The organism is Streptomyces sp. TG1A-60 (assembly GCF_037201975.1).
Taxonomy (GTDB): Bacteria; Actinomycetota; Actinomycetes; order Streptomycetales; family Streptomycetaceae; genus Streptomyces.
The window spans coordinates 230,686-459,640 of the sequence record NZ_CP147520.1; the positions used below are offsets into that span (position 1 = coordinate 230,686).

The 228,955-nt window shown below is 70.1% G+C and carries 193 protein-coding genes and 27 pseudogenes (1 of these 220 cut by a window edge); 117 read left to right on the forward strand and 103 right to left on the reverse strand.

Going from position 1 to position 228,955, the window contains the following annotated elements:
* Positions 1–265: 265 nt before the first annotated feature.
* The 4 genes from WBG99_RS00290 to htpG are packed head-to-tail and all read right to left on the reverse strand — an operon-like array spanning position 266 to position 3,927.
* Positions 266–958, reverse strand: coding sequence for a 4'-phosphopantetheinyl transferase superfamily protein (locus tag WBG99_RS00290; RefSeq protein WP_338900156.1), 693 nt, complete (start codon positions 956–958; stop codon positions 266–268).
* Positions 955–1,797 carry a metallophosphoesterase gene (locus WBG99_RS00295; RefSeq protein WP_338894338.1) on the reverse strand — a complete coding sequence of 281 codons (843 nt, stop codon included), beginning with the start codon at positions 1,795–1,797 and terminating at the stop codon, positions 955–957. Before WBG99_RS00295 ends, WBG99_RS00290 begins: the two co-directional genes overlap by 4 nt.
* The gene (locus WBG99_RS00300) at positions 1,791–2,072 is read right to left on the reverse strand and encodes an acyl-CoA carboxylase subunit epsilon (protein WP_338894339.1); all 282 of its coding nucleotides are present in this window, start codon (positions 2,070–2,072) and stop codon (positions 1,791–1,793) included. Before WBG99_RS00300 ends, WBG99_RS00295 begins: the two co-directional genes overlap by 7 nt.
* Complete coding sequence (gene htpG / locus WBG99_RS00305; protein WP_338894340.1) at positions 2,062–3,927, reverse strand: molecular chaperone HtpG; 1,866 nt, start codon at positions 3,925–3,927, stop codon at positions 2,062–2,064. The genes WBG99_RS00300 and htpG overlap by 11 nt, the downstream gene beginning before the upstream one ends.
* Before the next feature lie 374 nt (positions 3,928–4,301).
* On the opposite strand from htpG, the gene WBG99_RS00310 reads away from it, so the two are divergent.
* The gene (locus WBG99_RS00310) at positions 4,302–7,124 is read left to right on the forward strand and encodes an AAA family ATPase (RefSeq protein ID WP_338894341.1); all 2,823 of its coding nucleotides are present in this window, start codon (positions 4,302–4,304) and stop codon (positions 7,122–7,124) included.
* A gap of 88 nt (positions 7,125–7,212) precedes the next feature.
* On the opposite strand, the pseudogene WBG99_RS00315 reads toward WBG99_RS00310, so the two are convergent.
* The 4 genes and pseudogenes from WBG99_RS00315 to WBG99_RS00330 all read right to left on the reverse strand — a co-directional run bounded on the left by WBG99_RS00315 (position 7,213) and on the right by WBG99_RS00330 (position 12,233).
* Positions 7,213–8,418, reverse strand: a pseudogene (locus WBG99_RS00315) (transposase).
* Between the two features lie 313 nt (positions 8,419–8,731).
* The gene (locus tag WBG99_RS00320; RefSeq protein ID WP_338894342.1) at positions 8,732–9,289 is read right to left on the reverse strand and encodes an XRE family transcriptional regulator; all 558 of its coding nucleotides are present in this window, start codon (positions 9,287–9,289) and stop codon (positions 8,732–8,734) included.
* Between the two features lie 12 nt (positions 9,290–9,301).
* Positions 9,302–11,544, reverse strand: a pseudogene (locus WBG99_RS00325) (helix-turn-helix transcriptional regulator).
* A gap of 74 nt (positions 11,545–11,618) precedes the next feature.
* The gene (locus WBG99_RS00330; protein WP_338894343.1) at positions 11,619–12,233 is read right to left on the reverse strand and encodes a helix-turn-helix domain-containing protein; all 615 of its coding nucleotides are present in this window, start codon (positions 12,231–12,233) and stop codon (positions 11,619–11,621) included.
* A gap of 208 nt (positions 12,234–12,441) precedes the next feature.
* On the opposite strand from WBG99_RS00330, the gene WBG99_RS00335 reads away from it, so the two are divergent.
* From WBG99_RS00335 to WBG99_RS00350, 4 genes and pseudogenes are all read left to right on the forward strand, one after another.
* Positions 12,442–13,188 carry a transposase family protein gene (locus WBG99_RS00335; protein ID WP_338894344.1) on the forward strand — a complete coding sequence of 249 codons (747 nt, stop codon included), beginning with the start codon at positions 12,442–12,444 and terminating at the stop codon, positions 13,186–13,188.
* Positions 13,189–13,301: 113 nt separating this feature from the next.
* A pseudogene (locus WBG99_RS00340) lies at positions 13,302–13,520 on the forward strand (transposase); the annotation flags it as partial.
* A gap of 117 nt (positions 13,521–13,637) precedes the next feature.
* Complete coding sequence (locus WBG99_RS00345) at positions 13,638–15,086, forward strand: IS1380 family transposase (RefSeq protein ID WP_338894345.1); 1,449 nt, start codon at positions 13,638–13,640, stop codon at positions 15,084–15,086.
* Between the two features lie 222 nt (positions 15,087–15,308).
* Entirely contained in the window at positions 15,309–16,139 is an 831-nt protein-coding gene (locus WBG99_RS00350; protein WP_338894346.1) for an IS5 family transposase, read from the forward strand.
* On the opposite strand, the gene WBG99_RS00355 is transcribed toward WBG99_RS00350, so the two are convergent.
* Positions 16,057–16,623, reverse strand: a complete 567-nt coding sequence (locus WBG99_RS00355; protein WP_338894347.1) for a hypothetical protein — start codon at positions 16,621–16,623, stop codon at positions 16,057–16,059. The genes WBG99_RS00350 and WBG99_RS00355 overlap by 83 nt on opposite strands.
* A gap of 561 nt (positions 16,624–17,184) precedes the next feature.
* On the opposite strand from WBG99_RS00355, the gene rfbC reads away from it, so the two are divergent.
* Positions 17,185–17,778, forward strand: a complete 594-nt coding sequence (gene rfbC / locus WBG99_RS00360) for a dTDP-4-dehydrorhamnose 3,5-epimerase (protein WP_338894348.1) — start codon at positions 17,185–17,187, stop codon at positions 17,776–17,778.
* Positions 17,779–17,806: 28 nt separating this feature from the next.
* Here rfbC and rfbD read toward each other — a convergent pair whose 3' ends face one another.
* The 8 genes from rfbD to WBG99_RS00400 all read right to left on the reverse strand — a co-directional run bounded on the left by rfbD (position 17,807) and on the right by WBG99_RS00400 (position 27,287).
* Positions 17,807–18,676 (reverse strand): dTDP-4-dehydrorhamnose reductase, encoded by an 870-nt coding sequence (gene rfbD / locus WBG99_RS00365; protein WP_149181387.1) that lies wholly within the window; start codon positions 18,674–18,676, stop codon positions 17,807–17,809.
* The gene (gene rfbB, locus WBG99_RS00370; RefSeq protein ID WP_338894349.1) at positions 18,673–19,671 is read right to left on the reverse strand and encodes a dTDP-glucose 4,6-dehydratase; all 999 of its coding nucleotides are present in this window, start codon (positions 19,669–19,671) and stop codon (positions 18,673–18,675) included. Before rfbB ends, rfbD begins: the two co-directional genes overlap by 4 nt.
* On the reverse strand, positions 19,668–20,735 hold the full coding sequence (locus WBG99_RS00375) for a glucose-1-phosphate thymidylyltransferase (protein WP_338894350.1): 1,068 nt from the start codon (positions 20,733–20,735) through the stop codon (positions 19,668–19,670). The genes rfbB and WBG99_RS00375 overlap by 4 nt, the downstream gene beginning before the upstream one ends.
* Positions 20,736–21,277: 542 nt before the next feature.
* Positions 21,278–22,684, reverse strand: a complete 1,407-nt coding sequence (locus tag WBG99_RS00380; protein WP_338894351.1) for a polysaccharide biosynthesis tyrosine autokinase — start codon at positions 22,682–22,684, stop codon at positions 21,278–21,280.
* A complete protein-coding gene (locus tag WBG99_RS00385) occupies positions 22,668–22,976 on the reverse strand; it encodes a hypothetical protein (protein WP_338894352.1) in 309 nt (102 codons plus the stop codon). The genes WBG99_RS00380 and WBG99_RS00385 overlap by 17 nt, the downstream gene beginning before the upstream one ends.
* Positions 22,964–23,956 carry a glycosyltransferase family 2 protein gene (locus tag WBG99_RS00390; RefSeq protein WP_338894353.1) on the reverse strand — a complete coding sequence of 331 codons (993 nt, stop codon included), beginning with the start codon at positions 23,954–23,956 and terminating at the stop codon, positions 22,964–22,966. Before WBG99_RS00390 ends, WBG99_RS00385 begins: the two co-directional genes overlap by 13 nt.
* Positions 23,953–25,260: an O-antigen ligase family protein gene (locus tag WBG99_RS00395; RefSeq protein ID WP_338894354.1), complete on the reverse strand. Its 1,308-nt coding sequence runs from the start codon at positions 25,258–25,260 to the stop codon at positions 23,953–23,955. Before WBG99_RS00395 ends, WBG99_RS00390 begins: the two co-directional genes overlap by 4 nt.
* On the reverse strand, positions 25,257–27,287 hold the full coding sequence (locus WBG99_RS00400; RefSeq protein ID WP_338894355.1) for a glycosyltransferase: 2,031 nt from the start codon (positions 27,285–27,287) through the stop codon (positions 25,257–25,259). The genes WBG99_RS00395 and WBG99_RS00400 overlap by 4 nt, the downstream gene beginning before the upstream one ends.
* 660 nt (positions 27,288–27,947) lie before the next feature.
* Between WBG99_RS00400 and WBG99_RS00405 the strand changes: the two genes are divergently transcribed.
* Both WBG99_RS00405 and WBG99_RS00410 read left to right on the forward strand, forming a co-directional pair.
* Positions 27,948–28,394 carry an LPXTG cell wall anchor domain-containing protein gene (locus WBG99_RS00405; protein WP_338894356.1) on the forward strand — a complete coding sequence of 149 codons (447 nt, stop codon included), beginning with the start codon at positions 27,948–27,950 and terminating at the stop codon, positions 28,392–28,394.
* Between the two features lie 13 nt (positions 28,395–28,407).
* On the forward strand, positions 28,408–30,243 hold the full coding sequence (locus WBG99_RS00410) for a DUF4012 domain-containing protein (RefSeq protein ID WP_338894357.1): 1,836 nt from the start codon (positions 28,408–28,410) through the stop codon (positions 30,241–30,243).
* Between the two features lie 194 nt (positions 30,244–30,437).
* On the opposite strand, the gene WBG99_RS00415 is transcribed toward WBG99_RS00410, so the two are convergent.
* The gene (locus WBG99_RS00415; protein WP_338894358.1) at positions 30,438–31,283 is read right to left on the reverse strand and encodes a class I SAM-dependent methyltransferase; all 846 of its coding nucleotides are present in this window, start codon (positions 31,281–31,283) and stop codon (positions 30,438–30,440) included.
* Positions 31,280–32,881 carry an oligosaccharide flippase family protein gene (locus tag WBG99_RS00420; protein ID WP_338894359.1) on the reverse strand — a complete coding sequence of 534 codons (1,602 nt, stop codon included), beginning with the start codon at positions 32,879–32,881 and terminating at the stop codon, positions 31,280–31,282. Before WBG99_RS00420 ends, WBG99_RS00415 begins: the two co-directional genes overlap by 4 nt.
* Before the next feature lie 224 nt (positions 32,882–33,105).
* On the opposite strand from WBG99_RS00420, the gene WBG99_RS00425 reads away from it, so the two are divergent.
* From WBG99_RS00425 to WBG99_RS00435, 3 genes and pseudogenes are all read left to right on the forward strand, one after another.
* On the forward strand, positions 33,106–33,882 hold the full coding sequence (locus tag WBG99_RS00425) for a methyltransferase domain-containing protein (RefSeq protein ID WP_338894360.1): 777 nt from the start codon (positions 33,106–33,108) through the stop codon (positions 33,880–33,882).
* Between the two features lie 289 nt (positions 33,883–34,171).
* Positions 34,172–34,852: an SMI1/KNR4 family protein gene (locus WBG99_RS00430; protein ID WP_338894361.1), complete on the forward strand. Its 681-nt coding sequence runs from the start codon at positions 34,172–34,174 to the stop codon at positions 34,850–34,852.
* A 193-nt stretch (positions 34,853–35,045) separates the two neighbouring features.
* Positions 35,046–36,283: pseudogene (locus WBG99_RS00435) on the forward strand (IS701 family transposase).
* Positions 36,284–36,347: 64 nt separating this feature from the next.
* Here the strand turns inward: WBG99_RS00435 and WBG99_RS00440 are convergent.
* From WBG99_RS00440 to WBG99_RS00460, 5 genes are all read right to left on the reverse strand, one after another.
* Positions 36,348–37,757, reverse strand: a complete 1,410-nt coding sequence (locus WBG99_RS00440; protein WP_338894362.1) for an IS4 family transposase — start codon at positions 37,755–37,757, stop codon at positions 36,348–36,350.
* A gap of 64 nt (positions 37,758–37,821) precedes the next feature.
* Positions 37,822–38,844, reverse strand: a complete 1,023-nt coding sequence (locus WBG99_RS00445; RefSeq protein ID WP_338894363.1) for a transposase — start codon at positions 38,842–38,844, stop codon at positions 37,822–37,824.
* Positions 38,845–39,610: 766 nt separating this feature from the next.
* A complete protein-coding gene (locus WBG99_RS00450) occupies positions 39,611–40,840 on the reverse strand; it encodes a glycosyltransferase (RefSeq protein WP_338894364.1) in 1,230 nt (409 codons plus the stop codon).
* A gap of 230 nt (positions 40,841–41,070) precedes the next feature.
* Positions 41,071–41,793, reverse strand: a complete 723-nt coding sequence (locus WBG99_RS00455; protein WP_338894365.1) for a glycosyltransferase family 2 protein — start codon at positions 41,791–41,793, stop codon at positions 41,071–41,073.
* Between the two features lie 40 nt (positions 41,794–41,833).
* On the reverse strand, positions 41,834–42,835 hold the full coding sequence (locus tag WBG99_RS00460) for a sugar transferase (RefSeq protein ID WP_338894366.1): 1,002 nt from the start codon (positions 42,833–42,835) through the stop codon (positions 41,834–41,836).
* A 568-nt stretch (positions 42,836–43,403) separates the two neighbouring features.
* Between WBG99_RS00460 and WBG99_RS00465 the strand changes: the two genes are divergently transcribed.
* The 7 genes and pseudogenes from WBG99_RS00465 to WBG99_RS00495 all read left to right on the forward strand — a co-directional run bounded on the left by WBG99_RS00465 (position 43,404) and on the right by WBG99_RS00495 (position 50,227).
* Positions 43,404–43,562, forward strand: coding sequence for a hypothetical protein (locus WBG99_RS00465; protein WP_338894367.1), 159 nt, complete (start codon positions 43,404–43,406; stop codon positions 43,560–43,562).
* A 132-nt stretch (positions 43,563–43,694) separates the two neighbouring features.
* Positions 43,695–44,153, forward strand: coding sequence for a site-specific integrase (locus WBG99_RS00470; protein ID WP_338894368.1), 459 nt, complete (start codon positions 43,695–43,697; stop codon positions 44,151–44,153).
* 234 nt (positions 44,154–44,387) lie between these two features.
* Positions 44,388–44,702, forward strand: a complete 315-nt coding sequence (locus WBG99_RS00475) for a trypco2 family protein (RefSeq protein ID WP_327349000.1) — start codon at positions 44,388–44,390, stop codon at positions 44,700–44,702.
* Positions 44,702–46,867: a hypothetical protein gene (locus WBG99_RS00480; RefSeq protein ID WP_338894369.1), complete on the forward strand. Its 2,166-nt coding sequence runs from the start codon at positions 44,702–44,704 to the stop codon at positions 46,865–46,867. The genes WBG99_RS00475 and WBG99_RS00480 overlap by 1 nt, the downstream gene beginning before the upstream one ends.
* A complete protein-coding gene (locus WBG99_RS00485; protein ID WP_338894370.1) occupies positions 46,864–47,859 on the forward strand; it encodes a MoxR family ATPase in 996 nt (331 codons plus the stop codon). Before WBG99_RS00480 ends, WBG99_RS00485 begins: the two co-directional genes overlap by 4 nt.
* A 4-nt stretch (positions 47,860–47,863) precedes the next feature.
* A pseudogene (locus tag WBG99_RS00490) lies at positions 47,864–49,300 on the forward strand (SAV_2336 N-terminal domain-related protein); the annotation flags it as partial.
* 210 nt (positions 49,301–49,510) lie between these two features.
* A complete protein-coding gene (locus tag WBG99_RS00495) occupies positions 49,511–50,227 on the forward strand; it encodes a response regulator (RefSeq protein ID WP_338900157.1) in 717 nt (238 codons plus the stop codon).
* A 523-nt stretch (positions 50,228–50,750) separates the two neighbouring features.
* On the opposite strand, the pseudogene WBG99_RS00500 reads toward WBG99_RS00495, so the two are convergent.
* The 5 genes and pseudogenes from WBG99_RS00500 to WBG99_RS00520 form a co-directional block, all read right to left on the reverse strand.
* A pseudogene (locus WBG99_RS00500) lies at positions 50,751–51,950 on the reverse strand (IS4 family transposase); the annotation flags it as partial.
* Between the two features lie 144 nt (positions 51,951–52,094).
* Positions 52,095–52,934 (reverse strand): hypothetical protein, encoded by an 840-nt coding sequence (locus tag WBG99_RS00505; protein WP_338894371.1) that lies wholly within the window; start codon positions 52,932–52,934, stop codon positions 52,095–52,097.
* Entirely contained in the window at positions 52,931–53,665 is a 735-nt protein-coding gene (locus tag WBG99_RS00510) for a MerR family transcriptional regulator (RefSeq protein ID WP_338894372.1), read from the reverse strand. The genes WBG99_RS00505 and WBG99_RS00510 overlap by 4 nt, the downstream gene beginning before the upstream one ends.
* Before the next feature lie 137 nt (positions 53,666–53,802).
* A pseudogene (locus tag WBG99_RS00515) lies at positions 53,803–54,464 on the reverse strand (Tn3 family transposase); the annotation flags it as partial.
* Positions 54,431–55,273, reverse strand: a complete 843-nt coding sequence (locus WBG99_RS00520) for a hypothetical protein (protein WP_338894373.1) — start codon at positions 55,271–55,273, stop codon at positions 54,431–54,433. The pseudogene WBG99_RS00515 and the gene WBG99_RS00520, both read right to left, overlap by 34 nt.
* Here WBG99_RS00520 and WBG99_RS00525 point away from each other — a divergent pair.
* Positions 55,263–55,697: a hypothetical protein gene (locus tag WBG99_RS00525; RefSeq protein ID WP_338894374.1), complete on the forward strand. Its 435-nt coding sequence runs from the start codon at positions 55,263–55,265 to the stop codon at positions 55,695–55,697. The two genes, WBG99_RS00520 and WBG99_RS00525, sit on opposite strands and share 11 nt — an antisense overlap.
* An 860-nt stretch (positions 55,698–56,557) precedes the next feature.
* Here the strand turns inward: WBG99_RS00525 and WBG99_RS00530 are convergent.
* Positions 56,558–57,412 (reverse strand): annotated as a pseudogene (locus tag WBG99_RS00530) (Tn3 family transposase); the annotation flags it as partial.
* 170 nt (positions 57,413–57,582) lie between these two features.
* Here WBG99_RS00530 and WBG99_RS00535 point away from each other — a divergent pair.
* Both WBG99_RS00535 and WBG99_RS00540 read left to right on the forward strand, forming a co-directional pair.
* Positions 57,583–58,200: an NUDIX domain-containing protein gene (locus WBG99_RS00535; RefSeq protein WP_338894375.1), complete on the forward strand. Its 618-nt coding sequence runs from the start codon at positions 57,583–57,585 to the stop codon at positions 58,198–58,200.
* Between the two features lie 213 nt (positions 58,201–58,413).
* A complete protein-coding gene (locus WBG99_RS00540; RefSeq protein WP_338894376.1) occupies positions 58,414–58,881 on the forward strand; it encodes a hypothetical protein in 468 nt (155 codons plus the stop codon).
* A gap of 54 nt (positions 58,882–58,935) precedes the next feature.
* Here the strand turns inward: WBG99_RS00540 and WBG99_RS00545 are convergent, their stop codons facing one another.
* Positions 58,936–60,186, reverse strand: a complete 1,251-nt coding sequence (locus tag WBG99_RS00545; protein ID WP_338894377.1) for an IS256 family transposase — start codon at positions 60,184–60,186, stop codon at positions 58,936–58,938.
* A gap of 146 nt (positions 60,187–60,332) precedes the next feature.
* On the opposite strand from WBG99_RS00545, the gene WBG99_RS00550 reads away from it, so the two are divergent.
* The 3 genes and pseudogenes from WBG99_RS00550 to WBG99_RS00560 form a co-directional block, all read left to right on the forward strand.
* Positions 60,333–60,431, forward strand: a complete 99-nt coding sequence (locus WBG99_RS00550) for a transposase (protein WP_338894378.1) — start codon at positions 60,333–60,335, stop codon at positions 60,429–60,431.
* Between the two features lie 148 nt (positions 60,432–60,579).
* Positions 60,580–62,070, forward strand: coding sequence for an ISL3 family transposase (locus WBG99_RS00555; RefSeq protein WP_338900158.1), 1,491 nt, complete (start codon positions 60,580–60,582; stop codon positions 62,068–62,070).
* 38 nt (positions 62,071–62,108) lie between these two features.
* Positions 62,109–62,819: pseudogene (locus WBG99_RS00560) on the forward strand (IS256 family transposase); the annotation flags it as partial.
* Positions 62,820–62,984: 165 nt separating this feature from the next.
* Here the strand turns inward: WBG99_RS00560 and WBG99_RS00565 are convergent.
* Entirely contained in the window at positions 62,985–63,419 is a 435-nt protein-coding gene (locus WBG99_RS00565) for an Rrf2 family transcriptional regulator (RefSeq protein WP_338894379.1), read from the reverse strand.
* A gap of 128 nt (positions 63,420–63,547) precedes the next feature.
* Between WBG99_RS00565 and WBG99_RS00570 the strand changes: the two genes are divergently transcribed.
* Positions 63,548–64,303, forward strand: a complete 756-nt coding sequence (locus WBG99_RS00570) for an SDR family oxidoreductase (RefSeq protein ID WP_338894380.1) — start codon at positions 63,548–63,550, stop codon at positions 64,301–64,303.
* A gap of 591 nt (positions 64,304–64,894) precedes the next feature.
* Here the strand turns inward: WBG99_RS00570 and WBG99_RS00575 are convergent.
* The 7 genes from WBG99_RS00575 to WBG99_RS00605 all read right to left on the reverse strand — a co-directional run bounded on the left by WBG99_RS00575 (position 64,895) and on the right by WBG99_RS00605 (position 70,392).
* Positions 64,895–66,490 (reverse strand): hypothetical protein, encoded by a 1,596-nt coding sequence (locus tag WBG99_RS00575; protein WP_338894381.1) that lies wholly within the window; start codon positions 66,488–66,490, stop codon positions 64,895–64,897.
* Positions 66,487–66,906 (reverse strand): hypothetical protein, encoded by a 420-nt coding sequence (locus WBG99_RS00580; protein ID WP_338894382.1) that lies wholly within the window; start codon positions 66,904–66,906, stop codon positions 66,487–66,489. The genes WBG99_RS00575 and WBG99_RS00580 overlap by 4 nt, the downstream gene beginning before the upstream one ends.
* 161 nt (positions 66,907–67,067) lie before the next feature.
* A complete protein-coding gene (locus tag WBG99_RS00585; protein ID WP_338894383.1) occupies positions 67,068–67,688 on the reverse strand; it encodes an IS5 family transposase in 621 nt (206 codons plus the stop codon).
* A gap of 129 nt (positions 67,689–67,817) precedes the next feature.
* The gene (locus tag WBG99_RS00590; RefSeq protein ID WP_338894384.1) at positions 67,818–68,060 is read right to left on the reverse strand and encodes a hypothetical protein; all 243 of its coding nucleotides are present in this window, start codon (positions 68,058–68,060) and stop codon (positions 67,818–67,820) included.
* Positions 68,061–68,277: 217 nt separating this feature from the next.
* Positions 68,278–68,628 (reverse strand): metalloregulator ArsR/SmtB family transcription factor, encoded by a 351-nt coding sequence (locus tag WBG99_RS00595; RefSeq protein WP_338894385.1) that lies wholly within the window; start codon positions 68,626–68,628, stop codon positions 68,278–68,280.
* Positions 68,625–69,083, reverse strand: coding sequence for an SRPBCC domain-containing protein (locus tag WBG99_RS00600; protein ID WP_338894386.1), 459 nt, complete (start codon positions 69,081–69,083; stop codon positions 68,625–68,627). Before WBG99_RS00600 ends, WBG99_RS00595 begins: the two co-directional genes overlap by 4 nt.
* A gap of 91 nt (positions 69,084–69,174) precedes the next feature.
* Complete coding sequence (locus WBG99_RS00605; RefSeq protein ID WP_338894387.1) at positions 69,175–70,392, reverse strand: acyl-CoA dehydrogenase family protein; 1,218 nt, start codon at positions 70,390–70,392, stop codon at positions 69,175–69,177.
* A gap of 136 nt (positions 70,393–70,528) precedes the next feature.
* Between WBG99_RS00605 and WBG99_RS00610 the strand changes: the two genes are divergently transcribed.
* The 10 genes from WBG99_RS00610 to WBG99_RS00655 all read left to right on the forward strand — a co-directional run bounded on the left by WBG99_RS00610 (position 70,529) and on the right by WBG99_RS00655 (position 78,136).
* Entirely contained in the window at positions 70,529–71,365 is an 837-nt protein-coding gene (locus WBG99_RS00610; protein ID WP_338894388.1) for an enoyl-CoA hydratase/isomerase family protein, read from the forward strand.
* A 94-nt stretch (positions 71,366–71,459) separates the two neighbouring features.
* Positions 71,460–72,092 (forward strand): hypothetical protein, encoded by a 633-nt coding sequence (locus WBG99_RS00615; protein ID WP_338894389.1) that lies wholly within the window; start codon positions 71,460–71,462, stop codon positions 72,090–72,092.
* Positions 72,089–73,222, forward strand: coding sequence for a hypothetical protein (locus WBG99_RS00620; protein ID WP_338894390.1), 1,134 nt, complete (start codon positions 72,089–72,091; stop codon positions 73,220–73,222). Before WBG99_RS00615 ends, WBG99_RS00620 begins: the two co-directional genes overlap by 4 nt.
* Entirely contained in the window at positions 73,189–73,785 is a 597-nt protein-coding gene (locus tag WBG99_RS00625; RefSeq protein ID WP_338894391.1) for a PEP-utilizing enzyme, read from the forward strand. Before WBG99_RS00620 ends, WBG99_RS00625 begins: the two co-directional genes overlap by 34 nt.
* Positions 73,671–74,687 carry a putative PEP-binding protein gene (locus WBG99_RS00630; RefSeq protein ID WP_338900159.1) on the forward strand — a complete coding sequence of 339 codons (1,017 nt, stop codon included), beginning with the start codon at positions 73,671–73,673 and terminating at the stop codon, positions 74,685–74,687. Before WBG99_RS00625 ends, WBG99_RS00630 begins: the two co-directional genes overlap by 115 nt.
* Entirely contained in the window at positions 74,684–75,802 is a 1,119-nt protein-coding gene (locus tag WBG99_RS00635; protein WP_338894392.1) for an acyl-CoA dehydrogenase family protein, read from the forward strand. The genes WBG99_RS00630 and WBG99_RS00635 overlap by 4 nt, the downstream gene beginning before the upstream one ends.
* Positions 75,803–75,820: 18 nt before the next feature.
* Positions 75,821–75,979, forward strand: coding sequence for a zinc ribbon domain-containing protein (locus WBG99_RS00640; RefSeq protein ID WP_338894393.1), 159 nt, complete (start codon positions 75,821–75,823; stop codon positions 75,977–75,979).
* Positions 75,979–76,263 carry an OB-fold domain-containing protein gene (locus tag WBG99_RS00645; protein ID WP_338894394.1) on the forward strand — a complete coding sequence of 95 codons (285 nt, stop codon included), beginning with the start codon at positions 75,979–75,981 and terminating at the stop codon, positions 76,261–76,263. The genes WBG99_RS00640 and WBG99_RS00645 overlap by 1 nt, the downstream gene beginning before the upstream one ends.
* Positions 76,260–77,414 carry a thiolase family protein gene (locus WBG99_RS00650; RefSeq protein WP_338894395.1) on the forward strand — a complete coding sequence of 385 codons (1,155 nt, stop codon included), beginning with the start codon at positions 76,260–76,262 and terminating at the stop codon, positions 77,412–77,414. Before WBG99_RS00645 ends, WBG99_RS00650 begins: the two co-directional genes overlap by 4 nt.
* A 17-nt stretch (positions 77,415–77,431) precedes the next feature.
* Positions 77,432–78,136, forward strand: coding sequence for an SDR family NAD(P)-dependent oxidoreductase (locus tag WBG99_RS00655; protein WP_338894396.1), 705 nt, complete (start codon positions 77,432–77,434; stop codon positions 78,134–78,136).
* 6 nt (positions 78,137–78,142) lie between these two features.
* Here the strand turns inward: WBG99_RS00655 and WBG99_RS00660 are convergent, their stop codons facing one another.
* Positions 78,143–78,832: a TetR/AcrR family transcriptional regulator gene (locus WBG99_RS00660; protein WP_338894397.1), complete on the reverse strand. Its 690-nt coding sequence runs from the start codon at positions 78,830–78,832 to the stop codon at positions 78,143–78,145.
* 152 nt (positions 78,833–78,984) lie between these two features.
* Here WBG99_RS00660 and WBG99_RS00665 point away from each other — a divergent pair, with 152 nt between their 5' ends.
* Positions 78,985–79,590 carry a helix-turn-helix domain-containing protein gene (locus WBG99_RS00665; protein ID WP_338894398.1) on the forward strand — a complete coding sequence of 202 codons (606 nt, stop codon included), beginning with the start codon at positions 78,985–78,987 and terminating at the stop codon, positions 79,588–79,590.
* A gap of 16 nt (positions 79,591–79,606) precedes the next feature.
* Here WBG99_RS00665 and WBG99_RS00670 read toward each other — a convergent pair whose 3' ends face one another.
* From WBG99_RS00670 to WBG99_RS00685, 4 genes are all read right to left on the reverse strand, one after another.
* Positions 79,607–81,025 (reverse strand): 2-oxo acid dehydrogenase subunit E2, encoded by a 1,419-nt coding sequence (locus WBG99_RS00670; protein ID WP_338894399.1) that lies wholly within the window; start codon positions 81,023–81,025, stop codon positions 79,607–79,609.
* Between the two features lie 5 nt (positions 81,026–81,030).
* Entirely contained in the window at positions 81,031–82,056 is a 1,026-nt protein-coding gene (locus tag WBG99_RS00675) for an alpha-ketoacid dehydrogenase subunit beta (protein ID WP_338894400.1), read from the reverse strand.
* Positions 82,057–82,061: 5 nt separating this feature from the next.
* Positions 82,062–83,066 carry a thiamine pyrophosphate-dependent dehydrogenase E1 component subunit alpha gene (locus WBG99_RS00680; protein WP_338894401.1) on the reverse strand — a complete coding sequence of 335 codons (1,005 nt, stop codon included), beginning with the start codon at positions 83,064–83,066 and terminating at the stop codon, positions 82,062–82,064.
* A gap of 96 nt (positions 83,067–83,162) precedes the next feature.
* Complete coding sequence (locus tag WBG99_RS00685) at positions 83,163–83,624, reverse strand: VOC family protein (protein WP_338894402.1); 462 nt, start codon at positions 83,622–83,624, stop codon at positions 83,163–83,165.
* Positions 83,625–83,772: 148 nt separating this feature from the next.
* Between WBG99_RS00685 and WBG99_RS00690 the strand changes: the two genes are divergently transcribed.
* The 4 genes from WBG99_RS00690 to WBG99_RS00705 all read left to right on the forward strand — a co-directional run bounded on the left by WBG99_RS00690 (position 83,773) and on the right by WBG99_RS00705 (position 88,046).
* Positions 83,773–85,071, forward strand: coding sequence for an aromatic ring-hydroxylating dioxygenase subunit alpha (locus tag WBG99_RS00690; protein ID WP_338894403.1), 1,299 nt, complete (start codon positions 83,773–83,775; stop codon positions 85,069–85,071).
* A complete protein-coding gene (locus WBG99_RS00695) occupies positions 85,068–85,892 on the forward strand; it encodes an SDR family NAD(P)-dependent oxidoreductase (RefSeq protein ID WP_338894404.1) in 825 nt (274 codons plus the stop codon). The genes WBG99_RS00690 and WBG99_RS00695 overlap by 4 nt, the downstream gene beginning before the upstream one ends.
* Positions 85,893–85,923: 31 nt before the next feature.
* Entirely contained in the window at positions 85,924–87,660 is a 1,737-nt protein-coding gene (locus WBG99_RS00700; RefSeq protein WP_338894405.1) for a PEP-utilizing enzyme, read from the forward strand.
* Positions 87,661–87,731: 71 nt separating this feature from the next.
* Positions 87,732–88,046 (forward strand): putative quinol monooxygenase, encoded by a 315-nt coding sequence (locus WBG99_RS00705; RefSeq protein ID WP_338894406.1) that lies wholly within the window; start codon positions 87,732–87,734, stop codon positions 88,044–88,046.
* Between the two features lie 36 nt (positions 88,047–88,082).
* Here the strand turns inward: WBG99_RS00705 and WBG99_RS00710 are convergent, their stop codons facing one another.
* The 4 genes from WBG99_RS00710 to WBG99_RS00725 are packed head-to-tail and all read right to left on the reverse strand — an operon-like array spanning position 88,083 to position 91,025.
* Entirely contained in the window at positions 88,083–89,114 is a 1,032-nt protein-coding gene (locus WBG99_RS00710; protein WP_338894407.1) for an NADP-dependent oxidoreductase, read from the reverse strand.
* Between the two features lie 4 nt (positions 89,115–89,118).
* Entirely contained in the window at positions 89,119–89,334 is a 216-nt protein-coding gene (locus tag WBG99_RS00715; protein WP_338894408.1) for a transposase, read from the reverse strand.
* A 6-nt stretch (positions 89,335–89,340) separates the two neighbouring features.
* Entirely contained in the window at positions 89,341–89,667 is a 327-nt protein-coding gene (locus tag WBG99_RS00720) for a 2Fe-2S iron-sulfur cluster-binding protein (RefSeq protein ID WP_338894409.1), read from the reverse strand.
* Positions 89,652–91,025, reverse strand: a complete 1,374-nt coding sequence (locus WBG99_RS00725) for an aromatic ring-hydroxylating dioxygenase subunit alpha (RefSeq protein ID WP_338894410.1) — start codon at positions 91,023–91,025, stop codon at positions 89,652–89,654. The genes WBG99_RS00720 and WBG99_RS00725 overlap by 16 nt, the downstream gene beginning before the upstream one ends.
* Positions 91,026–91,292: 267 nt before the next feature.
* On the opposite strand from WBG99_RS00725, the gene WBG99_RS00730 reads away from it, so the two are divergent.
* The 4 genes and pseudogenes from WBG99_RS00730 (at position 91,293) to WBG99_RS00745 (ending at position 96,127) form a co-directional block, all read left to right on the forward strand.
* Positions 91,293–92,435: a substrate-binding domain-containing protein gene (locus tag WBG99_RS00730; protein WP_338894411.1), complete on the forward strand. Its 1,143-nt coding sequence runs from the start codon at positions 91,293–91,295 to the stop codon at positions 92,433–92,435.
* On the forward strand, positions 92,420–93,943 hold the full coding sequence (locus tag WBG99_RS00735; protein WP_338894412.1) for a sugar ABC transporter ATP-binding protein: 1,524 nt from the start codon (positions 92,420–92,422) through the stop codon (positions 93,941–93,943). The genes WBG99_RS00730 and WBG99_RS00735 overlap by 16 nt, the downstream gene beginning before the upstream one ends.
* Before the next feature lie 27 nt (positions 93,944–93,970).
* Positions 93,971–95,071 (forward strand): ABC transporter permease, encoded by a 1,101-nt coding sequence (locus WBG99_RS00740; protein ID WP_338894413.1) that lies wholly within the window; start codon positions 93,971–93,973, stop codon positions 95,069–95,071.
* A pseudogene (locus WBG99_RS00745) lies at positions 95,068–96,127 on the forward strand (NAD(P)-dependent alcohol dehydrogenase). Before WBG99_RS00740 ends, WBG99_RS00745 begins: the two are co-directional and overlap by 4 nt.
* Here the strand turns inward: WBG99_RS00745 and WBG99_RS00750 are convergent.
* The 4 genes from WBG99_RS00750 to WBG99_RS00765 all read right to left on the reverse strand — a co-directional run bounded on the left by WBG99_RS00750 (position 96,115) and on the right by WBG99_RS00765 (position 99,398).
* The gene (locus WBG99_RS00750; RefSeq protein ID WP_338894414.1) at positions 96,115–96,384 is read right to left on the reverse strand and encodes a DUF4328 domain-containing protein; all 270 of its coding nucleotides are present in this window, start codon (positions 96,382–96,384) and stop codon (positions 96,115–96,117) included. The pseudogene WBG99_RS00745 and the gene WBG99_RS00750 sit on opposite strands and share 13 nt — an antisense overlap.
* Before the next feature lie 181 nt (positions 96,385–96,565).
* Positions 96,566–97,348 (reverse strand): ThuA domain-containing protein, encoded by a 783-nt coding sequence (locus WBG99_RS00755; protein ID WP_338894415.1) that lies wholly within the window; start codon positions 97,346–97,348, stop codon positions 96,566–96,568.
* A 3-nt stretch (positions 97,349–97,351) separates the two neighbouring features.
* Entirely contained in the window at positions 97,352–98,116 is a 765-nt protein-coding gene (locus WBG99_RS00760) for an SDR family oxidoreductase (RefSeq protein ID WP_338894416.1), read from the reverse strand.
* 40 nt (positions 98,117–98,156) lie between these two features.
* Positions 98,157–99,398, reverse strand: a complete 1,242-nt coding sequence (locus WBG99_RS00765; protein ID WP_338894417.1) for an acyl-CoA dehydrogenase family protein — start codon at positions 99,396–99,398, stop codon at positions 98,157–98,159.
* A 196-nt stretch (positions 99,399–99,594) separates the two neighbouring features.
* On the opposite strand from WBG99_RS00765, the gene WBG99_RS00770 reads away from it, so the two are divergent.
* From WBG99_RS00770 to WBG99_RS00795, 6 genes and pseudogenes are all read left to right on the forward strand, one after another.
* A complete protein-coding gene (locus WBG99_RS00770; RefSeq protein ID WP_338894418.1) occupies positions 99,595–101,133 on the forward strand; it encodes an AMP-binding protein in 1,539 nt (512 codons plus the stop codon).
* Between the two features lie 28 nt (positions 101,134–101,161).
* Entirely contained in the window at positions 101,162–101,767 is a 606-nt protein-coding gene (locus WBG99_RS00775) for a histidine phosphatase family protein (RefSeq protein ID WP_338894419.1), read from the forward strand.
* Between the two features lie 28 nt (positions 101,768–101,795).
* Positions 101,796–102,984, forward strand: a pseudogene (locus tag WBG99_RS00780) (acetyl-CoA C-acyltransferase).
* Positions 102,985–103,002: 18 nt separating this feature from the next.
* Positions 103,003–103,980 (forward strand): PDR/VanB family oxidoreductase, encoded by a 978-nt coding sequence (locus WBG99_RS00785; RefSeq protein WP_338894420.1) that lies wholly within the window; start codon positions 103,003–103,005, stop codon positions 103,978–103,980.
* Positions 103,981–104,063: 83 nt separating this feature from the next.
* Positions 104,064–107,290 (forward strand): annotated as a pseudogene (icmF, locus tag WBG99_RS00790) (fused isobutyryl-CoA mutase/GTPase IcmF).
* A gap of 55 nt (positions 107,291–107,345) precedes the next feature.
* Positions 107,346–108,206 carry a 3-hydroxybutyryl-CoA dehydrogenase gene (locus WBG99_RS00795; RefSeq protein WP_338894421.1) on the forward strand — a complete coding sequence of 287 codons (861 nt, stop codon included), beginning with the start codon at positions 107,346–107,348 and terminating at the stop codon, positions 108,204–108,206.
* A gap of 511 nt (positions 108,207–108,717) precedes the next feature.
* On the opposite strand, the gene WBG99_RS00800 is transcribed toward WBG99_RS00795, so the two are convergent.
* Positions 108,718–109,218: a PaaI family thioesterase gene (locus WBG99_RS00800; RefSeq protein WP_338894422.1), complete on the reverse strand. Its 501-nt coding sequence runs from the start codon at positions 109,216–109,218 to the stop codon at positions 108,718–108,720.
* 105 nt (positions 109,219–109,323) lie between these two features.
* On the opposite strand from WBG99_RS00800, the gene WBG99_RS00805 reads away from it, so the two are divergent.
* From WBG99_RS00805 to WBG99_RS00820, 4 genes are all read left to right on the forward strand, one after another.
* On the forward strand, positions 109,324–109,791 hold the full coding sequence (locus WBG99_RS00805) for a helix-turn-helix domain-containing protein (RefSeq protein WP_338894423.1): 468 nt from the start codon (positions 109,324–109,326) through the stop codon (positions 109,789–109,791).
* Positions 109,792–110,010: 219 nt separating this feature from the next.
* A complete protein-coding gene (locus WBG99_RS00810) occupies positions 110,011–110,559 on the forward strand; it encodes a hypothetical protein (RefSeq protein ID WP_338894424.1) in 549 nt (182 codons plus the stop codon).
* A gap of 250 nt (positions 110,560–110,809) precedes the next feature.
* Positions 110,810–111,415 carry an ABC transporter ATP-binding protein gene (locus WBG99_RS00815; RefSeq protein ID WP_338900161.1) on the forward strand — a complete coding sequence of 202 codons (606 nt, stop codon included), beginning with the start codon at positions 110,810–110,812 and terminating at the stop codon, positions 111,413–111,415.
* A gap of 8 nt (positions 111,416–111,423) precedes the next feature.
* Entirely contained in the window at positions 111,424–112,239 is an 816-nt protein-coding gene (locus WBG99_RS00820; protein ID WP_338894425.1) for an ABC transporter permease, read from the forward strand.
* Between the two features lie 64 nt (positions 112,240–112,303).
* Here WBG99_RS00820 and WBG99_RS00825 read toward each other — a convergent pair whose 3' ends face one another.
* Complete coding sequence (locus WBG99_RS00825) at positions 112,304–114,400, reverse strand: polyprenyl synthetase family protein (RefSeq protein ID WP_338894426.1); 2,097 nt, start codon at positions 114,398–114,400, stop codon at positions 112,304–112,306.
* Positions 114,401–114,654: 254 nt separating this feature from the next.
* Between WBG99_RS00825 and WBG99_RS00830 the strand changes: the two genes are divergently transcribed.
* Positions 114,655–115,419 (forward strand): IS5 family transposase, encoded by a 765-nt coding sequence (locus WBG99_RS00830; RefSeq protein WP_338894427.1) that lies wholly within the window; start codon positions 114,655–114,657, stop codon positions 115,417–115,419.
* A 98-nt stretch (positions 115,420–115,517) separates the two neighbouring features.
* Here WBG99_RS00830 and WBG99_RS00835 read toward each other — a convergent pair whose 3' ends face one another.
* Entirely contained in the window at positions 115,518–115,868 is a 351-nt protein-coding gene (locus WBG99_RS00835; RefSeq protein WP_338894428.1) for a group II intron maturase-specific domain-containing protein, read from the reverse strand.
* A gap of 103 nt (positions 115,869–115,971) precedes the next feature.
* On the opposite strand from WBG99_RS00835, the gene WBG99_RS00840 reads away from it, so the two are divergent.
* Both WBG99_RS00840 and WBG99_RS00845 read left to right on the forward strand, forming a co-directional pair.
* Positions 115,972–116,355, forward strand: coding sequence for a hypothetical protein (locus WBG99_RS00840; RefSeq protein WP_338894429.1), 384 nt, complete (start codon positions 115,972–115,974; stop codon positions 116,353–116,355).
* A 20-nt stretch (positions 116,356–116,375) separates the two neighbouring features.
* Complete coding sequence (locus tag WBG99_RS00845) at positions 116,376–117,383, forward strand: IS3 family transposase (RefSeq protein ID WP_338894430.1); 1,008 nt, start codon at positions 116,376–116,378, stop codon at positions 117,381–117,383.
* 486 nt (positions 117,384–117,869) lie between these two features.
* Here the strand turns inward: WBG99_RS00845 and WBG99_RS00850 are convergent, their stop codons facing one another.
* The 5 genes and pseudogenes from WBG99_RS00850 to WBG99_RS00870 form a co-directional block, all read right to left on the reverse strand.
* The gene (locus WBG99_RS00850; protein ID WP_338894431.1) at positions 117,870–118,529 is read right to left on the reverse strand and encodes a hypothetical protein; all 660 of its coding nucleotides are present in this window, start codon (positions 118,527–118,529) and stop codon (positions 117,870–117,872) included.
* A 632-nt stretch (positions 118,530–119,161) separates the two neighbouring features.
* A complete protein-coding gene (locus WBG99_RS00855; RefSeq protein WP_338894432.1) occupies positions 119,162–120,361 on the reverse strand; it encodes a hypothetical protein in 1,200 nt (399 codons plus the stop codon).
* A gap of 70 nt (positions 120,362–120,431) precedes the next feature.
* Positions 120,432–120,710 (reverse strand): annotated as a pseudogene (locus tag WBG99_RS00860) (DIP1984 family protein); the annotation flags it as partial.
* A gap of 219 nt (positions 120,711–120,929) precedes the next feature.
* Positions 120,930–121,697: pseudogene (locus tag WBG99_RS00865) on the reverse strand (transposase family protein); the annotation flags it as partial.
* Positions 121,698–121,774: 77 nt separating this feature from the next.
* Positions 121,775–122,221 carry a hypothetical protein gene (locus WBG99_RS00870; RefSeq protein ID WP_338894433.1) on the reverse strand — a complete coding sequence of 149 codons (447 nt, stop codon included), beginning with the start codon at positions 122,219–122,221 and terminating at the stop codon, positions 121,775–121,777.
* Positions 122,222–122,516: 295 nt separating this feature from the next.
* Between WBG99_RS00870 and WBG99_RS00875 the strand changes: the two genes are divergently transcribed.
* Positions 122,517–122,987 (forward strand): hypothetical protein, encoded by a 471-nt coding sequence (locus WBG99_RS00875; protein ID WP_338894435.1) that lies wholly within the window; start codon positions 122,517–122,519, stop codon positions 122,985–122,987.
* Positions 122,988–123,360: 373 nt separating this feature from the next.
* On the opposite strand, the gene WBG99_RS00880 is transcribed toward WBG99_RS00875, so the two are convergent.
* Positions 123,361–124,041, reverse strand: a complete 681-nt coding sequence (locus WBG99_RS00880; protein WP_338900162.1) for a thioredoxin domain-containing protein — start codon at positions 124,039–124,041, stop codon at positions 123,361–123,363.
* Between the two features lie 209 nt (positions 124,042–124,250).
* Positions 124,251–125,188: pseudogene (locus WBG99_RS00885) on the reverse strand (IS256 family transposase).
* 373 nt (positions 125,189–125,561) lie between these two features.
* Here WBG99_RS00885 and WBG99_RS00890 point away from each other — a divergent pair.
* Genes WBG99_RS00890 through WBG99_RS00910 form a run of 5 tightly spaced genes read left to right on the forward strand, consistent with a single transcriptional unit; the run spans position 125,562 to position 135,482 of the window.
* The gene (locus tag WBG99_RS00890; RefSeq protein ID WP_338894436.1) at positions 125,562–126,989 is read left to right on the forward strand and encodes a hypothetical protein; all 1,428 of its coding nucleotides are present in this window, start codon (positions 125,562–125,564) and stop codon (positions 126,987–126,989) included.
* A gap of 6 nt (positions 126,990–126,995) precedes the next feature.
* Positions 126,996–128,036 (forward strand): MoxR family ATPase, encoded by a 1,041-nt coding sequence (locus WBG99_RS00895; RefSeq protein ID WP_338894437.1) that lies wholly within the window; start codon positions 126,996–126,998, stop codon positions 128,034–128,036.
* Complete coding sequence (locus WBG99_RS00900; protein WP_338894438.1) at positions 128,036–129,184, forward strand: SAV_2336 N-terminal domain-related protein; 1,149 nt, start codon at positions 128,036–128,038, stop codon at positions 129,182–129,184. Before WBG99_RS00895 ends, WBG99_RS00900 begins: the two co-directional genes overlap by 1 nt.
* Positions 129,184–130,986, forward strand: coding sequence for a hypothetical protein (locus WBG99_RS00905; protein ID WP_338894439.1), 1,803 nt, complete (start codon positions 129,184–129,186; stop codon positions 130,984–130,986). The genes WBG99_RS00900 and WBG99_RS00905 overlap by 1 nt, the downstream gene beginning before the upstream one ends.
* On the forward strand, positions 130,983–135,482 hold the full coding sequence (locus tag WBG99_RS00910; RefSeq protein WP_338894440.1) for an AAA family ATPase: 4,500 nt from the start codon (positions 130,983–130,985) through the stop codon (positions 135,480–135,482). Before WBG99_RS00905 ends, WBG99_RS00910 begins: the two co-directional genes overlap by 4 nt.
* A 5-nt stretch (positions 135,483–135,487) precedes the next feature.
* On the opposite strand, the gene WBG99_RS00915 is transcribed toward WBG99_RS00910, so the two are convergent.
* Entirely contained in the window at positions 135,488–136,159 is a 672-nt protein-coding gene (locus tag WBG99_RS00915; protein ID WP_338894441.1) for a serine peptidase, read from the reverse strand.
* Positions 136,160–136,307: 148 nt separating this feature from the next.
* On the reverse strand, positions 136,308–136,592 hold the full coding sequence (locus WBG99_RS00920) for a hypothetical protein (protein ID WP_338894442.1): 285 nt from the start codon (positions 136,590–136,592) through the stop codon (positions 136,308–136,310).
* A gap of 806 nt (positions 136,593–137,398) precedes the next feature.
* On the opposite strand from WBG99_RS00920, the gene WBG99_RS00925 reads away from it, so the two are divergent.
* A complete protein-coding gene (locus WBG99_RS00925; protein ID WP_338894443.1) occupies positions 137,399–137,929 on the forward strand; it encodes a hypothetical protein in 531 nt (176 codons plus the stop codon).
* 182 nt (positions 137,930–138,111) lie between these two features.
* On the opposite strand, the pseudogene WBG99_RS00930 reads toward WBG99_RS00925, so the two are convergent.
* Positions 138,112–138,384: pseudogene (locus WBG99_RS00930) on the reverse strand (IS701 family transposase); the annotation flags it as partial.
* 119 nt (positions 138,385–138,503) lie between these two features.
* Between WBG99_RS00930 and WBG99_RS00935 the strand changes: the two are divergent.
* Positions 138,504–139,610 (forward strand): annotated as a pseudogene (locus tag WBG99_RS00935) (IS256 family transposase); the annotation flags it as partial.
* Between the two features lie 807 nt (positions 139,611–140,417).
* Here WBG99_RS00935 and WBG99_RS00940 read toward each other — a convergent pair.
* Positions 140,418–141,419: a glycosyltransferase family 2 protein gene (locus WBG99_RS00940; protein ID WP_338894444.1), complete on the reverse strand. Its 1,002-nt coding sequence runs from the start codon at positions 141,417–141,419 to the stop codon at positions 140,418–140,420.
* Positions 141,420–141,512: 93 nt separating this feature from the next.
* On the opposite strand from WBG99_RS00940, the gene WBG99_RS00945 reads away from it, so the two are divergent.
* The 10 genes from WBG99_RS00945 (at position 141,513) to WBG99_RS00990 (ending at position 147,971) form a co-directional block, all read left to right on the forward strand.
* Positions 141,513–141,983 (forward strand): GtrA family protein, encoded by a 471-nt coding sequence (locus WBG99_RS00945; protein ID WP_338894445.1) that lies wholly within the window; start codon positions 141,513–141,515, stop codon positions 141,981–141,983.
* A 37-nt stretch (positions 141,984–142,020) separates the two neighbouring features.
* Positions 142,021–143,400, forward strand: coding sequence for a hypothetical protein (locus WBG99_RS00950; RefSeq protein WP_338894446.1), 1,380 nt, complete (start codon positions 142,021–142,023; stop codon positions 143,398–143,400).
* Between the two features lie 131 nt (positions 143,401–143,531).
* On the forward strand, positions 143,532–143,888 hold the full coding sequence (locus WBG99_RS00955; protein ID WP_338894447.1) for a transposase: 357 nt from the start codon (positions 143,532–143,534) through the stop codon (positions 143,886–143,888).
* A gap of 274 nt (positions 143,889–144,162) precedes the next feature.
* Positions 144,163–145,221 (forward strand): site-specific integrase, encoded by a 1,059-nt coding sequence (locus WBG99_RS00960; protein WP_338894448.1) that lies wholly within the window; start codon positions 144,163–144,165, stop codon positions 145,219–145,221.
* Positions 145,218–145,532, forward strand: coding sequence for a helix-turn-helix transcriptional regulator (locus WBG99_RS00965; protein WP_338894449.1), 315 nt, complete (start codon positions 145,218–145,220; stop codon positions 145,530–145,532). Before WBG99_RS00960 ends, WBG99_RS00965 begins: the two co-directional genes overlap by 4 nt.
* A gap of 429 nt (positions 145,533–145,961) precedes the next feature.
* On the forward strand, positions 145,962–146,402 hold the full coding sequence (locus tag WBG99_RS00970) for a hypothetical protein (protein ID WP_338894450.1): 441 nt from the start codon (positions 145,962–145,964) through the stop codon (positions 146,400–146,402).
* Positions 146,403–146,457: 55 nt separating this feature from the next.
* Positions 146,458–146,793 carry a hypothetical protein gene (locus tag WBG99_RS00975; protein WP_338894451.1) on the forward strand — a complete coding sequence of 112 codons (336 nt, stop codon included), beginning with the start codon at positions 146,458–146,460 and terminating at the stop codon, positions 146,791–146,793.
* A 191-nt stretch (positions 146,794–146,984) separates the two neighbouring features.
* Positions 146,985–147,125, forward strand: coding sequence for a hypothetical protein (locus WBG99_RS00980; RefSeq protein WP_338894452.1), 141 nt, complete (start codon positions 146,985–146,987; stop codon positions 147,123–147,125).
* Between the two features lie 121 nt (positions 147,126–147,246).
* A complete protein-coding gene (locus WBG99_RS00985; protein ID WP_338894453.1) occupies positions 147,247–147,738 on the forward strand; it encodes a hypothetical protein in 492 nt (163 codons plus the stop codon).
* Positions 147,735–147,971 (forward strand): hypothetical protein, encoded by a 237-nt coding sequence (locus tag WBG99_RS00990; RefSeq protein WP_338894454.1) that lies wholly within the window; start codon positions 147,735–147,737, stop codon positions 147,969–147,971. The genes WBG99_RS00985 and WBG99_RS00990 overlap by 4 nt, the downstream gene beginning before the upstream one ends.
* A 139-nt stretch (positions 147,972–148,110) precedes the next feature.
* On the opposite strand, the gene WBG99_RS00995 is transcribed toward WBG99_RS00990, so the two are convergent.
* Both WBG99_RS00995 and WBG99_RS01000 read right to left on the reverse strand, forming a co-directional pair.
* Positions 148,111–149,088, reverse strand: coding sequence for a peptidase (locus tag WBG99_RS00995; protein WP_338894455.1), 978 nt, complete (start codon positions 149,086–149,088; stop codon positions 148,111–148,113).
* Positions 149,089–149,956: 868 nt separating this feature from the next.
* Complete coding sequence (locus WBG99_RS01000) at positions 149,957–150,406, reverse strand: spore-associated protein (RefSeq protein WP_338894456.1); 450 nt, start codon at positions 150,404–150,406, stop codon at positions 149,957–149,959.
* Between the two features lie 453 nt (positions 150,407–150,859).
* Here WBG99_RS01000 and WBG99_RS01005 point away from each other — a divergent pair, with 453 nt between their 5' ends.
* The 5 genes from WBG99_RS01005 to hemC all read left to right on the forward strand — a co-directional run bounded on the left by WBG99_RS01005 (position 150,860) and on the right by hemC (position 156,904).
* Complete coding sequence (locus WBG99_RS01005; protein WP_338894457.1) at positions 150,860–152,173, forward strand: GDSL-type esterase/lipase family protein; 1,314 nt, start codon at positions 150,860–150,862, stop codon at positions 152,171–152,173.
* 102 nt (positions 152,174–152,275) lie between these two features.
* The gene (locus tag WBG99_RS01010) at positions 152,276–152,410 is read left to right on the forward strand and encodes a hypothetical protein (protein ID WP_338894458.1); all 135 of its coding nucleotides are present in this window, start codon (positions 152,276–152,278) and stop codon (positions 152,408–152,410) included.
* Positions 152,411–152,441: 31 nt separating this feature from the next.
* A complete protein-coding gene (locus tag WBG99_RS01015; protein ID WP_338894459.1) occupies positions 152,442–152,783 on the forward strand; it encodes a VOC family protein in 342 nt (113 codons plus the stop codon).
* Between the two features lie 392 nt (positions 152,784–153,175).
* Complete coding sequence (locus WBG99_RS01020; protein ID WP_338894460.1) at positions 153,176–155,329, forward strand: SpoIIE family protein phosphatase; 2,154 nt, start codon at positions 153,176–153,178, stop codon at positions 155,327–155,329.
* Positions 155,330–155,971: 642 nt separating this feature from the next.
* On the forward strand, positions 155,972–156,904 hold the full coding sequence (gene hemC / locus WBG99_RS01025; RefSeq protein ID WP_338894461.1) for a hydroxymethylbilane synthase: 933 nt from the start codon (positions 155,972–155,974) through the stop codon (positions 156,902–156,904).
* A gap of 82 nt (positions 156,905–156,986) precedes the next feature.
* Here the strand turns inward: hemC and WBG99_RS01030 are convergent, their stop codons facing one another.
* From WBG99_RS01030 to WBG99_RS01040, 3 genes and pseudogenes are all read right to left on the reverse strand, one after another.
* Positions 156,987–157,121, reverse strand: coding sequence for a hypothetical protein (locus WBG99_RS01030; RefSeq protein WP_338894462.1), 135 nt, complete (start codon positions 157,119–157,121; stop codon positions 156,987–156,989).
* A gap of 88 nt (positions 157,122–157,209) precedes the next feature.
* Positions 157,210–157,776, reverse strand: a complete 567-nt coding sequence (locus WBG99_RS01035) for a GNAT family N-acetyltransferase (RefSeq protein WP_338900164.1) — start codon at positions 157,774–157,776, stop codon at positions 157,210–157,212.
* 72 nt (positions 157,777–157,848) lie between these two features.
* A pseudogene (locus WBG99_RS01040) lies at positions 157,849–158,898 on the reverse strand (enoyl-CoA hydratase/isomerase family protein); the annotation flags it as partial.
* A gap of 449 nt (positions 158,899–159,347) precedes the next feature.
* Between WBG99_RS01040 and WBG99_RS01045 the strand changes: the two are divergent.
* Positions 159,348–159,443, forward strand: a pseudogene (locus WBG99_RS01045) (IS5/IS1182 family transposase); the annotation flags it as partial.
* 45 nt (positions 159,444–159,488) lie between these two features.
* Here the strand turns inward: WBG99_RS01045 and WBG99_RS01050 are convergent.
* Positions 159,489–159,710 (reverse strand): hypothetical protein, encoded by a 222-nt coding sequence (locus WBG99_RS01050; protein ID WP_338894463.1) that lies wholly within the window; start codon positions 159,708–159,710, stop codon positions 159,489–159,491.
* Between the two features lie 297 nt (positions 159,711–160,007).
* Here WBG99_RS01050 and WBG99_RS01055 point away from each other — a divergent pair, with 297 nt between their 5' ends.
* From WBG99_RS01055 to WBG99_RS01065, 3 genes are all read left to right on the forward strand, one after another.
* Positions 160,008–160,823 carry an SAM-dependent methyltransferase gene (locus WBG99_RS01055; RefSeq protein ID WP_338894464.1) on the forward strand — a complete coding sequence of 272 codons (816 nt, stop codon included), beginning with the start codon at positions 160,008–160,010 and terminating at the stop codon, positions 160,821–160,823.
* 211 nt (positions 160,824–161,034) lie between these two features.
* Positions 161,035–161,139, forward strand: coding sequence for a hypothetical protein (locus WBG99_RS01060; protein ID WP_338894465.1), 105 nt, complete (start codon positions 161,035–161,037; stop codon positions 161,137–161,139).
* Between the two features lie 310 nt (positions 161,140–161,449).
* Positions 161,450–161,815: a cupin domain-containing protein gene (locus WBG99_RS01065; RefSeq protein WP_338894466.1), complete on the forward strand. Its 366-nt coding sequence runs from the start codon at positions 161,450–161,452 to the stop codon at positions 161,813–161,815.
* A gap of 119 nt (positions 161,816–161,934) precedes the next feature.
* Here the strand turns inward: WBG99_RS01065 and WBG99_RS01070 are convergent, their stop codons facing one another.
* Positions 161,935–162,894 carry a hypothetical protein gene (locus tag WBG99_RS01070; RefSeq protein ID WP_338894467.1) on the reverse strand — a complete coding sequence of 320 codons (960 nt, stop codon included), beginning with the start codon at positions 162,892–162,894 and terminating at the stop codon, positions 161,935–161,937.
* 132 nt (positions 162,895–163,026) lie between these two features.
* On the opposite strand from WBG99_RS01070, the gene WBG99_RS01075 reads away from it, so the two are divergent.
* Positions 163,027–163,491 (forward strand): SRPBCC family protein, encoded by a 465-nt coding sequence (locus WBG99_RS01075; RefSeq protein ID WP_338894468.1) that lies wholly within the window; start codon positions 163,027–163,029, stop codon positions 163,489–163,491.
* Between the two features lie 40 nt (positions 163,492–163,531).
* Here the strand turns inward: WBG99_RS01075 and WBG99_RS01080 are convergent, their stop codons facing one another.
* Positions 163,532–165,112, reverse strand: coding sequence for a hypothetical protein (locus tag WBG99_RS01080; protein ID WP_338894469.1), 1,581 nt, complete (start codon positions 165,110–165,112; stop codon positions 163,532–163,534).
* A gap of 711 nt (positions 165,113–165,823) precedes the next feature.
* Between WBG99_RS01080 and WBG99_RS01085 the strand changes: the two are divergent.
* From WBG99_RS01085 to WBG99_RS01100, 4 genes and pseudogenes are all read left to right on the forward strand, one after another.
* A pseudogene (locus WBG99_RS01085) lies at positions 165,824–168,600 on the forward strand (SpoIIE family protein phosphatase).
* 60 nt (positions 168,601–168,660) lie between these two features.
* Positions 168,661–169,548 (forward strand): Gfo/Idh/MocA family oxidoreductase, encoded by an 888-nt coding sequence (locus tag WBG99_RS01090; RefSeq protein ID WP_338894470.1) that lies wholly within the window; start codon positions 168,661–168,663, stop codon positions 169,546–169,548.
* 105 nt (positions 169,549–169,653) lie between these two features.
* On the forward strand, positions 169,654–170,445 hold the full coding sequence (locus tag WBG99_RS01095; protein WP_338894471.1) for a hypothetical protein: 792 nt from the start codon (positions 169,654–169,656) through the stop codon (positions 170,443–170,445).
* A 144-nt stretch (positions 170,446–170,589) separates the two neighbouring features.
* Complete coding sequence (locus tag WBG99_RS01100) at positions 170,590–171,573, forward strand: aldo/keto reductase (RefSeq protein ID WP_338894472.1); 984 nt, start codon at positions 170,590–170,592, stop codon at positions 171,571–171,573.
* A 102-nt stretch (positions 171,574–171,675) separates the two neighbouring features.
* On the opposite strand, the gene WBG99_RS01105 is transcribed toward WBG99_RS01100, so the two are convergent.
* Positions 171,676–172,125 (reverse strand): hypothetical protein, encoded by a 450-nt coding sequence (locus WBG99_RS01105; protein WP_338894473.1) that lies wholly within the window; start codon positions 172,123–172,125, stop codon positions 171,676–171,678.
* Between the two features lie 237 nt (positions 172,126–172,362).
* Here WBG99_RS01105 and WBG99_RS01110 point away from each other — a divergent pair, with 237 nt between their 5' ends.
* Positions 172,363–173,727 (forward strand): FAD-dependent oxidoreductase, encoded by a 1,365-nt coding sequence (locus WBG99_RS01110; protein ID WP_338894474.1) that lies wholly within the window; start codon positions 172,363–172,365, stop codon positions 173,725–173,727.
* A 122-nt stretch (positions 173,728–173,849) separates the two neighbouring features.
* Positions 173,850–174,470, forward strand: coding sequence for an L-threonylcarbamoyladenylate synthase (locus WBG99_RS01115; RefSeq protein ID WP_338894475.1), 621 nt, complete (start codon positions 173,850–173,852; stop codon positions 174,468–174,470).
* Positions 174,471–174,492: 22 nt separating this feature from the next.
* Here WBG99_RS01115 and WBG99_RS01120 read toward each other — a convergent pair whose 3' ends face one another.
* On the reverse strand, positions 174,493–175,530 hold the full coding sequence (locus WBG99_RS01120) for a DUF6745 domain-containing protein (protein ID WP_338894476.1): 1,038 nt from the start codon (positions 175,528–175,530) through the stop codon (positions 174,493–174,495).
* 49 nt (positions 175,531–175,579) lie between these two features.
* Positions 175,580–175,906, reverse strand: a complete 327-nt coding sequence (locus tag WBG99_RS01125) for a hypothetical protein (protein WP_338894477.1) — start codon at positions 175,904–175,906, stop codon at positions 175,580–175,582.
* Between the two features lie 239 nt (positions 175,907–176,145).
* Here WBG99_RS01125 and WBG99_RS01130 point away from each other — a divergent pair, with 239 nt between their 5' ends.
* The 5 genes from WBG99_RS01130 (at position 176,146) to WBG99_RS01150 (ending at position 181,394) form a co-directional block, all read left to right on the forward strand.
* Positions 176,146–177,114 carry an STM4015 family protein gene (locus WBG99_RS01130; RefSeq protein WP_338894478.1) on the forward strand — a complete coding sequence of 323 codons (969 nt, stop codon included), beginning with the start codon at positions 176,146–176,148 and terminating at the stop codon, positions 177,112–177,114.
* Between the two features lie 27 nt (positions 177,115–177,141).
* On the forward strand, positions 177,142–178,314 hold the full coding sequence (locus tag WBG99_RS01135) for an STM4014 family protein (RefSeq protein ID WP_338894479.1): 1,173 nt from the start codon (positions 177,142–177,144) through the stop codon (positions 178,312–178,314).
* 61 nt (positions 178,315–178,375) lie between these two features.
* Positions 178,376–179,182 carry an STM4013/SEN3800 family hydrolase gene (locus WBG99_RS01140; RefSeq protein ID WP_338900165.1) on the forward strand — a complete coding sequence of 269 codons (807 nt, stop codon included), beginning with the start codon at positions 178,376–178,378 and terminating at the stop codon, positions 179,180–179,182.
* The gene (locus WBG99_RS01145) at positions 179,179–180,519 is read left to right on the forward strand and encodes an STM4012 family radical SAM protein (RefSeq protein WP_338894480.1); all 1,341 of its coding nucleotides are present in this window, start codon (positions 179,179–179,181) and stop codon (positions 180,517–180,519) included. Before WBG99_RS01140 ends, WBG99_RS01145 begins: the two co-directional genes overlap by 4 nt.
* An 8-nt stretch (positions 180,520–180,527) precedes the next feature.
* The gene (locus tag WBG99_RS01150) at positions 180,528–181,394 is read left to right on the forward strand and encodes an STM4011 family radical SAM protein (RefSeq protein WP_338894481.1); all 867 of its coding nucleotides are present in this window, start codon (positions 180,528–180,530) and stop codon (positions 181,392–181,394) included.
* A 486-nt stretch (positions 181,395–181,880) separates the two neighbouring features.
* Here WBG99_RS01150 and WBG99_RS01155 read toward each other — a convergent pair whose 3' ends face one another.
* Positions 181,881–182,585: a response regulator gene (locus WBG99_RS01155; RefSeq protein ID WP_338894482.1), complete on the reverse strand. Its 705-nt coding sequence runs from the start codon at positions 182,583–182,585 to the stop codon at positions 181,881–181,883.
* Positions 182,582–184,222, reverse strand: a complete 1,641-nt coding sequence (locus WBG99_RS01160; RefSeq protein ID WP_338894483.1) for a sensor histidine kinase — start codon at positions 184,220–184,222, stop codon at positions 182,582–182,584. Before WBG99_RS01160 ends, WBG99_RS01155 begins: the two co-directional genes overlap by 4 nt.
* A gap of 294 nt (positions 184,223–184,516) precedes the next feature.
* Here WBG99_RS01160 and WBG99_RS01165 point away from each other — a divergent pair, with 294 nt between their 5' ends.
* From WBG99_RS01165 to WBG99_RS01175, 3 genes and pseudogenes are all read left to right on the forward strand, one after another.
* On the forward strand, positions 184,517–185,500 hold the full coding sequence (locus WBG99_RS01165) for a tripartite tricarboxylate transporter substrate binding protein (RefSeq protein WP_338900166.1): 984 nt from the start codon (positions 184,517–184,519) through the stop codon (positions 185,498–185,500).
* Positions 185,497–185,814 (forward strand): annotated as a pseudogene (locus WBG99_RS01170) (tripartite tricarboxylate transporter TctB family protein); the annotation flags it as partial. The gene WBG99_RS01165 and the pseudogene WBG99_RS01170, both read left to right, overlap by 4 nt.
* 15 nt (positions 185,815–185,829) lie before the next feature.
* Positions 185,830–186,088 (forward strand): annotated as a pseudogene (locus tag WBG99_RS01175) (tripartite tricarboxylate transporter permease); the annotation flags it as partial.
* Between the two features lie 32 nt (positions 186,089–186,120).
* Here WBG99_RS01175 and WBG99_RS01180 read toward each other — a convergent pair.
* Entirely contained in the window at positions 186,121–186,645 is a 525-nt protein-coding gene (locus WBG99_RS01180; protein ID WP_338894484.1) for a hypothetical protein, read from the reverse strand.
* Between the two features lie 315 nt (positions 186,646–186,960).
* On the opposite strand from WBG99_RS01180, the gene WBG99_RS01185 reads away from it, so the two are divergent.
* A complete protein-coding gene (locus WBG99_RS01185) occupies positions 186,961–188,877 on the forward strand; it encodes an AMP-dependent synthetase/ligase (RefSeq protein WP_338894485.1) in 1,917 nt (638 codons plus the stop codon).
* Between the two features lie 340 nt (positions 188,878–189,217).
* Complete coding sequence (locus WBG99_RS01190) at positions 189,218–190,465, forward strand: DUF4032 domain-containing protein (protein WP_338894487.1); 1,248 nt, start codon at positions 189,218–189,220, stop codon at positions 190,463–190,465.
* A 15-nt stretch (positions 190,466–190,480) separates the two neighbouring features.
* Here the strand turns inward: WBG99_RS01190 and WBG99_RS01195 are convergent, their stop codons facing one another.
* Positions 190,481–191,353, reverse strand: a complete 873-nt coding sequence (locus tag WBG99_RS01195; protein ID WP_338894488.1) for a universal stress protein — start codon at positions 191,351–191,353, stop codon at positions 190,481–190,483.
* 59 nt (positions 191,354–191,412) lie between these two features.
* On the opposite strand from WBG99_RS01195, the gene WBG99_RS01200 reads away from it, so the two are divergent.
* The 3 genes from WBG99_RS01200 (at position 191,413) to WBG99_RS01210 (ending at position 193,126) form a co-directional block, all read left to right on the forward strand.
* Positions 191,413–191,766 carry a VOC family protein gene (locus WBG99_RS01200; protein WP_338894489.1) on the forward strand — a complete coding sequence of 118 codons (354 nt, stop codon included), beginning with the start codon at positions 191,413–191,415 and terminating at the stop codon, positions 191,764–191,766.
* Positions 191,767–191,940: 174 nt separating this feature from the next.
* Positions 191,941–192,918, forward strand: a complete 978-nt coding sequence (locus WBG99_RS01205) for a threonine/serine dehydratase (RefSeq protein WP_338900167.1) — start codon at positions 191,941–191,943, stop codon at positions 192,916–192,918.
* 43 nt (positions 192,919–192,961) lie between these two features.
* Entirely contained in the window at positions 192,962–193,126 is a 165-nt protein-coding gene (locus WBG99_RS01210; protein ID WP_338894490.1) for a hypothetical protein, read from the forward strand.
* Positions 193,127–193,153: 27 nt separating this feature from the next.
* Here WBG99_RS01210 and WBG99_RS01215 read toward each other — a convergent pair whose 3' ends face one another.
* Positions 193,154–193,972, reverse strand: a complete 819-nt coding sequence (locus tag WBG99_RS01215; RefSeq protein ID WP_338894491.1) for a DUF1206 domain-containing protein — start codon at positions 193,970–193,972, stop codon at positions 193,154–193,156.
* Positions 193,972–194,358 carry a hypothetical protein gene (locus WBG99_RS01220; RefSeq protein ID WP_338894492.1) on the reverse strand — a complete coding sequence of 129 codons (387 nt, stop codon included), beginning with the start codon at positions 194,356–194,358 and terminating at the stop codon, positions 193,972–193,974. The genes WBG99_RS01215 and WBG99_RS01220 overlap by 1 nt, the downstream gene beginning before the upstream one ends.
* A gap of 188 nt (positions 194,359–194,546) precedes the next feature.
* Here WBG99_RS01220 and WBG99_RS01225 point away from each other — a divergent pair, with 188 nt between their 5' ends.
* The 4 genes from WBG99_RS01225 to WBG99_RS01240 all read left to right on the forward strand — a co-directional run bounded on the left by WBG99_RS01225 (position 194,547) and on the right by WBG99_RS01240 (position 197,725).
* Positions 194,547–195,494 (forward strand): MurR/RpiR family transcriptional regulator, encoded by a 948-nt coding sequence (locus tag WBG99_RS01225; protein WP_338894493.1) that lies wholly within the window; start codon positions 194,547–194,549, stop codon positions 195,492–195,494.
* 271 nt (positions 195,495–195,765) lie between these two features.
* Positions 195,766–196,149: a hypothetical protein gene (locus WBG99_RS01230; protein ID WP_338894494.1), complete on the forward strand. Its 384-nt coding sequence runs from the start codon at positions 195,766–195,768 to the stop codon at positions 196,147–196,149.
* A 107-nt stretch (positions 196,150–196,256) separates the two neighbouring features.
* Positions 196,257–196,574, forward strand: coding sequence for a YkvA family protein (locus WBG99_RS01235; protein WP_338900168.1), 318 nt, complete (start codon positions 196,257–196,259; stop codon positions 196,572–196,574).
* A 491-nt stretch (positions 196,575–197,065) separates the two neighbouring features.
* Positions 197,066–197,725, forward strand: a complete 660-nt coding sequence (locus WBG99_RS01240; RefSeq protein WP_338894495.1) for a nucleoside/nucleotide kinase family protein — start codon at positions 197,066–197,068, stop codon at positions 197,723–197,725.
* 53 nt (positions 197,726–197,778) lie between these two features.
* Here the strand turns inward: WBG99_RS01240 and WBG99_RS01245 are convergent.
* The 5 genes and pseudogenes from WBG99_RS01245 to WBG99_RS01265 all read right to left on the reverse strand — a co-directional run bounded on the left by WBG99_RS01245 (position 197,779) and on the right by WBG99_RS01265 (position 204,274).
* Positions 197,779–199,610 (reverse strand): annotated as a pseudogene (locus WBG99_RS01245) (hypothetical protein).
* A gap of 6 nt (positions 199,611–199,616) precedes the next feature.
* Positions 199,617–200,504: a carbohydrate ABC transporter permease gene (locus WBG99_RS01250; RefSeq protein WP_338894496.1), complete on the reverse strand. Its 888-nt coding sequence runs from the start codon at positions 200,502–200,504 to the stop codon at positions 199,617–199,619.
* Between the two features lie 20 nt (positions 200,505–200,524).
* Positions 200,525–201,502 (reverse strand): sugar ABC transporter permease, encoded by a 978-nt coding sequence (locus WBG99_RS01255; RefSeq protein ID WP_338894497.1) that lies wholly within the window; start codon positions 201,500–201,502, stop codon positions 200,525–200,527.
* A gap of 47 nt (positions 201,503–201,549) precedes the next feature.
* Positions 201,550–202,881 (reverse strand): extracellular solute-binding protein, encoded by a 1,332-nt coding sequence (locus WBG99_RS01260; protein WP_338894498.1) that lies wholly within the window; start codon positions 202,879–202,881, stop codon positions 201,550–201,552.
* Between the two features lie 272 nt (positions 202,882–203,153).
* Positions 203,154–204,274 (reverse strand): annotated as a pseudogene (locus WBG99_RS01265) (ROK family protein).
* A gap of 245 nt (positions 204,275–204,519) precedes the next feature.
* Between WBG99_RS01265 and WBG99_RS01270 the strand changes: the two are divergent.
* Positions 204,520–204,845 (forward strand): annotated as a pseudogene (locus WBG99_RS01270) (hypothetical protein); the annotation flags it as partial.
* Positions 204,846–204,939: 94 nt separating this feature from the next.
* Positions 204,940–206,850 carry a phosphatase PAP2 family protein gene (locus tag WBG99_RS01275; protein WP_338894499.1) on the forward strand — a complete coding sequence of 637 codons (1,911 nt, stop codon included), beginning with the start codon at positions 204,940–204,942 and terminating at the stop codon, positions 206,848–206,850.
* A gap of 66 nt (positions 206,851–206,916) precedes the next feature.
* On the opposite strand, the gene WBG99_RS01280 is transcribed toward WBG99_RS01275, so the two are convergent.
* Together WBG99_RS01280 and WBG99_RS01285 are read right to left on the reverse strand one after the other, a co-directional pair.
* Positions 206,917–209,307, reverse strand: a complete 2,391-nt coding sequence (locus tag WBG99_RS01280) for a SpoIIE family protein phosphatase (protein WP_338894500.1) — start codon at positions 209,305–209,307, stop codon at positions 206,917–206,919.
* Between the two features lie 71 nt (positions 209,308–209,378).
* Positions 209,379–210,148 (reverse strand): annotated as a pseudogene (locus WBG99_RS01285) (peptidoglycan-binding domain-containing protein).
* 722 nt (positions 210,149–210,870) lie between these two features.
* On the opposite strand from WBG99_RS01285, the gene WBG99_RS01290 reads away from it, so the two are divergent.
* A complete protein-coding gene (locus WBG99_RS01290; RefSeq protein ID WP_338894501.1) occupies positions 210,871–211,554 on the forward strand; it encodes a response regulator transcription factor in 684 nt (227 codons plus the stop codon).
* Positions 211,555–211,581: 27 nt separating this feature from the next.
* On the opposite strand, the gene WBG99_RS01295 is transcribed toward WBG99_RS01290, so the two are convergent.
* Both WBG99_RS01295 and WBG99_RS01300 read right to left on the reverse strand, forming a co-directional pair.
* A complete protein-coding gene (locus tag WBG99_RS01295; protein ID WP_338894502.1) occupies positions 211,582–211,971 on the reverse strand; it encodes a PPOX class F420-dependent oxidoreductase in 390 nt (129 codons plus the stop codon).
* A gap of 94 nt (positions 211,972–212,065) precedes the next feature.
* Positions 212,066–212,692, reverse strand: coding sequence for an HAD family acid phosphatase (locus WBG99_RS01300; RefSeq protein WP_338894503.1), 627 nt, complete (start codon positions 212,690–212,692; stop codon positions 212,066–212,068).
* 198 nt (positions 212,693–212,890) lie between these two features.
* Here WBG99_RS01300 and WBG99_RS01305 point away from each other — a divergent pair, with 198 nt between their 5' ends.
* The 5 genes from WBG99_RS01305 (at position 212,891) to WBG99_RS01325 (ending at position 216,845) form a co-directional block, all read left to right on the forward strand.
* Positions 212,891–213,889, forward strand: a complete 999-nt coding sequence (locus WBG99_RS01305) for a hypothetical protein (protein WP_338900169.1) — start codon at positions 212,891–212,893, stop codon at positions 213,887–213,889.
* A 117-nt stretch (positions 213,890–214,006) separates the two neighbouring features.
* Positions 214,007–214,846: an SAM-dependent methyltransferase gene (locus tag WBG99_RS01310; protein WP_338894504.1), complete on the forward strand. Its 840-nt coding sequence runs from the start codon at positions 214,007–214,009 to the stop codon at positions 214,844–214,846.
* Positions 214,846–215,235, forward strand: coding sequence for a GNAT family N-acetyltransferase (locus WBG99_RS01315; RefSeq protein ID WP_338894505.1), 390 nt, complete (start codon positions 214,846–214,848; stop codon positions 215,233–215,235). The genes WBG99_RS01310 and WBG99_RS01315 overlap by 1 nt, the downstream gene beginning before the upstream one ends.
* Positions 215,232–215,366 (forward strand): hypothetical protein, encoded by a 135-nt coding sequence (locus tag WBG99_RS01320; RefSeq protein ID WP_338894506.1) that lies wholly within the window; start codon positions 215,232–215,234, stop codon positions 215,364–215,366. The genes WBG99_RS01315 and WBG99_RS01320 overlap by 4 nt, the downstream gene beginning before the upstream one ends.
* 99 nt (positions 215,367–215,465) lie before the next feature.
* Positions 215,466–216,845, forward strand: coding sequence for a S1 family peptidase (locus WBG99_RS01325; protein ID WP_338894507.1), 1,380 nt, complete (start codon positions 215,466–215,468; stop codon positions 216,843–216,845).
* Positions 216,846–216,909: 64 nt separating this feature from the next.
* On the opposite strand, the gene WBG99_RS01330 is transcribed toward WBG99_RS01325, so the two are convergent.
* Together WBG99_RS01330 and WBG99_RS01335 are read right to left on the reverse strand one after the other, a co-directional pair.
* Positions 216,910–217,098 carry a hypothetical protein gene (locus WBG99_RS01330; protein WP_338894508.1) on the reverse strand — a complete coding sequence of 63 codons (189 nt, stop codon included), beginning with the start codon at positions 217,096–217,098 and terminating at the stop codon, positions 216,910–216,912.
* Between the two features lie 143 nt (positions 217,099–217,241).
* The gene (locus tag WBG99_RS01335) at positions 217,242–217,937 is read right to left on the reverse strand and encodes a L,D-transpeptidase family protein (RefSeq protein WP_338894509.1); all 696 of its coding nucleotides are present in this window, start codon (positions 217,935–217,937) and stop codon (positions 217,242–217,244) included.
* Between the two features lie 134 nt (positions 217,938–218,071).
* On the opposite strand from WBG99_RS01335, the gene WBG99_RS01340 reads away from it, so the two are divergent.
* Positions 218,072–218,557, forward strand: a complete 486-nt coding sequence (locus WBG99_RS01340; protein ID WP_338894510.1) for a carboxymuconolactone decarboxylase family protein — start codon at positions 218,072–218,074, stop codon at positions 218,555–218,557.
* A gap of 107 nt (positions 218,558–218,664) precedes the next feature.
* On the opposite strand, the gene WBG99_RS01345 is transcribed toward WBG99_RS01340, so the two are convergent.
* The 9 genes and pseudogenes from WBG99_RS01345 to WBG99_RS01385 all read right to left on the reverse strand — a co-directional run.
* Positions 218,665–219,459, reverse strand: a complete 795-nt coding sequence (locus tag WBG99_RS01345) for an aminotransferase class IV (protein ID WP_338894511.1) — start codon at positions 219,457–219,459, stop codon at positions 218,665–218,667.
* A 26-nt stretch (positions 219,460–219,485) separates the two neighbouring features.
* The gene (locus WBG99_RS01350; protein WP_338894512.1) at positions 219,486–220,667 is read right to left on the reverse strand and encodes an FAD-dependent monooxygenase; all 1,182 of its coding nucleotides are present in this window, start codon (positions 220,665–220,667) and stop codon (positions 219,486–219,488) included.
* Entirely contained in the window at positions 220,664–222,247 is a 1,584-nt protein-coding gene (locus tag WBG99_RS01355; RefSeq protein ID WP_338894513.1) for an AMP-binding protein, read from the reverse strand. Before WBG99_RS01355 ends, WBG99_RS01350 begins: the two co-directional genes overlap by 4 nt.
* 41 nt (positions 222,248–222,288) lie before the next feature.
* Positions 222,289–223,848: a benzoate-CoA ligase family protein gene (locus tag WBG99_RS01360; protein WP_338894514.1), complete on the reverse strand. Its 1,560-nt coding sequence runs from the start codon at positions 223,846–223,848 to the stop codon at positions 222,289–222,291.
* Complete coding sequence (gene pabB, locus WBG99_RS01365; protein WP_338894515.1) at positions 223,845–225,965, reverse strand: aminodeoxychorismate synthase component I; 2,121 nt, start codon at positions 225,963–225,965, stop codon at positions 223,845–223,847. The genes WBG99_RS01360 and pabB overlap by 4 nt, the downstream gene beginning before the upstream one ends.
* Before the next feature lie 30 nt (positions 225,966–225,995).
* A pseudogene (locus WBG99_RS01370) lies at positions 225,996–226,618 on the reverse strand (hypothetical protein).
* Positions 226,619–226,908: 290 nt separating this feature from the next.
* A complete protein-coding gene (locus WBG99_RS01375; protein ID WP_338894516.1) occupies positions 226,909–227,841 on the reverse strand; it encodes an SDR family oxidoreductase in 933 nt (310 codons plus the stop codon).
* Positions 227,842–228,028: 187 nt separating this feature from the next.
* On the reverse strand, positions 228,029–228,658 hold the full coding sequence (locus WBG99_RS01380) for an MBL fold metallo-hydrolase (protein ID WP_338894517.1): 630 nt from the start codon (positions 228,656–228,658) through the stop codon (positions 228,029–228,031).
* Positions 228,658–228,955, reverse strand: the end of a protein-coding gene (locus WBG99_RS01385; RefSeq protein ID WP_338894518.1) for an S-(hydroxymethyl)mycothiol dehydrogenase. It continues 791 nt past the right edge of the window; 298 of the gene's 1,089 nt are visible here — the last part of the coding sequence; its start codon lies beyond the right edge, outside the window; it ends in the stop codon at positions 228,658–228,660. The genes WBG99_RS01380 and WBG99_RS01385 overlap by 1 nt, the downstream gene beginning before the upstream one ends.

The window sequence follows — 228,955 nt, forward strand, 5'->3', positions numbered from 1 at the left end:
GGAATCCCTCCGGCGGTTGGGATGGCGGATCACGACGCCGGTGAGCAACCGTCCGTGCCCGTGCGGAACCACCGGGCGCGTCGTCTCACCATGATCTGCGGGCGCCGGGCTCACGAAAATTCGTGTACGGCCTCCGGTCGCCCGCTGTCCTGTCGGGACCTCATTGGCTCCTACCGTGGCGGCGTTGCCCCAGCCGGACAACCCCTACGTGATCCGTGCCCGCTCGCGGGCGGGTGCCGATCCCCTATCTCCCCTCCCGGCACCCCTACTGCGGCGGGCTCGAAGGCCCGGCGCCCGGGGTGCGGGAGGCCGGTTCGGCTATGGCCGTGGCCACCAGGGCGGTGGTGGTACGCCATCGGCCCTCGTACCCGACGGGCAGCGGGTGCGCTCCGGGCACCTGCCGACTCTGGATGCGCACGGTGAACGAGCCGTCGGTGCGCAGGGTGATGTCGGCCTCGTCGAAGTCCAACGGCAGCCCGGTCAGCGGGAACCACGCCTTGTACACCGCTTCCTTGGCACTGAACAGCAGGCGGTCCCAGCAGATCTCGGAGGCGGCGGCGGTCAGCGCACGGTGCCTGAGTTGTTCGGCGGGAACCGCGATGACGTCCAGCACCCCCTCGGGGAGCGGGTTGTGGGGTTCGGCGTCGACTCCGACGGACGTGAAGTCGGCGCGGCGGGCGACCACGGCGGCCCGGTAGCCGTCGCAGTGCGTCAAGCTGCCCACCACGCCGGCGGGCCATGACGGGGCGCCGCGCTCGCCCGGCAGCAGGGGAACCGGTGGCAGGCCCAGTTGGGCCAGTGCCCGGCGGGCGCAGTGCCGGACGGTGGTGAACTCTCGGCGGCGTTTGTCGACGGCCCGGGAGATCACTTCCCGCTCCTCGGGGAACAGGAAGGTGGCGGGGTCGTCGGTGAACGCCTCGGACACGACCACGCCGGCGGGCAGGATCTCGGTGATCAGCGCAGACCTCCTGGGAAGACCGGACGCGGTCCGGCGGGTCCGCCGCGGCGCCGCCACTCGCGTGGGTAGCCGACCGAGACCTCCTCGAACCGCACTCCGTCACGGACCGTGCTGCGGGGTATGTGGAGGTGCCCGTAGACCACCACCGCCGCGTCGTACCTCAGGTGCCAGTCCGCGGTCCGTTCGGTGCCGCACCACTGGGCGAACTCCGGGTATCGCAGGATCCGGGTGGGCTCCCGTTCCAGCGGGAAGTGGTTGACCAGCACGGTGGGGTGGTCGGTGCCGCGGGCCGCCAGCCGTTCCTCGGTCAGGGTCACTCGCGCCCGGCACCACGCGTCGCGGGTGGGGAAGGGGTCCGGGTGGAGGAGGTACTCATCGGTGCACACGACCCCGGCCCGGTGCGCGATGGCCAGCCCCTCGGCCTTGGTGGCGGCCCCCGCGGGACGGAAGCTGTAGTCGTAGAGGACGAAGAGGGGGACGATCTGCACCGGACCGCCCGGCCCGTGCCAGACCGGGTAGGGGTCCTCGGGAGTGAGGACGCCGTGGCAGCGGCAGATCTCCACCAGGTGCTGGTAGCGGCGTTCGCCGCGCAGCTGGTTCGGATCGTCGCGCGGAGTCCACAACTCGTGGTTGCCCGGGGCCCACACCACCTTCGCGGACCGCGCGGTCAGCGTGCCGATCGCCCACTCGAAGTCGGAGATCCGTTCGGCGACGTCGCCCGCGACGATCAGCCAGTCGTCCTTGTGGGACGGCCGGAGAGCCGCGAGGTGTTCACGGTTCTCCGGGTGTGCGATGTGCAGGTCGCTGATCGCCATCAGAGAGACGGTCACGGTCACCATTCCCAGGGCGGTGTCGAATCCCGCCAGGAGCGCGGGGACGGGTACGTGTTGCCGCGCCTCCAGTGCGCGCGGGCGCTCGCCGGATCACCGGTCGAACCGTTCCGGCGAGCGGCCAGCAGGATCGCGATGACGACGGCGGCCAGTTCCTCGTCCGTGACCCTGCGACGCACCACCCGTATGTCGGCGCCGGTCACCGGCGCCTGTTCCGGTGCCCGCTCGAAGGCCGGGGGATGCGCTCGCCCCGGAGAGGGGTCGGGGTCGGCCTCAGTCGGCATCGGAGAGGAGGGCGTTCAGCCGGGTGACGAACGCCGCCGGATCCTCCAGACAGCCGCCCAGCGTGAGGACGCCCTGGTCGAACAGGACATGGGCCAGGTCGTCGAAGCGCGGATCGTCCTGGTGGCGGTCGAGGCGGTCGACCAGGGTGTGGTCGGGGTTGATCTCCAGAATCGGCCGGCTGGGGATGCCGTTGCCCTGCAGCCGGTCGACCAGCCCGGCATCGGTGGTCGCCCCGTCGCTGACGATGCAGGCGGGGGACGACGTCAGGCGGGTGCTGACGCGCACGTCCCAGGCGCGCCCCCGCAGCACGGTCCTGAGCTTGTCGAGCAGACCGGCGTAGGTGGCGTCGGCCTGCTCGGCCCGCTCCTTGTCCGCCGCGTCCTCGAGATCGCCGAAGGCCGGATCTCCCTGGGCGACCGACTGCAGCCGCTTGCCGTCGTACGCCTGCAGGAGGCCCGTCACCACCCAGTTGTCGACCACCTCACCGAGCAGCAGCACCTCGACGCCCTTGGCCCGGTACGCCTCCAGATGAGGACTGGCGCCGGCGTCCGCGAGGGTCGGAGCGAGCAGGTAGTAGATCTTGTCCTGCCCCTCCTTCATCCGGTCCGCGTACTCGCGCAGCGACACCGATTCCGCATGGGTGGAAGGGAAGCGCAGCAGGTCGGCGAGTTCGTCGCGGCGCGCGGGATCCTCGGCCATGCCCTCCTTGAGGACGCTGCCGAAGTGCTCCCAGAACGTGGCGTACTTGTCCGGTTCATCGGTCGCCATGCCGCGCAGCAGCCGGAGCACCTTCTTCACCGCCGTGGAACGGATGTGGTCGACGGCCCGGCTGCTCTGCAGGATCTCCCGTGACACGTTGAGCGGAAGGTCGGCGGAGTCGATGACGCCACGCACGAACCGCAGGTAGTCCGGCAGGAGTTGGCCGCTGTCCTCCAGTACGAACACCCGCTGCACGTGCAGCTTCACGCCGCTGCGGGCCTGTTGGAGCCACAGGTCGTACGGGGCGGTCCCCGGGATGTACAGCAGCAGCGTGTACTCGTACTGGCCCTCCACCTTGCTGTGCAGGTAGGCGAGCGGGTCGGTGGTGTCGTGGGTGACGCTCCGGTAGTGCTCGTGGTAGTCGCGTTCGGCGAGTTCGGACTTGGGGCGGGACCAGAACGCCGCCGCCTGGTTGACCGGCTCCTCCCCGGCTGCCGACTCCGTGCCGCCGAGGAAGATCGGCCGGTTGATGTGGTCGCAGAACCTCCGGATGACCGTGCGCAGCCGGTGCTCGTTCAGCAGGTCTTCCTGGCCGTCGCGGAGGTGCAGGACGACCGTGGTGCCGCGCTCCGCGCGTTCGACGGGCTCCAGGGTGTACGTGCCGCGGCCGTCGGAGGTCCAGCGGACCGCCTCGGCCGGGTCGAGTCCGGCCCGGCGGGTGGTGAGCACGACCTGTTCGGCCACCACGAACGCCGAGTAGAAACCCACCCCGAACTGCCCGATGGCCTCGGCGGAACCACGCTGATCGCCGGTGAGCGCCCGGAGGAAGTCGGAGGTGCCGGACCGCGCGATGGTGCCCAGGTGGTCGATCACCTCGGTACGGCTCATGCCGACGCCGTTGTCCGCGATGGTGATCGTTCCGGCGTCCCGGTCGAACCCGACGCGGATCCACGGCGCGTCGTCCGGCTCGGTCATCTCAGGGTGCGCGTACCGCTCCAGGCGGAGCCGGTCGATCGCGTCGGACGCGTTCGAGATCAGCTCACGCAGGAAGACGTCCTTGTTGCTGTACAGCGAGTGGACCATGAGGTCCAGGAGTTGGGTCACCTCAGCCTCAAAGCTGAACGTTTCCCCACCGGCATCCGCGTACGTGTTCATCAGGTCGAACCCCCGTGGTCCGGGCGCCCTTCACCGACGCCCCCGCAAGCTTGGTCCAACGCTAAATTGATCATGAGGGCCGGGCAAGAGGGCCCCTCGGCTCCGGGGCAGGTTAGGGGGCGGTGCGCCGAGAACTTAGGGGTATCGCTCGGTGGGTCCCCAGGGCGGCGCACCCGCTCCAGGAGCGGGAGGAGGCCCTAGCGTTCCCTGATGAAGCTCGCCTAGGGTGCAGAAGCCCGACGTAAACCGGGGATGCGACCACACCACGGGTATTCGATGGATCACTGAACGTCATGGGGGGTAAAGCAACACGAGGCGGGGGCCTCTCCGTTGCACTGGATGCGGCTTGAATACAACAATTCGGGGGAGGCGTCTTGCTGATTCGCGCTGAACAGCATGAGGCGTTGGAGTATTTACTGAAGCTGTTCCATGGACGGTCCAGCGACAACGGCAGGGTGGTCCTTGTCAGCGGGACACTGGGAAGCGGAAAGACCCAACTACTGCACGAATTCTCCAGGCAGGCGTCCGATGCGGGCGCGCTGGTTCTCCATGCGACCGCTTCGCGAGCCGAGCGCGATCTGCAGATGGGGGTCACCGAGCAGCTGTTCCGCTGTGCCGACCTGCCGAGCGAGCTCGCCGAGGAAATCCCACGCCTCATCTCCGAGGCCTTCTCACCTCCTCGCCAGGGCGTCGGCTACCGATCCGAGCTGGGCCAACCCGTGGAGAACGAGGCCATCCGCCGGATCTGCAACACCTTGTTAGGCGCGTGCGAGGGGCGCTCCGTGGTCGTCGCCATAGACGATGTGCATTTCGCGGACACCGCATCACTCCAAGTGCTCCTCTACCTGCAGCGCCGAATGCACCCCCGGCGCATGCTCATGGTCCTCAACGAGTGGGACCGGCCGCAGCCCACCTTGCCGCTGTTCCGGGCCGAGATAACACGCGTTCCCCACAGCAGAATTCAGCTGAAGCTGATGTCCGAGCGCGCCATCGGGACGATCCTGGAACGGACGGCGCATCACCCCAGGGACCCTCAGCTCGCGTCGACCATTCACCGGTTGAGCGGGGGCAACCCGATTCTGGCTCACGCCCTGATCGAGGACCATCACCTCGAAGCATCTGACGGCGGAGGCGTGCGGACCGATGCTTCCGCGGTCGGGAAATCCTTCGAAATGGCGGTGCTGACCTGCCTGTATCGCTGGGAGCCGCAGATACTCTGCGTCGCCATCGGCATAGCCGTCCTGCAGAAGCACGCTTCCCCCGTCCTGCTCAGCCGCCTGCTCGACCTCGACCAGCGGGAGGTCATCCAGGCGATCGAGATCCTCACCCACGCGGGCCTGGCCCACGACAACGAGTTCCGGCATCCGGACGTCGCGACCGTCGTCCTCGCCTCGCTGTCACGCGAGGACCAGACACAGCTGTTCTCGAGGGCGGCGAAGCTCCTGCTCGATCTGGGCATGGCCACCACCGACATCGCCGCCCAGATCGTCGCCGCGGGCGAGGCCGACAGTGACTGGACCGTGCCCATCCTGACCGACGCGGCCGAACTCGAACTGGCCGCGGGGAAGACCTCGACCGCGCGCCTCTACCTCAACCTGGCCCTGGCGGCGGCAACCGACGACGACCAGCACTTCGCCACGCTGCGCACGTTCTTCCATTCCACCTGGCAGACGAATCCCAGCGCGGTCGCGCCCCATACGGCGACTCTGCGGGAAGCCCTGGCCGAGGGCAGGCTCACGGGCAAGGACATCGTCGCCCTGATCAGAACGCTGCTGTGGCGTGGGGACATGGCCGCGGTCTCGGCCGTGCTCTCTGAGGCGAAGAGATCCGAGGTCACCCTGGGTCACCAGGAAGGCAGCGAGCTCCTCCTCGTCTTCCACTGGTTCTTCGGCCCGTCCTTCACGAGGTCCTGGAATCTCGACGACCTCTGTCGAGGCACCGACGCCCGGACCGCCGGCACGCGTACGGAAACGGAACCGATCGACGTGTTCTCCCGGGTGTGGGCACGCGGAGGTGACGATGAGAGCACCTCCGTCGCCGAGGATGTCCTCTCCGCGTGCCGGGTGGACGACATGCCACTGGAGACGATCACCACGTCGATCCTCGCCCTCGCCCACGGCGACCATCCCGGCAGGGCGCTGCTCTGGTGCGACGAGCTGATCGAACACGCCGGTCGCCGCGGCGCGACCACCTGGCTGGCACAGCTCAAGGCGACCCGGGCCGATGTCTGCCTGCGCGATGGAGATCCCGAGGCCGCCGCCCAACTGGCCGAGGAAGCACTGTCGTTGGCCGGTGACGAGAACTGGGGCGTGGCGATCGGCTATCCGCTGTCGATCCTCATCCAGGCCGACATCGCGTTGGGACGGATGGACGATGCCGGCAGGGAAGCCCGGCGAGCGGTCCCGAGCGCCATGTTCGAGACCGTGATCGGAATCCGCTACCTGTATGCTCGCGGACGCCTCGCCCTGGCGGCCGGCCGGACGACGGAGGCGCTCGAAAACCTCCGGACGTGCGCACGGAGACTACGCGTCTGGCGTCTCGACGTTCCCGCCCTGATCCCGCTGACCATCAGCCTCGTCGAGGCCACCTTCCAGGCCGGCGAGTCCGAGTCCGCCCGGGACATGGCGCTCAGCCACTTGGAGGAGCCCGCGCTCGACCCCCGCACCCGAGGTGTCCTGCTCCGCATACTGGCCGACAACGACGAGGCACAGGAGAGACCGGCCCTGCTGCGGGAGGCCATCCGCTGCCTGCGTGCCTCCGGTGATCGAGTGGAGCTGGCCCGAGCGGAGGCCGAACTGCTGCGGGTCCGCGCCGAGCTCGGCACGTACCCACCCCCACCGGAGAACGACGAGTCCGCGTTCGCCGACGAACTGGGCACCAGCGAGATCGAGCCGACGCCCGCGGTCGTCACCCACCTCAGCCGCGCCGAACTCCGGGTGGCGGAGCTGGCCGCGCAGGGAGACAGCAACCGGGAGATCAGCGACAAGCTCTGGATCACCGTCAGTACGGTGGAGCAACACCTGACGCGCATCTACCGGAAACTGAACCTGCCCGGCCGAGCGGGCCTGACAAGCCTCCTCCACTCGGACATGTTCGCGGCAGACCCGGATGTCCTTCCGCCCCCGGCCACCGACCCCCCACAGCCCGGACCCGAGGCCGACCACCCCGCGGCGGAGATGGCGGGCCGAGGCAGCTGAGACACAGAGGCACGAGTGCGGGGGCGGTCCCAACCGACCGCCCCTGCAACGCACGATTGCGCGACGCGGCCGGCCCTCAGCTTGGCGTTTAACCTCGGCGGGCTTGGTGTTCCTTGATCGATTCGGCGCGTTTGACGGTCTTGCCGACGGCATGGCGCCTGGCCCGGTGCTTGTTCTTCGAGCCGGGAGGCCGTCCCGGGCCTGGCTTGGACGGTTTCGGTGCGGCCGCCGGACGGGCTGCTGTCGCGCGGACGTTGCGAAACCCCCGGCGGACCCGGGCGGGGGGTGAGGCGGCGCGGTACGGCGGGCCGTTCCCAGGGGCGCCGGAGGTCCTCGGCCAGGGGCCGGGCGAGACGGAGCTGGGTGTGGGCGGCGATGATCAGCCAGGTCCACAGGTCGGCCGTGTCGGGATTCCTGATCTTCGGGGCGGTCCAGCCCAGGGTCTGCTTCATCAGCCGGAAGGTGTGCTCCAGGTCGAAGCGGCGGAGGAAGGACTGCCACCAGCGGTCCACGTCCGCCGGTGCGGCGGCGGTGGCCGAGCACCACAGCCAGACCGGTTTCGGGTCGCGGTCGCCGGGCAGGCGCCGGACCTTCAGGCGGATCAACGTGCCGTGAAGGATGGGGAGTTCTTCCTTGGCATGGTTCAGCCAGGGCCCGCGGTGGGTGAGCCGGGGGTGCATCCGGTCCCAGGCCGTCGCGGTGGCCGTGCCGTAGCGGATGGTGTCCGTGGCGGTCGTGACGTCGGGCTCGTGCCAGCTGTCGGGCTTCTTGAACGTGAGGACGCCGCCATGCCGGCGGGGGCGCCCGCCCCGGGGACCCGACCGGGCGGGGCCGGGATCGCGGAGCATGACCCGGTCCGAGCGCAGGCGCCCGACCAGCACGACGGGCAGGCCGGCGAGAGCATGGGTCAGGTAGGCGACGTCATAGCCGGAGTCCATCACGATCAGGATGTCCGGGTCGCCCGGTCTCCAGTGGCCTGCGCTCGTCAATCGCTCGACGACGTCGCGGAGTTGGGCGGCAGTGAGGGTGGTCGCGTCGTCGGCCGGGCCCAGACGGACCGCGTCCAGGACAGAGCCAGCGCGCGGCGCAATCGTGTCGGTTCCAGCCAGCCGCGGTCCAGGGCCGCGTACAAGGCGCCGTGTCCGCGCCGGTGCTCGACCGCCAAGGAGAGCTCGACCAGGGTTTTCACCGGCCCGTCCGCGCACAGCATCGCGTCGGTGAGCTCGAAGAGAGCGTCCGCGCGGCTGTACAGGCAGTCGTAGAACTCGACACGAAAGTGGGATAGGACGCCCAGTGCGGCGTCGGCGGGACCTGCAGGAGCAAGACTCTTCACCAGCGGCCGTTCCTTCACGCGACGTTGCTCGACACCTCGAAGCGTGAAGAACGGCCGTCCTGCTCTCCCTCGAAGAACACGAGATCAGCGGGTCGAGTGAACCGGCGAGGTTAAACGCCAAGCTCAGGGACGGTACCGGGGAGCCGTACAGGTTGTTCCCGGATTGCGCGAATCCGATGCAGTCCTCACAACACAAGTCACCAACTCACGCGCTCGCTCGCCCTCTGAAGGGTTCAGTCACAACCGGGCTCGCAGACTGTTCGGTGTGCGGCTACTACAGGTCGAACTCAAGGTGTTCGATGTCCGTGAAGCGGACATGCTCCAGCTGACCGGCGCGGCGTCCGCCGTCCTGGAAGTACACCTCCTTGAGCCCTTCCGCGGCGATCTGCCGCAGACGTTGCTCGGTGGCGCCGTGTTCCTGGGCCTCGAAGAGACGGGCGGCGTACTGCGGCGGCAACGCCACGGTCAGGTGCCGGATGCGGTCCTCGTCAGTCGAGCCGACCGGTGCGGTGTAGCCGATCCGGGCCCGCGTGTCGACGACGATGCCGCCGGTCGTCGCCGCCCTCTGTCGGGCCTTGGCCCGGATCTGCGGCTGCCACCGCCTCTTCACCTCGTGTTCCAGGCGCACGGCGAGGGCCGGGCGGGGCTTTTTGATCTGGTCCTTCACGTACCGTTCGACGGTGCGCTGGGAGATGCGCAGCATCTGGGCGACCGGCTTGGTGCCCTTGAGCTGCTTGACCAGGTACCGCATCTGCGCGGGCGCGCTCTTTGGCGCCGGGCGGGTGAACGCCTTCTGTACCGCGGCGTCCAGGCCGTCTCCGAACAGGCTCATCGTCGCCCTTTCCTACTCTCCGTTGTCGGCGTCGGTGACGGTGCCGTCCTTGATGTACCGGGCGAGGTTGAGTTCGGGTGCGTGGAACCGCTCGCGGACCTCTTCCCCCACAGGACGGTCTGGGTGCCCTCATGCTTGACCAGGCCCGGGTTGATACCGAGCTTGAAGCCGCCGGGCAGCGGCTTGCCATCCCGGTAGGGCAGGAAGTCCAGCGGGCTGGTGCCGGCGGCCGTGTAGACGACGCAGTCGGACAGGATCGCCACCGGGTACTGCCCGGTGAACGCCGCGTGCTTGACGATCTTGCGGTGGAGGTTGATCCGCGTGCGGGAGATGACCGCCGCGCGGATGTCCGGCCGCCACGTCGGGCGGGACAGCGCCCGCCAGGGCTCGCCCGGCCGCCAGCCCTCACCGCGGGGGCGCTCGCGTAGTTTGCCCAGGCCACCCTTGACCGTGGCCTTGATCGCGGAGACGACGATCGCCAGCTCGGGGTCGCGCTCCTTGTAGCCGTCCATCGCCGCCAGGAAGTTGGCCGGCGCCATGTCCGCGTGCACACCGAGGTCGGCCATCGTGGCGAGGAAGGCGTCACGCAGCCGCTGGTACCAGCCGTCCAGATAGCGGCCGTTGTCGTAGCGTACCCACGCCTCGATCGGCGTGACGTCGTAGCCGAGCTCCACCGCGTACGCCACGGTGGGCGTTGCGTACCAGGCCGGGCCCTCGGGGCGCTCGCCCTTCGGCGTGAACGGGCTGGGCAGCAGACTCGCGTCCAGGTCAGCCCACTTGTCCTTGGCGACCTTCACCCTCGACAGGTCGACATGTGACAGGTCGACCAGCCACGAGCCGGGCAGCTTCGCATCGAACACCGGCGCCTTGACGTGCGTGGGCGCACCGAGGCCGACGACCAGGCCGTTCGCTCCGGCGGCGAAGGCCATGTTCACGTCGATGCCGACCAGGTGCCGCAGGGTGCATTCGGCGTCCGTCATCGGACGCGCCCAGTCGTATGCCTCCTCGAACAGCTTCTCCGCCGGGCCGCGGACGTGGAAGCGGGGCAGATTCGCCAGGAGCGGGTGCCCGTCGGGGGCCTCGCACGGGGCGCAGTCCACCGGGTCCTTGCCCAGCGAGCCGGGGTTGTGCTCCGAGTGCCGCTTGCCGTCGGCGTGGGGCTCGGAGGCGCGGGTCGGCGGGTGCATCGCGGTCATCAGCTCCAGGCCGGTGACTGCGGTGGAGCCGCGCGGCGTCATCACCCGCGACGCGTACACACCCAGCACGCGGGCGAGTTCCGCCGACGGCAGTTGCCCGGCCTCGCCCCAGTGACGGGAGTCGAGCGCGTGCCAGGACGGGATGCACAGCTGGACGCAGTTGCGTTCTGAGCCCTTGGCCGGGCGGTAGATCCGCGCCCACGGCCCGAACCCGCGCTTCGTGAGCTTCCAGTCGGCGCGGGCCAACTGCTTGATGACCTTGTGGCCCTCGGGGATCCGCCCGGCGAGCTTCTCCTCATCCGTGAGGGCGACCGGCAGGCCGTAGCACTCCAGTGCAGCCTCGGTGAGCACGAGCAGTGGGTCGGCGGGCTTGCCCGGGCCGGACAGCTTCGGCTGCCCGAGCTTGGCCTCCTTGAGTGTCCAGTCGACCAGGGCCGGGATGCTCTTGGCGGGCACGTCCAGGACCAGGCCGCCGGTGCAATACGCCAGCACCTGACCGTCTTCGACGTCGACGACGGCGAGTGGACCGTTCTCGAACCGCCGGTCGACGCCGCCCGCCGAGGCGTTGGCGGGGGCGACCTTCTTCGCGGCCGGGCGGTGCGACGTCGACGACGGCCTAGCGGTGCGCGCCGGACGCGACATGGGAGTGGATACGGTCTCGGTGATGGGGCGGGTCTGGGTGTTCTGTTCGGTCGTCATATCCGCAGCCTCAGGCGTTGTGCCTGTGGATACGGTCCCGGCTTCGGGAGCCGGGGCAGGCATGCCGGCGCACGTCTCAGGAACGGCCGTGTCCTTCACGGGTGCTGCGGCATTGGGGGCGGCGGGGTAGATCTCCGCGAGCTTGCTGAGCAGGCGCGCGTACGCATCACGCTCGGGGGGCCTGGGCTCCGTCTTGCCGGACTCCCAGGCGCTGACAGTCGCCCGACGTACCTGCAGAGCCTCCGCCACCTCGTCCAGCGTGAAGCCATGGGCCTGACGCAGCCGCTTGCGCTCCGTCGGCGGCGGCAGCGGAGACCGGGACGCGATCAGCGCGTCGACCCGGTCGAACAACTCGGACATGGCCACCTCCTGTTCCTCAACTATAGCGTGAAGCGTACGGATCGCGTACGCATCGAGCACAAGTAGCGTACGTATCACGTACGCAGGCTCTTCAGGGTCACGGGGCGGCGGCCCTGGTCGACACCGCCCAGCGCGCTTGTCCCGTGCTGCCGGACCTTGAGCGTGTGCCAACGAAGCTTGAGTGGTCGCTCCCACCCTCCAAAGCACTGCTGGCGGTACTCCTGTGGGCTCAGCCCGTACGCGCTGCGGAAGGCCCGGCTGAAGCTCGCCTGGTCGGTGAACCCCCTGCGGGCCGCTATCGCCCGGATCGGTTGACGTCCGCGCAGCGGGTCTGCGAGGTCGCGGCGACAGTGTTCCAGCCGACGTTCTCGGATCCAGGCCGAGACTGTGGCTCCCTCCGCTTCGAAGAGCCGGTGGAGCGACCGGACGGACATGCTGTGCGCAGCTGCGATGATCGCGGGCGATAGTTTTGGATCGGCAAGGTGGCGGAGCATGAAGTCCCGCACGCGCAGCAGCATCGTTTCTCCCGTACAGGACGGTGCGGTCTCCGGGCCGGATTCGAGTTCGTGCGCCAGTACGGCATCCACGAGATCCACCACGATCCCGGACAGGCGGCCTGTGTCGGCCGGGGTAAGGGCCGCGGCCTGCCGCAGAGCCTGCCGCACGGTGGTGGCCAGCAGCGCGCCCATTCCGCTGCGCCCGGGCAGCCGACGGGCAGTGAGGCTCCGCCAAGCTCGTTTCCGCAGTTCAGTGGGGCTGGTGTGATGCGTCGGTGAGGTCCTCACGCTGGCAGGTGGGGTGATCGTTAGCACGAGATCGTCTGGCGCAGGTGTTCTCGTGGGTTCTGGAGTGAGGTTCGGGGGTCGCCGCGTAGGTTCTGCGCTGGGAGGGATGTTCATGACGGACGTGCTGGCGTGGACGATCGAGCGGCGGCTTGAGCTGGCGAAACGTGCCGAGCTGCTGCGCAAGGAGCTGGGTGAACTCGAAACGGAGGTCGCCCGGTTGGAGGCCGCCGAGGTGGTGTTCGGGCAGTGGGCCGAGGCCACTGATGGTGGACGGCGACCGCCGGGCATCGTGTCGCCGGAGCCGGAGCCGGAGCCGGAGCCGGAGCCGGAGCCGGAGCCGGAGCCGGCCGTTGTGACGGTGGGTCCGGGTGCGGGCGGGATGCGAGTGGTGCCGGACCGCGTCGAGGGGATGGGACTGGAGGTCCTGACCTCAGAATATCGACGGATCATGGAGATCGTGGCCGGGGCGGACGGTCCGGTGATGGCCAAGAACGTCGCCCTCGGGCTGGGCCGGGAGGCGAGTCCGGCGAAGATCGAGCCGGTCCGGGGCCAGCTGCGCAAACTTGTGAGGGAAGCCGGCCTCGGCGCCCTGGCCGACCTCGGCTTCGTCGGCCTCGACGACAAGCCCGAAGACGACCCGGTGATCATCACCGGCCGCAAGGCCACCCGCAACCACAAGCTGACCGTCGCCGAGAGGGAAGCGAACCGCCTGGTCAGCCGCGAACGCGCCGCCAACGAACATGGCTTCGCGAACCTCAAGTCATGGCGGATCCTGACCAAACTCCGCACGGACACCCGGCAGGCGACCACGCTCCTGCGGGCCCTGCTCGTTCTGGCGAACAGCGAAGTACAGCGCTGACGGAGCGGGCGGATGATCTCGCCCCGACGATCACGCCACCTGCCAGCGTGAGGACCTCACCAACGCATCACACCAGCCCCACTGAACTGCGGAAACGAGCTTGGCGGAGCCTCAGTGAGGACGCGGCCATGGAGCGGTTCCTGGAGTTCCAGGAGACGTGGGGGAAGAAGTACCCGGCGATCGTGAAGCTGTGGTCGGACGCCTGGGCCGAGTTCGTGCCCTTCCTCTCCTTCGACGTCGAGATCCGCAAGGTGATCTGCTCGACGAACGCGATCGAGAGTGTCAACGCCCGCATCCGCAAGGCCGTCCGGGCCCGCGGCCACTTCCCTAACCCTGGATATTCAGCGGAATTGGGTGACCTGACGCCCCGATAGCAGAATGGTGCCGCTGACCTGCGAGGATGCGAGTGTCTACGTCGTATCCGCTGCAAGAATCAGGGCACCAATCTGGTGAGCAAGAGTACAGGGTGGGACCGTCGGCTGTCCGTGGTGGCTGACGGGAAGAGACTGATCGGGCATGCCGGTGCGGTGCTGCTGCGCCGGTGCGCGGACCGCACAGGGCTCACCGGGGCGCTGGCGAAGGAGTTACCGTCCAGCACAGCGGCCATCTGGCGGGAACGGGCGGGCGTCCTGGTGCACCTGGCCGTCGCGATCGCGCTCGGGGCGGCGAACCTGTCGGAGGCCGAACAACTCCAGCTTCATCACCGGCCGTTGTTCGGGCCGTCGGCCTCGGACTCCACCGCTCGCCGCACCCTGGCCGCGCTCGACGAGACAGTCCTGGCGAAGATTGCGAAGGCACGAGCCCGGGTGCGCCGGCATGTGTGGAGTCTGCTGCGTCTGCGGCCGGGCGGCTTCCCCTGGCTGACGGTGGCGGGCAAACGGCTGACCGGCTGGATCGTCATCGACATCGACGCCACCATCATCACGTCCGCGTCCAAGAAGGCGGGGGCAGCAGTCACCTTCAAAAAGACGTTTGGGTTTCATCCGCTGGCCGCGTGGTGCGCGAACACCACCGAATCGCTGGCGATGCTCCTGCGTCCGGGGAATGCCGGAGCAAACACGGTAGCCGACCACATCCGCGTGCTCACCGACGCCCTCGCCCAGATCCCCGGCTCCTCAGCAGCGAAGATCCTCATCCGGCTGGACGGGGCCGGGGCCACCCACGGGCTGCTGGAACACCTCGAAGCGTTGAACACCACGCGGCGTACGGTCCGCTACACGGTCGGCTGGACGATCACCGAAGACGACGAGAAGGCCATCGCAAAGCTGCCCAAAAGCGCCTGGGAGACCTCCCTGCACCAGGACGGCAGCCTCCAAGAGGGCTACTTCGTCGCCGAGTTGACCGGGCTGAACACCCGTGAGGGCTGGCCGGAGGGCATGCGGCTGATCGTGCGCCGCGTCAGGCCCACCCGCCGGCACCTGAAGAAACTGACCGCCTTCGAGAAGAAGACCGGCTGGCGGTACTGCATCACCGCCACCAATATCCGGCACATGTGGGGCATCGCCGGCTCGGGCCACAGCCAGTTCCTGGACGTCCTGCACCGCTCGCACGCCAAAGTCGAGGACCGGGTCCGCACCAACAAGGCGACGGGACTGGACAATCTGCCGTCCGCCTCCTGGGAAGTGAACCGCGGCTGGATGCTCGCCGCGAACCTCGCCGCCGATCTCGACGCCTGGGTTCGGCTGCTGGCCCTGCACGACATCGAGGGCCTGGCCGACGCCGAGCCCAAGACCATGCGCTTCCGCCTCTACCACCTGCCCGCCCGCCTCGCCGACCACGCCCGACGCCGATGGCTGCGCATCGACGCGACCTGGCCCTGGGCCCAAGCGTTCACCACCTGCTGGCAGCGGCTCAGTGCGTTGTGGCAAACCGGATCTTGTTCGAGCGGCAGCGGGTGATGATCTGGACGGAGGTTCGGGTGCGGTCGCGGGCATGAGAGAACGGGCCCCTTGGTAGTGACGCGGTTACGACACCAGCACGACCAAGGAAGCCCGTTGCCTGATCAGTTGAGCAGTATCTCTGTGCATGCGTCCACCGCGGTCACCCCTGGGTGTGACTGCTACGTGCACCGGTTCGGTTCGCTCGCTCCGGGACGGCGGGCAGGCTGCTATCCGAGTGACATGACGGATGCGGAGTGGGCCGAGGTCCGCGCCGCGATGCCGGTGCCGGCCTGGCTCCTGAAGCGGGGCGGGCGTCCGGAGGCGTACTGCCACCGGACAATGCTCGACGCGGTGCGCTACCTGGTCGACAACGGCGTGAAGTGGACGGCTCTGCCGGTCGATTTCCCGTACTGGCGGGCGGTCTACGACTTCTTCCGCCGCTGGCGGGCCTACGACTATGCGCGTGAACTGTACGAACGCCTGCGATGTTCGGCGAGGGAGCGCGCCGGCCGCAACGCCGAGCCCAGTGCGGGCATCATCGACAGTCAGTCGGTGGACGCCTCCGAGACCGTCGGCGAGGACAGCCGCGGATACGACGGCGGCAAGTCACGTGACGGCCGCAAGCGTCACATCCTGACCGACACCGAGGGCCTGCTCCTGGAAGTGACCGTGACCACGGCCGATGTGCACGACTCCAAGGCCGCCCCCGCACTGCTGGAGACGTTCATGCAGCAGCCGGGCCGGCTGCTGCAACTGGTGTGGGTCGACAGCGCCTACCAGGGTCCGGCGCTGGCGAAGGCGTTCGCCCGTCACGGAGTCCGGACCGAGGTCGTGCGCCGCTCCGACGGACAACGCGGATTTGTCGTACTGGCCCGCAGGTGGGTCGTGGAGCGGACGCTGAGCTGGCTGGCCCGCTCACGCCGCCTCAACCGCGACCACGAACGCCGCCCCGACCACCATGCCCAGATGGTGTGGTGGGCCGCCGTGATCAGACTTTCCCGGCGCCTGGCCGCAGACGCTCCGCGCTGGCCGGAGAAGCGTCCCGGCCGACTGCTCCGGGCGCGGGCATGAACCGTCCGTCCTTCGCCCGCACCAGCCAGCCCCGCTTCTCCAGCACATAGGCACGGTGCCGGATCTTCTCCACCTCGTTCTTGATCTCCGCTTCCCGGCCCACCGCCCGCGTCAGCTCCACCCCGTTCACCGGCCCCGAAGCGGCCACCACCGCGGCGAACACCTCCCGATACAAGCCGCCGAGCACCTCCTCGCCCATGCCCGACCGCCACACCGGCGGCCGCTCGCCATGCCCCGCGCCCGGGCCGCCCGATCCCACGGCGACAGCCATCTCACCACCGGACGGCACCAGAACCGGCGTATTTACCGGGCTCTCCACGGCCAGCACCGACACAAGCTCCTCACGCCCCACCCGGGCCCGCTCGACCCGCTCCCGCGCGGCATCCACCTCCGCCTGAGCCTGCTCCAGGACCTCCGTCCAGGACTCCAGATCCTGCCTCGCCCGCGCCTCACGCTGTTCCATCAACCCCAGCACCGACGGCATCGCACCCTCCTCGATCCACAACAAGCCGTCCGCTGCCTGCCCCTACCCCAAGGCGATCATGCCCCGCACACGAAGAAGCCCCTGCTCATCGAACAGGGACTCCCTTTGCCACAACGCACTCACCGCCCTCCCAGCTGTCACCTGACAGCCGGGCACTGCCCCGACAAACACCAGGAAGGAGAAGACCGGCAGCACTCCGGGCCCGTGGAACCCGGCGCACCCGCGGCGTCACGCGACGGCCCACCTCGAACGGCCCGAGGACATTACGGGCGAACTGCCGAGCAGGCCAGCCACCGAACCCCGCTGACGAATCGAGGGCAACAGCCCCGAGAACACCACATCTACAAGCTCGTTGACATCTCGCATGTAAATGTCAACGACCTTGGCAACCCTCCGTCACCACCGAATATGAGACAGGGCCGTTAAATTGACACACCCGCGCCGGTTCGAACACGGTGGCCGACCACCTGCGGGTGTTGCGTTTTGGGCGGGTCAGAGAGAGATATGACACGCGGAAGTTAGAATACAGCGACGACTTGCGGATATGAGAAAGGCAGGGCCATGCGAATCGAAGGCGCGTGGGCCATGCAGCCCCCCATTTTGTCTGACAGTCGGGGAACATTTCATGAGTGGTACCGCGCGGAAGACTTCCGGGCCACCCTCGGACACGAACTGACGTTCGCTCAGGCGAACTGCTCGGTGTCCAGGCGCGGGGTGATCCGTGGCGTCCACTTCTCGGATGTGCCGCCGGGCCAGGCCAAGTACGTGAAGTGTGTGCGCGGGGCGGTCCTTGATGTTGTCGTTGACATCCGTATCGGATCCCCGACCTACGGAGAGTGGGAGGGCGTACGGCTCGATGACATCAACCATCAGGCCGTCTACCTGGCCTCAGGATTGGGTCATGCCTTCATGGCACTGACTGACGAGGCGACGGTCGTCTATGTCTGCTCGGAGCGCTACGCGCCGGAACGTGAGCACGCGATCCATCCCCTCGACCCGGCACTCGGCATTGCCTGGCCTCAAGGACTGGAGCATGTTCTCTCTGCCAAGGACAGCCGGGCGCCGACGCTCGCTCAAGCCCGGAGTAGTGGGCTACTGCCGCGATACGAGGACTGCATCGTGCAAACGATCCGGCCGAACGGGCGGGTTCACTGACCCGGGCCGTACGTCTCTGCCTCTGGGCTCATGCCCAGCGCCGGCCGCCGAGGGTCTCGGCGAACGCGACGGACAGGGCGTCACGCCATGGCCGGATCGGTGCGATGCCCACCTCTTTCCAGCGGTTGTGTGCCAGCACGCTGTACGCGGGACGGGGTGCGGCCGTTGGGAATGCCCTACTGGTCGTCGCCCGGACCCGGGCGGGGTCGGCGCCTAGCAGGCGGAATACCTCCTGCGCGAGGGCGAACCACGTCGTCTGGCCGCGACTGGTGGCGTGGAAGATGCCGGTGGAGTGAGTATTTCGTCCGAGAGCGATGACACGATCCGCGACATCGCCTGCCCAGGTGGGCTGTCCATGTTGGTCGGCGACGACATCTACTGCCGCTTGTTCCCTCTCCAGACGGGCCATGGTGCGTAGGAAGTTGGCACCGTGCGCTCCGTAGAGCCAGGCGGTGCGGACGACTGCGCTGGCGTCGGGCAGGGTACTGAGAACGGCCCGTTCCCCGGCGAGCTTGGTGCGTCCGTACGCGGTTCGCGGAGCGGGTTCGTCCGCTTCGTCGTAGGGCCATGCGGAGTCTCCGGGGAAGACGTAGTCGGTCGAGATATGGATGAGACGGGCGTCAAGTGCGGCGCAGGCCTCGGCGAGGTGGCGGGCCCCGTCGGCGTTGACACGGTATGCGTCGTCCTCGTTGGATTCGGCCTGGTCGACCGCTGTCCAGGCGGCGCAGTTGACGACAATGTCGGGCCTGGTGTCGGCACATGCACGCCGCACGGCCTTGGCGTCGGTAATGTCGAGCCGGTGGCGGGTGGTCGCGGCCACGGAGTCGCCGTCGTGCCGGAGCCGATGAACGATTTCCTGGCCGAGCATGCCGCGCGCGCCTGTGACGAGCCACCTCATGGTCGGGCTCCCACGCTGGCGCGGGCCTTCAGTGGCTCCCACCAGGGCCGGTTTTCGCGGTACCACTGGACGGTTTCGGTCAGTCCGGTCGCGAAGTCCCTGCGTGGCCGGTATCCGAGTTCGCGTTTGATTTTGGAGTAGTCGAGGGCGTAGCGGCGGTCATGTCCCTTGCGGTCCACGGCGTACTCGACGCTGTCCCAGCCGCTGCCACAAGCTGACAGAAGGTGCTCCGCCAGCTCGCGATTGGTCATGGCGGTGCCACCGCCGATGTTGTAGATCTCCCCTGGGCGCCCCGCGCGCCGGACGAGTTCGATGGCGTTGATGTGGTCGTCGATGTGCAGCCAGTCACGGATGTGCAGGCCGTCGCCGTACAGCGGAACCTTCTCTCCGTCCAGCAGGCCGGTGATGAACAGCGGAATGAACTTTTCGGGGAATTGGTGGTGGCCGTAGTTGTTGGTGCAGCGCGTGATGCGCACATCGAGGCCATGAGTTCGGTGGTAGGCGAGAGCGATCAGGTCGCTCGATGCCTTCGCGGCCGCGTAAGGTGAACTGGGGCTGAGTGCTTGGTCCTCGGTGCAGAATCCGGAGTCGATCGAGCCGTAGACCTCGTCTGTCGACACATGCACAAAGGTCCGCGGGGGGTTGTCCACAGCCGCGGCCAGGAGGGTGTCGGTACCGAGGACATTGGTGCGCACGAATGCGTCGGCGCCCACGATGGAGCGGTCCACATGCGATTCGGCGGCGAAGTGGACGACATGGTCGTGCTCGGCCACGAGTTTGCGGATAAGTTCCGTGTTGCAGATATCCCCTCGTACGAACTGGAAGTCCGCGTGCCGTTGTACTTCGGCCAGGTTAGCCAGGTTCCCGGCGTAGGTCAGCTTATCGAGTACGGTGACCGAGATGTCGCCGGGTCCTGTGGGGCCGAGCAGCGTGCGGACATAGTGTGAGCCGACGAACCCGGCTCCTCCGGTGACCAGGATGGTGGTCGTCTTCATGATGGGATCTGTACCTTGCTGTGGTCGCCGAGGAGGAACCGGTGAGCCGAGGGGGTGTGCGCGGATGATGTGACCTCGACCTGACGTCCGATCAGTGACGCCTCGATCCTGCCCACTCCTGTGATGGACGCCTCCGGCAGCACGATGGAGTACTCGATCTCGCTGTTCTCGATGCGGCAGTCGCGTGCCACTGATGTGAACGGACCGAGGTAGGAACCTGTGATCGTAGTGCCCGGCCCGATCGAGACTGGGCCCACGATGCGCGAGTTGCGCACCCTCGCGTCTTCGTCGATGTGGACCCGGCCGATGACCTCGCTGGCATCGTCGACCTTGCCGTCGATCCGGCGTTCTGCGGATTCGAGTACGGCCCGGTTCGCCTCGAGCATGTCGGTGACGTTGCCGGTGTCCTTCCAGTAGCCGGTGATGATCAACGGCCGTACGCTGTGGCCCTCGTCGATCAGCCACTGGATCGCGTCGGTGATCTCTAGTTCGCCGCGCGCGGAGGGCTTGATCGCGGCCACGGCCTCATGCACGGCCGGGGTGAACAGATACACCCCCACGAGTGCTAGAGGGCTGCTCGGGACCTTGGGCTTCTCCTCCAGGCGCACTACGTTTCCCGCGTTGTCGAGTTCGGCGACGCCGAAGAGCGAGGGGTTCTCCACCTCTGTCAGCAAGATCCGGGCAGCCGGGCGGTCGCGACGGAACTCCGCGACCAGCTCCTTGATGCCACCAAGCACGAAATTGTCTCCGAGGTACATGACGAAGTCGTCTTGACCGAGGAATTCGCGAGCGATATAGACGGCGTGTGCCAGTCCCAGCGGATGCGGCTGGCGAATGTATGTCACCCGCAGACCGAAAGTGGAGCCGTCACCGATGGCTTTCATGATTTCAGCCGCTGTGTCTCCGACAACGATGCCGACATCGCTGATACCGGCATCGGCGATAGCTTCGAGTGCGTAGCAGAGGACGGGTTTGTTTGCGATCGGCACCAGCTGTTTGGCGAAAGAATGGGTGATGGGCCTGAGTCGGGTTCCGGAACCGCCGGACAGTACGAGCGCCTTCATGGAGAACCTCGCGGGAGGGGAATTTTCGCCGGTGTACCGTTCGCAAGCTTTTGAAGAGACGATGTGCGCCCTACTGCCAGAACAGCATGCTGACGAAGCCGACATTGGCACCTGTCCCGGGTACAGAGGTGGTAAGAGGATCGTCCTGACAGTTAGAGCAAGGATAGAGATTGACCTAGCCGTCGATTTCGTTGACGGTTGCGCCATTCTCTGATACAGCCATGCAGAGGTCGTCTGCGAGGTCCTTGATCACAACAGGAGGTCCGGTGCCGGCGTTGGTGTAGCTGAACAACCGTCGGCAGCCTGAGCATTGGCTGGCAGCACCACGACAAGCAGCGCCGCCGTACCGAGGGCGGATACGTTCGCGAGCAGTCTTTTCATGGTTTTTTCTCTGGTCCTGACATTTTTGGACCTAGCCAGTGATACCCCACGGTGTCCGATGGATTGCGATGCATCTCAGCAATTCGCCCGTTTGACGACACGGCACATCCTGGTAATCGCGGTCGGGGGAAACGCTCCCAGACAACCAACAACGTGACGGGTCATCGGGATCCGACCTGGGACCCTGTGCGCCGGCCTGACAGGGTGGCAGGCGGTGGCAACAGCCCCGCCGCGGAGACCGTCAGGTCCGTCCGGTAGCCGTAACCATTCGACTGCGACGGTGCTGCATTGAGGACACAGCCGAGGAAGCGGGCGTTCAAGGCGGTCAGCGCTTCAAGGGACTGGTGGAGGTGGCGGGCCCTGGTTTTGGGGCATCGCGCGACGAGGAGGGTGCCGTCGGCGAGCCCTGCCAGTACACCAACGTCAGCGTACGGCAGCAGTGGGGGCAGATCGAGGAGAACCACGTCGTAGTACTCCCTCAGCCGGGACAGAAGTTCCTTGCATCTTCCGGAAGCCAACAGTTCGCTGGGATGGGGCGGCAGCGGCCCAGCGGGGAGAATCATCGGACCGCCCTCCCCGAACTGCTGGACCACCTCTTCCAGTCGGGCGTGGCCGGACAGCACGGTCGTCAGTCCTTCCGCATCCCCCAGACCGAGGAACTGTCCACTGCGCGGTCGACGCAGGTCGGCTTCGACCAGAAGGACGCTGCGCCCGCCACGGGCCATCGCGATCGCCAAGTTGCAGGCGATATTCGACTTTCCTTCGTTGGCCACAGGGCTTGTGATCGCGATGAGACGGGGCGGGGAGTTCATCTCGACGCACTCCAGGTGGGTGCGCAGGCGGACGAACGCCTCCGACCACGCACCCTGGGGGCTGTGCACGATCAGTGGATTGCGGGGAACGTTCGCATCGTACGGAATCGAGCCCAGGACAGGTGCGCCTGTTGCCTCGCGCAGATCGTCTACGCCCCTGACCTTGTCGTCCGTCAGAGCCCGCAGCCGTGTCAGGCCGACGCCGACCAGCGATCCCAGCAGCGCACCCAGGAGCCCGTTGAGCAACGGCCTGGGTGATACCGGACGGCTTGGTGCTGTCGCCCGGTCCAGCAACTCCGCGCTGACTGATCCCGTCCCGTCGTGGCGAATCCACCCCACACGGGGCAGCAGGACTTGGGCGGTGGCGTTGGCGATCGCGGCTGCCTTGTCGGCCGTCGGCGCGTCGGCGGTGAGCGCGAGGATCTGCACCCCCTCCTGGGTGTCAGCGCGGATGTGGCGGACCACCTGCCTGGTCGGCAGCCCCATGGTCTCGGCCGTGGCCTCGGCGACCTTGCCGGATTCGGCGAGCCGCGCGATGGTCGGCATCAGGTTCTGGGTGGCGTTGCTGACGTAGAGCTGCTCACCGGAGACGGCGCCGCCGGTGACGAGCACGGTCGCGGTGGCCTCGTACCTCGGAGGCGTCTTCTCGGTCACCACCAGGGCCCCGGCGATTCCGGCCAGGAGCGACAGCAGCACAAGCCCGCCGTTGCGCCAGGCCATGGAAAGCACCCGGGTGGCATCACGTGAGGTCGCCACTGGGTCCTCCCTTCGACAAGATGCCGGCCGTCTTCGCGGAGTGGGTGACGGTCCCACGGCCGGGCTGGACTGACGCCTTGTGGCCGGTGCGTCCCTCACCCAGCAGGTGAGGGACGAGGCGCAGGCGGAAGCGGCCACAGTGCGCGTCCAGCCGTTGCGGGGCCCGCTCAGTGAGCGCGGACAGGTCGGCCGCGTGGACGGTGATCTGGACGTCCGTCCGATCGGCGAGGACATCGAAGAGGCTGATCCAGTGTTCGGTGCGCTGTCCGGCAGCGGCGGTCAGAACGTGCATCGGCCCTCCCTTCTCATAGTGTCGGCGGTCGCGGTCAGGGCGATGCGGGCCACGTGCCGCCAGGCCCTGCCCCGAGCAGGGTGCTGCCCGCGTCGGCGTGCGACGGAGAGCCCGACGCCCAGCAGTGCGCGGAGCAGCACCACCGCCCTCACCAGGGGGTAGGTGCGGCGTCGGTGCCGGGCGAAGAACCGGAGCATGCTGCGGTACAGATGGGGCCAGATCCACGACGGATCTCGGCTGCTTGCCCCGATGACGTGTATGGCTTCGACCTCGGGTACGTAGTACACGCGGGCCCCGAGCCGCCCCGCCTGCCAGCACAGTTCCTCGTCCTCGTAGTACATGAAGTAGCCCTCGTCGAGACCGCCGAGCTGTTCGAGCAGCCCGGTGCGAATGGCCATGCAGGCTCCGGACACCCAGTCCACCGGGACGGGCGGCCCGGGGTTGCGGCAGACGTCATAGGTGCGTCGCCGAGTTCTGCCGGACAGCAGGCGGCGCAACCCGACCGGCATCAGGCTCCCGCCGAAGCGGCTGGCCAGCACGGAGGCCAGCGACTCGAACGGGTGGGCGCTGATGGCGACGCGCCCGTCGGTACCGATGAGCCGGGGACCCGCGATGCCCACATCGGGCCGGGCTTGCAGCAGGGCGACCAGGGCTCGGGCGGTGGCCGGCGGCACCACGCAGTCGGGATTCACCAGAAGCACGATGTCGGTGTCCACCGTGGGGAGCGCCTGGTTCACCGCGGCCGCGAATCCGATGTTGGTCGGGTTCACAGTCCGCGCAACGGTGGGGAACCGGGTGGCGAGCAGCCGTGCGGTCCCGTCCATGGATGCGTTGTCGACCACGTGTACCGCCAGCCCGGCACCGCGCAACGCGGTGAGGCAGTCGGCGATGTGGGCCTCGGAGTGATAGGTGACGACGATCGCGGTGGCGACGGGCCCGGCGGTGCCCGGCTCGTCGGCTCCGGTCCGTTCGGCCGTCATGGGCGACCTCCTGTGGTCAGTGGATCGGGGGTCCAGGTCCGGGTGGTGAGCAGCGTCAGTGCGGGCAGTAGCCCCAGTTCCCAATGGCCGTCGGTGGGGCCCGCGAAAGCCGCCGCCGCCAGGAAGCCGCAGAGGAGAGCACCGAAGGCCAGAGGAACGCCCTCCCGTACGGCGAGGGCCGCGCGCAGTGGGCGCAGCAGCGGCCACAGGACGGCGATGAGGCCGACGAGGCCCAGATTGGCGAGGATCATCACCCAGAAGACGTGGTAGGTCGGCCCCACGTCGGTGATCTTGAAGGTGGGGAGGTAGACATCGCGGGTCGTCTGGCCGAGACCGGCTCCGGTCAGCGGCCAGTCGGCGAAGACGCGCAGCCCGACCGTCGCTTCGGGTGTCCGGTAGCCGGCCGTTTCGTCCAGGTGCTCGCCGGACAGCAGGATCCGGGCGCGCAGCCCGGCGCTGACAGCGGCTCCGCAGACCACGAGAGTGGTTGCCCCGATCGCGGCCAGGGCCACGCTGAGGCGGACTCGCCTGGTGCCGCGCACCAGCAGAACCAGCAGGCCGACCCCGGCGGCCAGCCACATGGCCCGGTAACCCGCGACAGCCGTGTCGGCGGCGAAGAGGGTGATCAACGCTCCCAGACCGACGCGTCGCCACCCGCGGGTGCGGCCGGCAACGACGAGCAGCGGCACAAGGGCGAGTACCGAGAGCAGACCGCCGTGTCGCCCCGGCATCGTGAGCTCCACCGCGGCGAGGGCGGCCGCCCCGGTCACATAGAGCACCGCCGCCGCTCGCATCCTGCGCGCGTTGGTCAGGGTGTGGGTGGTGACGAAGAAGTAAGCAGGGATGACGCCCAGGTGATAGGTGGCGATCAGCACCTGGTGGAGGGCATGTCCGCGTGCCAGACCGAACAGCGCGCCGGCCAGGGCGATCACCGCCAGGAGCGCCATCGCCTGGTCCACGGCGGTTCGCCGGGGTCGGTCGTCGGCCGCGGAGGCGGCGCGGCGCACCAGCAGCGCCAGGCAACCGATCGCCAGTACGCCGATGTGAAGGACCGTGATGAAGGTGACGTCGGAAGTGCCCAGCGCCTTGGTGGCCGCGACGCCACCGACGATGCCGACCGGGAGAACGGCCCATGGCCACAGGACAAGGGTCACCAGGCACAACAGGGCCGCGGCGGGCAGGATACTCAGACGACCAGGGAGCACTTCCGCCGAAAGGACTCCGGCGGAGCCGAGAGCGGCCGCGAGGCAAGCGGCCGACGCGGGAACGAGGAGCTTCCTCGGAACGACGAGCAGCCCGCTCATGGGCCGGTCCTCTCCAGCCCTTCGAGCAGGCCCCGGATCTGCTCGCCCCGCGCCGACCAGCTGTTGCGGGCCGCGGCGGCGCGACGCCGGGCCAGCGCGGCCGGGCAGTGGCGCGAGTCCAATGCCTCCTCGATGGCCCGGACGAACCCTTGCGGGCCGGAGCCGAGATGGACGAGACCGGCCATCGGGATCAGAGACGGCAGCGGTGTGGCGGCGACAGGTTTACCTACGGCCAGGTACTCGTACAGCTTCTTCGGGTGCACGTAGTCGATCCGGCCGCCCACCCGGTAAGGGATCAGGCCGACATCACAGGCACGCAGTACGGCGGGCATCTCGTCAAAGTCGACCGGGCCCCGCAGATGTACGTTGGGCAGTCCCGCCAGCGGTGCGCGGCCGGTACGGGTGGACGGCCCGACCAGCAGGAACGTCCAGTTGGGGCGAAGACGGGCCACGGCGGCGAGGAGTTCCGCGTCAAAGGCCCGGCTGTCGATCGCCCCGGCATAGACGAGCCGCGGGTCGGCCAGCTGTGTGATCCACTCGGCGAGCGGACCTTCCGCGACGAACGTCTCCGGATCGCACCCGTTGGGGACGATCACGGGCGGGCGCCGCGAGGGGGGCAGCCACCGCGGCAGTGCCGACGACGAGGCCAGGACGAGATCTGCGGCGCCGACCGCCTTCCGCAGGGCGCTGCGCAGGTGGGGGCGGTTCCAGCGGTGCGTGAACGTCCAGTCCAGGTCCACCGCGTCGTAGACGAGCACATCTTCCCCCAGCCGGCCGGCCGTCGGCGCGGCCAGGTCTTCATCGATCCACAGGATTCTCCGACTGCCCTGGCGGCGGTCCAGCCAGCGGCGCACCAGCACTGCGGCAACCCGGCGGTTGATCCAGTTGAGCGGGGGCAGCAGCCGGCCGAACGGCACCACGGTGGGAGGCACCGCGTGCCACAGGGATGGGGCGACCTGGCGGACGACGAAGGTCCAGCGAGGGCGTCGGCCCGGCGGGTCGACGAACAACACGCGGCGGCCGACCGCGAGTTCCCGGGCGAGGGCATGCTGACGGTGAGCTCCGGCGAGCCAGGGCACTCCACTGAGCATCACCGACCAGCTTCGCCCGTCACCGTCCGGCAGGGGGCCCACGTCGCCCTGGACGACGGCCCACAGATCCCGCAGGCCGAGTTGACCGCGCCACCGCAGCGCGCGCCGAACCAGCCAGTCCACAAGCACCAGGGCCTGGAGTGTCCGCAACCGCCATCGGGGCTGTGTGACCCCGGCGTAGCGGAGGAGCCCGTCGAGACGGAACTTGCTGCGAACGGCGGAGCCCAGCAGTCGGGTCGACGCACCGAGAGTGTGCGTGACGACCGCGTCCGGCGTCATCCAGAGCCGATGGCCGGCGAGGCGGAGGTTGCGGGCGAGCAGAACGTCATTGAAATAGAGCGGAAACCGCTCGTCGAAGACTTCAGCCGGATCCAGCACGGCACGGCGTAGCAGCAGACAGCTCGCGGATGGCTGTTCCACCTGCCCCTGGCGGGACAGGTCCGCTCCGCTCATGAGGTGTTCGCGCCACGGGCGTCTGAAACCCGGCAAGTACCGCAGCGTGGTGGCCAACGCCACCAGACTGCGGAACGTGGGCAGGCGCATGTAGTGCTGTTGAACGCTGCCGTCAGGGTTGAGGTACAGCGGCGCTACACCCGCTACGTCGGGGCGCTCGCGCAGGAAACCGGCGAGGGCTGTGAGTGCTCCGGGCCACAGACGGACATCACTGTTGAGGAGAAGGATCATGTCCCCGCGAGCTCGGGCGCAGGCCTGGTTGACCGCCGCGGCAAAGCCGAGGTTCCGCTCGTTGCGGAGAAGCAGCACGTTCGGGTGGGCGGCAAGCATGTCCGGTGAGCCGTCCCGCGACCCGTTGTCGACGACGATCACCTCGTACCGGAGCCCATCGGTCGCGGCACGGGGCAGCGAGTCCAGACAAGCACGGGTTTCGGCACAGGTGTTCCAGCTCACCAGGAGCACCGAGACTTCGGGCAGGGTCATGAGCTGCGCCGCCCCGGCAGCGGGGCGAGCCGTTCGAGCGCTTCGCGGACCGAGTGCCGGGTCCCGGTGAGACCAGCCCGGATGAGAGGGCGCAACACCCCGGACCGCGGCCGTGCCGTGACGTCGGGATCTCCGCTCAGCCGGTCGTGAGCACCCTGAGGCAACTGTGCAGACGCGCCCATCAGTTCAATCATGTGAAGCACGACCATCCTCCGAGCAGCAGGCTGCTCGATCGACGCCACAAGACACTCCCAGTCGCATCAATTCATTTCAGCCTCGGTCAGAGATGGATTTCTGGGTTCGGCCTATTCGGTCAGACGGTAATGGTGTCGACATTGATTCGTTTCCGACGCGTCGGCGTGTCGTCTGTTTTTAATGCATTCGCGTTACTCTCCTTTGCGATTCTCAGCGCCATTGCGGCGCCGGAAGGGTGTAGGTCCTACACCCTTCCGGGGAGTCATCGCCCCCGTGGCGTTAGCTGTGCTTGACATGGCGTTATGTCTGCCTGCGACAGGTTTTTGCTCGTCACGGCCGGCTCTGCCGCCGGGCCGGAACCCATCCGAGAAGGTGTGAGGAGCGTGGAAAGTGACTACGTCACGCAGACGGCGTAACGTCCTCGCCTTCGTGGCAGCGGCCGCTGTCATCGTCGCCGGCCCGCTGGTGGCCGCAGAGACGGCACATGCCGAGTACCCGCCGAATGCACCCAGTCTGAGCATCGATACGACAGGGATCGCCGGTGATCCGCTCCTTTTCACCGCGACGGGGTTCGCCGCCAAGCAACAGGTCGTCGCGGAACTCATCTCGAAGGAACCGGTCCTGGGCACGTTCTTCGCCGACTCGAAAGGCACGGTCTCGGGGACCGTCACGATCCCCGAGACCAGCAAGCCCGGCCCACACGCCTTCAGACTCACCGCCCGTGATCCGGACCTGGTCCTGTCATCGGTGATCAATGTGCTGCCGCGACACCAGAAGCTCCCGCCGGACGGTCAGCTTCCTGATACCGGTTCCGGCCAAAGGACCTTCGTCATGTTCAGCACGGCTGTCGGTTTGCTGGCAGTCGGCGGGGGAGCCGTCCTCGTGGTACGACGTCGGCGCACGCGCCGCTGACCTGGCCGCCACCATGGAGCACTCCCCGGCCCCTGGAAGCACACATCCCGCACAACCGCACCGCCGACGTCGGCGCGTCCGATATCTGCTGGCGGCCATCGTATTCCTGATCCTGGCGGGTGCGGCCTGGATCGCGGTCACTGGTCTGATCGCCCGTACCGAACTGCTGGCCGCACAGCGGGATCTGCACACGCTGCGGCAGTCGGTCAACGCAGGGCCGTCGCGGGACTCCGCCGCCGCACCCGTGCCTGGCACGTCGAAAGCCGAGGCGGCGCTGCGTTCCGCGGCGGCACACGCCGCCCGAGCGCACCACCTCACCACCGGGCCTGCCTGGTACCCGGCCACGCACCTGCCCTTGCTCGGCGACCTGGCACGTATCGTGCGCGGCACGGCGCACGCCGCTGACCGGCTGACCCACGATGTGCTCACTCCCCTCGTCCGCAGCGTCCCGGATCTCACGGCCGACGCACAAGACGGCGATACCCATCGCCTGCTGACCGCCCTGCACGACGCGGCCCCGGCACTCGAACGCGCCGCGCAGGACGCCGCGGCAGTCCGCGCCCAGGCCCGTGGACTGCCACACGCCACCTGGTTGCCGGCAGCCGAGCGGGCCCGTACGCAACTGGTCCGCCAACTCGACCGGATTGCCCCGACGACGGCCGACGCCGCCCTTGCGGCCCGGCTCCTCCCGCCGATGCTGGGGGAACAGGGGCCGCGGCGTTACTTCGTGGTCTTCCAGAACACCGCCGAAGCCCGCGGTACCGGCGGGCTGCCCGGGGCCTTCACGGTGGTCACGGCCGACCGGGGCCGCATCGGCTTCGACACCTTCGGCAACGACACCGTGCTGCAGCCGACCCGGCCTACAGTGGACCTGGGAACGGATTACGCCGCCTTGTACGCCGCCAACGAGCCCACTCAGTTCTGGGGGAACTCCAATCTCAGCCCTCACTTTCCCTATGCGGCCCGTATCTGGGCCGAGGCATGGAGGGAGCACAGCGGCCAGAAGGTAGACGGGGTGCTCGCCGTCGACCCCACTGTGCTGGGCCGGCTGCTGGAGGCCACCGGGCCGGCCCGTCTGCCCGACGGCACCCTGCTCACCGGCGCCAACGCCGTGGAACTCACCGAGCGAACGAGCTACGCGGCCTACCAGGACATCACCGCCCGCAAAGCGTTCTTCCTCGACGTCGCCCGCACCGCCGCCACACAGTTGACCGGCGCCGCCAAGGATCCGCAGCGGATTCCTGCGCTGCTGCGGGCCGTGTACGACGTGCAGCGGGACGCCCGTCTGAAGGTGTGGAGCACGCTTCAGGCCGAACAACGCCTCATCGAACCCAGGGCATTCAGCGGCTCACTCCCCAAAGGCGCGGGCCCCTTCGCCGGGGTCATCGTCAACAACGCGGCGGCCACCAAGCTCGACTACTACCTCGACCGAAGGCTGACCTGGGAGCCGGGTACCTGCACCCCGCACGGACGAACGGTCACCGCCACCGTGACGCTGACCAACCGGGCGCCGGCCACGGGACTCCCGACCTACGTCACCGATCGCCTCGACACCCGGGCCCGTTCCTCCCGGCCGGGTGACAACCGACTGCTGGTCTCCTACTACGCCAGTGCGGGAGCCGCCCTGACCGGGGCGATGCTGGACGGCCGTCGTATCCCGCTGAATCATGCCGTCGAACACGGCCACCCGGTGTACACCCTCGATCTGGAACTGCCCGCGGGGAGCACCCGCACCGTGACGCTGCACCTGTCGGAGCCGATCACCGATCGCGCCCCGACCCTGATGCGCCAACAGCTGGTGAATCCCTTGCGGACCGAGGTGAAACCGTACCCGCGATGCCGCCGTTGACGACGGCCGTCAGCCGTTCGGCTCCGTCACCGGGCGGCCGGGCACCGGCGTGGCGAGCGGCCCACCCACTCCCCGATCCGCATGGCACGGCGACGCGGCCCCGCCCCAGCCTGGGCCGCAGTTCGCGTACCACATCACCTGCTGCTGATGGCAGCCTTGCCGAGGGCCGGGCGACCGGGAGACATCGGGAGCGATCAGCGGATCGGCAGGTTCTCCGGCAGGCGGGCGAGCAGCCGCAGATGATCGCCGAGCCGCGGATGGGTGGTACGCGGTGAGCCGCAGGCGGCCCAGTCGGCGAACAGCAGCGACATCCCCGACGGGCTGGGCAGGCGGGAGGGCCTCATGTAGTACCGGGCGAAGACGGTGTCGCAGCGCTCGACCACGAAGCCGCACTCCTCCACCAGCGCCGTCAACGACCGCGCCGAGAAGTGCCAGCGGTGGCAGTCCGGTTGCAGATGCGGCCATGATCCACCCTGCCGTTGGGCGGAGGACGATGCGATGTTCGGCACTTCGAGGGCGAGCCATCCTCCGGTGGTGAGCGATGCCCGGGCCTTGGTGAGGAACCGCCTTGGCTCGTCGACGTGTTCGAGCACATGGAAGGCGCACACGGCGTCCACCGCGGTGGTCGGTGTGACCGTCTCGAAGCAGCCCTGCCGTACCGGCATCTTGAGCTTGTCCCGCGCGTGGCGGACACAGACCTCGGACAGTTCCACTCCGTCGGCTGCGATGCCGGCTCTCCGGGCGGCTTCGATGAAGTAGCCGCCTGCTGAGCCGGCCTCCAGCAGAGACCTCGGGCGGGTGGCCGACAGGAGCCACCGCATCCGTCGGGCGGCTTCGTACCGCCACTGCCCGGCGCGGGCGAAGTAGCGTTGGTAGTAGGTGCCGTCGAAGAGGTCCCACTGGTGTGCCCCGTCGCCGTTCGCGGCGGTCCAGTGGAATTCGCAGGCCGGGCAACGGCGCAGCAGTCCGCCGAAGACCGGCTCGTCGCCCGCGGCCTGGTGGCAGAGGGGGCAGCGGGTCGCTTCCATCTGCAAGGTCATGCGTTGCTCCTTTTCCGCGCGGGAACCGCGCCGCGATGGGGGGTCAATCCGGCAAGAGCCATGCGCAGCCGGGTCAGGTCTGATGCGCCGAAGAATCCGAGCAGGGCCAGCAGCGCGGCCGCGACCAGCACGGTCAGGCCACCCCGGCAGGCGACTGCCACGGCGGCGTCGGCCCGGCCCGTTCCGGGAGTCAGCTGGAAGGTGACCAGACAGGCAAGGACTCCCGCCGTCACGGCCGCGAAGACGGGTGGCCACAGTGCTCGCAGCAGCGGTGCCACCGGCCGCCGGGATCTGCTGTGGAAGTGCGCGAAGAAGTAGACGGTGCCCCCGAAGGCCGCCAATGTGGTCGCCAGCGGGACGCCCCAGGGACCGAGAAGCCGAAGCAGTGGAACGGTGAGCAGCAGATTGAGCACGGCGGCCAGCACCGTGCCGCGGGTCTCACACCCGGGCCTGCCCTCGGCCCGGGTCACCATCGCGGCCGCGCTGGCGATCACACTCGCGGCGCAGCCGGGGGCCAGGACCATGATAGTCACGGCTGCGGCAGGCAGGGGACGGCCGAGCCACATCCGCACCAGCGGATCGGCCGACACCACCAGGACGGTGGCCGCGATCGCGGCGAACGCCGTCAGGTACCGGGTCAGATGGATGTAGAGCCGGTCGAGCCGACCGGGTTCATCGTCGGCCGCCGCGGCGGCCGACGGGAAGGCTGCCGTGAGAATGACCACCGAAGGCAACCGCAGCAGCCCGACAAGGCGGCTGCCCAGGTCGTATCCAGCTACCGCCGACGGATTGTGGAAGCCTGTGAGCACCAGCCGGTCCGTCTCGCTGTTGACCGCGGCTGCCGCGCCCGCCACCTGGACACGTGAGCCGTACGACGCCACATACCCCACATCGGACGGTCTGATGTCCCGCAGGCTGGGCGTCAGCCCAGCGGCGTACCGGCGGGCCAAGCAGACGAACATCAGTGCCCGCAACGCACTGCTCACCACCACCGAGGCGGCCAGCTCCACCAGTCCGCCGCCCAGCGTGACCACCGCTGCCGCGAGCCCTGCGCCGAGCACAGCGGTGCCGGCGACGACCCAGGCCACCGGACCATAGCGCTGGGTGCCCTCCAGCACGCTCCGCCAGGGCAGCGCGAGACTGTCGAGAAGAAAGCCCACCAGCAGGAACAGGGTGGCGCCCCGCGCCGGCGCGGAGAGTTCACCCAGATGGAACACGCGGGCCAGCCACGGCCAGCAGATCGCCGTCCCGGCAAGGGCCAGCGCTGAGAGAACGGCACCCCACACAACGCCCAGGCCCAGTACGGCGCAGACCTGTCGCTGCCGCTCGCCTCCGACGGCCCGGGCGACCTCCCGGATCTGAACCGAGCCGAGCCCCAGGTCGGCGAGCGACACAATGGCGATCAGACCCGTAAGCAGCGCCCACACACCGTACGAGCGGGCGCCGATGGTCCCGTACACCACCGGTAGTGACGCGACGCCGGCCAGCGCGGTGGCGACCCTGGCTGCGAGAAGCCTGGCGCTGTTGCCGGCCACCCGAGCCGCAACGGCTTCGGCCGGAGCGGCGATACCGCTGGAGAACTCCGGCGGGCTAGCCACCGGGAACCCACCCGGACCGGTCAGGAGCACAGAACGGATCAAGCTTCATAGCATTTATGTTTTGCCGTCACATCCCATGCCCGCCACTTGAGAAGCCAGGATTGCGTCATAAGGGAGCGAATCACTACACGCATGCGCGCCGATGCCTACCTGGATGACGGCGTTCGCCCTGTTAATCTCCGGCTACAAAGGGCCCTTCCCCCAACAAGATCGAGTACTCAATCATGCCGGAATCCAAGACAGTCGGCGGGCAGCACGGCACCCTCCTCGGTCCGCCGACCCATGCTCGGCCGTCACGCCAGGATGCCCAGCGGATGAGCGACCTGCGCTGCGTGTGCTGCGGGAGCCGCAGTTTCACGCAGCGTCCGGCCTTGTGGCCGAAGCTGATCGAAGAGTGGCAGCTGAGCGAGGAGGAGGCCGCCTATATCGATCGGCAGCAGGGTTTGCATTGCACCCGCTGCGGGGCAAGCCTCCGGTCTCTGGCCCTGGCCCATGCGATCATGAAGGTCTACGGCTCGACGAGCCTTTTTCCCGTCTTCATGCTTCGCCATCCTCTGCTCAAGGTCCTTGAGATCAATCGGGCCGGAACCCTTCACCGCTTCCTGCGGAGGATGCCGCGCACGAAGCTGATGAGCTTCCCCGATATCGACATGATGGCGCTTCCCTTCGATGACGCGTCGATGGACTTGGTTGTGCATTCGGACACGTTGGAGCATGTGCCCGATCCTGTGCAGGGGCTGCGCGAGTGCTTTCGCGTGGTCCGGCCGCGAGGCTGGGTCTGTTTCACGATTCCGGTTGTCGTCGGCCAGCTGACGCGGACGAGGGCCGGTAAGCCCCCGAGTTACCACGGAGTGCCGCCGGAGGGGACACCCGACTGCCTCGTCCAGACGGAATACGGCGCTGACATGTGGACCCAGGTCATGGAGGCCGGCGGCGGCGAGTGCCGCATCATCCGTCTCGAATTTCCCGCCGCTCTCGCCATCGCCGCCCGTAAGTTCTAGACTAGCTAGCCTGCGCGTTTCACTTGCTGCGGTGTCCGGATCTTGATCGGAAAAGCGAAAGTGCTTTCTCAGCTGGGAAGATGAGGCTTGTCTAGTACTCCAGCTGTAGATCTGATCTTGCTGGTGGGTGTGACCGAGTGTGCTGCAGTGGTTGGCCACCGAGGGCCTCAGCTGGTCGATGTGCGTGTTGTGCCGAGGGCTTGGGGCGTCGGGCCATTCCTGAGCCCGTCGGGACCGCAGCAGTGGGCCCCGCGGCCCAGGTGTCGGTGGCTGCACGTACGGTCTGCGCATGACTGATCAGTGGTGGGTGGGCGTGCGTCAGCGGGTCGAGGCGGCGGGTGCAGGGCCTTCCGGCAGCAAGGTGTTCGGGGCATTGGGGCACAGGTGGATCGTGGAGGACCCGCTTACCCGGGGCGAGCTTGCCGAACTCGAGGCTCAGACGGGCGTGCGGCTGCCAGAGGAGTACCGGACCTTCCTGCTCCACGTCGGTGCGGGCGGCGCCGGCCCCGCGTACGGCCTGTTCCCGGTTCGGCGCGTGCAAGGCCGCTGGCGTTGGGAAGGCGACGGCGCGGACCTGGCCGACCTGTCGAGGCTTGCCGAGCCGTTTCCCGACCAGGGCCCGGACCCGAAGCTGCTCGACGACCTTCTTGCCCAACGCCCCGAGGAAGAGGACTTCGGCGACATCGAGGACTTCGACGACGCCATCGAGGCGTGGGACGAGCGGTGGGAGGTCATCATGTTCGCCCTGGAGCGCACCGCCGGCGCCATCGTGATTTCCCACCTGGGCTGCGCCCAGAGAGAATGGCTGATCATCAGCGGCAGCCACCGTGGCACGATCTGGTCCGACTGCCGGGTGGACGACGTAGACCTCGCCCCACTGCTCGACGACGACGGTACGCCGGTGACGTTCGCCCGCTGGTACACCGACTGGCTGGAGAAAGCCGAGCGCACAGCCCTGTCGGCACCGTAGGCCCGTCGGCCTGTGCTGTTGAGGGTCGCGGTTGGTCAGACGGGCTAAGTAGGGCCCTCAGCCACAGTGGGGCCGGTGCGGAGACGGGTGCGGCCACCGTTGATCATCGTGACTTGTGTGGAGTGACGATGAGACGGTGGCCGCAGGTCACAGCATAGATCCCGTCCGTTGGCGGGAGGCGTTCGAGGTGGCCATGGGCCGGATTGCGGGCCGGTTCGCCCGGGTCGAACCACGGCTGCGGGCCGGGCGGCTGGTGCTGGGTCTGCTGTCTGACCTGCCGAGGAAGAACTGCTGGACGATCGCGGAGTGGGCCGGGGAGACCAGTCCGCACGGTATGCAGCATCTGCTGTGCCGGGCCTCCTGGGATGCCGATGGCGTCCGTGATGACGTGCGCGAATACGTCGTCGAGCACCTGTATGACGAGGCTGCGGTGCTGGTTGTCGACGAGACCGGCGACGTGAAGAAGGGCACCCACACGGTTGGGGTCCAGCGCCAGTACACCGGCACGGCTGGACGGATCGAGAACTCCCAGGTCGCGGTCTACCTCGTCTACGCCGGGATGCGCGGGCACGCGGCGGTGGACCGGGAGCTGTACATCCCGCGCTCCTGGACGTGCGACCCGGACCGCTACCAGGCAGCCGGACTCGGCGAGGACACCGTCTTCGCGACCAAGCCGGACCTGGCCCGCACGATGATCGAACGCTTCCTGGACGCCGGACACCACATCGGCTGGGTCACCGGGGACAAGGTCTACGGCGGCAACCCGAAACTGCGCACGGCTCTGGAGGAACGCGGTATCGGCTATGTCCTCGCGGTGGCCTGCTCGGCCGAAGTGTCCACCGGCGCAGGCACGTTCCGTGCCGATGCCCTGGCGCGGAAGGTGCCGAAGCGGGCCTGGCAGAAGCTCTCAGCCGGGCGCGGTGCGAAGGGGCAGCGGTTCTACGACTGGGCCGTCATCGACCTCGCCGAGGTAGTAACGGGCCACCACCAGCTGCTGATCCGCCGCAACCGCAGCACCGGTGAACTCGCCTACTACCGCTGTCACTCCACCACGCCGACATCCCTGGCCACCCTGGTCAGGGTCGCAGGTTCCAGATGGCGGGTGGAGGAGACCTTCCAGAGTGAGAAGGGACTGGCCGGGCTGGACGAGCACCAGGTCGCCGTTACCCCTCGTGGGCCCGCTGGGTCACCCTCGCGATGCTCGCCCATGCCTTCCTCGCCGTCGTCCGCGCCGACGAACACGCACACCGCCCCACCCCGGACGACCTGATCCCGCTGTCCTGCAACGAGATCTGCCGCCTGTTCATCACGCTCGTCGTCCGGCCCGTCCGCGACGTGGCCCACCGGCTTGCCTGGTCCGACTGGCGCCGCCGCCACCAGGCACGATCACGCACCAGTCACTACCGGCGACAAGCCGCATCCCAGACATGAAGATCACGATCTACAGCTGGAGTATCTTGATCACAGCTGGTCGTGATGGCCAACGCCGTTGCGTTTATGTCCGTGAGCGGTTCGCAAGTCCGTGCTCGAAGAACGTGATGGCGGTTCGGATGGTGTAGTTCTGGCTGGTCGTGGGCTGTTGTCCGGCGTTCGGTCCGTACTTGCTGGTGGGGTTCTTGCGGGTGCGGGCCTTGACGCGGTGCTGGTGGCGGGCGGGGTGCAGGGCGTCGAGGACGGTCCGGCCGATGGTGCCGAGGAGTTCGGCGGGTCCCGCCGGGGGCAGGATTCCGGTCGCGGTGGTGACGGTGTCGGCAGCGGTGGTCTGCAGGACGGTGAAGCTGATGCGGTCCATGTCCAGGCCGGGCCGGGTGCAGGCGGTGTCGGCGGCGGCGCGGATCAGGGCCTGGTAGGTGGTGAGCAGGGCGTAGACCTCCTGGTCGAGGCCGGTCAGGCTGCGGGAGCGCAGGACGCGGCCATCCAGCATGGTCGCCTTGATCGAGAAGTACGTCGTCTCCGACTGCCACCGCTCGTGGTAGAGATCCACGAGTCCGGCGGCCGGGTGGGCGGCCGGGTCGAGGAGGCTGGTGAGCAGGCGCCACTGCTCGGTGCGGACGGTGCCGTCGGCCAGCGTGACGGTCACGGATGCCTCGATGACGCGGACGGTCAGCAGGACGGGCAGGACGCCGTAGCCGATCCGGGCCAGGTAGGAGCCGTCGCCCAGGCGCCGGAAGGGGGTGGGTATCCGGCGGGCGGAGGAGCGCACCAGGAACTGGGCGCCGGTGGCCTGGACGTCCCGGGCGAACTCGGCTCCATCGAAGCCGGCATCGGCCAGCAGGAGCATCGTGCGGTCCAGCACACTCAACAGGCGGCCTGCGTAGGTGAGTTCGCCGTCACTCTCGGGACCGAACGCGGCGGCCAACACGGCACGGGTGCCACACTCGACCAGGACCACGAGTCGCAGCAGCGGGTAGCCGAACTCCACGCTCTCGCCCGCTCGCTTGGGATAGCGCCAGGTGAGCGCCTCCTCATCGGGCACGTGCAGCAGGGTGCCGTCCACGGCCACGGTCCGCAGCCCTCGATAGAACGAACCGGCCTGCCCGATGTGGGCGACGGGCCCGGCGATGATCTCGAACAGCCGTCGCAGCGGTGCTGCTCCTATTCGCCGTCGGGCCCTGGACAGCGAGGAGACCGCCGGACGCACCAACGGCAGTCCATCCAGCCCTGCCGTCAGCTTGCCCCACACGCCCCGATAGGAGCAGTCCTCGAACAGGGCCAGCGCGAGGACGAAGTAGACCACAACCCGGGACGGCAGCAGTCGCAGCCGTTTCTCACGTGACCTGGTCTCCTCGATCACCGTGTCCACCAGTACGAAGTCCACGATCTGGGTCAACTCGCCCAAGTGACCGGGCGCGTACACACCCCCGGCCGCCTCGACCGTGCGCGTGATGACAGACTTCTCCTGCAACGGGACTCCCGATGATCTTCTTGCTCGACACAAGCTGATCTATCAGGACGTCCCGTTGCGTCATTCACCAGGGCTTGACCTGCGACTCAAGACTCAAACGCAACGGCGTTGTCGTGATGGCGGTGTCGTTGCTCGTGGCAGGCTGTCGCGATGGCTTGGTGCGGCGGCGCCAGGCGGTCCAGTGCAGGACGTGGTCGCGGTCGTGGACAGGCGGCGGCAGCACGAGGGCGCGCAGGAGACGGACGAGTTCGGGACAGGTCAGAGGGGTGAGCCCGGCCGGACCGGCGGGGTGAGTGTGCGTCGTCGTGGACGCGAGGGTGAGGGCGAGGACGGCGGCGGCGATCAGGGAGAACAGCGACCAGCGCATCCAGGAGTTCCAGCAGGTCACCTGACCCTGATCGAGTCCGGTGAAGCCCTTGGCGAGCTGGAAGGTTTCCTCGATCCGCCATCTGCGGGAGATCACTTCCACCAGCGTGTCGAGTGAGACGGAGCCCGGGGACCAGTAGCGGAAGTAGGACACCTCGCCGGTGTAGCGGTGGCGGCGCGCGACGAGCACACTCGTCCCCGCCACGTTCTCGTTCTCGTTCTCGTTCTCGTTCTCGTTCTCGTTCTCGTTCTCGTTCTCGTTCTCGTTCTCGACGGGAGTGTCGTCGGGGCGGACGTCGAGCCAGGCCCAGTCGTACTCGCGGGTGCCCTTCGTGCCATGTCCGGTCTGCCGACGCATCCACTGCTCGGGCCGCACCTTGTTGATCAGTTTGCGGGCCTCCCACCGGCGGCCGGCCCCGTCGGTGACCTGGTACGTAGCGGCGATGCCGACCGTGTAGCCGAGCCCCAGCGCCCTTATACCTTTGCGTAGATCGCGGCCGCAGTACACCTCGTCGCCGGCGAACCAACGGGCCTGGATCCCGATCGTGAGCGCACCGGCGACCATGGACAGTGCTTGCTGCGGTTTCGTCGCGAACCCGATCTCCTCCGGCAGCCCGGCGACTTCGCGGCGTTCCTCGTCCTCGGCCCAGTCCGCTGGGAGGTACAGGGCTTCACCTTCGTCGTCGCGGTGACCGCTGCCAGGTGCACTGCCACCTGGCACAGTCCGACACCGCCGATCGCGCCGGAGTACTGCCTGCCGGCCCCCACGCAGTCTGTGGAGGACTTCGCGTCGCCCGTCTCGTCCGCCACCAACACCACGTCCTGGCCCGCGAGTTCACCGGCAACCAGGCGGGCGATCTCCTCCCGTGCTCGGTCGTGGTCGAACAGGGCGCGGGACAACAGGTGCTGCAGCCGGTGCGGGCCCGGGTGCCCCAGCGCCTGCGCGAGTATCCAGCAGTTCCGCGTGTCCAGCTCCAGTAGCAGCCCCGCGACCAGCTCCGCCGCCGTGGCGCGTGTCTCACGTCGTGCGAAGCAGCCCGCGACCGCCGTCATCGCCCTCCCGAACGCCCCGCACCACGCCTGCTCGGCTATCGTGGCCTCCGCGGCACCGTCCCTTGATACGTCGTCACAAACGTTCATGATCGCGGTGGCCGTCCTCATGCCCTCACCCACCCCGGCAAGGCGCTGACCAGCGCAGACGTCGGAACTACAGCTGCCGTGACAACCAACGGTTACGGACACGCTGCGTCACCACCCGCCGGGCCCGCGGACACCTCCGCACCGCTCAACTTTGAAGACCCGCATTCACCCGCCTCACGGCCCTGCCCCGACCAGCTACCTGAACCGCGACAGACCCTGCCCACCCACGACCCGAGGAATCCTGGAGCACCCGACCCGAGCGTCGGGCCACAGCCCTGCCCGCACAGCGGCCGGCAACCGAGATCACAGATCCACCAGCTCAGCCCACTCCAAGCGAAACAGAGAGGCTAGTTCGGCGGCCCAGTCGTGACTGCGGGTTGATCAGAACCCTGCTCCGCTCGATGCGTCGGCCGTGTCACGGTGCGGCGGTCCGAGGCCGTGCCGTGCGCGAGGTGCTGCCAGGTGTGGCAGAGCTCGTCGGCGATCCTGCGCCAGCTGAATTCGTTGGCGGCACGCCTGCGTCCCTCGGCGGCGAGGCGCCGGGCGAGGCCGGGCTCGTCGCGGATCCGGGCCAGCCGGTCCGCGAGCGCCGCGGCGTCGCCGGCGGGAGAGAGCAGGCCCGTGGAGCCGATGACGTGGGAGATGTCTCCGATGTCGCTGCCGACAACGGGGACGCCGCAGGCCATGGCCTCGATCAGAACCCGCCCGAACTGCTCCCGCAGCGGGATGCCGATCCAGGGCACCACATTGCGCTGCACGATCTCGACCGACGGCAACGCCAGCACGCTCATCCGGGCCAGCAGCGAGGGCAGTTCACCATGGTCCGCCCACGGCGTGAGCCGAACCCGCCCCGGACGGCGCTCGCTTGCCCGCTGGACCTCGCCGCTCAGGGTTCCGTCGCCCACCACCTGCAGGTCGCAGTCGAGAAGCTCCGCGGCCAGGAGCAGGTCGCCGATGCCCTTGTGCGGCTCCAACCGGCCGACGAACCCCACGGTAAACGTCTGCGGGCGCTCCTGATCGAGGGGGCGGAAGACCCCGGTGTCGACCCCCAGTGGCACGACGGTCGCAGGTCCTGTGTAGCCCTTGGCGCGCAGCACGCGCAGTGCGCTCGGGGTGATCGGGAACGCATGGCTGACGGCACGGTAGGCACGCCGTTCCAGGAGCGGGAACGGGAACGGGAAGCGCATCACGATGTTCTGGGCCGCGTAGAGGGTGACCGGTGTACCCGGCCGGATCCGGTCGCGCAGCCTGATGGCCTGCCAGGTGGACAGGTAGGCGGCCTCACCGAGGATATGCACGACGTCAGGTGCGGGCACGTCGCGCAACGCGTGCCCGGCGCCAGGGCCGAAGAGTACAGAGGCCATGTGACCGGTGCTGTCCTCCCCGAGCAGATGAGGCCGGAGCACGGGGCGGAAATTGCGGTATCGGTCTGCCAGCCCGCACAGCCCTTGCTCAGTCAGCGGTGATACGTCGGCGGCGACCACCGTCAAGGTGACGTCGGGGCGGTCTGCGAGCGCGGCGAAGAGGTCCAACCAGTGTTCTGTGCGTTTTCCGACCACAGTGATCAAGATGTGCATGGCATGGCATCCTTCTGGTTCAAGCGGCTGGTCGTGAGAGCGAGCCGGAACACGCTGGCCCATGCCTGGGCCCTGAGGTTCCGGGTGAGGGAACATCCGCGCCGGGGAACGGCGGTGAGGGCCGCACCGAGAGACGCCCGGGCCAGCACCGTCGCCCGCACCAGCGCGTAGCTGCGCCGTCGATGGCGGCCGAAGTACCGGAGCATGCTCCCGTACACATGTGGCCAGAGCTATGTGGCATCCCTACTACTCGCTCCGCGGAGGTGCACGGCCGTAAGTGCGGGCACATACAGCACCTGGGCTCCGCGCCGCCAGGCCTGCAGGCACAGTTCCTCGTCCGCGTAGTACATGCAGGAGCTCTCATCGAGACCACCGATCCCGGCCAGCAGGGAGGCCCGCACCGCCAGGCAGGCCCCGGACACCCAGTCGACGGTCACCGCACGCCCGTAGCGGCTGCAGTCGGTGTAGGTACGACGCCGTTTCCTGCCCCAGAACAGCTGGTGCAGTCCCAGCGGCGCCAGGCTGCCGCTGAGGCGACTGGTCAACACTGAGGCGAGGGACTCGAAAGGGTGTGCGCTGGCCACGAGCCGCCCGCCCGGGTCGATGATGCGGGGACCGACAATTCCTACCTCTGACCGGAGCCGCAGAGTGGTGACGAGAGCCCGCGCGGTGGGTTCCTGCAGGATGCACTCGGGATTGACCAGAAGCACGACGTTTCCGACGGCGCCCGGCAGAGCCTGGTTGACGGCCGCGGCGAAGCCGACATTGACGGAATTGGCGATCAGCTCGATCTCGGGGAAGTGTGCCGCAACAACGTGCACGGTGCCGTCGGTGGACGCGTTGTCCACGACGCTCACCCGCAGCCCGGCGCGACGCAGGGCTGACACGCAGGCCACGACATGGTTTTGGGAGTTATAGGTCACCACGATCGCGGTGGCATCCAAATCGTCCACGGGCGCCGCCGTCCTGGTGGCGCGGGCGCACGGGCCAGCGCTAGCCACGGGGAAATCCACGGAGCAGGTCGAGCAGCGTGCGCGCGAGCAGCACGAGGTCCAGACGGGGGGAATGGCAGCCCACATACAGCAGGTCGCAGCGGAGCTTTTCCTCCACACTCGCTCCGTAGCCACCGGTGAGCTGTGCGATACCGGTGAGGCCCGGACGGACCAGGTGGCGCAGGTCGTAGTGGGGGACGTTCCGGAAAGTCGCGATGAGTTCGGAACGCTCCGGGCGAGGCCCCACCAGGCTCATCTCGCCGCGCACGACATTCCACAACTGCGGCAGCTCGTCCAGCCTGGAGCGGCGCAGGAACCGGCCGAATGGAGTCATCCGGGGATCGTCGGCGGCAGCCAGCACCGGCCCTGTCGCCTGCTCGGCGTCCACTCTTATCGTGCGGAACTTGATGATGCGGAACGGCTGGCCACCCGCGCCCACCCTGTCCTGGAAGTAGAACGGGGGGCCACCTCGGCAGACCAGCATCACGATGGCGAGCATGACCGGAATAACGAGGGGCGCGCCCAAGGTCACCAGCAAAAGATCGGAGGCTCTCTTGAGCCGAGCGCTGGCGGCGCGGTTCCGCGCAGTTGCCCGCAGCCGCAGCCACGGCAGCCCGCCGAAGCGGTAGAAGCGTGCCGAACCCAGCAACCCGTAGGCGGGATGCGCCAGTACGAATACTTTGACGCGGTGCGCTCTGCACAGCTCCACCAACCGGTAGTCGAGGCCTTCCAAAGAGCCCTTCACCAGTAGCAGATCGGGATGATGCAGCGTCAGCGACGCCTCGAACTGGGCAAATCCTTCGGACAGCGTCAAGCGCCTGACGACATCGAACTCTTCCTCCAGATTATCTGCATCGCCGACCTCCTGTGCCGACTCGGCTACAACGACCTTTCGTTTCCCTCTCCACCGCACTAGGGAGGGGGAAAGAACTTGACGGGACCGCCAGTTGAGTCTCCCGGTCGAAGAGCTCTCGGTGACCGGAATCAAGGTGGCGCGGTTCATCCGCATTACTCCATTTCGGTTACGAAATTGCACACCTCAGCGAAGCCAGTCAAGTCCGGGCTTCAGAAATTAATCACACAATATGCATGACGAAGCGGCTGGCGCCCTGCGAAACTCGAAAGACCACCTGTTGGGAGCAAGGCTGTACGGCGGGGCCAATGGTTCAGACTGAACCGCCCCGATTCGAATGGAGACTCGATTTCGTGGTGCGGGTGGACGGTGCCGGGGCCATGCACCCACTTCGCCCGCGCCTACGTCATCCCCGTCACCTGACCCCGCTAGAGTGCCCGCAGTCGGCCCCGGCGCCGCCCTTCCCCCGTGGGGCGCTGCCGGGGTCGACTGCTGCCCCAGGCGCCCGGCACGTTCACCGGACCCACTCGTACTCCTCGTCCTCCCCGGCGGCGTCGCGGTCGTCGTCGCTGAGGAGGTCGTTCACCTCGTCCTCGGTCAGTTCGGGTGCCTCGTCCATGGCCCCCGTCATGCCGACCCTCCCGCGTCCGGCGGCGAGAAACGTGCCTGATATGCCTGCACAAGCTATAGGCCCATGACCAGCAGTTGCACTTGACAGATGCAGATAATCCCATCGGTGACGGTGCAGTTCGGCCTGTACGACGTCGTCGACGGCGAGCGGCGGCTCTGTGGCGTGGCTGCGTTCGGGGTGCCGGTGAGCACCGCCGTCCTCACCAAGCCACTGCCGGAGCTCCGGCCTTCTACGAACCGCGTCTGAGCGTCGACTGACTCGTGTCGTTCGTGGGCAGGCGGTCCAGTGAGTCGAATCATCCATGTGCCCCTTGGTGCACTCGCGCACGGTTCCAACACCGGTTATGTCGTTGAGTGATTGAGCTGCTACATTCCGCTTATGTTCGCTGCGGACAGGCCGACCGCCGAGATCCTGCGGGTCGAGGTCACTGACACGCTGGCCTACTGGACGGTTCTTGCCGGGCCCACCTTGAGGGTCGTCGAGGACGTGGACGGCTTCCTCTGCCACCTGCGCTTCGGCCGGACCCGCGCGGAATCGACCACAAAAGCGTACGCAGGTCACCTCAAGCGCTTCCACGCCTGGTGCGGCGAACAAGGCCTGTCGCGGGAGCACGCGGCCGCCGAGCTCCCGCACTATCTGATGAAGCTGCGGACCACGCCCCGGCTGACGAGCGGCCGCGGCCAGGGGCAGCTGCCACAGGACTCCACGCTCGCCCCCGCCCTGGCGGCAATCCACGGCTTCTACCAGCACTTGGCCGACCTCCGCCGGATCAGTGCGAAGGCGGTCGACGCCCTGTTCGTCACCGAGCGACCTCCTGGCGGCCCTCCTCGAGGATGACCACGGCCCTGTACGAGATCGAGACCAGCGAAGCCGACGACAGCACGACGGTCTCCGCTGAAGGCATCTGGACGCAACTCGCGTCGTTGCACGAGAACGTCACACGACGTCGAGCGCAGACCGCCTCCCCCGCCGGACACGCACCCCGACGCGCCCGTTCCCCTGAAGCCCGGGCGCCCGGCCCCAAAACCTTGGCAGACTACTCCGCAGGCACAAGGTGCGTTGGGGGTACGGATGGCGGGGATCGGTCTTACCGCAGCAATCGAGGAACTGCGGCAGGAGCTCTATCGGGCGCAAGACCTGGGGGCAGACCAGCAATTCACGTTCGGCATCGAGGAGGCCGAACTGGAGCTGCAGCTGGAGCTGCGCAACAGCGGCAAGGGCGACGGCAAGGTCAGCTTCGGTGTGGCGACCGTCGGCGCGGGCGGTGAGCACTCCACCGTCCGCACCCACAGACTGACGCTAAAACTTTCGGTCCGGGACCGAGCCCGCGGCGGCTCCAGTCCCGAGATCAGCGACACCGAAACCGGGTCCTGGGACGAGGAGTGATGGACCCGCACAGACTGGTGCTGATCCGCAGCGGGACCACGCGGCTGCGCCATCGCGTCGGCTCCGGCTATCTCGTCGCACCCCGCCTGGTGCTCACCGCCGGACACATACTCCGGGACGGCGAAAGCGGCGCCCACTGGGAGGAGATCCAGGTCAGAGTGGGACACCCGGGCCGCGGTGAGACGCTACGCACCGGAGCGGAGCTGATCTGGACCCATCCGCAGGACCTGGACGTCGCCCTGCTGCTCACACACGACGAGATCGACGTACCGGGGTCGGTTCGATGGGGCCACCCCGTGGACACGGCCCCGCTGCGCTACGAGGGACTGGGCTTTCCGCTGGCATCCACGGAAGACAGTCGTGACGCCGAACACCTCCGAGGCGTCCTGCCTCCGCTGTCCTCCGGGGCTCGCGGCCTCTACGTGCTCGACCAGGAGCCCGCACCCGACCTCCGCGACGACGGCCGCAAGGCCTGGGGAGGCGCCTCGGGAACCGCAGTGTTCTGCGAGGACCACCTGGTGGGCGTGGTGATTCGCGACGACCGGTCCTACGGCAACCGCCGCCTGCGGGCCCTCCCGGCGCATTGCTTCGTCCAAGACGACGGCTTCGAGGCACTCCTGCGGCGGTACGCCGACGGTCCACCCCGCCTGACCGAGATTGGCGCCGCCCTCCCGAAGGCCCAGCCCGCGGCGGAACGCAGCCCGGCCGAACAGGAGACCGAGCGGCTCCTGTGGTCGGTGCTCGGCGGCCGGATCACCTACGCGGCACATGCCCGCGCCCTCGTACGGCGGCTCGGATACACCGTCCCCGACAGCCATGAACCGACCATGCCCGACCTCGCGGCACTCGTGGCGGCCCATCCCCGCGCCCTGCCCTCCCTGAGCAGCACCCTGGCCCCGGCTCTCACCGGCGAGGACGAGCGCACCCGCCTGACGGACGTCCTCACTCGCGCCCGTGCCGGCGGACTGTGCCTGCTCCTGTCCCTGGACGAGTGCGAGCACTTACTGGAACTGCTCCGCGGCATCTGCAAGGAGCAGCCCACGCTGATACCTCGCGCCGCCCGCGAGGCCCTGCGCTACGCCTGGCTACCCGACCCGCTGAACCGCACGCACCTCTGCGCCGACGACCTCGAACACGTCGTCGAGCACCTGGAGTCCGTCTCCGACAGCGAGCGCGTGCCCGACGGCACACCGCCCGTACCGGCCCTGCTCCGCCTGACCGAATGCGTGGCCGCCGCCCTGGGAAGGGAAGCGGGCGCGGAGCTGCGCAGCTGGTCCGATCAGGTGGCCGCCCGGACCGGCATCCACCCGGCGGCGCTCGCCGAGCGCCGCACCGACGCCGGCCGCTGGGCCGCCCGGCAGTCGCCTCCCTTCTCCCGCGTCGTCGTCGAAGTTTCCCGCGCGCGGACCGAACCGCGCGAGAGCTACTACTGCCGCATCCTGCTCGCCCGCGCCGACGGCACTCGCATCCCCCTCCACGAGGCGGAGAGCGCGCCGAGGAAACCCGAGGAAGTGGCCCGGCGGGTGCGCGACGCCGTCGAGGTCGTCGCGGACGAGCTCGGCCCGACGGCCGCGCCCCACGCGACGGTTCTGGTGGCCCGCGACAGCCTCCATCTGCCCATCGACGAATGGAACCCCGGAGCACCCAACGAGTTCGTGCCCGACCAGCCGATCGGCGCCGAGTTCCGCATCACCCTGAGCTGCCCGGAGATGAGCGACCTGGTGCGCGGCAGAGAACGTGAGCACCGGCGGCGCTGGGAGAGCGGCCACGCGGCCCCCTTGGTGGTCGACGACGAACGTGTCACTCGGCCACGGCTCAGGCGGCTGCTGCAGACCACTCACCGTGACGCCACCCAGGTCGTGCTCCACGGTTCCCCGGAACAGCGGGACGCACTGCTCGAACTCTGCCTGGCGCTCGGCGTCCCGGTCGTCCTCTGGGACCGGCGGGCCGACTGCCCCGCAGACGCAGCCGGGCTGCAACAGTTGGACCCCACCGGCCCGCTCGCCGATCTGCCCGAGCGGGTCCGCGTCTTCCGAGGGACGGCGTTCGACGAGCCGGAGACGCTCCCGGCGCGCCCCGCCCTCGTATGGGAGGAACACGGCCGGCGACTGCGGCCCGAATCGCTGACCCTGCAAGACCCCCCAGAAGGAGCCCACGCGTCATGACCGCCGCACAATCCGCTGCCACCGGCCACCCCACCCCGTCCGACGACGGGGACTGGCGGCTCTTCCGGGGCGACGGAGCGCCCCGCGCGGTCACCTTCCCGCCCGCACCGCCATGGCGCCGCCTCCACCTGGAGGAGCCCGACGTCTCGCGGACCGCACGCCCCCACCCGTACCTGATCGACCCCGACGATGCGGACATCGTCAACGCCGCCCTCCACCTGCGTCGGCCTCTGCTGGTCACCGGACACCCCGGTACCGGAAAGTCCTCCCTGGCTCACGCGATCGCCCACGAACTCGCCCTCGGCCGCGTCCTGCACTGGCCGGTCAACAGCCGCTCGACCCTGCAGGACGCCCTCTACCACTACGACGCGATCGGCCGGCTGCGGGAAGCGAACCTCCGCCAGGACACGGCCGGCTTAGAACCCGGCATCGGCCAGTACGTCCGGCTCGGACCCCTGGGCAACGCGCTGCTGGCCCGGGACCGGCCCAGGGTCCTGCTCATCGACGAGCTGGACAAGGGGGACGTCGACCTGCCCAACGACCTGCTCACCGTGTTCGAGGAGGGCGAGTTCGAGATTCCGGAGCTCAGCCGCCTCCCCGAGGAACACTCCACGGTCCACGTCCGGACCGACGACCCGGACGCGCCAGCCCCGGTGATCCGCGGCCGCGTCCGCTGCCGCGAATTCCCCGTCGTCATCATCACCAGCAACGGTGAACGCGAGTTCCCGCCCGCCTTCCTCCGACGGTGCGTCCGTCTCGACCTGCCCGAGCCCGACGATGAGCGGCTGCGGGACATCGTCGCCGCGCACCTCGGCCACGAGGCGCTCCACGACATCGACGACCTGCTGGAGGAGTTCCTCGGCCGGCGCGCGCCCGGAGAACTCGCGACAGATCAGCTGCTCAACGCGGTCTTCCTGCGTAAGGGCGGCATCGATCTGGACGCCGGCCGACTGCTCGACGCCGTTCTGCACCAACTCGGCGGGGCGGTATGAGGCCATGGTCGGACGTCTGAGAGAGATCCTGGCCAGGAGCGGCGTCGACCTCGCCGATGAGGAACTCCTCGACGTCCTGTGGCTGGCCAGGCACCTGCCGGGCGACGTCCGTCCGTTGGCGCGACGTCCGGCCCCGGCCGCCCCCTCACGGCAGGCCGCCGAGCAGGGTGAGCCCCGGGCCCCCGGCGCGGACGATCCCGCGCAACAGGGCGCGCACCCGCCGCCGGACGTCGCCCTGCACCGCCTGTTCCCCCTGCACGCGGCCCCGCGGGGGAAGGGGAGCGGCAGGCCGGAACTGTCCCCGCACCGGGCGCACGCCGTACGCACCCCGGGCATCAGTGTCCTGCCCAGCCGTCATCTCACGCTCGGCAAGGCGTTACGGCCTCTGCGGCAGCGGATCCCCGATCGGCGCCGTCAGGAACTGGACGTGGCACGGACGGTGGACGCCATGGCCGAGACGGGTCTGCCCGAGACCGTGACCAGTCCCGCCCGTAGCCGCTGGCTCTCCCTCGCCCTGCTGATCGACGACGGCGTGTCCATGTTCCTGTGGAAGCGTTTGGCCTCCGAGATCCGCACACTAATGGAACGGGCCGGGGCCTTCCGCGACGTACGCGTGCTCGGACTGAACACCCGTGGTCCTCACGCCCCGTTGCTGAGCAACCACCCCTACCGGCAGCAAGGGCCCTACCTTCCGCCGGCCGCGCTCTGCGACCCCACCGGCGGCACCCTTGTCCTCGTGGTCAGCGACGGCGTCGGCGACGCATGGTGGGACGGCCGGATGAGCGAGGCGGCGGCCATGTGGGCCCGACGGCAACCCACTGCGATCCTGCAGGCGCTGCCCGCCCGGCTCTGGGCGAACTCGGGCATCACGACTCGGCCGTGGCACGTCACCAGTGTCCGCAGGGGCGGTCCCACCACCACCTGGCACGTCACCGACCCCAGACTGCCGGCGGACCTGGTCGGCTTCGACTCCGTCCCCGTCCCCGTGCTCGAACCCACACTGGTTGCCGTCGGCGACTGGGCCCGGCTGGTCGCCTCACCGAGCGCGACCGCGGTGCTGCCGCTGTGGGACATCGGGCGGTCCGTCACCCAGCCCCAGCGCGCCGAGACCCGGCAGGGTCCGGACGACGAAGCCGTCCTACGCTTCCGCGGCGCGGCCAGCCCGGAGGCATATCGGCTCGCCGCCCACCTCGCGGCCGTGGCGCCCGTCACTCCGCCCGTCATGCGCATGGTGCAGGAGGCCCTGGGCCCCCCGACGGACACCGGGCACCTCGTGGAGGTCTTTCTCGGCGGCCTCATGCACAACGCCGCCGCGGACACCACCGGCCGATTGCCGCAGCCGGAGTTCTTCGACTTCTCCGACGACGCACGGCGCATCCTCCTCGGCACACTCCCCGCCCGCGAGTTGCTGCGCACCACACGACTGATCGCCGACCGCCTGGCAGCGTCTGTCCGGCACTCACCGAGCTTCACCGCCTGGGTAGCGCACCCGGGAGGCGCCGCCACCGTCGGCGCACCCGAACGGTCCTTCGCCCAACTGGAGGAGCGGCTACTGAAACGCCTCGGTGTCGCCATGCACATCGACGCCCCACTCGCCGACCGGCCTCCCCTAGCCTCGGACTCCCCCGAACGGCCCCGGTCACAGCCACCTGTGGCTCAGCGGACGGATACCAAGCCCCCCGCGCCGTCCTCCGCGGCGGACACGAAGGCCAAAATCCTTCTGGTCGACGACCAGCCGGAGAACCTACTGGTCATGGAGACTGTCCTGTCCGCGCTCGACCAGACACTCGTCCGCGCCTCGTCGGGGGAGGAAGCACTCAAGGCGCTTAACGACGACGAATTCGCCCTCATTCTACTCGCCACCCAGATGTCGGGAATGGATGGCTACGAGACCGCCGCACACATCAAGCGCCGTGTGCAGACTCGCGACACCCCGATCATCTTCGTCAGCGCGTCCGAAATGGGTCCGCGCGCCACCTATCAAGGGTATGCGGCCGGTGCCGTGGACCATGTGTCGCGGCCGTACGATCCCTGGGTGCTGCGCGCCAAGGCGACCGTCTACGTCAAGCTGCACCACAAGAACGTGCAACTGCGCAAACAGGCCGCCTGGTTGGGCACCGGGCCCGCGACCGATCTGACGGCGCAGCTGTCCACCCTGTTGTCCGACGCCGAGACGCAGGCACACGACCTGACCGGACAGCTACAGACACAGGCATCGCGCGCGACGGTGAGGATCACGGCCGCCCGCCTGGAACGCGCGGTCAGAAGCCTTCGCCAGGTCCTGCAGGGCGCGTTGGAGCTGCAGGAAGAACCTGGTGCCCCGCCCGCCCCGGCTTCCCTGCACTCACCACGACATCGAGACCAGTGAAGGAAGCCCGGCCGCGCGTTTTCGTGCCGCTGTCGCCGCTCTCCGTTCCCGTCCTTCCGGTTCGAGGTGATCCTTACGCCTTCGTCCGGCCGGTGCCCGCGGCGCGGCCGGTCACGGAAGCATTGAGGTCTATCCCTGACTCCATTCACCCACGCCGCCCCGGCGCGATCCTCACGTTCACCAGCACCGAGAACCTCTTCAACACTCCCCACGGCATCCCCGTGTCACAACCACCGGCGAGGAAAGCGTTACGAGACGTCGAAGGAAGCGTCCACTTGACCCCTCTAGCGGCAATACCGGTGATTTAGGTTGTTTTCCGGCAGGTCGGCTTGGTCTTGGTCGGCCCGACGAGGGTCACGTGTGGAGTTTCCGGCCGGGGCGGGTTGTGGTGCTTGGCGCGTTTGAGCTTCCAGTTGGACATCTTGCGTTTGATGACGCGCGGGCTGGAGCGCAATCGCCGGGGTGACAAGAGCCGTTCACGGATCTCATCCAGGGCGGTGACCAGTGCCCGGGCCAGTCGGGAGGGGGAAAACGCCGCCTGGTCGGTGACGTGGCGGCGGACGACGCGCAGGGTGCGGGTGAAGGAGATCCGGTCCGGGTCCTGCTCGGATTGCTGTGCGGCCTGGTGCATCAGATCCCGCAAGGCGTGGTGCACCAGCAGGAAGGCGAAGATCTCCTGCTCGGCGCCGCGGGGATGCTGGGAGCGCAGGACGAGGCGGGGGCCGCCGAGATGGGTCTTGATCTCATCCAGCGTGCTCTCGATCTCCCATCGCTGGGCGTACAGCGCGGCCAGCGACGCGGCGGGGGCGGCCTTCGGGTCCAGGATGGTGGTGATCAGCCGGTACACCGTGTCGCTGCCGCCGCGGCCGAGGGTGTACTCGATCACCCGGACCCGGGCCGGGTCCGCGCGACGGTTCTTGTCCCGGGCCACGACGATCTCCGAGAGGTAGGAGCCGTCCTCCAGTAGGGCCCGGACGGGGAGTACGGCGTCGTTCTTGACCCGCCACAGCAGGTCTGCGCCGGTTGCGGCGGCGGCCCGCCACAGGTCAAAACCGCGAAAGCCCCGGTCGGCCAGCAGCAGCATGCCCGGCGTCAGTGAGCTGAACAGGCGCCGGGCCAGCTCGGTTTCATGGACAGCCAGCGGTCCGGCCTCGGCCGCGAAGACGGCGTGGGTGCCGCACTCGGCCAGCGCGGCCACCCTCACCTGCGGATAGGCGCTCTTCTCCCCTCCGCGGCTGACTCCCGGGCGGCCGAAGAAAGCGGCGTTGGCCTCGGTGTCCGGCACGTCGAAGGTGGTGCCGTCCACCGCGACCAGCCGCCACCCCCGATACCAGGCCCCGCTCGTTTCCTCGGTCGCCACGGGCCGGCACACCCGGGCAAACAGTGCTTTCAACGGCTCCGGGCCCAGTCGCAGACGGGCCCGGCCGATCGCCGCGGTGGTCGGCACCCGCCAAGTCCCCTTCCACCGGCCCATCCGCTGAAGTCCGTGCGTCAGAAGCCGGGCGACCTCCTCATAGCCCTGCCCGGAGAACAGGCACATCGCCAGCACGAAATAGACCACCACCCGGGCGGGCAACAGCCGCTGGCGCTGCTCGACCCGGCCGCATCCCGCGACCACCTCATCCACCAGCTCCGGCGGAAACGCGCGGGTAAGCACACCAATCGCGATCCGATCCGACAACCGGTCATCCGACGACGACTTCACCTGTCCGGGCCTTGGCACACCACACCCAACGACCCTAAAACCCCAAAGTCACCGGTATTGCATCTAGAGGGTCTGCCAGGAGTCGTCGGCATCGCGGAATTGGTTAACAGAGGGCGAAGTTGTCTACCGCTCCGTCTGTGTGGTCGGAACCGATCTGTGTGCTCAGGCGGGCTGACGGAGTGCGCTGACCAGTGCGCGCGGGTCGTCTGCGTGGAAGCGGATGATGTGGGCCTCTTCCGTTGCACCGAGCGGGCGGGTGAAAGGGAGTGGCCGGTTCAGCTCCAGGGTCACCGAGGTCTGGCTGCCCACGATCAGGTCGAGGACCCCGTCCTCGGAGAGGGTGATCAGGCGGCCCTCGGGATAGCGCCGGTCGACCCGGACCGAGGCCACCGCGTCCGGCGGTACGGTGAGGTCGAAGAGGGCTCCGTAGCGGATCCGCAGAGAGCCGTCGGGGCGCACGACGTGCGGCCGGGTGACGCAGGCAGCGTGCAGGGCCAGCACGAGGACGACGCCATACAGGTCGAGTACCAGGATCACCCGGTGGACCACCGGCCAAGGGATGAGCAAGGCCAGGACCACCGCCTCGATGACCATCACGAAGAGCAGCCCGTACATCATCGCGGTCTGGGGCCCGGTGTACGCGGCAGCGAGGTCCCCGGGGCGCACCCCGTGCGTGCCGCGCCGGACCCACCGCCCCAGGGAGGCGAGGGCGCGCAGTTCGTGGAGGATTAGGCGGCGGACCGTCACCGGCACCGCCTCCTGCACGGCGGACCGCCGCGCCGCCCGGCGGTCCGCGCCGCGGGCGCGCGCGGCGACGTACAGCGAGCGCAGCACCCATGCCTCCAACAGCAGCACCACGAGCACCAGCGCCTCGGCGCCCGCCAGCGCCCACCCGGGAGGCCGGACCCCAGCCACCAGGCAGGCCACCAGGGCCAGTTCCCCCGGCAGCACGGCGGCCACCGCGACCCGCGCCGCCCGTACGCCCCTTGGCCGGCCGCTCATCCCCGGCCCCTTTCCACGAAAGCCTCCATGAGCCGGCCCACGACTTCCGCCTGCGCGGGGGTGTACTCGGCGAGCAGCGCCTCCTTGAACCCGGTCACGACCACCCCGTCCTCGGGGATCGCGGCGAACAACTCCGCGGGGACGGCTGCCATCAGGTCAGCCGCCAGGGGTGCGATCCGCGGATCGTCGGCGGGGGCTTCGGCGAGCGCGTCGAGGCGCTCATACAGTTCGACAACTGCGGGATCGGCGACCAGCGTCCCGAGCAGCCCGAGCATCTCTTGGTTACCGGTGCTGGTGGCGTCCAGCAGCGTGAGGTACTCGCGGTCCTTGGCCGCGCTCGGCGAGTCTGTTCGGGGGGCCTGTGCCAGCAGTGCGGCGAGGGCGGGTGAGACGGGCCCGGTCGCGCCGGGCGGCTCGGCGAGCAGGGCGCCGAGCCGGCGGCGGCGCTCCCGGATGTCGGCTTCCTGGCGGGCCAGGTCGGCGTCGAGTTCCTCCAATATCTCGGTCAGGTCGCGCCCGGCATCGTGGGCGAGGGCGTCGCGCACTTCATCGAGGCTGAGGCCGAGTTCGGTGAGCCTGCGCACCCGGGCGAGCAGGACGGCGTCGCGGACGCTGTAGGCCCGGTAGCCGTTGGGGCGCCGCTCCGGTTCCGGAAGCAGCCCGACATGGTGGTAGTGCCGGATCGCCCGGGTGGTGAGCCCCACGAGCGCGGCGATCTCTCCGATTCGCATGCCGCCAGTAGAAACCCTGCCGTTGCGTCAAGGTCAAGCGCTGGAAGTATCGTCGGGCGCAAAACGATTCAAGCGCGTCTACACACCGGAGTGGTATGTCCTCGCCAGCGCACGTATCTGGCCAGGGTCCGCTCCCGCTACCCCTCGTCGTCCTCGTCGAGTTCCACTGTGTCCGGGTCGCGAAGCGGGCGTAGGGCGCCGCCAGTCGGAGTGGAGGCGGTGAAGCTGTAGCGGCCCAGGACGTTGAGGTTGCGGTGCTTGAGCGGGGAGAGGCGGGCGATGTCCTCGTCCCGGATCTCGTGGCCCTCGGCACGGAGCCGGGCGACGGCGGCGTCGATGTACCGGGTGGTCCAGAGCACCACGGCGTTGAGGACCAGGCCCAGTGAGCCGAGCTGGTCCTCCATCCCGTCCGGTACGCCTGATGGATGGTGCCGCGCTTGCCGTGGCACACGTCGCGGGCCAGCTTGTGCCGGGACTCCTGCACGGTGAGCTGGCGGTTCATCTGGCGGCGGTAGGTGTCGTCGACCGGGTCGACGACGCGGAGCAGGTGCTCGGTCTTGGCGATCCGGCCGTACTCGGCGAATGCCTGTCCCAGCGGGGTCGGGTGGCCTTCGCGTCCGAACATCCGCAGCAGGTCGTAGGCGCGAACCTGGTTGGTGACCAGGGAACCGGCGACCCGGAGCATGTCCGGCCAGTGAGTGATCACCTTGTTCAGGTTGACCCGGTTGCGGGCCAGCGGCTCCAGCGGCCCGTACGTGCCTGTCTCTACTCCGGGAAGGGACGCGCGCCAGAATCGTTTACTTCCTGCGCTGGCTCGCCCAGGCCCACCCCGACATCGACGCGATGACCCAGCTGGAGCGCCGGCACGTCGAGGGCTTCATAGCCCACCTGCACGAGCACATCAACGCCCGGACCGGACGGCCGCTGACGGCACGGTCCCGCTATACCTACCTCAGCCCGCTGCTTCAGTTCTTCCGCGAGACCAGCCAGTGGGGCTGGAGCGACGTCCCGGGCAGACCCCTGCTCGGCCGCTCGGACATGCCCAAACTCCCCTCCGCACTGCCGCGGTTCATCCCCCGGGCCGAGCTGGACCGCCTCATGGAAGCGGTCGAGGAACTCGAAGACCCGCACCAACGTGCCGCCCTGCTTTTGCTGCGCTGGAGCGGCGCCCGGCGCGGGGAGATCGCACGGCTGACCCTGGACTGCCTGGACGCCTACCCCGACGGCTATCCGCGGCTGCGGATCCCGGTCGGCAAGACCTACACCGAGCGCATGGTCCCCCTGCACCCCCAAGCAGCGGACGCCCTGCGCGAGTTGATCGACGCGGCCAAGACAGCGAACGCCGCAGCCCGACATGACGCATGGGCCCAGCGGCCTGTCCGCTACGTGTTCATGCGGCGGGGCAAGCCCATGGGCCGTCACTTCCTCTACGCGGACGCCCTGGAGATCGCCTGCCGCAAGGCCGGGCTCGTCGACGGCGACGGCAATCCCACCGTGACCGCCCACCGGTTTCGCCACACCGTCGGCACCCAGCTCGCCGAAGGCGGCGCCCAGATCCAGACGATCATGGCAATCCTCGGCCCACCGCAACGCGCAGATGTCCGCCACCTACTCCCACATCAGCGATCCCGTCCTGAAGGAGCAGTACGAGAAGGTCATCGCCGCCGGCGGACGGATCGCGGGCCCGGCCGCGGAGGAGCTACTGACCAGCCGGATCGGCGAGGACACCCTGAACTGGCTCAAGACCAACTTCTTCAAGACCGAACTCGAACTCGGCCACTGCCTGCGGGCACCCGCCGAAGGGCCCTGCGAGTGCGACCTCTACCTCCGCTGCTCGAAGTTCCTCACCACGAGCGAGTACGCCCCGCGCCTGCGGTCCCGGCTCGCCCGTGAACAGCAGCTCGCCCAGGACGCCGTCGAACGCGGCTGGCCCCGCGAGGTCGAACGACACAAGGCCATCGCCGAACGGATCTGCGGCCTCCTCGCCGATCTCGGAGAGAGCGCCGAGCCCGGCCCTGACGATCACTGCTGAGCGGTTGTTTTCGGCAGCCTGAACGAGAGCCCCGACGGATACTTGCCAGATGGATGGATCAAGGGCTTCTTGGGTCAACACCACACACGATTGGGCTGGCACCGTGGACGCGGACCATCTCGGTCAGATCCGCCAGGAATCTGCCCAGTTCGCTCCGGGCGGGCCGGGACACCTAGTTCTTGAGATCGTTGCTTATGCCGCTGACGAGGCAGCGAGCCGGGGCGGCGGACGGTGTGTGGTCACGCTGCATACCGACGGCTCGGTGTCGGTGAAGGATGACGGACGGGGCACCGACACTCGGGTCGACGAGCATGGCCGGGTGGTGAAGAAGCCGGTCATGGCCACGAAGGATCTTCGGTTCTTCGACTTCCCAGAGGCGGAGCGGCTTTCGGACGGACATCCGCGTCGCGGCATGTCCGTCGTCGCAGCGCTCAGCGAGTGGCTGATTCATACCAACCGCCGTCTCAACGGATCCTGGAGCCAGCGCTATGAGCACGGCGTCCCGGTGACCGATCTGGTGCCCGTCGAAGCGGACGGGACCACGGGGACCTGCGTCCGCTTCCTGCCGGACGAAGCCCTGCGTTCGCGGTGGTCGTTGACCACGGGCGACCTGGCCCGTTGGTCCCAGCACTGGCCCGACCTGACTGCCCGCCTCGACGATCAGCGCGACAGCGGGGACCGGTCAGGCCCGTGACCACGGGGCGGCACGACCGCGCTGCACCGGAGAGAGCGGCCCGGTCGGATCCCGACCCGCGGTCCTGGTGCTCGGCCCCGGTGGCCTGGAGGCGGCAGGAGTCGGAGACGGTCTCGATCAGGGTGCACTTGAAGTTGAGCCGGACCCGCGCACGGAATTCGTCCAGATAAGGGTTCACGTGCGTCCAGAACAGGGGGGACAGGGCCCGCCGGTCGGCGTCGGTGAGCCGCTTCTGCCACTTCTCTTCGCTCAGGATGTCCTGGAGGAGCAGGGTGTTGACGTGCACCAGCGCGGACTGGAGCAGGTGCAGGGCGAGCGTGGAGACCTCCTGTGACTCCTTTTCGGAGCCGGTCAGGTCGCCATCCTTGCCGTAGAACAGGTCGTGGTTCGCGCTGTTCCAGTTCTCCACGACCTGGAGCCCGTCGTTGATCTCCCGGCGCAGGTCCGCGTCGGCGAGGTAGCCGCAGATGAACGCCGTACGTACCGCCCGCCCGAGTTCCTCGATCGCGCGGTAGGTGGGGTGCTTGGGCCCGCCGCGGGTGAAGCGGCGCAGGACCTGCTCGGCCTCGGCGGTGCCCAGGCGCAGGGCGGTGGTGTATTTGACGATCTGGTCGTACTGCTGGCGGATCAGGTCCCAGTCGATCGTCTTGGTCGACAGCACCGGCGCCAGGTTCGGCCACTTCTCGTCCTCCCCGGCCGTCGGCCGGTACAGCCGCGCGGAGCCGACGTTCTTCAACCTGGGCAGCAGGTTGAAGCCGAGCATGTGGGCGAAGGCGAACCCGACGATGGAGGCGCCGTGCGTGTCGGTGTACTGCCGGTCGATCTCCACGTCCGTGCAGTGCCGCAGCACACCCTCGATCATCGCGGCGACCTCGGACGCCGAGCAGGACTTGAGCTGGCTGTAGACGCACAGCGACTTCTTCTCGACGTGCCAGTAGATCATCACCCCGGGCCCGTAAGCGCGCGGGTTCGCGGATTCCTGAACGGGAGTGAGGTGGAACCCGCGTGTGGCTCGGAGCATAGCCGCCCCGATGCGGTTGAGTTCGCACCTGTCGACGTACACGGTCAAATGCTCAGCCGCGCACGGAGGAAAGTCAGATCCTCGGTTGATGCACGGCACCCGAGTCGGTGCGGTCGGCCGGGAACCGCGCGACGTCGCCTGATGTCAGTGCCTCCTGTCAGGATGCGCGGATGACCTCAACCAGCCACCCGCTCACCGACCCTGACGATCAGCCCCGTGCCCACCTTCGGGAGTTGGTCGGCGCCATCGAACGGTGGGACGACCTGGAACGCACCCATCTGAAGACCGCCACACAGTGGATCGCCAGCGGAGCTCCGGTCTACCGGGTGCGCAAGCCGGATGTTCCGGCGATGCACTTGGTGAGCTACTTCGTCGTCCTCGACGACACGCGCGGGCAGTTGCTGCTCGTCGCGCACCGCAAGGCGGGTCTGTGGCTGCCAGCCGGAGGGCACGTCGAGCCGGGTGAGGACCCATGGGCTGCGGTGGTCCGCGAATGCCATGAAGAGCTGGGCATCGAGGCCGTGGCATCGCCGATCAGCGGTGAGCTCCCCTTCTTCCTCACCGTCACTCGAACCCGGGGGCAGGGCGTACACACCGACGTCTCTCTCTGGTATCTCCTCGACGCCGATGCTGACACCATCACCTCCTTCGACCAAGGCGAGTTCGACGCGATCCGGTGGCTGACCGACGAGCAGGTTCTCGAGGAGCCGGACGAACTGCTCGACCCCCACATGCACCGCTTCACGCGCAAGCTGCAGCGCGCCCGGACCAGAAGGCATCGCGGGTAGCCTCCTCCGGTGTCCGCGGTGCTTACGACCCCGCGACGACGGCACAACGCCGAGACCGACACCAGCACCGCTCAGGTCCGCCGTCTCTATGGGGAGTCGTGACCGCGAGGGTTGTCAACGCTCTCTGAAATCTGACCCCAGGCGAGTCTCTGAAAACTGACCCCCATGTTGTTGGCCGCCGAGTGCCCTGCTCACCTCGGCAGGCTGTCAGCCGTGGATGCCAGAATCAGCAGCATGACTCTGTGCGACTACTTCTCCGCTGTTGACGACCAGGCTGCCATCGCGGTCCTGCAATCTCCGGGAGGACCAGGTCGAGCGGAGTTCGACGTGTTCCTCCTCAAGAACATCGACCCGGTCGTCGCGATTGCCCAGCTCGAGGCCATCATGACGGGCTGCAGCTATGAAGAGGCCAGCGAACGCCCACGGTCCGGGCAGCTGCTGTCATCGCCGGAGGACGGCCCGCCCTTTGTGGTCAGCTTGTCGGACTCCTTGTTCGATGCCCTCGTCACGGCGGGGGACGACGATCTTGCTCGTATTGCTGAGCTGTGGTCGAAGACCGACGAGCTCCGGCAGATTCGGATCAGCGTTGAGGTCTCGGCGGATGTTCTGAAGGGCCTGGTCGGACTGGCTCAGCGCGCTCAGGCCTCCGGTCAGCGGTTGTATTGCTGGTGGGCGCTGTGAATTACCGGCGTGTCCGGCGAGTAATTGTCAAGAGTTGTGGATCAGTGGGGTTGCTCAGGCGGCGACTTCAGGGCGTTCTACGAGGTGACCGTTCTTGAAGCGGGCGCCGTTGCGGACGAGGGCGACAAGGTGGGGTGCGGTGATCGCTCGCCAGCGGGCCTGGGCGGACTCGACGAGCTTGAACACCATCGCCAGGGCCGCGGCCGGGCTGCCGGCCCCGCGGGTTACCTTGGTCCTCAACTTCACGGTGCTGAAAGTGGACTCGATGGGATTTGTCGTGCGCAGGTGCACCCAGTGCTCGGCGGGGAAGTCGTAGAACGCGAGGAGCTCGTCGGCCTCGTCGGTGATCTTCTTGGCCGCTTTCGGCCACTTCGCTCCGTAGGCACGCTCGAAGTCCCTGACCGCCTTCTCGGCGTGGTCACGGTCCTCGGCGTTGTAGATCTCCTGCAGGGCCTTCTTCGCGCCGGGCTGAGCCGACTTCGGTAGCGCGTTCATGACATTGCGGACCTTGTGAACCCAGCACCTCTGGTGTCTGGCCTGGGGAAACACCTCTGCGAGGGCCCTCCACAGGCCCATCGCCCCGTCGCCGACGACGAGTTCGGGATCGCGCATGCCGCGTCGGCGGCAGTCACGCAGCAGATCCGCCCATGACTCGGTCGATTCACGCAGCCCCTCGGCCAGCGCGATGAGTTCCTTGCGGCCGTCGGGGCGCACGCCCATGAGGACCAGGACGCAGGAGTGGGCCTGGCCGAGGCGGACCTTGGGGTGGACGCCGTCGGCCCACACGTAGACGTAATCGGAATCCGACAGGTCGCGGGCCTGGAAGGCGGTGTGGTCGTCGGTCCACTGCTTCGTCAGCCGGATCACCGTCGCCGGCGAGAGGCCGGCCGAGGAACCCAGGAACTGCTCCATCGCGGGCACGAAATCCCCGGAGGACAGTCCGTGGAGGTAGAGCAGGGGCAGGACCTCGCTGATCTTCGGGGACTTACGGCACCACGGCGCGAGGATCTTCGACGAGAACCGCTTGCGCTCACCGGTCTCCACGTCGACGCGCTTGTCGTTCACGCGGGGCGCCTTCACCACGACCGGCCCGGCGGCGGTGGTCACCGTCCGCTCGCGATGATGGCCGTTGCGGACCACCAGACGGCGGCCGACCTCGTCCCGCTCACCAGCCAACTCAGCTATGTACTGGTTGACTTCGGCCTCCAGGGCCGCGGCGAGCATCCGCCGGGCACCCTCACGGACGATGTCGTCCATCAGGGATCCGGTCTCGGTGGTTCCGTCGTTGTTGACTACGCTGAGCACGGGCGTGCCTTCCCAACCCGCGGTGCAACGCGGGTCTACTCGGTGACCATCAATCGATCACTCGGGAAGGTACGCCCTCCGCGTTTCGCGAGGCACCCCTCCCGAGGCCGATCCACAGGTCTTGAGCATTGCTCGTGATGGACGGGATGGCGGAATGGTCCAACCGCCCCCTGGACCGCGTCTATCCGGTGTTGTTCGTCGATGCGATCAACGTGAAGATCCGGGTTCTGTCGACGATCTTGTGATCCGGACGGTTGAACGGGTCGTGCCGACTGTTCGCGATCATGCATCGCGTGCTCTCGTGATGTGCTCTTGGAGCTGTTTCCGCACCTGTCCGCGCTGCTGATCGAGGAGGTCGAACGACGGCCGGAAAAGGTGGTGTTGAGGACGCGGGTGCGGGCCACGACTGGGGCCTGCCGGTGCGGCCAGAGGTCGTCTCGGGTGCACGGTCGGTACGTACGGAGGTTGCGCGATGTCGCCGTTGGCGGGCTCGGCGTGGTGATCGAGTTGTGCGTGCGCCGATTCCGCTGCGAGAACCCTGACTGCACAGCGGTGACGTTCGCCGAACAGATCGCGGGGCTGACCACCCCGCACAGTCGCTATGGCCCGCTGCTGCGTGGGGTGTTAACGCGGGTCGGGCTGGCGCTGGCCGGCAGGGCAGGAGTCCGACTCGCGGCCGCGGCCGGTATCACCGTGGGCAAGGACACGCTGCTGCGGCTGGTCAGAGCCCTGCCCGACCCGGAGATCGGCCAGGTGGAGGTACTCGGTGTCGACGACTTCGCCTTCCGTAAAGGCCGCCACTACGGCACTGTGCTCATCGACATGGCCACCCACCGTCCACTGCACCTCTACGACGGACGTGAGGGAGAGGACCTGGCTGCCTGGCTCCGCGGTCACCCTGAGGTGAAGGTCATCTGCCGTGACCGTTCCGGCGGATACGCGGAAGGTGCACGGGTCGGGGCACCGCAGGCCGAGCAGGTCGCTGATCGCTATCACCTGTGGGCCAACCTCGGACAGGCGGTCGAGAAGTCGGTGAACGCCCATCGTTCCCGCCTGACCGAACCAGTTCCCGCAACTGACGGTAACTCCGATGCCCTGGAGGCGGAGCCCGAGAAGGTCCAGCCATCGACGGAGCTGAAGATCGTGACTCGATTGCGTGAGCAGCATGCCGCCGCCCACGAACTGTGGGAGAAGGGCATGTCCAAGGCGGCGATCGGCCGGAAACTCGGGCTGCACCAAGCCACCGTCCGCAAGCTGGTCAACGCCCGCTCCGCGGACGAAGTCGTCGCCAAGAGCCTGCAACGGGCGCATATCGTCGATCCGTACGTCGGCCACCTGCACCGGCGCTGGAACGAAGGTGTCAGAAACGCCGCCCAGCTCTACCGCGAGATCCAACAACTGGGCTATCCAGGTGGCGAGTTGGCCGTCCAGCGTCATCTGCGGCGCTACCGAACCGGGCGCGGACATGCACCCGTCCCCGGCCCCAAGCCGCCATCGGTCCGCGAGGTCACCTCCTGGATCATGACCCACCCCGAGCACCTGCGGGACGAGGACGCCGACAAGCTCCACCGCCTACGCAAACGGGATCCCGAGCTCGACCGGCTCACCCTCCACGTCAGGAAGTTCGCCGCGATGATGACCGGACGCCACGGCGACCGCCTCGAAGACTGGATCACCAACGCTGAGCAAGACACGCTGACCCCGCTCGCGGGCTTCGCCCGCAACCTCCGCCGCGACTTCGACGCCGTCCGCAACGGACTGTCCCTGCCACACAGTTCCGGCACCGTCGAAGGCAACATCAACCGGCTGAAGATGCTGAAACGCCAGATGTTCGGCAGGGCCAGCCTCGATCTCCTACGCAAACGCGTCCTACTCGCACGGTGAGTCTGAACCGTCCGGATCACAAGATCGTCGACAGAACCAAGATCAGGGACGGGCAGGTGGCGAACCGTCCGATCTACGTCGTCATGGCCGTGACCGCCGAGGGCCACCGCGACATCCTGGGGATCTGGGCAGGCGACGGGGGCGAGGGCGCGAAGTACTGGCTGAGCGTGTTCACGGACCTGAAGAACAGGGGCGTCGACGATGTCCTGATGCTGGTCTGCGACGGACTGAAGGGCCTGCCCGAGGCGGTGGAGGCCGTCTGGCCTCGAACGATTGTGCAGACCTGCGTCGTTCACCTGCTGCGGAACTCCTTCCGGCACGCGGCCCGCCAGGACTGGGACAAGATCGCCAAGGCGTTGAAGCCCGTCTACACGGCACCGAACGAGAACGCCGCGACCGAGCGGTTCAGCGAGTTCCAGGAAGCCTGGGGCAAGAAGTACCCGGCGGTCATCCGGCTCTGGGAGAACGCCTGGGCCGAGTTCGTGCCCTTCCTCTCCTTCGACGTCGAGATCCGCAAGGTCATCTGCTCGACGAATGCGATCGAGTCCGTCAACGCCCGCATCCGCAAGGCCGTTCGCGCCCGCGGCCACTTTCCCAACGAGGCCGCGGCCATGAAGTGCGTCTACATGGCGCTGATGAGCCCGGACCCGACCGGCAAGGGCCGCAAGCGATGGACCATGCGCTGGAAGGCGCCCCTGAACGCCTTCCAGATCGCCTTCGAAGGCCGGCTCACCCCGGCCGCCAACTGACCCCTACAAAAACTGGATCAGCCGTCTACTGGACACACCCGGCGGAAGCCTCACTGGGCATCGCAGCCACGGCGAATTGGGCAACGGAGTCGACTTGGTTGCCAGGCTATTCACTGGCCTGGGCATCGATGGGGATCTTGGTGATGTCAGGGCGTAACGGGGAGGCTAGCGAGGTGCCGCGAGTACCTCCCGGAGTACGGTCTCGAGCGTGACGCGGGCCAGCTCATGTCTCAGGGTCTCCTCGATGCCTTCGTAGATGCCCTGCATCGCCGGCTGGATGCCGTAACCCACCACGCATCCCTGGTCCGGGGTGGTGCGGTGCATCGCGAACAGCGGGCCGGGTTCCACGGCCTCGTACACGTCGAGCAGGGTCATCGACTCCAGCTCGCGTGCCAGTGACCAGCCCGCGCCCACGCCCCGTCGGGACTCCACGAGCCCAGACCTGCGCAGCTCGCCGAGCAGCCGTCTGATTACCACTGGGTTGGTGTTCGCGCTGGTCGCGATCTGCTCGGAGGTGGCGACCTCATGGCCCTGGCGCTGGTAGAGGCCGATCCAGGCCAGCGCGTGGGCGGCGATGGTCAGCCTGCTGTTGGCGCTCATGGACTCATCCTCTCGGCCGCAACGCTTCAGGTTACGACAGTGCCGTCGTAACAGTGAAGGTTGCAACAGCACGTCGTAACAATTAGCGTTACGACTGCCAGGAAGGGTCAATCAACGAGGTGAGAAGAATGAGCAATCCACTCATGGGCAAGGTCGCCCTGGTCACCGGGGGGTCGCGCGGACTGGGAGCCGCGACCGTACGGCTGCTGGCCGAGCAGGGCGCCGACGTCGCCTTCACCTACGTCAGCTCCGAGAAGCAGGCGCAGGCAGTCGTCGACGAGGTGCACGGCAAGGGTGCCAAGGCCGTCGCCTTCCAGTCCGACCAGGCGGACACGAGCCGGGCGCCGGCGCTGATCGACGACGTGGTCGCGCACTTCGGCGGCCTGGACATCCTCGTCAACAACGCGGCGATCTCGGTGGAGCAGGGCCGCACGGTGGACGACCCGGACGCCGACACCGCCGCCCTGGACCGGATGCACGCCACCAACTACCTCGGCGTGATCGCCGTCATCCGGGCCGCCTCCCGAGTGCTGCGCACGGGCGGCCGCATCATCACGGTGAGTTCCGGACTGGGCTCCCGAGTCGGCGCCCCCGGCCTTGCCGACTACTCGGCGACCAAGTCCGGGATCGAGAGGTACACCATGGGCGTCGCACGCGACCTCGGGCCCCGGAACATCACGGCCAACGTCGTGGAGGCCGGACTGATGGAGGGCGGCATGCAACCGCCGGACCCCGACACTCTCAAGGCCCTGGTCAGCTCGCTGTCCCTGCAACGCATGGGGCACCCCGACGAAATCGCCGCGGCGATCGCCTTCCTGGCGAGCCCCGCAGCGTCGTACGTCACGGGCGCGGTGCTGGACGCCCACGGCGGCTACAACGCCTGAACCCGAACCCTGCCGCGCGCCCCGAAGGACATCGCGCCTTCGGGGCGCGCACCGCCGACGACCCGCGACAAGGCGTACGACTCGAAGGCTGTGCGCGGTGAGCTGCGACGCCGCTGCATCCAGGCGCTCCCGCAAGGGCTCCCCGAACATCAAGGGCCTGGGCAAGATCCGCTATCGCCGAGCAGATCGCCCTGCTCCACCAGTTCAGACGCCTCGCGGTCCGCGGGGAACGACGTATCGAACTCCACGACGTCTTCGTCTCGTTGGCTTGCAGCCTCATCTGCTCCACACGCCTCAAGAAGACCGGATCGTGATCGCGTTACGAGCTCTGAGGAGAGCGGCTCCTGACGAACGATCTTCTCCGCAGACTGCCGCCCACGACCAGGGTGAGTCCCCCGAGTACGTGTCACACCAGCCCTTCGACCTGCGCCTTCAAGTTGGTGGAGGCTCACTGAACGGCGAAGCCCCTCAGACCGATGGCCATGGCGCCTGCCTCACTCTCCAGGGCGGCACGCTCGACGACACCGGTTCCTTCACGGTGACCACGTCCGTGGAACTGAACGAGACCAAACTGGCCGCCAAGTCCATCGGTTACAGCGGGCAGATCGTGGGGCAGCGGACGACGGACGGCTCGGCCTGGGGACTGTGGTACGAACTCACCGGCAAGGAGACGGTGCTGGACGAGGAGACGCGGGGCTGAACGGACGCCGACGCATTGAGTTCCTCGCCCGCTGGCCCTCGAACAGGGCGATGCAGCATGCCCGCGACCGGATCCGGGAGATCACCGCCCGGCGCAGGCTCCCGCTGCAGCCGCAAGCGATCGTGGAGGACCTCAACTTGTTCCTCCGGGGCTGGATGGCGTACTTCAGATACGGCCACTCCGCCCAACGCTTCAGCAAGATCGGCAGATTCGCAAGGGAACGCGTCGCGCACTTCATCAGCAGGAAACACCGGCGCAGCCGGGCGTTCGGCTGGTGGGTACTGACCGTCGCGTCCCCGAACGAACTCGGACTGATCAGCCCGTACGGAACCGTCGTGGCACCCAGGGCAGGCAAGCCCTGGCGGGAAAGACCGAATGCCGCCGGTAAACGGCGTCGGTGAGCCGTGTGCGGGAGAACCGCATGCACGGTTCGAAGCGGCGGGGGCTGGAAACGGAGCGGACGTACTCCGCCACCGCGCCAGCCCCCGACCCTGCACCCTGAGGTCGAGCTGATGCCGGGCGCCGTCGACCAGCACGACCCAGGTCCGGCGGTGCTCGGGGTCGCGGGCTTCGGCCTGGTCGAACACCGCGGTGATGACCTGCTCGGCGGTGTCGTTCACCGAGCCGCACAGCCACTTGGACCTGGCTTTCGGGCCCGGGCGACGCTCCTTCACGGGGTCGGCGGGGTCGGTGATGATGTCGTCGATGCCGCGGACGGCGGGCTCGGCGTCGTAGACGGTGCCCAGGGTGGCCATCCGTTTGCGGCCGTTCTTCTCGCCGGGCGCGAGCCTGGTCGCCATCTTGTTGCCGTTTTTGGCTGCGGCGGCTTTCGCGGTGGCTTCGCGCAGCGCCTCGGGCCTTATCACCACGCCCTTGCCGTCGGTGGACAGCACCAGCAGCGTGGCGTCGGTGCACGGCTCGGGCACCAGGGCCTGGTAGAACGCGTCGATGTCGGCCGCGGCGGCCACGGCGAGTTCCTGGACCTGCCGGTGGCCGATGCCGGCGCCGGTCAGCACGTTGACGCGGTCGACCGCCTCGGCGAAGGAGCCGCGGGCGGACTCGGTCGCGGCGAGCCGGGCCAGCCCCAGGCTGTGCATCCCGGCAGGCATGTTCAGTGCGGCGTCGGACAGGTGCAGATCGGCCGAGCCGGTGGCTCGGTAGGCGATCCGGGTCGTTGTGACCTTCCCGAACACCGTGGCCAGGATCCGCCTCCGGCCCCGCTCGATCCGGGTGCGCTCGACACCGGCCGCATCGACCACCGGATCGGCCCGCTGCTCGCGCACCGCGCGCAGATCCAGATGGTCCTGGAACAGCTGCCGGGTCACCTCGCGCATCCGCGCCGCGAGCAGGTCCTCCAGCCCTGAATGCGTCAACGCGGCGGCGTCCGGCGACGTCAGATCCGTGGCGACCTGCTCGAACAGGCCGCGGGAGGCGGCGAACGCGAGCTCGGCCACCGCCAGAGGGCCGGTCTCCGGGACGGCGCTCACCAGCCCAACTCCCGTCCGTCCACCCTGAACAGCCCCGGCGCGATCTCGGCGAGGATCCCGCGTTCCACCAGGCGCTTCAGCTTCGAGCGCATGCCCTCCACGTGACGGGCCTCGCTCTGAAGCCCCAGCTCCACGCACACCTCCTTGCACCGCCACGCCGACCCCGACGTCGCGAACAGCGCGGTGATCCGCTGGTAGTCCGGCGACATCACCGTCACATCGCCCGCGGCCTCGGCGGCCAGCAGTGCCGCGGCAACGTCGACCGGCCCGGACACTGCCGGCACGGAGGCATCACACGCGGCTACCGGACCGTCGGCCAGCACCTGCTCCACCGTCTCCCGCGTGATCTGCAGCCGGGACAGTTCGCCTTCCACCTGGGACAACGCTTCGGAAAGCTCCGCGATCTGCTTGCGCAACCCCGCGATTCTGGCCCGGCATTCACTCTCTCTGGCATCCAACGCGGCCATCAACGACGGCACCACACCACCCCGCCTCACCCGGTGCCCGCACCCACGGCCAGCTCACCTCGCCGACGGTAGAGACCGCCCCACACCGGCACATCCCGAACCCCTGCGAATCACCCCAACGAGGCACCCCCACAAGATCTGCACCCGTTGGCGATCTGGTCACGTTTCTCCGGGATCGTGCAGCGGATACCGCGCTTGCGCAGGTAGGCGCGGTTCGCACGGGAGCCGTACGCCTTGTCGGCACGAACCTTGTCCGGCCGGGTCCGCGGACGGCCCGGCCCGAGCCGGGGCACGCGGATACGGCCCAGGACCACCTGGAACTGCGGGGAGTCACCACGCTGTCCGGCCGTGATCACCAGCGACATCGGCTTCTGGGCCTGCTCGACCGCCAGATGGAGCCTGGTGGTCAGCCCGCCCCGGGAGCGTCCGAGCCCGTGGTCGTCGGGCTCGGTGAACACACCACCGGGCGACTCGACCTGCAGATCCCCCTTTTTGCAGGCACCCGCAGCATGCTGGTGAGCGCGGGCGATCGTCGAGTCCACCGAGACATCCCAGGTGATCAGCCCCTCGGCATCGGCCCGGGCCTGCAGTTGCTCGAAGATCCGATACCAGGTGCCGTCCCGCTGCCAACGCCGGAACAGCCCGTACACCGTCTCCCACGGACCGTACCGCTCCGGCACGTCCCGCCACGGAGCACCAGTACGGGTGCGCCAGCGTATGCCATCTATCAACTGCCGCTTGGTGTGCACCAGCGGCCGTCCGGACTTCTTCCCAGAGGCAGCAGGGGCTCCAGCTTCGCCCACTGCGCATTCGTCAGATCGCGCCGCCCCACAAAGTGGATCTTGGCACATCAACACGCCCTAGTGCCAGTCGCTGATCCGGACGTCGTCGGGCGCCGGCCTGCCGCGTCCCGTCTCCACGAAGTCCTTGAGGCTCATCAGGAAGGTCGCCCACTTCGTGCTGCAGTGGTGCGTGAACTCGACCGGCTCACGCCAGCCCTCGTGTGTGAACAGGACGATCGTGTAGTCGTCGCGTCGGCTGAGGCTCCAGTCGATCTCGGTCCCGATCCACTCGGTGGGACCGTCGGTGACGCGCCACCGCACGTGGCCGGCCGGGTCGAGCTCGACGATCTTCCATGTCGAAGCCGCCGACGTCGCCGAAGCGGAACGCCAGCTGACCGCCGACCTCGCTCTTGCCGGTGGTGTCGGTCGTCCACCAGCCGGCGATGCCCTCGGGCGTGGCGACGGCCCGGTAGACGTCGTCCAGCGGCGCGACGGCGCCGACGCGATGCAGGATCGCGATGCAGGATGTCGGGCATCTTCATTCTCCTTCGGTGTGGTCGCGGCTGCGTTCGATCGCCTCCGCGATGTGCTTGATCCGGCGCAGTAAGGCGTCCCAGGAAGTGCCGACCGCGGCCAGCTGCGCGGCCGCGCGGGCGAGCTGTGTCTCGTCGACCCGGTAGCGCCGCTCGCGACCGGCCGGCTCGGCACGAACCAGCCCGACTCGGTCGAGAACGGCGAGATGTTTGGACACGGCCTGCCGGGTGAGGGGCAGGCCCGCGCTGAGCGAGGTGGCCGTTCCGGCTCCGGACGCGAGGAGCAGGTCGATCAGCGTGCGCCGGGTGGGGTCACCGATCGCCGACCACAGTTCGTCGTCGACCGGCGTACTCATGAGGTCGACACCAGTCGCGCGACGTACGCGCCCAGCCGGGGAACGTAGTGGTCCCACGCGCTCGCGTGATCGCAGTACTGCTCCTCGAGAACGGCGACCTCCCAGCCCATCTCGCGGAACCCGGTCTCGGTCATCCGCACCCGGGTCCCCTGCTCCGTCGGCACCAGGTCGAAGGTGACCAGCAACGAGTCCCCGGGACGCGCGGCGTCGGTGTAGCACCACCTGAACGAGAACCGCGACGGCGGGTCGACCTCGACGACGGTGAGCGCGACGGTCATCGTCTCGCCGGTCGCCTCGTCCCGCCAGAAGAGCTCACCGGGCGCCCCTGATACGGACTTGAACCGGGCGTCCTCCGGCCACCACTCCCGCATGTGCTCCGACCGGCTGACGACCTCGAAGACCACCTCCGGTGGTGCGTCGACGTGGATCTCGCGCTCGATGCTGCCGTACTCCACGCGCGAACCCTTTCGCAACCTTTAGTTGCGCATCAGAGTACGGCAGCGGGTGGTAATGCGCAACGTTTGGTTGCATATTGACTCACCGTCGTCAGCCGTCGGCGACACCCGCGCGCGGCTGACGGTAGGGCCGCAGCGCGCGGCGCGCTATGGCGAACCGGTGCGTCTCCGACGGGCCGTCGTAGATGCGGAACGGCCGCACTTCCCTGAACAGGCGGGCCAGCGGCGCGTCGGCGGCCGAGATGCCGAGCGCTCCGCAGATCTGCACTGCGCGGTCGACCACTCGGTTCACCGCTTCCGCCACGAAGGTCTTGGACACCGAGGTGAGCTGCGAGGCGGCTGGGGAGCCGGTGTCCAGCTCCCAGGCGGTGCGCAGGATCAGGGCGCGGCTCGCCTCGATGTCGATCTCGGAGTCGGCCAGCATCTGCTGGACCATGCCGAGGTCTCCCAGCGCCGAGCCGAACGCCATCCGGCTCCCCGCCCGCTCCAGCGCCACGTCCTGGGCACGGCGGGCAGCTCCCAGCCAGCGCATGCAGTGGGTCATCCGGGCGGGACCGAGCCTGACTTGGGCGCCCTCGAAGCCGTGGTCCACCGCGCCGAGCACCTGCCCCTCGCCCACCACGCACTCCTCGAAGACGATCTCGCTGTGCCCGGCGAAGAGCGACTCGTCCAGCGTCTCGATGGTCCGCACGAGGCGCATGCCGGGAGTGCCTGCGTCGACCAGGAACATGGTGGCGCCGCCCGGGTCACCGGGACTGCCGGAGGTGCGGGCCATGACGATGGCGAAGCCGGCTCCCTCGGCACCGGTGATGAACCACTTGCGCCCGTCGATGCGCCAGCCGCCGGGGACCCGGGTCGCGGTGGTCCGCAGGGAGCGGGGATCGGCACCCGCCCCGGGAGCCGGTTCGGTCATGGCGAAACAGGACCGAGATTCCCCCGCGGCGAGCGGACGCAGATACCTCTGCCGCTGCTCTTCGGTGGCCACCTTCTCCAGCAGGTGCATGTTTCCCTCGTCCGGGGCCGCGCAGTTCAGCGCCAGCGGTCCGAGCAGGGAGTAGCCCGCAGCTTCGAACACCGCCGCCTGCCCGCGCAGGTCGAGCCCGTGTCCACCCCAGCGCTCCGGCACGTGCGGAGCGAAGACCCCCGCGTCGCGGGCGCCACTCTGCAGTGTCTCCCGCAGGGCCTCGGGTGCGTCGTGCACGGACCCGCCGCACTCGCGCTCGGCCGGAATGACCACCTCGCGCACGAACTCGGCCGCCTTCGAGGCGAGCTGAGTGACAGTCGGGTCTACATCGAACTGGATGGGCACGGGACCTCCCGCCGACGGGCGTACGGGCATCGGGTCCCGTCGCGTTCTAGAAACTGTATAGCCTCTTCAGTATCTTGCCGGGAAACACCCGGGACGGGAAGCGCCCTGCGACGGGAAGACCACAGGAGAAACGCCCATGAGCCTTGCCGTGAGCACCGAGCCGGTCCGGATCGTCCGCCACCCCGACCGGGTCGTCGAGCTGAGACTCGACGACCCGGGACGGGGCAACGCCCTGGACCTGAGGACGGCCGAGGCATTGCGGAACACCGCGCGCGAGGTGGCCGCGGACCCGGGCGGCGCCGTGCTGCTGCGGGCGGCGGGCGGCAGCTTCTGCGTGGGCGGTGATCTGCGCGCCTTCGCCGGTCGCGGCGCCGGGACCGGCGCCTACGTCCATGCCGTGGCGAGCGCCGCGCATACGGCGGTACAGGCCCTGTACGAGCTGCCCGTGCCGCTGGTGACCGCCGTGCGCGGCGCGGCCGCGGGCGGCGGGATCGGCCTGGCGCTGGTGGGTGACATCGTCCTGGCCGCCCGGTCCGCGCGGTTCCGGCTGGCGTACACGGCGATCGGGCTGACGCCGGACTGCGGGGCCTCCTGGTTCCTGCCGCGCCTGGTGGGCCCTCGCAGGGCGGCGGACCTGATCCTCACCAACCGGGTCCTGACCGGCGACGACGCCGAACGATGGGGCCTGGTCTCCCACTGCGTGGACGACGAGGAACTGGACGACGCGGCGCACCGGACGGCGGCCGGTCTGGCCGCCGGCGCCGGCGACGCACTGCGTGCCGCGAAGGGCCTGCTGCGCGCCGGCACCGGCGACGAACTGTGCCGCCACCTCACCGAAGAGGCGCGGCTGATCGCCGATCTGGCGGACGGCCGGGAGGCGCGGGACCGCATGGCGTCGTTCCTCGCCGCGCGGAGCCGCCCGAAGGCGGGCGACGGCCGGGCCGAGACCGGCGAATCCGAAAGTGTTTCTTGAGTCCCTCTTCACTAACAGGCTCGCCGAGGCGTAACCTCCGGGCAACACAGATCCGAGGAACCGGTCACCACAGGACCGGGGAAAAGGTGTGGCGATGCAATCTGCTGCCGTGGGCCTTCCGGACGCTCCCGACGAGCCTGTCGGCGAAGCCGTCGTCGACCTCGTTCTGCGTGGCATGTGGCGCGGCCGGCCGGAGTCCGAGCACCGTCCGCTGGTCGACGCCGGGCTGGCGATGGTGAAGGGTCCGGTGGTGCTGCCGACCGAGCGGGCCAAGGCCGCCGCCGCGCACATCCTGCGGGTCCCCGCCGGTTCCGAGCAGGAGGCACGGATCACCGCTGCCTACGAGGCGTTCCTGCCGATCAACCGGAAGATCCGCGACGTGTGCACGGCCTGGCAGTGCCGTCCCGACGGCACCGCGAACGACCACTCCGACGACGCCTACGACGCCGGGGTGCGCGAGTCGCTGGAAGACGTGCACGAGGCCATTCAGCCCGTGCTGCGCAGGCTGGAGAGGGTACTCGCGGGCAGCGACCGGTACCTCCCCGCGCTGGAGGAAGCCCTCGTCCGTTTCGACGACGGCGCGACGGCGTGGCTGGCCTCACCTCTGTGCGACTCGTACCACACCGTGTGGATGCGGCTGCACCAGGAGCTGCTGCTGGTGCTGGGGATCAGCCGGGCCGAGGACGAGGCCCTGGAAGAGGCACTGGTCACCAGGAGCCGGGGGTGAGCGTCGCCGACCGCGAGGCGGGCCCACTCGCACAGTCCGGCGCTCCTCTCGCGCCGTCCGAGGCCCCCGGCCGTGTCCTGGTGCCCTACGGGCAAGGCCGGATCCGCGGCCTCGACGCCGACGAGCTGGGCGCCCACGGCGCGGCGATGGACCGGCTGGTGGCCCTCGGGCTGCCGGTCGTGCCGGGGCTCACCGTGCCCGCGGGCGCCTCCGCGTCGCTGGGCGAACCGGGCACCGCCGAAGCAGCCGTCGATCTGGTCGAACAGCTCTCGGGGCGGCGGATCGGCGACGCGGGCCGGCCACTGCTGCTGCGTCTGTCGGCGAGCGCGCCGACCGAGATCGCGGGACTGCCGCCCGACCTGGCCTGTCTCGGCGTGACCACGGGGAACGCCGGTGACCTGTGCGCCGTCATCGGGCGCGCGGAGGCCCTGTACGAGGTGTGGGCCGCCACCGTACGGATGACCGCCGAGTACGCCCTCGAGGTGTCCGGCGCGGTGCTCGACGACGCCCTCCTGGACACGCCCGAGCCGCGGGCACGGGTGGAGGCACTGCTCTCCCTGGTGGCGCGGCACGGCTCCCATCCCTTCCCGGACGACCCGGCGCAGCAGCTCGCGCTGGCCGCCCGCGCCCTGCTCGCCCGGTGGGACTCGCCGCGCGCGCGAAGGTCCCGCAGAGCCCAGCGGCTCCCCGCCGATCTGGCCCTCGCCCTGCACGTGCAGGCGCTGCGCATCGGCCCGGCGGACCACTCGGGCTACGGCACGGCGGTCAGCCGCGATCCCGAGACCGGGCGGCTTTCCCCCAGGGCTTCTTCTTCCGGGGAGTGCGCCGCAGCGCCCCGCCGCCGCACACCGGTGAACCGCTGGACCGGCTCGCGGGCGGGACCGCGCTGCTGGAACACTCCCTGCTCACCCTGGAGCGTCATCTGCGGGCACCTGTGTCGGTCGACTTCGAGGTGCGCGACGACGAGATCTCCCTGCTCGCCGCCTCGGCGCAACTCCGCCCACCCCTCAGGGCGGCGGTGTGCCTGGCCGCGGACCTGGCCCGGGACGGGGCGCTCGGCCGCGAGGACGCCGTACGGCGGATCACCCCCGCCCAGGTGCAGGAGCTGCTGCACCCCCAGCTGCGGCTGACCGGCGGGGACGACCTCCTGGTGAGGGGGCTGCCCGCGTCTCCGGGAGCCGCGACCGGAGTGGTCGTGCTGTCCAGTGAGCGTGCCCTCGAACTGGCCGCGGATGGTAGGCAGGTCGTGCTCGTGGCCGCTGAGACGACCCCGGGGGACGTCCCCGGGATGCTGGCCTCCGCTGCCGTGCTGACCGGCAGCGGCGGGATCGCCTCGCACGCCGCCGTAGTGGCGCGGGGCGCCGGCAAACCCGCGGTGTGCGGCGCCGAGGGGCTGCGCGTGGATCTGGCCGCCGGGACGGTCCGCTTCGGGGAGCGGGTGGTGCGCGAGGGCGACCCGGTCTCGCTGGACGGCCGTACCGGCGCCGTCTACGGGGGGACGCTGAGCGTCAGCGTCGCCGGACCGCCGCCCGAGCTGTCCACCCTGCTGGAGTGGGGGACGGCATGCGCCGGCTGGGTGTGCGGGTCAACGCCGACACCGCCACCGAGGTCGACACGGCCCTCGCCCTGGGCGCGGAGGGTGTCGGACTGTGCCGTACGGAACACCAGTTCCTCGGCGAACGGCTGCCGCTGATCCGCCGGGTGCTCCTGGCCGCCGACCCGACGGCCCGCGACGAAGCGCTGCCGGCGCTGGAGCGCGCCCAGCACGAGGACTTCCGCGCGCTGCTGGCCGCCGTCGGGAACCGCCCGGTGACCGTGCGCCTGCTGGACGCCCCGCTGCACGAGTTCCTGCCCGCCCCCGGGCAGGCCGTGGACGCGGGCGAGGAGCAGCGGGCCGCCGCGCTGCGCGAGGCGAACCCGATGCTCGGGCTGCGCGGAGTGCGGCTGGCACTGCTGCACGAGAGGCTCTACCCGGCTCAGGCCGAGGCACTCTTCACGGCCTGGGCCGATGTCGCCGCCACCGGGGTGCGGCCGGAGCTGGAGGTGATGATCCCGCTCGTCAGCCTGCCGGAGGAACTCGCCGCCGCGGCCGCGTACGTGCGCGCCGCCGCCGACGCGGTCGCCGCCCGCACCGGGGTGGAGGTCCCCTACCGGCTCGGCACGATGATCGAGACCCCGCGGGCCGCGCTGCTGGCCGGTGAACTCGCCGAGCACGCCGAGTTCTTCTCCTTCGGCACCAATGACCTCACTCAGCTCACCTACGGGTTCTCCCGGGACGACGTCGAGCGCCAGGTGCTCGCCTCCTACCAGGAGCGCGGGTTCCTGACCGCCAGCCCGTTCGCCCGGCTCGACCCCCACGGGGTGGGCGCACTCGTCGCCCTGGCCGCCGAACGGGCACGCAGCGTACGGCCCGGGATCAAGCTCGGCGTGTGCGGTGAACATGGTGGGGACCCGGAGTCGATCGCCTTCTGCGACGACCTCGGCCTCGACTACGTCTCCTGTTCCGCGCACCGCGTACCGGTGGCCCGCATGGCCGCCGCGCACAGTGCCCTGCGGAAGCGGCAGCGGCAGGACGAGGGCGGGAGCACACGATGACGAGCACCACGACCGAGGGCACAGCCCTGTCGGACACGGAGCTGGACGATCTGCGCGAGACCGTGCGGTCGGTGTGCGCCGACGCCGGCGGCACCGCCGCGGTGCGCCGGATGTCCGAGGAAGCCCCCGGCATCGACGCCGAGTTGTGGGACACCCTCGGCCGGCAGGTCGGCCTCGCGGCCCTAGGCCTGCCCGGGTCGGCGGGAGGCATCGGCGGCCTCGCCGAGATCACCGCCGTCTGCGAGGAGCTGGGCAGGGCGCTGGCACCGGTGCCGCTGCTGTCCTCCACCGTGCTGGCCGGGCAGGTGCTGGCCGGCTGCGGTACGGCCGACAAGGCGCTGGCCGAGCTGGCCGAGGGGACGGTGCATGCCCTGGCGGTGGCCGCGCCCGACGGGAGGTGGCGGCCCGGCGCCGTGCCGGTGGCCGTCTCCAGGCAGGGCGGTGTCCCGCTGCTGGACGGCACCGCGCCGTTCGTCCTCGACGGCGCCGACGCCGAGGCGCTGGTGGTGGCCGCGGCGGGGACCGACGGCGTGGACCTCTTCCTGGCCGACCCGCGCGAGCCCGGGGTCACGGTGCGCCGGGTGCCCACGCTGGACCTCAGCCGGGGCCAGGCGGTGGTCACCTTCTCCCGGGCCCGGGCCAGGGCACTGACCGCCGGCGGCGAGGGAACGGACATCGTCTCCCGCGCCCTGGACGTGGCGCTGATCGCCCTGGCCGCCGAGCAACTCGGCGGAGCACAGGCCGCGTTGGACATGACGGTGGCCCATGTGCGCGACCGCACCCAGTTCGGCAGGGCGATCGGCGGTTTCCAGGCGGTCAAGCACGCCTGCGCCGACATGCTGCTCCAGGTCGAGGCCGCACGGTCGGCCGTGGTCCGCGCGGTCCTGGCGGACGGCGCACCGGAGGCGCTGGCCGAAGCGGCGGCGGTGGCGCAGGCGTGGTGCGGCGAGGCGTTCGTCTCCGTCGCCGCCGAGTGCGTGCAGTTCCACGGCGGGATGGGCTTCACCTGGGAGCACGACGCGCACCTGTACTTCCGGCGCGCCCAGTCGGACGCGGTCCTGCTGGGCGGCGCCGCACACCATCGGGAACGGCTGGCCGGGCTGCTGGGCTGGTGACGTGGAAGGCGGGACGGCATGACCACCAGGCTCATCGACGAGTCACTGTTCGACGGGGACTTCGGCGGAGGGTCCGACGCCGGGGATCCACCGCGTCTCGTGGGCGCCCGCTGCTGCGCGTGCGGCACCGTCGTCTTCCCCGGCAGGAATCCTGCCCCAGGTGCCCGGACGGGGTGATGTCCTCGCGGGTGCTGCCGGTCAGTGGGCGGGTGTGGTCGTGGACGCTCCAGGCGTTCCCGCCGAAGCCACCGTACCGGCCGCCGTCGGGCGGCCACCGGGCCTACCACGTGGGCTATGTGGACCTCGGTGAGGTGCTGGTCGAGGCGCGGCTGGCGGTCCCCCGCGCGGAGATCCGGATCGGTCTGCCGGTCCAGCTCACTACCGTGACCGCGTATCAGGACGAGGACGGGACCGAGGTGCTGACCTTCGCGTTCGCACCGGACAGGGACGGCGGACGATGAGGCGGACCGACGACGTCTATGTCGTGGGCTGCGGTATGCATCCCTTCGGCCGCGACGAGAACGTCACCGGGTTGGACATGGCCGAGCATGCGATACGCGAGGCGCTGGCCGACGCCGGTACCGCCTGGGAGGACATCAGCTACGCGGCCGGCGGCTCCGACGTGTCCGGCAAGCCCGACACCCTGGTGGGCCGGCTGGGCCTGACCGGAGTGCCGTTCGTCAACGTGCAGAACGGCTGCGCGACCGGTGCCTCGACCCTGCTCACGGTCGCCAACGCGCTGCGCGCCGGCGAGGCCTCCGTGGGACTGGCGGTGGGGTTCGACAAGCACGAGCGGGGCGCCTTCCACGTCTCCGCGGCCCGTTACGGCCTGGGCGACTGGTACGCCGAGACCGGCATGATGCTCACGACCCAGTTCTTCGCCCTCAAGACCCGGCGGTACCTGTACGAACACGGGATCTCGGAGCGGGCGCTGGCGATGGTGGCGGCACGCGCCTTCCGCAACGGCTCGCACCACCCCCTGGCGTGGCGGCGCAAGCCGCTGACGGAGCAGGAGATCCTGGACTCCGCCGAGGTCAGTCCCCCGCTCACCCAGTACATGTTCTGTTCGCCCGGACAGGGCGCTGTCGCGCTGGTGCTGGCGCTCGGCGACCGCGCGTTCGACCTGTGCGAACGACCAGTCAGGCTCGCGTCGCTGGCCTTCCGGACCCGGCGGTTCGGTTCGTTCGAGGTGTTCTCCCCATGGCTGCCGCCGGGGCCGCACCGCAGCCCCAGCGTGGACGCCGCGGAGGCGGTCTTCCGCACGGCGGGGCTGCGTCCCGCTGACGTACAGGTGGCTCAGTTGCAGGACACCGACAGCGGCTCGGAGCTGATCCACCTGGCGGAAACCGGACTGTGCGGCCACGGCGAGCAGGAGGCGCTGCTGGCCGCGGGGGACACCGATGCCGCGGGCCGGATTCCGGTCAACACCGACGGCGGCTGTCTGGCCGGCGGGGAGCCCGTCGGCGCCTCCGGGCTGCGTCAGTTCCACGAGGTCGTACGGCAGTTGCAGGGCCGGGCGCCGGGTCTTCAGGTGCCCGGCGCGCCCCGGGTGGGCTTCACCCATGTGTACGGGGCGCCCGGGATCAGCGCCTGCTCGGTCCTCACGGTGTGAAAGGGGCGGACACCGCCATGCGGCACGACGGCAGAACCGCACTCGTCACGGGCGGGGCACGGGGAATCGGGCTGGAGATCGGCCGGCAGCTCGCGGACCGGGGGCTGCGGGTCCTGGTCGCGGCGCGAAAGCCGGAGGCCGCCGAGGAGGCGTGCCGTGCCCTCTGTCCGGCGGCGGTCCCGCTGACCCTGGACGTGACCTCCACGAGGAGCGTCACCGAAGCGGTCCGGGAAGCGAGGGAACTGACCGGCGGGATCGACGTGCTGGTGAACAACGCCGGGGTGTCGCTGGACGGGGATCTGCGGCCCCCTTGGGTCGACGAGGACGTCCTGTACACCACGCTGGACACCAACTTCACCGGCGCCTGGCGGGTGGCGCAGGCCGTCGTCCCGGGCATGGTGGAAGCCGGCTACGGACGGGTCGTGAACGTCACCAGCTCCTACGGTTCGCTGGCGCTGATGGACTCCGGCCGGCATCCCGCCTACCGGATCTCCAAGACGGCGCTCAACGCCCTGACCCGTATGCTCGCGGCGGAGCTGTCCGGCACGGGCGTCCTGGTCAACGCCGCCGACCCCGGCTGGACCCGCAGCGGCATGGGCGGCTCCGCCGCCCCGCGCGGTCTGCGGGAGGGGGCGGACACCCCGGTCTGGCTGGCGACCCTGCCCGAGGGCGACGAGACGACCGGCGGGCTGTTCGCCGACCGCAGACCACTGGCCTGGTGAACCGCCTCAGGTCCGGGACGTGACCGGCTCGGCCGGCTTCGCCGATTTCGTGGATCTCGCGGATTCCGCCGGCTTCTGCTCGGTGGCGACGATGCGCAGCGCCAGCTCCCGGACCGCCTCCAGCACGGAACGGGAGGGCAGCCCGGACAGCGGTCCCCCCTCCGCCCGCAGCGCGGTGACGAGCATGGTCGTACTGATCAGGGTGCGGACCGCGAGCGCCTGTGACGCGTGCCGTACCTTCGCCGCCCGGGGACTGCGGGTGGTGCCCTCGGGCAGATAGTCGTATCCACGCTGGATGTGCCGCTGCTCGAACTCGTCCCGCAGCACCTTGACGCTGCCGTTGGCGGAGGCGACCTGGACCTGGTACAGGCGGGCCTCGTCCGGGTTCTGTTCGACCCAGTCCCACACGGCGTCGATGACGCGGATCAGCCCCTCCGCGTCACCCGGCTCGGACTCGGGACGGGCCGCCTCCACGACCGCGTTCAGCTGGTCGAACACGCGACGCATGGCGAGTTCGAGCAGTTCCTCCTTGCCGTCGAAGTGGTAGTAGACGGCCGTGGGCACCACCTGGGCCTCGTCCGCGATGTCCTGGATGCTGGTCTCCGCGAACCCGTTGCGGCCGAACACCCGCACGGCGGCGGTAATGATGTGCTGCCGCCGCGAGGGTCGGTGGGCGGGCTGCTTGCCGTTCTTCATGCTGGCCATCATGCTCCCTGCCGGCTGCCGTGACCCCGCGTCCGCGGGCCTTGCCTGCTGCCCATGCTATCCAGTAACTCCGACCGGCCGGCGGAGTAATTCCTGCTGCGCGTGGGCTTACGGGACACTGGCCACCCCGCATACTTGACACCATGACGACCTCCGGAACCCGCGCCGCTCACCGTCCGTCGCGCAAGCAGTGGGTGATCGAAGCAGCCACCGAGCTGTTCGCCACCCAGCCGCCGGACGAGGTGACGGTGGCCGACATCGCCGCTCGCGCGGAGATGACCTCGGCAGCGGTGTACTACCACTTCTCCTCCAAGGACCAGGTCCTGGCCGAGGGGATGCGGGCGTTCGCCACCGCACTGCGCGAGCAATTGCAGGCGCTCACCGAGACCCACGAACCCGGCTCGGACGTCGGTGCGGCGGTCACCACACTGCTGGCCTGGCTGGGCGAACACCGTTCCGCCGCCACGGTGTTCTTCGTGTCGTCGGCCGGCATGAGCCAGGAAGCGGAGGCGCTGCGCCAGGAGAGCCGCAGCGAGTTGCTGGACGGGCTGGTGCGGCTGATCCGCAAGGCCCGTACGTCCGTCACCGACGCCGAGGCGGCGGTGATCGGGCTGGGCCTGCTGGCACTGCTGGAGACCGCGGCGATCTCGCAGGTCCGGGGCGATGACGTGTACCGGTCACTGGGGCACCGCTCGTTCGTCCGCGAGGTCGACGCTCTCGCGGAGCGGATTGCGGACCCGGCCACCTGAGGGCCTGGCCGGCGGATCACACCAGCAGCCGGAGGGGCCTGCTCAGCAAGTCACCGAGCGTGCGCAGGTATTCGGCTGCGGGTGCCCCGTCGACGGCACGGTGGTCGAAGGTGAGGCTCAGGGTGAGCACGCGCGTGCGCAACGGCCGGTCGTCCGCCCACTCGACGCCGTCCCGGAGCCTGCCCACCCCGAGGATCGCGACATTGCCGGGGTTGATCACCGGGGTGAAGAAGTCGACGCCGTATCCGCCGAGGGAGGTGACGGTGAAGGTGGCCCCTTCCAGTCGTGCGGGGGAGATCCGCCCCTCGCGCGCGGCCTGGGCCAGCTCCCTGGACCGGCGGGTCATCTCGGGCAACGGCAGCTCCACGGCGTCCTCGATCACGGGGACCATGAGGCCGCCCGGAAGGGCCACGGCGAAGCCCAGGTGGATGTCGTCGAGCAGATGGATGCCGTCCTCCCGCACCGTCGCGTTGAGCAGCGGGTGCTCGCGCAGGGCCAGGGCGGCGGCCTTCAGCAGGAAGTCGTTGAGGCTGGGCACCGGCAGATCGCTGTCAGCCCACTCCTCCTTGAGTCGGTCCCGCAGGGACACCACGGCGTCCATCCGTACCTCGTAGCCATGCGTCAGCTGCGCCATCTCCTGGAGGCTGGCGTGCATCCTGCGGGCGATGGTGCCGCGCATCCCGGTGAGCGGGACGACGTCCCCGGGCCGGGGGGCCGCGCCCCGGTGGGGAGGGGCCGGGGTGACGGCGTCGAGGTCGGAGCGCCGGATCCGGCCGCCCGGTCCGGTGCCGTTCACCTCGGACAGGTCGATGCCGCGTTCCTTGGCCAGCTTGCGGACCAGCGGCGAGGAGGAGGTGCCGCCCGGCGGGACCGGTGTGCCGAGGTCGCCGGGGAGGGCCGCGAGGAACTCCTCCACGTCCTCGGAGACGATCCGGCCGCCGGGTCCCGTGCCGCGTACGGCGGTGAGGTCGACGTCGGCAGCGGTGGCGACCCGCCGGGCGTTCGGCGAGGACAGGAGCCGGCCGGCGGTGCCGTTGGCGGAGGGCACCGCGGGAGCAACGCCGGTGTCGGTGCCGTTGACGGAGGTCACCGCCGTAGCAGCCCCGGCGTCGGTGCCGTTGAGCGCGGGCGGCGCAGCACCCGCCCCGGCCCCGGACCCGGCGGGCATCGGCGTACCTGCCGGATCCGGTGGCTGCTCGCCTTCGGCCAGCAGCCAGCCGATGAGGGCCCCGGTGGGGACGGTGACGCCCGCCGGGACCACCGGGTGGAACAGTCCCCCGGCCTCCGCCTCGACGTCCACGTCGACTTTGTCGGTCGCCAGCCTCAGCAGCGCGTCGCCCTCCGCGACGGCCGCGCCGGCCGGCACGAGCCATTCGTCGATCGTGCCTTCCTGCATGGTCAGACCGATCTTCGGCAGCAGGACCTCGACCGCCATGTCGGTCACGACCTTTCGAGGAGACGCCGGCAGCCCTGGGCGATGCGGGCGCGATCGGGCACGTACGCGTTCTCCAGGACCGGGGAGAAGGGAACCGGGGAGAAGGGGGCGCCGATGCGCAGGACCGGCGCGTCCAGGTAGTCGAAGACGGAGTCCTGGATCTGGGCGGCGATCTCCGCGCCGAGCCCGCCGAAGGTGACGGCCTCGTGCACCACGAGCACCCGGTTGGTGCGGCGGACGGAGGCGAACATCGTCTCGGTGTCCAGCGGCTGCACGCTGCGGGGGTCGATCACCTCGATTTCCACGCCCTCGGCCGCGAGTTCTTCGGCCGCCGCGAGGGCCTCCCCCACCATGCGGCCCAGAGCGATCACCGTGACGTCGGAGCCGTGCCGTGCGGTGTGCGCCTGGCCCAGCGGAATGCCGTAGATCTCCTCGGGCACCTCGCTGGTGCTACCGAGCAGGACCTTGTTGAGCATGATGACGACCGGGTTGTCGTCCCGGATGGCCGAGACGGTCAGACCTTTGGCGGTGTACGCGTCGCTGGGCATGACCACCTTGAGCCCGGGCACGTGGGCCAGCCAGGCCTCCAGGCTCTGGCTGTGCTGGGCCGCGGCGCCGAGGCCCGCGCCGGAGGCGGTGGTGATGGTGAGCGGCACGGACAGCGCGCCGCCGAACATGTACTTCATCTTCGCCGCCTGGTTGACGATCTGGTCGAGGCAGACGCCGATGAAGTCCATGAACATCAGGTCGACGACGGGCCGCAGGCCCCGGGCGGCGGCTCCGACGCCGAGGCCGACCAGGGCGGCTTCGGAGATCGGGGTGTCGATCATGCGGCGGGGGCCGAACTCGTCGAGCAGGTTGTCGAACATGCGGAAGACGCCGCCGTATCCGGCCACGTCCTCACCGGCGACGAAGACGTTCTCGTCCTCACGCATGGCCTGCGCGAGTCCCTCGTTGAAGGCCTTGACGTAGGACAGCTTGCGGGGGGCGGCGACCGGGGTGAGCGCCGGTGCCTCGGTGGTGGTGGTCATGGCGGTCATCCCGAGTAGACGTTGAGCAGCAGGTCGGCGGGGTCGGGCAGCGGGCTCGCCTCGGCGTACGCGATGGCCTCGGCGATCTCGTCGCGCGTGCGCTGCCATACGTCGTCCAGCTCCGCACGGGTCGCGATGCCGTCGGCGACGGCCCGGACCTCCAGCAGGTCGATGGGGTCGCGCGCCTTCCACTGGGCGACCTCCTCGTCGGAGCGGTAGGGGTGCCGCAGGCCCTTGACTCCTTGGTGGTCGAAGAAGCGGTAGGTCTTGGCCTCGATCATCATTGGGCCCGCGCCGGACCGGGCCCGTTCCACGGCCTCGACGGCGGCGCGGTGGACGGCGGCCGCGTCCATGCCGTCGACGATCACGCTGGGCATGCCGTAGGCAGCGGCGCGGTCGGCGACGTCGGTGAGCAGCATGTGCCCGGACTGCGGGGTGAACTCCGCGTAGCCGTTGTTCTCGCAGACGAAGACAACGGGCAGGCCCAGGATCGCGGCCATGTTGGCGCCCTCGTGCCAGGCGCCGATGTTGGTGGCGCCGTCACCGAAGAACGTCACGGCGACGTTGTCCTCGCCCTTGTACCGGGCGGCGAAGGCCGCGCCCACGGCGATCGGGACGCCGGCCCCGACGATGCCGTTGGCGCCGAGCATGCCGCGGGTGAGGTCGTTGATGTGCATGCTGCCGCCGCGGCCGAGGCAGGCGCCGGTGACCCGGCCGTACAGCTCGGCGTACATCTCGCGGAAGCCGACGCCCTTGGCCACGGCGTGCCCGTGGCCGCGGTGCGTGGAGGTGATCTGGTCGTCGTCACGCAGGGCCGCCATGACGCCGGCGGCGACGGCTTCCTGGCCGACATAGAGGTGCAGGAAACCGGGCAGTTTGCCGGCCTCCATGAGCTTTCCCGCCTCGGTTTCGAACAGCCGGATGCGCACCATGCGCTCATGCAGGTTCTTGATGACCCGTGCGCTGACCTGCGTGGATTTCTTCGACGCCGTTGACACTCGTTGAGCCATCGTCCGCCCCTTCGTCCGAGGGAGGTTGCCAAGCAATCGGACTTACTTGTGCCGGTCTATAGTAACCAGCAGGGGGCACCTTACTGAATAGTCTCTCTAATTACTATGCCCGGGACCCGGGTCGCCGGCGCGCGCGTCCACCAACTCCACGGCATTGCCCTCCGGATCGGCCCAGAAGCTGATCCGCCGACCACGAGCCCGGACGACGACCGGGTTCGACAGAGGCCGGGCGCCCGCGGTCGGCAGCGCCGCGACCACAGGGTCCATGTCGTCGAGATGGAAGGTCAGATACGACAGCCCCAGACGCCCGGCCGGCGAGGCCACCGCACCCGCCGGCACCGGGGCCGACCGGGGAAGGATCAACTTGACGCACCCCCCGGAGGGCACCTGCAGCCAGGCGACCGTCAGCTCGCCGCCGAGCCCGGCCGGGCCGCCGACGGACTCTGGTACGCCCGAGCGGCGCTCGGCGCGGCAGCCGAGTACGTCGCAGTAGAAGCGCTCCATCAGCTCCAGGTCCCGCACCACCACGCCCACCTCGAACGGCAGGGTCATGACCATCACACCCACCCCCAGGGGACACCGAGCGGCAACTTCGCCACTTTCTATTGACAGACCACACTAAGCCCTGTTGTCGTTTCGGACACAGCCCAGCTGTCGCATTCCGAAGCCGGTCACCGGCTCGCGGCTGGGAGGATGTGAGGACATCGTGGTCCAAACCAGTTCGCCGGAGATTCGGGAACCAGACGCGGGACCCAGGTCGTCGATCCCGGCCACATCGGCCCCTTCGGCCCCCGAATACTCGTCGTGGATCAGCCAGGACCGGTCCACCGACGCCGCGTCCCTGACGATGCGGCGGGAGGCCGCCGAACTCGTCGAGCGCGTGATGACGCACTACCGCGACAACACGACGCACGAGGCGGACGGCCAGTGGACGGAACCCGTCGCCAACTACCTCGACGCCGACCGCTGGCAGCGCGAGACCGACGCCGTCCACCGCAGCGTGCCGCTGCCGCTCGCCATGTCCTGCGAGCTTCCCGGGCCGAACACCTACAAGGCGATCGACGTGCTCGGCATCCCCGTGCTGATCACCCGTGACCGTCAGGGCACCGTGCACGCGATGATCAACGCCTGCCGGCACCGGGGAGCCAAACTCCTCGAGCCCGGCTGCGGGGTGTCGAAGCGGCTCACCTGCCCCTACCACTCCTGGTCGTACGACCTGGCCGGAGAGCTGCGGGGCGTGTACGCGGAGAAGACCTTCGGCGAGGTGCCCCGCGAGGGGCGCAGCCTCGTCGGGCTCCCGGCCGGGGAGCGCGCGGGGATCGTCTTCGTCTCGCTGGATCCGGCGGCCGAGCCCGACCTGGACGCCTGGCTGGGCGACCTCCAGCCGCTGCTGGAGGGCCTCCGGCTGGCGGAGTGCCACCACTACGCCACCAGCGAGCTGACCAGTCCCAACTGGAAGGTCACCCTCGACGGGTACCTGGAGACGTACCACTTCGCCTCGCTGCACCCGAAGACGGTGTTCGAGACGAACCTCTCGAACATGATGGCCCACGACACCTGGGGCCCCCACCAGCGCATCGCACCGGCCCTGCGCCCCATCGCGCAGGCGGTCGAGCTGCCGCCGGACCGGCGTGACCCCGGGGACTGTGTCGGGCCCATCTACTGGCTCTTCCCGGGCCTCGCGATCGCGGGCGGCTGGCGCCAGAAGATCGCCGTCTCCCTGGTGCTCCCCCGGACGGCGACCGAGTCGCTGACCCAGCAGATCATCCTGCTGCGGGACCCGGCGGTCACCGAGGAGGAGCGCGAGGCCGCCGACCGGTTCGGCGCATGGTTCCACGAGGTGGTCCGCGACGAGGACTACGCGACCACCTACGGAGTCCAGCAGGGCCTGAAGGCCCTCGACGGGACCGACTTCGTCTTCGGACGCAACGAGCCCGGACTCCAGCACTTCCACCGCACCATCCATCAGCACCTGGACGCAGCAGCCCCCAGAGCCGCCAGGTGAGCAACCAACAAGACTCGCGGGAGAACACCATGGTGGCTACGGGCAGCCTCGACGGACGTGTCGCGGTGATCACGGGCAGCACACGCAGCATCGGCCGCGCCATCGCCGAGGCCTTCCTGGCCGACGGCGCCACGGTCGTCGTCAGCGGCCGCAGCGAGGTCAAGGGCAAGCAGGCCCTGGAGGAGATGGACGCCGGGGACCGGGCCGTCTTCCACCCCTGCGACGCCAACAGCCAGGAGGACATCGAGGGTCTCGCCGACTTCGCCGTCGAGCGCTTCGGCAGGCTCGACATCTGGGTCAACAACGTCGGTGGCAGCTCCGGCTTCGCCCCAATCCACCAGCTCAGCGACAAGGCCTGGCACGACGCCCTCAACCTGAACGTCAACGGCTACTTCTACGGCACCCGCCGGGCCCTGCAGAAGATGCTGGAGGGCGGCTGGGGCCGCATCATCAACATCTCCTCGGTGGAGGGCAAGCAGGCAAACAAGCCCGCGATCAGTCACTACATCACCAACAAGCACGCCATCCACGGCCTGACCAAGGCGACCGCCTTCGAGTACGGCACCCAGGGCATCACCTGCAACGCGATCTGCCCCGGCGCCGTCGACACCGACCTCATGCGGGCCGCGGGCCCCGCCGCCGCGGAGGCCGAGGGCATCTCCTACGAGGACTGGCTGAGCCGCTTCGCCGAGCATGCCGCCACCAAGAAGATCACCACGGTGGAGCAGATCGCGGCGGTCGCCTCGCTGCTCGCGAGCGAGGCGGGGGCGGGTATCACCGGCACGCTGATCAGCGTCGACGGCGGAACGGCGCAGTGGTAGGCCGGGGCACGGACAGCGGGAGACCTCGGTCATGAAGAGCTGGATCACGGACTGGCAGCGCAGTGAGCGGCTGCCGCACTACACCCGGGCCAACGCGGGCGAGACCCTGCCGGAACCCGCCAGCCCGCTGGGCTGGACCCTGGTCTGGGGACGGGGCCTGCAGGGCTGGCGTCGCGGCTTCGTCGGGTTCGGCATCTACCGCGAGGAGGAGGTGGCCGGCCCCCGGCCGCCGTTCGTCGGCATGTTCGGCGGCCACTTCTATCTGAACCTGTCCCACATGCGGCTGTTCGGCATCCGCATGGGCCAGACGGCGGACCAGATCGACGCGGCCTTCGTCGGTCAGCGCTCCGACACGCCGGTGTACCTGGCGCACCCGGACGACCAGGACGAGGAGCTGACCGCCAAAGCGGGCGCGACGCTCCAGCGGATGCTCGGCCAGACCGGCTTCCCGGAGGCCGACGCCGACCGGGAACGGCTGCGCGCACTGCGCCGCTCGCGACCCGACCTGACGAGGCTGTCCGAGGCCGAACTGGTGGCGCACGCCCGGTCGTTGCTGGAGGAGGTGGAGGCGACCTTCCAGCGGCACGTCGAGTCGTCGCTGCCCGCCTCCGTCGGACCGGCGATCCTCGGCCCGCTGTGCGCGAGCGTGGACCGCCCCGGCGCCGTGCTCGACCTGATCGGCGGTCTCGGTGACGTCGACTCCGCCTCCCCCTCGACCGGGCTGTGGACACTGTCCCGGCAGGTGGCGGCCTCGGCCGAACTGAGCGCGATCTTCGATCAGGGACCGGCGGCGGTGGAGCGGGCGCTCGACGGGGCGAGCGGATACGTGAAGGCGTTCCGTGACTCCTTCGAGGAGTTCCTCGCGGAGTCCGGCGACCGCGGCCCCAACGAGTGGGACATCCACGCGCTGTCGTGGGAGGCGTCGCCCGTCCAGGCGCTGGCCCTGGTCGACCGGATCCGGCACAGCTCCGACGACGGCTCCCCGGCCGCCCGCCGCAAGCGGCTGACCGAGGGGCGCGAGCGGACGGCGCGGGAGATCCGGGCCCTGCTGCCCGAGGAGGCGCAGCCGATGTTCGACGCCGGCATGCACGCCTCCCAGGTGTGGATCCCGGCCCGTGAGCGCACCAAGGCGAACTGCGTCACCGTCGTCAACGAGATCCGCATGGCCGTACGGGAGCTCGGCCGGCGCGGTGTCGCAGCGGGGCTCTTCGCCCGGCCCGAGGACGTGATGATGCTGCTGGAGACCGAACTCGACGACTACGTCGCCGCCCCGGAGTCCTTCGGCCCGGTGATCGCGCGGCGGCTCGAGGAGTACGCGGGCCTGCACGAGCTGGAACCGCCGTTCTTCGTCGCCGACGACGCGCAGACCGAGATCGACACCTGGCCGCGCCGCGCCGAGGAGCAGACCGAGGCGGCCGTCGAGGGCGATGTGCTCGGCGGTGTCGGCGGCAGCCACGGCTCCTACACCGGCAGGGTGCGGGTGGTCACCGACCCAGCTTCGTGCGAGGCACTGGAGCCCGGCGAGGTGCTGGTCGCGCCGATCACGGACGCGGCCTGGACCCCGCTGTTCCTGGTCGCCGGCGCGGCCGTGGTGGACGTGGGCGCGCTCAACAGCCACGCCGTGGTGGTCTGCCGTGAGCTGGGCATCCCGGCCGTCATCTCCGTCGAGGGCGGAACGCGACGGCTCCGGGACGGCATGGTGATCACGGTCGACGGTGAGCGGGGCACGGTCACCGTGGACAGTGTTCCCGCCCCGCTCGGCATCTGAGTACTCCGCGGGCCCGTCGCTTCCCTGCACCGGAGCGACGGGCCCGCGGGCACGGCCTCGAAAGGACCACCATGGCTGAGGAACTCATCGTCTCCGGCTGGATGGACTACGAACCGGGCGACCGCGACACCGTGCTGGCGGCCCTCGTGGAGCTGGGCCGGCATACCCGCGAGGAGGAACCCGGCTGCCTGGACTACGCGATGACCGCCGACCCCGACGACGAGCGGCGTATCCGGGTGTACGAACACTGGACCTCGCGGCAGGCCCTCGACGAGCACTTCGCCACCCCGCACATCAAGGACTTCCGGACGGCCGTGGCGGGGCTGGCCCGGGTCGGGGTCTCCCTGACGGCCCACACCGTCGCCGCGTCACACCCCATGCGCTGAGACGGCGCCCCGCCCGGGGCGCCGTTTCCAGCGGTCTCAGTGGGAACCGTCCAGCCGCACCAGCATCTTGCCGACGTTGCCGCCGCCCAGCAGGGACAGCAGCGCACCCGCGGCGTTCTCCAGGCCGTCGGCGACCGTCTCGAGCGCGGTGATCCGGCCCTCGGCGAGCCAGCCCGCGACCCGCTGCTCGAACTCCGGCCGCAGGTCCTCGTGGTCGCGGACGATGAACCCGGACAGCGTCAGCCGCTTGAGGACCGCCTGGATCAACTGGTTGATGTCCACGGTCCGCCCCGCGCCGCCGAACTGCGACATCATGCCGCACAGGGCGACCCGGCCACCGGTGCGCAGCGCGTGCAGAGCGGCGGCGAGCTGCTCACCGCCGACGTTGTCGAAGTACACGTCGATGCCGTCGGGTGCCAGTCGCGCCAGCGCGTCGCGCACCGGCTCGGCACGGTAGTCCGCGGCCGCGTCGTAGCCGAACTCCTTCACCAGCAGGGCGCATTTGTCCGGCCCTCCGGCGGTCCCGATGACGCGGTCCGCGCCCAGCAGACGGGCGAACTGGCCGGCGGCGGTACCGACGGCGCCGGCCGCCGCCGACACGAAGACGGTGTCGCCCGGCCGCAGTCGCGCGACACGGGTCAGGCCGACGTACGCGGTGAATCCGGTCTGGCCGAGCAGGCCGAGCCAGGTAGGCAGCGGCGCGAGTCCCGGGTCGATGCGGCCATCGCCGTCGACGGCCGCCGCGTCGAGCACGGCCCGCTCCCGCCAGCCGAGCTGATGACGTACGTACGTGCCCGGCGGCACCGAGGCGCAGCGGCTCTCCTCCACGACACCGAGGGCGCGGCCGTCGAGCGGTGACCCGGGGGTGAAGTTGTGCGTGTAGTGCTTCTCGGTGGCCGACAGCCGCCCGCGCATGGACGGGTCGACGCTCATGTAGAGGTTACGGACGAGCAGCTGTCCCTGCCCCAGGGCCGGCAGCGGGCGCTCCTCGACGACGAAGTCACCGGGAAGCGGTTCCGCGTCGGGCCGGCGCGCCAGGCAGACCACCCGGGTGGTACGAGGCGTCACGGGGTCACTCCTCCGGCTGCCGGGTGCTGCGCCGCTGGGCGAGGCGGCCGACCCAGCCGGCCATCTGGAGGTCGGCGTGGCGCAGTTCGCCCGACTGCCACCGGGCCTGGAAGTCGAAGACGCCCTGCACCCCCGTCCTGGGATCGGTCACCTCGACCAGGCCGTCCTCGGTGAGCCGGTAGACATGGCCGGTCAGCGGGTGGATCACTTGCTTGGACATGGGGTCTCACTCCTGCACTCGGCGGCGCACGCCGCGCTTGGTCACGGTCACCGGGCCCTCGACCCGGAGCCGGCAGGCGAGCCGGGTCAGGCCGTCCGCCGGTCTGCGCAGGGCCTCGATGCCCTCGCGTTCCTGCGGGCCCACGGGGGAACAGTTCTCGGCGCCCTCCTCGACCTGGACGAAGCAGGTACGGCAGGTGCCCTTGCCGCCGCAGACGGTGGGCCAGCGGTAGCCGAGCCGCCCGGCGGCGGTGAACAGGTCCTCGCCGTCGAGGACTTCGAGCTCGACGCCGGAGGGCCTGACCGCCACCCGGTGGGTCACCTGCTCATCCACTGGTCGAGCGTCTGGTTGAAGTGGCGGATACGGCTCTCCTGGTAGTTCGCCAGGGTGATGCCCGGCTTGCGCATCGCCTTCAGGCCCTGCTGGACGTAGGGCAGGTTCTCGCAGTCCTGGTCGAAGACGGGCCCGAGCACGCCGAGTTCGGGGATGTCGGCGAAGAGCGTGTCCTCCGGCACCCAGCGGATCTTCGCCGGGGGCGGCGTCTCGCCGGGCTGCTTCGGGGACGACATGAAGATGATCTCGGCGGTGCAGGAGTCGGGGTCGAGGCCGTTGGGCCGGAACCGGTAGATGATGTTCGACTTGGCGCCACCCCAGGGGTTGAAATTGGGGAACAGCAAGTAGTTGATGGCGTCCAGCAGCTCGGTGTCGGGGGTCTCCGAGAAGTCCTGCTGCGATGTGGCCGCCAGTTGCTCGCGCATCCGCGCGGCGAGGACCTGACGTGCGGTGCCGCCGGACGGGATCGCCGGCAGTTCGTCGCCCTCCTGCATCACCAGGTCACGCCCCTGGGCGGCGGAATAGAACGAACGCGAGTCGTAGAAGGTCTCCAGGACGTCCTCCTCCGTGACCGAGTCCGCCACGTGTGGGCTGGGCGCGCCCTGGATGTTGATCATCCGGTTCCAGTTCGGCTGGTCCGCCATGACGTCGTACTGCGAGTTGGCGTCGGCGAGCCACGTCAGCATCTGCGGATGTGTGGCGATCACATGGAAGGACTCGATGAACGCGTCCTGCGCGACCTTCCAGTTGCAGGGCAGCACCTTGGCGATGTGCAGCGACTTGTAGCGGTTCTCCAGCGGCCAGATGTAGTAGTCGTCGAAGGTGCCGCGGTAGCTGTCGAAGGACTCGGCGTACGGGTCCATGTTGATGAAGACGAAGCCGCGCCAGGTGGCCACCTGGGCCTCGGGGAGGGCGAACTTCTCCGGGGTGACGTGCGGGAAGTCCCAGGCACAGGGCGGATTCTGCATCGTGCCGTCGAGGTTCCAGGCGAAGCCGTGGAACGAGCAGCGGAACTCGCTGACGTTGCCGCCGCCGGTGCGCAGTTTGCGGCCGCGGTGCAGACAGACGTTGACGAAGGCGCGGATCTCTTCGGGAGCCGTGCGGACGACGATGAGGGAGTCGTCACCGATCTCGTAGACCTCGTGGTCGCCCACCTCGGGGACCTCGCTCTCCAGGCAGGCGAACTGCCAGACGCGCCGCCAGACCTGCCGCATCTCGCGTTCGGCCCACTCGTGGGAGGTGAAACGGGCGGTGTCGATGTCCTCGCTGCCGAGGTAGTCGTTCCGCTCGTACCTCAGGGCGGGGGAACGGGGCGGCTGTCCTGGTCGAGGTAGTCCTGGACGCTGGGCCCGGGGCACCGTGCCGTGGCCGGCTCCGACGTTTCATCCATCATCTCTCCTCCGGCAGAAACTTTAGATTGAGTGTAGTTACCGGTTGCCGCCGGGAGCAACACTCGTACCGGTGGACGATCTCCACTGCTGATGATGTCATCGCACTTCGCACCGTTATTCCAGAATTTCTTGCGGCATCCCTCTCCCCAAGCCCGCTGAGGCATGTCACACTCCGACCCACTTGAGGCTGTAGTGCCTCATAAGTTTCTCCATCACACACGGGAGCACTCAACGATGAGTTCCAGACCCCGTCGCGCGGTCCGCCGCGCCATGACCGCGACCCTCCCCGTCACCGCCCTGCTCGCCCTCGCGGCCTGCGGCACCGGGACCACTCCGGCCGCCGACTCGACGCAGGCGGGGGCGCCGGGCTCCCCCGGACTGGCGGCGGCCCGCGCCGCCCTGGCGAAGTACTCCGAGCGCCCGGCCACGATCTCCGTGACCGAGCCGGTGGGCAAGGCGATCCCCAAGGGCAAGAAGATCGACTTCATCCTCTGCGGCGTCCAGTCCTGCAAGGACCTCGCCGACTTCTTCACCGAGGCCGCGAAGGAACTCGGCTGGCAGGTGAAGCAGATCGCCACCCAGGGCACCCCGGAGTCCGTCCAGGCCGCCTACGAACAGGCCGTACGCGACAAGCCGGACGCCGTCGTCGCCTCCGGATTCCCCCGTGCCGTCTACGCCAAGCAGCTGGCACAGCTGAAGGCGGCCGGCATCCCCGTCATCCAGTCGAACGCCGACGACGTGACGGGTGACGGCATCTCCCTGCTGAAGAACGGGCCGAAGGACGTCGGCGTCCAGGGCGAGATGCTGGCCTCATGGGTGGTGTCGAACAGCGGCGCCAAGGCGGACACCGTCTACTTCGACCTGCCGGCCTACACGATCCTCAAGCCCGTCAAGGACTCGTTCGCGGCCAAGTACAAGGAATGGTGCGACGGTTGCGCGCTCGACAACGTCGACGTGCCGATCACCGCGGTGGGCAAGGACATGCCGGACCGCGTGGTGTCGTACCTCCGGTCGCACCCGAAGGTGACCTATGTCGTCTTCTCCCTGGGCCTGCTCAACGTGGGCGTGCCGGCCGCAATGAAGACAGCCGGGATCACCGGCAAGCACATCGTCGTCAACGTCGGTGACGCGCAGAACTACCAGTACATCCAGGGCGGTCTCACCGACGGCGCGATGGCGCTGAACTCGCACGAGACGGCCTGGCTCCAGGCCGACGCGCTGGCCCGGCACTTCACCGGCCAGTCCATGGCCGTGGGCCAGAAGGCGGTACTGCCCAACATGCTCGTCACCAAGGACAACCTGCCCTCGGCCGACGGCGACTTCCCGATCGTCGAGGACTACAAGAAGCAGTTCAAGGCGCTGTGGGGACTGAGTTGACCGGGCCGGTGCTACGGGTGGCCGCCCTGTCGAAGAGATTCGGCGACACCCAGGCGCTTAAGGACGTCGGTCTCGAGGTCATGCCCGGCGAGATCCACGCTCTGATCGGGCCCAACGGCTCCGGCAAGTCCACCCTGATCAAGATCCTCGCCGGCTACCACCACGCGGAGCCGGGTGCGGTGGCCGAACTCGACGGCGAGCCCTTCGGCCTCGGCCAGGTCGCGGCTTCCCGCCACAACCGGCTGCGCTTCGTCCACCAGGAGCTGGGGCTGGTGGGCGAGTTGAGCGCCATCGACAACCTCGCGCTCAGCCATGGCTTCGCACGCACGGCCTTCGGCAACATCCGCTGGCCGGAGATGGAGCGGCGCACGAACGCCCTCGTCGAACGGTTCGGCCTCGGCATCGACGTACGCAGGCCCCTGATGACGGCCACCCCCGTCCAGCGCACGGTGGTGGCCATCGCCGCCGCACTTCAGGGCTGGGAGGGCCGCCGGGGGGTCCTGGTGCTCGACGAGCCCACCGCGGTACTGCCGCCCGGCGAGGTGGCCCGCCTCTTCGACATCGTGCGGGAGGTCCGCGACGCCGGCGCCGGGGTCCTGTACGTCTCGCACCGGATGGACGAGATCTTCGCTCTCGCCGACCGGGTCACCGTGATCCGCGGCGGGCGCCGGATCGCCACCCGCCAGGTCGCCGAGCTCACTCCGCACCTGCTGGCGGAGCTGATGGCGGGCGAGGAGACGGAGACCGCGCACCGTCCGGCGCCCCCCGCCGGTCCTGCCGACCCGGTGCTGGAGGTCCGCGACCTGTGGGCCGGGCCGTTGCGGGGAGTCGGCTTCGACCTGGCCGGGGGCGAGCGCCTGGGCATCACCGGGCTGGTCGGCTCCGGCCACGAGATCGTGCCGTACGCGGTGTGCGGGGCCCACGCCGGGCGGGTGAGCGGCAGGATGCGGCTGCCGGAACGCTCTGAGCGGTGGACCGAGGCCCGTGACGCGAGCGGCCTGGGTCTTCCCCTGGTACCGGCGGACCGGGCGGGCGAGGGAGTGATCGGCGACTTCTCGGTCGGCGAGAACCTCACCCTGCCGCTCCTGGACCGGCTGCGCTCCCGGTCCGGGCGGTTGCACCGGCGCCGCGAGTCCGCCCTGGCGCAGGACTGGATCGGGCGGGTCGGGGTGCGAACGGCCGGACACGGGGCCCGGATCACCACACTGAGCGGCGGCAACCAGCAGAAGGTCGTCATGGCCCGCTGCCTGGCCGGGCGGCCGCCGGTGCTGGCGCTGTGCGAACCCACGGCGGGCGTGGACATCGCCACCCGGCTACAGCTGTACGACCTGATAGAGCGTCAGTCCGGCGAGGGCATGGGCGTCATCGTGTCCTCCTCCGACACGCAGGACCTGCTCGCGCTGTGCACCCGCGTCCTGGTGGTGCGGGACGGCCGGATCGCACGGGAGATCAGCGGCCGGGACATCACCGAGCCCGCGCTCGTGCACGCCATGGAAGGAACCGAGTGACATGAGCCCTGGAAGGAATTGACTGACATGACGTCCACCCCGACCCGGGCGGCGGAGGTCCCGCCGTCCGTACCGGAGAGGTCCGCGGTGTCCGCCCCGGGGACACCGGCCCGACGGACGGCGGCCGCCGTGTCGTTCCGGAACATCGGCGCCGTGTACGTGTGGCTGGTCATCGTCGTGCTCTTCACCGTCTGGGCGCCGGACACGTTCCCGACCACCATCACGGTCAAGCAGGTACTGAATGGCAACGCCGTGGCGGGCCTGGTCGCACTCAGCGTCGTACCGCCGCTGGCCGCACGCGTCTTCGACCTCTCCATCGCCTTCACCATGTCGCTCACCAGCGTGCTGACCGCCCACTTCATGGTCTCCGCCGGGCTCGGGCCCGGCACGGCCATCGCGCTGGCGATGACCGCCGCACTGCTGGTCGGGGTCGTCAACGGCATCGTGGTGGTGGTCCTGCGCGTCGACTCGTTCATCGCCACCCTGGCCACCGGCGCGCTGATCCAGTCCCTGATCACCATGGCCACCAACGACAGCTCCATCACTGGTGTGCGGCTGCTCGCCGAGCCGTTCGCGAGCATCGCCCAGCTGGACGCCGGCGGCGTCACCCTGCCGGTGCTGTATCTGCTGCTCGCCGCCCTCGCCATCTGGTTCCTGCTGGAACACACCGCCACCGGGCGCCGGTTGTATGCCACCGGATTCAACGCCGACGCGGCCCGGCTGCAAGGGGTGCGCACCGACCGGCTGCGCTTTCTGACCCTGGTGGCCTCCGCGCTGCTGTCCGGTTTCGCCGGCGTCGTCTTCACGGCCTCGGTCGGCTCCGGATCACCGACCGCCGGTACCCCGTATCTGCTGTCGGCCTACGCCGCCGCCTTCGTCGGGGCGACCCAGTTGCGCGCGGGCCGCTTCAACGCCTGGGGCACGGTCCTCGCGGTCCTCCTGCTCGGCACCGGCATCACGGGCCTCGGGCTCGCCACCAGCGCGCAGTGGGCCGCGAGCCTGTTCACCGGCTCGGTCCTCATCGTGGCGCTGGTGCTCACCGGTGGCCGGATCGCCCTGCCGACCGTCCTGCGCCGCCGGGCGAGAACCCGGCCGGACTCGACCACCGGCAAGGAGATCTGCCGATGAAGGCACTTCAGTACCGGCGTGTGGGGCACGCCCCCGAGGTCGTGGAAGTCCCGGTACCCGAACCCGGCCCGGGCCAGGTGCTGTTGAAGGTGACGGCGGCCGGGCTCTGCCACTCCGACCTGGCGGTGATGGGCTGGCCCGAGGAGCAGTTCCCCTACGCCCTGCCAATGACACTCGGTCACGAGGGCGTCGGCACGGTGGCGGCGCTGGGCGCCGGTGTCACCGCCGTGACGGAGGGTGAGGCGGTGACGGTGTACGGCCCGTGGGGCTGCGGGCGCTGCCACCAGTGCGCCGAAGGCAGGGAGAACTGCTGTCCGCACGCCGCCGGGCTCGGCATCCTGCCGCCGGGGCTCGGCTCACCCGGTGCCCTTGCGGAGTACGTACTGGTGGACTCGCCCCGGCACCTGGTGCCCCTGAACGGACTCGACCCGGTGCAGGCCGCACCCCTCACGGACGCCGGGCTGACCCCGTATCACGCGATCCGCGGGTCGCTGCCGAAGCTGCTGCCCGGCAACACGGCGGTGGTGATCGGGCCGGGGGTCTGGGTCATCTCGCCGTGCAGCTGCTGCGCGCTCTGACCCGGCCCGGGTGGTCGCCCTCGACGTGCGCAAGGACAAGCTGGAGCTGGCCCGCGAAGTCGGCGCGCACGAGACGCTCTTCTCCGACGGTGAGGCGGCCGCGCGGATCCGCGGACTCACCGGCGGCACGGGAGCGCAGGTCGTCCTGGATTTCGTCGGGGCCAAGGCGACCCTGGCCGTGGCCGCCGCGTCGGTGGCGGTGGCGGGCGATGTCACCGTCGTCGGCCTCGGCGGGGGCACACTGGCCGTCGGCTTCGGGGGCGGCCTGCCGTTCGAGGTGTCGGCCTCCTTCCCCTACTGGGGCAGCCGGACCGAACTCATGGAGGTCCTGGAGCTCGCACGCCAGGGTCTCGTGTCGTCCCACGTGGAGACCTTCACACTGGAGCAGGCGCCAGAAGCGTACGAGCGCCTGCACGCCGGCGAGATCGACGGCCGCGCGGTGGTGCTGCCGCACGCCTCGTCGCCTCACTCGCGGTAAGGGCTGCTCGCGGTCGCCTTCAGCGGAGTTGCGGCACCCCATAGGTCGACGGGGGTGCGGTACGGCAGCCAAAAGTTCGCCTGTGGGATGGGCCAGCCGCCGATCGCCCAGCCCCGCCCCTTACCGAACCGATCGGGTGCCAGCAGCGCGGTGTTCAGTGAGCGCGACGATCGCGAACGCCGCCGACGCCGCGGCCAGCAGGCCGCGCGCCGAGCGTGGTGTTCCGCCCGGCAGCATGCGACGCGGACGGAGTTCATTCGATGGGGACTGACGGTGGCCCCCCACGGGCGGAGAACGAAAAGGCCCGCGGACGAGCGCACGGAGGCACGCTACGCCTGCTGCGACGCCCCGTCCATGACAACCCGCAGGTCGGACGGTTGGGCTAACCTCCCCTGGGTAGTCCCCGGGCGCCCCGGCACCCACGCCGCAGCCCGCGCTTCACCGAGCCGGGCTTCGCCCGCCCACCGTCCGCTCCACACAGCGGCGGAGCACTGTCAGGAACTCCGGTGTCTGCCAAGGACCCACGTCCACGCGCCCGGTGTCGTCCACGCCGAGGTCCCGCACGTCGTAGCGGCCTCGGCAGTGGCCGAGGGTGAAGTAGCAGACCTCGCCGCGGCCGTGCCGCTTGAGGTACAGCACCGGCCGGGGCGCGCGGTCGAGGGCCGCCGTGTCGCCCTCGGCGAAACCGCGGCACGGCCCCGTGTACTCGGCGTGCAGCAGCACCTCCAGCTCGCCGTGCAGCTCGCTCACGTACAGCTCGTCGGTGACCGTGAACGGTCCGATCCCGGCGACCAGCGGGTGCTCGGGCCGGGTCACCAGCACCTCGTACGGCTCGATCGGCGGGTGGGCCAGGAACTGGCTGCCGAGCACCTCCGCCACTTCCCCGAGGAGCCGCGGAGTGGTGAACACCCGCGAGTCGCCGGCCGCCGACGGCTCGATCACCGCGTTGGTGCCGTGCAGGGCGAGCCAGCGCCCGCCCCGCTCGACGAACCGTGCCAGCGCGGCCCGTTGCGCCGGGCGGGGCCGGACGTCGCAGGTGTAGGTGACCAGCAGGTCCGCCCTGTCGAGGGCGGCCAGGCAGTCGTAGTCCTGGTACACCGTGGTGCGCACCCGCGGATGCTCTCCGAGAAGTTCCAGCAGCCGCAGCCGCGCGTAGTCGAAGTCGTGCCACCGTCCGCCGCAGACCAGTACGGCGTCCAGGCGGCCGGCCGGGCCCGCCACGGCTCAGTACTGGACGCGGGTGAGCAGCCCGCCGTCCACCACGAGGTTGACCCCGACGCAGAAGGAGCCGGTCCGCCCGAGGAGGAACGCCACCGCCGCGGCCACGTCCTCGGCGGTGCCGTAGCGGCCGATCGGCAGCTTGGCGAGGACCTCCTCGTACACCTCCGGGCGGCTGGTGCGGATGGTCTCCCAGGCACCGCCGGGGAAGTCGATCGGGCCGGGCGAGACGGTGTTGACGCGGATGCCCTTCGGCGCGAGGGAGTGCGCGAGGGCCGAGGCGTGCTGGACGACGGCCGCCTTGAGCGCGGAGTAGGAGTTCGCTCCGGCCGGGCGCGCGGTGTCGGAGGCGTTGGTGGTGCCGATGGCCACGACGGCGGCCCGGTCGGAGGCCTCCAGATGCGGAAGAGCCGCCTCTACGAGTCCCGCGAACGGGATCAGGTCGCCTCGCAGGCTGGCTTCCCAGGATTCGGGGCCCTTCACGTTGCCCGCCGACACGTTGGACACCAGCAGGTCCAGCCCGCCGAGTTCACCGGCCGCCCGCCCCACGAAATCCGCGAGGGCCGTCGGGTCGGTGACGTCGACCGGCTCCGCGAACACCGTGGCTCCCTCGCCCCGCAGTTCGGCGGCGGCCTTGGCCAGCCCTTCCTCGCCTCTGGCGCACAACGCCAGTGCGCAGCCCTCGGCCGCGAGGGTTCCGGCGATCGCCCGGCCGATGCCCCGGCTCGCGCCGGTCACCAGTGCCTTCGCGCCTGTCAGTCCCAGATCCATCGATGTCACTCCTTTGTGTTTGCCTAAACCGTCCGGTGGCTCAGTTGCCGGGAAGCTGCGAGAACGGCGCCCGGTCCGCCCGCGGCTCCGGTGGCAGCTTCAGCACCCGCTCGCCGATCAGGTTGCGCTGGACCTGGTCGGTGCCTCCGGCCAGCCGGTAGCCCGGAGCGCCGAGCAGGTGCTGCGTCCAGGCGAAGGTGCCCGGTTCCCCGGTGTCGGCGCTGATCCGCGCCCCCATCAGCTCCGCGGCGACCTGTCCTGTACGGGTGAGCAGGTCGGAGGCCATGAGCTTGGTCAACGACGCCTCGGGACCCGGCCGGCCGCCGGCCGCGCTCGTCCTGGCGACGCGGTCCACGGTGGCCGCGCGCAGGGCGGCCCGTACGTACAGGTCGGCGAGACGCTGGCGGACCAGCGCGTCCGAGGTGCGGTCGAGGGAGCGGGCGAGTGCGAGCACGTCCGAGAAGGTGCCGCCCTTGCGGCGGTTGCCGCCGCCGGAGGCGGTCCGTTCGAAGGCGAGGGTCGTGGTGGCGACCTCCCAGCCCTGGCCCGGCCGCCCGATCCGGAGCCGGTCCGGGACGCGTACGCCGCTGAGGAACACCTCGTTGAAGGAGGCGCCGCCGCTCATCTGCCGGATGGGGCGCACCTCCACGCCCGGAGCGTCCATCGGGACCAGGAAGGCGGTGATGCCGGCCTGTTTGACGACGTCCGGGTCGGTCCGGGCCAGCAGCAGGCCGTAGTCGGCGAACTGGGCGCCCGAGGTCCACACCTTCTGACCGTCGATCACCCACTCGTCCCCGTCGGCCTGACGGGCGCGGGTGCGCAGGGCGGCGAGGTCGGAGCCCGCACCGGGCTCGCTGAAGAGCTGGCAGGCCAGCAGGTCGGTGCGCAGGAACGCGCGTGCGTAGTCGTGGAGTTGCTCCGCAGTCCCGAAGAGGGAGACGGCCATCGCGACCAGGCGCACGGTGACGCTGATCAGCTCGGTGGAAGGCGGCACCTCGAAGGCGGACTCCTCTTCGGCGAAGGCGGCCACGTGGGCGGCGGTCAGGCCCGCGCCGCCCTTGTCCGCGGGGAGGGTCAGCGCCTGGTAGCCGGCGTCGAAGCGGGACCGCTGATAGGCGCGGCAGCGCTCCAGCAGCTGGCGTTCCTCGTCCTCGCGGAGGTTGTGGAACACGGCGAGATCGGCGTCTCCTCCGGTGGCCTCCGGCGCCCGCGCCGGTTCGAGCACGCCGGCCAGCCACTGCCGTACCTGCGTGCGCCATGCGTCCGGATCGGGCTGGGGCATGACTCCTCCTCGGGCACTTACCAGACGAAAGATTCAGTAACGGTCGGCGGCGAAGTGCGCTCGCGAGACGCCTTGAGCATGCGGGAACGCCTCCGCTTGGGATCAGAGTGTTCCGTACTTTCTTGATAAACGCTACAGTCTCCGCATCACCTCTCCCCTCGATTCGGGAGAGGACCCAGGAGCCGCCGGAGGAGCCATGTCGCTGCTGCCACTCGACCGTCGCGCCCAGGAGACACCCGAGGACCCCGCCCTGGTGGACGACCTGGGCGTGCTGTCCTGGTCCGCTCTCGCCGACCAGGTGGCGCGGGCGGCGGCGCGACTGCTGGAGTTCGCGCCCGGCCCCGACGACCGGATCGCCGTCCTCGGTGACAACGCCATCCCGACGCTGGTGGCCCACCTGGCCGGCCTGCGCGCCGGGGTCGGGACCGTGGCCACGTCCCGGAACCTCACCTCGGGAGAACTCGTCGACCAGATCATCGACGCGGGCGTGACCGCGATCGTCACCGGTCCGGCAGGAGCGGGTGCGGCCCTGGACGCGGCCCGGGAACTGGGCCTGCCACTGGTGACGCACGCAACGCCGGCCGTCGGGCACGCCTTCGACTGGGACCTGTGGCTGGCGGCCGCGCCGGCCGGCCGCGCCGGCCCGGCGGACCGGCCCGCCCGCCCTCCGCTCGTCTACACCTCGGGCACCACCGGACAGGCGCGCGGCACCGAGGTGCGCTGGGTGAGCGGCCCGGTCGCCGACAGCGCCGCCTACCTCACCGCGATGTCCGCCCGGCCAGGGTTCCCTCCGGGACCACACCTGGTGTGCGGCCCGCTCCAGCACAACGCGCCACTGACCTCGCTCCGCCACCTGGCGGCCGGTCAGCCCGTGGTCGTCCTCGGCAGATACGACGGGGAGACGTTCCTCAGCCGGGTGCAGAGGTGGCGGGTCTCCTCGACGGTGATGGTGCCCACCCACTTCCAGCGGCTGCTCGCCCTCCCGGAGGAGGTCCGCGCCCGGTACGACGTCTCCAGCCTGCGGCAGGTCTCTCACACCGGCTCCGCGTGTCCGCCGGACGTGAAGCGCGCCATGATCGAGTGGTTCGGTCCGGTGCTGACCGAGTCGTACGGCGCCAGCGAGGCCGGGACGGTGGCCCGCATCAGCAGCGCCGAGTGGCTGGCGCACCCGGGCTCGGTCGGGCGCGTCCGGGCCCCGTTCGAGGTCCTGGTCACCGATGACGACGGCCGGCCACTGCCGACCGGCGAACGCGGTCTGCTGGCCTTCAGGGCCCCGGACGACCAGGGCGTCCGCTACCACGCGGACCCTGACAAGACCAGGTCCGCCTACCTCTCCCCCGGCGTCTTCACGCTCGGCGACATCGGCTACGTCGACGCGGACGGCTACATCTTCATCACCGACCGGGCCGCGGACGTGGTGGTCTCCGGCGGCGTGAACCTGTACCCGGCCGAGAGCGAGGCGGTCCTGCGCCGGCACCCGGCGGTCGCCGAGGTCGCCGTCATCGGCGTGCCCGACCCGGACTTCGGCGAGTCCCTGCGGGCGCTGGTCGTGGTGGCGGGGGACGAGCCGCCGGCCGATGAGCTGGACCGGTTCTGCCGCGAGCACCTCGCCGCCCACAAGTGCCCGAAGTCGTACGAATTCGTCCCGGAACTGCTGCGCAACGCGATGGGCAAGCTCGACAAACGCGCGATGCGCCGCCCGTACTGGCACTCCGAACGGACCATCGCCGGCTGAGCCAGGCCCCACCCAGTAAGGACCACCCATGACCGAACTCCTCCTCATCCGGCACGGCCTCCCCCTGGCGGGCGTGTTCGACCCCCGGCTGTCACCGGAGGGCACCGCTCAGGCCGAGCGCCTCGCCGCCTGGCTCGTGCACGAGGACGTCGACGCCCTGTACTCCAGCCCGTTCCGCCGTGCCCGGGAGACCGTGGCGCCTCTGGAACGCCTGACCGGCATGACCGCCACCGTCCTCGACGACCTGCGCGAGTGGGACACCGACGTGACTCAGCCCTACATGCCTCCGGAGCAGATCGGAACGGACGATCCCCGGGCGGCGGCGCTCGCCGAGGGGCGCTACGAGGACTTCGTGCCCGAGCTGGACTGGGACGCCTTTCGCGCCCGTGCCGGGCGGGCCATGGACACCATCCTCGACGCCCATCCCGGAGGGCGGGTCGCGGTCGTGTGCCACGGCGGCATCACCAACACCTATCTGGCGACGGTGCTAGGCCTGCCCACGATGTTCTGGTTCCACCCCGACTACACGTCCGTCAGCCGGGTGCGGCGCATGCCCGGCGGGCGGATCGTGCTGCACTCGGTGAACGAGACGGCCCACATGGTCGCCGAACGTGCCGTCGACGCGGTCGCCTGACCCGCCCCACACCCCAGGAGGTCCCGGCATGCCCGGATCCGTCATCGTCGCCGGAGCAAGGACGCCCATCGGCAGGCTGGCGGGTGCCCTGAGCACCGTGTCCGCGGTCGACCTCGGCGCTCACGCCATCGGCGCTGCACTGGCCGCTGCCCGTCTGGACCCGGTGGCGGTGGAAGCCGTCGTGATGGGTCATGTCGTGCAGGCCGGGGCCGGCCCGAACCCGGCACGGCAGGCGGCGGTCCGCGCCGGTATTCCGTTCTCCGTCCCGGCGAGCACCGTCAACAAACTGTGCCCGTCCGGTCTGCACGCCATCGCCCTGGCCGACCTCATGATCGCCTCCGGCCGTCACGAGGTGGTGGTCGCCGGTGGCATGGAGTCCATGTCGGGCGCCCCGCACCTGCTGCGCGGAGCTCGCACCGGCTGGAAGTACGGCTCGGCCGCGGCCGAGGACGCCCTCGACCGCGACGCCCTGGTCTGCGCCTTCGACGGCGTCTCCATGGGTGCGGCCACCGAGCGCTACCAGCGGCCGTTTGGCCTGACCCGTGAGGAGCAGGACGAGTACAGCGCGCTGTCCCATCAACGGGCCGCCCGCGCCCAGGAGTCGGGCGCGCTGTCCGGGGAGATCGCCCCCTTCATCGTGGCGGGGCGCCGGGGAGACGGTGGTGGACACCGACGAGGGCGTACGGCCGGGAAGCACCGCCGAGAGCCTGGGGCGCCTGAAGCCGGCCTTCTCCGGCGCGGGCATCATCACCGCGGGCAACTCCTCACAGCTCTCCGACGGCGCGGCGGCCGTCGTCGTGATGAGCGCCGAGCGCGCCCGGCGCGAGGGCCTCACCCCTCTCGCCGGGATCGGCGCCTACGGCACGGTCGCCGGCCCCGACCCCTCACTGCTGGTCCAGCCGGCCGGCGCGGTCCGCGACGCGCTGTCCCGGGACGGCCGGCTGAAGGCCGCCGACCTGGACCTGTTCGAGATCAACGAGGCGTTCGCCGGAGTGGCCCTGGCGTCCGTACGGGAGCTGGACCTTCCTCTCGACAGGGTGAACGTCAACGGCGGAGCGATCGCGCTCGGGCACCCGGTGGGCATGACCGGAGCCCGGCTGGCGCTGACTCTCGCGGCCGAACTGCGGCGGCGCGGAGGCGGCAGCGGAGCGGCGGCCCTGTGCGGGGGCGGCGGCCAGGGCGACGCGCTGTTGCTGCATGTGCCGACCCAGGACTGAACCCGGAGCCGAATCATCATGAACGTCCAACTGACCTCGGTCGACACGACCCTTGCCGTGGCGGCCCGTACCCTCGCCGCCGACGGTGTTGTCTCCCTCACCCTGCGCCGCCCCGACGGCGGGATGCTCCCCGTCTGGACACCGGGCGCCCACATCGACGTACTCCTGGCCGGCGCCGACGGCGAAAACGGAGATCTGATCCGTCAGTACTCCCTGTGCGGAGACCCGGCCGCGCGCGACTCCTGGCAGATCGCCGTGCTGCGCGAACCGCACGGCCGCGGCGGCTCGGCGTACGTCCACGACCACCTGCGCGAGGGTGCCGCCGTGCGGGTCCGCGGACCGCGGAACAATTTCCCGCTGCGGCCCGCCGCACGCCACTTGTTCATCGCCGGCGGTGTCGGTATCACACCCATCCTTCCGATGGTGGAGGCCGCCGAGGCCGCGGGAGCCGACTGGCGCCTGCTGTATGGCGGGCGCACCCGTACCTCCATGGCGTTCCTGGACCGTCTCGCCCCGCACGGGGACCGGGTGCTCGTGCGCCCGCAGGACGAGTACGGCCTGCTGGACCTCGCGGCCCACCTCGGCGCACCCGAGGAGGGCACGCTGGTGCACGCCTGCGGTCCCGAACCTCTGTTGCGGGCCGTGCAGGAACGCTGCGGGGACTGGCCTGCCGGCACGCTGGGCGTCGAACGGTTCGCCCCGGTACGGACAGACGCGACCGGCCAGGCCGAGGCCTTCGAGGTGGAACTCGCACGATCCGGGATCACCCTCACTGTGCCGGCGGACCGCTCGGTCCTCGAGACCGTGGAGCAGGCCGGTGTCGCGGTCGACTTCTCCTGCCGGGAAGGCACGTGCGGCACCTGCGAGACCGACGTACTCGACGGCAAGCCCGACCACCGTGACTCGCTGCTGACCGAGGACGAGCGGGCCGCGGGCGACACCATGCTCATCTGCGTCTCCCGCTCGTGCGGGACCCGCCTCGTCCTGGATCTGTGACGGCGATCACCCCCTGCAATTTACTAGGACGTCCTACTATCTCTTCTGTTGGCAGTACCCCCGCCCCGTTCGGGAAGGCCCCCATGAGTGATCTGCACCGACCCGTGCACCCCGTCCGTCTGGTCACGGCTTCGGCTCTGTTCGACGGGCATGACGCGTCGATCAACATCATGCGGCGCATCTTCCAGTCCCAGGGCGCGGAGGTGATCCACCTCGGACACAACCGGTCGGTGCGGGAGGTCGTCGACGCCGCTCTCGAGGAGGACGCCCACGGTGTCGCCGTCTCGTCGTACCAGGGCGGGCACGTGGAGTACTTCGAGTACCTGGTCGAGTCGCTGCGCGAGCGGGGAGCCGACCACATCCGGGTGGTGGGCGGCGGAGGCGGCGTCATCGTGCCCGAGGAGATCGCCCGGCTGCGCGGCAGCGGGGTGACCATCTTCTCGCCCGAGGACGGGCAGCGGATGGGCCTGGCCGGGATGGTCAACTCGGTCGTGAAGGACTGCGACTTCGACCTCTGGGACGGCAAGCCGGCCGACGCGTCCGCCGTGCTGGCCGGTGACCGGTTCGCGATCGCCCGCGCCATCACCGGCGCGGAACTGGGCAAGCTGCCCCGGATCTCCTGGAGCGGCTGCGGGCCGCCGCCGCGGCACGGGTCATGCCGGTGCTCGGCATCACCGGCACGGGCGGCTCGGGCAAGTCGTCTCTGACGGACGAGCTGGTGCGCCGCTTCCGCCTCGACCAGCACGACAAGCTGCGGATCGCCGTGATCGCGGTCGACCCGACCCGCCGCCGCGGCGGCGGGGCACTGCTCGGTGACCGGATCCGTATGAACTCCCTGGACGGGAACCGGGTCTTCTTCCGCAGCCTGGCCACCCGTGGCAGTCGCGAGCTGCCCGAGCACCTGACCGACGTGATCGACGTGGCCAAGGCCGCCGGGTTCGACCTGGTGATCGTGGAGACGCCGGGCATCGGCCAGGGCGACGCGGCGATCGTGCCGTTCGTCGACACCTCGCTGTATGTGATGACGCCGGAGTTCGGTGCCGCCTCGCAGCTGGAGAAGATCGACATGCTCGACTTCGCCGACGTCGTGGCGATCAACAAGTTCGAGCGGCGCGGCGCGCAGGACGCGCTGCGCGACGTGGGCCGCCAACTGGTCCGCAACCGCGAGGCGTTCGGCAAGCGGCCCGAGGACATGCCGGTGTACGGCACGTCGGCGGCGACGTTCAACGACGACGGTGTCACCGCGCTCTACCAGCACCTGAAGACGGGCCTGGCCGAGAAGGGCCTGCCGTTGTCCGAGGGGGCGCTGGCACCGGTCGGGGTACGCCACTCCTCCGGCATCCGGCAGGTGGTCCCCGCAGGCCGGGTGCGCTACCTCGCCGAGATCACCGACACGGTCCGCGCGTACCACGCCGAGACCGCGCGCCTGGCCGGGGCGGCCAGGCGGGTGCAGTACCTGGAGGCGGTCAGGGCGGAACTCGCCGGGGCCGGCTCCGACGCGGCGAACGTGCAGTCGCTCCTCGACGACGCCCGCAAGCAGCTCCCGCACCAGATCGCGGAGCAGCTCGGGAACTGGCCCGCCGTCGTCGCCGCCTACTCCGGCGACGAGCAGGTGGTGAAGGTCCGGGACAGGGAGATCCGCACCGAGCTGACCCGCGAGTCCCTGTCGGGCAACAGGATCCGCCGCGTCGCGCTGCCCCGCTACACCGACCACGGGGAGCTGGTGGGGTTCTGGCGCCGGGAGAACCTGCCCGGCTACTTCCCCTTCACCGCCGGGGTGTTCCCGTTCAAGCGCGACGGCGAGGACCCGGCGCGGATGTTCGCCGGCGAGGGCGATCCGTTCCGTACCAACCGGCGCTTCAAGCTGCTGTCCGAGGGCCAGCCGGCCACCCGGCTGTCCACCGCCTTCGACTCGGTCACCCTCTACGGCCGTGACCCGGACGAACGCCCCGACATCTACGGCAAGGTCGGCACCTCGGGCGTGTCGGTGGCCACGCTGGCGGACATGAAGGCGCTCTACGACGGCTTCGACCTGGTCGCCCCGACGACCTCGGTCTCCATGACCATCAACGGCCCCGCGCCGACCATCCTGGCGTTCTTCCTCAACACCGCCGTCGACCAGCAGCTGGACAGGTTCCGTGCCGCCGAGGGCCGTGACCCGTCGCCCGAGGAGGCGGCACAGTTGCGTGCGCACGCGCTCGCGAGCGTGCGCGGCACGGTGCAGGCCGACATCCTCAAGGAGGACCAGGGCCAGAACACCTGCCTGTTCTCCACCGAGTTCTCCCTGCGGATGATGGCCGACATCCAGGAGTGGTTCATCGCCCACAAGGTCCGCAACTTCTACTCCGTGTCCATCTCCGGCTACCACATCGCCGAAGCCGGCGCGAACCCCATCAGCCAGCTCGCCTTCACCCTCGCCAACGGCTTCACCTACGTCGAGGCCTACCTCGCCCGGGGCATGCACATCGACGACTTCGCCCCGAACCTGTCGTTCTTCTTCTCCAACGGCATGGACCCGGAGTACTCGGTGCTGGGCCGGGTTGCCCGCCGTATCTGGGCGGTGGCGATGAAGGAGAAGTACGGGGCCGACGACCGCAGCCAGAAGCTGAAGTACCACGTCCAGACCTCCGGACGCTCCCTGCACGCCCAGGAGATGGACTTCAACGACATCCGCACCACCCTCCAGGCCCTCACGGCCATCTACGACAACGCGAACTCACTGCACACCAACGCCTACGACGAGGCCGTCACCACCCCCACCGAGGACTCCGTGCGCCGGGCCCTGGCCATCCAGCTCGTCATCAACCGCGAGTGGGGCCTGGCCATGAACGAGAACCCCCTCCAGGGCTCGTTCATCATCGACGAACTCACCGACCTGGTCGAGGAGGCCGTACTCCAGGAGTTCGAGCGGATCAGCGAGCGCGGCGGCGTACTGGGCGCGATGGAGACCGGCTACCAGCGGGGCCGCATCCAGGACGAGTCGATGCTCTACGAGCAGCGCAAGCACGACGGCACCCTGCCCATCATCGGCGTCAACACCTTCCTGCGCCCCGGCGGCGACAGCCGGCCTCAGGAGCTGGAACTCGCCCGGGCCACCGAGGAGGAAAAGCAGTCCCAGCTGGAGCGCGTGCGCCACTTCCACACCGGCCACCGCGACCAGGCCCACGACGCCCTGGCCGCTCTCAAGAACGCGGCGACGAACGGCGACAACGTCTTCGCCGTCCTCATGGACGCCACCCGGGTCTGCTCGCTCCAGCAGATCACCGAGGCCTTCTTCGAGGTGGGCGGCCAGTACCGCCGCAACGTCTGACCCAGCCCGTAACCCCGGAAGCCACCCCGCAGCGACTCAGCAGATAGGACCTCAGATGGATCCCGTTACTCGTCTCGGCGTGGTCGGATGCGGCCTCATGGGCTCCGGCATCGCCGAAGTCGCGGCCCGCAGCGGCATCGACGTCAAAGTCGCCGAAGCCACGCCGGACGCGCTGGAGGCAGGCCGCCGCCGGCTCACCGCCTCACTCGACCGAGGCCTGCGGCGCGCCAAGCTCAGCGAGGAGCAGCGGGACCAGGCCCTCGCCAGGCTTTCCTTCACCCACGACCTCAGCGACTTGGCCGACCGCCAGTTCGTCGTCGAGGCGGTCGCCGAGAACCGCGACATCAAGACGGACGTCCTGCGCACCCTGGACAAGGCGGTCGAAGACCCCGCGGCGGTCCTGGCCACCAACACCTCCTCGATCCCCATCGTCGATCTCGCCGTCGTCACCGAGCGGCCCGCGCAGGTCATCGGCATGCATTTTTTCAACCCCGTGCCCGTGCAGCAGCTGGTGGAGCTCATTCCCGCCCTCACCACCAGCGCGGACACCGTGCTGCGCACCCGCGGCTTCGCCGAGCAACTGGGCAAACAGGCCATCCAGGCGCCCGACCGCTCCGGCTTCGTCGTCAACGCCCTCCTCGTGCCCTACCTGCTCAGCGCGGTACGGATGGTGGAGTCGGGCGCCGCGCAGCCGGAGGACATCGACCGGGGCATGGAACTCGGATGCGCCCACCCCATGGGGCCGTTGCGGCTCCTCGACCTCATCGGCCTCGACACCGCCCAGGCCGTGGCCGAGTCGATGTACGAGGAGTTCAAGGAGCCGCTGTACGCACCACCGGCCCTCCTGCGCCGCATGGTCGCCGCGGGCCACCTCGGCCGCAAGAGCGGCCGGGGCTTCCACATCTACGACGCCTGAGCGCTTGACCTCTTGCTCGACACAGAGGACGGTCCAGGCGCTCATCGCCTCGCGCACCAGCGCGGTGCCGACGCACTGCTCGAAGCGCACGAGCTCCGGCATCAGGCCGTCATGGACATGCCCAGGCGAAGTCCCCACTCATGCCTGCGCCTCGGCGGTGAAGAAGCCGGTCAGAACGGGAGCGAGGAGCTCGGGGTCGATGTCGTGCTCCTGGCCCGGGAAGGTGTGCAGGGAGAAGTCGCCTGTCGGCGCGGCGAGTTCTTGGGCGCCCGGTGAGCATGTGCGGTGCGCCAGCGTCTTTGCTGCCGACGAGGACGGGGATCGTCACGGACTGCCAGCGGTCGGCGGACAGTGGGCGGCCGGACATGGTGTCGCCCATGACCTGGCCGTCGTAGGGCAGAGTGCGGGCCGTGACCTCCATGGCGGCCCAGAACGGGGCCTCCCGCATGCCGGCGACCACCTCGGCGGCATGCACCGGCTGTCCCTGCGGACCCGGGGGCTGCCTGCCGAGTCACATCCGAGGGGCGGGCACCGGGAAGAGCATGCAGCTGCTGGTGGCATGCGCGAGCAGTCGGCCCTCGGCGTCGACCAACTGGGCCTGGGCGAGGGCGGTTTGGCGGCCCTTGCTGACGACCGTGCCGATGGCGCGCACTGGGCCCGTGTCCACAGTGATCGGCCGGAGGAACTTCACCGTCAGATCGAGCGAGGTGTACGCCACGCCCTGCGGGAGGGTCGACTGGACGGCGCAGCCCGCCGCCGAGTCGAGCAGAGTGGCGAAGACGCCGCCGTGCACGCCGCCGATCGGGTTGTAGTGCTCCTCGCCCGGTGTCAGCGAGAAGACCGCCCTGCCGGGCTCCACCTCGTCGAGGGCGAAGTCGACGGTGTGACTGATCGGCGGCCTCGGCAGCCGCCCCGCCTGCATCTCGCGCAGGAAGTCGATGCCGGCCATGCGCCCGGCGGCCTCCGCCGAGATCGCGGGATCCTCCCAGTGATACGTACGCGTTCGCCCCACGGCCCAGCGTCCTCCCCTCTGACTGTCAGCTGACTTTTTCAGTTGAAGCTAGGCTTCTGCTCAGCTGACTGTCAATGGTGAAGACAGGTCCCTTACGATGGCGGGATGGAGTGGCTTGAGGCGAGCACGGAGAACTGCCCCGTCCAGCGCACGCTCGACGTGATCGGGGAGAAGTGGACGCTGCTGATCCTGCGTGACGCCGTCAACGGCGTGCGCCGCTTCGACGACTTCCACCGCCACATCGGCCTGTCGGAAGCCGTCCTCAGCAACCGCCTCCGCAAGCTGACCTCGGCCGGCATCCTGAAGACCGTCCCCTACCGGGAGCCCGGCAGCCGCTCCCGCAACGAATACCGCCTGACCCGCAAGGGCTGGGACCTCTGGCCCGTTCTGATGGCGCTGAGCCAGTGGGGCGAGGCATACACCCTCGGCTCCGAGGGTCCTGTACTCGACGTACGCCACACCGAGTGCGACGCCCCGGTCCGCGTCGTCGTCGAGTGCTCCGCCGAGCACTCGCCCCTCACTCCCCGTGAAGTCACCGCCCGGCTGGGAACACGCGCCCGCCTCCGGTCGTGAACCGTCGACGTCACGGTCGCCGGAGCTGCCCGCACGTCCGTCCACCGAGTGACGCACGTCGCCAGTCGGGATTGCGGTCCTTGTCGACCAGGGCAGCACGGACGCCCTCCGGGAGGTCCGGAGTGCGAATGGTCGTGCGTGAGGGCGAGTTCGGCGCTGAGGCACTCGCGCAACGTACGCTGCCTGCCCCGGGCCGGCAGGGCGTGAGTGATCTCCAGGTTGTGCGGCGAGGCGGACTCCAGCGCAACCAGCGCCTCTGCCGCCCAGGGGGGTGGCGAGGTGGCGCAGGCGTTTCTCGATCTCGCCCACGGTCGGCGCGCCGAACGCCCGGTCCAGGTCTCCGCGTACCTCCGCCAGCCTGCTGCCCGCCACCGGGGAACGGCCGGCGAGACGGTTCAGAACCACGTCCACCGTATCGCCGGGGTTGTCGGCCAGGGCATCGCCGACCGCGTCGAGCTCGTCCACGGGGGCATGGTGCGTGGCCAGCCCCGTGTACAGGGCGTCGGCGGCGTCGAGCCGGTGCCCGGTCAGCCCCAGGTACATGCCGATCGCGCCGGGCAACCACGGCAGAAAGTAGCTGGCCCCGACGTCCGGGAAGTATCCGATGCCGGTCTCGGACATCGCCCGCACCGCGCGCTCGGTGACAACCCGGAAGCCGCCGCGGACGGACAGACCGAGACCGCCGCCCATGCACACGCCGTCGATGAGCGACACGACCGGGACGGGATACTCGGCGATCCGGGCGTGTCGCAGGCCCATCACGAGTAAGGGCGGCCACCGGGGTGCGGCGCGGGGAGGTCACCGGCGCCGACGGTATCGGGGCGAATCCCTCCCCCTGGCGCGCCCCGATCTCCGGCGGCGATCGGCGCCGCCCATCCCGTCGTCACACGCATCTGCCCCGTGTCGGCCTGCCCTGACTCGCCTGTGCTGTGGCGTTTCCTTGCGGCCGTTGGTTCGTTGGGCAGTTGTGGGACATCCATATGTCCTACAACCGGAGGCTGAGGGAGAGGGGGCGTTGATGGAGGCAGAGGGAGTCCACCATTCCTACGGCGGTCGGCGGGTATTGCGCGGTATCGACGTCTCGCTGCCCGCTGGGTCGGTGGTGGGCATCGTCGGCGAGAACGGGGCGGGCAAGTCGACGCTGTTGAAAATCCTTTCGGGGGAGCTGCGACCGGACCGGGGAGTGGTCCGGCACGGTGGGCGGTTCGGATACTGCCCCCAGCAGGTGGTAGTCAACGACGTGTTCACGGTGCGCCAGCACCTGGAATTCTTCGGCGCGGCTTATGACGTTGCGGATCTGCGGCGGGCCGAGGAAGTCATGGAGATCCTGGGTTTCGCCCAGTACGCCGGCGCCCTGGTGGGGACGCTCAGTGGCGGCACGCGGCAGAAGCTGAATCTGACGCTCGCGGTGATGCACGACCCGCAGGTGCTGCTGCTGGACGAGCCGTACCAAGGCTTCGACTGGGAGACCTACCTGCGTTTTTGGGATCTGGTCGGAGACTTGCGCGCGGCTGGCCGATCGGTCCTCGTCGTCTCGCACTTGGCCTACGACACCGACCGGCTCGATCAGGTGTGGCGGTTGCGGGACGGTGTGCTGCACGGACGGCAGGAGGACGTACGGTGAGGCGCGGGATGCGGCTGTTCAGGATCGCCACTCGTTATGGCCTGGTGGAGCACGCCAGGAACCGGTTCGCCATGTTGCTCGTGGCGGTGTTTCTTCCGGTGTGGGTCATGATGACGGGCTGGGCCATCGCCAAGGAGCCGGTGCAGTTCCGGCTGCACGGCACCGGTCACGTGCTGACCGCCGGCGGTGACAAAATCACCCAGATCACCGGGGCACTGAACGGGGTCACGCTGATCATCGGATTCATGATGTTCGCGGCGACCTTCAGCAACGGGGCATTCGACCAGCGTCTGTCCATGGCCGGGTTCCCTCGGGTTCCGCTGGGGCTGGCGAAGGTCGCCTGCCTGGTCATCATGTCGGTGGCCGTCTGTTCCTACGCCACCGCGGTCATCTGCTGCTTCTGGTCGCCCAGGCAGCCCGTGCTGCTCGGCGCGGCGCTGTTCTGCACGGCGATGACCTACGGCGCGCTGGGCGTCGCCCTCGGCACGCTCCTGCGCCGTGAGGTGGAGGGCATGTTCGCCGTTGTGATGATCAGTGTCGTGGACCTGGGCTTGCAAAATCCCCTCGCCAGCGGCGGAGCGAACAGCGACATGGTGCGCTGGCTGCCCTCCTACGGTGCCATGCAGGCCGCGACAGCCGCGGGCTTCTCCTCCACCGTGTCCGCCGTGGACTTCGCCGTCCAGCTGGCCTGGTTCACCGCCGTCGGCCTCATCGGGCTGCTGGCCTTCCACCGGCGCACCAGGTCCGCTCTGACAGCCACCGTGCGGATCGGCCGACAGACGGATGCCGACCCGGTGCTGTTGAGGAAGGCAGAGAATCGGTGAGGCCCGGTATCTCTGCGCGGGCAGCCGGCGCAGAGATACCGTGCTCCTCCAGCCCCGGGACCAACTAGCGCGTGGACGGGGTCGGGGCGGCAGGCCAGCTGATCTCACGACGCAGACGCTCCAGGTCCGGTCCCGCGGCCGTGGTCTTCGGCTGGTACCTTTCGGACTCGTCCTGCCGCAAATCAAAGAACAGTTTCAACATATCGTAGATCGCCGCATACCGGTCACCCTGGCCGGAGAGGCCGGGCAACGTGCGGAAGAGCACGGGCACGTACTTGAATACCGCGTTGAACTGGGCACGCTTCTCCGCCACCTGGCGCTCCACACGCTCGATGGCTTCCGCGCGGCTACACCCCATTTCGTGACGGATCGCCCGGACCAGGTTGTAGGGGACCTGGTCTGCCTCGTCCTGGTCCACCCCCGCCATGTCGTTCTCAGCGAAGACGACGAAGAAGCCGAGATCCTCAAGACGTCGGACCATGCGGTGGCTGCGCACCGCCGGCGGCATCTCCCGGTCCTGCACGATCTCTGAGCACGCCATGCCGACCTCGAATCCACCGGTCGACCTCCGCAACGACAGCCAGTCCGCCGGTGAGGGGATGTAACCGCTGATGCGGTGGCGCGCCTCACGCTCGCAGGCATGGAGCCATTCCTCGATGTTGTCGAGCAATGCCTCCTGCCATCGCACTGTCCTGCCTTTACACAAGCGCGGCCACAACTGCGCCCAGGCCGTCGGGATCGCGCCGTGCGTCCACGGTGCGCCCGGGTCCTGGCGCAATGTCGCCACCAGTCCTTCCCTCAGTGCGGTGACAGCTTGCGGGTCCGTCAGTTGCGGATCCTCGAACAGGTCGTCCCACACGCCGAACAGCATGCCCAAGGCCGCGCTGGCCTGCCTCCTTTCGAAGAGGTCATCGTCATTGCCATCGGCGTTGCCGGCCCCATCCGCCACCCGAGGAAGGATCCGCTCAATCATCGACAGAGCGCCCGACAGCCGGTGATGGTCAGCCTCGGCTGGGGTGGCGGCGATGCCGGTCTCCACAAGCCAGCCCTTCAGCCACCGTGTGACCTGCTTAGCGTGCGCGCTGTTCTGGGGCTGAGGGGCCTGCCGGATCTGGTGGGGAATGGCCGCGGGGCGGGAAGCAGTGGGCCGGTCGAGTACGGCCCGAGCATAGGCCGTTAGTCCATCGAGTGCATGGGAGTGATCGGCAAGGCGGGAAAGCTGATCAGCGGCCTCGGTCATGTGTGCGTCGGCCACCGCCTGCGCCTCTTGCACGGCCCCGGAGGCGACAACGAGGTTCCGGGCACGCGCGGCTTCATCCTGTGTCATCTCCTTGCCCAAAAGGCGGCCAAGCTCGCGGTCGCGGGAAACCGCACGGATCACAGGCAGGGTATAGACACCCTCGGACAGATCCGTGTTGACGGGCTTGCCCAACTCCTCGACTGTGGACGTCAGATCGAGAATGTCATCGCGTAACTGATAGGCGTGCCCGAACTGCCAGCCGAACCCGGCCAGCGCCTCCTCCCAGCCATCCTGCCGACCGCCGACCCCGTTCGCCTCCATTGCCCCCAGCCGACAGGCCAAGGCGAACAGCTGCGCCGTCTTTCCACCGATCGCATCGAGGTAGGCCGGCTCGCTGCGCGAGGCCGAATACAGGTCGGCCGCCTCCATCACCATGCCGGCGCACATCCGTTCGTTCGCCATCGTCCCCTCAATGACTTCGCGCTGACCAAGCTGCGCCAGCATGTTGAGGCCGGTGAGCATCACGCAGTCCCCGGCGAGGATGGCGAGGTGATCACCCCATACCGCGTTGGCGCTGGGGCGGCCCCGGCGCTCGTGAGCGTGATCCACGACGTCATCGTGGTAGAGCGCGCCCAGGTGCAGCATCTCGACGGCTGCGGCGGCGAGCACTGCCCGGTCGTCGGCCGGCCTCGAAGGGTCCGTGAGAACGTAGTACGAGAGCAGAGCAAGGGTGGGACGGACCAGGCCGCGGGACGTACCGGGCCCTTCCTGCGTCAGCGCGTCGAGTTCGGGCCTGCCCTGGATACGCACCGGTCCCAGAGCCTCACGGACCCTGTCCAAGTCCGCCTCCAGACGTGGGAAGACAACAGGATCAATCCCAGAAGGTGACATATTGCGCTCCTGACGCTGGTCGGGGTTCACCGAGCGCGAGGACAGCCGACACGTCGCACAGGATGCCGCAGCACCCGCCCCCGTCATGACCACCCCGCACGCCTCACCGCCAGGAAACAGGAGCCTGTCAAAGTACGCGTGCAGGCGTGAGCTAAACCACCTAATCGCATGAACTGAGCCGTTTCCAACCTGCGGGCAGCGCTGGCGAGTTAGGCTGACAACATGGTGAAGCCCCTGGCAGATGGGTTCTCGACCAAGAGAACCGTCTCCACCAGAGGCTTCACGTGCTTGTCTACCCGTCCGGCGTCGACGTGTCCAGTTCCGCCCTCCGCTTCCTCACGCAGCAGTTGCGGCGGCACCGCCGTGCGATCGGCTCCCGGTGGCGGCGCCTGAGCGTCGGCCGCCAGGCCCTGCTCACTCTCGCCCATCTACGGATGGGCCACACGTATGCGCAGCTCGCGGCCGGGTTCGGCGTCGGCACCACGACGGCTTACCGCTATGTCACCGAGGCGGTCGAGCTCCTGGCCGCTCTCGCCCCCCGTCTGGCTGACGCGGTGCGGACCGCGTCAGTGAAGGCGTATCTGATCCTGGACGGCACGCTCCTGCCGATCGACCGCATTGCCGCGGACCGGCCGTTCTATTCCGGCAAACACAAGAGGCACGGGATGAACGTGCAGGTCATCGCCGACCCCTTCGGCCGATTGCTGTGGGCCTCACCGGCCCTGCCCGGCGCCGTCCACGACGTCCGCGCGGCCCGCGAGCACGGCATCGTCGACGCCCTCGCCGAGGCCGACATCCCGTGCTGTGCCGACAAGGGATACCGGGGCGCCGGCGGCACGGTCCGTATCCCGTGCAGGGGACGGTGGGAGGTCCTCTCCGCAGGCCAGAAGGCGGTGAACCGGTCCCACGCAAAGATCCGGGCCCTCGTCGAGCAGGCCGTCGCCACCCTCAAGTCCTGGCGGCTCCTCCGCAAACTGCGGTGCTCGACCACCCGGATCACCATTCTCGTCCAGGCCGTCCTCACCCTTCATCTGACCAGCTCAAAGTGAGGGTGCAGGGTCGGGGGCTGGCGCGGTGGCGGAGTACGTCCGCTCCGTTTCCAGCCCCCGCCGCTTCGAACCGTGCATGCGGTTCTCCCGCACACGGCTCACCGACGCCGTTTACCGGCGGCATTCGGTCTTTCCCGCCAGGGCTTGCCTGCCCTGGGTGCCACGACGGTTCCGTACGGGCTGATCAGTCCGAGTTCGTTCGGGGACGCGACGGTCAGTACCCACCAGCCGAACGCCCGGCTGCGCCGGTGTTTCCTGCTGATGAAGTGCGCGACGCGTTCCCTTGCGAATCTGCCGATCTTGCTGAAGCGTTGGGCGGAGTGGCCGTATCTGAAGTACGCCATCCAGCCCCGGAGGAACAAGTTGAGGTCCTCCACGATCGCTTGCGGCTGCAGCGGGAGCCTGCGCCGGGCGGTGATCTCCCGGATCCGGTCGCGGGCATGCTGCATCGCCCTGTTCGAGGGCCAGCGGGCGCCCTCTCTGTCAGCCTTGGGTGAGACGTCCCGCTCTGCGGGGTTAGCCTGAGAGGGCACGACAGGAGAACCGCCCCATATGCCCAGCACTGAGCCCGTCGGGTCCGACCCGGCACCGAGGCCGAAGCGCCGTACCTTCACCTCCGAGTACAAACTGCGGATCGTCGCCAAGTACGACGCCGCGCCCAGGAATGAAAAGGGTGCGGTCCTGCGCCGGGAACGGCTCTACCACTCGCACGTCAAGGAGTGGCGGGCCGCCCGGGATGCCGGGGCCCTGAAAAGCCTGGTCGACCGCCGGACCAGCCCGGCCCGTGCGAAGAAGTCCGCCGCGGAGGTGGAGAACGAGAAGCTGCGCCAGCAGGTGGAGCGGCTGCAGAAGGACTTGGCCCGGAACAAGGCCGCACTCGAGGTGATGGGAAAAGCTTCCGCGCTCTTGGAAATGATCTCCGAGAGCGCGGACTGAAGCACACGGCCGATCCCGTCGTGGACACCGCGTTCACCGGCGTCGAAGTCCAGGTGGGCATCACGGCCGCGTTCCGGCTGACCGGCCGGTCCAGGGCCACCCACTACCGCGGGCTGAAGCCCCCGGCGCCCCGCAGACCCCGCTCCCAGGCCCAGGTGCAGCCCTCGGCTCTGACCGGTGAAGAACGCGCAGCGGTACTGGAGTTGATGAACAGCGCCGAGTACGCGGAGCTGCCGCCCGCGCAGATCTGGGCCCGTGAGCTGGACGCGGGCCGCTATCACTGCTCCATCTCCACGATGTACCGGATCCTGCGCGAGAAGGGCCAGGCCGGCGAGCGCCGCCGTCAGGCCACCCACCCGGCCAAGACCGTGCCCGAGCTGGTCGCCACCGCCCCCTCGCAGGTCTTCACCTGGGACATCACCAAGGTGGCCGCACCGGCCAGGGGCATCTGGTACCACGCCTACGTCGTCATCGACATCTTCAGCCGCTACATCGTCGGTCACACCGTGGAGCGCGCCGAATCAGCCGAGCGGGCCGAGGAGTTGATCCGCGAGACCATCGAACTGGGCGGCATCGTGCCCGAGGCGGTCCACGCCGACCGGGGCACCTCCATGACGTCCAAGAAGGTCTCGCAGCTGCTGATCGACCTCGGTGTCACCCGAAGCCACTCGCGGCCGAAGGCCTCCAACGACAACCCCTACAGCGAGGCCCAGTTCAAGACCACCAAGTACATGTCCGACTACCCCGAACGGTTCGACTCCCTGGCGCACGCACGCGAATGGTTCGAGGCGTTCACGTCGTACTACAACCATGAGCACCGGCACTCGGGCATCGGCTGGCACACGCCGGCCAGCGTCCACTTCGGCACCGCCGAGGAGGTCCGCGACCAAAGAGCCGTCACCCTGGCCGCGGCCTACACCCGCCACCCCGCACGCTTCGGCCGCCGCCCCACCCCACCCGAGATACCTCAGAAGGCGTGGACCAACGATCCCGCCAAGCGCAGGGAACCCGCACCACAGAGCTCATAGCATCGCAACGTCTCACTGGACTTGAAATCTTCCGGGCCTCGCTCCAGGCGGACCTGGCGCGAGGCCCTGGACCGCGGTAACCGTCTTGCCGCCCGCGTCAGGCATCTGGAGACCAAGCTCTCTGAACTCCTTGGTGAACAGACCTGGCGCGAGTCCGGTCTCACGGCCCTCGACGACGTTGAACAGCTCAAGATCCAGATCACCACGCTGCAGCAGCAGGTGATCGACTGTCTGGTCAGCTCAAGGAGCGTAACGAGGACCTGCAGGCCGTTCAGATGAACTGGCCCGGCGGTAGTGGGACGGTCTGGTTCTGCGACTGTGGTGAGCAGTTCTGGCCCAATGACGAGGGGGTCCCCAACTGGCGCGACAGTACGGTCCGTAGGGAGCGGCCTGAATGACTCAAGAGCTCGTGCAGCGGGACCAAGTTCGGGTGGATTAGCTCCTCTGCTCTCCAGCAGCGGGGCGGGTCCCGGCGTGGCCGCCCGGTCAGGCCTCGGGCGCGGCGGAAGGCGCGTCCCCGTTCTGGGCCTGTCGGGCCCGCTTGGCAAGCACCGTGGCCAGGTCCCGGACACTGTCCTCATTGACGCCGTCCTTGTCTTTGTCCATGGAACCCACCAGCGTCCACAGCAGCGTCGTGCCGACCCGGGTCTGGGTCACAGCGCCGGGCTCACCGAAGTAGCCGGAGGAACCGAACCGGGCGTCGCGCTCGTCTCCGATCGGGCCGAGGCTGAACGTCTTGGCCCGCTGTCCCGCCTTCTTGCCGTAGTAGCCGTCCCAGAGCACGTCGTACGCCTTACGGGCGGCCTGTTCGCTGTCGTAGGCGATGATCAGAAAGGTGACGGTGGCGGCGTTGTCGTTGTGCCGGAAGGTCGAGGCGCCGAAGAAGCGGGAGTTCTCGCAGCCCGCGTTGCCCTTGATGGGGCAGGCCTGCGAACGGTAGAGCTTGTCCATTTCAACGGTCGTGGGTCGAGCCGACTCCTTCCAACGCTTCATGGCCACGCCATCCGGCAACGTCTCCCGTACCTGTTCCTTCGTGAGCGCCACCGCCTTGCCGTTCCAGCTGTCGCTCTCCGCGCCACCGCCGCAGCCGGCCAGCAGCAGTGCCGCCGCGATCGCCACGCACCACCGGTAGTTCCTCATGGCCATGCCACCACCCCTCGAGCGGTGATCTTACGTGGACCGCCGTCGCGAGTGATCTGCTGACCGATGCCGGTAGAAAGTCACATGATCAACAACTTCTGTTAGGGCCTCTTAGCCGGCGCCGGTTGCGGACCTCCAGGAGCGGCGAGATGTACCGGCCGCCGATTGACAGGGTGAGCACTGAGGTCACGATCGCGATGAGGACGTGGTGCCCCGTGAGAGCATCTAGTCAGGCATGGGCGGCCGTAGAGCGCGGATCGGTAGCTGCGGCTGCGCCCTCCGCTGACCTATGAGTGGTGTGCATCGTGAAGTTGCTGGTCACGGGTCTGGTGTGAGGAACGGGAGAGCTACTCGTGCTGGTCGGCGGCTGGTGTCCATGGTGAAGATCGTCTGACTGGTCGGCCGGGGCGGTTCTCGGGTTCTGCTGCGCCTGCTGGGAGGGCCCGCCTACGATCCGTCACCGTGCGGATACGCGACCAGATCGACGGGAGGGTACGGGGATGTCCGAGCTGGAGCGGATCACGGCGCGCCGGAGTGAGAGTCTCACCAATGAGAGTGAGTAGTGCTCGCGGCAGGGGCGCCGGCCTTCGTGGCCGTGCCGGTGGCGGCGCGTATCGGCCGGTTGCCGGCCGAGAAGGTCAGCCGCCGCGCTTCAGGCGTACGACGACGGGGGCGCCGAAGGGATCGCCGGACTGGTTGACCTGGACGTGTCCGGCCCCCAGCCAGTCGTCGGTGCCGGGCACTCGGTGGATCTCCTCCAGCCACAGCGACTGGTTCGACCCCTTGCGGGCACCGGTCGACAGCGGCAGGCGGTGGCGCTTGATCTTCACACACCGGCCGTCGTCGGTCAGGTACCAGTTGCCGCTGAGGAACAGGCCCTCGTCGTCCTGACCCACCGGGATCCGCAGAGTGCACCCGCCGGGCGCGGGCGACTGCTCGACCCACTTCGAGCCGTCCCAGCGCAGCCGGATGTACTCGTCCGCGGGTTCGTCCTCGACCTCGCCGTGGTTGAAGGTGTTCATGCCGTACGCGCGCACCTCACCGCTGTCGAGCGCGAAGACCTGGCCGAGGCCGGCGCCGGGCTCCGGCGGAATCGGCTCCTCGAAGCGGGCCTGTGGAGCCTCCACCGACGTCCAGGACGTGCCGTCCCAGTGCATCGAGGCGGGCTGGCTGTACCGCTCGCCGTGGCCCAGCTCGGTGCCCGGCCCGGTCGAGCGGCTGCCGACCGCCCAGACGTCGTCCGGTCCCGCCACGGCGAGGTCGGAGGCGCCGTACGGCAGCCGGGTCGTGGTCCAGGACGTGCCGTCCCAGTGCTGGGCGGTCCGCTCGCCGTCGAGGGCCCAGATGTCGTCCGGGCCCGCGGCCTCGAAGTCCCTGACTTTGCCTGGCGGGGGGTTCGGCACCGCGGACCAGCGGGTGCCGTCCCACTGTGCCCAGGGGTTCACGCCGGTGCGCTGTGCGGAGGTCTGCGGCCGCAACCACAGTGCTTTCTCGCCGACTTCTTCGAACAGTGGCGGGTAGTCGGTGGTGCCGAGAGCTTCGGGAAGGGGCTCGCGCTTCCACTGCGTACCGTCGTAGTGGAGCAGGTGGGCGTTGGCCGTGCCGTTGTTCTCGGTCCCGACCGCCCAGATGTCGTCCTCGGCCAGGACGGCGACATCGGCGAGCTTTCCGCTGAAGTCCGCGATGTGCTCGAACTCCCAAGTGAGGGAGCCCGCAGCGGCCTTCGGCGGGGCGCCCTGGCCGCCGGATTCCGCCGTGCCGGCGGAGCCAGTGGTGCCGGAGCCGGCCGGATCGGAGTCCGTGCCGCACCCCGCAGCCGTGAGCAGCAGGGCAACCACGCAGAGACGGGCTGAAATGGCGGCAAGGCGGCGGGGTGGATACATGTGGCAAAAGCCTGCACCGTGCGACTTACGAGCCGGTAACGGCCGGGTCCGGATCGCGCCTCAATCGATCGGAGCACTTCAGTTGGCGCGTCCCGCCAGGTGTGGCGTCCGCCGCGGCGGTGAGTACGGCGTGCCGCAGGCGCAGTGCGTCCCGGCGGGCCAGTGCGTCGGTCAGGGTGCCGTCGGGGCCTATGTCCACCGTGGCGTTCGTGCGGTTGATCCGGCGGATCAGTGCCTCAAGCTCCGTGAGCACGTGATCTGTCTCGGCCAGCAGCTCCGTCGTGTCCTCGGCGGGCGTCTTGCCAGGACAGACGCGGAAGGCGGCACCACCACGCGGATCGGTGGCGCCGCCTTTCCGGAGCGTGAGCCGAGCGGCTGGGTTGGGCCGTCTCCCAAGGCAGGGAGACAGTCGACGCTAACTGAGCAGTGTGCATCGTGAAGTTGCTGGTCATGGGTCTGGTGTGCGTGAGGCTTGGGAGGCTCGTGCTGGTCGCGGGCGGATGACTTCGGTGTAGATCACCGGTCAGCGGGCGATTTCACGGTTCGTCAGGACCAGCAGGGCCCTGACCAGCGTGGTCGCCCACTTCGGGTCGGTGCGGACCTTGCCCAGGACCCTCCAGTTCTTCAGGTGGGCGAAGCCGTGCTCGACCGGGGCGCGGACCGCGGCCAGCGCCTTGTTGGACAGCTTCTGGCCTCGTGTCAGGGGCCGGTTCCGGGCGGCCCTGTAGCCGGTGATCACCGCCGGGTCGGCGTCGGGGCCGCCGTCGTCGAGGCCGATGAATCCCAGGTCGGCGATGGCGCCGAGCCCGACTTCCCGCAGTTTCCGGGTGAGCTGGTCGTGCCGGCAGGCGGTGATCTCCGATGTGCGCCCGGGGCGGGCCGCCGAGATCCACAGCAGTCGGCCCCGGTCGTCGGTGAGGGCGATCACGAGCAGGCCGTGGCATTTGTTCTTGCCGGAGTAGTTTTTCCGGTTTTCCTTCCCGGTTCTGCGCCGGGTGCGGATCACCGATCCGTCCAGCAGTACGATGCCGCCGCCCATTCGGGCGATCTTCTTCAGGGCCCGGTCCAGGCGTGGGGCGCGGGCGGCGAGCAGGCCGACGACCTCCCTCACCCATCAGGTCACGGTGGTGCGGTGCACTCCGTTGCCGCCGGCCAGGTCGCCGGGCCGCTGGTCACAGCGCAGCACTGCCAGCACGATGGTGGCGATCTTCCCCGCGGGCAGGACGCGCCACCGCGAGCCGATCTTCTTGGGGTGGCCGCGTATCAGGTCGGCGAGCCAGTTCAGGGTGGCACACGGAACTGTTGTTTTTCTTCACACAAACTCAACTGCCGTCGGGGGCCCGTCAGTTACGGGCGCGCCCCGCGCATTCACGGACGTGCAGCGAACCGCCCGTCGGGCCGTTCGTGCAGCCAGCCGCGGTCGGCGAGCTTGGTCATCTTGGCCCGCAGAGGTTCCAGCTTGCCGCGCACCGAGGCGTCCAGGCCCAGCCGCTCGCCGACCGCCCTGACCTGCACCGGGCCGTCGGCCTCCCGCACGATCGCCAGGATCTTGCGGTAGTCGCCGGGCAGCGCGCCCTCGTCGGCCGCGTCGCTGCGGTGCGGGATGAGCAGGACTGCCCGCCCGGCCACCTGCGCCGATACCGGAGCGACATCCCCGGCGTCGGCCTGGACCTGCTCGGCCAGGCGGTTCAACACCCGCTCCGCGATCGCCAGTTCGTCCCGCTCGACCTGGACCTCCTGAAGCTGCTTGGTCAACTCCTCGGCGAGGGCGTCCAGTTCACTCCGGCGGGCGGTGATCCACTGCCGCTCCTGCATCACCCGCGCCCTCCCGCGTCCTCACGGCGTGCCGACCTGCTGACGGATCGTAGGCGGGGGCCGGTCGTGGGCGCAGCCGAACCCGGCATCCCGCCGGAGCCGTACCTGCCCGATGATCTACGCCATGGTCATCGTCCGCCGACCGGCACGAGTACCCAACTCGCCATTCACACCAGACCCGTGACCTGCGACTTCACGATGCACACCTCTCAGTGATCCGCGTGCGGCGCTGCGCGCCTCGATCCGCGCCTTCCAGCGCACGCGCGACCTCCTTGCGAGCCCGGGTCGGCGCCTGGTGCTGCTGCGATCAAAGGAGCCGTTGCTGGTTCTCGCCGACGGCGGAGTGGCCTTGCGTCGCAAGGACGGCACGTTCTGCATCACTCCCCCGCTTCTGTCCGACACGATCGAGGTCTTCGCCCCGCTGTCGCCGAGGTGTCTGTTGATCTCCACGTCCCGCGCGCACTGTCGCGCGCGGGACGGCCTGACCCGCAAGATCGCGGCCAAGGCCAACGCCGGTGCGGCCGCCTGGTGCCAGGACGCCGTCTACCGGCTGCCGTCCATGTCCTGGCCCGCCCGACTGCAGCTCGCCGATGCTCCGTTGCAAGTCCGGGCACCGAGCCTGTCCGCCGTTCCCGCGCAGCGCCCACCCGGCCCCGCCCCGGCTCACCCCAAGATCCGCCACGACGATCTGCGCGCCGTCCTGGAGCAGCTCAGCGAGGCCTCGGCGTATTCGCCTCCGTTCGCCGACCCCGGTACGGGGACGTGACGTCAGCAGGCCATACGGAAGCTGCCTTGGCCGACCCCGTGAGATTCCAGCTCTCGCTGCGGTGAGGGACCGACGAGGGCGGCACGGTGCCACCCCGGTCGGTCGAGTCCCGGCCGGTGGATCCTCATTCCTTGTTGCTGCGCGGCTCAGGGCGGGGACCGGTGGCTCCTGTCGCGGGGCCGGTGACACTGCCCACCCCAAGTCTGGCCGCTGCGTGGCGCTGGATCGATCCTGCTGACCATCCGGCACCGGACGGTGCGGTTCGTTGTAGTGGCATGGCACTCGACACGGGATTCCACGGCCAACCGAGGGCCGCGGCAGCGCCGTTCTTCCTTGCCGAGCCGCTTGAGCTGGCGGCGCAGGGCCCGGTGGTTTACAGAGTGGTGTCCTCCCACTCTCCGGGCTGGTCGTGGATCTTCTGCAGCAGTTCGGCGAAGGTGTCGCTCTCCAGGAGGAGGGCGTTGTACAGCAGCGGGATCCGCTTGTCGTTGATCTCGGCCGTGGGTGTACCTGGGCCTTCGGGTTCCTTGGCTCCCCCGGCCTTCTCGTAAGCCTTCTGGGAGGCGGTAACGAAGCCGCGGTACTTCATAAATCTCACCGCCGCGTCGAACTCCGGGCCGCGCAGGCCCTCCACCTTGCCGGCCAGTCGAAGCAGGTAGGCGTCCGTGTAGCCGTCGATGCTCTCCTCGGGCTGGTTGGCGTAGAGCACCTCGTGGTACTCCACGAACTTGCCTTCCTCCAGCGCGGCGCGCAGCGCGTTGACCGCCTTCTTCGAACCGGTGCCGCCGACCCGGTCGTCCAGGAAGGAGGCGAGGGTGTACTCGGCTCTTGTCCAGCGTTCGAGCATTGCCTCTCGCAGTTGCGGACCGCCGCCGGTGGTCTCGAAATCCTCGCAGTACGGACAGCGGGGATCCTCATACAGGTGAACCTTCACCGGCGCGTCGGGATCGCCGACCGTGATGGTGGTGCCGTCCGCACCAAGTTTCTCCGGTAGCTCCTCAGCGCTCGCGAAGTCAGACCCGTACTGCGCCTCTCGCTGCCCGCACCCCACCATCACCAGCACTGCGGCCGCGCACACCACAGCCCACCGCCCCGCACGCACCATGCGTCATCCCCTCCCCTGAGAACAGCGCGACCTTAGATCATCCGTACGACAGCCGCACCAGCGAAACCCTTCACCAGGCCCGGGCGGCCAGCGCCGCCGTGTGTCTGGGTGTGGGGTGCTGGGAGTAATTGTCAAGAGTTGTGGATCAGTGGGGTTGCTCAGGCGGCGGCGACTTCAGGGCGTTCTACGAGGTGACCGTTCTTGAAGCGGGCGCCGTTGCGGACGAGGGCGACAAGGTGGGGTGCGGTGATCGCTCGCCAGCGGGCCTGGGCGGACTCGACGAGCTTGAACACCATCGCCAGGGCCGCGGCCGGGCTGCCGGCCCCGCGGGTTACCTTGGTCCTCAACTTCACGGTGCTGAAAGTGGACTCGATGGGATTTGTCGTGCGCAGGTGCACCCAGTGCTCGGCGGGGAAGTCGTAGAACGCGAGGAGCTCGTCGGCCTCGTCGGTGATCTTCTTGGCCGCTTTCGGCCACTTCGCTCCGTAGGCACGCTCGAAGTCCCTGACCGCCTTCTCGGCGTGGTCACGGTCCTCGGCGTTGTAGATCTCCTGCAGGGCCTTCTTCGCGCCGGGCTGAGCCGACTTCGGTAGCGCGTTCATGACATTGCGGACCTTGTGAACCCAGCACCTCTGGTGTCTGGCCTGGGGAAACACCTCTGCGAGGGCCCTCCACAGGCCCATCGCCCCGTCGCCGACGACGAGTTCGGGATCGCGCATGCCGCGTCGGCGGCAGTCACACAGCAGATCCGCCCATGACTCGGTCGATTCACGCAGCCACGGCACCACGGCGCGAGGATCTTCGACGAGAACCGCTTGCGCTCACCGGTCTCCACGTCGACGCGCTTGTCGTTCACGCGGGGCGCCTTCACCACGACCGGCCCGGCGGCGGTGGTCACCGTCCGCTCGCGATGATGGCCGTTGCGGGCCACCAGACGGCGGCCGACCTCGTCCCGCTCACCAGCCAACTCAGCCATGTACTGGTTGACTTCGGCCTCCAGGGCCGCGGCGAGCATCCGCCGGGCACCCTCACGGACGATGTCGTCCATCAGGGATCCGGTCTCGGTGGTTCCGTCGTTGTTGACTACGCTGAGCACGGGCGTGCCTTCCCAACCCGCGGTGCAACGCGGGTCTACTCGGTGACCATCAATCGATCACTCGGGAAGGTACGCCCTCCGCGTTTCGCGAGGCACCCCTCCCGAGGCCGATCCACAGGTCTTGAGCATTGCTCCGATCAGGACCGGCTGGGTCGGGGACGGCAGGGGGTTCACGCGGGACAGGTTGGTCAGGCGGGCGGCGGCCCGGCGCGCGTCCGATTCGGGATTCGTCGGCATTCGAGCGAAGTTGCAGGTACACGGCTCCGCAACTCCGTACCATGTGCCTGCACTTGACCATCTCGGCCCCTCACCGCACCGCATACAGACCTCATGGAGGCGCGATGTCGTCAGACGGCTCGACCGTGGCGCGCGCTTGAACGGCCCGGATGCGGTTCTGGACGAACTGACCCGGATCCTGCTGCGCCTCGACGGCTTCCGGGACGAGCAGACGCGCCGGGTGCTCCTGGAGGAACTGGCGGCGGAGACCGGTGAACAGATCGAGGTCGGGGGAGCCGATTCTCTCCAGCAGGCGCGCTCCCTGATCCGCCAGTGCACACGGCGGCCCGACGTGATGCCCGTTCTCGTGGACCTGTTGCGCGACTTCCACGGAGACATCGCCGAGACGCTGCGCTTTCGTGAGCTGACGCCCCGGCTCGCCTCGCCCCCGCTGCTCACCGGGGACGAGCGCGACGAGTTGCTGAGCATGCTTCACCCTCGGGAGAACGACAGTTGGCGCGGCGCCTACGCCTGGGCGGCGCCACTGGTCCCGGAGCGGCCGGAAGACCTTCGGCACGCCCTGGAACTACTGGAAGACCTCATCAGTCCGTCCAGGGACGTCCCCCCGCTCGTGCGCTTCGTTCTCGCACTCGCCGATCGTTCGGCGCCACACGACCGTCGGCGCCTGCGGGAGTGGGCGGACCGGGTCGCCGAACGCCTCGGCGTCCCCGCCGTGCGAGAGGCCGGCCCCACCGTCCCCGACCGCCCTGGGCCACGGGAGAGCGTGACCCTGGTCCTGCGTCTCCAGCCCTTTCTGCCGGGGCGTCCGGAGTATCTGCTCTCGGTGTGGCTCGGCCACGGGGACCGGCAGTGGATGCCCCTCGTCCATGAGGACGAGCCGCAGCGCCTCGACCAGATCTCGGCCAGGATCGACGATTTCCTCGTCACCGCGCGCGAGTACGACCGTGACGGACCGAGCCGTATCGAGTTCATGTTGCCCCGCGAACTGATCAACCTGCCCGTGGAGCAATGGCCGGTGTCGGAGTCCGTCAGCGGCCCGGAGCAGCCGCTGGGGTGTCTGTATCCCGTCGTCGTACGGGACCAGGACCGCCAACGCGATCCCGATGTACGCCGGTTGTGGGAGGCCAAGTGGCGGCGACTGCGGCACGAACACCTGGACGCCTCGTCGTCCCTCCTGTTCGACGCCGGGCACTCGGACGCGGACCGACGCGACCTGGTGCCGCGGATGCAGCCCGCTCTCTGCGTGTTGTTCGCCGGGACGGCGACCTGGGACGAGCGGGGGAACAGGCTCCAGGAACACCTGGAGGTAGCCCTGGAGTCAGGGGTGCCCATCATGCTGTGGGACCGCAGAGGCGGGACCGAGAGCACGCACTTCTTCAGGGAGAGTCTGGCTCCCGAACTGGCCGACGAGGGGGGACGCGCCAGACTTCCGCACACCATCCTGGACTTGCGCAGACGAACCGCGGAGCTGGACGACACGTACCGGTTCGCCGGCCTCGCTCTGCTCTGGGACGACCCGGAACGCTCCCCGGTTCAGGCCGGAGGGTTCCAAGCACCTATGTGAGACCTCATGAACGAAGGGCAGGCATCGCTGGTGTCGCACGCATGGCACGTCTACCGAGGCACGGGAGTACCACACGACGGCATCGCGATGCTGCCGGCGCCTCCGCCGTGGCGCGCCCCCTCGGCGGCGGAGTGGCCGTACGGCCGTCCGGCGCCGGACACCCGGCTGCGCGGCGCCGTCTACCAGGTCACGCCGGAGATCGTGGACGTCGTCAACGCCGCGCTGTACCTGCGACGCCCCCTGCTCGTCACGGGTCCACCAGGCTCGGGCAAGTCCAGCCTCGCGTACCACGTCGCCCACGAGCTGCGGCTGGGCCATGTGCTGAACTGGCCGATCACCAGCCGCTCCACCCTGCGCGACGGCCTGTACACGTACGACGCGCTGAGCCGCCTCCAGGACGCCAACCTGGGAGCGGACGCGACGGCGCCCGCAGATGACTCGGCCTACTTCGACCATCCCGGCCCGGACATCGGCAGATACCTGCAGCTCGGCCCGCTCGGCACCGCGCTGCTTCCCGGTGGCGTGCCGCGGGTGCTGCTGATCGACGAGATCGACAAGAGCGACCCGGATCTGCCCAACGACCTCCTGAACATCTTCGAAGAGGGCGAGTTCATCATCCCCGAACTCGCCCGCCTCGACCATCCGGAGGCCAGAGTGCAGGTGTACGACAGCCCACGCGAGCGAGTGCGCGTCCACCAAGGACGCGTGTGCGCCGACGCGTTCCCCTTCACGGTGCTGACCAGCAACGGCGAGCGGGAGTTCCCTCCGGCGTTCCTGCGCCGCTGTCTGCGTCTCGACCTGCCCGAGCCCGACATCGAGCTGCTCGTCCGAATCGTCGAGGCGCATCTCGGGCGGGAGGCCGTGGAACGAGGGGCGGCGTTGATCGAGGAGTTCGTCAGACGCAGGCCCACGGAGGCCCTCGCCACCGATCAACTGCTCAACGCGGTCTATCTGCTGCTCAGCGGCGGAGATGACGGCCTCCGCGAGACCCGTGAGGGAGACGGCGTGCTGCGCACCGTCATGAGGCGGCTGGACCCAGGGTTCTGATGACCGACGATCTCATCACCAGACTCCTGACCGACGTCGAGAATCAGCCGACCTGGCAGGAATTGGCCGACGTCCTGTGGCTGGCGGAACGCCTCTCGCGGGAGTCGGACGGCCGCCCCCATACCTGGGGCTGGGAACGGCCACCGGTGCCGGACACCTGGTCCCAGCCGGATTCCGGGCCCCCGGCCGGCCGTACCAAACCACCAGGGGCGGACCCACCGCACTCGGAGCGCGTCCAGCTGTACGCGGACGTGCCACGGGACGTGGCTTCCGCGTCGGCGCGCCTGGCCCTGCCCGGCGGGCAGGACGCGGTCGGGAACGCGACGCCGGTGCGGCTGCCGACGACGCCCGCACTGCGCAATGTGCTCGCGTTACGCAGGGCACTGCGCCCCCTGGGAAGCCGTACCCTCCCCGGGCCCGGGCCCGAGCTGCAGTTGGACGAGGAGGCCACCGTGGAGCGCATCGCCGACACCGGGTTCTGGCTCCCGGTGCTGCGCCCCGCTCCGGTGCGCTGGCTTGACGTCGCCCTGGTCGTCGACGACAGCGTGTCCATGGCCGTGTGGGACCGCGCGGTACGCGAGTTCCGGGACCTGTTGGACACCGCCGGCGCCTTCCGGTCGGTCCAGGTGTGGTCGCTGCCCTCGGAGGAGTCCCGCTCGCTCGGGGTCGTCCTGCGGCGTGGACTCCCCGCCCGCGCATCCACCACGTCGGCCGCCTACAGCAGCCCCGGCGAACTCGTCGATCCGACCGGACGGCGGGTGGTGCTCGTGGTCTCGGACTGCATCAGCCCCTCGTGGTCGGACGGCACGCTGGAACAGTTGCTCCGGCTCTGGGGGCGCAGCGGCCCGGTCGCCATCGTGCAGCCCCTGCCCCGCAGGATGTGGGAGCGCTGCCCCCTGAATCTACACAAGGTCACATTGCGTTCGCCCGGCCCGGGCGCCGCCAACACCCGGCTCGTGAAGCCCGGTGCGCCCATGCCCGTACCGGTGCTGTTGCTGGACCCCGACTCGATCGGCCCGTGGGCGTCCCTCACCAGCGGGGAGTCGTCGGTCGTCGAATCCCTGGTCACCCTGGTCGGCTCATCGCCCCTGCGGCGGCCGGAGCTCCCGGACGACCCGACTGCGGCGGAGCTCTCCCCACCGAACTAGTGCAGCGGTTCAGAAACGACGCCAGCCCGGAGGCCTACAACCTGATCGTGTATCTGTCCGCCGTCGCGCTGAGTCCACCCGTGATGCGTATCGTGCAGCATCGGATGCTGGCCGACCCGCGCCCCTCCCAGCTCGCCGAGATCTATCTCAGCGGCCTTCTGGAACGCACCGAGGACAGCGTCGGCGCACGAGGTGACGACATCGTCTTCGACTTCCGCCCAGGGGTACGCGCGGAACTCCTCGGCGCGCTCCGCAGCAAGGCCGCACGGCAGATCCTGCAGTACGTCACCGAGTACCTGGAAACCGCGCACGGCTCTCGGGTCGAGTTCGCCGCACTGCTGCGCAACGACGACGCCGCGGTCGCGGAGCTGCGCAGACACCGGCCGTTCGCCGAGGTGTCCGCGCACGTGCTGCGCCGACTCGACGCGAAGTACGAGACGGTCGCGCGGAGTCTGGAACGCCACCGGATGCCCGACCTGACGACCGACGCGGCATCGGGCGCCCACGAGGTGTGGGGCGCTGTGCCGCCCCGGCCGGCCCAACTGCTGGACCGTGAGCGGCTGCTGGACGAGCTGCACCGGGCGCTGACAAGCGGTGGGACGGTGCCCCAGGTCCTGTGTTCGCCGGAGGGCGGGGGTGCCACGGCTGTCGCGGTGGAGTACGCGTACACCCTCGGCTCGGCGTTCGACCTCGTCGTGTGGCTGTCTGCGGGGTCATCCTCCGTCGGCGGCGCCGACCGGGCCCGCCTCGCCGACGAACTGGCACGGCGGAGCTGGCAGGGAACCGAACCGTCCTGGCTGGTGATCATGGACGGCGCGGCAGCCGGAGAGGTACTGCCGGATCTGCCCGGCGGCCGCCGCTCGACGCTGATCACCTCTTCGGTCCCGGACTGGCCCGAGGGGTTCGCCGTCCACCGCGTGCCCGCGCTGAGGCGCCGCAAGGCCTTCCCACTGGCCCGGCTGCACGCCACGGAGGTGACGGCCTCGCAAGGCCGATACCTCGCGGAGCGGTTCGGCGGATCTCCCCTCGCGCTGGAGCTGGCGGCCACCTTCCTGGCGGTCACCGGCGAGCTGCCGGAGGCCGGTCCGGAGCGCACCGGGCCGGGGAACGGCTCCTCGACAGCGTCCGACCCGGCGGTCGAAGCGTGCCGGATCTCCCTCGACCATGTCCTGCGTACGGAACCGTCCACCCGGGACCTCCTGCACCGGTTGGCCGTCCTCGCCGCCGGCCCCGTGCCCCTGACACTGCTGGTCGGCCGATCGCCGAAGAAGTCGGGACAGGCCTTCGACCCGGCACTCACCGCGTTGCGCCGCCTCGCCCTGCTGCGGGGCGGTGAGCCGGGCGGTGAGTACGTCTTCGTCCACCCGGCCGTCCGGCGCGCCTGCCGGGAGCGGTTCCCCGAAGAGGAGTTGGCCGAGGCCCGCAGGGCGGTGCGCGCCCGGATGGTCGAGTACTACGGCCGCGACGCCCCGGACGTCCCCGCACTGTGGTCCCGGTTCGGCGCGCTGACCCGGCATCTGGACCCGGTGGGTGCCCTCGGCGACACGGATGCCTACGTCCGCGAGCTCGTGCTGCGCCAACTGCGGTACCTGCGTGCCTGCGGCGACACGACGGGCTGCCGGGTGCTGGGGACGCTCGCTCTGCGGCGGTTGGCCGCCAACTCCGATGCCGGGCATCCCGGTGTGCAGGCGTTGGTGGCGCTGCTCGCGGACGTATTGGAGGAGTGCGGTGCCGGGGAGGACGCGGCGGCGCTTCGCGCCGACCCCGTGGACTGGTCGCGGCAGGAGCCGGGCGCGACGTGACAGCCACCACGGGGGAACCGTCCACGCCCGCCCGGCCGGACGGAGAGCCGCCCCGGCCCCAGGGCGACTCGGCCGACGCGGCACCGGACGTCGAAGCCGTCCGCGGGGTGCGCCGCCGCGCCCTGAGCATCGGTGTCTCCGGATTCGCGCCCCATCCCGATTTCGGGAGCGAGGACGAGGACGAACCCGATCCCTTTCCCTTCGCCCTCGACCATGTGACGGCCCTTAAGGAAGCCCTCGAACACGAAGCCTTCGGCTACGTCTGCACCACGCTCACCACCCTCGGCACCGAGATCACCGGCACGGCCAACGATCCCGGTCCGACGGCGGCCGCGCTCGGTGCCGCGATGCGCGAGGCCCTCATGGAGTCCTCCGGCGACGACGTGCTGATCGTGCACGTACTCAGTCACGGACTGCCCCGCGCCACCGGGCTGTACGTTCTCGGATCGGACAGCGCGTATCTGCCGGAGACCTCGGTGGACGCGTGGCTGGCGGCGATCGAGGACTTCCCGGGCCGTCCGGCCGTACTCTTCCTCCTCGATCTGTGCCACGCGGGGAAGGCAGCCCGACAGGACTGGCAGCTGCGTTCCCTGGACGGTTCGAACCGTGCCTGGGTGGTGGCGGCGGCGGGCGAAGCGCAGGTCGCCCTGGACGGACGGTTCACCCGGGCGGTCGCCGAAGTGCTGAACGACATCGCGGAGAAGCGGATCCAGTACGACGACAGTCGCCCCTTCATCGACTACTACTGGTTCGTCGACGAGGTCCAGGCACGGGTGAATCTCCTTGCCGAAGCCTCCGGCGGTCTGCGCCAACGGGTCACCGCCGTCGCGGTCGACAGGGCCGCTCCCGACCTTCCCTTCCTGCCCAACCCGTGCCATGACTCCAGCCGGCGCAACCGTGTCCGCAGCGAGATCGGCGCCGAACTGGGCCATGAGCTGGGCGCGTTCCTGGACGAGGTCGTTGGCCTGGCCCACTTCGCCCGCCACGCCCGCGGCGGGGCGGGCTTCCCCGAGGTGTCCCGGGCCCAGGACGGCGAAGGCCTGTTCACCGGCCGTGCGGCGGAGACAGCTCTCCTGGCCGACTGGTTGGAGGACGAGACCGCCTCGCGGATCTGTGTGGTCACGGGCAGCCCGGGAGCCGGCAAGTCGGCGCTCATCGGGGTCGTGCTCTGTGCCGCCCATCCGGAGCTGCGAGCACGGACGAGGCCGCTGTGGGAGCCACCGGGCCGGTCCGTGACGGTGAGCGCTCCACCGGCCGCCGTGCACGCCCGGCAGCGCACGCTGAGAGAGATCGTCGACGCGGTGGTCCGGCAACTGGGCCTGAGACCAGCGGCACCGAACGGAGAGGCACCCGCCGACTGGACCGTGGAGGCGTTGATCGACGCGCTCCGCCGGCTGACGGGCCCGCCTCCCGTGGTGATCGTCGACGCACTCGACGAGATGCGGTACCCGCACGAGGCCGTGACGACGCTGCTCCAGCCGCTCGGCACGGCCGTCAGACCCGACGGCAGACCTGTGTGCCGGCTCCTGCTGGGCGCCCGCGACGAGGAGCCGTTCACGACGCTCGTGGACTCGGCCGCGACATCGGGGGTCCTGGTCGACCTGGACGCCACCCGACCCGAGGACCTGGAGACGGACCTGCGGGAGTACATCGTCAAGCTTCTCTCCGTCGCGCTCGGCGGCACCATGGCGGACGGTCCCGCCCAGGAAGCGGTGACCGGGTTCGCCGCCGCCACGGCCAAGGCGATCGCCGGCACCGCGACCGGCCCCTACCTCATGGTGGCGCTGTACACGTCGTACGTACTCCAGGACTCCGTGCGCCCCCGGCTCGGGGACGCGGCCACGGCCCGGGAGCTCGGCGCCGAGGTACCCCTGACACTCCCCGGGCTCCTCGACCTGAGTTTCGGTCAGGACCACACCCATCAGTTGCTGCGTCCGGTGCTCGCGGCCCTCGCGTTCGCGCAGGGCGACGGTATGCCCGTGTCGGCGGTGACCGCCGTGGCCCGGGCGTTCGCGTCCGCCCCCGTGCGGGTGGACGACACCACGGTGGGACAACTCCTGGACGACGTGCGGGCGTTCCTGCGCTCGGTGCCGGACCGGGGCACGATGCTGTACGGATTGCTGCACAAGAGCGTCGCGGACGAGCTGCGCAGACACCCAGTCCCCATGGGGACGCAGTTGTCCGACACCCCCGAGATCCTGGTCTACGAGGCATTGCTGGGGGCCTTGCGATCGGGCCCGGACGACCGCCCGTCATGGAGTGAGCCGCACAGCTATCAGCTTCGCCACCTGGCCCAGCACGCGGTGGACGCCGGCCGGTTCGACGAGTTGTGCGGCGACCCCGAGTTCCTGGTGCACGCCGACCCCGACTGGCTCGTGCCCGAGCTGCGGCACGCCGTCTCGGAGCCGGCGCGCAGTGCGGCCGCCGTCTACCGGACGAGCGCTCATCTGCACCGTCGGGTGGAAGCCGGGCAGCGGCGCCACATCCTGGCCCTCGACGCGGTCCGGCACGAGGCCCGCACCTTCGCCGACCGGCTCGCCGATCCCGCCCCAGGTACCGGTTCCCTCATGCTCTGGCGTCCCTCCTGGGCGACGGGGGGCCGGATCAGCGCGGCCCACGCGTTCACCCTCCAAATGCCGGACAACCGGGTGACCGCCCTGGCGGCGACCACGATCGGCGACACACCGTTCGTCGTCACGGGGAGCAGGAACGGCAGGATCCGGGTGTGGGACACCGGCACGGGGCGACAGCGGGCGTCGTCGGCCCCTCGGTTCGGGGAGGTACAGGCTCTGGTCTGTACGGAGGTCGAGGGTGCCCCCGTCCTGCTGGGTGCGGGCAGTGGTGGTGCGCTGGCGCTGTGGGATCTGCCCGATCTGACGCCCCGGAGCCTGGCGTTGGAGGGGCACACCGCCACGGTGCAGGCTCTCGCGTGCGGCGAGGTGGTGGGCAGTCCCAGCGCGCTGACCGCGGACGAGTCGGGCCGACTGCTGCTGTGGGACCTCCACGGCGACGAACCGGTGAGTCCGTTGCGGCTGCCCCGCGGTCAGGGCCGGATCACCGCGCTCGCGCAGACGCTGGACGAGAACGGCAAGGCCCTCGCAGTCACGGCGGACGACGCGGACCGGGTCCGCTTCTGGTCGCTCGTCACCGAGGAGGAACAGGGCCCCGGAATCCGCCACCCGTCACCGGTCAGGGCCCTCATCGCCCTCACGGCCCGGGGCGCGGAGCAGATCGTGACCGCCGGAAAGGACGGGCACATACGGCTGTGGAACGCCCGCACCCACGAACTGACCGCGCGGTCGGCCGCGCCGCACGATGGCCAAGTTTCCGCGCTGACCTGCGTCACCGGCGAGGAGGGCGTCCGGATCCTGAGCGGCGGCAGCGACTGGACGATCCGCAGCTGGGACCCGGAGGAGGACAACCGCCTGCTGTCGGAGGTCAACCGCTTCGTCGGCCACATGGGCGCGGTGACCGCTCTCGCCCACCCGGAGTCCGACCCGCCGGTCGTCATCTCCGCGGGCACGGATCCGGTGCTACGGGTGTGGAACGTGCCGTGGGAGCGTCAGCGTCCGAGCACGCCGGTCGGACACACCTCCTGGGTCACCGCCCTCTCGATCGCCACGCTCCCCGACCGCGTCCTGCTCGCCTCGGCGGGGGCGGACGGCCACATCCACCGCTGGCACCTCACCGACGGAACTCCGTACGGCAGCACCCCCATCGCCGCGGGCGACGCGCCCGTGCACGCCCTCACCAGCACCGTCCTGGACGGCCGGCCGGTCCTTGCGGCGGGGGGAGCCGACGGCCGTATCCACCTCCTGGACGTCGCCGACGGCACACCGTACAGCACCCCCGTCACCACCGGCACCGGCCCCGTGCACGCGCTCACGGCCACCGACCTCGACGGTCGCGTCGTCCTGCTGTCGGGGGGTGCCGACGGGCTGCTGCTCTGCTGGGACGCGACGTCCGGTGAGAGGCGGGGGCTGCCGTTCGCCGGCCATCACGGCGGCATCAACGCCGTGGCCCGCGTGGACGTGGAGGGTAGACCTACCGCTGTCTCGTGCGGTGACGACGGCACCCTGCGGACCTGGGACCTGCAGACCGGCCTGGCCACGCGGGCTCCGGTCGCAGCGCACGACGGATGGGCGACGGCACTGGCCTGCACGGTGCGCGACGACGGCACTGCGGTCGCGGTCACCGGCGGGCAGGACGGCACCGTACGTGTCTGGGACCTGGCGAGCGGCACCGCGCTGCTGGATCCGCTGGAGGTATCGGGCGGTGTCAACGCTGTGGCCTGCGGCGTCGTCTTCGGAGTACCGGTGGTGGTCGCCGCCGACGACTGCGCCCTGCGCGTCTGGGACCTCGCGTCGGGCCGGCTGCGGGAGAACATCGGGGTACCGGGAACGGTGCCCGCCCTGCTCCTGCGCGATCACCAACTCGTCCTGGGCTGCGAGTGGGAGGTCGTGGTGCTGCGCCATACCGGGAACCGGGAGAGCTGACCGCCTCAGGCGGAGGGGAGGAACGGGCCCAGCTCACGGGCGAGTTCCGGCTGAGCCAGATAGCGTGTCGCCTTGTGCGAGGCCACCAGGCCCAGAGAGACCTCGTAGTGGGCGTCGATGCCCGGGAAGCGGCTTGGCAGATCGCGCGGCAGGGCCACGATGTCGCCCACGTCCGCGATGTTCACCCAGCGTCTGACCTTCGGAGGCCGCAGCCCCTTGTTCTCGTCGTTGCCCTCGCCCAGCGAGAGGCGCTCGAAGAACGCGTGCGGCATGCCGAGCGGCGAGCCGAGCGTCACGAGCAGGTCGAGTTCGACCGGGCTGTGCCACAGCGTTTCGTACGCCACGACGGAGCCCAGTGAATGCGCGATCACCACCTTGGGCTTCCGCTCTTCCAGCACCCGCCCCAGCTCCGCGCGCACGGCCGCCCGGCGCGGCGAGTCGGGGTCCGAGACGTAGGTGTCCGCCTCACGGCACAGCATGATCACGAACCGTCGGGCCGCCGCACCGTACCGTTCGGCCAGCCACTCGGCCGCCTGCCGGACGGGCTTGGTGCCCGGGCCCATCGTGACCTCCGTGGGCGCACCCAGCGCCGACACCCACTCCACCAGGAGTCGTTGGCCCCCTGGCGGCAGCAACTCGGCCTCGTCCGAGCCCTGAGTGGTTCCGAGGTGGAGCAACTGGGCGTAGTAGGCGGTGTGAAGTGTCCTCGGCTCGGGGGCAGCCCCAGCGCCTCACTCCACTCGGCGGCGAGCGCCACACCGGCCAGCTCCGCACTGCCGGCCTCGGTCAGGTACCGGTAGCACCGAATGCCGTGAACTCCGACGATCATGTCGCCTCCCCCGCCCGGCACCGACGCCACGCCCCGCGGGCAGCGTAGGACACGAGCAGCGGCGTACGCAGTCGAACCCACGATCCCGCGAGGCTGCGGCCGACGCCGTACAGCGAGAACAGCAGGAATCCGGTGAAGGTGCCGACCAGCACGCTTCCCCAGCCGTGCCGCCGCAGAACGACGCCGGAGTCCAGGGCGAGTTTCACGTCGCCGAAGCCCACGCTCCCTGGGCTGCACAGGAACAGCGGGGTCAGGGCGTCGGGCAGCCGGTGTGCCGTCAATTCGACGAGGACTTGCTGGCGCGTCAGGTCCTCAAGGACCGGCTCTCGGTCGAGGACGTAGGCCTACGCCTCCGGCGCGGCGGGTGCTGGTTCCTGCGCCCGGCGGTGCTCGCGGGCCCACGCTCGGGCAGTGACAGTCTCGTGGAGCTGACCTACGGCGCTGCGCCTCGGAGGCGTACGGAATCGCGGTGTTGACGGCGGCCGTCGCCGAGTGCACCGGTCGTCCCATCGGACACCTCCATGATCAAGGTGTTGCGACGATCGGTTGAATCCGCCATCCCGCGCCTCGTCCCGTTGCCGCAACGCCGCCCATTGGCCGAACTGGTCGCGCCGTCAGCCCTGGTGGGGCGTGCCGTGGACGACGAGTTCGGTCATGTCCGGGTAACGGCAAGCCCACGCCGTTGTCGGCGGGTTGCCGGTTAGTTGCCGGTTTTTGCCGGTCGTGATGCGTTCACGGGGCTCGACGATCGGATATTTCGCAGGTCGTACGGGCCAGCCAGCCAGGGCGGCGGATACAGAAGAACTCTGGCCTTTCTGCAAGGGCCGCTTCCTATGCTTTGCCGTGTCAGACAGCGCTGCGGGCCAGGGGACCGCAGCGGGCCGGCGTACGCCGGAGGAAAGCCCGTACAACTGCCCGGTGTCTTCACCACAGCAGTGGCAACGGTCGCTCCCCTGGAGCCTGGGCCCGGTTGTGCGTTGCGGGCCATCGGATCAGCCTGACCAACTAATGTGAAGGGATTGACATGCCCATTCCGCTCATACCGGTTTGCGCCCGGTTGACCACCCGGTGCCTGACGGTGGCCGCCGTGAGCGCTGCCACCCTTCTGGCAGCCGTCCCCGCAGCGAACGCGTCCTCGCCCGCCGACCTCGCCGGATCGGCCCCGGCAGACACCACGAGCCGTTCGTCGGTGAGCCGTAGCTTCACGTTGCCCAAGGGCACCACACGGGCCAGCCTGTCCCTGGGCTCCTTCGAGGCCCAGGTGGTCAAGGCGTCCCAGTACACGATCACTTGCACCCTCACGGTCTATACGCCGTGGTACGTGTCCCTGGGTATGCCTCCGAGGATTGCTACGCAGGCCGAAACCCAGTGCGATTCGTGGGTGGACTCGCTCAGTATCAGAGTTGAGCTCACCCGCAACGGGGCAACGGCCGCCGTAAGCGACCACCAGAACTTCTTCTCTTCCTCCATCTCGACCGGTACGTCCGCCCTGTGTGCCGAAGGATCGTGGGTCGCCGAAGCGGACGGCGACATCGCCTACCCGCCCCTGTTCTGGCCGCCGACGGCTGACCTCTCTGTGGGAAGTCACACCCTGCCGATCAGCACCTGCTTGAACTAGCGACTAGTACTCCAGCAGTACTTCGTGGCTTGACCTGAGGGAACGTCGAGCGGTGGGAGTGTAGCGGTCAGTGTGCCGTCATCGACGGCTTCTGCCCGCCCATCCCTCGAAGGAGTGCCCGCGACGGCGATAGTGGCAGCGGCGGGCCACCGCTTGCCGTCGGCGGCGCCAACGCGACCGACTCAGCGCGCGGGTGCGGGCACGGGGGACTCGGGGCGCGTGAGCTGCCAGGAGTCTCCGCACTTCTGCCACAGTGAGCCCGATGACCTCGGCATCCTCACCGGTGGATCCCCCTTTTCGGCTGCTTGCGCGCTTATCGCGGCGAGGAAGGCGTGGGCGAGCATGGCGAGTGTGACGTGCCGGTACCAGCCCACGTAGCGACGGACTTCGTACTGGTCCAGGCCGCACTCGTTCTTCGCTGCCTGGAAACACTCCTCGATCGCCCAGCGGAACCCGCGGCCAGATGGTGTCCCGCCGAGTGGTGTAGCAGCGATCTCTGCGTAGCCCCTGGTCATGGGGCGGCCATCGCGCAACTCTCCGAGTAGTGAAGCTCGTTGAAACGAGAGGTGACGCGATGGCCTTGTCCCAGCATGACTTACTCCGCCTGATGGAGTCACTGCGTACGGCGGACGGAATCGAGTTGATCAGGGCCCTGGCCCAGAGGATCCTGCAGGAACTCATCGAAGCCGAAGCCACCGCCCACATCGGCGCCGAGCCCGGCGAGCACACCGGGACCCGCACCACGATGCGCAACGGGCACCGGGAGAAGGTACTGACCACGCAGGCCGGGGACCTGGACCTGGCGATCCCCAAGGTCCGCACCGGGTCCTTCTTCCTCTCCCTGCTGGAACGCCGGCGCCGCATCGACCAGGCCCTCTACGCCGTCATCATGGAGGCATACGTGCAGGGCGTGTCCACACGCAGCGTGGACGACCTGGTCAAGGCCCTAGGCGGCGACACCGGCATCTCCAAGAGCGAAGTCTCCAGGATCTGCGGCGACCTCGACACTGAACTGAGCGTGTTCCGCACCCGCCCCCTGGACCACATCCGCTTCCCCTACATCTACCTGGACGCCACCTACTGCAAGGCCCGGGTGAACCACCAGATCGTCTCCCAGGCCGTGGTCATCGCCACCGGCATCACCGAGGACGGCGGACGCGAGGTCCTCGGGCTGATGGTCGGCGACAGCGAGACCGAAGTCTTCTGGAGCGAGTTCCTGCGCTCCTTACGCGAGCGGGGCCTGACCGGGGTCCGCCTGGTCATCGCCGACCACCACTCCGGCCTGGTCAAGGCCGTCCGCAAGGTCACGCTCGGCGCCGCCTACCAGCGCTGTCGCGTTCATTTCCTGCGCAACGTCTTCGCGGTGATCCCCAAGGACGCCTCCGAGATGGTGGCCGCGACCATCCGCACGGTCTTCGCCCAGCCCACCGCCGAGGCCGTCCGCGCCCAGCTCGACACCGTCGCCGACGCTTTCGGCAAGCAGTTTCCCAAGGTGAAGGAGATGCTCCTGGACGCCAAGGAAGAGCTGACAGCCTTCGCCGACTTCCCCCACCAGCACTGGAAGAAGATCCAGTCGACCAACCCGCTGGAGCGCTTAAATCGTGAGGTCAAACGCCGGGCCGACGTCGTCCAGGTCTTCCCCGACGATGCCGCCGTCGAACGCCTCGCCACCGCCGTCCTGGGGTGTGTCAATTTAACGGCCCTGTCTCATATTCGGTGGTGACGACATGCGCATGCTCATGCCATAACTCAAGCGAACCCCGAACCTCTGACAGGCAGCGATGCCCCAACGTCACACCATCGAACGACGACAAGACCGACAGAACGCCACATCCCGCACTCTCAGGTCCCCGCCCCGTCGCTTTGTGCGTAGCCCCTTCGGACGCCTACACGGCGTCGACCTCTCGGCTCAGCGGCCGTCATCCTGCCACGGACCAGGCTGCCTCCGCACGCGATCACCGAGAGCCCCCACCATGTCAGGTAGACGTCTTCGCCCCACGCCATACTCAAGGCGATACGACAAAATCGCCGCCGGTTCCCAGGCAGAGTCCTCCGAGAATCGGCGAACTCGTCCGTTCCCGGTCTCCGGCGACTCTATGATCAACGCGGCCATCTGCGACGGAGACATCGTGACCGTACGGCACCAGGTCGCGCCGACCACGGAGACATCGTCGCCGCGCTCCTGGAAGACGAGGCCACCGTCAAGGTGCTGCGCCGACAGGACGGGGACTGTGAAACGCTTGGCCCGAACGTTCGGTGTAACTCCTGATCAAGGATGATGCACCGACTCCTTCTGGGTCCGCCAGCTCGGCCATGTACTGGTTGAGGCGTTGTCGTGCCCCAAGGCGGACAACTCGGCCGCCCGTGTCCGGATGCGCTCGTGTCACGCCCGTCGCTTCGCGGTCAGTCCGCCCCCTGGCGGATACCTCATGCAACCTACCGGCCGCGGCAATCACCACCTGCCAGCTACGACATCACGCCAACAAAGTCAGTGGAAGGTATTGGGGGCGTTTCGGACGGGCACGGGCCCGGGGCTGGTCCGGTGCCCGGTCAAGCGCGGTGAGCGGGCCGGCGCCGCGTATGCGAGGTGCACGAGCCTGGACTGTTCCTGACGCATGTGCATGAGCGACTCGAGGATGTACCCCACGAGCAGGACGAGCGCCGCGATCGTCATGATCGCGGCTGCGAGGATCGCCGTGGGGATGCGCGGCACGGTGCCCGTGCTGATGAAGTCGGCGATGACGGGGGCGCCGAGGATGACCGACACGAGGGCCAGCAGACCCGCGACCACCGTGTGGACGAGCGAGGGCCGCTCGCGCCGGGCGAGATCGAGGATGACCCGCAGGATGCGCCAGCCGTCCCGGCATGTGCGCAGTTTGCTCTCGCCTCCCTCGGGTCTGACCCGGTAGTCCACCACCACCTCCGCCGTCGGCAGCCGGAGGTGGAGTGCGTGGATGGTCATCTCGGTCTCGGTCTCGAACTCGCGGGCCAGCGCGGGGAAGGATTTGACGAAGCGTCGCGAGAAGACCCGGTAGCCACTGAGCATGTCGGTCACGTCGTTGCCGAACAGGGACCGCACCGCACCTGTGAGCAGCTTGTTGCCGATCGCGTGCCCGGCCCGGTACGCGGCACTGACCGTCTCCCGGCGGGCGCCGACCACCTGGTCGTACGGCCCCTCGAAGAGCAGGTCCACCATGTCACGGGCACGGGACGCGTCGTAGGTGTCGTCACCGTCGACGATGAGCAGGGCGTCGGCATCGACATCGGCGAAGGCCCGCCGGATGACATTGCCCTTTCCCTTGCGCGGCTCTTCCCGGACGATCGCACCCGCCTCGCGGGCGACCTCCACCGTGCGGTCCGTCGAGACGTTGTCGTACACGTAGATGTCGGCCTCGGGGAGCGCCGCCCTCAGGTCGCGCACCACCTTGCCGACAGCCGCCTCCTCGTTGTGACACGGCACGACACACGCGATCGTCGGTTCCACGGCCACTCCTTACCGAACCATCGCCGAATTACGAGAGGAAATAATGTGAGAGGGGCGCGTCCGGGGCGTGAGGACGCGCCGTGTCGATACTCTCGCCGTGTGCCGGTCCTCGCATCTGTGACGCTGCGTCTGCGTGACGCCGTCAGGGGCGTCTGGCACGAGGCCGCCAAGTTCGGGGCTGTCGGGGCGCTGGCCTTCATTGTGGACAACGGCGGTTACAACCTGCTGGTCTTCGGTCTCCCCGGCGGCGCGGAGGGTGGAGTGATGCGGGCCGCCCCAGTCCAGGCGTCCGTCCTCGCGACGGGCGGTGCGACGCTGTTCAGCTGGGTGGGGAACCGCTACTGGACATACCGCCAACGGCATCGCGAGAAGGTTACCCAGGAACTGGCCCTGTTCCTGGTTGCGAACATCCTCGGTGTCGCCATCACAGCGGGCACGGTCTTTGCCTCACGGCACCTGCTCGGGCTGGAGTCGGTACTCAGCGACAATGCCGCCCGCCTCTTCGGCTGGGTCCTCGCCACCCTGTTCCGCTTCTTCGCCTACCGGCGCTACGTCTTCGTCGCGCCCTGATCCGTGCGGTGCCGTAGACACTGTTAGCATCCGCCATATGGGACAAAAAGCATGGATTCAGGGTGAAAAGCTCTGGGTCTGGGGTCTGGGTGCTGTTGCCGCGGTGTGTTGCCTGGCCACCACCGCCGTCTTCGCCCCGGGGTACATGAGTCCCGACAGCATCGACCAGTTGCAGCAAGCCATGGGCAGGACGCCGCTGACCGACTGGCACCCGCCCGTGCTGAGCCTGGTGTGGCGTGCGCTCATCGCGGTCACCGGCATGCCCGCGTCCTTGGCCGCCCTGCAGTCCGTCATCTTCTGGGGCGCCTTGTGGGGGGTGGCCTGGTGCGTCTGGGACCTGACCGCGAGCCGTGCCGGTTCGCTCGCCGTCCTCGGTCTTGGGCTGACTCCCCCCGTCGTGACGTTCCTCGGCGTGGTGTGGAAGGACGTCCACGCAGCCATCGCACTGCTCGCCGCCTGCGCGGTGGCGCTCGTGGGGCTGCGACTGCGAGACAGTCGCCCTCCCACCGCGATGCGCTGGGCTCTGCTCTGGCTGGGCGTGCTCTTCCTCGCCTACGCCATCCTCGTGCGCAAGAACGCGTTCTTCGCCGCGATTCCGGTGTTCGCCCTGCTCGTCCTCGCCCTGTGGCGGACCCCCGGGCGCCGCACCTGGGCCACATGCACAGCGGCACTCGTAGCCGGCCTCGTCCTGCCCGCCGCCGCGATCTCCTGGATCGCACAGCCCGTACAGACGAAACAGGGCGCACAGATCATGCTCGACGACCTGGTCCACGTTCTTACCGTGGAGGAACTGAGGTCGGCGAACGTACCGCCGGACCTTCGCAACCGCCTCGTGGCCGCTGCGGAGGAGTGTGACCGCATGGGCGCCCTGTCGGACGCCTACTGGGCCTGCTACGAACGCCCGGCGGACGGGTTGATCGGGGACTCCGGCCATATCACGTCCCTGTGGCTACGTGAGATGAGCGGACACGTCCCCGGCTATCTCCAGTACCGGCTGAGGCTCTTCACAGGCCTGCTTTTCGAGACCGGCTACCCGTACCAGTCAGGGGTCTGGAGTAACGACCTGGGAATGGAGGTGGCCCACCCCTGGCTGGAAGGCACGCTCGAGTCGTACGTCAGCGGCGCGGTCACGGATCTGCGGCCGCTCTTTCGGGGGTGGTTCTGGCTTGCCGCGGCGCTCGTGCTCGCCGTCCGTCCGGGCAGGGGGACGTTCTGCCTGCCGATCCGGGCGCTGGGCATCAGCTCGGCCGTCTACATCCTCGGCTACCTGCCCATCATGCCGGCGACGAACTACCGCTACATCTACTGGCCGGCCCTCGCCTGCACGCTCGGTCTCCTTCTGCTCTGGCTGGACCGTGACAGAGCCGTCCTGCCGAGGACCGTGTCCGATGTGGTGCGGCGTCGAGCAGCTGCATGACGCGGATGCGGGGCTCGGTGAGACCACCACGTCCAGCGACGGCCAGGACCGCATGCTGCTGTCCGGCGCGGTCCGGCGGGCCGGATGCCCACGATCAGACCGCCCTACCCACCGAAGACATCGCCGAGCGGTTGCGGACCCGCCCCACGGTCAAGGCCAAGGTCGACTCCGGGTACCAGGGACTGGCCAAGGAGTTCCCCGGCCAGGTCGGCGCACCGCCGAAGAAACCCGCGGACGAGGCGTGCGACGGGGACAAACACGCCTGGCAGAAGGCCAGGCGCCGCCAGTCCTCAGCCCGGACCTGCGTCGAGCACACCAACGCCGGGCTCCACCAGTGGGCAGCCCTGCGCAGATCCACCAGACGGCGCGACACCTACGCCGAGACCCACCTCGCGATCGCCGGATTCGTCTCCGACCGATCCGCCCAGCGGGCCACCCGCCGACAGACGAGCACCGAACTCGTCCTCGCCCGCGACACCGCCTGCTGATCACCCACCAGCCGAACCGCCAGGCCAGCACACCCGAATCTCAAGCTCCCCCGAGATAGTTGCTCTTATCGCCGTCTGCAGAATTGGTCACGGCCCCGTCCTACCGGTGCGATCGGGAAAGGCCCCGTTCCGTGGGAGCCGGGACTGGCACCTTGCTCGCCTCTCCATCGCAGCCGGTCGCGTCAGGACAACTCCGGTGCGATCCGTATGCCGCCGCGCACGTGACCGCCGACGCCCCGGGGGGCTGCGGTCCCCAGAAGGTGTGCCGGTGGCCGTGGCGAGACTGCAGGTCATCGCGGGCGGGGCCGTCCCGCAGGAGCCGCTGGCGACGGACCCGTGGCAGTTCCAGGCCGCGTGCGTCGATGCGTTCGTCGCCTCCTGGCGGGCCCGCGGGTTAAGCTCGGTGACCATCGACAACGACGTCGGTCTGCTGGAGCGCTCCCTGGCGGCGCTAGGGCGGCCCGCGTGGGAGGTGACGCCGGAGGACATCGACCGCGTGGTCGGTGACCTGGCGGTGAAGGGTCGGGCGACGTCCACCCGGCGTGAGTATGTGCAGATCTTCAAGGGCTTCCACCGGTTCCTGCAGGCCCGCAAGGCATTCGGAATCGAGGCCGCGTTCAGAGTCCGCCTCGTCTGCCCAGTCGACGAGTTCAACGCCTCCCGGCACGTCGGCGACGACTCCCCGGCCCTGCTGCCGCCTCCGACACCGGAGCGGGTGACGGAGTTCTCCGACTTCATGAAGCAGCGGATCGCCACCGCGAGAAAGTACGGACCCGCCGCCCGGGACTATGCGATGTTCCGGACGCTGTATCACGCTGGGCTCCGCTCCGAGGAAGCGTCGCTCCTGGAGAAGCCGGACCTGCACTTCACCCGAGGCCCGTTCGGCAAGCTCCACGTCCGCTTCGGCAAGGGAGCCCACACGTCCGGGCCGCGGCCTCGGTGGGTGCCTATGCTCGACGGCCTGGACCTGGTGCTGCGGTGGTTCCTGGAGGACGTGCGGCCCAGGTTCCCCGACTCGCCGGTGCTCTTCGCCGACGAGTCCGGCGGCAGCCTGCATCGCGGGACCATCCGCAACCGGCTCCGCTATCTGATGGAACTCGAAGGACGCCCGGCATCCGAGCGGTTCAGCCCGCATGCTCTGCGAAGAGCTTGCGCGACGCACAACTACGAACGTGGCGTCGATCTCGTCGCGATCCAGCAGATGCTCGGTCACTGGACCGTCAGCTCGACCATGCGATATGTCCGGCCCTCCGCGACCTTCATCGAGGACGCCTATCAACGCGCGGTCGCCAGCACTTTGGCCGAGCTGACCGGGAAGGACACCACGGCATGAAGATCCAATGGCGGCTGCGGATGGCCGCCGCCCAGCGCGAGGTATGGACCGGCACGGAACTGCGGCGACTGCTGGCCGAGAAGGCCGGCCTGGAACTGTCCTCGGCATCGGTGTCCGCGCTGTTCACCAAGGAACCCGCTCAAGTGAAGATGACCACGCTGGCCGCGTTGTGCACCGCGCTGGAGTGCACCCCCAACGACCTGATCGAGGTCGACACCACCCCCGTCGAACGGCCCATCGCACCTCCTCGTCCAGTTGCCGACCTGCCGCAGGCTGCCTCTGCCCGGGGCCGGTCGATGCCGCCATTGTGATCAGCAGGCTGCGATGGGCAAGAAGCAACGCGACTGCGTCACCTGTGGTGCCCCCGTCGGATATCTCGACCGCCAGCACTGCTGCCGGTGCTGGCGCAGGCTGAACGAGCGGCCCACCAAGGCGACTTGCCCCGGCTGCGGCCGAGACCGCGTCCTGCAGCAGGACACCGGCCGGTGCATCATCTGCTCACGGGTCTGCGAGGAATGCGGCCACCCCGTCCGGTCATCGCAGAACCGTCTGTGCCGCGACTGCCGGCGCAAGGCCGATCAGCGGGCGGCCCAGCAGACGTGCCCGCGCTGCCGCAGGCCCGGCTATCTGCGCGAGACGACCGTCTGGTGCGGCCACTGTTCACGGCCCCGGCAGCAGAAACAGCCTCCGAGGACCTGCCGCGAGTGCGGTCAGTTGCGGCGACAAGCCGGATTGGGGCTGTGCTCGGCCTGCTGGCAAAAGCACCCTGGCCGTCCCTTCGTCCGCTCGTCCGCGGGGAACACCTCCGCGACCGGCTCGCCGATCCACCTTCCTGGCTGGGGGACTTTGTCGCTCATGTCGCTGCCCGGCACTGCACCGCCAGAGCCTGCGGCTTCGTCACCGACCTCGGCCGGCTCCTGGAAGACGGGCACTGCACCTCGCCCCAGGCCCTGCTGGAAGGATCGCGCAGGCCCGGACGGTCGATGGGCTCCTTCGCCCGCGCACTCGAGGACTTCTTCAGCCACCACCTGGCCCTGCCCACCGACCAGGCCGAACCGCTGCGGCAAGCCGTCGCCGCCTTCAACACCTCCCGGATACGGGCCCAGGACCGAGCCCGCCGAGCGGGCACCCGCCCTCGCAGCAATCACACCCTGGAGACGGCCCTGGCCCACCCTGCGTGACCTGGCCCTGTTCCTGGACGACGAACGGGACAAGAACACCTGGGCCCTCGTCGACGTGCACGACATCGAAGCCTTCCTGTCCACCCTGCCCCAGGGACGCAAGCGGCGGCTGACCGTGCTGCGGCAGTTCTTCCGCTTCGCGCGGTCCCAGAAGATGCTGCTGGTCGACCCCACCCGCCAGCTTGTCGCGAAGGAGACGAACGGCTTCCGCGGCCAGACCCTCGCCCTCGACCAGCAACGCGAGCTGTTCCGGCGGTGGACAGCCGGCAAGCACGTGCACCCGCATGAAGCGGTGATGGGCATGCTCGCCTTGCTGCATGGCGCCTCCAGCTCCGAAGTGCGGATGCTGAAGATCGACGACATCACCAGCAGGCCCATACGGTCCGGCTAGGGAAGCGGCCCCATCCCGTCCCCCTGGATCCCGCTTCCTGGACGGTGCTGCAGCGGTGCCTGGCCCACCGTGAGGCATGGCGGACGGATAACCCGCACGTCATGGTCACCAAAGGAACAAAAGCCGGGCGGAACCCGGCCTCAACTACCTATCTCTCCCACGTTCTTGACGACTGCAGCTTCCCGCCCCGCATGATCCGCAGCACCCGTCTCGTCGACCTGGTGAACACCGTGGACCCCAAACTCGTCGCCGCGGCCTTCGGCATGGACCCGCAAGCCACCCTGATCTATCTCGCCGACCACGTCGACCCCGGGCGCCTGCCCGATCGCTGAGGGTCGGCCGGCGTCAGAGAATCCGCTGGTCACCACTCTCACCATCCCCCAGACTCGGAGGTGTGCGAGGGGCCCTCGGCGATCAGCGCAGGGAACCCGTGCCCGGAGAAGGGGAACGAGGATGGCCCACCTGCGACTCGCCTGGGTCCTGTCCGGACGTGGTTGGGCCGACTGCATCGTCAGCGACCACCAGGCGGAAGCCGAAGTCACGGCCTCCTACATCACCGCTGCCCCCGAAGATCTCTTGGCGGCAGCAACACGTCTGATCGTCGGCGAGACCGAGTGCCGAGCACAGTTCGAGGCCGAGCCCACCGCCTTCCGATGGATCTTCTACCGTGAAGGCACCAACGTGTGGATCCGCCTACTCGAGCTGGCCCGCGGCAGTGACCACGACAACACGGGGACCGAGATCTGGTCCACCCAGCAGAACATCGACGTCGTTGCCCGAGCAGTGATCCGTTGCTTCGACGAGGTCGTGAGGGAGTACGGCGAGAGCGCATACCGCGGCAAGTGGGGTGAGCACTTCCCTCGCACCGAGCTCGAAGCTCTCAGGACCGCGTGGCGCGAACATCGAGGCGACTGGGCAGCCTCTTCGACACCGTCGAACCCGTGAAGTTTCGGCAGCACCTGGCACAGGTTCGCCGGAACATGTGCGCTTTGCCGAACGACTCGTTAGAGGCGATGGCGACGCTGTTCTTCTCCTCCCGCAGCTTCTTCACCAAGCCGATCTCCGACAGCCCGCTTGCGCTGGCCGCGCTCTCCATGGTGGCTCCGCTGTACCGCTCTGGCGGCGCGGCGGGCCGTGATTCCGGCGGCGGACGAGCGGGTCGACGCCTGACCGGCTGAGACAAGCGGGAAGCCGGCTTCCGGACAGCCGGCCCTCGGGCGGCGGTGCCGTAACCCACGGCACCGCCGCCCTGCCGTCGTATGCGGGACGGCAGGGGCCTCGCAAGCTACGGCGCGGCCAGCACGATCTGACCGGTGGTCAGGACGATTGCGCGGTCTGGTACAGGTTCTGCGCGTCGGTGCCGAAGTACGGCCCATACATCCGGTTCGGCAGGAAATTGTACTTGAAGCTGTTCACCGAGGACAGCAGGCCGGTGCCCGTGGACTCGTTGAACTGGGTGAACCAGGGGCCGCCGCTGGAGCCGCCGGTCATGTTGCAGTTCATGCCGTGGTCGTTGGAGAGCAGGAAGTCACGGTTGGTGGTTCCGCTGCAGTAGATGAACTTCTCCCCGTCGTACGGGGAGGCGGCGGGGAACCCGAAGGCATACATGGCCTGGTTGTAGCCGGTGTTGAAGGCCAGCCCCTGCCCGCCGACGACATCCGTCAGCAGCCTCCCGTCCAGCGGGGCGACCACGGCCGCGCCGACGTCGTAGTTGATGTCCTCGCTCGCGGTCCACTGCGGCGTGGACAACGTCTTCGTGGCACTCCACCTGCCGTACGGGGCCTGTCCGTCGTGGTAGCCGGGCACGAAGACCCAGTTGGTGTGCCAGGCGCCCTCCAGCTTCACGCAGTGCCCAGCAGTGATCACGGTGCTCTTGTTGGCGCTGGTGACGGCATTGCCGGAACACGAGGCCGTACGTCCCTGGTAGGTGAAGAACACCCGTCCGGCCGTGGACACCACGGCCCCGCCACCGGTCCAGGGCCCACCACTGTTGGGGAAGGCCAGCGCCCCGACATCGTTCAGGGCGCCCGGGAGGGTCGGGGCGATGGTCCTCTCCTTGCCCTTGGCTAGCGAGGGGACCTCCACCTGGGCGCGGTCCACGGGCAGTAGATCCAGCGGAGCGGCTTGACGCATCCGCTCCGCGGTCCAGAACGAGGCGGGGTCCGCCGCGGCCGTGGCCGCCCCGGCAGGCGAAGCGAACACGCCGGTGCCGAGCAACGCGGTGGCGCCGAACAGGGCGGCGAGGACGGAGCGGGACTTGCGGAGGGGGCGGGACACGCGGCGTATGTCTCTCACGCGTACTCCTTCTGCGGTGGGGGACGAGGACGAACTCGCGCAACGCAGAGTGCCAGCCCACCTGAAAATTCGACAGGTGCACGTCACGATGGGCGTAAAATCAACCCTTAACCGGTACGCGCGACCCATACTTGTGGCTCTTCAAGGGGCCTTTGCGGAGTTGCGGGCTTCGTGCGACGGCGGTGGACCGGTGCGCGGGGTTCGGGCACTGCGACGTGAGATTGCTCTGCGGCGATGATCGTCATTTTTCCTGGTCGTCCTGGCGCTGTTGGGCGGAGTCCACTGGTGTCTGTGGCGCCGTCTGGTCCGCGACACGACCGCGAAGGAGGCCAACACCCGCCGCATCGGCACGGCGGTGGCCTTCGTCTTCCCCTACTGACGCTCGCCGCCTTCCTCTCCAGCCGGGCGGGCGTTCCCTTCGCGGTTCAGCGGGTGCTGCCGCTAGGGAGGTGCGACTCCGGAGCCGATCGAACGGCGAGGGGCTGTACCAGGTCATCGGCAACGTCGGCCGCCTGGCTACAGGGCCGCGACGAGTACGTCGCCGCCTGGGCATGACGCGCCCGCCGGAACGCACGCCTGGACGGAGGTCGGCCGGGCAGCGTCGGCGGCTCCTGGTCAGCCGTGCCGGGCAGTTCGCCCCCGCGTAGCGACGCTGAGGTCGTCACCCGCAGCCCGGCGCCAACGGCGGCCGGGCTGCGGGTCGCGGTCGTGAACAGCCTGCACGACCCGATGCAGGTCGACCTCCTACGAGTTCCCGCGCCACCTGCGGCTCATGAACGCCTTCCCATGACCGTCAGCGTCAAGGTCCGCAAGGGTCCAACTGCGGGAGGCGGCGGCGCGGGGGCTCACGGTCGGGTGATGAGCCCGATCAGCGGATTTCGGTGACCCGGTGTTCCTTCAGAGCAGCGCAGTTGGAGTTCTCCACCGACACGTACACGTTGTCGATGCTGCCGCCCCAGCTCACGCAGAAGCCCCTGCCGTAGACGTAGGCCGGCCCCGCATACGACGTGTAGGCCTCGGAGTCCCCGGCCCACTCGCCGGTGTCAGGGACATAGATGTACGCGGACATGTACTTGACCGCGCCCGGGTTGGCGCGGATGGTCGCGACGCAGTTCTTGCCGTTCGAGGAGTTGTACGTCAGGTAGACGGTGCCCAACGAGCCGATGGGCGCCGAGTTCACGGTCTTGTAGGCGCTGCCGCAGACGCCCTGCGGTGTGACGTTGGGTGCGGCGGAGGCAGTCGTGCCGAACGCGGTCATGGCGCCTACCGCCAGTGCGGTTAACGCCCCAGCAGCCGCGACATTGCGCGTGATTCTCATATTTCCCCCTTGTATCCACGAGAGCGCTTTGCTCCCACTTGATGTGACCTTCGAGCGGCACGGATGGTTGTGCCAGGTTCACACTGAGCTTCGACGGCCGCATATGGGCCAATTGACCGTCTCGGGAGCCGAGGCCGACCGGGCTGCTGGGTCGTCTGCTTCTTCCAGAGCACGCAGAAGTTCAGGACGAGGTACGCGACGCTCGGCTTCAGCGACCGGGCGCGGCTCGACGAAGGCACCATGCAGCCCACGGCCTATGCCCTGACGGAGCTGACCGCCGCCACGGAGGCACGGATCGGCGAACTCGTCAGGCAGGCAGGGGGCTGAGTCCGTGCCGGAATGGAAGATCACGCTCCGCGCCCGCCACGGCGGGCGCGGAGCGTGATCTTCACGAGAGGTGACCAACTCCCTTCCCTGCAGGCCCCTTGACCGTGAATCGTTTCACTGCTTCTGTTGAAAGGCTGTTCATGGGAGCGCTCCCACATTTGGAGAAAGGATACCCATGCAGACCTCCCCCACGTCCGCGCAGGACGAGGCCTCGCCGCCGCCCTCACAGCGGTACTCCTCGCCTGTCTGCTGTCCCTGGCCGGTACCACCCCGGCGCATGCCGCGCCGGGAGACGGTTCGGTCTCCGACCCCAACATCGTCTACGTCGGCCGGTGGGACACCGGTTCGGGTACGACGGCTGTCGCCAACTGGACCGGCGGGTACGTGCAGACGTCCTTCACCGGCACCACGGTGAAGGTGAAGGCCAGGAACGCGGTCAACTTCTACGTCAGCATCGACGGCGGGCCCGACGTCTTCCACGCGGGCGTACGCGGCACGGTGAACCTCACCCCCCGGTCCCTGCCCTCGGGCACCCACACCCTGCGGATCACCTACCGTTCCGGCGACACGGTATTCCAGGGCCTGATCCTGGACTCCGGCGCCCGCACGGTCGCTCCGAGCACACCATCCGGCCTGATCGAGTTCGTCGGCGACTCCATCACCGCGGGCGCCCTCACCGACCGGCTGGCGCTCGACTCGTACGCCTGGAAGACCGGCGAGCGACTGGGTATGCGGCACACACAGATCGCCCGCTCCGGCTACTGCCTGGTCGCCCGGTCCGGATGCACTGGTCTGCGTGACCAGTTCTTCAAGACGGCCAGTACGGGCGCCACCGACTGGGACTTCTCCCGCTACCGGGCGAGCGCGGTCGTCATCAACCTCGGCACCAACGACATCGGACGCGGAGTGTCCGGCGCCGCGTTCCAGTCGGCGTACACCACCTTCCTGCGTGACCTCCGCGCCACGTACCCCGACGCGGTCCTCTTCGCGGTGCAGACCCTCAAGAAGCGGTACGTCACCGAGACCAGGACCGCCGTCAACGCCCGCAACAGCGCTGGTGACGCCAAGGTCCGCTACGTGGACACGACGGGCTGGCTCACGGACGGCGCCGACTACGAGGACGGCAACGGGCACCCCAACGAGGCGGGCCACACCAAGTTCGCGAGCCGTCTGGCCCCCGTCATCAGCGCCTCCCTGAGCAACACGGCCTCCGCCTCCGCGGAGGCGGTCGCTGCCGGACAACCCGGCGACCCGAACATCAAGTTCGTCGGGCGCTGGGACCCCACCATTTCCGCCACCGCCTACACGCCCTACTGGGCCGGCGCGTACTACCACGACGCCCAGGCACATCGAGACCGGTGGCAGCTGGGCGGCCCATCCGAAGCTGTACACGGAGAAGGAGGGGCAGGAGGGGAAGAAGACCGTCCGGTACGCCGGTGACGGCGGTTCGGAGTGCGGCGCGGTCCTGGTCTCCCACGACGAGGTGACCGCACAGTGTACGCGCGTGCTGCGGCTGAAGAACGGCACGCCGCCCTCTGCGACATGATCACCCACAGGCCTGCGACCGCCACGACCGCCATCATCGGCGGCACCGGCCACCACCGGTCCGCCTACGGTGACGGCTACACCACCCTGAACAGCCCGCACGTCCACCTGAACGCAAACGTCGACGGGTGAGGCAGGGCGCCGCCGGACCTACCATGGCGTCATGGCCGTCGATCTCTTCGCAGGCATCCCGGTGAACGACTACGCGGCGGCGCTCGCCTGGTACGAGCGGCTGCTCGGCTCCCCGCCGATGTTCTTCCCGAACGACTCGGAGGCCGTGTGGGAGCTGGCTGAGCACCGGTACGTCTATATCGAGCATCGGCCCGGACGCGCCGGCCACGCCCTGCACACCGTCTTCGTCGACGACCTCGACACGCGCGTCGCCGGGATCAGCGACCGGGGCGTGGAGCCGAGGAGTCGCGAGACGTACGCGAACGGCGTACGCAAGGTCACGTATCTGGATCCGGACGGGAACGAGATCGGGCTCGGCGGCCCTCCACTGTGAACCGTCCGGGTGACGGGCCCGGCACCGGAGCCGAGGGCCCGGTGCCGGGCTCGTCGTCACCTGCCGGGGGGCCTCGCGGTCTCCGTGGGCTGCCATCCGGCCCTTCCCCTGGCTCGCTCCTCATCGACAGCGGCAACCGGCACCTGTTCGGCGGGCCCTGAGCGCGTGGGGCCGCGGCCGTGCGTGACGTCACCGGCATGCTGCCGTCGCACGGTAGGCGTATGGTCCGCATATGGGTGACATTCGGCGTATTTGGTACGTAGCTGTGTTGCCGTGGTCGCCCGGCCGTGTGTGCCGGTCCTGCCGACGGGCGCGTCGGCAGGAGGGCACCCGCGGGTCCTTCCGGTGCGCGGGCGTGCCTCATGGCCGTGCGGTCCGGGGAGGATGAGGACGTGGCGGGCCCTGGTGCCGTCGGATCGGACGGGAGCCTCGGTCCGGAGGTTCTGGAGACCGTGTTGCTCGACACGGCCCGGGAGAGCGGCGCATGCGTGACGGCGGTGTATCTGCTGCCTCCGGACGAGGCGGTGCTGCTGTTGGCGGTGCTGGGCGGGGTCCCCTGGGAGATCTCCATGCCCTGGGCGCGGGTGGCGCTGAAGGAGTCCTCGCCGGTGTCCGACGCGGTACGGGAGCGCCGTCTGCTGTGGGTGAGCGGCCAGGAGGAGCTGGCGCGCCGCTACCCCCGGCTGGCGCTGGTCGTGCCGTACCGCTTCACGCTGGCCGCCGCCCCCATCACCACGGGCACGGACACCTGGGGCGGGCTGGTGCTGCACTGGCCCGCCTCGCACCCGCCGCGGCTGAGTTCCCGGCAGCGCAAGGCGATCACCGGTGCCTGTCACCGGCTGGGCCTTCTTCTGCGGCGGGCAGCCGACGACGGTCACCCGGTGTGTCCCGGCGGCGAGCCGGTGATGCTGCCGCCGTTGCGGGCCCGTATCGCGGGACCGGCCGAGGCGCAGGCCGCGGTCGACTTCGCCGAGCGCCTTCCGGGCGGCTGCTGCTCGCTCGACGTGGACGGACGGATCACCTTCGTCAGCACCAAGGCCGCCGACCTGCTCGGCGCCGACCTGCCCGACCTGCTCGGCGCCAAGCCCTGGGAGGCCCTCCGCTGGCTGGACGACCCGACCACCGAGGACAGTTACCGGGCGGCCATGTTCAGCCGAGAACCGGTGTCCTTCATAGCGCTGCGCCCACCGAACCGATGGCTGTCCTTCAGCCTCGTACCGGACGCCTCCGGCATCAGCGTCCGCATCGCGCCCACCCACTCGTCCCACGCCCACGCTCAGGTCACGGCCTCTCCCCCTCCCCCACCGCGCCCGCCGTCTCCCGCCACACCGGGGCGGGCCACCACTCTGTACCACCTGATGCATCTGGCCGCCACGCTCACCGAAGCCGTCGGCGTACGCGACGTGGTCGACCAGGTGGCCGAACAGGTCCTGCCCGCCTTCGGTGCCGCGGCCCTCGCCGTGATGACCGCGGAGGAGGGCCGGCTGCAGATCATCGGCTACCGCGGTTACACCCCCGAGCTCATGAGGCACTTCGACGCCGCCCCCCTCACCTCGGACACCCCCGCCGTACGCGCTCTGACCTCGGGAGTTCCCGCCTTCTTCGCCACCTTCGCCGACCTCAAACGCGCCTATCCCCCGGCGGTCCTCCAGGACGACATGGCCGCCTGGGCGTTCCTCCCGCTGATCACCTCGGGACGCCCGGTCGGGTCCCTGGTCCTGGCCTACGAGCAGCCGCACCCGTTCGTCTCGGAGGAGCGCGCCGTCCTCATCTCCACCGCCGGGCTGATCGCCCAGGCCATGGACCGGGCCCGTCTGTACGACACCAAGCACCAGCTCGCCCACAACCTCCAGTCCGGCCTGCTGCCCCACACCCTGCCGCACGTCACCGGGCTGGACGTGGCCGCCCGCTATCTGCCGGCCACCCGTGGCATGGACATCGGCGGCGACTTCTACGACCTCATCCGCCTAGACACCACCACGGCCGCCGCGGCCATCGGCGACGTGCAGGGGCACAACGTCAACGCCGCCGCCCTCATGGGCCAGGTGCGCACCGCCGTCCACGCCACCGCCGGCGCACCCCCCAACGAAGTCCTCGCCCGTACGAACCGCCTGCTCACCGACCTCGACCCCGACCTGTTCACCAGCTGCCTCTACGTCCACCTCGACCTCGCCGCACGCACGGCCTGCCTGGCCACCGCCGGACACCCGCCCCCACTGCTGCGCCACCCCGACGGCCGCACCGAAGCCCTGCACCTGCCGCCCGGTCTCCTGCTGGGCATCGACCCCGAGGCCGCCTACGCGTCCACCGAGATCCCGCTGCCTCCCGGTTCCGTACTGGCCCTCTACACCGACGGACTCGTCGAAGCCCCCGGCACCGACATCGACGACGCGGTCGACGACCTCGCCCACGTACTCGCCCGCACCGAACCGGTCGGCCCTCGTGGCATGAACGCCGTCGCCGACACACTCATCCAGCACGCCCGTCGCTCGGCCCCGCGCAGCGACGACATCGCGCTCCTTCTCATCCACCCCGATCGCCGATGACTGCGAACAACCGATTGCCGTACAACCCCTGACCCATGCCGCATGTCTTCATCACCGACCAGGACACCGCAGCGCCGCAGACGCGGCAGAGCGCCTCGTCCACCCACGGTTCCGACTACAAGACCACCCTGACCGCAGCGCGTTCGGCGGAGGACGAGTACAGCGCCTCCGTGGAGCTGCAGGTGTACACCCGGTTCGGTGGCGCCTGGCAGGAGTCGGACCTCGTGACCGTGGATGACGTGGCCGGCTGGTTCTGGTACCCCCCTCACGGGCAAGGATGCCGTCTGCCTGCTCCCGACCGCCGGCACCGAGCCCGCCCCGCTGACCTTGAGCCTCCTGTTCACCCCCTCCCTCGGCTGCTCCGACCCCGCCCGCTTCGTGGTGAAGCAGGGCCGGGTCTACACCGGCTGGGCCGACAGGCACCACCCGCGTAGGCGTCGAGCCCACTCCCACACACCCCTCACGTTCACATAGCCGGGCAAGGCGTCGTCCACGGCCTCGGCCGCATGCCGACACGTCCCACAAGGGACACAGCAGCGACACGCTGTTCCTGTTCCCTCAGGACCCCTTCAGGTTGTTGCAGGGGGCACGGAAGCGTCGAGCGTGTCATCGGGACCGTGTGCGAGGGGCTATCGTGCCTTCATGTCGCAGGACCTGATTCGCATCGTCTCCCGAGACTCGCCCATGGCCCTGGCCCAGGTCGAGCGCGTCCGCGCCGAACTGGCCGTGCTTCACCCGGCACTTCGTACCGAGGTGATCCCGGTGAAGACGACCGGTGACAAGTGGATGGGCGATCTCTCCAAGGTCGAGGGCAAGGGCGCGTTCACCAAGGAGGTCGACGCCGCGCTCCTCGCGGGGGAGGCGGAGCTCGCCGTCCACTGTGTCAAGGACATTCCCGCCGACCGGCCCCTCCCGGCCGGCACGATGTTCGCCGCGTTCCTCAAGCGCGACGACATCCGCGACGCCCTGGTGGACCCCGCCGGACGCACCCTGGACGAGCTGCCCGCGGGCACACGCATCGGGACCTCCTCCGTGCGGCGGACCGCGCAACTGGCCGCGTCCCACCCGCACCTGGACTGTGTCCCGATCCGGGGCAACGCCAACCGGCGGCTGGAGAAACTCGCGGGCGGGGAGGCGGACGCCCTGCTTCTGGCCGTGTCCGGCCTGGAGCGGATCGGTCGCGCGGACGTGATCAGCGAGGTCCTGTCCGTCGAGACGATGATGCCGCCGATCGGTGCGGGCGTTCTGGCGCTCCAGTGCCGGGAGGACGACACCCTCACCATCGAGACCGTGAATGGGCTAGGCAACCCGAACACCCATCGTGAAACACTCGCCGAGCGCATGTTCCTGCATGTCCTCCAGGGTCACTGCAACAGTCCCATCGCCGGCTTCGCCCGCACGGACCGCAGCGGCGAACTCTCCCTGCGAGCCTGCGTGTTCACCCCGGACGGCAAGACCGTCCTCAACGCCCATGAGTGGGCCGGCCACCTCGACCCTGCGACCCTCGGCACGTCCGTCGCGGTCGCCCTTCTCCGTCAGGGAGCCCGAGACCTCATCGACGGTATCCCCCACTGACACCGTCCGCCTCTGTCCACGCTTGCCGGATCGTCGTGTGGTCGATCACCACGATGCCCTCCTCGGCCAGGGCTTCGTGGGCTCATGAGGAGGTGAGGAACTCGTGGTCCGTGCGGCGAACGAGCCAGCCGCCGTCGATCTCCCGCGCGTCCCGGAAGCCGAGACCGGGATGGACGGCCCATTCAGCGGCCTGGGGAGCGAGAGCATCTCCATCCATGTCGGCAGTCTGCGAGTCGGCCACCGCGTCCGCCGGCATTCCCCTTCGGCGCCGCCCCTTCGGGCGCTTGGGGCGTGAGCTCGTACGGTCAGCCGACCCGCCGGGCCAGTACCTGTCCCGGCCAGGTGCCGGAGAGGAAGCGGTCGGTGGGGGTGAAGCCGTTGCGTTCGTAGAAGGTGACGAGTCGTCCTCCGCCGCCTGCCCAGCAGTCGACTCGGAGGAGCTGTACGCCGGCGCGCCGGGCTTCCCCGGCGGCGTGGGTCAGGAGGGCCGCACCGATGCCGAGGCCGGCGTACCGGCGGTCGCTGACCAGGAGCCGGACGTATCGTTCGGGTTCCTCGGCCGGTGGGATCGGCATCTGCGGGCTGGGGCCGGAGTCCAGGACAAGGGCACCGACAGGTGTGCCGTTCAACTCGGCGATGTACGGGGCGTTCTCGGTCGTGTAGCGGCCGACGCGCTCTGCTGCGTCGGGCCGCTGCGAGTACGGGACCGTGCCCCACTGTTCGGTGTTGCCGCGGTCGTTCATCCAGGCCACCGCGGAGTCGAGCATGTCCAGGACGGCCGGTGCGTCGGCCCGGCTTCCGGGTCGGATCCGTATGCCCTGGGGGGCGTTGTCGGTCACGGCGGAAGTCTGGTTCCGATGCGTGCGCGGCATCGTCCGGGACGTCGTGCGGCGGTCGGGGGCGCCGCCGCCGTCCTGCTCACCGGGCCGTCCTTGGGTGGTGTCGGGTCCGGCGAGGCCGAGTTCGCGGTCGCCGCGCGGTTCGAAGAAGCGTTCCACGTCCGCGTCGGTGACGTCGGCGAGGGTCGCCGGGGACCAGCGGGGCCTTCGGTCCTTGTCGATGACCTGGGCGCGGATGCCCTCGACCAGGTCGGGCGTGGTCAGGGCCGCGCAGGAGACGCGGTACTCCTGCTCCAGCACCTGCTCCAGGGAGCCGAACCGACGGGCGCTGCGCAGGGCGGCCAGGGTGACCTTGACGGCGGTGGGCGACTTGGCCAGCAGTATCTGCGCGGTCTCGTTCGCCGCCGGGTCGCCGTGGGCGAGCAGCCGCCCGACGATCTCCTCGGCCGTGTCCGCGGCGAAGCAGGAGTCGATCCACTGCCGTCGTCCGGTCAGCTCGCCGGGGAGCGGCCGGCGCACATGACGGGCGAGGGCGTCTCGTACGGGCAGGTCGGCGAGGTCGTCGAGGAGCTGCCCGAGCGCTGCGGACGGCACATGGTGGTCGGCGAGTCCGCACAGCAGGGCGTCGTCGGCGCCGATCTGAGTGCCCGTCAGGGCGAGGAGGGTGCCGAGTTCGCCCGGGGCGAGGGCCAGCAGACGGGTGCCGCCGACGTCCGGGACGAAGCCGATGCCGGTCTCGGGCATGGCGATCCTCGACCGTTCGGTGACGATCCGGACGCTGCCGTGCGCGGAGACACCGACGCCGCCACCCATGACGATGCCGTCCATGACGGCGACGTAGGGCTTGGGGTAGCGGGCGATTCGGGCGTTGAGATGGTACTCGTCGTGCCAGAACGCGGCCGAGGCGGTGCCGTCCCCGTCGCGGGCGTCGTCGTGGACGACGCGGATGTCGCCGCCCGCACACAGACCGCGCTCCCCCGCGCCGGTGATGACGACCGTTTTCACGGCCGGGTCGTGTTCCCAGGCGGTCAGTGCGTCCTCGACGCGCCGGACCATCTCGTGGTTGAGGGCGTTGAGCGCCTTCGGACGGTTGAGGGTGATGTGGGCGGCCCGGCCGGTGGTGTGCAGCAGGACGGGCGCTTCGCCGCTGGTCATCGGTGTGCCTCCGGCAAGCCTCTGGCCACGCTGACGCGCATGGTCTCGTTGTTTCCTTCGCGGTGCGTGGTGGTCGGGCGGGGCACGGACGATGGCGGTGGCGTCGGGCCCGGTGCCCGGCGACCGCCCGTCATGAGACGGCTCCGAGCCGGAGCCAGGGTGGGCGCGGTCGCCGGCCGGTGCCCCGAGCTGGCCAGCACCCTGAGCCCACCGACCCTACCCGCCCCGGCGTACGCGTGTGCGTGTGCGTACCACATCGGGTACCCCTTACCGCATGGTCCGCACGTAGGGGTGACCCCGGTTGCGGTCCCGCGGGGCGGGAGCGACAAGGGTCGGCTTGGGAGCCGTGGCGGAGCAGCCCTGCCCGGACGGACCATCGAACGCCTGTTCCGTGATGATGTCACTGTTGGTCAGCTCGCCCACCACCCGGTGCGGTGGGCGATGCAGGCCGGCCGCCGGGCGCGGTCGCCGCGGACAAGGCGTACTCGTCCCGCGCCAACCGCGCCCGGCTGCGCAGACGCCGCATCAAGGCGGTCATCCCGGAGGAGAAGGACCATGCCGCCAACAGTAAGAAGGGCGGCGGGCAGGCCCTAGGCTCCCAGGCCGAGCAGGGCCACCTCGAGAGGCAGTGCGGGGCGCTCGGGGAGGGCGGGAGGCTCCTCGCCTCGGCCTGTGTGGGTGGGCGGGACGGGACGGAGGGCCTTGATGCCGTCGGCGGCCCATCCCGCGTCCGTCGGAGGCAGCGACAGGGTCATGCGCCGTCCGTCGGCCAGCGTGGTCTCCAGCTTGGTCGAGTCCCCGCTCGTCGTCATCGCAACCCACTCCCGTCGCACACCATGTGTGTCCAGCCTCAACACGAACGACGACTGAACGACGCCGAAAGTTCCCTGCCGGACTGCCTGTTGGCGCTCGACAGGTATCAATTGGGTATCCGCCGCGACCCCACGAGCATGCCGCGAGAAGGCCGAACCCGTGGCCGGTGAGCCGTAGCGACCGCCGAAGCCGCCGCTCGGCCCACCGGAAGATGTGAACTGACGTACGGAGAAGGCGTATCGGGACGTAGGTTATGCCTGGAACTCCTCGCTTCGGCTGAAAGACGGACGGTAGACATGACCGACCACGCGACCACGCCCGGACCGGCGGCGCATCAGAAGATCGACACCTCGGTGCCGCACTCGGCCCGTATCTGGAACTACTGGTTGGGCGGGAAGGACAACTACCCCGTCGACGAACAGGCCGGAGACGCGTACACCGCCGTGTTCCCCGGCATCGTGACCATCGCCCGCAGCAGCCGGGCCTTCCTGCGCCGCAGCATCACGTACTTGGTGGCCGAGGCGGGCATACGCCAGTTCCTGGACGTCGGTACGGGACTGCCGACCGCCGACAACACCCATGAGGTGGCCCAGCGGATCGCGCCCGAGACGCGGATCGTGTACGTCGACAACGACCCGATGGTCCTGGCGCACGCCCGTGCCCTGCTCTACTCGACGCCGGAGGGGGCGACCTCGTACGTCGACTCCAACGTGCTCGACCCGGACCGCATCCTCGCCGCCGCCGCCGACACACTGGACTTCAGCCGACCCACCGCCCTGATCCTCAGCAACATCCTGGGGCACGTCGGCGACCACGACCGGGCACGCGCCATCGTCACCCGTCTGATGGGAGCGCTGCCGTCCGGCAGCTACCTCTCCATCAACGATGGCTCGCGTGGCATCGACCCGGTGTTCGAGCAGGCCCAGGACGGGTACAACGAGAGCGGCGCCGTGCCGTACAACCTGCGGACCGTCGACGAGATCACCGCGTTCTTCGACGGCCTGGAGCTCCTGAACCCCGGCGTCGTCTCGGTCCCGCTCTGGCGCCCGGACGTCACCACCCCGACCCCGGAAGTCATCGCCGAACACGGCGGCCTCGCCCGTAAGCCGTGACGCGACACGGCGATCCGGTCATCCGGTGGTGCCGTGAGCTGATGCGGTGCGGGCACGGTCCGGTGGAGAACTCCGCCCCGTGCCCGCTCAGCGGCCCTCGGGCCGCCGGCACCCAGCAGGCGGGCCTGTGCCCGTTGCACGGACGGCCCGGCGTACAGGCTGAAGAACTCCGCCTCGTCGACTCGGCCGACGACGTGATCGCGACCACACGGTGGACGCGTCCTCCGAAACCGCCACAGGCACCTGGAAGCTGCGGGTCCAGGACGTGGCCAGCCTCGACACCGGCTGCATCGACAGCCGGAAGCCGGCCTACTGACCGCCCGTCAACCACCGTTCCACTGAACCAAGTCAGCCGCTGAGCGGTCGGTCCTGCCCCTGCGGGACCGACCGCTCAGCCGTGTTCCCCTCCGCGTCGACGTGCGGCGGCACACGGTCCAGTCGGCGGGGCCCACCGGGCCAGGCGACCGGTGAGTACCAGCACGGTCGGGACCAGGGTCAGGCGGAGCGATCTCCCGCATCCCCTCACACGTCGCGCCCGGCACCTCGCGCCGGCCCGGTCGACCGGTTGGCGCCCCCCTCTGGACAGGCGGACGATGGGGAGGTGGGACGGAACGGAAGGAGCCGCCATGCTGGAGATCAAGACGGTCGACAAGCCGGATGAACGGCGGGATTTCCCACGAGGTCACCTCGAAGCGGTCCACCTCACCGGGCTCGACTTCGCCGTGGCCACCTTCGAACCGGGCTGGCGCTGGTCCGAATCCGTCGCCCCCATCGCGGGCACGGAGAGCTGCCAGGTCCACCACAACGGCTATGTGGTCCGGGGGCGCCTGCACATCCGCATGGACGAGGGCGGAGAGGGCGAGGTCGGACCGGGCGACGCCTTCGTGTGCCCGCCGGGGCACGACGCGTGGGTCGTGGGCGACGAGCAGTGCCTGGTGTACGACTTCGCCGGCGGGATGGCACAGAACTACGCCAAGGCGTCGGACGAGTGAGCCGCGGGGTGCCGGGCCACTGATCCCGTCCCGAGGGACTGATCGGGTGAGAGTGGGGTGAAGGCGGTGGCGTGCGCGCCCCGCCTCCGTCCGTGTGTCCGTGTGCCCGTGTGGATGCGCTAGATCCCGTTGGACTCCCGCAGGTTGTCCAGCGTCGCGTTCGTGTCGGTCTTGAGCCACTCCACGACGTCGTCCACCTCCGGCATGGTCACGTCGTCGTAGGTGGATCCGTAGGCGCTCCACCTCATCTCGTACGTCATCCAGCCGTCGCGCACCGCCAGGGTGGCCGCCCGGCTGCCACTGCTGTCGTCGCCGGAGGTGGTGTCCTCGGTGACGAGATACGCCTCGTCGCCGAAGCCGAAGATCTCCTCCACCTCGTAGTCGTCGTAGCGCTGGTCGTACTCGGACCACAGGGCGGTGAACTCGGGGCCGGGGTCGGTCTTCTTGTGGAGGTCCACCTGGACCGAGAAGTACGCGTCGGAGAAGGAGGAGGCCGAGGACGTCTTGAGGGAGATGCTGCAGTAGCTCTGGTCGAGGGCCTCGTGCTCCAGGGAGTGGTCCACGGGCGAGGTGTCCTCCTCCGGGTACTCGTTCTTGAACGACGAGTAGTCCACCGACGAACAGAGGTCGGACTCGGCCCGGTAGCCGCGGAGGTCCGCCTCCGCGTCGCCCCTGCCGAGCAGGAACACGCCGCCGGCCCACGCCGCGGAGGCCACCGCCGCACCCACCAGCCCCCACAGCACGGCGCGCCCCCCGGCGCCCGTCGCGGGCGGGGCCCCGAGGGGCGGGTAGCCGCCCGGCGGCTGCCCGTACGGGTAGGCCTGGGCGGGCGCCGAGGTGCCCGGCGGGCCGTAGCCGGCCCGTGACTGAGGACCGGGGTAGGGGTAGGCGCTCGGGGCCCCGTGAGCCGGAGCGTGTGCCTGAGCCTGAGCCGATGCCTGTGGCTGTGCGGCCGGAGTCGGGGTGGGCTGCGGCTGGGCCTCGGGGGCGGGCTGGGCCGGGGGCGGCCAGTTCGGGGAGGCGGACGGCTGGTCCTGCGGCTGGGGCTGCGCCGGCGGGCCCTCGGGGCGTTCGGTCATCGGGGTCTCCTCGTGTCGTGCGCGTGGTGGAAGGGGCGCGGTGGCGGAGCCGGAAATCACCGGGCTGGCCCGACGGCCGGGGCTGCGGCCGTCGCGGGGCGGTTGTCGATGCCCGGTGGCTTCATGGGAGTCATGACCAGCAGAAGTGTCGTCGTCGAGCGGCGGGTCGCCGCTTCTCAGGGGCGGGTGTGGGAGGCCCTGACGGACCTCGGCGGTATGGACCGGATGCTCAGCGGTGTCACCAGGGTCGAGGTCCTCACGGACGGGGCCTTCGGGGTGGGCACCCGGTGGCGGGAGACCCGTCGCATGTTCGGCAAGGACGCCACCGAGGAGATGTGGGTGACCGTCAGCGAGCCGCCCGAGCGTTACGTGGTGAAGGCCGAGTCGCACGGCTCCCGCTACGTCTCTCAGTGGCTGCTGCGGGCCGACGGACCGTCCGCCACGACGATCCTCATGACGTTCTCGGCCGAACCGACCGGTGCCGTGGCGGGTCTGCTCGCCAAGGCCCTCGGTGCCGTCGGGTCCCGCGCCGTGCGCAAGGCCCTCGCCGAGGACCTCGACGACATCGCCGCGTGGGTGGAGGGCCGCAGGAGCTGAGCCGCACCGCGGCCCTCAGGTCGTCGTCGGGCCGCACGGGTCAGGAGTTCAGACCGTAGCCGGTGGTCACGTAGGCGCACTCTGTGTAGATGTAGCCCGACTCCAGCTTGGCGGTGTCGGAGGCGGGGCTGGACGCGCTGCCGCCCTTCGGCTTGTGCAGGAAGTACGTGGTACCGACGGGCAGGCTGAGGGTGCGCTGCGGGTAGTTCCCGCTGCCGCTGCACGGCTTGAAGTTCGGGTCCAGGGTGCGGCTCCAGTCGTAGCTGGTGCAGCCGCCGCAGCCCTTCAGAGTGAAGGTGCCGGTCACCGGGCCTGTGTACATGACCTGTATCTCGTCGGGGCTGTCGTTCTTGACCGTGACGGAGATGCTGCCGCCGGAACGGGTCGTGGGCAGCTTCTTGCCCGCCTCCGGGACCTTCTGCGCGATCTCGGCGGCGATCGCTATCTTCTTCGCGCGCGGCGTGTTCTTGTGGCGCTTGTTGGCGTCGACGAAGTCGTTCATGGACGTCACCGCTTCGGCGAAGTCGCCGTCCCGGTACTGGTCCACGCCACAGGTGTAGACGCCGACGGAGGCGGAGGCCTCGGCCCGTCCGGCTTCGGCGGCGAGGGCGTCGGCCACGCCCGCCTTCTCCCCCGGCAGTGCCTTGACCTGGGAGCCGAGCGTCTCCAACTGGTCCACCGCGGTGCACGGGTCGTCCCCGCCCACGTCCTTGACCGCCTTGTCGACGGCCGCCTTGATGTCGGGCTCGACCCTGGCCGCCTGGTCGGAGTCGGGGAACGTGGTGAGCAGGTCGCTGAACTGGTCCTGCCAGCCGGCCGTGCCGCCTGCCAGGCTGCCGGAGGCACACTCGTACAGGGAGGTGGCGAGCCGGTCGTCGGGCCAGGTGGCCAGCGAGCCGAGATCCTGCCTGCCGACGGTCTGCGGAACCGTCCGCAGATATTCGAGGGGAGCGACCGCGTCGCAGTACTCCTGCTCCTCGTAGGGGGCACCGACCGTCGTGTAGAAGGTCTTCAGCCGGTCCGGGACCTGCTCCGCCGCCCGGGAGCCCGGGTGGTCGGTGCTGAGGTCGTCATAGGCGGTCAGGGCCCTGCGGTACTCGGGCCGAGTCGTGCCGAACGACTCACCGGAGGCCTTCGCCACGAGGTCGTCGGCCTTCTCCAGCCGGTCCAGGAGCATCTCCTCGACGGCTTCCTTCCGCGCCGTCTCGTACAGCAGGCCGCCCGCGACCGGTACGGCGAGGAGCAGCACGCCGAGCGCGATGGCGAGCGGGGACCGCGCGGGCCACACCAGGCGGGTGCGCAGGCCGACGACGGCGCCGTGGACGGCCACGAGGACAAGGAACAGGCCGTGGACGGTGAGGGTCGTGCCCGACACACCGTCCGGGTCGGCCGGCAGCACCGTGAAGAGCAGGGTGCCGGTGGCCACCCAGCACAGCAGGGTCAGGAGCGGGCGGCGCACCAGGGCGTAGCCGAGGCCGAGACCGCTGAGGTTCAGCAGCCCGACCCCGACGGCACGCCAGCCGTCCGCCGGGCCGGGCGGCGGCGTTGACGGCATCGGCGGCACGACGAAGCCGTGGCTCCAGCCGTCCTGGTCTCTCACACCGTACTGATCCCCGGACATCTCGGATCCCCCCGCCAACTCCACCCGTAAGCTTATGAATTGGCAGTGTACGGCCGAAACTCGATGGCGCGACAGGTGGTTCTCGGGCGCAGGCAGAGATCGACTTCCAGTCGTGACCACCGCCGAGCGGTGGCTCGAACACATCGGTGATGAGCCGGTCCTTGGCCGGCTCGTGCGGAGGACCAGCCCGGTTCGGCGGGGTTCACACCCTCCCGCGCCTGACATGACGGAGCAGAACGGCGCCGGCGAGCACGGCCGCGCCCCCGATCATGGCCGGCCACAACTGCGCGCCGGCGTCGGCCAAATCGCCCGTCGCCGGTTGGGAGCCCCGCGACCCGGGCTGTCCGGCGGCCGACGGGACATGGGCGGCCGTCGTCGCCGCCGTCGCCCTGGTCGCCACCGGAGTCGGCCGCGTCGCACTCGCGGCCGTCGTTGACGCAGGCGACCATCCTGCGTCTGATGGTGCGCCCCACACGGTGCCCCTACGACCTCGCGGGGGCTCCAGGCATGAAGGACCCCTCCGTTATACGGAGCCGGACCCCCGCATGTTCAACCGCATCGAAAATTCATGGGAATCTCATGGGGAGCACCACGTCGCAGGAGGTCACAGCGTCAGCAAGCGCTCTTGCCGCCCGTCGGCCGACAGCGCCGGCTGTCACAGTGCGTGACCCCCTCTCGCCTCCAGGCGCGGGGCAGTGTAGACATGGGCACATGGTCCGTCTCCTGGGTCGGTCTCGCTCTCAGTCGACCCCTCGTCCCCCAGGGCAGCGCGCGCACGGCCGGGACGACCGCGCCCGGCGGGCACCGCACGGATCGGACGGCGGCGCGAGCCGGGAGGAGAGACACCACTGGGGCCCGTTCACCGGACCGCGCTCGGCGCTGAGCGGACGCAGCGTCGCCGGGCAGGTGTTCCTGCTGCAGGTGGTGATCGTGCTGGTACTGGTCGTGTCGGCCGTGGTGGCGCTGGTTCTGCAGGTGCGGCACGACAGCACCGAGGAAGCGCACAACCGTTCGCTCGCCGTGGCGGAGACCTTCGCCAACGCGCCGGGCACCCGGGAGGCGCTGAGCAGCGACGATCCGACGGCGATACTCCAGCCGAGGGCCGAGGCCGCCCGGATCCAGTCCGAGGTGGACTTCATCGTCGTGATGAACACCGACGGGACCCGCTACACCCATCCGAAGCCCGACCGCATCGGCAGGCAGTTCGTCGGCACGCTGGAGCCGGCGCTCGAAGGCGAGTCCTTCACCGAGGAGATCGACGGGACCCTCGGGCCGCTGGTCCAGGCCGTGGTGCCGATCAAGGACCCCGAGGGCAGGGTCGTGGGCCTGGTCTCGGCCGGGATCACCACCGAGAACGTGGGCGGGGTCGCGGACCGCCAGCTGCCTCTCCTGCTGACCTCCGCCGCGGCGGCCCTCGCCCTGGCCACGGCGGGCACGGCGCTGGTCAGCAAGCGGCTGCTGCGCCAGACCCATGGCCTCGGTCCGTCCGAGATGACCCGCATGTACGAGCACCACGACGCGGTGCTGCACGCCGTGCGGGAGGGTGTGATCATCGTCGGCGGCGGAGGCCGGCTACTGCTCGCCAACGACGAGGCACACCGTCTGCTCGACCTGCCGACGGACGCCGATGGACAGGACGTCCTCGCCCTGGGCCTCGAACCGCACGTGGCCGAGCTGTTGGCCTCGGGGCGTGTCGCCAACGACGAGGTGCATCTGGTGGGCGACCGGCTGATCGCGGTCAACCAGCGGCCCACCGATCTGCAGGGCGAGCCCTCCGGCAGCGTGGCCACGCTCCGCGACTCCACCGAGCTGCGCGCCCTGTCCGGCCGGGCGGAGGCCGCGCGGGAGCGTCTGAAGCTGCTCTACGACGCCGGAGTCGGTGTCGGCACCGGCCTGGACGTGACACGCACCGCGGAGGAGCTGGCGGAGGTGACCGTCCCCCGGTTCGCGGACTTCGTCACGGTGGACCTGGCCCCGGCGGCGCTCAGCGGCGACGAGCCGGAGACGGTCACCACACTGCGCCGTACGGCGTTCAGGGGCATCCGCGAGGACGTTCCGCTGTACACGGTGGGCGAGAAGATCGACCTCGTCCCCTCCTCGCCGCAGGCCCTCAGCATCGAGAGCGGCAGTTCGGTCCTCGTGGCCGACCTCAGCCGGGCGCCCGGCTGGCGGGAACAGGATCTCGAACGGTCCGCGCAGATCGTGGACTACGGCATCCACTCGCTGATCACCGTGCCGTTGCGCGTGGGCCCGCTGGTGATGGGTGTCGCCAACTTCTGGCGCGCGGGGAAGCCCGAGCCGTTCGACCAGGAGGAGCTGGCCCTCGCCGAGGAACTCGTCGCCCGCGCCGCGGTCTCCATCGACAACGCGCGCCGCTATACACGCGAGCACACGATGGCGGTGACCCTGCAACGCAGTCTGCTGCCGCGCACCCTTCCCGACCAGAGCGCCCTGGACGTCGCCTACCGGTATCTGCCCGCGCAGGCCGGGGTGGGCGGAGACTGGTTCGACGTGCTGCCGCTGTCGGGCACCCGGGTCGCGGTCGTCGTGGGCGACGTCGTCGGCCACGGCCTGCACGCCGCGGCCACGATGGGGCGGCTGCGCACCGCGGTCCACAACTTCAGCGCGCTGGACCTGCCGCCGGACGAGATCCTCGGGCTGCTCGACGAGATGGTCAGCCGTATCGACCAGGACGAGGCGGTGGTGGACGGCACCGCTCCGATCACCGGGGCGACCTGCCTGTACGCGATCTACGACCCGGTCTCGCGGCGCTGTACCGTCGCCCGGGCCGGTCATCCGCCGCTCGCGGTGGCCGGGACCGACGGCACGGTGGAGTTCCCCGAGGTGCCGGCCGGTCCGCCGCTCGGCCTCGGCGGTCTGCCGTTCGAGACGGCCGAGCTCGAACTCGACGAGGGGAGCCGGCTGGTGCTCTACACCGACGGGCTCGTCGAGGACCGGGAGCGGGACATCGACGCCGGGCTCGAACTGCTGCGCGCCGCCCTGTCCCGGGCCGACACCTCGCCGCAGGGCACCTGCCGGGCGGTGCTCGACGCCCTGCCGCCGAGCCGGGCCAGCGACGACATCGCGCTGATCGTCGCCCGCACGCGTGCGCTGGACGCGGGCCGCGTCGCGGAGTGGGAGGTGCCCGGGGACCCCGCGGCCGTCGGCCGGGCGCGCGCCGACGCCACCCGGCAGCTGGCCGACTGGGGCCTGGAGGAGATGGAGTTCACCACCGAGCTGATCCTCAGCGAACTGGTCACCAACGCCATCCGGTACGGCGGCGGCCCCATCCGGGTTCGCCTCATCCACGACCGGAACCTGATCTGCGAGGTCACCGACAGCAGTCACACCTCCCCCATCTGCGGTACGCCGCCACGACCGACGAAGGCGGCCGGGGCCTCTATCTGATCGCCCAGCTCACCCAGCGCTGGGGCACCCGCTACTCCCCCACCGGCAAGACCATCTGGACCGAACAGGCACTCCCCTGAAGGTCATCGGACCGGCTCTGTCCTGAGGACAGGCCCCAACGCGCGAGGAGAGACCGCGGCATGCGTATCGGACTGCTCGGAACAGGACCGTGGGCCGAGATGGCCTACGCCCCCGCGCTGAGCGCGCACAAGGAGCTGGACCTCGCGGGAGTGTGGGGCAGGCGGCCGGAAGCGGCCAAGGAGCTGGCCGACCGGCACGGCGGTCTGCCCGTATACGAGGACGTCGATGCCCTGTTCGCCGATGTGGACGCGGTCGCCGTGGCCCTGCCGCCCTCCGTTCAGGCACCGCTCGCGGCGCGCGCCGCACGCGCGGGCTGTCATCTGCTGCTCGACAAGCCGCTCGCGACGGACCTCGAACAGGGGCGGGCCGTCGTCGCGGCGGTCCAGGAGGCCGGTGTCGCCTCCGTCGTCTTCTTCACCGCCCGTTTCCAGCTCGCGATCGAGGCGTGGATCGCCGAACAGGCCGCCGGTGAGGGCTGGTTCACGGCCCGCGCGGAGTGGTTCGGGTCGTTGTTCGACGACGGGAGCGACAGCCCCTTCGCGGCTTCGCCGTGGCGGCGGGAGAAGGGCGCCCTGTGGGACGTGGGGCCCCATGCACTGTCGGTGCTGCTGCCGGTCCTCGGGGATGTCGACAACGTGGCTGCCGCCGTGCGCGGCCCCAAGGACACGGTTCATCTGGTCCTCCGGCACACCTGCGGGGCGTCCAGCACGGTCACCCTCAGTCTCACCACCCCGCCCGCGGCCTCCGGCGCCACGGTCGAGCTGCGCGGCCGGGCCGGGACCACCGTACTGCCCACATCCGACGAAGGTGCCGTACCGGCTCTCGTACGGGCGGGGGACGCGCTGCTGGCCGCTGCCCGGGGTGGCCACCCGCACGCGTGCGACGCGGCGTTCGCTCTGCGGGTGACGGAGCTACTGGCCACCGCGGAAGGGCGGTTGACCGGCTGATACGCCCGGCACCCGGGCCGTGTTCGGGTTTGTGTCCGACGCATACCGGACATCGACCGGTGGCGGGCGCACCTTCGCCCCGCGCCTTTCGGTGAGGAGGTGCCCGTGAGCGGAGCCGACGGGACCGCCGCCGCGCCCCTGCGGGAGAGGGCGGCGGCCGGAAAGCGGGATCAGGACGCGCGGACGGTGATGCGGCTGCGCCTGGGGGTCGGGGTCATCGGGATCCTGCTGCCCCTGGCACTGCCGGCCGGCAACTGGATCGCGGCGCGGCTCGACGGCCGCACCGGGGAGGACGCCTGGCCCGGCTCCATGAGCGGCTCGTACCACACCAGTACCCGCGACGTCTTCGTCGGCGCGTTGTGCGCCCTCGGGATCTTCCTGATCGTCTACCGCTTCGACAGGTTCAACGACGTCCTGGGCACGATCGCCGGGGCCTGCGCGCTCGGCGTGGCCCTCTTCCCGACCGCGCCGGGCACCGGGGGCGACGCGGGCCGGCAGACGGTCACCGTGTTGCATCAGGTCTTCGCCGTCGCCCTGTTGACGGCGATGGCCGCCTTCTGTCTCTTCATGTACAGAGCGCCGGGCATCAGGGAACGGTCGTACGTGCGGCGTCCGTACCTCGTGGCCGGTGTGCTGATCCCCGTCTTCATGGCCCTGGCCGCCGCGGCGGCGGTGACCGAGGTGGGCGACGACTGGCTGGTCACGCCCCTGTACCTGTGCGAGTGGCTGTCCGTGTGGTCCTTCGGCTTCGCCTGGACGGGCGCCGCGCTGTCCCTCGCCGCGGACATCGACCGCCTGCCCAGGAGCCGGGCGGTCGTCGGTGCCGTCCTCGGGCGGCTGCGCTCCCTCGGCGGTCTCCCGGGCCGGGGGAGGACGCGCTCGCGCGCGGTGGTCTGACCGCTCGCAGTACCTCTGTGTCGACGCGGTCGGCCCCGCCCGCCGCACCCTCCACCTCGACCGGCCGGCGAAGACCGAAGTGATGCGGCAGACCAGCTCGGCCCTCGCCAAGTGCCGGGGCGGGGCGGATGGCAGACTGACGCCATGGAAGAACGCGCATTCGGTAGGTCGGGTCAACAGGCGTCCGTGGTCGGTCTCGGCACGTGGCAGCTGGGCGCGGACTGGGGAGACGTCGACGACAAGGAAGCCCTGGCGGTGCTGGAGGCGGCTGTCGAGTCGGGGGTGACCTTCTTCGACACGGCCGACGTCTACGGGGACGGCCGCAGCGAACAGACCATCGCCACATTCCTGCGCGCCCGGCCCGATCTCGATGTGTTCGTCGCGACGAAGATGGGCCGTCGCGTGGACCAGATCCCCGAGAACTACGTCCTCGACAACTTCCGGGCCTGGAACGACCGGTCCCGCCGCAACCTCGGCACGGACCGTCTCGACCTGGTTCAGCTGCACTGCCCGCCCACGCCCGTCTACTCCTCCGACGAGGTGTTCGACGCCCTGGACACCCTGGTCGCGGAGGAGCGCGTCGCCGCGTACGGCGTCAGCGTGGAGACCTGCGCCGAGGCACTGACGGCGATCGCCCGGCCGAACGTGGCGAGCGTGCAGATCATCCTCAACCCGTTCCGCATGAAGCCGCTTATCGACGTCCTCCCGGCGGCCGAGAGGGCGGGTGTCGCCGTCATCGCGCGCGTTCCGCTCGCCTCGGGGCTGCTGTCGGGCAGGTATACGAAGGACACGGTCTTCGCCGCGAACGACCACCGTACGTACAACCGGCAGGGCGAGTCCTTCGACCAGGGCGAGACCTTCTCCGGGGTCGACTACGCGACGGGCGTCGAGGCTGCCGTCGAGTTCGCCGCGCTCGCCCCCGAGGGCTTCACCCCGGCCCAGTCGGCGCTGCGTTGGATCATCCAGTCGGCGGGCGTCACGACCGTCATCCCGGGCGCCCGCACTCCGGAGCAGGCCCGCGCCAACGCGGCTGCCGCCGCGCTGCCGCCGCTGTCGGACGGGACGCTCACCGCGATCCGGGAGCTGTACGACCGCCGGATCAAGGAGCAGGTGGAAGGCCGCTGGTGAACCCGCCCTCGCCGTCGCGCCGACAGGGCGGCAGAGCCGTGCCATCGCTCGGGAAGCGGCGTCGGGCCGCTTCCCGAGCGAGGCGTCCGTGACGCGGGCGCGTCAGATACGGCCGCCCGTGAGCCGGGTGAGCGGGCCGTGCACATGACGTTCGGCACGCCGGCCGGCCGCGTAGGAAGCGGCGGTCAGCGCGGTGAGTCCGGCGCCCACACCGGCGGCGACGAACTTGCGCTGGGCGAGGGCGGTCACGGCCGTCTTCGCGGTGGCGGCCACCTGTCCGGAGGCCTGGACCACCGCCTGGCGGCCCGCCTCGACGCCCTTGACCGCACTGTGCACGGCGCTGCTCGTGCTGTCGGCCGCGCGCTTGGTCGTGTCGGCCGCCCGTCCGGCGCCGACCTTGGCGGACGACGCCGCGTCGTCCATCTTGATCTCGGCCGTCTTCGCGGTTTCGGTGGCCGGGGCCGTCGCCTTGTCGGTGCTCCGGCGGGCCTTGGAGGCGGCCGTCTCGGCGGACGCGGTGTTCTCGTTGGTGTCCTTGTTCGTTCGACTCATGGGAACCGCGTTGCCGTTCGCCGCGCGGGCAAACACAACTCGCGCCGTCGGCCGTGTCCGGTCGTCGGCCCCTGCCTCGCCGCCGTCCGCGCGGAAGCCCTCATGCACAAGAGCGGACGCCCTCATGGCATAAGACCGGCTTATGAGGTCATAGACCGGACCCGTGTACCTGGTAAGGGTTGCCTCAGTTTAGGGTTGCCGTCGAGTCGCTTGTCTCCGCTCGAAGGGAACCTGAACATGCCCCGCCCTCTGCGGGTAGCCATTGTCGGAGCCGGACCCGCCGGGATCTACGCCGCCGACGCGCTGCTGAAGTCCGACGTGGCCACCGAGCCCGGTGTGTCCATCGACCTCTACGAGCGGATGCCCGCCCCGTTCGGACTGATCCGTTACGGCGTGGCCCCCGACCACCCCCGCATCAAGGGCATCATCACGGCCCTGCACCAGGTGCTCGACAAGCCGCAGATCCGTCTTTTCGGCAACGTCGACTACCCGGCGGACATCAACCTGGACGATCTGCGCGCGTTCTACGACGCCGTGGTCTTCTCCACGGGCGCGACGGCCGACCGCGCGCTCGACATCCCCGGCATCGGCCTCGACGGCTCGTACGGCGCGGCCGACTTCGTCTCCTGGTACGACGGCCACCCGGACGTCCCGCGCACCTGGCCCCTGGAGGCCGAGAAGGTCGCCGTTCTCGGTGTCGGCAACGTCGCGCTCGACGTGGCCCGCATCCTCGCCAAGACGGCCGACGAGCTGCTGCCGACGGAGATCCCGGCGAACGTCTACGAAGGCCTGAAGGCCAACAAGGCGCTGGAGATCCACGTCTTCGGCCGCCGCGGCCCGGCACAGGCGAAGTTCTCCCCCATGGAGCTGCGGGAGCTGGACCACTCCCCCACCATCGAGGTCATCGTCGACCCCGAGGACATCGACTACGACGAGGGCTCCATCGCGACCCGGCGCGGCAACAAGCAGGCCGACATGGTCGCCAAGACCCTGGAGAACTGGGCGATCCGCGACGTCGGCGACCGTCCGCACAAACTGTTCCTGCACTTCTTCGAGTCGCCCACCGAGATCCTCGGCGAGGACGGCAAGGTCGTCGGTCTGCGCACCGAGCGCACCGCCCTCGACGGCACCGGCAACGTCAAGGGCACCGGCGAGTTCAAGGACTGGGACGTCACCGGCGTCTACCGCGCGGTCGGCTACCTCTCGGACAAGCTGCCCAAGCTGCCCTGGGACGTCGAGTCGGGCACGGTCCCGGACGAGGGCGGCCGGGTCGTCGAGGAGACCGGCGCGCACCTGCAGTCGACGTACGTCACCGGCTGGATCCGGCGCGGTCCGGTGGGCCTCATCGGGCACACCAAGGGCGACGCCAACGAGACCGTCGCCAACCTCCTGGACGACTTCGCGAACGGCCGTCTCCACGAGCCCTCCGCGCCCGCCCCGGAGGCCGTCGACGCCTTCCTCGCGGAGCGGAACGTCCGCTTCACGACGTGGGAGGGCTGGTACAAGCTGGACGCCGCCGAGAAGGCGCTGGGCGAGCCGCAGGGCCGCGCGCGCGTGAAAATCGTCGAGCGCGAGGACATGCTGCGCGAGAGCGGCGCGTAGGGCTCCGCCCCGGAGTCGTGGGGGACTGCGGACCGCTCGAAGCCGCGGGTCGTTCGTGGCTGGTCACGCAGTTCCCCGCGCCCCCTGATGGGCGCGCCCTGTCGGAGGCATAGGCTCGGCGGATGGCCAAGTACTTCGACGTGCATCCCGACAATCCCCAGCCGCGCGCCATCGGTCAGGTGGCCGACAGCATCCGCGCGGGTGGGCTGATCGCGTATCCGACCGACTCCTGCTTCGCACTGGGGTGCCGGCTGGGCAGTCGTGACGGCATCGATCGGATCCGTTCGATCCGGCAGCTCGACAGCCGTCACCACTTCACCCTGGTGTGCGAGAACTTCGCGCAGCTGGGCCAGTTCGTACACGTCGACAACGACGTGTTCCGCGCCGTGAAGGCCTCGACGCCCGGCAGTTACACCTTCATCCTCCCCGCGACGAGGGAGGTCCCCCGCAAGCTCCTCCACCCCAAGAAGCGGACCGTCGGCGTGCGCATCCCCGACCACCGGGTGACCCAGGCCCTGCTCGCCGAGCTCGGCGAACCGCTTGTCTCCAGCACGCTGCTGCTGCCCGACGAGGAGGAGCCGCTGACCCAGGGCTGGGAGATCAAGGAACGCCTCGACCATCTGGTCGACGCCGTGGTGGACTCCGGTGACTGCGGCACGGAACCGACGACCGTCATCGACTTCTCCAGCGGCGAGGCCGAGATCATCCGCAAGGGCGCGGGCGACGTCTCACGGTTCGAGTGATGTCCGGGGGCGGCGCCGGCGCTCAGGTCTGCCGGAGCGGCTCGTACGCCTCGGCGCTCAGGCCGAACGTCCAGGCCACCCCCTCCCGGGCCGTGGTCGTCGTGGGCGGCACCCGCAGCCAGTAGGTACGGCTGGTGCCGTCCGGCTCGGGCGTGGAGTTGACGACCTCCACCATCACCACGTCCTCGTCGCCGGGCAGGGCTATCCGCCACAGCACACCGCTCTCGTCACGGTGCACCGGTTTCGCCCCGGACTCCTCCAGGTAGCGGTCGTAGCCGTAGTGCTCCAGCATCACGCGGCGCAGCTCGGCGTTCTCCTCCGCGCGGATCTCCGCGGGGGTCAACGCGCCCAGCCGGTCGAGGAATCCACCGGGTACGGGCAGACCGCGCCAGGCGTGCAGGGCGAAGCCGTCGGCGTAGGCGAGCGCGGGTCCGTCGCCCCGGTCCAGGCGGCCCGCCTCGTCGCGGTGGAGCTCCACGGGCCGCTCGGCGACGACCGCGACGTTCTCGTACGGCCACCACCAGCCGGCCGTACGGGCAACCTCGGTGAGTCCGTCGAGGCGGGAGTCGGTGTCCGACGCCGCGTCGAGGGCGGCCAGCCAGGCCGCGTCGTGCTGGCCGAGGACGGCGTCCAGGAGGAGGAGCCGGACGTGGATCTCCTCCTCACGGCCGGCGGGGGCCAGGGCTTCGACGACGCCGGCGCGGACGCGGTCGACGAGCGGCCGGGTCGTCTCCCACAGGACGGCGCCCGTCGCCCGCCAGTGATCGCTCCAGCCGGTGGGCCCCAGCCGCGTGTGCAGCCGGTCGCGCCCGGCGGCGACCGGTCCGGTGCGGACGGCGTCGCGGACGCTCGGCCCGGTCACCGGCAGCGGCCCGCCGTCCTGAGCCGGTGCTCCCGACAGCAGGCGTACCGCTTCCAGGGGCGAGCGGGCCCACGCGATCCGCTCGGGCTCCCGCAGCCCCGCCCGCCGATAGGCGAGCCGTACGCCCGCCTCGGCCCGTGCCCGGTCGCCCGCTCCGGTCGCCGCCGCCACCGCCCGCCAGCTCAGCTGGTCCGTCACGCCGTTCCTCCTCCTCGTCGTTGTCCGGTGCCGCACATCCGCCGCCGTGTCAGTCCGCGACGATCCGCACCGAGCCCGGTACGTACTCGCGCTGCCGTATCACCCGGTACCAGCCCTTGGGCAGGGAGATGGCCGCGTGTTCCTCGTGGACGACACGGGCGCCCTCCGGCACGTGCAGCAGCATCGGTCCGAAGAGGCTCGCGTCGAGGACGAGGCGGCCGGGGCCGACGACCGCGTGGGCGTGGCCGGTGACCTCGCCGAGGGCGAGGACGAGCCGGCCGCGCCCGTCACGCGGTTCCGAGGAGGCGTCGAGCGCGGTGTCGGGCACGGCGCTCTCCGCCAACGGCACGATCAGGACGTCTCCTTGCCGGTACATGGGTCTCCCTCCCGTCGGGCACGCGCTGTGCCACGAAAGGACCGTAGGGCCAGCCACTGACAATCGGCCCGCGCACAGACGTTCGTCCGCAGGACAGGGGCCCGCCGCACGCGTTGTCAGTGGGGCTTGGTAGAACTCCCGTACCCGGCTGCGCGGTGTGCGTTCCGGGTGCGCGACGGGCGGACCGGGCACGGGCTCGGCTCCCGCCCACGGACCTGGGACGAAGGGGCGGGGCACACATGACCATCGGGAGCCATCTGAGAGAGTTCCACGACCTGCCGGTGCACGAGTTCCCCGACTCGGTGAGCGGTCCCGAGGACGCCGGGGACCTGCCCGCTCCCGAGTCGGTGGCCTGGCGCATCGCCGTGCAGACGTACGACAGCGAGGAGGAGTGGGAGGACGCGTTCGCCCGGTTCCTCGCCTCCGTCGACACCACCGGGGTGCGGGCGGTGGTCGTGGGTGCCTGGAGCGAAGCGTACGACAAGGGCCCGGAGAAGGTGATCGAGGCCCTGGTGGCGGCCAAGGACCGGCTGCCCGCGCTGCGCGCGCTGTTCCTCGGCGACATCGTGATGGAGGAGTGCGAGATCTCCTGGATCAACCAGGGCGATGTGAGCCCGCTGCTGAACACCTTCAGCGAGTTGGAGGAGTTCGGTGTGCGCGGCGGCCAGGGGCTCGTCTTCCCGGCGGTGCGGCACGAGCGGCTGCGGACGCTGGCGGTGGAGACCGGCGGCATGCCCGCCGAGGCGGTCCGGGGCGTCGCGGCAAGCGATCTGCCGGCCCTCGTCCACCTGGACCTGTGGCTCGGCACGTCCGAGTACGGCGGCGACTCGGAGGTGGCCGACCTGGCACCGATCCTCGCGGGCACCCGGCTGCCGGCCCTCAGGCATCTGGCGCTGCGCAACAGCGAGACGCAGGACGACATCTGTGCGGCGCTCGCCGCCGCCCCGGTGGTGGCCCGTCTCGACGTCCTCGACGTGTCGATGGGCGTCCTCACCGACGACGGCGCGACGGCCCTGCTCACCGGCCAGCCGCTCACCCACCTCACCGAGCTGGACCTGCACCACAACTACCTCAGTTCGGCGATGCGCGACCGCCTCCGCGACTCGCTGGAGGCCGAGGGGGTCCAGGTCGACGTCGATGTCGACGACGCCGAGTCGGACGAGGACGACGACGGCACGGTCTGGCGCTTCGTCGCGGTCGGCGAGTGAGCGCGTGACGACGTGAGGGGGGTCGCTGTGTCCGGTTGGACCGGTGCGGCGGGCGCGGGGCCCGGCCCGCACAGGTGGGTGGTCGTCGGGAACGGGGAGAACCGGCGGGTCGGGCTGTTCGCCGCTGCGGCCGAGGCGGCCGGCGTGGGCGTGCCGCGTGTCGTCGAATGGCGGGACGTGCTGCGCGACGGCGGCCACGACTTCGCCGCCGACGAGGTGGTACGGCTGGACTCGCCGGGTGAGAACGCCGAGGTGGACCGGCTGCTGCGGGGCGTCGACGATCCGACTCGGGTGGAGGGCTCGGCCCTCTGGTACGCCCGGTTCCTGGCCGCGGTGCGGTCGTTGCGGGGCGGGGTGCGGCTGGACGGTACGGCGGATCTGGCGGTGCTGTTCGACAAGCGGCTGTGCCATGCCCGGCTCGACGCGGCGGGGGTGCCGGTGCCGCCGTCACCCACCTCCGGCGGCGTGCTGCCGGTGCGCGGCTGGGACGACGTACGGGCGGTGATGCGGGAACACGGCATGCCGCGTGTCTTCGTGAAGCCGGCTCACGGCTCCTCCGCGTCCGGCGTGCTGGCCGTGGAGTCGGCGGCGGGCGGGCGGATCAGGGCCACCACCCCGGTGGAGGTGGCCTCCGGTCGGCCGCCTGCCTTGCTGCGGCTGCACAACTCCCTGCGGGTCCGGCGCTACACGGACGAGCGGGAGATCGCCGGCATCGTCGACGTGCTCGCGGCCGACGGGCTGCACATCGAGCGCTGGCTGCCGAAGGCGTCCGCCCACGGCAGGTCCGCCGATCTGCGGGTCCTGGTCGTGGCGGGCAGGTCCACTCACGCGGTCGTCCGCACCAGCCGTTTCCCCCTGACCAACCTCCATCTCGGCGGGGCCCGCGGCGATCTGGCGTCGGTCGTGGACGCGGCGGGCGACCGCTGGCGGCAGGCGCTCGACATCTGCGAGCGGGCGGCGGCCTGCTTCCCGGACACCCTGTGTGTCGGTGTGGACCTGCTGCCGGCGATCGGCTGGCGCCGGTTCGCCGTCGGCGAGGTCAACGCCTTCGGCGACCTGCTGCCCCGGCTGACCGGGCTGCCGGGCGGCCCCGCGGACGGCCTGGGCACCTACGCGGCACAGCTCGCGGCCGTACGCGGCGCCCTGTCCCCGCCGCCCTCACACGCCCCGCAGGCAAGGAAAGACCATGCACCCATCTGACACGGCCGACCCGGCCCGCCGGCCGGCCGAGGCCGCGCCGGCGTGCGACCCGAACCCCGACATGAACGCGGTGGTGGGGCGCGACGACCTGCTGCTGCTCACCCTCGACACCCTGCGGTACGACGTGGCCGCACGGCTCGCGGCGGAGGGCCGGCTGCCGAATCTGGCCGCCCGCCTGCCGGGCGGCACCTGGGAGAGGCGGCACGCGCCCGGCAGCTTCACGTACGCCTCGCACCAGGCGATGTTCGCGGGTTTCCTGCCGACGCCGGCGGCACCGGGGCCGCATCCGCGTCTCTTCGCGGGCCGGTTCGCCGGCAGTGAGACGACCGAAGGGCGCACCTTCGTCTTCGACAGCCCCGATCTGGTGTCGGCGCTCGCCGAGCACGGTTATCGCACGGTGTGCGTCGGCGGTGTCGGGTTCTTCAACAGGCAGGGGGCGCTCGGCAGTGTCCTGCCGGGCCTGTTCCAGGAGAGCCACTGGGAGCCGGAGTTCTCCGTGGCGTCACCGACGTCCTTCGAGTCCCAGGTGGCCCGTGCCGAACGAGTCGTGGCAGAACTGCCCGTCGAGCAGCGGCTGTTCCTCTTCCTCAACGCCTCGGCACTGCACCAGCCGAACTGGTTCCATCTGCCGGGCGCCACGCGCGAGGCGGGCGACAGCCTGGTCACGCACGCGGCGGCCCTGGAGTACATCGACCGGCACGTCGGCCGGCTCTTCGCCGCGATGAGTTCGCGCCGCCGCTGCTTCGCCGTGGTCTGCTCCGACCACGGCACCGCGTACGGCGAGGACGGATACACCGGGCACCGCCTCGGCCACGAGGCCGTGTGGACCGTCCCCTACAGCCACTTCTTCCTGGAGCCGCCCGCATGACCCTGACGGAGACACCGGTGCGACCGTACCAGCACTACGTGTACGCCTACCCGCACAAGACGGCCTACCGGGAGTTGCCCGGCAACCCGCTCCTCGCCGACCTGTGGGCCGCGGAGTCCAGACAGGCGCTGTCGCTGTACGCGCACATACCGTTCTGCGAGGTGCGCTGCGGCTTCTGCAACCTCTTCACGCGGATCGGTGCGCCGGACGGACTGACCGGCCGCTATCTCGACGCCCTCGAACGGCAGGCGATCGCGGTACGGGAGGCGCTCGGGGACGCGGGGCCGGCGCGGTTCGCGAACGCCGCCTTCGGCGGTGGTACGCCCACCTACCTTCGGGCCGCCGAGCTGGAGCGGCTGTGTGACATCGCCGAGCGGCACATGGGTGCGGACCTGCGGACGATCCCGCTGTCCGTCGAGGCCTCCCCCGCCACGGCGACCGGCGACCGGCTGGCCGTCCTGGCCGAGCGGGGCGCCACGCGGCTGAGCCTCGGCGTGCAGAGCTTCGTGGAGGAGGAGGCGCGTGCGGCCGTACGACCGCAGCGGCGGTCCGATGTGGAGGCGGCGCTGGCGCGAATCCGCGACACCGGCATCCCGGTCCTCAACATCGACCTGATCTACGGCATCGACGGGCAGACGGCGGCCAGTTGGCGGCTGTCCCTGGACGCGGCCCTGGCCTGGCGGCCTGAGGAGGTCTACCTCTATCCGCTGTACGTACGGCCGTTGACGGGCTTGGGACGAGGCGCGGACCCGGAGGTCGCTGACCGCGACTGGGACGAGACGCGGCTGCGCCGCTATCGCGAGGGCCGGGACCACCTGCGCGCGCAGGGCTACGAGCAGGTCTCCATGCGGATGTTCCGCCGCGCGGACGCCCCGCCGCAGGGTCCCGACGACTACGCGTGCCAGACCGACGGCATGATCGGCCTGGGCTGCGGAGCCCGTTCGTACACCTCGACGCTGCACTACTCCTTCGACTACGCGGTCGCCATGCGGGAGATCCGCGGCATCATCGACACCTATACCGCCACCGAGGACTTCAGCCGGGCGGTGCACGGCCGCGAGGTCGACGAGGACGAGGCGCGGCGCCGCCATCTGCTGCAGTCGCTGCTCCAGGCGCGGGGGCTGCCGGTGGCGGACTACCGGCAGCGGTTCGGGTCCGACCCGTACGCGGACTTCCCGGTGGAACTGGAGCGGCTGGCCGGGCGCGGCTGGCTGGCGGAGGCGGGCGCGGGCCTGCTGAAACTCTCCGCCGAGGGGCTCGCCCACTCGGACGCCGTCGGCCCCGGCTTCTTCTCCCCCGCCGTACGGGCCGCGATGGCCGAGTACGAGCTGAGGTGACGGGCACCATGGACCTGACGATCCTCTATCGCGGCCCCCTCGCCTCCTGCGACTACGACTGCCCCTACTGCCCGTTCGCCAAGCGCCGCGACTCGACCGCTCGGCTTCGGGCCGACCGCGCCGCCCTGGACCGTTTCACCACGTGGGCGCGGGCGCAGACCGGTGACCGGCTCTCGGTGCTCTTCACACCGTGGGGCGAGGGGCTGGTGCGCTCCTGGTACCGGCGCGCGCTGGTCGACCTCTCCCACGAGCCGCACATCGACCGGGTGGCGATACAGACGAACCTCAGCTGCCGCACCGAGTGGCTGGCGGACGCCGATCCCGCCACGGTGGCCCTGTGGTGCACGTACCACCCGGGGCAGACCCCGTACGAGCGGTTCCTGGCCAAGACCCGGCGGCTGTCCGGGGCGGGGATCCGCTTCAGCGTGGGGATCGTCGGTCTTCCCGAGCACCTGGAGCACGCCCGCCGACTGCGCCGGGAGCTGCCGGCGGAGGTGTATCTGTGGGTGAACGCCGCCGAGGGGCGCACGTACACCGACGAAGAGGCCGCGCTGTGGGGTGACTTGGACCCCTTGTTCCACTTCAGCCGCCATCCGCACCGCTCGGCGGGCCGCCTCTGCCGTACCGGCTCGACGGTCGTGTCGGTGGACGGCGAGGGAACGGTACGGCGCTGCCACTTCGTCAGGGCCGGACTCGGCAACCTCTACGACGGTTCCTTCCGCGCGGCACTCGCACCCCGCCCGTGCCCGCTGACCGTCTGCGACTGCCACATCGGGTACGTCCACCTCGAAACACTCCCGCTGTACGACGTCTTCGCGGGCGGTGTCCTGGAACGCGTACCGAGCATGGATGTGCGGGTGACAGGGACCAGGTGACAGGACGACGAAGCCAGGAAGCGAGTTCTCCATGACCTCAGCGGTCGACAAGGGTGTGGGGACACGTCGTCTCCGCCCGGTGCCGGACGCGGCGGTACGGCTGCTGGCAGTCGGGCGGCACCGACGGTGCGGTCTTCGAGGTCGAGGTCGAGGACGCGGAGCTGGCGCAGCTGGTGCTTTTGGCGCTGCGCGGCGACTACAAGGCCCTGGAGACGTACGAGCCGCGCCCCGGGGACCGGCTGAACTGTCCGGTCACCGTCCTGACCGGCGACGACGACCCGGTGACCACGGTGGCGGACGCGCGTGCCCTGAGAGGCCACACCGACGGGCCGGCCGAGCTGTGTGTTTCGCGGCGGCCATTTCTACCTCGACGACCGGCCGCGGGAGGTCGTCGGCCTCGTACGGCGGCACCTGGGGCTGTGTCCCACGGGCGGCGGGTTCCCGCCCCCGAGCCGTCACACACACCCCGGACTGTCCGCCGTACCGTCACACCCGCCAGCTGTACCGCCGCTCCGGACGCCCGGCCACCCCGTAGCGCAGCGACACGTCCGCGCTGCCGGTGCTGTGGAAGTACTCCAGGTAGCGGCGGGCGCTGACGCGGGAGATGCCGGTGAGGGTGGCGCACTCGGTGGCGGAGAGGGTGCCGTCGGCGCCGCGGAGGGTGCCTTCGATCAGTTCGGCGGTCTCGACGCTCATGCCCTTGGGCAGGCCGCCGGCCGGCGCGGCGGGTGCGGCGGCTCCGGCCAGCACGCGGTCGACGTCGGCCTGACCGCGTACGACGGTGGTGAGCAGTCGGCCGCGCTGGGCGGCGTACCGCTGCAGCCGGGAGCGCAGCTCCTCGAACTCGAAGGGTTTGAGGAGATAGTCGACGACGCCGTGGCGGACCGCGCCGCGCACGCTGTCGGCCTCCCGGGCGGCGCTGATGACCATGACGTCGCAGTCGTGTCCCGCGGCTCGCAGCCGGGGTATGACGTCGAGACCGAAGACGTCGGGGAGGTACAGGTCCAGCAGGACCAGGTCGGGGCGGAGTTCGTCGACGGCCGTGACCGCCTGTTCGCCGGTGCTGGCGACGCCGACGACCCTGAACGGCTCGACGCGTTCGACGAAGGTGCGGTGGACGCGGGCCACCATGAAGTCGTCGTCGACGACGAGCACGTCGATCGTGCCGGGCGCTCCGTTCGTGCCGCTCATGGTGTGGCTCCTTCCGCCACCGCGTCGGTGAGGTGGCTGACGGTCATGCGGGCGGTGAACATGGCCCCGTCGGGGGTGTTCGTGACCGAGACCTCGCCGCCGTGCCGTTCGCAGACCAGGCGGGTGAGGGCCAGGCCGATCCCGCGTTCGCCTTCCCGCGCCGCCTTGGTGGTGAAACCGTGCGCGAAGACCTCGCGGGCGAGTTCGGGGGTCACGCCGGGGCCCGAGTCGCGGACGACGATCTCCACGCTGGAGGCGTCCTGGCGCAGCTCCACCTCGACCCAGGCCTCGCGGCCGTCGGCACCGCCCCAGGGCTCGCGGTCGTCGGACACACCGGTGGTGGCCGCCGCGTCCACCGCGTTGTCGACGAGGTTGCCGATCACGGTCGCCACGTCGGCGGCGTCCTCCGGGGCGAGCCGGTCGAGTGCGGTGCTGTCGGAGATCCGCAGGGTGACCCGGCGTTCGGCGGCGAGGGACGTCTTCGCCATGAGCAGGGCGGCCACGGTGGTGTCGCGGACGCGTCGGCTGAGGGTGACGTCGAGGGAGTGGCGGCGCCGGCTCAGCGCGCGGATGTAGTGGACGACCTCGTCCTGCTCGCCGATCTGGATGAGCCCGGAGATGGTGTGCAGCTGGTTGGCGAACTCGTGCGCCTGGGCCCGCAGCAGTTCGGAGGAGCTGCGGAAGGAGCCGATCTCGCGTTCGAGGCGGGCCAGCTCGGTACGGTCCCGCAGGGTGGTGACCGAGCCGAGGTGGCGGCCGTCCTTGGTGACGGTCATCCGGTTCATGACGAGAACCCGCCCCCGGCGTATGACGACCTCGTCTCGCTGGTGGGAGGCGTCTTCCTGCGCCCCGGCCAGCACGTCCCGCAGCCGTCCCTCGACGCCGAGGTCGGCCAGGCTCCTGCCGACACAGTCCTCCGGCAGGTCGAGCAGGCGCCGTCCCATCTCGTTGACGAGGGTGAGCCGGTGGTGCGGGTCCAGGGCGATCACGCCCTCGGCGATGCCGTAGAGCATGGCCTCGCGGTGTTCGGCGAGGCCGGCGATCTCGCGGGGCTCCAGGCCGAGGGTCTGCCGTTTGACGCGGCGGGCCAGCAGCCACGAGCCGACGAGGCCGAGGCCGCTGGCGATGCCGAGGTAGGCGAGGAGGTACGAGGAGGCGCCGCTGAGGCGCTGCCACACGGTCGGGGAGGCCTCGCCGATCATCACCGTGCCCAGGAGCCGGCCGAGGTTGTCGTTCGTCGCGCCGAGCACGGGCACCTGGGCGACGAGTTCCCGGCTGCCGTCCAGGGTCAGTGGGCCGGACCAGCCGCGGCCCGCGGCGGCGCCCTCGCCGGTCGGCATGGGGTCGCCGATCACGGTGGGGTCGGTGGAGCTGACGATCCGGCCGTGGGCGTCGGCGACGATGACCGAGGTCACCCCCGACTGGGTCTGGACGGAGTTCACCAGGGGTGCAAGCGCCTCGTGCGCCACCGGCCGTGCGAGCCGGTCGCGGACCAGGGGGTTGGCGGCCAGCTGCTCGGCGAGCGCGGTGACCCGACGGCCCTCGACCCGGTTGAAGGTCCGCGCCGACTGGGTGAGCGAGACCGCGGCGACCGCCAGCAGCACCACCACGACGATGGCGAGCTGGAGGACCAGCATCTCGCCTGCGAGGGTATGGCGACGGAACACCACGACGGACTCTTCTCTCGTGCCGACCACGTCGGCGTCTCGCCGCTCAGGTGCGGCTTGTACGGTGGGTCGCACAATCATGGCCCTCACGTGCGGTCAGGGAAAGAGACGTGTGGGGGACGTGCCCATAAGGTGACAGGGGCCGTGACCACAACGACCACAACCTCCGTTGCCTCCGCAACCGGGCCGGGCCGCCCCCGCCTGGGCACGATGTGGCACAGGTCACTCTCTCTCCTTCGACTCAACCGACAGGTGGTGGCATTCGTGCGGCTGCGCACCCCTCTCGCCCTGCTCGGGGCCGCCGTGCTCCTGATCGTGGGGCCGCCACTGCTGACGACCGGCGGCGGTGCCGAGACCGGCACGCAGATCCCCGGTCTGCGCTTCATGGTGCCGAACACGCCCGGCGGCGGTTACGACATCACGGCCCGCACGGCCGCGAAGAACGCCGAGGACGCCGGGGTCACCGACACCATCGAGGTGTTCAACCTGCCCGGGGCCGGTGGGACGGTCGGGCTGAGCCGGCTGGTGAGCGAGCACGGCAACGGCAAGCTGGCGATGTCCATGGGGCTCGGCGTGGTGGGTGCCGTCCGCTCCAACGACGCGCCGAAGACCCTCGCCGACACCACCCCGATCGCCCGCCTCACCGAGGAGCAGGACGTCGTGGTGGTCGCCAAGGACTCGCCGTACAGGACGATCGACGAGCTCGTCGGGGCGTGGAAGGCGGCGCCAGGCACATTGCCGGTGGGCGGCGGGTCGGCGCCGGGCGGTCCGGACCATCTGGCGTCGATGCTGATGGCGCGGGCGGCGGGGATCGCGCCGAAGGACGTCAACTACGTCCCGTTCGACGGCGGCGGTGAACTGCTCGCGTCGGTCCTGGGCAACAAGGTCGCCTTCGGAGTGTCCGGGGTCAGCGAGTACCTGGGCCAGATCAAGGCCGGGGAACTGCGGCTGCTCGCGGTGACGGGCCCGAAGCGGGTGCACGGGCTGGACGCGCCGACCCTCCAGGAGGCCGGTTACGACGTGGACTTCACCAACTGGCGCGGCGTCGTCGCCCCGCCCGGGCTCACCGGGGCCGAGCGCGACAAGCTCACCCGGCTGTTCGAGGGGCTGCACGACTCGCCGGAGTGGCAGCGGTCGATGAAGCAGAACGGCTGGGACGACGCCTTCCTGACCGGTGACGAGTTCAGCACGTTCCTGGACGCCCAGGACAGACGTGTGGTGTCGGTACTGAAGGAGCTGGGGCTGTGACGACGGACACCACCGGCATTCCCCCGGCACCCGCGGACGAGCGCCGTACTCCTGGCTGCGCGGCCACTTTGAGTTCGGTGTCCGCGTGCTGCCCGCCCACGGCGTCCTGGTCCTGGCCGACGCGCTCGCCATGGACGTCGGCCTCGCCCGGCGCGGTCCCGTCGGCCCGAGGACCCTGCCGGTCGTGGTCGGCGGCGGACTGCTGCTGATCGCCGCCCCGCTCGCCGTGGACGGGCCACGCGGCAGCCGCGACCGGCGAGGACGTCGACCTGCCGGGGCCCGCCGACGGGCGGACGGTGCCGCTGCTCGCCGGGAGTGGGCCTCGTCGGGTGATCGTGCCGATCATCGGCCTGATCGGGTTCGGCATGCGCCGCTATGGCCTGCCGGTGCCGCCCGCCGTCATCGGTGTCATCCTCGGCCCCGACGCCGACACAGCAGCCGCGGCGCGCCCGGCAGGTCAGCGACGGCAGCGTCACCGGCCTGGTGACCACGCCGTTCTCCGTGACGGTGTGCGTGATCGTCGCCGTACTGCCGGCCCGGCCGCCGTTGAAGCGGCTGGTTCGACCGCGCAACCGCCGGGGCCGGTGAGCCGGACGCGACGGTGAGCCGCCGCATGCCGTTCAGCCCGCACCGCGCTCCGCCTCCTCGTGCAGGAACGCGCTGATCTGCCCGACGATGCCCTCCCGGCCCGCGCCGCCCGCCGGGTCGAGGAGGTCCTCGTCCACGCCGATGCCGCCGGACCACAGGTACCGCTCGGTCCACTCCTCGTCGGCGCGCAGCTGGACCTGGATGTCGAACTGGGTGAGGTGGGCCTCGGGGGCGGCGGCGTACAGGACGGCGGTGGCGCGGCGCAGGGGGTAGAGGTCGAAGCCCTCGATGAACCGGGAGTTTCGCCAGTCGAGGAAGGCGCTCTCACCGTCGAGGCCGGTGCGGATGTCGAGCTGGCCGTCCTCCAGGTGGAGGCCGACGTGGTCGGTGCCGCGGTTCTCCACCGTCACCCGGAACCGGAAGTACGTGAGTCCCTCGGCGGCGTCGTCGCGCCCCCGAGGGGGCTCCGCGCACTCCACGCCGTGGACACGCACGCGCAGGCCGGCCAGGTCGCCGTCGTACTCCTGCCAGTCCCCGATCACGTTGGGCTCGCGCACCGTCCACCTCTCCACATCGGCGGGACACCTCCCGCACTCGCGCGCACCACAGTGCCACACGCGTCGGACGTACCGGGTTCGGGGCATTACCGCCGGTCAGCCGTGATCAAGCCGTGTGCAGCGCCGATTCCCGGGAGGGCACGGCCCAGGGGGGCTTACACGTGCCGCACATCACGTCCACCGCCCACCGTGCGCGGATGAGACGGCGACTTGCCGATTCCCCGCACGGGCGTCGGCGGCATGCGCTACGTTCGATCACTGCCGGTTAGCGCACCATCGGCGAGGTCGCGTGCAGGGAAGGTTCTGGAGCGTCGCATGGGGAACTTCGGCATGGTTCCGCCGACGGGCCCGGCCATGGCCGGAGGGCTGGCCGACTCGCTGTTCGAAACGGCGAACCGTGATCCCGCCCTGCCGCAGATCGCGCGCCGCGACATCGCCTCCCCGGGCAGCTGGACACGCGTGAGCGCGGTCGAGACGCGGGACGAAGTGGTCGAGCTGGCCAAGGGGTTGGTCGCGTCCGGGATCCGGCCGGGCAACCGGGTGGCCGTGATGGCGCGGACGCGTTACGAGTGGACGGTGCTCGGTGTCGCGCTGTGGTGCGTGGGTGCCGAGATCGTGCCGATCTATCCGACGTCGTCGCGCGACCAGGTCGAGTGGATCCTCAGGGACGCGGCCTGCGTGGGCGTGGTGGTCGAGGACGACCTGGGCGTGATGACGGTCGGCTCGGTGTGCGCCCGCCTCCCGCTGCTGCGGCATGTCTGGCAGTTGGACGCGTACTCCCTGCCACAGCTCGTCGAGGCCGGCCGGGACGTGCCGGACGCGACGGTGGACTCGCTGCGCCGCATCGTCATGCCGGACTCCACCGCGGTGATCGCCTACACGTCCGGCACGACCGGCCGTCCCAGGGGCTGCGCGCTTTCCCACCGCAGCCTCGCCAGCCCCTGCGACGTGCTGCTCGCCGGATGGCGGCACACCGCCGCCATGTCCGGTGAACAGCCGGCGGTCCTCGCCTTCCTGCCGTTCTCGCACGTCTACGGCCTCATGATCCAGGGGATGTGTCTGCGCGGCGGCCTGCTCCTCGCGCACGAGCCGGAGTCGACCGTGGGTGCGCTGTCCGCCGCGCTGCTGTCGTTTCGGCCCACGTTCCTCTTCGGCGTCCCCTACGTCTTCGAGAAGATCTACAAGAACTTCCTGCGCAAGGCGCAACAGACGGGCCGGGGCCCGCTGTTCGAGCGTGCGGTGCGCGCCGCCCAGGACTACGCGCTCGCCGCCGAACGGCAACGCCTGGAGACGGGACCCGGCCCCGGCATGGACCTGAAGCTCCAACACGCCGTCTACGAGAAGACCGTGTACCGCAAGCTGCGGGCGGCGCTGGGCGGACGGGTGCGCGGCGGCTGTTCCGGTGGCTCCCCCCTCAACCGTGATCTGGCGCTGTTCTACGCCGGTATCGGCATCCTGGTCCACGACGGGTACGGCCTGACCGAGACCGCCGGGGGCATCACCGCCCAGCCGGTGGGCCGGGAGAAGTTCGGCACCGTGGGGCGCCCGCTGCCGGGTACGGAGATCCGGGTGGCCCGGGACGGGGAGATCCTGGTCAACGGACCGTCGGTGTTCCAGGGGTACGTCAACGACGAGACGGGCACCCGGGCCGCGCTCCAGGACGGCTGGCTGGCCACGGGGGACCTCGGGCGGCTCGACAACGAGGGGTATCTGTCGATCACCGGCCGCAAGAAGGAGATCATCATCACCAGCGGGGGCAAGGGCGTGGCCCCGGCGCCGCTGGAGGAGCAGCTGCGGATGCATCCGCTGATCCACCAGGCGGTGGTCGTGGGCGACAACCGGCCCTGCGTGGGCGCCCTGATCACCCTGGACCCGGAGTTCCTGGCGCACTGGCGGGGGTCGTTGTCCGCCCCGGGTGAGCTGCTGGGCCGGGAGGCGCGGGAGGAGAACGCCCTGCGGCAGGAGGTGCTGCGCGCGATCGCCGGCGCCAACAGCACGGTCTCCCGCTCGGAGTCGATCCGCGTCTTCCGTATCCTGCCCGAGCCCTTCGACCTCGCCAACGGCCTGCTGACGCCGTCGATGAAGCTGCGCCGGGACACCATCGTGCAGCGGTACGGGGCCGAGATCGAGGCGATGTACGCGACCTCCTCGCGGGCCGCCCGCCGGGCCCCGTCGGAGGAGAGCGCGAGCTGGGACGACTCGGACGACGTGTTCCGCCGCGCCCGGCCCTGACCGCTCGCCTCCGCCGGAGCCTGAATCACCCGGCCGGCCGCCGATGGTCCGTTCCGCCGCCCCTGACTTCGATCAATCGAACAGGGCGACTCCCAGTGGCGCGTCCGGGGGCCGGAAAGGCTACTGACCACGGTGGTGGCACTGGGCGGTGGGGTGTTTCTGCTCGGCGCGGCCATGCTCCGGCTGGAGACCCGTCTGGCTTCGGCGCGCGGAACGGCGACCACAGGCCGGGCCGTTGTTGACGAAACGGTCCTCCGGATGCGGAGATGCTCCAGGCAGAGGCGGGAGACCGCCTGCCCGCGAGCACTCCGCACCACCGTGAGACGAAGGCAGAGGACCCATGGCACTGCAGATCAGCGCCACCAACCCGGAACACCCCGCGCTGCTGCTCGAACTGCCGTGGCATGTGCCGCTGGAGGAGTGGCCCGAGCACCATCTCGTGCCCCTCCCCCGGGGCATCTCCCGCCACGTCGTGCGCTACGCCCGCGCCGGCGGCGAGGTCGTCGCAGTCAAGGAACTCGCCGAGCGGCCCGCCCTGCGCGAGTACGAGCTGCTGCGCGACCTGGACCGGATCGGCATCCCCGCCGTGGACGCCCTCGGTGTGGTCACCGGCCGCCTCGACGAGGCCGGCGATCCGCTGGAGTCCGTGCTGATCACCCGGCATCTGGGCGGCTCGATGCCGTACCGCTCGATGTTCGAGACGACCATGCGCCCAGCCACCATGCACCGCCTGATGGACGCCCTCGCCGTGCTGCTGGTGCGGCTGCACCTCGCCGGGTTCGCGTGGGGCGACTGCTCGCTGTCCAACACGCTGTTCCGGCGGGACGCGGGCGCGTACGCCGCGTACCTGGTGGACGCCGAGACGGGCGAGGTGCACGCGCGGCTGAGCACCGGGCAGCGCGAGTACGACCTCGATCTCGCCCGGGTCAACATCAGCGGTGAACTGCTGGACCTGGAGGCGTCCGGTGCGCTGCACCCCTCGGTGGACCCGATCGACTTCGGCGACGAGATCTGCGCGCGCTACCAGAAGCTGTGGCAGGAGCTGACGCGTACGTCGGTGTACCCGGCCGGGAAGTACCACTACATCGAGCGCCGGATCCGGCGACTCAACGACCTCGGTTTCGACGTCGCCGAGATGCAGATCGAGCACTCCGGCAACGGTGACACGGTGACGTTCGTGCCGAAGGTCGTCGACGCCGGCCACCACCAGCGGCAGTTGCTGCGGCTGACCGGCCTGGACACCGAGGAGAACCAGGCCCGGCGGCTCCTGAACGACCTGGAGAGCTGGATGGCCACCCAGGACGACCACGCCCCGGGCGACCCCCTCGGCGCCCGCCCCGAGGTGCTGGCCCACCGGTGGGTGCGGGAGGTGTTCCGTCCGACCGTGCGGGCCGTCCCCCTCGAACTGCGCGGCTCGATGGATCCGGCGGAGATCTACCACCAGCTCCTCGAACACCGCTGGTACCTGTCCGAGCGGGCCCAGCACGACATCGGCCTGGACACGGCGGTGAAGGACTACGTCGACAACGTCCTGCCGCGGACGCCGGCGGTGCTGCCGCCGACGGTGGACGACTTCACCCCGAGATGAGCCGCCGGCCCCGGGTCACTCGTGCGGGATCACGGCCACCGGGCAGCGCGCGTGGTGCAGGACGCCGTGGGCCACCGAGCCGATACGGGCGCCCACGGCCCTGCGGCGGGCACGGCGGCCCACGACCATCAGCTGGGCCCGCTGTGCCACGGACAACAACACCTGCCCGGCACTGCCTATCTCGACGTACGGGGTCACCGGCACGTCGGGGAAGCGCTTGCGCCACGGCTCCAGAGCGGCGGACAGGGCCTTCTTCTCGTACGGCTCCAGGCCGCCGGCCTCGTCGAGGAGCTTCAACGAGCCGGGGCTGTACGTGTACAGCGGCGGCAGGGTCCACGCGCGGACCGCGCGCAGGGCGGCGCCCCGGGCAGCCGCGGTCTCGAACGCGAACCGCAGCACGTCGGCGCTGTCCTCCGGCGAGCCTTGCTGGCCCACGATGATCTCGCGCCCGCCGGCTTCGCCCGCGGGACTGTCCTCGGCGCGGACGAGGACTACGGGGCGCGGCGACTCGGCGATCACCTGCTGTCCGACGGAGCCCAGCAGGAAACCGACCACGACGCCATGCCCGCGCGAACCGAGCACCAGCGTCTCGGCGTGCTCGGCGGCGGCGACCAGCGAGGCGACCGCCGGGCCCTCCACCAGGTCCGTCGTCACCTCCAGTTCCGGGTGCCGCTCGGAGACGTCGCGCGCCGCCTCCGCCAACGCCTGTCCGGCCCAGTGCGCCTGTCCGTCCCGGTCCACGGTGATCGCCTCCTGCGGCTCCCACCGCCACGCGTGGAGCACCCGCAACGCCAGGCCCCGGCGTACGGCCTCCCGGCCGGCCCACGCCAGCGCGGCGAGGCTCTCGGACGTACCGTCCACTGCGGCGGTGATCGGGCGCGTCTTCATCGGCCACCTCTCTGTGTCACGTCACGGCTCACGAGCCCAGTCTTCACTACCCTTGCCGCATGACCTTGGAGTGGGAGCAACTGGTGGTGGACTCGGCCGATCCGGTGGCCCTGGGCCGCTGGTGGGCCGAGGCGCTCGGGTGGGTGGTGGTCGACGACTCCCTCGAGGAGTACGAGATCCGTCCGGCCCCGGACCGCCTTCCCGGCATCCTGTTCGGGACCGCCCCGGAGCACAAGACCGTCAAGAACCGCCTGCACCTCGACTTCCGCCCCGTCGACCAGGCGGCGGAGGTCGCCCGCCTCCTCGCCCTCGGGGCCAGGCACGCGGACGTCGGGCAGGGTGACGAGGCATGGGTCGTGCTGGCGGATCCGGAGGGCAACGAGTTCTGCGTACTCGCCGCGCGCAGGAGCTGACGCCGCCCGTACGGTCCGGGAGCAGGCCGTACGGTCCGGAGCCTTGCGGCTCTCCGGGACCGAGCGAGGCGGGACGCTCGAACATACGATGGGCCCTCCGGTCGATCAAGGCCGGGAGGGCGGGCGCCCGGGACACCGGTCGTCACCGAGGCAGTGTGGAACGGGGTGGACACGTTGATCGGGATCGTCGAGATCCAGGCGGCGGCCGAGAGTATCGCCGGGCATGTGGTGCGGACGCCGACAGTGCGGAGCCCGGGGTTGTCCGGGTTCCTCGGTGTTCCGGTCACCACGAAGCTGGAACTGCTCCAGCGCACCGGCTCCTTCAAAGCGCGGGGCGCGACGGCGAAGCTGCTGTCGCTGACGGACGCCGAGCGCGCGGCCGGTGTCGTGGCGGTCAGCGGGGGCAACCACGGGATCGCGCTGGCGCACATGGCGTCCGCGCTGCACATCAAGGCGACCGTGGTGATGTCGAGGACCGCCCCGAAGCGCGCCGCCGACCTCGTCGAGGCGGCCGGTGCGTCGCTGCGGCTCACCGACGGAATGGCGGAGGCGTTCGCGCTCACCGAGCGGTTGCGGTCGGAGGGCCTCACTCTCGTCCACCCGTTTGACGACCCGCTGGTGATCGCCGGGCAGGGCACCGTCGGCCTGGAGTTCACCGCGGACGCCGACGAGGTCGGGGGTACCGGCGCGCTCACCGACGTGCTCGTCAGCATCGGCGGTGGCGGGCTCATCGCCGGTGTGGCGGCTGCCTTCAAGGCCCTCCGCCCGGACGTCCGCGTCTGGGGCGTGGAGACCGTCGGCGCCTCGGCCATGGCCGAGGCGGTGGCGGCGGGCGGTCCCGTGACGGTCTCCCTCTCCTCCATCGTCACCACGCTCAGCGCACCCTCCGCCTCCCCGCTCACCTACGACCATGTGGCCGCCCTCGTCGAGGACGTCCTCGTGGTCCCGGACGCCGAAGCGGTCCAGGGCGTCCTCGACCTCGCCGAGCACGCCAAGGTGTGGGCGGAGCCCGCCGCCGGATGTCTGCTGCCCGCCGCACGTCAGGTGCTGGAACGCGTCGGCGACGGTGCCCGCCTCGGCCTCGTGGTGTGCGGGGGCAACGCGACCACGGCCGACATCATGGACTGGGCACGGCGATTCGACCTCCGATGACGCCGAACGACCGCCGGTGACTTCCCGAACGGATCCAACATCCTTGTCCTGCAAGGCACTTGAAGCAGGACCGGAGTCCTTCGACGACGGCGAGGGGCCGGGCTGGGACGGGGCGGTGGAGATCCTGGACCGGCTCGATCCGCACCGGGTGTACGGGAGCGCCTTCTTCGACCGGCTGTTCCGTAAGCGAATCCCGTGCCCGGCGTGAGACCTCGTCATCCGGCCGGTGGCCGCCTCAGACCCGACGCCAGCGCGCCATGGCGAACGAGAACAGGCCGAACAGGACCAGACCCGCCGCGACACACACCAGAAAGGCGGGGCCGGCCGGAGTGTCGACGAAGGAGCGCAGGGTGTCGTCGAAGCCCTTGGCCTCGTCCGGTTCGTACGCGATCCCTGCGCGGACGGCGAAGACGCCGGCGGTGGCGAACACCAGGCCGCGCGCGACCCCGCCGGCCACACCGGTCACATCGACGACCCGGCGGGTCCGGCGGGACATCTCACCGAGCCGCAGGTGCTTGTGGTACGAGCGCATCGCGGCCCGTACGCCGATCCATCCGCCCGCGACGATCACCCCGACGCCCGCCACGCCCACGAGCCACTGACCGCCGGGGAGTTCGAGGGCCCGGGCCGTCACGTCCCGGGACTGCTCGTCGGAGCCGCCACCGCCGTTTCCCTCACCCGCCGCGAAGACCAGCACCGAATAGGCGACGAAGGCGTAGAAGACGAAGCGCGCGGCGGACACGAGCCGCTTGGTGGGCTTGCGGCCGTCCGGTCCCGCCGCGCCTGACACCGCCTCCGACAGCCGCCACAGCGCCATGCCCACCAGGCCGATACCCAGCGCCCACAGCAGGACGGAGCCCAGCGGCTTCTCGGCGATCTCCGCCAGCGCGCCCTGGCGGTCGGCCTGCTCCGAACTCCCCCTCAAAGCGATCTGCAAGGCCAGTGACCCGACCAGCAGATAGATGACACCGCGCGCGGTCAGTCCGGCCCGGGCCGCGCCCTCCGTCGCCGAACCCCGTGCCGCCCGCCCGCTCCGCACCCCCAGAGTCGTCATCAGCCGCGCTCCTCCCGCCCCTTGACCCGCAGCTGGAGCTGCACCTCCTGGTCACCCGCCTCCGCGCCCACCTGGTGCACGGCGTAGGCCTCTTCCAGGGCCGCCCGCAACAACCGCACGGCGGGCGGACTGCCCTGCACCTCGACCGTGACGGGCGAGGACAGCGGTTCAGGCTGTTCCCCCGTCCCGGCGGGGACAGCGGCCGTGTCGTACATGCCGGTCCACATCGTCGGCCGGTCGGTGCCGCTCTCGTGCGGCGGATCGTCGGGGCGCCGGTCCGACTCGAAATGGGCGCGCAGGCAGGCGAAGACACGTTCGGCGTCCCGCGCGGAGCAGTCGCAGAGCACGACCTCGACCTGGGACACAGGCAGGCTGGGCAGGATCACGAGTGTTCTCCCTGGTGTGGACGACAGTGTGCGGGTACCCCCATGGTGTGCCCGAAACAGGGCTCTCGCAGGTCGCGCGAGAGGCCGCCCGCCGAGGGCGAGGCCGACGCCCTCCCCGGCCCCACCGCCCGGGAGGCGTGGCGTGATCCGCCCGGGACCGCACGGGCCGTGGGCTATGTTGAGTGCTCGTGGGAGACGAAGGAGGCGCACGGGCGCCATCGCCGCAGCAGGCACGCGCGCAGGCATCAGCGATCACGTCCGGACGGACCGCCGCGGAGACCGAGCAGTCGCCCACGTCCCGGCTCAGGGAACTGTTCGACGGTCCCCGGCTCTCCCCCGGGCAGCGGCGGATCGCCCAGTATCTGATCGAGCACATCACCGAGGCCGCGTTCCTGTCGATCACGGATCTCGCGGAGCGAATCGGTGTGAGCCAGCCCTCGGTGACCCGGTTCGCCGCGGCCGTCGGCTTCAGCGGCTACCCCGCGCTGCGCGAGCGGCTCCAGGCCATCGCGCTCGCCACCCTCGGCAGCGCACCCGGCATCTCCGCGGTGGACCGCAGCAACGAACTCCAGGCCGCCGTGGACGCCGAGATCGAGAACCTGGAGAACCTGCGGCGCGACTTCGCCGACCCGGACCAGGTGGTCGAGATCGGCCGCGCCCTGTCCCGCTCGACACCGCTGACCGTCCTCGGCCTGCGGATCTCCGGCGCGCTCGCCGAGTACTTCGCGTACGCCGCCCGCCGTATCCACCCCGACGTGCGGCTGGTGGCCAAGGGCGGCACGGTCGCCTACGACGCGCTCCTTCAGTCCCGGGAGGCGGGCGGGACCTGGCTGCTGGCGTTCTCCATGCCCCGGCACGCTCAGGAGACCCTGACCGCGCTGCGGGTCGCCCACGGCGCCGGGCTGAAGGTGGCCCTGGTCACCGACCTGGCGCTCGGGCCCCTCGCCGACGCGGCCGACGCCGTCCTCGCCACCGGCACCGGCTCACGCCTCGTCTTCGACTCCTACGCCGCCCCCGTGATGATGTCCTCCGCCCTGCTCCAGGCCATGACCGACGCCGACCCGGAGCGCACCCAGGCCCGCCTGGAGGCGTACGAGCAGGTCTCGGAGCGGCACCAGTTCTTCCTCCGGGACTGACCGGTCCCCCGCGTCCCGACAGCAGCGGATTGTTCAGAACTTTCCCGGTATGAATTTTTTCATACCCTTGCAAACTCATCAGTATATATAAATACTGCTCCCGGATCGTGACCCGGAGGGCTCCGGGTCACGTCGTCCACCCGGGACCGTCCGCTCCTACCCGCCACGGCCGCCCCGGGTGCGGCGGCCCCGGCCATCCCCTAGACCGGGGCCGCCCAGACTCCACACCCGCTGCACCCGATGGCGTCGATGCAAGACCGGAGCGTTGAACATGGCCCTCATCTCCTCGCCCCTCCGCACGGACTGGCCGTGTCAGGTCAAGACACCCGGCAGTTACGACTGGGAGAGGTCCGCGGCGAAGTGGCTGCGCGAGCTGGTGCCGGCCCGCTACGGCAGCTACCCGGCGATGATGCGCCACCCGGTCCTGCTCGCCCGCCACGCGCAGATCCAGGTCCAGCACGAGATCAAGGTCGCCCGCACCGCCCTGCAGACCGCCCGCTCCGAGCTGCCTCGCCTCGGCATGTCCGAGACGGTCATCGAGCACACCATCAAGATGTACGCCGCCGAGGTCACTCAGCTGAACCACATAGCCCGCTCCGTCCGGGCCGTCAGTCAGGCCCTCGTGGACCACAATCCCGCCCGCGCCTCCCACTGACCCGTCCACGCTCCCCGCGCGCCGCGGTAGACGGCGCCCCCGCGGGGAAGACGATGGGGCAGGCAGAAGCCGGGCACACGGCCCGGCTCGAACGAGGGGCGGGACCGATGGACTCCTGGACCTGGGCTGTGATCGTCGCGATCGCGCTGGTCGCGGTCGCCTTCCTCGCGGTGGCCGTCCGGCTGCTCCTGCGACTCGTCCGCACCCGACGCGATCTGCGCCGGGCCGGACTCCCCACCGGCCCCAAGTGGGTCTTCTGGGGTGCCGTCCTCTATCTCGTCCTCCCGACCGACCTCGTGCCCGACCCTGTCTACCTGGACGACATCGGCGTCCTCCTCCTGGCCCTCAGGTCCATGCGCTCCGGCCGCGAGGACCTGCTGGCCACCGAACGGCAGGAGGGCACGGGAACCGCCCTGCGCGGATGAGACGTTGCCGGCTGACGGTCGCTGCGACGGACGGCACCGATGAGCGGGCCGACACCGGGGAGCAACCTCCCCCCTGCCGGACGGCACCTGCCGATCAGGGTGCCGGGCCCGTTCGGCGTGTCTGCCCTCATCACACGCCCCGACCCTGCTGGGCACAGGCGCAGCGCCCGTGCCCTCGCCCGCTTCACCTCGAACGGTGGGCACGGGCGTGGTGAGGCCGGGCGCGGTCGTACTGTCCCTCCGGGCGGTTCCACCCGGGCGTCGGCCCCCCTGCGACCAGGGGGGCGGCCCTCCACACACAGGTGCGCGGTTGCCGCACCTCCGCACGCAGCCGTGCCGGTTCCTCCCGGGTCGCCTCGCCGTCGCCGTCCGGCTCCGACCGGGAATTCCCTCTCATACGGCACCTTGCGTTCTCGTTCGGACCGACGGCCAGGGCTGTCATCTGCCCGGCCCCGGTCCGCGTACGCCGAATCCGGTCTACCGTCGTGCGCATGCCGCCGACTTTCGACGACCTGCTGGAACGGGCCGCCTGTCTCGTCCGTCCCGGCCACCGGGCACTCCTCGGCATCGCCGGCGGCCCCGGCGCGGGCAAGAGCACCCTGGCCGAGCGACTGACCCGGGCGCTCAACGGCGACGGGCGGCCGTGGGTGGCCCACGTGCCCATGGACGGGTTCCATCTCGCCGACGTCGAACTCGACCGCCTCGGCCGTCGGGGCCGCAAGGGCGCGCCGGACACCTTCGACGCGGCCGGGTACGCGGCCCTGCTGAAGAGGCTGCGCGACGACGAGGACGAGACCGTCTACGCGCCGGGCTTCGAACGGAGGCTGGAGCAGCCCGTCGCGGGCTCGATCCCGGTACCGCCCACCGCCCGCCTGATCGTCACCGAGGGGAACTACCTCCTGCTGGACGAGGCGCCCTGGACCCGCGTCCGGTCCCACCTCGACGAGGTCTGGTTCTGCGACCTCGACGAGACCGAGCGCGTACGCCGACTCGTCGCCCGCCACGAGGAGTTCGGCAAGGACCACGACACGGCTGTCGCGTGGGTGCTCGGCACGGACCGGCGCAACGCCGACCTGGTCGCGACGACCAGATGTCACGCGGACCTGGTGGTGCCGGACTCGGCGATGCCGAGGGCGGAGGCGGGGGCGTAGAACAGGCGGCCCGACGTCACCGGGTATCGTCGGGCTGCTGGTTCGAGGCCGGCTCAGCGCCGCAGCGTCAGGAGCGGTTCTCCGGTCGCGTCGCCCGCCGGGTCACCGATCAGGGCGGTGAAGGCCTCCGTGCGCACGGTCAGGCCCTCCGGGGTGCGCTCGAAGGCGGGGACGAAGCGGTCGTCGGAGCCGCCGTAGCGCACGGCGAAGACGTTCAGGCCGTCCGGGGCGCCGGGGGCCGGGGGCGCCTCGATCGCCGTGGAGGCGACGAGGTGGGACCAGCCCTCGTCGGGGTTGCCGTAGCCGCGGGGGTCCGCGGCGAGGGCGAAGGCGGCCAGTTCCTGGGTGGTGTCGGCGCGCGCGTCGAAGTACTCCGGGCCCTCGGCGGCCGGGTGGGTCAGCCGCAGATCGCCGGCGGCCGTCACGTCGGCCTCCGCGATCCGGCGCAGCCCGTCGCCGTCCTCCGCGAGGTACGGCAGTCCGGCGAGGAGGTACGGCTCGCCAGGCAGGCGTTCGACGGCGACCGCGCTCCACAGACGGGCCCCGTCGGTGACGTACAGGGACTGGACGTGGCGCAGGACGTGGTCGCGGGTGACGACCGGCTTGGTGACCAGCTTGGCCGTCAGGCCGTCGGCGCGGGTGTCTCGTACCCGTACCGCTCCCATGGGGCGGCACAGCAGGAAGCCGTCGACGACCGGCCCGAAGCCGTGCTGGCGGTTGACGGCCGCCGGGAGGAGGTAGGTCCCGTCGGCCTCGATCAGCGACGGGGTCATCCTGCTGTCGAAGGCCACCGAGACCCTGCCCGCGCGCAGTTGGTGGCGGACCGGCTCCGTGGACGGGGTGCGGTGCCAGGGGGTGGTGTCCTGGATCTGCCAGACGAGCATCCACGCGAAGTGCCCGTCCACACCGCCGTCCGGCTTTACCGCGTGCCGGCCCCAGCGGGTGTCGCCCCGGTAGCGCCCCAGGTCGGCGCCGATGCGCCTGCCGAAGTAGCGCAGGCCGAGGACGGACTCGAAGCCGGAGTGCTGCTCACTGTAGCGGGGGCCGCCGAAGTCGAAGCCGCCGGTGGTCAGGCGGGCGTCGAGGTAGTGGGCGACGGCCTCCCCGTCCTCGGCGAAGATCTCCTCGCCGCTGACCAGGTGGGCCTGGGCGAGGAAGGACAGGGAGATCGGGCCGTAGTTGTTGTCGTACGCGCCGCCGTGCTCCGGGGGAGGAGTGCGCCCCGGTCGCGTACCCGGTGGGCGCGGATCTCCTCGGTGTACAGGGCGATCGCGTGGGCGCGGACCAGTCGCCCCTCCTCGGGCGGGAGGTGGCGGGCCAGCATCAGGCCGCCCACGACGCAGCCGATCGCCTGGTTGCCGGCTTCCTGTGGGTTGAAGAAGGTCGCCTCGGTGAGCCAGCGCCAGTAGCCGCGGCTCATCTCCCGCAGGGCGGCGGCCTGTTCGTCGTCGAGGAGGCCGTCGGCGAGATCGAGAAGGTTGACCGCCTGGAGCAGCGCCCAGACCGTGCTCGGCCAGTCGCCGATGGGGTGGGCGCCGGACGCCAGGGTGTAACGGGCGTACGGAAAACCGGAGTTGCGCAGGCGCAGGTTCGGGTAGCCGGGGTTGTCGTCCGTGTAGACGCGCTCCCGGAGGTGGAAGTCCGTGCTGCGGCGCACGGCCTCGGGCAGCCGCGGGTCCTTGGCGCGGTGCCAGGCGAGGGCCAGCAGGGAGGTGACGCCGAGGGAGGTGTCGCCGATGTCGTCGACGCAGTCGGGGTGTTCGAGGCTGCCCTCGGGCGTGAGCCGGGCGAGGGCCTCCTCGGTGACCGCGGCGAGGATCTCGTCGTACGCCTCGGGGGTGGCCGGCAGGTCGTGCAGCCGGCCGAGCTGACGGGGAAGACGCACCGGGGGTCAGCCCTTCATGCCGGAGGTCGCCATGCCTTCCACCAGCCGCTTCTGGAAGACGAGGAAACAGATGAGGGTGGGCAGGAGGGCGATGGTCGACATGGCGAACATCGCGCCGTAGGAGGAGCCGCTGGTCTGGTCCATGAACAGGGTCAGGCCGAGGGGGACGGTGAACTTGTCGTTCTGCTGGAGGTAGACGAGCTGGTGGAGGAAGTCGTCGTAGGTCCAGATGAAGGTGAAGATCGTGGTGGTGATCAGGGCCGGCCTCATCAGCGGCAGGATGATCTTCCAGTAGATCTTCCAGGGGTTGGCGCCGTCCACCATCGCCGCCTGGTCCAGCTCGCGCGGGATGGAGCGGATGAACTGGACCATCAGGAAGATGAAGAAGGCGTCCACCGCGAGGAACTTGGGCACGATCAACGGCAGGTAGGTGTTGATCCAGGTCAGGTTGTAGAAGATCGTGTACTGCGGGATCAGAACGGCCTGCGTGGGCAGCATCAGCGTGCCGAGCATGATGCCGAACCAGATCTTCTTGCCGCGGAACTCGAAGCGTGCGAAGGCGTAGGCGGCCAGCGAGCAGGAGATGACATTGCCGATCACCGCGCCGATCGTGACGATCAGCGAGTTGGTGATGTAGAGGGAGAAGGAGTTGCCGGAGCCGCTCCAGCCCTCGGAGTAGTTCTCCGGGCGCAGTTCGTTGGGGATGAGCCCGGGGTGGGTGAAGATCTCGGTGTCGGGTTTGAGGGAGCTGCTCAGCATCCACATCAGCGGGTAGAGCATGACGACCGCGACGCCGATGAGCACGGTGTGGATGAAGATGCGGCGCGAGCCGGTGGCCGAACGCATCTTCTGCAGCGGTGACTGCAACGAGCGGGTGGGGGTGATGGCGGACATGGCGAAGGACTCCTCGTCGCTCAGTCGTCGTAGTGGACCCAGTAGCGGCTGGCGATGAAGTTGACCGCCGTGAAGCCTGCGATGACCAGGAACAGCACCCAGGCGAGCGCCGAGGCGTATCCCATCTGGAGGTCGTTGAAGCCCTTCTTGTACAGGTAGAGGGAGTACAGCATGGTCGAGTTGAGCGGGCCGCCCTCGCCGTTGCTGATCACGAAGGCGGGGGTGAACGTCTTGAACGCGTCGATGATCTGCAGGACGACGTTGAAGAAGACGATCGGGGTGAGCAGCGGCAGGGTGATCTTGAAGAACCTGGTGACGGGTGTGGCGCCGTCGAGCGCGGCTGCCTCGTACACGTCCTTCGGCAGCTGCTTCAGGCCGGCCAGGAAGATGACCATGGGGGTGCCGAACTGCCAGACCGCGAGCAGGACGAGCGTGTAGAGCGCGCTGTCGGGGCTGGAGATCCAGTCCTGGCCCTTGATGCCGAACCAGGCGAGGAAGTCGTTGAACAGACCGTCGCCGCCGAAGATCTGCCGCCACATGATGGCGATGGCCACGGCCCCGCCGAGCAGCGAGGGCAGGTAGAAGGCGGCCCGGTACAGGCCGATGCCCTTCAGATCGCGGTTGAGCAGCATCGCAACGGCGAGCGCGAGCGCCAGCTTCAACGGCACCGAGACGACGACGTAGATGAGGGTGGCGTGCACCGAGTCCCAGAAGACGGGGTCGTCGGTGAACATCCGGTCGTAGTTGTCGAGGCCGACCCACTGTTCGGGCGTCAGGAGGTCGAAGTCGGTGAAGGACAGGTACAGCGAGTCGAGCATCGGGTAGATCGTCAGGCCGAACAGGCCGACGAACCAGGGGGCCAGGAAGAGGTACGGCCACCAGCCGCCGCCCCGCCGTCTGGCGAGGCGGCGGCGCATACGGTCACGCTCCCGCTGGTCGGACGGGGTCACCGGAACCGACGGCTCCTTCACGACCTCGTCTGTCTGCGTGGTGGTCATACCCATCTCTCCCTGGCCCTCTCCCGCTTTACGTCGTGCGGCGGCAACTAGCCGCCCAGGATCCCTGCCGACTGGTCGAAGAACTCACCCAGCTGCGCCTTGATCGACTTCTTCCCGAAGGCGATGGCGAGGTTGGACTGGAACAGCAGGTCCCAGATCTGGTCGGCGCCCTGCGGCGGGGGCGTGGGGGCGGGCAGGGCGTTGCTCGCGGCGGCGACCCGCTTGGAGATGTAGTCGGCGTTCTCCATGTTGAGCTTGTCCGTCTCGGTCAGGCCCGCGGCGATCAGGTTGCGGGCCTTCTCCGTCGGCGGGATGCCGCGCAGCAGCTGCATGTCCTTGATCGCTGTCTCGTCCTGCGCGAAGAACGCCATGATCTTCACGGAGTCGGCGACCTTCTTGCTCGCCTTCGTCGCGCTCAGCAGCACACCGCCGTTGACGAAGTTGCCCTCGCGGGCGCCGGAGAAGTCGCCCTGCGGGGTGGGCAGGAAGTCCAACTGCGCGTCGGTGATGGAGCCGCCAGCGCCGTAGACCCCGGAGTCGAAGGTGAACAGGGCCTTGCCGATGACGACCGCGTTCTTGGTGAGGTCGTTGTGCGCGGCGGAGGTGACGGCCGGCGCCGGGCAGGCGTTCGCCTTGCGCATGGCGGCCCAGAACTCCCACCACTCCTGGAGGGTGTCGGAGGAGAAGCCGAGCTTCTTGCCGCCCTCGGCGAAGAACGTCTCGCCGTGCTCACGGGCGAAGATCTCGAAGCACTGGAGGGTGCCGCCACCGCCGTCGTCGACGCCGTGGATCTTGCCGCCGCTCTTCTTGTAGACGTCGGTGGCGATCTTCTGCAGGTCGGCCCAGGTCCACTCGCGGTCGGGCAGCTTCAGGCCCAGCTCCTCCAGACCGCTGCGGTTGACGGTGAGCTGGTTGACGCCGATGCCGGACGGGACGCCGTAGAGCTTGCCGTCGACGGTGCCTGCGGCGAGGAGCGTCTTGGAGAACCCGTCGAGGTCCAGGCTCTTGCCGACATAGGAGTCGAGCGGGGCGAGGACACCCTTGCGGGCGTACTGCGCGACCAGGGCGGTGTCCATCTGGAGCAGGTCGGGGGCGCTGCCGCCGGCGATGTTGGTGTTGAACTTGTCGAAGTACCCCTCGTACCCGGAGTAGGTCTCCCGGATCTCTATGTCGGAGTTCTTCTTCCGGAAGGCGGCGAGGGCCTTCTTGTAGGCGTTGTGCCGGTCGTCGCTGCCCCACCAGGTCATGGTGAGTTCCGAGCTGGTGCTGCCGGCGCCGGTCCCTCCGGAGCAGGCGGTCAGCGCGCTGCCGACGGCGGCTGCCACAGCGATGCCGCTCGTCGTGCGGAGCAGGGTTCTGCGCGAGATCTCGTGACCCACCGGGTCCTCCCTGGATGTGCGTGACGATCCCCCGGCCGACCGAATGCGGCTCGGGTCTGTAACTGTGGATTGCGCCTTCCGGCAAGCGACCTCGCCCGGTCGCGCCGCCCTGGCGGCGAGGGTTTCCGTGGCCTCGTCCCGGCCCGGACCGTACGAGCACGCCATCGTACGGCTCGCCGTACCTTCGGTACGACGGAGTACCTCGCCCAGAACCGGGTCCCGCCGGTTCAGAAAGCGCTTGTCCGGACATTGGCAGACGCCGGTGGAGTCCGTCAATGCTTCACCACCGCCCCTCCGGTCACGGTTTGGATTCCGCGGGCCACGGCCAGCCGGCTGGCACCCACGACGGTGCCGCTGTCGCCGAGGGCGCTGCTCACGACCTCGGTGGGCCAGCTCAGCCGGGCCAGTTCCGCCCGAACTCCCGGCAGGAGCTGGGGATTCGAGCCGACGGCGCCGCCCAGCACGATCAGGCCGGGGTCCAGGACGGCGGTCGCCGCGGCGGCCAGCCGGCCCACGTCGGCGGCCTGGCGGCCGACGACGGCGCACGCCGTGGCATGTCCGCCGTCCACGAGCGCGAACAGTGCCTCCACGGTGTCAGGGCACGGGCCGTCCGCTCCCTGCCAGGCGTCCGCCGCCCGCCGCAGCAGGGAGCCCGCGCCGATGTGCTCCTCCAGGCCCTCGTGACGTGGTTCACGGTCGGCGTCCCACGGGTAGGGCAGCCGGGCAACCTCTCCGGCGGCGCCGTTCGCGCCGCGCAGCACCTGGCCGCCGATGACGACACCGAGGCCGATGCCCACGCCGATCCGCAGGTAGCCGAAGGTGTCCCGGCCACGGGCGGCGCCTTCGTGCAGCTCGGCCAGCGCCGCGCAGTTCACGTTGTTCTCGACGTGGACGGGCACGCCCGGGGGAGCGCGACGGCCAGGGCGTCGAAGATGGGGCCGGCCTTGGCGGTCGCCGGGCGCACGGCCCTGCCCTCCCGGCTCTGCGTGGTGACGTCGCCGACGGCAACCACGATCGCGCGCAGCGGCGCACCGGCCGAGAGCCGCGTCAGGGCGTCCGCGACCACGCCGGTGGTGTCGGCCCGCACGCCGGTTCCCTCGGCGAGCAGGGTGCCGTCCAGGGCGCAGACCCGCACCCGGGTGACGCTGGGGCCGAGGTCGACGGCGAGTACCGCGCCCGCCGTCGGCCCCAGATCGTATACGGCCGCCGACCTGCCGGTACCGCCGGAGAGCGTGCCGGAGCGGGCGGCGAGACCGGCGGCCTCCAGCTCGGCCACGGCGGAGGAGACGGTCGGCTTGGAAAGGCGCGCACCGGTGGCCAGTTGGGGGCGCGTCGCGGTGCGCGACGCGGCCAGTACGGCGAACACAGCGCGGGCGCTCTCGCTCAGGTGCATGCTCTCCCCAGTCGTGCCGCAGCATCCGGCCGCACGGTCGTGCGGTATCCGGGTCCGAACCCTTGACGCACCCTTATTCGTTAGTTAATTTCCTAACGAAGTCAAGCGGTACTCGCCTGCCGCGCCAGTAGAGGCCCGTCCCGGGGCTTCCCGAGCACCCCCCAGACCTGTGTGTCCAGGCACGGTTTCGCCCAGCCGTCGCTGCGCCAACGCAACGCAACGATGAAAGAGGCCTCCGTGCAGCCGCGCCCGTGGTGTTCGAGGCCGCCGAGGAGGGTTCTCCTCTCGCCCGGCAGGTGATCGCCGAAGGGGGCCGCGCCCTCGCCCCGCTCGTGGCGCGGCTCGCCGCGCGGGGTCGCCGCCGACGTGGTGGCGGCGGGCGGGCGGGCGGGCGGGCGGGCGGGCGGAGCGATCCTGTCCCGGGCCCGCGCCGTACTCCGCATTCGCCGAAGCGCTCGTTGATGCCGTACCGTCCGCGCGACCGCACATACTTCAAGTGCCGCCGGTCGAAGGGGCGTTGACACTCGCACGAACTCTCCCACGAACTCCCCTGAGAGCGGCCACCCGTTGATCACCGTCCGGTCGCCGACCGGTCATCCACCGGTCACACATCAACTCCACGCTCAGCCCGCACGATCATCACACCGCGAAAGGAGCGGCGCTCCATGCCGTCATCTGCCGGGCACCACACGCTCAACCGCCGCGTCTTCCTCAGAAACTCCCTCGGCGTGTCGGCCGGCCTGGTCGCCGCTCCGACCGTGGCGACGCTGTGGCAGGCTTCCGACGCCAAGGCCGCCACCGCGTTCGCCGCGTTCGTCGACGACTACACCACCAACACCACGGCGAACCTCACCGCCGAGACCAACGCCGTGGTCCGCGCCCTCGGCGGCTTCGCCGAGATCTGGAAGACCGGAGGCGCCTGGAACACCGGCGCCCCGCTCATGCCCGACGTGCTGCGCGCCAACATGCGGTATTCCGCGCGGGTCACCGCCCGGCGTACCGAGGCGCAGGCGCGCCAGGCGTTCATCACCGACCGGCAGCACCAGAGTTACTCGGTGATCGCCGGTCTCGGCCCGCTCGCGGAGCTGTACAAGGCGGGCGCCATGGCGGTCACGTCGATCACCTCCGCCCCGGAGGGCACCCCGCCGGGCAAGATCAGTGACTCCGTCCCGGCCGACGCTCCCGCCGGGTCCGCGAACGGCGCCGGATCCACCGCCTCCGAGCTCGGGAAGGTGGCCGAGCTCGTCAACACCGTGCGCGGGCCGTTCGCGTCGAGCAACCCCTCCAAGTTCTCCTACCAGTACCCGCGCCCCTGGCGGATGAACGAGAACAGCGAGGTCGTCGACACCGGCGAGACCGACGTGTTCGGGTTTCCGGTGTACGACTCCGACGTGATCGTCGCCCCGCAGCTGCTGCGGCAGCGCGGTGAGGACGCGGCCAGGGACGGCGGCTTCCCCAGCGGGCACACCAACGCCCTCCACCTGGCGGCTCTGGCCTACGCCTACGCCGTACCGGAGCGCTTCCAGGAGATGGTGACCCGCGCCTTCGAGGCGAGCCACGACAGGATCGTCTCGGGCATGCACACCGCGGTCGACGTCATCGGCGGCCGGGTCATGGCCACCGCACTGGCCGCCGCCGCGCTCGCCGACCCGAAGAACGCCGCCCTCAAAGCCGCCGCGCGCGAGCAGGCCGCCGAGTACTTCCAGGCCAAGACGGGAACGACGGCCGACACGCTGTTCGCCTACGCGCACTCGGCCGGCACCGACACCGACCCCTACGCCGACCGGCGGGCCAACGCCCGGGTGGTCGAGCCGAAGCTGACGTACGTGCTGACCCGGCGTGGACGGTCCCAGGACCTGACCGTGCCCAAGGGCGCCGAGGTCCTGCTGGAGACGCGGCTGCCCTACCTCGACGCGGCGCAGCGGCGCGAGGTGCTGCGCACCACCGCGCTGCCGTCCGGGTATGTGCTGCTGGACGGCTGGGAGCAGTGGGGCCGGCTCGACCTGTTCGCGGCGGCGGACGGTTACGGCGCCTTCGACGCGAAGGTGACCGTCACGCTGGACGCGGCGCTCGGCGGCTTCCACGGGGCCGACACCTGGCGCAACGACATCTGCGGCCCGGGCGGCCTCGTCAAGCGGGGCAGCGGTGCGCTGACGCTGACCGGTGCCAACCGGTACACGGGCGGCACCGTCGTCGAGGCCGGTGTCCTCGCGGCGGGCTCGAAGGAGGCCTTCGGCCGCGGGGACGTCCGGGTGAAGGGCGGCACGCTGGCCACCGGCGACCACACGGTCCGGGTGCGCGGCGGGTACGCGCAGGCCGGTGTCCTCGACGTGACGCTGGACCGGGGCACCGACCCGGCCCTCGTGGTGGACGGGCGCGCTGTCCTGGAGCGGGGCAGCACGCTGGTGGTCCGCTTCGACGCCGAACAGCCGCCGCGATCCGGCAGCACGGTCGCGGTCATCGGCGCGCGGTACCTGCGGGGCCGGTTCGCCGAGGTCTCCGTGGCCGTCGAGGGCTGGACGGCCGAGCAGGTCTGCACGACGCACGGTGTGTCGGTGCGCCTGCGGAAGAAGTAACCTCCTTCGCCGGTGAGCCGGTGAGGCTGTCGGGGGGTGGCGGTGCGCCACCCCCCGGACACGCTTTCACAGGGGCGGCGGCAGGGCCTGCTCGGCCCAGATGGTCTTGCCCGCGCCACTGGGCCGGCTGCCCCAGCGGTCGGTGAGCTGGGCGACGAGGAGCAGGCCCCGGCCACCCTCGTCGAAGGTGCGGGCCCGGCGCAGATGGGGTGAGGTGCTGCTCGCGTCGGAGACCTCGCAGATGAGGGTGCGGTCACGGATGAGGCGCAGCTGGATGGGGGCGCCGCCGTAGCGGATGGCGTTGGTGACGAGTTCGCTGACGACGAGTTCGGTGACGAACGCGGATTCCTCCAGGCCCCAGCGGGTGAGCTGTTCGGTGGCGAGCTTGCGCGCGTTGGAAACGAGAGCGGGGTCGTCGGAAAAGTTCCAGACGGCCACCTGTTCCGCGTCGAGGGCGCGGGTCCGGGCGAGCAGCAGGGCCACGTCGTCGGCCGGGGTGTCGGGCAACAGCCCCTTGAGTACGGCGTCACAGACGCTCTCCAGACTGCCGACCGGCCCTTCCAACACGGTGCACAGGGCGGTGGTGCCCGTGTCGAGGTCACGGTCCCGGGCCTCGACCAGGCCGTCGGTGTAGAGGGCGAGGACCGAGCCCTCCGGCAACTCCAGCTCCGTCGCCTCGAACGGCAGCCCGCCGACACCGAGCATCGGTCCCGCGACCACCTCGACGACCTGGACACTGCCGTCGGGGCGGACCACCACGGGCGGCACATGGCCTGCCGAGGCGATCGAGCAACTGCGGTCCACCGGGTCGTAGACCGCGTACAGGCAGGTCGCGCCGATCTCCCCGTTGCCCGTGCCGTCGCCGGCCGCCAGGTGTTCGACCAGGTCGTCGAGGTGGGTGAGCAGTTCGTCGGGCGGCAGGTCGACGTCGGCGAGCGCCCACACGGCCGTGCGCAGCCGGCCCATGGTGACGGAGGCGTGGATGCCGTGGCCGACGACGTCCCCGACGACCAGCGCCACCCGGGTGCCGGACAGCGGGATCACGTCGAACCAGTCGCCGCCCACTCCTGCCTGCGACAACGCGGGCAGATAGCGGGAGGCGAACTCGACGGCCGCCTGCCCCGCCACCGTCTTGGGCAGCAGGCTCCGCTGGAGCGCCAGGGCTGTCGTGCGTTCCCGGGTGTAGCGGCGGGCGTTGTCGACGCAGACGGCGGCCCGGCTGGACAGCTCCTCCGCGAGGGACACGTCGTCCTGGTCGAAGGCGTCGGGGTGCTCGGGGGTCAGGATGCGCACGAAGACCGCCACGCCGAGGGTCGTGCCGCGCGCCACCAGGGGTACGGCCATCAGGGACAGGTCGTGGTCCTCGGCCTCCCTCAGCTTGGCGGCGCGTGCGTCGTGCCGGGCGAACCAGGAGTCCAGATCGCTGTCGCCGGTGCGGGCGAGCACGGGCGCGCCGGTGAGCAGGGCCCGCGCGGGCGGGGAGGAGGGCGGGTAGACGTCGGCGGAGCCGAGGGAGATCGCCGCCTCCGGGACGCCCGGCGTGCGGGAGTGGTGGGCGGCCCGGCGTAGTTCCACGCCGCCGTCCAACGGGCCCATCTCGGGTTCCTCGCCCTGGAGCACCGACGCCAGGAGGTCGACGCTCACGAAGTCGGTGAGCCGGGGCACGACCAGTTCGGCGAGTTCGCGGGCGGTCTGGACGACGTCGAGCTTGGTGCCGATGGACCCGGCGGCCTCGTTCAGCAGGGCCAGGCGCTGGCGCGCCCAGAACTGCTCGCTGCTGTCGAACGCGGCGAGCGCCGTGCCGATCAGCTCTCCGGAGCGGCCCCGCAGCGGCCACATCTCGGAGGTCCAGGCGTGCATGCGCCGACCGGACGGCGAACGGGTCCAGCTCTCGTAGCGGACCGGCTGCCCGGTCTCCATGACCATCTCCAGATGACGCAGGAAGCCTCGGCTGTGCTCGGCGTCCTCCACGGTGTCGAGGAAGTACCGGTGCCGGAACTCCTCCTCGGGCTGCCCCATGACCTGGCACGCCCAGTCGTTCATCCGCAGATAGCGCTGTCTCATGTCGAAGATCGACATGGACATCGACGCCTGCTTGAAGGCCAGCTCGCCGAGGGCACGCTCGGCCGGGTCCGGTGAGGCGGTGACGACGAACCCGCGGCGCTCGCCGTCCGCGCCCCACAGCGGGCACATCCGCAGCGCCACCAGCTGCCGTCGCCCGTTCCGGTAGCGCAGGCCCGCCACCGTGTCACCGTGGACCAGCAGCGTCCGTCGCACCGCCGCCGCGTCCCCGTCGAGAAGGGCCGCCGCCGGCCGCCCGGTCACGTCCCCGGCGGTGTACCCCGTGAGGCGCCGGGCGCCCTCGCTCCAGCCCGCGACGAGACCGCGCGCGTCAACCACCGCCATCGCCTCACCGGCCGTGGCAGCCCGCGACGCTCCGGACGCCTTCGTCACCATATGGCAAGGATGGTCCGTTCGAGGCGGGGCAACAACCCGGATACGCCCGAGGCGCGGCGGGGGCCGCGAGACTACAGGGGGGTGCGGGATTCGAGGTCCCGGCGGGTGTCGTCGCCGTAGACGCCCGTCTCGTCCCCCGGATGCCGTACCAGAGCTGGAAGCGGGCCACGGCCTGCTTCAGTACGGTGTCGTACTGACCTGAGGTGGCGCCGTTGTCGTACACATTCGGGATGCGGCGCAGCCGCTGCTGGAGTTCGGAGACCTCGGGGCCGCTGTCGCCCTCGCGGAGCGTGCCGGGGCCATCCGGGTCGACGCCGTCGTTCCGGTCCGGGGCCGAGGGCGCGGGGGCGGACGGGGCGGGGGCTGACGGGGCGGGGGCGGAGGGGGCCGGGGTGGTGGTCCGGGCCTCCTTCTCCGTGTCGCCGCCGGGCAGGAGGAGCGCGGCGCCGAAGCCGATCAGGGCCGCCGTGCCGACGCCGACGACCACCGCGGCGCGCTTCAGGCCGGACGCGCTGCCGGGTGCCGGGCGCCGCCGCTGCCGCCGCTCACCGCGCGGGGCCGTGCCGGAGCCGAAGTCCTCGCCGGACATGACCGGGGGCAGTTCCTCGGTCTCGCACTCCGTCCGGGGCAGGATCCGCTCGGGAGCGGGTGCCGGTGCCGGTGCCGGTGCCGGTGGGACGGCAACGGTTTCGTACACGTCGTCCGGGGCGGTCGTCCCCTTGTACAGCTCGAACTCACGCAGCAGCTCCGCCAGTGCCTCGGTCCGGCGTCGCCGTACGACATAAGTGGGCTCGATCGTGGGACGCTTCGTCGTCCGGCCCGGTTCGGGCGGTTTCGACACGCTGATCTCCTTCCGTGCACGCGGTCTCCCGCCATCCCCGTGAGGAGATACGGGAAGTCCACCCCAGAAGTTCAGCTCGCCCGGTGCCCGCGGGGGCGGCCGGATGCGGGGCGACGGCCTCCCAGCCGGGTCCGTCCTCGCGCGGGCGGGCCCGGAACGGCCGCCGCCCCGGTCGGTCTTCGGCAGGCGGGCGCCGCCCCGGCCGTCGTCGCGTGCGGAGGCGTCCAGACCGTCGTGGGCGTGCCGGCCGACGTTCGTCGGGGACTCACGCACCACACGGAAGGCGGCGGCCCGCACCTCGTGCGGCGGATCGGCGGGGAGGGGCGGGGTCACGGCGCAGCGCGGCCATGTGTCCGCCGACGCCGGGGAGGCCGCGCACGGGTTCGCCGGTGCCCGCGCGACCGGTCGCCGGCCCCCGCCTCGCCGGCGGTACGGCGGCGACCGGAGGTCCACACCGCGACACGGGGCGACGGGGTGCTCCCCCTGGAGCCGGACGCGTCGGACGCCCGCGCGGCTCTCCCGCCGCGTCGGCCTCGGCACGGTCACCGTGTTCGCGGCGCTCGCAGGGAGGGGCGGTGCGGAAGGTGACGGGCCCCCGGACGCGAGCCCCGGCCGACGGGGCACCCGAAGCCGACCCCGGACCGCACCTCCACTCCCCGCTCCCGCTCCCCCCAGGATGCCCCGCTCCCCCACTCCCCTCCCCCCTCAGGCATGATGCGCCCATGAACGACCGCAGCCCGATCCATGTCCTGATCGCCGACGACCAGGACATGGTCCGTACCGGTTTCCGCTTCTTCCTCGACGCGCAGCCGGACATCACGGTGGTCGCCGAGGCCGCCGACGGCGAGACGGCCGTGCGGCTGGCCCGCGAGGTACGGCCCGATGTGTGTCTGCTGGACATCCGTATGCCGAAGCTGGACGGCCTGGAGGCGACCCGGCTGCTGGCGGGTCCGGGCGTGCCCGATCCGCTGCGGGTGGTCGTGGTGACCACGTTCGACCTCGACGAGTACGTCTACGGGGCGTTGCGCGGCGGTGCCTGCGGGTTCCTACTGAAGGACTCCGGGCCGACCCTGCTCGCCGAGGCCGTACGGGCGGCGGCGGCGGGCGACTCTCTGGTGTCGCCCTCGGTCACGGTGCGGCTCCTGAAGCACGTCACGGCGGAGGCGGCCACCACCCCCGGCCCCGAGGCTCCGCGTCCTCAGGAGCCGCTGACCGACCGTGAACTGGACGTCGTACGCCTGGTGGCCCTCGGGCACACGAACGCCGAGATCGCCACGTCGATGTTCGTCTCCCTCTCCACGGTCAAGACCCACCTCGGCAGCATCCAACTCAAGCTCGCCGCCCGGAACCGGGTGGAGATCGCCGCGTGGGCGTGGCGGACGGGGCACGCGGGCGACGGTTCGTGATCCCGCCGCCCACGGCGGCCGCGCGCCTCACGGAGTGAGCGTGATGCGGACGCCCGTCGTCCCGTCGGTGCCCCGGCGCAGCCGGCTGCCGAGGAGGGTGAGGCGGCCGAACAGGCCGTACTTGCGGGCGACGAGCCGACGGTAGGCGGCGGTGCCGGCCGCGTCGAGGATCTCGGCGCGGGCGGGAACGGAGGCGCCCGTGGGGTTGCCGCGCACGTCGCAGGGGCCGACTAGGACATCGGCGCGGTTCCGGATGCGTTTGACCTTCCAGGAGTCCGTTGCGGTCCAGATGCCGAGCGCGTCCTCGTCCCGCACCACCCAGACCGGGGTCGGGACCGGGGTGCCGTTCTTGCGGTAGGTGGTGATCAGCAGGTACTTGCCCGCGCCGAGGGCGTCGAGCGAGGTGTCGTCGGCCATGGCGGGAGTCTAGGGGCTTTCGAAGCGGCGCCTGGGGGTACGGCCGTCGGCGGGAACCGAGGCCGTACCCCCGCAAACGAAGGGCGCGGGGCAGTCAGTCGAGCAGGCCGTCGTAGTCCGGCAGCTTGAAGGTGCGCTCGGCGTGGCCGCCGACGAGGTCGGTGGTGTTGTTGCCGACGTTGGCGATGATCTTGTAGCCGTCGGACTCGATGTCGGCGCGTGAGGCGGTCTTGTAGGCGGAGACCTCGGCGAACAGGTCGGGCAGGTCGCGCACGTAGAGGCCGTCGACGGGGTAGCCGACGGTCTCCAGGTTCCATTCGGTGACGCTCTCGATGATGCCCGGCCGGGCGGTGACGAAGAAGACGTCGACCCCACGGGACTTGGCGTACTGGGCCAGCGTCAGGGAGGGCTTCAGCGCCGGGGTGGGCAGCTTGTACCAGGGCGTGTAGTGCGTCTCCAGCGTGGTGTTGTCGATGTCGAAGACGATGGCGAGCTTCTGGCCGGAGGAGTTGGCGGTGCGCTGCTGTATGTAGGGGGTGGCCGTGTCGATCACGGCCTTGACGTCCGCCTGCCAGGTCGCGTGGTCCGCCTCGGTGACCGCGACGGCGGCCTCGCCCGGCGCCGCGATCGCCGGAGCCGCCGCGGTCACCGAGGCCCCCAGGCCCAGTACGGCCACGGCGGCGACCGTCCTGATGCGGCGTGCCGCACCGCTTGCTGTCATGTTCGTCCCCTTTTCTCATGTGAGTGCGGCGAGGTCGGATGGAACCGTCGCCGCACTCGTCATGGTCATGCCCATTGGTGGCCGGGAGACTACACAAGAGTTACTGATTAGTAGAGGGGTCTCGACGATCGTTCACCGCCTCCTCGCGACCGCCCTGCGCGATGATGTCCGCGGGACTACGAGGCAGGGGGCAGCGTGGTGATCCGCAGTCGTACGGATCCGGTGGAAGCGGTCACGGACGGCTCGGCCGTGGAGGTGTGCTGCGACGAGTCGGGCTCGGACGGCGAGAATCTCACCACCGGCAACACCGATGTGTTCGCGCACGGCAGCGTCCATCTGCCGATGGAGGTGGCCGCCGCGCAGCTGCGGGAGGTGCGCGACCGCATCCGCTCCCCGGCGGAGGAGTACAAGGCGAACATCCTCCTGCGCGAGAAACACCGCGCGGTGCTGGAGTGGCTCCTCGGGACCTCCGGGCCGATCCACGGGCACGCGCATGTCCACCTCACGGAGAAACCGTTCTTCGTGGTGGACCGGGTCGTGGCCCTCCTCACCGACCGGGGCCCGGACACCGCCCTCACCCTTCACCGCGAGGGCCGGAAGCCCTTCGGGAACGAGCGGTGGAGAGAGTTTCTGGAGACCGGCAACAATCTGCTGCGCACCCGGAAGAACAGCGAGGACGCCCAGTCCCCCGTCGCCCCCTTCTTCCGTACGGTGGACGCGCTGCTGCGCCTGCCCGCCCCGGAACCGGTGGGCGAGATCCTCGCCCTGCTCGCGCGGGCCCGGCCCCGCGCCGACGCCTACCGCGCGCGCATCCATGCCAGTCCCGAACTGTTCCCCGTGCTCAATCCGCTGATGCCGGCCATCGTGCACACCTCCGCGTACTGGCGCCGCGCAGGGCGGCCGGTCACGCTGGTGCACGACCGACAGAACCTGCTGACCGACGAACGCGTCGCCTGGATCGAGAAGCGGGCGCGACTGGCCGGGTTCCGGCTGGTGGTGGCGCGTGAGGACCCACGGATCCTGCTCGCCGACTTCCTCGCCGGCACGGCGCGCAAGATCGCCTCCGACGAGCTCAACGGGCAGGGCGATCCACGCCTGACCGCGCTGTTGCGGCCGTACGTCGGCGCCTCGTCCGTATGGGGCGACGCACGTAGCTGGGCGGCGCTCGGGGACACCGGTCGAACTCGACCCCCGTGAAGATCGCAGAAGTGTCAGCATCGGCCAACTACCGGGTCTACATTGCCCGTTGAAACAAGCACCTCACGACTGCCCGTTGAACGAAGCACCTTCACGAAGGATCCAGGAGCTGATGCCGTGACGGACAACCCGGCAGCCTCGGACTTCCCCTCCTCGCCGCTGAACAGCCGCATCGTCACCGCGCGGCCGCACACGGCGCGGATCTGGAACTACTGGCTCGGCGGCGGGGACTACTACGAGGTCGACCGGGAGGCCGGGGACGAGATACGCCGACTGCATCCGCGCATCGGCGAATACGCCCGCGCGGACCGGCTCTTCCTCGGGCGGGCCGTCCGGCACCTGGTCGCCGAGGCGGGCATCCGGCAGTTCCTGGACATCGGCACCGGGCTGCCGACGGCGGAGAACACCCACGAGGTGGCACAGCGGCTCGCGCCGGAGTCACGCATCGTCTACGTCGACAACGATCCGCTGGTCCTGGTGCACGCCCGCGCCCTGCTGACGAGCACCCCCGAGGGCCGTACGGACCACGTCGACGAGGATCTGCGCAATGTCGACTCGATCCTCGAACACGCCGCCAGGACCCTGGACCTCTCCCGGCCGGTCGCGCTGATGCTGCTCGGTGTGGTGATCTTCATCGAGGACGACGAGGACCCGTACGGCATCGTGCGCCGGCTCGTGGACGCCCTGCCCGCCGGCAGCCATCTGGCGCTCTCGCACACCATCACCGGTCCGGCCCTGCCCGATGTGGACGCCGCCGTCGAGTGGTGGAACGCGCACGGCACCCCGCGGATCACCCAGCGCACACCGGCGGCGGTCGCCCGCTTCTTCGACGGGCTGGAGCTGCTCGACCCCGGTGTGGTCTCGTGCTCCCGCTGGCGCCCGGACTTCTCCGTAGTCTGCCCTTCCGGGGAACCGGCGGAAGTGGCCATGTACTGCGGAGTGGGAGGCAAGCGCTGATGGCGGTCGACCTGGTCCGGCTCCAACTGGACGTCACCGACTTCGACCTGGCACGTTTCCAGCCGTACGTCGAACGGTGCCGTACGTCCGGCATCCGGCTGACGACGCTCTCCGAGCTCGGCGACACCCCGGCACACCGCCGGGAGTTGTACGAACTCAACAAGGAGTGCTCGGCGGACATCCCGGAGCGCGGCGCCTTCCACGACTTCGACGAGTACCACCGGCTCCGCTTCGAGGTGCCCGCCTACGATCCGCGCGGTGTCGTGCTGGCCGTCGACGGCGACAAGTGGATCGGCATGGCGGCGACCCCGGACCGGCGGCGGTCCGGGGTCGTGTTCAACGAGATGACCGGGTGCGGGCGCCCCACCGGGGCCGGGGCGTCTCGGTGACCATGAAGACCTTCGGTATCGGGTTCGCCGGGATCTGCGGGGTGAGCACGATCCGTACGCTCCATCACCCGGCCAACGCGAGCGCGATCGCCATGAACCGGACGTTGGGATACGTCGACGCGCACTGGTGAACATGTGTCCGCCACCGCACGTATGGAAGGAGGGCGCTCAAGGACCGGACGCCCTCGCGGTGTTGACACCGTGTCGGACGGGGTTCGGGGAGCCAGGCAATGAGGCACGCACGACGACGAGTCGTGAAGCGGGTGGCGCGGCTGACGGCCGTCGGTGGACTGCTCTGCGGGGCCCTGATGGTCGCGCAGGCGGCGATGGCGACCGAACCCACCATCTCCCCGCCCGCGACCCGGAGTTCGGTGCTCGCCGCGTCCAGCACCGGCAACGGTCTGGTGAGCGAGCTCGGCTCCTCCCGCACGGCGGGCACCTGGATCGCCGAGGACGGCAGCCCGGTCGTCGCGGTCACCGACGAGAACGCCGCCGCAGAGGTCGAACAGGCGGGTGCGCGGCCCAAGATGGTCGAGTACAGCGCGGAGGACCTGAAGTCGGCCACCGAGGCGCTGCGTTCGGCCCCCCGGGTGTCCGGCACCTCGTGGGCCGTCGACCCCGCCTCCAACGAGGTCGTGGTGCGGGCCGACAGCACGGTCTCCGACGAGGACTGGTCGAGCCTCACGGAGCTCGCCGAGGAGATCGGCGGGTCCGTCCGGATGGAGCGCACCGAGGGCGCGTACACGATGCGCCTCAACGGCGCCCAGCCGATCTTCGGCACCGGCGGACGCTGTTCGATCGGCTTCAACGTGACCGACGGCGAGAACGAGTTCATGCTCACGGCCGGGCACTGCGGTCCGGCCGGTTCCGTCTGGTTCGCGGACAATCAGGGCCGGCAGGAGATCGGCCGGACGACCGAGACGAACTTCCCCGGCGGTGACTTCTCGCTCGTGCAGTATCTCCAGGACGCGCCGAGCAACTCGACCAACGTCGTCGCCGTCGGCGACGGCCGTGGGGTGCGCATCACCTCGGTCGGTGACGCCGCGGTCGGCCAGCGGGTCTTCCGCAGCGGCAGCACCACCGGCTTCCGCAACGGCGAGGTGACCGGCCTCGACGCCACGGTCAACTACCCCGAGGGCACGGTCACCGGGCTCATCGAGACCACGGTCTGCGCCGAGCCGGGCGACAGCGGCGGCCCGCTCTTCTCGGAGGGCGTGGCCCTGGGGGTGACCTCCGGCGGCAACGGCGACTGCCAGGTGGGCGGTACGACGTTCTTCCAGCCGCTGTCCGCCGCCCTGGAGGAGTTCGGCGTCGAGTTGGCGGGTCTGCCCCAGTCCGCCGCCCAGCCCACCGCTGCCGACGACGGCTCAGCGGACGACGACTCGCAGAGCGCCGCCGCCCCTGGCGCCGCCGAACCGGGCGCCGTGGAGCCCGTCGAGTCCATCGGCGCCGCCTCCGACATCCTCGACCGCCTCGCCGACCCCCGAAACGTGGGCCCGGGCCTCCTGGTCCTCGCCGGCAGCCTGGTGGCCCTGGCGGCCACCCGCTTCATCCGCACAGAGCAGGACAGGGCGGCCTACCGCCGCCAGTATTCCCAGAGCTGGGGCTGAGAGGGGGCACACGCCCCGCGCCCTGACGGGGCGCGGGGCCCGGCAGACGCATGTCCTCGTCGGCTCACTCGGCGGAGCGCGCCGCCCACTCCAAAACGAGCCGCTCGTACTCGCCGCGCTGTTCCCTGTTCAATGTCCCACCGCTCCGGAACCAGAGCGCCCGGATCTCCTCGTTGACCTCGGCGGCCGTTCTCGACGGTGTTTCCGGTCTTTCCAGGACGACGTCAGGGGGAGTGGACATGGTGTAAACCATATGTCCTCGAACGTGAAGCCGATGTGAGTAAAGGCCCCACTTCAGACATTACGGACCGTGAAGCTGATCACTCTGCGTTTACGGCTCCACGGTCCCGAGCACAAGCATCCGAATGCCGGCACGGCGGGCGCCTGGCGCCGGGATCAGGTGCCCGGCTTGCGGCCGTACACGTAGACGTCGTCGCCCTTCTTCAGCAGCGACCAGTACTTCTTGGCGGCGGTCTTGGTCATGTTGACGCAGCCGCGGGAGCCGGGCGGGTTCCACATGCTGACGCCGGCGGAGTGGAAGGCCTGGCCGCCGTCGAAGAACTGACTGTAGGGCATGGGGACGTGGTAGATCGACGAGACGTGGTCGATGTTCCGCCAGTAGACCTTCTTCAGGCCGGTGCGGGTCTCGTAGCCGTCACGGCCGGTGCGGACGGGCACCGGCCCGTACACGAGCTTCTTGCCGTCCTGGATCCAGCTCAGCTGGAGGGTGAGGTCGACGCAGGCGATCCGGCCCTTGTTGACCGGGCACTTGCCCGCCTTGTCGGGGTTCTTGCCAACGGCCTTCTGCTTGTTCATCAGGCTCATCACGCCCCAGGTGACGGGGCCCGCGTAGCCGATGTTCGGTGTGATGCCGTGCTTGGCCTGGAAGGCCTTGATCGCCTTGCAGTCGGCGGTGGACTGCCTGCCGTCGACCGGCCGCCCGAGGAACTTCTCCACCTGCTTCTGGTACGGGCCGGTCGCCGTCGTGCAACTCGCCGCCTGCGCGGGCGCGATGCCCAGCGCGAGCGTCAGTGGTGTCAGCAGTCCGGTGATGGTGAGTGCGACTGCGCCTCGTCTCGCTGTGTCCCCCATGGCGGGCCCTTCCCCCTTCGCGCGCTTCGCTGCTTCTGCCTGCCTAGACAGGCGATGGGGGTCGACGGTTGCAGGACGGCTCGTGTCGAGACGAAACAGTTACACGGCGAGTAATTCAGATATAGAGTTCTCCCATGAGCAACAGCGATTCTATTTCTCGCGTGGCCCTCAAGAAAATCACCCCCGATGTGTCCGGCGCGATGGGCTCTCTGCACGCCGCCGCAGTTTCCGCGGCGCGGGACGCGAAGGTCGAGCCGGAAATCCTCGAACTGATCAGAATTCGCGCCTCGCAGATCAACGGCTGCGCGTTCTGCCTGGACATGCACACCAAGGACGCCCGCGCGCGGGGCGAGACCGAGCAGCGGATCTACGCGCTCAGCGCCTGGCGCGAGACCCCCTTCTTCACCGACCGCGAGCGCGCCGCCCTGGCGTTGAGCGAGGCGGTGACCCTGGTTCACGACGGCCACGTCCCTGCCGACGTCTACGCGGCGGCCTCCAAGGTGTTCGACGAGCAGCAGGTCGCCGCGCTGATCTGGGTGGCCACCGTCATCAACGCCTACAACCGGATCGCCATCGCGACACGGATGGTTCCGGGCGCATATCAGCCCGTTCAGACGTAGCTCCGAAGTCCCGGGAAGGCTTTCCCGACCATTCAGCAAAGACCTGTAGCGCCGGGCCGTATTCCCTTCGGCCCGGCGCTTCCGAGCGCCCGTATATCGCCGCCTTTTCAGTTGTTCGGCAGCGGCTCCATGATGCCGTCGAGCCATTGCCGCCATTCAGGTGCGCGTACGGCCGGGCCCGCGGTCATCGGCCGGCCGGTCCAGGCGGTGACCGGGCGGATCCCGTGCAGGGCGTTGACGAGCCACACCTCGCGGCCGTCCAGCTCCGCCAGGGAGCGCTCGCGGTGGGCGATCCGCACTCCGGTGCGGGCGGCCCGCTCCTGCACGAGCGCCAAGGTCACCCCCGCGAGGAGAGGCAGGCGGGGCGGCGGCAGACAGAGGGTGTCGCCCTCCCACCACAGGAGGCTGGAGTTGGCGGCCTCCAGCACCAGCCCGGAGGGCGCGATGAGCACGGCCTCGTCCGCGTCCGCGCCGGCCGCCCGCCGACGGACGCGGGCCAGGGCGTCCAGGTCCGGTCCCTTGCGGCGGGGCACGGTACGCGGGTCGGGCTGGCCGGCCGCCCACACCCGGACATCGGCGGTGAGGGCCGGCGCATGCCGCAGCAGGAGTCTCAGCTCCAGGGAACCGGCGGCGAGTTCCACGCGGGGGAACCACTCCCCCGTGCGCGGCAGGGCGCACGTCATGTCCCGCCAGAAGTCGACGGCCTGGCGCAGGAGCGGAGCGCCGCACTCGCCACAGGCCCTCAGGAACCTCTCGCGGTGCCGGTCGAAGCCGCGCACCCGTCCCCCGCGCAGCAGCCACGAGTCGGCGACGAGGAGGCGTCCGCCCTGTGCCGGGCCGGGGACGAGGCCGTGCTCGGGTGACCAGGTCGACAGGCCTTCCGTGATGGCGGGTTGTGTCACTCGGTGCTCCTGTGGGTCTTTCCGGTTCAGTACTTGCGGCCCGCGACGGCCGGGGAGCCGTGCCGGGGTCCGTAGGGCGCGTGCTCCAGCCAGGCACCACAGCGGGGCACCACGGGGGCGAGGGCCGCCGCCGCCCGTTGTCTGATGCGGACGATACGGCGTCGGGGCCGCAGATGGTCCAGGGCGACGCCGGCGGCGACGCTGTTGAACAGACCCGCCGAGCGCCGGATCTCGGCGAAGGAGGCGACCGCCTCGGGCGTGCCGTCGGCGATCGCGCGGGCGGCGGCGGTCGCGTCCGCGATGCCGCTGTTCATCCCGCGCGCCCCGAACGGCGGGAAGAGGTGCGCCGCCTCCCCGGCGAGCAGCACCCGGTGGTGCGGGTCGGTGAAGGCGGCGGCGACCTTGCGCAGGAAGCGGTACGTGGACACCCACAGGACGCGCTCGCCGTACCCGTCGCCGACGACCTGGGGGAGCCAGCGGCGTACGGCCTCCTCGGTGCCGTACCCGTCCGCCGCGTCGTCGTCGTGGCACTGGAGGTCGAGCTGGAAGCCCCCGGTGAACGGCACCCGCATGACGCTGCGACCGTCGAGCGCCGGGTGCTCGTAGTGGAAGACCCGCTCCAGCGGCAGTTCGGCACCGGGGATGTCGGCGATGTCCGCGACGACGTGGAAACCCTCGCCGTGGGTGCCCTCCAGCGGGATGCCCAGTGCGCGCCGTACGGCCGATCGGGCTCCGTCGCCGGCCACGACGTGGGTGCCCCTCCAGGTACGGCCGTCGTCGTCCGTGAGGGTCGCTCCGGACGGATCGGTCCGTACGCCGGTGATCCGCGCCTCCCACACGAACTCCACGTCGGCGTCCTCGCAGGCGGCGAGCAGGAAGCGCTCGGTGTCGACCTGGCGGAGACTGGTGAAGGGCGGGGTGCCGGTGGGCGGCGGGAAGGTCCTGGAGTACACCTCGCGGCCCCGGTACAGGGTGCGCTTGGTGTGCCAGGTCTGCCCGTACGCGGCGATCTCGGCCGCCAGTCCCGGGCGTGCCCCTTCGAGGAGCTCCAGGGTCTCCCGGTGCACGAACAGTGCGCGGCTCCCGGGGCGTTGGCGGCCCTCGGGGTCGGCTTCGAGCACGACGACGGGAAGGTCGTGGGCGCGCAGGGCGAGGGCGGCCGACAGGCCCACGGGGCCGGCGCCCACGACGAGGACCGGGGTCGTCATGCGTGGGCGCTCTCGGTGAGCATGCGGGTGACCTCGACCCGCTTGACCTTCCAGGTGGCGGTCATCGGCAGTTCCTCGAACCGCCATTGCCTCGGTTCCGCCATGGCCGGCAGATCCGCCGTGGCCGCCCGCCAGCGGCCCGGGTCCAGGGGCCGTTCGCCTCGCACGCAGACCACGGGGACGGGCTCGCGGTCGGCACCGGGCACGATGACGACCTCGCGCAGCTCCTCGAGACGCGACATCAGGGTGTCCTCGACCTCCAGGTTGCTGTGCATCGAGTCGATCCGGTCGATCTCGCGGTCGATGAGGTAGAGGGCGCCCCAGCGGCTCTGGTAGCCCATGTCGCCCATCTGCCACCAGCCGCCGCCGAGTTGGCGCAGGTAGCGGTCGCGGGCGCCGAGGTAGGTGAGGATGCGGCCCCGGGTGCGGGCCTCGATGCGGCCGGGGGTGCCGGGCCGGACCCGTCGCCCGGTGTCGTCGGCGACACGGACGCGGGTGAAGCCGGGGATGCCGATACCGACCCGGCGGCCGTCGGCGCGGGCTGCGCTGCGGCGGGTGAACCACTGGAAGGCCACCGGGCCCGTCTCGCTCTGCCCGTACAGCTGGATCAGCCACGGCGAGCGTCGCCGGGACGCGTCGAGGAGCCGTTGCACGGTGCGAGGGTGGATGGCGTCGAAGGTGGAGCCGTACGAACGGACGCGGGACAGCGGGGCTCCGGGCGCGCCCGCCAACTCCTCCCACAGGACGAAGGTGTTGGGGTGGGTCTCGACGATGCCGGGGCGGTGGCGGGCCAGGAGCGGGCCCACGTTCGCCGGTTCCGGGTCGGTGATGAGGACCAGCGGGCTGCCGAAGTGCAGCAGGACGCCGAGCAGATGGTAGAAGCGCGAGTGCACGAACGACATGTGCAGGGCGGCGGTCTCACCCCGTGTGGGCCAGCCCATGACCTTCTGCGGGACGAGCCGGTTCCACATGGTGTTCGGGCAGTGCACGGCGAGTTTGGGGACGCCGGTGGTGCCCGAACTGTGGGTGATGAGCGAGGGGTCGCGGGGGTGGAGCCGGACGGCGGCCGGGGGCGCGGCGCCCGTGTGCTTCCGCAGCGGTTCGGCGCCGGGAGCGTCGTCGACGCTGAGGGTGCGCCGTACGAGGCCGGTGAGTTCTACGTCCTGGAGGGGGCCTTCGAGCTTGGCCCGGTCGGTGATCAGCCAGGGCTGGTGGAGCTGTTCGAGGAGCTGTCCGACCACCGGGCCGGCGAGGCCGGGCGACAGGAGGACGGGGACCGCGCCGATACGGGAGAGCGCGCAGGTCAGCAGCACGATGTCGACGTTGTCGCTCTTGTGGACGACCACCTCCTCAAAGGGGCGGACACCCGCTTCCCAGAGGCGGCCGGAGACCTCGTCGACGAGGGCGGCGAGGGTGGTGTAGGTGAGGTCGGTCCCGACGTCGGGGCTCACGTCGAGGGGCCGGTCCAGGGTGACGAAGACCGGTCCGTGGCGGTCCGCCGCCTCTCTGAACATCGAGCCCAGGTAGAAGCCACGGCCGGCCAGGGCGGGCTGCCGGTCGGCTCGGAGCTGGTCTCGCATGGGGCCGGGCCTTTCTGCGGGGGTGCGGGGGTCGGCCACGCTCACCACGCCCCTCGGCGGACGAGGTGCCGGCGGAGCTTGCCGGTGGCGGTGCGGGGCAGCGTGGGCACGAAGCTGACGCTGCGGGGGACCTTGAAGGGGGCGAGCCCCTCGCGGGCCATGCGGATCAGTTCGGCCTCCAGGCCCGCCCCGATGGGCGGGACCGGGATGGCGAAGGCCCGCAGCTTGCTGGCGCCGCGCTCGTCGGTGACGGCCGCGACCGCGACGTCCCGGACCCCGGGGTGGGTGCGCAGCAGGGCCTCCACCTCCAGCGGGGAGACCGTGATGCCGCCGACCATCTCCATGTCGTCGGCCCGGCCCAGATGCCGGTAGGTGCCGTCCGGTACGCGGCGGGCCCGGTCCCGGGTGTTGAGCCAGCCTCCGACGATGGCGCGCGCGGTCTCCTCGGGCCGGTTGAGGTAGCCGGGGGTCACCGTCGGGCCGCGGACCCAGAGTTCACCGGTCTCACCGTCCGGTACGAGGTTGCCCGCGCGGTCGCGGAGTTCGACCTCGAAGCCGGGTACGGGGCGGCCGACCGTGCCGGGGCGGTTGTGGTCGAAGCCGTTGGCGCAGAAGGCGTGGCCGGCCTCGGTGGAGCCGATCTGTTCCAGCACGGGGGCGCCGAGCAGTTCGGTGACCTGCCGGCCGAGTCCGTCGGGCATGCCTTCCCCGGCGGACACCGCCGCGCGCACCGAGGCGAAGCAGTCCTCGTGGCCGCCCACCAGGTCGGTGACCAGGGCCGCGTACGCCGACGGCACGGAGTAGAGGAGGGTCACCCGGTGCCGGGCGACGAGTTCGTCCACGGCGGCCGATGTGGGACGGCGGTCGGCGAGCACGGCGGAGGAGCCGGAGAAGAGCGGGAAGACGAGGGCGTTGCCGAAGCCGTAGGCGAAGTAGAGCCGGGAGACGGACAGGGTGACGTCGTCCGGGGTGATGCGCAGCAGCCTTCTGCCGATGAGGTCGTGGTACGTCCTGGGGTCGCCGTGGACGTGGACGACGCCCTTGGGGCGACCGGTCGTTCCGGAGGTGTACTGGACGTACAGGGGGCTGTGGGCGTCCACCGGGTGAGCGGTTTCCATGGGCGTGGCCGTGGTGCTCAGAGCGCTCAGCTGGTCGGCTCCGAGGCGCGGCGCCGGGACCCCCGTCGTCCCTGTGCAGGCCGGGATGTGGTGGTCGAGCCCCGGGCCGGTCACCCAGAGGACCGCCTCGGCGTCCTCCGCCATGAACTGGATTCCGGGTGGGGTGAGTTCGGGGTTGACCAGGACCGCCACCGCGCCCAGGCGGGCGAGCGCGAGGAAGGTGGTGACCCAGGTGACGGAGTCGGGCAGGGCGAGCAGGACGCGGTCGCCGGGGCGTACCCCGTGGTCGGCGAGGACAGTGGCGGCGCGGGCCGCGAGGTCGTGGATCTCGCCGTGGGAGTGGGCCCGGTGGCCCTGGTGGAAGGCCGGCCGGCCGGTCCAGCCGCGGAGCTCGACGAGGGCGGCCAGATGGGCCGCGAGGTTGCCGGGGGCGTCGGCGTCGGCCCGGAGCCGGGTGGGCTGGGGGGTCGTGGTGATCGTCATCGCGTCGGCTCCTCGGTGGCGGCCGGGGCGGAGGCGTGTTCCCGGTGGGCCCGCATCAGTGCCGCGGTCTTCAGCAGCATCTCGTCGTACTCGGCGGCCGGATCGGAGTCGAGGACGATCGCGCCGCCCGCCCCCAGGTGCATCCGGCCGCCCTGGAACACGGCGGTACGGATGACGATGTTGAGGTCCGCGCCGCCACTGCACCCGAGGTAGCCGAGGGCCCCGGAGTACACGCCCCGTGCCTCGGTCTCCAGCGAGTCGATGATCTCCATGGTGCGGAGCTTGGGCGCCCCGGTCATCGATCCGCCGGGGAAGCAGGCGCGGACGCAGTCCACGGCGTCGGTACCCTCGCGCAGTTCGCCCTCGACGGTGGAGACGAGCTGGTGCACGGTGGCGTACGTCTCGGTGGTCATGAGGCGGGTGACCTTCACGGAGCCGGTGCGGGAGACCCGGCCCAGGTCGTTGCGGAGCAGGTCGACGATCATCAGGTTCTCGGCGCGCGTCTTGGCGTCGGCGGCCAGTTCGTCCCGCAACCGGTCGTCCTCCTCCGGGGTGCCGCCCCGGGGCGCGGTGCCCTTGATGGGCTTGGCCTCGGCGACGCCGTCCCGGGTGATCCGCAGGAACCGCTCGGGGGAGGACCCGGCGATGTCGAGGTCGCCGAACCTGAGGAAGGCGGCGTACGGGGCCGGGTTGACGCGGCGCAGCACCCGGTAGAAGTCGTACGGGTCGTAGGGCGCGGGTAACCGGGCCGCGTTGGTCAGACAGACCTCGTAGCTCGTGCCCGCGTGCAGTTGCGCCTTGCAGGCCTCGATGTCGCCGAGGTAGGTGGCGCGGTCGCGGACGAGCCAGGGCTCGGCGGCGCGCGGGTAGGGCGCGGTCGACGGCCGGAGGGGAAGCGTGGCGTCCGAGGAGACGAAGGTCAGCTGGGCCAGTGCGGTGTCGAGCCAGTCGCCGGCTTCGCGGGACGCCGCCGCGGTGTCCTCGGACAGGCACACCGCGTACGTGAAGCCCTCCTCGTGGTCCACGGCGATCAGTCGGTCCGCGAACAGCCAGCAGGCATCGGGGGTCTCGGCGTTGTGCCGGTTCGCCGAGCCGGTGTCGGCCTTGAGTTCGTAGCCGAAGTAGCCGACGTAGCCGCCGGTGAAGTCGAAGGGCAGGCCTGTGGCGTCCACCCTTCGGCTCGCCAACTGCCGTTTCAGATAGTCGAAGACGCTCGCCCGGACCCGGCGGGTGGGCCGGCCCTCCCGCTCGATCTCGCACCGGCCGCCGTCGACGTCGTAGCGGACGAGCTCGGCGAGCGGACCGCTGCCGTCGCCGAAGAACGAGAACCGCGACAGGCCCGGTTCGACACGTGAGCTGTCCAGCCAGAACGCGTGCGGGGCGTCGGCGTACATGCGGGTGAAGGCGACCTCCGGGTCGACGGCGGAGGCGATCCGGCGGGTGTGCAGCCGGTAGGCGGGGCCGGGGGCCGGCCGGGGGCGGGGGATCGCGCCGGCGAGGGAGGTCACCGCGGTGTTCCCGGTACGCGGGCGGCCGGCCCGTTCCGCCGTGAGGTCGCGGAAGTTGGCCAGCAGCCGGTGGCCGTGGTCGGTGAGAATCGACTCGGGGTGGAACTGCACGCCCCACAGGGGCCGTTCACGGTGGCGCAGCCCCATGAGGACACCGTCCTCGGACCAGGCGGTGGCCTCCAGGGTCGGCGGCAGCGGCTCGCGCACGGACAGCGAGTGGTAGCGGACGACGCTGAAGTTCTGTGGCAGGCCCCGGAACAGGTCGCGGCCGTCGTGCCGGACCGCCGACAGATGCCCGTGGCGGGGCCACGGGGCCGGCTCGACATCGGCCCGCTCCGCCACCGCGATGCCCTGATGGCCCAGGCAGACGCCCAGCACGGGGATCGTGGCCTCGTCGATCACCCGGGCGGCGATACCGAAGTCGCGTGACTCCAAGGGGTGGCCGGCACCCGGCGACACCACCACGTTGTCGAATTCCCGCAACTCCGGAATGTCGTCGGCCGGGGCGTCGTTCAGCACCACCACCGGTTCCTCGCCGTTGACCTCGGCGATCAGTTGGAACAGGTTGTAGGTGTACGAGTCATAATTGTCGATGAGCAGGGTCTTCACCGGCCCACCTCCCTCTGATCGTTCTCGGAACTAGGCGGTCCGTCGTTTGTGCCGGCCGCGCAGCGCCTGCAGCGGCGGATACAGCCATCTCTTGAGAAAACGCTGGAGTCTCGGCATGAGAATCCAGGTGACGATGGCGGTCACGGACAGACACAGCAGAAGCGTGCGGAACAGTGGATTGAGGTCGTCGAGATAGGGGAGTACCACAAGATTGAATAAGAGCACGGGCGGGAAGACCGCACTCATATTCACGAGCCACAGTTTCCATTTCGGCGGCGGGCGGGGGCGGCCGGCGCCGGGTCCCCGGAGGTCTGGGAGTCGAACCAGGCCTTGGAACCCGTGACACTCCGGCGGCCGGTCTGCCGGGCCAGCCCTTCGCCGCGGGCGGACCACTGCGCCCAGACCGCGGAGTTCTCCCAGGTCCCGGCCGAATCCTCACTGTCGAAGCGATAGACCACATGCCACTCCGCCGCTCCGTCGACAAGTACGCCACCTCCCAGAAAGCCCGGATGCCGCGCACTCGTACGCAGCACGGCCCACCCCCAGGAGTGGAAGTCGGCCTCGCGCCCCGGCACCACGTGATACGCGACGGTGACGGTGACGGAATTCCTGCTCACGCCGTCGAATACGAGAAGACCCCGGGCCCCGTTCACATCTCAGCGAAATTTTTCGAGGTGCCCGGATCGCGTGACTATGCGGCCTTGATCCGTCTTGCCGCCTTCTGTCGAGAAGTGCACACGGGTGATTTTCGGTAATTCCCGGAAGCGGTTGCCCGCAGAACCGATAAAGGAGCATCATGGCCCACATCGATCCGCTCGAAATACCGGAAGGAGGCGGCCCGCGTCCGGGTGCGTCCGCGTTGCGACCAGGACGTCGAGTGAGACGACGGGCGCCCGGCCCCGGAGTGATGAGAGAACGCCGACCACGCGCGCATGAGCACGGTTCAGCGGTATCCGGTCGTGTCCGCCGGCTTGCCCGCGTCCTGGATGTCGACGATGTAGCGCCAGGCGTCCGGCCGGCTGCCGTCGAGGTCGGTGAAGCCGTAGGTCCGGGCGAGGGAGCCGCTGGAGAGGGAGTCGCCGTTGAAGCGGGCGACCTCGGGGTCGGCGGCCAGGGCGGCGACGGCCCGGCCGACGTAGCGGGGGGTCTCGGAGATGGCGAAGTGGGGCACGCGGTCGAGGGCGTCGCGCCAGTTGTCCTCGGTGACGCCGAACGCTTCGAGCATCATCTCCGAGCGGAGCCAGCCGGGAGTGAGGGCGACCGCGGTGGCGCCGCGTGGGCCGAGCTCATGGCCGAGGGCGAACGCCATGCGCAGGACGGACGCCTTGGCGAGGTCGTAGAAGAAGGAGTTGCGGTAGGTGGCACCGTTGTACTCGGCGGTGCCGTCGGTCATCTCCACCACGAGGCCGCCGGGGTGGCGCAGCAGCAGCGGCAGGGCGAAGTGGTTGGTGATCGCGTGGGTCTCGACGGCGAGTCGTAGGAGCCGCAGGCCGTTGTCGAGGTCGTGCTCCCATACCGGGCTGTCCCACTCGAAGAGCTTCTCGCCGCCCCAGACGTCGTTCACCAGTACATCGAGCCGGCCCTGCTCCTCGGCGACACGGTCCACCAGAGCCCGGACCCGCGCCGGTTCGAGATGGTCGGTGGGTACGGCGATGCCGTGGCCGCCCGCCTCCGTGACCAGGTCGGCGGTGTCCTCCAGGGTCTCCGGGCGGTCGTACTCCGATCGTCGCTCACGCGTGGAGCGTCCGGTCACGTACACGGTGGCCCCGGCCGCCCCCAGCTCCACGGCGATCCCGCGCCCCGCCCCGCGCGAGGCCCCCGCGACCAGTGCGATCCTGCCTTCCAGCGTCTTCGTCTCCTCCGACGGCTTCGGCATGTCCGACCTCCTGTGCGTACGACTGCCACCTTTGGCGGACGCCGGGCGCGTGCCGGCGTCCGCGACACGAGGGTGTCGTGGAAGCCGGACATCTTCTGTCGGGTTTTCGGTGGGCCGCCCGCGCCCTCTTGGGCGGCCCGGCTGCCATGCCTTCTCGGCAGCCCGGCCGGGTCGGGGCCCTCCACGGTCAGTGACCGCGGGCGATCCACTCCTGAAGGTGCGGCGCCTCGGCGCCGATCGTGGTGCTGTCGCCGTGGCCGGTGTGGACGACGGTGTCGGGCGGGAGGGCCAGCAGGCGGTCGCGGATGGAGTCGATGATCGTCGGGAAGTGGGAGTAGGAGCGGCCGGTGGCGCCCGGCCCGCCGGCGAAGAGGGTGTCGCCGGTGAAGACGGTGCCGAGGCCCGCGTCGTACAGGCAGACGGCGCCCGGCGCGTGGCCGGGGGTGTGCAGGACGGTCAGGTCGGCACCGGCGGACTCGATGACCTGGCCGTCGGCCAGCCAGTGGTCGGGCAGGTGGTCCGGGTGGGTCTGCTTCCAGAGCGGCAGGTCGTCGGGGTGGAGCCAGATCGGCGCGCCGGTGCGCTCGGCGAGGGCGGGCGCGGCGTCGATGTGGTCGTTGTGGGCGTGGGTGCAGAGGATGGCCGACAGCGTGCGGTCACCCACCGCCTCGGCGATGGCGTCGGCGTCGTGGGCCGCGTCGATGACGATGACCTCGCGGTCGTCGCCGACGATCCAGACGTTGTTGTCGACGTCCCAGGTGCCGCCGTCGAGCGTGAACCGGCCCGAGGTGACGAGGTGTTCGATGCGCGCGGCCATCAGAGCGTCACCACCGAGCGCAGGACGTCGCCGCCGTGCATCCGCTCGAAGGCCTTCTCCACGTCGTCGAGTGCGATGGTCTCGGTGACGAACGCCTCCAGGTCCAGGCGGCCCTGCAGGTAGAGGTTGATCAGCATGGGGAAGTCACGGTCGGGCAGGCAGTCGCCGTACCAGGAGGACTTCAGGGCGCCGCCGCGGCCGAAGACGTCGATGAGCGGGAGGTCGAGCTTCATCTCGGGGGTGGGTACGCCGACGAGGACGACCGTGCCGGCCAGGTCGCGGGCGTAGAACGCCTGC

Bases quoted from the DNA above. Each gene is read 5' to 3' on its own strand.
- WBG99_RS00295 (WP_338894338.1), bottom strand. From the start codon at position 1,797: ATGGTGACCGTGACCGTCTCTCTGATGGCGATCAGCGACCTGCACATC.
- WBG99_RS00300 (WP_338894339.1), bottom strand. From the start codon at position 2,072: ATGCCGACTGAGGCCGACCCCGACCCCTCTCCGGGGCGAGCGCATCCC.
- htpG (WP_338894340.1), bottom strand. From the start codon at position 3,927: ATGAACACGTACGCGGATGCCGGTGGGGAAACGTTCAGCTTTGAGGCT.
- WBG99_RS00320 (WP_338894342.1), bottom strand. From the start codon at position 9,289: ATGAGCCTGTTCGGAGACGGCCTGGACGCCGCGGTACAGAAGGCGTTC.
- WBG99_RS00330 (WP_338894343.1), bottom strand. From the start codon at position 12,233: ATGGGCGCGCTGCTGGCCACCACCGTGCGGCAGGCTCTGCGGCAGGCC.
- WBG99_RS00335 (WP_338894344.1), top strand. From the start codon at position 12,442: ATGACGGACGTGCTGGCGTGGACGATCGAGCGGCGGCTTGAGCTGGCG.
- WBG99_RS00350 (WP_338894346.1), top strand. From the start codon at position 15,309: ATGACGGATGCGGAGTGGGCCGAGGTCCGCGCCGCGATGCCGGTGCCG.
- WBG99_RS00355 (WP_338894347.1), bottom strand. From the start codon at position 16,623: ATGCCGTCGGTGCTGGGGTTGATGGAACAGCGTGAGGCGCGGGCGAGG.
- rfbC (WP_338894348.1), top strand. From the start codon at position 17,185: ATGCGAATCGAAGGCGCGTGGGCCATGCAGCCCCCCATTTTGTCTGAC.
- rfbD (WP_149181387.1), bottom strand. From the start codon at position 18,676: ATGAGGTGGCTCGTCACAGGCGCGCGCGGCATGCTCGGCCAGGAAATC.
- rfbB (WP_338894349.1), bottom strand. From the start codon at position 19,671: ATGAAGACGACCACCATCCTGGTCACCGGAGGAGCCGGGTTCGTCGGC.
- WBG99_RS00375 (WP_338894350.1), bottom strand. From the start codon at position 20,735: ATGAAGGCGCTCGTACTGTCCGGCGGTTCCGGAACCCGACTCAGGCCC.
- WBG99_RS00385 (WP_338894352.1), bottom strand. From the start codon at position 22,976: ATGCACGTTCTGACCGCCGCTGCCGGACAGCGCACCGAACACTGGATC.
- WBG99_RS00390 (WP_338894353.1), bottom strand. From the start codon at position 23,956: ATGACGGCCGAACGGACCGGAGCCGACGAGCCGGGCACCGCCGGGCCC.
- WBG99_RS00395 (WP_338894354.1), bottom strand. From the start codon at position 25,260: ATGAGCGGGCTGCTCGTCGTTCCGAGGAAGCTCCTCGTTCCCGCGTCG.
- WBG99_RS00400 (WP_338894355.1), bottom strand. From the start codon at position 27,287: ATGACCCTGCCCGAAGTCTCGGTGCTCCTGGTGAGCTGGAACACCTGT.
- WBG99_RS00410 (WP_338894357.1), top strand. From the start codon at position 28,408: ATGGAGCACTCCCCGGCCCCTGGAAGCACACATCCCGCACAACCGCAC.
- WBG99_RS00415 (WP_338894358.1), bottom strand. From the start codon at position 31,283: ATGACCTTGCAGATGGAAGCGACCCGCTGCCCCCTCTGCCACCAGGCC.
- WBG99_RS00425 (WP_338894360.1), top strand. From the start codon at position 33,106: ATGCCGGAATCCAAGACAGTCGGCGGGCAGCACGGCACCCTCCTCGGT.
- WBG99_RS00430 (WP_338894361.1), top strand. From the start codon at position 34,172: ATGACTGATCAGTGGTGGGTGGGCGTGCGTCAGCGGGTCGAGGCGGCG.
- WBG99_RS00450 (WP_338894364.1), bottom strand. From the start codon at position 40,840: ATGCACATCTTGATCACTGTGGTCGGAAAACGCACAGAACACTGGTTG.
- WBG99_RS00460 (WP_338894366.1), bottom strand. From the start codon at position 42,835: ATGAACCGCGCCACCTTGATTCCGGTCACCGAGAGCTCTTCGACCGGG.
- WBG99_RS00465 (WP_338894367.1), top strand. From the start codon at position 43,404: ATGCAGATAATCCCATCGGTGACGGTGCAGTTCGGCCTGTACGACGTC.
- WBG99_RS00470 (WP_338894368.1), top strand. From the start codon at position 43,695: ATGTTCGCTGCGGACAGGCCGACCGCCGAGATCCTGCGGGTCGAGGTC.
- WBG99_RS00475 (WP_327349000.1), top strand. From the start codon at position 44,388: ATGGCGGGGATCGGTCTTACCGCAGCAATCGAGGAACTGCGGCAGGAG.
- WBG99_RS00480 (WP_338894369.1), top strand. From the start codon at position 44,702: ATGGACCCGCACAGACTGGTGCTGATCCGCAGCGGGACCACGCGGCTG.
- WBG99_RS00485 (WP_338894370.1), top strand. From the start codon at position 46,864: ATGACCGCCGCACAATCCGCTGCCACCGGCCACCCCACCCCGTCCGAC.
- WBG99_RS00505 (WP_338894371.1), bottom strand. From the start codon at position 52,934: ATGAGCGGCCGGCCAAGGGGCGTACGGGCGGCGCGGGTCGCGGTGGCC.
- WBG99_RS00510 (WP_338894372.1), bottom strand. From the start codon at position 53,665: ATGCGAATCGGAGAGATCGCCGCGCTCGTGGGGCTCACCACCCGGGCG.
- WBG99_RS00525 (WP_338894374.1), top strand. From the start codon at position 55,263: ATGTCCGCCACCTACTCCCACATCAGCGATCCCGTCCTGAAGGAGCAG.
- WBG99_RS00535 (WP_338894375.1), top strand. From the start codon at position 57,583: ATGACCTCAACCAGCCACCCGCTCACCGACCCTGACGATCAGCCCCGT.
- WBG99_RS00550 (WP_338894378.1), top strand. From the start codon at position 60,333: ATGGCGGAATGGTCCAACCGCCCCCTGGACCGCGTCTATCCGGTGTTG.
- WBG99_RS00565 (WP_338894379.1), bottom strand. From the start codon at position 63,419: ATGAGCGCCAACAGCAGGCTGACCATCGCCGCCCACGCGCTGGCCTGG.
- WBG99_RS00570 (WP_338894380.1), top strand. From the start codon at position 63,548: ATGAGCAATCCACTCATGGGCAAGGTCGCCCTGGTCACCGGGGGGTCG.
- WBG99_RS00595 (WP_338894385.1), bottom strand. From the start codon at position 68,628: ATGAGTACGCCGGTCGACGACGAACTGTGGTCGGCGATCGGTGACCCC.
- WBG99_RS00610 (WP_338894388.1), top strand. From the start codon at position 70,529: ATGAGCCTTGCCGTGAGCACCGAGCCGGTCCGGATCGTCCGCCACCCC.
- WBG99_RS00615 (WP_338894389.1), top strand. From the start codon at position 71,460: ATGCAATCTGCTGCCGTGGGCCTTCCGGACGCTCCCGACGAGCCTGTC.
- WBG99_RS00635 (WP_338894392.1), top strand. From the start codon at position 74,684: ATGACGAGCACCACGACCGAGGGCACAGCCCTGTCGGACACGGAGCTG.
- WBG99_RS00640 (WP_338894393.1), top strand. From the start codon at position 75,821: ATGACCACCAGGCTCATCGACGAGTCACTGTTCGACGGGGACTTCGGC.
- WBG99_RS00645 (WP_338894394.1), top strand. From the start codon at position 75,979: ATGTCCTCGCGGGTGCTGCCGGTCAGTGGGCGGGTGTGGTCGTGGACG.
- WBG99_RS00650 (WP_338894395.1), top strand. From the start codon at position 76,260: ATGAGGCGGACCGACGACGTCTATGTCGTGGGCTGCGGTATGCATCCC.
- WBG99_RS00655 (WP_338894396.1), top strand. From the start codon at position 77,432: ATGCGGCACGACGGCAGAACCGCACTCGTCACGGGCGGGGCACGGGGA.
- WBG99_RS00660 (WP_338894397.1), bottom strand. From the start codon at position 78,832: ATGAAGAACGGCAAGCAGCCCGCCCACCGACCCTCGCGGCGGCAGCAC.
- WBG99_RS00665 (WP_338894398.1), top strand. From the start codon at position 78,985: ATGACGACCTCCGGAACCCGCGCCGCTCACCGTCCGTCGCGCAAGCAG.
- WBG99_RS00670 (WP_338894399.1), bottom strand. From the start codon at position 81,025: ATGGCGGTCGAGGTCCTGCTGCCGAAGATCGGTCTGACCATGCAGGAA.
- WBG99_RS00675 (WP_338894400.1), bottom strand. From the start codon at position 82,056: ATGACCACCACCACCGAGGCACCGGCGCTCACCCCGGTCGCCGCCCCC.
- WBG99_RS00680 (WP_338894401.1), bottom strand. From the start codon at position 83,066: ATGGCTCAACGAGTGTCAACGGCGTCGAAGAAATCCACGCAGGTCAGC.
- WBG99_RS00685 (WP_338894402.1), bottom strand. From the start codon at position 83,624: ATGGTCATGACCCTGCCGTTCGAGGTGGGCGTGGTGGTGCGGGACCTG.
- WBG99_RS00700 (WP_338894405.1), top strand. From the start codon at position 85,924: ATGAAGAGCTGGATCACGGACTGGCAGCGCAGTGAGCGGCTGCCGCAC.
- WBG99_RS00705 (WP_338894406.1), top strand. From the start codon at position 87,732: ATGGCTGAGGAACTCATCGTCTCCGGCTGGATGGACTACGAACCGGGC.
- WBG99_RS00715 (WP_338894408.1), bottom strand. From the start codon at position 89,334: ATGTCCAAGCAAGTGATCCACCCGCTGACCGGCCATGTCTACCGGCTC.
- WBG99_RS00730 (WP_338894411.1), top strand. From the start codon at position 91,293: ATGAGTTCCAGACCCCGTCGCGCGGTCCGCCGCGCCATGACCGCGACC.
- WBG99_RS00740 (WP_338894413.1), top strand. From the start codon at position 93,971: ATGACGTCCACCCCGACCCGGGCGGCGGAGGTCCCGCCGTCCGTACCG.
- WBG99_RS00750 (WP_338894414.1), bottom strand. From the start codon at position 96,384: ATGAACTCCGTCCGCGTCGCATGCTGCCGGGCGGAACACCACGCTCGG.
- WBG99_RS00760 (WP_338894416.1), bottom strand. From the start codon at position 98,116: ATGGATCTGGGACTGACAGGCGCGAAGGCACTGGTGACCGGCGCGAGC.
- WBG99_RS00765 (WP_338894417.1), bottom strand. From the start codon at position 99,398: ATGCCCCAGCCCGATCCGGACGCATGGCGCACGCAGGTACGGCAGTGG.
- WBG99_RS00770 (WP_338894418.1), top strand. From the start codon at position 99,595: ATGTCGCTGCTGCCACTCGACCGTCGCGCCCAGGAGACACCCGAGGAC.
- WBG99_RS00775 (WP_338894419.1), top strand. From the start codon at position 101,162: ATGACCGAACTCCTCCTCATCCGGCACGGCCTCCCCCTGGCGGGCGTG.
- WBG99_RS00785 (WP_338894420.1), top strand. From the start codon at position 103,003: ATGAACGTCCAACTGACCTCGGTCGACACGACCCTTGCCGTGGCGGCC.
- WBG99_RS00795 (WP_338894421.1), top strand. From the start codon at position 107,346: ATGGATCCCGTTACTCGTCTCGGCGTGGTCGGATGCGGCCTCATGGGC.
- WBG99_RS00805 (WP_338894423.1), top strand. From the start codon at position 109,324: ATGGAGTGGCTTGAGGCGAGCACGGAGAACTGCCCCGTCCAGCGCACG.
- WBG99_RS00815 (WP_338900161.1), top strand. From the start codon at position 110,810: ATGGAGGCAGAGGGAGTCCACCATTCCTACGGCGGTCGGCGGGTATTG.
- WBG99_RS00820 (WP_338894425.1), top strand. From the start codon at position 111,424: ATGCGGCTGTTCAGGATCGCCACTCGTTATGGCCTGGTGGAGCACGCC.
- WBG99_RS00835 (WP_338894428.1), bottom strand. From the start codon at position 115,868: ATGCAGCATGCCCGCGACCGGATCCGGGAGATCACCGCCCGGCGCAGG.
- WBG99_RS00840 (WP_338894429.1), top strand. From the start codon at position 115,972: ATGCCCAGCACTGAGCCCGTCGGGTCCGACCCGGCACCGAGGCCGAAG.
- WBG99_RS00850 (WP_338894431.1), bottom strand. From the start codon at position 118,529: ATGGCCATGAGGAACTACCGGTGGTGCGTGGCGATCGCGGCGGCACTG.
- WBG99_RS00870 (WP_338894433.1), bottom strand. From the start codon at position 122,221: ATGCAGGAGCGGCAGTGGATCACCGCCCGCCGGAGTGAACTGGACGCC.
- WBG99_RS00880 (WP_338900162.1), bottom strand. From the start codon at position 124,041: ATGGTGGGGTGCGGGCAGCGAGAGGCGCAGTACGGGTCTGACTTCGCG.
- WBG99_RS00895 (WP_338894437.1), top strand. From the start codon at position 126,996: ATGAACGAAGGGCAGGCATCGCTGGTGTCGCACGCATGGCACGTCTAC.
- WBG99_RS00900 (WP_338894438.1), top strand. From the start codon at position 128,036: ATGACCGACGATCTCATCACCAGACTCCTGACCGACGTCGAGAATCAG.
- WBG99_RS00950 (WP_338894446.1), top strand. From the start codon at position 142,021: ATGGGACAAAAAGCATGGATTCAGGGTGAAAAGCTCTGGGTCTGGGGT.
- WBG99_RS00965 (WP_338894449.1), top strand. From the start codon at position 145,218: ATGAAGATCCAATGGCGGCTGCGGATGGCCGCCGCCCAGCGCGAGGTA.
- WBG99_RS00980 (WP_338894452.1), top strand. From the start codon at position 146,985: ATGATCCGCAGCACCCGTCTCGTCGACCTGGTGAACACCGTGGACCCC.
- WBG99_RS00985 (WP_338894453.1), top strand. From the start codon at position 147,247: ATGGCCCACCTGCGACTCGCCTGGGTCCTGTCCGGACGTGGTTGGGCC.
- WBG99_RS01000 (WP_338894456.1), bottom strand. From the start codon at position 150,406: ATGAGAATCACGCGCAATGTCGCGGCTGCTGGGGCGTTAACCGCACTG.
- WBG99_RS01010 (WP_338894458.1), top strand. From the start codon at position 152,276: ATGATCACCCACAGGCCTGCGACCGCCACGACCGCCATCATCGGCGGC.
- WBG99_RS01015 (WP_338894459.1), top strand. From the start codon at position 152,442: ATGGCCGTCGATCTCTTCGCAGGCATCCCGGTGAACGACTACGCGGCG.
- hemC (WP_338894461.1), top strand. From the start codon at position 155,972: ATGTCGCAGGACCTGATTCGCATCGTCTCCCGAGACTCGCCCATGGCC.
- WBG99_RS01030 (WP_338894462.1), bottom strand. From the start codon at position 157,121: ATGGATGGAGATGCTCTCGCTCCCCAGGCCGCTGAATGGGCCGTCCAT.
- WBG99_RS01035 (WP_338900164.1), bottom strand. From the start codon at position 157,776: ATGCCGCGCACGCATCGGAACCAGACTTCCGCCGTGACCGACAACGCC.
- WBG99_RS01050 (WP_338894463.1), bottom strand. From the start codon at position 159,710: ATGACGACGAGCGGGGACTCGACCAAGCTGGAGACCACGCTGGCCGAC.
- WBG99_RS01055 (WP_338894464.1), top strand. From the start codon at position 160,008: ATGACCGACCACGCGACCACGCCCGGACCGGCGGCGCATCAGAAGATC.
- WBG99_RS01065 (WP_338894466.1), top strand. From the start codon at position 161,450: ATGCTGGAGATCAAGACGGTCGACAAGCCGGATGAACGGCGGGATTTC.
- WBG99_RS01070 (WP_338894467.1), bottom strand. From the start codon at position 162,894: ATGACCGAACGCCCCGAGGGCCCGCCGGCGCAGCCCCAGCCGCAGGAC.
- WBG99_RS01075 (WP_338894468.1), top strand. From the start codon at position 163,027: ATGACCAGCAGAAGTGTCGTCGTCGAGCGGCGGGTCGCCGCTTCTCAG.
- WBG99_RS01080 (WP_338894469.1), bottom strand. From the start codon at position 165,112: ATGTCCGGGGATCAGTACGGTGTGAGAGACCAGGACGGCTGGAGCCAC.
- WBG99_RS01090 (WP_338894470.1), top strand. From the start codon at position 168,661: ATGCGTATCGGACTGCTCGGAACAGGACCGTGGGCCGAGATGGCCTAC.
- WBG99_RS01100 (WP_338894472.1), top strand. From the start codon at position 170,590: ATGGAAGAACGCGCATTCGGTAGGTCGGGTCAACAGGCGTCCGTGGTC.
- WBG99_RS01105 (WP_338894473.1), bottom strand. From the start codon at position 172,125: ATGAGTCGAACGAACAAGGACACCAACGAGAACACCGCGTCCGCCGAG.
- WBG99_RS01110 (WP_338894474.1), top strand. From the start codon at position 172,363: ATGCCCCGCCCTCTGCGGGTAGCCATTGTCGGAGCCGGACCCGCCGGG.
- WBG99_RS01115 (WP_338894475.1), top strand. From the start codon at position 173,850: ATGGCCAAGTACTTCGACGTGCATCCCGACAATCCCCAGCCGCGCGCC.
- WBG99_RS01125 (WP_338894477.1), bottom strand. From the start codon at position 175,906: ATGTACCGGCAAGGAGACGTCCTGATCGTGCCGTTGGCGGAGAGCGCC.
- WBG99_RS01130 (WP_338894478.1), top strand. From the start codon at position 176,146: ATGACCATCGGGAGCCATCTGAGAGAGTTCCACGACCTGCCGGTGCAC.
- WBG99_RS01140 (WP_338900165.1), top strand. From the start codon at position 178,376: ATGAACGCGGTGGTGGGGCGCGACGACCTGCTGCTGCTCACCCTCGAC.
- WBG99_RS01145 (WP_338894480.1), top strand. From the start codon at position 179,179: ATGACCCTGACGGAGACACCGGTGCGACCGTACCAGCACTACGTGTAC.
- WBG99_RS01150 (WP_338894481.1), top strand. From the start codon at position 180,528: ATGGACCTGACGATCCTCTATCGCGGCCCCCTCGCCTCCTGCGACTAC.
- WBG99_RS01155 (WP_338894482.1), bottom strand. From the start codon at position 182,585: ATGAGCGGCACGAACGGAGCGCCCGGCACGATCGACGTGCTCGTCGTC.
- WBG99_RS01160 (WP_338894483.1), bottom strand. From the start codon at position 184,222: ATGCTGGTCCTCCAGCTCGCCATCGTCGTGGTGGTGCTGCTGGCGGTC.
- WBG99_RS01185 (WP_338894485.1), top strand. From the start codon at position 186,961: ATGGGGAACTTCGGCATGGTTCCGCCGACGGGCCCGGCCATGGCCGGA.
- WBG99_RS01190 (WP_338894487.1), top strand. From the start codon at position 189,218: ATGGCACTGCAGATCAGCGCCACCAACCCGGAACACCCCGCGCTGCTG.
- WBG99_RS01195 (WP_338894488.1), bottom strand. From the start codon at position 191,353: ATGAAGACGCGCCCGATCACCGCCGCAGTGGACGGTACGTCCGAGAGC.
- WBG99_RS01200 (WP_338894489.1), top strand. From the start codon at position 191,413: ATGACCTTGGAGTGGGAGCAACTGGTGGTGGACTCGGCCGATCCGGTG.
- WBG99_RS01215 (WP_338894491.1), bottom strand. From the start codon at position 193,972: ATGACGACTCTGGGGGTGCGGAGCGGGCGGGCGGCACGGGGTTCGGCG.
- WBG99_RS01230 (WP_338894494.1), top strand. From the start codon at position 195,766: ATGGCCCTCATCTCCTCGCCCCTCCGCACGGACTGGCCGTGTCAGGTC.
- WBG99_RS01235 (WP_338900168.1), top strand. From the start codon at position 196,257: ATGGACTCCTGGACCTGGGCTGTGATCGTCGCGATCGCGCTGGTCGCG.
- WBG99_RS01240 (WP_338894495.1), top strand. From the start codon at position 197,066: ATGCCGCCGACTTTCGACGACCTGCTGGAACGGGCCGCCTGTCTCGTC.
- WBG99_RS01250 (WP_338894496.1), bottom strand. From the start codon at position 200,504: ATGTCCGCCATCACCCCCACCCGCTCGTTGCAGTCACCGCTGCAGAAG.
- WBG99_RS01255 (WP_338894497.1), bottom strand. From the start codon at position 201,502: ATGACCACCACGCAGACAGACGAGGTCGTGAAGGAGCCGTCGGTTCCG.
- WBG99_RS01275 (WP_338894499.1), top strand. From the start codon at position 204,940: ATGCCGTCATCTGCCGGGCACCACACGCTCAACCGCCGCGTCTTCCTC.
- WBG99_RS01280 (WP_338894500.1), bottom strand. From the start codon at position 209,307: ATGGTGACGAAGGCGTCCGGAGCGTCGCGGGCTGCCACGGCCGGTGAG.
- WBG99_RS01290 (WP_338894501.1), top strand. From the start codon at position 210,871: ATGAACGACCGCAGCCCGATCCATGTCCTGATCGCCGACGACCAGGAC.
- WBG99_RS01295 (WP_338894502.1), bottom strand. From the start codon at position 211,971: ATGGCCGACGACACCTCGCTCGACGCCCTCGGCGCGGGCAAGTACCTG.
- WBG99_RS01300 (WP_338894503.1), bottom strand. From the start codon at position 212,692: ATGACAGCAAGCGGTGCGGCACGCCGCATCAGGACGGTCGCCGCCGTG.
- WBG99_RS01315 (WP_338894505.1), top strand. From the start codon at position 214,846: ATGGCGGTCGACCTGGTCCGGCTCCAACTGGACGTCACCGACTTCGAC.
- WBG99_RS01325 (WP_338894507.1), top strand. From the start codon at position 215,466: ATGAGGCACGCACGACGACGAGTCGTGAAGCGGGTGGCGCGGCTGACG.
- WBG99_RS01330 (WP_338894508.1), bottom strand. From the start codon at position 217,098: ATGGTTTACACCATGTCCACTCCCCCTGACGTCGTCCTGGAAAGACCG.
- WBG99_RS01335 (WP_338894509.1), bottom strand. From the start codon at position 217,937: ATGGGGGACACAGCGAGACGAGGCGCAGTCGCACTCACCATCACCGGA.
- WBG99_RS01340 (WP_338894510.1), top strand. From the start codon at position 218,072: ATGAGCAACAGCGATTCTATTTCTCGCGTGGCCCTCAAGAAAATCACC.
- WBG99_RS01350 (WP_338894512.1), bottom strand. From the start codon at position 220,667: ATGACGACCCCGGTCCTCGTCGTGGGCGCCGGCCCCGTGGGCCTGTCG.
- WBG99_RS01355 (WP_338894513.1), bottom strand. From the start codon at position 222,247: ATGCGAGACCAGCTCCGAGCCGACCGGCAGCCCGCCCTGGCCGGCCGT.
- WBG99_RS01360 (WP_338894514.1), bottom strand. From the start codon at position 223,848: ATGACGATCACCACGACCCCCCAGCCCACCCGGCTCCGGGCCGACGCC.
- WBG99_RS01375 (WP_338894516.1), bottom strand. From the start codon at position 227,841: ATGCCGAAGCCGTCGGAGGAGACGAAGACGCTGGAAGGCAGGATCGCA.
- WBG99_RS01380 (WP_338894517.1), bottom strand. From the start codon at position 228,658: ATGGCCGCGCGCATCGAACACCTCGTCACCTCGGGCCGGTTCACGCTC.